Below are 216,483 nucleotides of genomic sequence, written 5' to 3' on the forward strand. Positions count from 1 at the left end.
GTGCGCCCGGAGGGATTCGAACCCCCAACCTTCTGATCCGTAGTCAGATGCTCTATCCGTTGAGCTACGGGCGCGTGGCGGAGATGACAGGATTTGAACCTGCGGACCTCGTGAAAGGTCAACTCCTTAGCAGGGAGCCCCAATCGGCCACTCTGGCACATCTCCAACGGCCTTCAGCAGGCCTGGACTTACATTACCCACATTCGTGCGGTCGGCCAAAACACCTGTCTAGAATCTTTGAGCATGATCCGCCCTGACCTCGCCGCCATCCCCGCCTACGTCCCCGGCACGTCTGATCCGGAGGCGTTGAAGCTGTCCTCGAACGAGGTTGCTGGCCAGCCTCTCCCGGCGGCTGCGGAGGCGATGGCCAAGGCCGCGATCACCGGCAACCGTTACCCGGACATGGGCACGACACAGCTGCGCACGGCGCTGGGCAAGCACCTCAGCGTCGATCCCGGCAACATCGCCGTTGGCTGCGGTTCGTCCGCGCTGTGCCAGCAGCTCGCACAGGCCACGTCCACACCCGAGAACAACATCGTCTTCCCGTGGCGCAGCTTCGAGGCGTACCCCATCTTCTGCCGCATCGCCGGGGCCGAGCCGCGACCGGTGCCTTTGCTTGACGACGGCCACCTCGACCTGCACACCATCGCGTCCACCATCGACGAACGAACGTCCCTGGTCTACCTCTGCTCCCCCAACAACCCGTCGGGCGCAGTGGTGACCCGCGCCGAGTTCGACGACTTCATGGCCCGCGTTCCGGACCATGTCACCGTGGCGCTCGATGAGGCGTACGTCGAGTTCAACCGCGACCCCGATGCCGTCAACGGCTGCGACGTTTGGCGGGAGCACGACAATGTCCTGTGTTTGCGCACCTTCTCCAAGGCGTACGGTCTGGCGGGCGTGCGCATCGGATACGCCTTCGGGCACCGCGAGCTGATCGACGCCGTGAACAAAGTCGGCGTCCCCTTCCAAGTCTCCGCCATCGCCCAAGCCGGGGCGCTCGCTTCGCTGCACCACTCCGACGAGCTGTTGGCCCGCCTCGAAGACACCATCGAGGTCCGTGACGAGGTCGCCGACCGCATCGGCGCCGCCCGCTCCCAGGCCAACTTTGTCTGGCTTCCTGCCGAGAAGTGCGAGCGCGAACCAGCCGACATCGCCGCTGATCTTGCCCGGCGCGGTGTGCTTGTGCGCGCCTTCCCCGAGGGGCTCCGCGTGACGGTGACTGACCGCGAGGAAGCCAACGAGTTCCTCTCCGCGTGGGACGCGGTGACCTAGCCGGTCCCGCCGCTTAGTCCCCGCCCCGGGCAAAAATCCGTACGCTGGTGCTCATGCAGCTGAATTACTCTTTGAACTCCGGCTTCGCCACCGGCGACGGCTCTGCCCCCACCCGCGACAACGTTTCCGCCTGGATCGCGTGGGCCCCCGCGCCCGACGCGACGACTCTTTACTTGGCCCCGCGCGCGATGGCGCTGAACGACGACACCGTGCTCCTCGGTGTCCCTGTCGGCGACCTAGACGGCGTGGCAGATGCGCTGGCCGGGCGGAACATCGACCCGCAGCAGCTCTCTTACGGCCAGCCCGACGCACACGCTACGGTAGAGGTAGCCTCGCCGATTGCATTGGAGCAGGTGAAGGTAGTGGTCGCGAAAGACGGCCCGACGCGACGGAAAGCTCAGCGCGAGTTCGCCGAGATCCCCGGTGAGCGCCAGTTCCACATCATCCACGAGTTCTTCGAACAGTAAAAACAAGACCACTAAAGAAAAGGTAAGTTCATGCGTTTCATTGTCGACCTCGTAGTTACAGCACTGGCCCTGTGGCTGGTCACCGTTATCGTCCCGGGCGTAGAGATCTTCGGCGGCATCGGCGCGTTCATCTGGGTCGCCCTGGTGTTCATGTTCGTCAACGCGTTCATCTCCCCGCTGGTGAACCTGATCAGCTTCCCGCTGAAGGTTCTCACGCTGGGCTTGTTCTCCCTGATCGTTAACACCCTGCTGTTCTCCCTGACCGGCTGGATTTCCGACAGCATCGGTAACGGCCTGCAGATTGACGGCTTCTGGTCCGCGTTCTTCGGTGCCATCGTCATGGCGATCGCGTCCTGGATCGTCGGCGGCATCTTCCGCGCCATCGGCGGCGACAAGGTGAAGACTGACGCTTAAGTAACGTCCACTCCCCCACACAAGGCGCCCCCGCTGGGGCGCCTTTCGTCTTTGAGCGAAAGTCTGGCGGAGACGAGGGGATTTGAACCCCTGGAGGTGTGACCCTCGCTGGTTTTCAAGACCAGTGCATTCGGCCGCTCTGCCACGTCTCCTTGCTGCCCGATCAGGGCGCCCACAAAACTTTACTACCCTGGGGCACCATGAAAGCAATTACCGTCACGGACCCAGAGAACCCGCGTTCGCTCGAGCTTGTCGACGCCCCCACCCCCGTCCTCCGCGAAGGCGAAGTCCTCGTGAAAATTCACGCGACCGGCGTCAACCGCGCCGACCTCGTGCAGGCGGAGGGCAATTACCCACCGCCGAAGGGCGAGTCCGAGATTATCGGCCTGGAATGCACCGGTGAGATCGTCGACGCAGGCGGCACCGACCGCAAGGTCGGCGACGAGGTCGCCTGCCTGCTCGCCGGCGGCGGCTACGCCGAGTACGTCGCGGTGCCGGAGGGCCAGCTCATGCGCATCCCGGACGGACTGTCGCTGATCGAGACCGCTGCTGTCATTGAGGTGGCCACCACCGTCTGGTCCAACCTGGGCATGCTCGCCGGCGTCGGCGAGGGCGACCGCGTCCTTATTCATGGCGGTTCCGGCGGCATCGGCTCGTTTGCCATCCAGCTGTGCAAGGCACTCGGTGCGGAAGTCGCGGTCACCGCGGGCTCGGCAGAAAAGCTCGAGTACTGCAAGGAGCTCGGCGCCGACATCCTCATTAATTACAAAGAGCAGGATTTCGTCGACGAGCTCAAGGGCTCCTGCGACGTGATCCTCGATGTCATCGGCGGGCCCTACCTAGAAGACAACATCAAGTCCCTGGCGACCGACGGCAAGCTCATCGTCATCGCTGTGCAGGGTGGCCCGAAGGGCGAGCTCTCGCTGGGCCGGATGATGCCGCGCCGCCTGTCAGTGCACGCCACGACCCTGCGCGCTCGCCCGTGGGCGATGAAGGCAGATATTTGCCGCTCCACCGAGGAGCACGTGTGGCCGCTCATTGAGGACGGTTCGATCAAGCACCAGCTGACTAAGACGTTCCCGCTTGCCGACGCCGCAGCAGCCCACGATCACCTCGACTCCGGCACCTCCACCGGGAAAGTCGTCCTTGTTGTCGATTAGAGATCGACAACAAGAGTGTGCGGCGACTACGCCAGCGACGCGACGACGCGCATGACCTGCTCGATGTCCTGGTAGGTATTGAACGGCCCGAGGCCGACGGTCACACCGCCGCCGATTTCCTCCAGGCCCATATCCGTCAAAAGCGGGGTCGGCCGGGTCAGGGTGGTCACGATGCCGTTGTCGAACAACCGCTCATACACCGTCGGCGCCGGCACGCCCTGCACACCGAAGGTCAGGCGCGGCAGGCGTTCCGTCGTCGCATCCGCTGCCGCCTCCCCGGAGCTGCCGAGAATGTGCACGTGCGGCCACGTACCCAGGAAGGTGTACAGGTCATCGCGCAGACCACCCAGGTAAGTCGACATCTCAGCCATCGAACGGTCGAGGCGTGCCCGGCGCGTGCCCCGGCCGGGCAGCTCCGGCGCGAGACCCGCCAAGTGGTCCACAGCAGCGGTGACACCTCCGGCAAGACCGGGGGCCACGCCGGCGCTGACGATGCCCAGCACCTGTGAGTCGACACGCTTGAGCATCGCCGCGTCGCGCAACACGAGCGCCGCGACCTGCGGCCCACCCAGCGCCGCCATGTCCAAGGCGACGATGTCAGCGTCCCACTTATCAAAATCGATGCGGTGGTACGGGGCGTACGCCGTCGCGTCGACAAGCACCCAGGCGCGCGAACGGGAGCGGACACGCTCGGCAATCTCGGACACTTCCGTCACCGAACCCAGTTCTGCGTGGGCGGCGGGAATGGAGACGAGGCGGGTGGAGCCGTCGACAAGCTGCTCGTATTGCCACGATGGAAGCTCGCCTGTGCCCAGCTCAGCGTGAGCCGTGCGGACCTGCGCCCGCGCCCGCGACACGGCCGTGCGCAACTCGCACCGGTCCAGGCTGCTGACCACCACAGACGAGTCGTACCGGAACTGCGGCTCCATCGACGTGACCAGCGCGCTGTAGAGCACCGGCAGGCTGGCGCCGAGAATCACCCGGTCCGCGCTCGCCCCCACGAGGTCCGCCACAGCATGCCGCGCGGCTTCCAGCAGATTGTCACCCTCTGGACGACCGACAGACTGCCCCGAGTGCGAACCGGAGTGAAACTCACGCGCCGGCACCTGCGGCGCCATCCGGAACGACCGAGACACAGCCGCGGAGACTCGCTCTGGGATCTGTGGGCAGTCGTGGGAATTCAGGTAAGTCCAGCCGTCGGAAAGCGAGGCGTACAGCCCGCGAACGCGGTACACGTCATACTCCGCACCGTAATCCACGGTCTCCTCCTTCCGAACTAAGTGTTTCACTAGTATGCACCCATACCAGGCGGGACGCACCATCGGCCCCTTAGCAATATTTAAGGATCTTGGCACTAAGCTGTTAAGTGTGCAAGACAAGGCAACATTGCTTTCCGACGTCTCCCGCATGACGTCCTCCGCCGACGAGACCACCCCAGCGTCGAAGTCCAAAACCTTCCGCGCTGCGGCAGCCGACCTCACCCGCGGGTGGGGCCAGTACGAGCTGTGGCTGCAATTGGGCTGGCAGGACATCAAACAGCGCTACCGCCGCAGCGTGCTCGGCCCGCTGTGGATCACGATCGCTACCGGCGTGATGGCGCTGGCCCTGGGCCTGCTGTACTCCATGCTGTTCCAGATTCCGGTGCGCGAGTTCCTGCCGCACGTCACCGTCGGCTTCATCGTGTGGGGCTTCATCTCCGGGTGCATAAAAGACGGCGCGAATGTATTCATTGAGAACGAAGGGCTGATCAAGCAGCTTCCGTCGGCGCTGTCTGTCCACGTGTACCGCCTAGTGTGGCGCCAGCTGCTGTTCTTCGCGCACAACATGGTCATCTGGCTCGTGCTCGTGCTGATCTTCCGCCTCGAGCTGGGGTGGGATCTGTTGCTGTTCATCCCGGCACTGGCCCTGATGATCCTCAACGGGGTGTGGGTGACCATGCTGTTCGGGATCATCGCCACGCGTTTCCGCGATGTCGCGCCTCTGCTGGAGGCGCTGGTACAGCTGCTGTTCTACGTCACCCCGATCGTCTGGACCACCCAGACCCTGAAGGAGCAACGCGGCGATGTCGCCCAGCGCGCCATGCTCGCCGAGCTCAACCCCCTCTACCACTACCTCGAAATCGTCCGCGCGCCCCTGATCGGCCGCGACCTAGCCGCTTATCACTGGTGGATCGTGCTGGCCTTCACTGCTGTCGGCCTGCTCGCCGCCCTGCTGGTGATGCGCCAGTGGCGCTTCCGCGTACCGTACTGGGTGTAAGGAGTTTCACGTGGTTTCTATTGACACCTACAACGCCTGCGTCGACTTCCCTATCTTCGACGCCAAGTCCCGCTCCCTAAAGAAGGCCGTCATGTCCTCGGCCGGAGGGGCGATCGGCAAGAACGCCTCCAACACGGTCGTCGTCGAGGCGTTGAAGGACATCAACCTGCACCTGCGCGAAGGCGACCGCGTCGGTCTAGTCGGCCACAACGGCGCCGGCAAGTCCACCTTGCTGCGCCTTCTTTCGGGCATCTATGAACCCACCCGCGGCGTCGCCGATGTCCGCGGCCGCGTCGCCCCCGTCTTCGACCTCGGCGTGGGCATGGACCCGGAGATTTCCGGCTACGAGAACATCATCATCCGCGGACTGTTCCTCGGCCAGACCCGCAAACAAATGAAGGCCAAAATGGACGAAATCGCTGAGTTCTCCGAGCTCGGCGACTACCTGGCCATGCCCCTGCGCACCTACTCCACCGGTATGCGCGTGAGGTTGGCGCTCGGAGTGGTCACATCCATCGAGCCCGAGATTTTGCTTCTCGACGAAGGCATCGGCGCCGTCGACGCCGCCTTCATGGCCAAAGCCCGCGTCCGGTTGGCTGAACTGGTCAAACGCTCCGGCATCCTCGTCTTCGCCTCCCACTCCAACGACTTCTTGGCGCAGCTGTGCAACACCGCACTGTGGATCGACAAAGGAGAGGTCCGCCAGGCCGGGCTTGTCGACGAAGTCGTCGAAGCCTACGAAGGCAAAGAAGCCGGCGACTTCGTCCGCGACCTGCTCGTCCGTTTCGACGATGAAGACCGGGACGATCAGGCAGACCAGGAGGACTAGGGACCTAAACTCCAGGGCCCCGGGCCCCCAGCCAAAGCATCAGCGGTGAACGATATGCGCATTTCGGCCCCGTATCGTTCAGGCCATAACCCCCTGACCTGCACTTACTACTCGGGGCTTATAGGTCGGTGCGCTGAATCGTTCACACCGCCCGCCGCGGCCGCCGCCCGCTATCTAGCAACACCCTGGTTCACAACCGCTGGGAGATCAGCTCCCTCAGCAACTGGGCGATCTTGCCCATCGTTCCGGCGGTGAATCTGAGTACTGTCCACCCTTGCATGACGCACCTGAGGTTGATGGCCGAGTCCCGGTCGCGCTGGCTACGCTGCAAGTGGTGCTCGCCGTCATACATGAGGCCGATCCCTAGTTCGGTAATAGCCAGGTCAAAGGTGGTAATGATGCCGTTGCCGTCGGAGACTGTCACCTGTTCGGACAGTTCCACCCCGAGTTCTTCGCAGATCTGTTGGACGATCAGCCGCATTTCGGTCTCTTTCGGGGAATCGGCGAGGTCACTGGACGCTCCGACGATCCTTTTCAGCCATGCGCGGGGCAGGCGGTTCCGGGCAGCGTTGTAAATGAGGTCGGGGTGGATGTTGAGGTGGCGGCGGGAAGCGTCGATAAGCTGCAGGGCTCTGAGGTCCGCTGGACTCCACCCGTCAACCGTGGCGACGGGCCACCGGATCTCCCCGGCGCGGATGCACTGCAGGGCTTCCACGACGGCGGACCCTGGCTCTGAGATCCGAATCGGCTGCCCCTGGTAGCGGACAGTCCATGTATTTCGTGGGCGGGCTCGGGTAATCCGCGGTGTGTATTGGGTCGCTTCGACGGTTTTTCGGACAGCACCATGCAGTGTCGTATGGAACGAATCCGCAAAGAACCTCAGGCCGAACACGGCTAACGCGCTGAATCCGCTGACTGAGCAACCGGGGTGCTCCAACACCATCGCAACGGCCCGTGTGGCTGCGGGCGCCCGGTGCCCCAGCTCCGAAGAACGTGCCAAAGCGAACGGCTCCGCCATCCAGAACCGCCGCGAAACCTGCACCCCAGGACCGTCCAGGTAGAAGCCGCCGTGCACATTGGCGGTGATGTCCATGTTGTTGCGCAATGCCATGCACTGTTAGACAGGCGCAGACACCGTTACGGTTCCCTCACCGCAGCGCTTCCCTTATCCGTTCCCTCCGCCGTGGCACAATAGTCCCCATGACTTCCACCACCGATGCGCTGCTGAACCCGAACGGCACCACCGCGGCGGTGATTGTCACGCACAAGCGCGCTGGGCTGCTCAGGCACTCGCTGGAGATGGTGGCGAATCAGACTCACCCGGTCGATTGGGTGATCGTGGTGGATAACGGCGCAGAAGACGAAGTCCGTGAGTTGATCCAAGACCTTGCCGGCGACAAGGGCGTTTACCTGGCATCGCATACGAACCTCGGCGGCGCGGGCGGATTCGCATACGGCTTTCTGCACTCGCTCGCCCTCGGCGCGGACGCGATTTGGTGCGCCGATGACGACGGCCGCCCCGCCGACCCGGGTGTGCTGGAGGAGCTTTACCGCGTCGCCGCGCGGGAGGGTCTGGCTGAGGTCTCCCCCGTCGTGGCCAATATCGATGACCCTGACCAGCTCGCTTTTCCGCTGCGCCAAGGCCTGGCCTGGCACCGGCGCCGCAGCGAGCTGGAGGGAGACTACCTCCCGCAGTACGCGAGCCTCTTCAACGGCGCTCTGATCAGCGCAAAGGCGATGGAGCGCATCGGCGTGCCCGACTACCGCCTGTTCATCCGCGGCGACGAGGTCGAATACCACCGCCGCCTGGCCCAGTCCGGCATGAAATACGGCACCGCGCTGACCACCAGCTACCTGCACCCGGACGGCTCCGCCGAGTTCCACCCGATCATGGGCGGCCGCGCGCACGCCCAGTGGCCGGATAATGAGGTCAAGCGCTACTTCACCTACCGCAACCGCGGTTACATCATCGGCCAGCGCGGCATGAAGAAGATGCAGCTGCAGGAGCTGGTGCGTTTCGGTTGGTTCTTCCTGATCCAGCGCAAGAACCCGCGGGAGTTCCGCGAGTGGTTGCGCCTGCTGCGGATGGGCGCGAACGAGGACTTCCGCCGACCTTGATCCGGGCCGACGTCCGGATCAAGATGGATCAGTGTCGACGACGACCTTCGTCGGCTGCTTAAAGATAAGGACGCGCTGGAGGATGAAGTTGGTGATCGTCGCCACGCCTTGAGCGATGACGAAGGCGATGAAGTCTTTCCACGGGTCCTCGATGCCGAGCGCGATGAGCGGCGGATTAGTGATCCAGTAGAGGAACACCTGGATGCCGAATGTCGAGGCGTAGAGGATGAACACGGCTAGCGCCCGCTTGCCGGTGATCTTAGCCTGGAACGTGAACCGCGAGTTGAGCAGGTACGCGACGAGCGTGCCGAAGCACCAGCCGACCACTTTCGCAGACACGCGCGTGAAGCCGAAGGAATGGTCGAGCAGGTACGTCAGCCCGAAATCGAGCATCGCGCAGAAGATACCGATGATCACGAACCGCAGCAGTTGCCGCTTCGCGCTCATCGGGTGTGTCGTTTCAACCTTGGAGGTCACAGCGGTTCACCTTACCCCCACCAGTCACCGTCGCAGCAAAGCGCGGTACATGTCCAGCTTATCGACGGCACTCACGCCCCCGGCCCCGTACCCGCCCACCGACGCCAGCCGCACGAGGGATCCGGCGCACAGGGAGCGGATCTGGCGGGCGGAGTATCTCTCGCCGCCTGGGTTGGCCCAGTTCAGGGCGCTCATGGTGGTTTCGATGACGTCGTCGGTGGTGTCGTCGTCAGCCAAGCACGACAGGGCGAGAACGGTGGACCAGAAGGCATCGCGGGCGAGCGGGGTGCGTTCGCGCGGCAGGCTGGCCAGCGTGTCGGCCACCAGCGGGTCGAGCTCGCACGGCCGCGGCAGGTCAATGGCCTGCAACAGGGGAAGGAAGTCGAGAGTGTGGGAGCGGTCGACGATGTCGACGACATCATCGCGCGCGCCCGCGAGCACATTCTCAATTGCGGACGGCCCGAGCAGCTCCGCGTTGATGGCGGGGATGTCAAAGGGCTGATCGGCGAAGTCTCCGTGCCCGGCCACACACAGCGCGCTCGGGGTCGCGCTATCGCGCGGGTAGATATCCAGCAAGGTGAGTTCGAATTGCCACAGCCCCCAGTGGAAAAACAGCCGGTCGCCGCCCCGGCGCAGGTAGGAACCGATCTGCACGCCAGCATCTAGGCGGCCTGGGTCCTCGGCGTCCGCGGTGAAGCGCGTCGGGCTCGGCGGGCCGTTCGGCATCGCGAAACAGACTTCCAGGACACGCTGCGCATCCCCGAGAGTGCTTTCGGAGTTCAGGCCGATGTGGCGGAAGACGGATTCGTCGGCAAGCATTGTGGCGCAGCGCACGAGCAAGGTGCGCTTGAGCTCGACCACGACCGACATGACCCCACCCTAGCGATTGCGCGCCCCGTAGGATGTCATCCATGCAGCAACCTGACAAACCCCACATGTCGGCGCAACTTGCCGACGTCCCCCTCGACGACTTCATGACGCGCCTGATCGCCCAAGAACTACCCTTGCTGGACAGCACCTCCCGGGGCATCGTCTACGAAGAGCTCCGGGCACACAAAAATGCAGGCAAACCGGTGATCACCAATCAGGGGGAGCTGCCAAAAAGGATCCGGGAGATCATGGAACTCTAGCGGTAGGGTGGGGTTTATGGAACTCCACACCACCACCAAGTCCCTCTACGGCTGGGGCCGCACCGCACCGTCCACCGCGCAAGTCCTAGCCACCGCCGACGTGGACGCGATCAAGGAGGCAGTGCGCCACGTCGCCGAAGACAACGCGACCCTGCCGGAAGGCAAGCGCCGCGGTGTGATCGCCCGCGGAATGGGCCGCTCCTACGGTGACCCGGCCCAAAACGGTGGCGGCCTTGTCATTGACATGCAGCCGCTGAACAAGATTCACGAGATCAACCCCGATACCGCGATCGTGGACGTCGACGGCGGCGTCACCCTCGACCAACTGATGCGCGCCGCGATCCCCTACGGCTTGTGGGTCCCGGTGCTGCCCGGCACCCGCCAGGTGACCATCGGCGGCGCGATCGGCCCGGACATTCACGGCAAGAACCACCACTCCGCCGGTTCTTTCGGCGACCACGTCGTGTCGATGGAGCTGCTCGTCGCCGACGGCCGCGTCCTGCACCTCGAGCCTGCTGGCACCCCGGATGACCCGGACGGCACCTTGTTCTGGGCCACCGTCGGCGGCATGGGCCTGACCGGCATCATCCTGCGCGCCCGCATCAAGATGACGCGCACCGAGACGGCCTACTTCATCTCCGACACGGTCCGCACCTCCACCCTCGACGAAACGATCGAGGAGCACTCCCACGGCCAAGAAGAGGGATATACCTATTCTTCTGCATGGTTCGACGCCATCTCCGCCCCGCCGAAGACCGGCCGCTCCACCATCTCCCGTGGATCGCTGGCCACACTGGCGCAGCTCGAGGAGTTCGCGCCGAAGCTGGCGAAGGACCCGCTGAAGTTCTCCGCCCCGCAGCTGATGACGGTGCCGGACATCTTCCCGTCCTGGACCATGAACCAGCTGACTCTGCGCGCCATCGGTGAGGCCTATTACTTCATGGGCAAAGACTCGAAGAACGACATCTTGAACTTGACGCAGTTCTACCAGCCGCTGGACATGATCGCGGAATGGAACCGCGGCTACGGCTCGGCCGGCTTCCTGCAGTACCAGTTCGTTGTGCCCACCGACGCTGTCGAGCCGTTCAAGCAGATCATCTACGACATTCAGTCCTCTGGCCACTACACCGCCCTGAACGTGTTCAAGCTGTTCGGCGACGGTAACAAAGCCCCGCTGTCCTACCCGATGCGCGGCTGGAACGTGTGCGTGGACTTCCCCATCCGCGACGGCCTGCACTCCTTCCTGGATCGCTTGGACGACCAGGTGATGGAATTCGGCGGCCGCCTCTACCTGGCCAAGGAGTCCCGCACGTCTGCCGAGAAGTTCCACCAGATGTACCCCGGCATGGCCGGCTGGCTGGAAACCCGCAACGCGATCGACCCGACCGGGGTGTTCGCCTCCGACATGTCCCGCCGACTCGAGCTGCACTAGTTGGCTGCGTAGCCCGCTCAAGAAACCGAAAGGAACCGCAATGCTGAACGCAGTAGGACAAGCACAGAATATTCTCCTTCTCGGCGGCACGTCCGAGATCGGCCTGGCCATCGTCTCCGAGCTGACCAAGCGCGGAGGCAACCCGACCGTCACCCTGGCTGCCCGCCAAGACAGCCCGCGTATCGACGCCGCTGTCGAAGAGGTCTCCCGCCACGGCGCCGGCAAGGTCCGCATCGTCGACTTTGACGCCTTTGATACCGACTCCCACCCGGCCGTCATCGACGCAGCCTTTGCGGCCGGCGATGTCGATGTGGCCATCGTCGCCTTCGGCACCCTCGGCGACCAGGAAGAACTGTGGCAGAACCAGCAGGCCGCCGTCGCGTCCGCCCAGACCAACTTCACGGCGCCGATCTCCGTCGGCGTGCTGCTGGGCCAGAAGATGAAGCAGCAGGGCCACGGCACCATCATCGCCATGAGCTCGGTCGCGGGCATGAAGGTGCGCCGATCCAACTTCGTCTACGGCTCCACCAAGGCCGGCATGGACGGGTTCTACACCCAGCTCGGGGAGGCGCTACGCGGCAGCGGTGTACACGTCACCGTTGTCCGCCCTGGCCAGGTGCGCACCAAGATGACCGACGGCCTGGACGAGGCACCACTGACCGTGGACAAGGAAGACGTGGCCAAGGCTGCTGTCTCCGCAGCTCTCGACGGTAAGAGCCACGTGTTCGTGCACAAGCTCTTCGGCCCGATCTCGCTGGTGCTCCAGCACATCCCGGCACCGATTATGCGGAAGCTGAGCTTCTAACCGCTTCTTCTAATACCTGTTTGCGGCCGAGTCTGTGGGAGACTGTTCGGTATGACCACGGCCGTCACGGACACAAAAGAAGAGCCCCAGGAAGAGCTTCGCGGCAGCACGCGCGCCATCCGCGTCTACGACTACGAACCGGACAGCATCGACACGGTTGGCACGACCGTGCGCATGTTGGTCTACCCCCTGGTAGGAGGGGCACTCACGCTTGCCGCGTGGTACTTACTGCGTGCGTCGAGCTTGGCGGCGTTCAACGTCTCCATGGTCCCCCGCGCGTTGGCTACAGCGTGCTCATTCGCGGTGATTCTTGCGGTGGGCGCGTTGTTGCTCGCGTGGCTTCGCGACGAATCCACCTCCCGCCGGCGCCCCACCTGGCGCGTTTGGCTCACTGAGTTCGTCTGCTCGTTCGCCCCTGCGGGGTTGGTCGTGTCCACGCTGGGGATCCCGCTGGCCTCCACGAAGCTCTATCTCGACGGCATCCAGGTGGACCAGGGTTTCCGCACCCAGTTCCTCACCCGCATGGCCGACACCATGTCCAACCAGGACATGAACTACGCCGACTTGCCGGCGTTCTACCCGATCGGCTGGTTCTGGCTGGGCGGACGCCTGTCCGATGTTTTAGGCATGCCGGGCTGGGAGGTGTACCAGCCGTGGGCGCTCGTGTCCTTGGCGGTAGCGGCGTCGCAGCTGGTCCCGCTGTGGCGCAAGCTCACCAGTTCGCTCCCGATCGCCACGGCGATTGCACTGGTAACCATCGCGATCATCCTCACCCAGACCCCCGACGAGCCGTATGCGGCCATCGTCGGCATGTTCGTGCCCGCCGCAGCTGTCCTCGGCTACTACGCCATGCGGGGATCATGGGCGCCGACTATCACCTTGACTCTTTACCTGGGTCTCTCAGCCTGCTTGTACACCCTCTACACAGGCATCGTTGCCGTGACCATGATGGCGTTTGCCCTGACGGGGTTCTTGACGATGGAAGGCAAGCAGCGTTGGGTGCCCCTGAGACAACTCGCTTTGATGGGCTTCGGTTCGATCCTCATTGCCCTCATCGCGTGGGGTCCGTACCTCATGGCCGTGCTGCGCAGTCCGGAGACCACGCGCTCGACGGCGCAGCACTTCCTGCCGTCTGAAGGCGCGGAAGTACCCTTGCCGTTCTTTGACCTCTCCCTGGTCGGGTTGCTCAGCCTGGCGGGTCTGGTCTTTCTTGTGGTGCGGTTCCGCCGTCCGGAGATCGCACACATCAGCATTGCCGTGGGCGTGTGCTACGTCTGGGTGGTCGGCTCAATGGTGATCACGCTGGCCGGCACCACGCTGCTCGGCTTCCGTGTGGAGGTGCTTGTGGCGCTGCTGCTGTCCACCGCGGGCATCCTCGCGATCGCGGATCTGCGTTTGTCCGGTCTGGCCGTGCTCTACCCCAACTCGATTAGCAAGCGCTGCAGCCATCTCTTGACAACGCTGTTTGTCCTGCTGCTCGCTACGGCGACCTTGGGGTACGTGCAGCAGATCCCGGCGGAGAATGAATCCTTCATCGACGAGGCCTATGCCAGCACCGACGGCAACGGCGAGCGCTCCGACCTGCGCGAATCTGATGTCGGCCGCTACTACAAGCAGATGGACGAATACATCCAATCCCGCGGCTACACACCGGGCGAGACCGTGCTGTTCACCGACGAGATCAACTTCATGGCCTACCACCCCTACCGTGGTTTCAACGCGTTCACCAGCCACTACGCCAACCCGCTCGGTGAATTCGACGCGCGCAACGAGTCCTTGAAGCAGTGGGCGAACGGATCGTTCAACGAGTTGTCGAACCCGCAGGCGTTCGCCGCAGCTATTGACGACGCACCCTGGGCCCCGCCCCAAGCCTTCATCTTCCGCGGCAGCGAAACCGACCCGGAAGCGCCGTGGAAAACCCACATCGCGCATGACATCTTCCCCAGCCAGCCCAACGTGCACTATGAGGCTTTGTTCTTCAACCCGGCAGCCTTCAACTCGCCCGAGTGGGACACCCAGCAGTTCGGCCCCTTCGTGGTGGTGGTCCGGAACCGATGAAAGGTAGACGAGTGAATAACGTCGAGACGGAAACCGTGGTTGATCCGACTGGCGGGTCCACCGCGTTCACGCCCGAATCCGACCCGCTGGCGCATGCCCAGCGCGCGCCGCGGAACCTGGCACTCACCGCGATGATGTCCGGTCTGCTCGCCTTCATCTTCTTCGCGCTGCTGCCGTTTTTGCCGGTCAAGCAGGTGCAGTCCTCGTTCGACTGGCCGCAGAACGGCTCGCTCAACTCCGTCAACGCGCCGCTGATTTCGCTGGCGCCGGAATCGCTCGAGCTGACCATCCCCATCAGCGTGCTGGAGGAGCTGGCCCCCGGCCAGTCGAACGTGCTGTCCACGCTGCCTGTGGACTCCACGGAAGCGCTCGACCGCGGCCTGTTCGTCACCGCGCCTGCCGACGGCAGCGTCAACGTCTCCTCGCTCAACGAGGTCGTCTTCGAGCTCACCGCCGAGGAACTAGCCACACTGGACGGCGACGCCGTGCTCGAAGTCTCCGCCACCGACGAAGCGCTAACGGTTTCCGTCCCGGGCACCGATCTCAGCGAAGAAACTGAGGACGACATGCGTCCCCAGATCACAGGCATCTACAGCGAGCTCACGGGCGACGCCCAAGCGCTTATCGACGCTGGCCTGACCGCCCACGTCGAAATCAACTCCCGCTTCACCTCCAGCCCGTCGCTGGTGAAGTGGTTCGCCATGATCGCCGGCACCATCGCCGCCCTGATCGCCCTGTGGTCCATCGCTCGGATGGATTTGTTGGACGGCCGCCGCCTGGGCGTGTTGCGCCCGGAGTGGAGGTCGTTCAAGCCGTTGGATGGGGTCGTCGTCACGCTGTTGCTGTTCTGGCACTTCTTCGGCGCGAACACCTCCGACGACGGTTTCTTGCTCACCATGGCGCGGGTGGCCAACGAGTCGGACTACATGGCCAACTATTACCGCTGGTACGGCGTGCCCGAGGCCCCGTTCGGCTCACCGTTCTACGACTTATTGTCGCTGCTGTCGAAAGTCAGTACCGCGTCAGCCTGGATGCGCTTGCCCACGCTCATCGCCGGCATCCTCATCTGGTGGATCCTCTCGCGGGAAATCCTGCCGCGGCTCGGCGCGACCATTGCGACACGGCGCGTGTCCTACTGGACCGCCGCGTTCATGTTCCTCGCGTTCTGGCTGCCGTACGACAACGGACTCCGCCCGGAGCCGATCATCGCGCTGGGCACCCTTGCTACGTGGGCATCGTTTGAAAGCGCCATTGCTTCACGACGCCTCCTCCCCGCCGCCCTAGGAACCATCTTCGCCGCCGTGACCCTGGCCTGCGGGCCGACCGGCCTGACGGCCGTGGGCGTATTCCTCGTCTGCTTGCCGCAAGTGCTGAAGATCCTGTCGGAGCGGCGCGTCATTGCCCCGCTGGTGTCCTACATCTTCCCGTTCCTCGGTGCCGGCTTCGCCGTCATGGTGCTTGTGTTCAAGGACCAGACACTGGCGACCGTGCTGGAGTCCACCTCCGTGCGCTCCGCCGTCGGCCCCGCTCTGGAGTGGTACAACGAGTACGTCCGCTACGCGACACTGCTGGAAGCAACCGTCGACGGCTCCCTGACCCGCCGCTTCCCCATGCTCATCCTCGTCCTCTGCCTGGTGCTGGTGCTGTGGAGCATGTCCCACTACGGCGCGGTCCCCGGCGCGAAACCGGCACCGACGCGCCGCATGCTGGCGATCTTCGGGTTGTCGATGTTCTTCCTCATGTTCACCCCGACGAAGTGGACCCACCACTTCGGCATCTACGCCGGCATCGCCGGTGCCGCTGCAGCCCTAGGCGCGATCGTGCTGGCACAGGTTGCGGCACGCTCCCCGCGCGCAAGGACCTTCGCCCTGGCAGCTGTGATGTTCGTCTTCGCGCTAGCACTCGGCGGATGGAACGCGTGGTGGTACGTTTCCTCCTTCGCGGTCCCGTGGTGGGACAAGACGGTGCAGTACAAGGGTGTGGAGGCCAGCTCGGTCATGCTGGCGCTGTTCCTGCTCACGCTCGTCGTCGGGATTGTGCAGTCCCTGTGGCACAAGCCGCGGCCAGGTGCGGGCGAAGGCCCCGTAGCCGGCGCTGGCGGCACCAGCAGCACCCGGATCTCTCGCGCCATGACCGCACCGATCGCGCTCGCCTGCATTCTCATCGTGGCGTTCTCCTGCCTGACCTTCCTGAAGTCCTTCATGGACCAGTCGCCGGCCTACTCCGTCGGCATGGGTAACGTGCGCTCGCTCAAGGGCGAGACCTGCCAGATGAGTGCCGACGTGCTCTTGGAAGCCAACACGAACGACTCCTTCCTCACCCCCGTCGACGGCGTGCCGCTGGGCAAGTCACTGGAATCCGGCACGGTGCGCGGGTTCCACCCGGAGGGTGTCCCGGCCTACATCGACTCGGACAACGAGGGCGCCGCTAACGTCGGCGCCATCCAGAACACCCCGGCGACAGACAGCGGTGCCGGCAGCCCTGCCACCGGTGGTGCTTCCGGTGCCGACCAGAACGCATCGACCGCGACGACCGACACCGGCTCCAACACCCAGAGTGATGACGCCGGCTCCGACACGGTCCAGTCCACCTCCCGCGCCGCCACCCAGGGCAACCGCCCGTCGGACCAGATCGGCGTCAACGGCTCCACGGTCCGCCTTCCGTTCAACCTGGACTACAACCGCATCCCGGTGCTGGGCACGTTCAGCGAGAACGCGTTGAGCGCCTCGGAAATCAAGACGTCCTGGTTCGAACTCCCCGACGCCACCGAGGAAGCCCCGCTGCTGGTCACCTCCGTCGCTGGCCGGCTGGAGCACCGCAACATCAGCGGCGAGGAAAAGGAGGGGCAGACCCTCAAACTCGAGTACGGCACGCGCGATGAGGAAGGCAACGTGACCGAGATCGGCGACGTCGAAATGCTGGATCCGGGCCCGACGACGAAGTGGCGCAACCTGCGCTACCCCATCGCGGATCTACCGGAGGGCGCAAACGTCGTCCGCCTCGTCGGCGAAGACGTCAACCTCGACCCCGAGGAGTGGATGGCCCTGACTCCGTTGCGCAACCCCACGTTGGAGCCGCTCACCGAGGTCTTCGGCCCCGACGTCCCTGGCTTGCTCGACTGGCCGGTCGCGATGCAGTTCCCCTGCAACCGCACCTTCAACCACTACGCCGGTGTGACAGAGATCCCCGAGTTCCGCATCGCCGCCGACGCGAAGGCGAAGGAGCAGCTCTCCGGCTTCCAGGACTTTCTCGGCGGAGGAGCCATGGCTACTGCGGAGGCGGTCAACTCCGCCTACGAGATGCCCGGCTACCTCAACCAGGATTGGCACCGCGACTGGGGCTCGGCCTACCGCTACGTCCCGCGGACCAACTCCCGCGGTGAGACACCGGACGTGGCGGAGATCAACCACAAGACGATCACCCGCTCTGGCTTGTGGCACCCGTCCGACATGAAGATCAGGGATCCGTACGAGAACGAAGACTAGTCTGGAGGTCATGAACGACCTCTACCAACTAGTCAACGGCCCCTGGCTGGAAAGCCACGTCATCCCTGAGGACCGCGGTGTGGACGGCACCTTCCACGCCTTGCGCGACAAGGCGGAGGAGGACGTCCACGCCATCGTTGAGGCTGGCGATGACCGTGCAGCCGATCTATACGCCTCCTTCATGGACGTCGACGCGATCGACGCCGCCGGCCTGGACCCCCTTACCGACGATTTCGCCCTGCTCGACGTGGACACGATCCAGGATTTGGTCCGCGTCTTCGGCGAGCTGGAGCGCTCCGGTGTGGGCGCCCCGCTGACGTACTGGGTGGAAAAAGACTCGCTCGGCGAGGAGTCCGTGCCCTACGTGATCCAGTCCGGCCTGGGGCTGCCCGACGAGGCCTACTACCGCGAGCCCGCCCACGCCGAGACGCTCGAAGCGTACCGCGAGCACGTCGAGCGCATGCTCGGTTTCCTCACCGACGAGCAGCGCCGTGGATTCGGGGCGGGGGACGCGGCGGAGCGGGTGTTGGACGTCGAAAAGCGCATCGCCTCGCACCACTGGGACGTGGTGACCACGCGCGACGCTGTGAAAACGTACAACCCCACTGAGCTGGCGGAACTACCCGAGATCATCCAGACGCTCCTGCGCGCCTCCGGCCTTGAGGACGGCAAGGTCATCGCGATGATGCCCAGCTTCATCGACGAGCTCGCGCAATTGCTTGTCGACGCCCCCCTCACCGACTGGCAACTCTGGGCCACCTGGGCCATCCTGCGCTCCCGCGCCGGCCTCCTCCCGCAGCACATCGGGCAGGCGAACTTCGAGTTCTACGGCACCGTGCTCTCCGGCGCGACCCAGCAGCGCGACCGCTGGAAGCGCGGCATTGCGCTCGCGGAATCGCTGGTGGGTGAGGATATGGGGCGCGCGTACGTCGCAAAGCACTTCCCGCCGGAGCACAAGCAGCGCATGCTCGACCTCGTCGACCACCTCGTGCGCGCTTACGAAGAGCGGATCAGCCAGCTGACCTGGATGTCGCCCGAAACGCGCGAGCGCGCCCTAGAGAAACTGGGCAAGTTCACCGCGAAAATCGGCTACCCCGACGAGTGGCGCAACTACGACGGCCTGACGTTCGACCGCTCCGGCGCCCAGCTCGTAGCGAATGTGCGCGCCGGCGCCGCCTTTGAGCACGACTACCAGCTGTCCAAGATCGGCAAGCCGGCCGACCGCGGCGAATGGGTCTCCACCCCGCAGACCGTCAACGCCTTCTACAACCCGGTGGTCAACGACATCACTTTCCCGGCCGCGATCCTGCAGCCGCCCTTCTTCGACCCCGACGCGGACGCCGCCGAGAACTTCGGCGCGATCGGCGCCGTGATCGGCCACGAAATCGGACACGGCTTCGACGACCAAGGCTCGCGTTACGACGGCGACGGCAACCTCAACTCCTGGTGGACCGACGCCGACCGTGCCCGCTTCGAGGAACTGACCGCCAAGTTGATTTCGCAATACGACGGTCTCGTCCCCTCCGTCCTGTCCGGCCGCGGAGGAATCCGCGGGGTTAACGGCGAGTTCACGCTCGGCGAGAACATCGGTGACTTGGGCGGGCTTGGCATCGCCGTCGTCGCGTACAAGGACTACCTGGCCGAGCAAGGTCTCGACCCCGCCACCGACCAGGGCCCCGTGCGGACCTTCCACGCCCCCGGCGCCAGCGACACCATCGACGGGCAGGAATTCACCGGCCTGCAGCGCCTCTTCCTCGCGTGGGCGCGCGTGTGGCGCACCGCCATCCGGCCCGAAATGGCCGCGCAATACCTGGCGATCGACCCGCACTCGCCGTCTGAGTTCCGCTGCAACGTCGTCGCCAGCAACATCGCCGAGTTCTATGAGGCCTTCCCCGACGCCGCCGAAGCCCCGGACGCAGTCGCGGAAGCGGACCGCGTGGTGATCTGGTGATGCCCGACCAACCTGGCCAACCCGACCAACCGTACCGCGAGGCGCAGGACCGGATGCGCCACACCCCCTCCCCCGAGGAACCTGCCGCGCCACTTCCCGCCGGTGAGGCTGGGCCGTTGAACGATCAGGGTTCGCCTGAGTTCAACGTCGGTGGTGTCGAGCGCGCCCTGTCGCCGAAGGAGCAGCTCGAGCAGCTGATCAGCTACGTGAACGCCACCTACCCCGCACCGGATACGCCCCCGCCGTGGGAGGGCGGCACCGGCGACCCGGCCGAGGCAGACCGCTACATGGGGCACCTCGCTGACCGCATCACCCACGCGTCCATGCTCATGCTCGGTTCCGGGCTCGACCACACGATGCCAGGGGTCGCGTACGGGATGAACATCGCCAAGATCCGCGATCTGCCCGCCCTTTCCGACATCCCCGACACTCCCGGAGAGCCGGAACTGCTTGCCCGCGTGTTCGTCCCCAGTTCCCCAACCCGCCGGTGGGCCGTCTCACTGCACCCGGGTGGCTTGTGGCGCGGTTCCGGAATCGCCCTTGAGCAGCACTGGCGCCCCGATGTTGCCGCGGCAGCGGAGTTGTCTGGCACCACGATCCTCGACTTGGACTACCCGCTGCTGCCCGGCGCCACCCTCGACGAGGTCGTCTCCAGCGTGCACAAAGCGCTTGACTACGTCGCAGCCCAAGAGCCGGCGTCAGTCACCCTTTGGGGTGCCGGCTCCGGCGCTGCGCTTGCCGTTCTCGCTGCTGAGCAGCGCAGTGTAGATGGGTTGGTGCTGACGAATCCGGGGCTTGGGAGCGTCGATAAGCTACCGGCGGAACTGCGTGGAAACCGCACCGTGCCAGCTCCGAGCGCATGGCCGCGCACGCTCGTGCAACTCGCGCTTTACGACGACACCACCCCCCACCCCACCACCACCGAGGCCCACAACGCAACTGTCATTGAGTACCACTCAACACACACCATTGCGACACCGGAGGAATCACGCCGCCGCATCCGCGGCGTCGCCGATTTCCTCGCGACCGTAGACGCCACAAACCCTTATTAGACTGCCGTAGAGGCCCGTCCGGTTCCTTGAATCCGGGATTTGTGACGTATTCCAAAAACCCTTTCCTAGCTGCAAAAACAGGGTTAGTGTTGCTGGCATGGACACTTTCAATGACCTTGTCAGCGCACACAGCGCCCCAAGGTTGGGGGCGCTGAAAGACTTCAACAAACAACAAGCGTTGAACGCCGGCGTGGAACCGTCGGTGGTCAACAACTGGAAACTCGTCCACGACGCTTACTTCGGGGAAGGCTTATCGGACACCAAGCAAGCCAAGGCGGTTGCGAAGGCGACCGCGCTGGGCTTGTCCATCGGGATGCTCGCCACCATCGAGCGCGCCATCCGCCACATCAAACACGCCACCCGACGGCACACCATGCGCATGAAAGTGCTGTCGGCGGCCTCCCGCATCGGACGCACATGCGCCGCCATGTCGAAGCTGCTCAAAAACATCGTCCCGCCGAAGGAGCCGCCCGCTCGCCAGGAGCACGCCAGTATCAGCGAGCCGAAAGACGGGTACGCGACGTTGACGTTGACGGCGTCGGAAAAGTTCATGGCCGACTTGAAGCACTTGCTCATGTCCGGGCTGGACAGCGTTACTTCCCCCGGTCGCCATATGGCCGCCAAACTCATAGCACTGCTCAGAGACGGCGGCGGTGTACCAGAGGCCGTGCCTCGGCCCTTGCTGCTCGTCGGGTTGCCCGATTACACCAAGATCATGGACGGCGAGGGGGACGACGTCGTCCTCGGCCTCACCAACGGCACCACCATGACCGGCGCCGAATACCTCAACCAGATCGCATCCAACACCCCGCACCTGGAGGCGGCGCTGTTCCACCCGACTCAAGGGGCCGTGAACATGTACCGTTCACAGCGCCTGGCCAACGACAAGCAGCGCGACCTCGCCCGCGCGGTGCAACCCGTCTGTGCGCATCCCGACTGCCACCACGCCGCCGACCTGTGCCAAGTCCACCACGCCGACGCCTGGAAGAACGGCGGCGAAACCAACGTGTCCAACCTGGTCCCGCTGTGCCGCTACCACAACCGCATTAACGACGACGACCCCTCCATCCACCGCACCCGCGGCCGCATCGAGATGCGTGACGGCAGGCCGGTGTGGATCTCCCCATACGGCAACCAACGGATCAACCCCCGACACCGCTTTGGGGCAATGGATGTCCTTTTCGGGGCGGCCCCTGGTGAGCGGGCATTAGCGGCTTAACCTGGCCAGCAAGAGCGATAAGCGCCGTCTAGTCGTCAGCGTCGCGGTCGTCGGCGTCCTCTGTGTCTCGGTCGTCGGCGTCCTCTATGTCGCGGTCGCCGGTGTCGTTTTCGGGGATGATCGGCCGGATCGTGGGCACGGGTTCGCTGCGGCCGTAGTCGCTGAGCCACACCTGAAGCCGGTCGGTGCCGTCGGTCAGCCCGCGCTCCTCGGCTTCCTCGCGGTCGAGGTTGAAGATCAGATCGTCCTCGCTCTGGTCGATCCAGTCATGGACGTCATTGGTGTGCTCGTCGACATCGCCGTAGGACATAGCGGCGATGACCCAACTTGGGCCAAAGGACACCGAGCCGAACGCGCCAGCGCGATCATCGGACCAGCCGAACTTCGAGCCAATCACACCGGCCATTTGATCGGTGCCGAAGTCCTGTTTGAAGCCGTCCTCGGCAAAAGGGGCGTGGTTGGCCATGCCGCGGATGATGGGTTCGGCGACGGGATCGTCGATAATTGCGGTGATGAAGCGTGCGAGGTCGTACGGCGAGGTTGACGACCGGCCCCAGAAGCCACCGCTGTAGGTGTTGGTCAGCTCGAAAAGCTCGGCGACCTCGTTGATCGCCTCCGGGTACGCAGCATCCAGCTCACCGGCGACGGCATCGGACGACGTGCGCATCATCCGCAGGACCTTCCCCTGATCCTCCGGCTTTCCCTCCAGCAGGACCCAGTAACCGAGGTACAGCTTCGCCAAAGACAGTGCTGGTCGGGGGTCTTGGGCGCCCGGGGAGCCGGTCCACCGGCCGTCGTCATGCATGACGACGAGATCAGTGCGCTCACCCGGATCCCCCGGCAGCACATCGACAGCCGCCGCAGGGGGCAACGGCGCGACGACGAAGGCCGCACCGACTACGCATGTTGCACTGGCTACGCCAGCAGTACGGACTGCTCTGGCTACGCGTGTCGCCGCGGCGGCAAAAAACCGCTTCACAGCACGCAATTATGCCTGGTGACGGTCAAGAACCTCAAGCACGGACTCGGCTTCGTCGAGTTCGTCCTCGTCGACAGGTTCATCGACTTCGCACAGCGTGACGACGGCACCCGTCGAATCCGCCACCGTCAACAGCACCCCGAACGGTGAATTCTCCGGGCCACGCACAATCTCCCCGCCGAGCTCCTCGACCCGGCCGCGCACCTGAGCCACGTTGGCGACGCCAAGGAAGGTCTGCCAAAAGCTCGGCACCTCCGCCGGAATCGTGTCGGATGCATCCCACACACCGGCAAATGCGGCGCCGTCTTGCATGGCAACGTGGTAACCGTTGTCGTGGTCAACCCCCCACTCAAAGAGCGAACGGTAAAAGTCCACCACGGCCTGCACATCCCCGGTGCAGGTGTACTCGTGCCACACGGGGGTCCCAGGTTCGCCAGCCGCCATAAAGGCGTCCTCCCCCGACGGCTGGAACAGTCCGAACCACCCACCAGCAACGTCGGCGCACAGAGCCATCTTCCCCAAGGACACCTGCGCCGGCTCTGCAAGAACACGTCCACCGAGCTGCGCCACCTTTTCCGAGTCGCGCTCAATGTCGGTGGTATAGAAGTACGTCACCCACGCGTCGGGCATGTCCGTGCCGGTGGAATCAGTTTTCTGGGCGACGAGACCTGCAACCGGCAGCCCCTGAACGCGAGCAACCCGGTAGGAACCGTCGTCAGCGCCCTGGTTATCTGCGCCTGGCATGTCGGCACCCTCCACATCCCAACCGAGGATGCGGGAGTAGAAATAAGAGGACTTTCGCAGCTCGCTCGAGAACAAGTCGATCCAATACGGCATGCCCGGACGGGCTTCGAAAGCGGGCATGGGTTAGAGGTTCCTCCACTTCTCAGGGTCGAAATCGTCGTTCGCGGTGCGCTCGTCAAAGTAGTCGTCATCGTCGTCTGCACCGGTACCGGTGACGGTGATGGTGTGGCCTGGGATGGAGACCTCGTCGCCGTCGTCAAGCGAAAAGCCGCGCGACGTGACTACCTCACCATTGACCGCGACCTCACCTGCGGCGATGAGCTCTTTCGCTTCGCCTCCGGACTCGACGAGATTGGCCAGCTTGAGAAACTGGCCGAGCTTAATGGGTAATTCCATTAATCGAGTCTCACGGCAGTGCCAGTCGCCGCAACCAGCATCATCGTGTTGTTCTGCCCCATCGGCGAGTAATCCACCTCGATGTTGACCACCGCGTCAGCGCCGATCTGCCGGGCGCGCTCCCACAGCTCGTTGAGCGCGCTGTCGCGGGACCGGACAAGCTCCTGTTCCCACGAGCTTGCGCGGCCACCGACCATGTTGCGGAAACCCGCGCCCATATCTTTGAACATGTTCATGCCGGCAATGGTCTCGCCGCCGATGATGCGCATGTACTCCGTGATGCGCCGGCCTTCGACGGTAGGCGTCGTTGTAAGGATCATGGCCTGAATTGTACCGGTCCCGCGCGCACGAGGACATCGCGCGGAACGGCGTCACGGATCTGGTACGGCACCTGCGGGGGCAGAATGTCGCGGAGCGGGACGAGCGGGATGCTCCACGGGCCGACCGAGCTCATCGGTGCAGACGGCGCCGGTTGCGCCGGATCGATCATGGCCAGCGCATCGTGCGTGTTCGCACCCGCATCACCGACCGTCATCAGGGCGGCGGTCCAGCCGGGGCCGAAACTGACGGTGGCGGTGTAGGAGCGGCGGTCGTCGGACCAGCCGAACTTCGTCCCCTCGGCGCCGGGGAGACGCGACGTTCCGTAGTCCTGGCGGAAGCCGTCCTGCGCGATCGGGGAGGCGGTCCGCATGCCGCGGATGATCGGTGCGGCGAGCGGGTCGCGGCGGATGCTTTCGACGAACTTGGCAGCGTCATAGGCCGAGGTCGCCGTGTTACCCCAGCGACCGCAGCGCGCGGTGTTGGTCAGGCCGAACTGCCGCGCGACAGCGTCAATGGCCTGCGGGTACCGGCGGTCAAGGTGTGCCGCGATCGAGTCTGACGACACACGAATCATGTGCTCTACCTGGGCCTTATCCACGGGCGCACCGTGCTGGAGTACCCCCTAGCCGAGGTAGAGCTTGCTCAGCGACAACGCCGCGCGCGGCTGGTGCGCGTCCGGCGACCCGGTCCACGATCCGTCCGGGTGGTAGACGGCCACCGCGGTTCGTCCGCCTGGCGCGCCGCGCTTCACATCTACTGCGTGTGCGGCCGGCGCCAGACCGACGGCTATCACCAGCGCGCACATTCGTTTTGCCATGGTTCTCACAGCGTTGTTGTACCCCGTGGACTCACGTTCTGCCCAGCGGCCCAAGCGCGGTTCCAGCTTCCCCAGCTCACCTGTTACTGGAGGTGAAGGTGTGTCTAGGTGTGAGAATTTAAAGGCTTGCGGCGATACTGAGCGCGCCTTCGGCGATCATCCACACCGCCAGCGCCACGAAGATCACGCCCGTCACAACGTCAACAATGTGCCCCCAGCGCGCCAAAACGCCCGCAAACTTATCGACGCCCACCGCGAACCCCACAAACCACGCCACCCCAATTAGCACCAGTGTGACGAGGATGAGGGCCACCCACCCCCAGCCCATCCCCGGTGTCATGAACTGAGCGAACACTGCCCCGAAAAACAGCACCGCCTTCGGGTTGGAAAGATTGGTGAGTACACCGGTGGCGAACGCCCGGCGCGCGGATAGCACGGTGCCAGCCGGTGGCGCATCGGTAGTGTCTGTCGCGGCGGCGGAGACACTGGAAGCACCCTGGCCGCGCGCTGCCAGCCCGGAACGTACCGCGCCCACACCCATCCACAGCAGATAGGCCCCGCCGATCAGCTGCAGCACGGCGAGCACCTGCGGCACAGCCTGGATCAGGGCGCCAAGCCCTAGCAGGGATGCCGCGATCCACAGCGCGTTGCCGGCCATAATGCCGAACGCGCAGGCGACACCGGCGGCGCGCGACTTCGCACCGACGCGGATGATCTGCACGAGATCAGGCCCCGGGCTGGCGATTGCGGCGATCCAAATGCCGATCAGGGCGAGATAGGTCGAAACAGTCACTACTAGCTCCTAATGTTTAGCGTTCTGCTTGGTCGCGCGGCATGATGTTCATCGTGTCGATGTTGACGTGCGGTGGCAGTGACGCAACCCACCGGATCGCTTCGGCGACATCCTCGGCGGTGAGGTTGAGTTTATCGGCATAGACCTGCGCGGCTTTTTCTTCGTCGCCGAGGCGGTTGAAGGCAAAGTCGGTTTCCACCCGGCCGGGGTCGATTTCGGTGATGCGGATGGGGGTGGCGGCTTCTTCTCGTCGAAAAGCACGCGTGAGGGCGCGCAGACCGAACTTCGCCGCGTTGTATCCGGCGCCGCCGACATAAGCGTCCCATCCTGCGACGGAGCCAACGTTGATGACCAGGCCCTCAGCCGCCACGAGCGCGGGGTACAGCGCCTTGGTCACGCGCACGGTGCCCATGACGTTGGTCTGGTACATCCAGTCCCAATCCTCCGGCTTCGCGTCGCGCAGAAAATCAAGGCCCTTCGCACCGCCGGCGTTGTTGACCAGCAGATCCACGCGCGGTACAAGCTCCGCAAGCTTATCGACGCTCCCCTGATCCGTCACATCCAGCTCCACCGCGACACCACCGATCTCGTCGGCAATAGCGCGGCACCGCTCTGCGCGCCGCGCCGCAACGTACACGGTCCACCCGTCACCCGCGAGCGCCCGGCACGCAGCCTCCCCGATGCCAGCGGAACCGCCCGTGACTACAGCAATTTTCTCCATGCGGGGAAGTCTATCCTGGCGGGCATGGATTCTGATTTTTCTCCTAACGGTGTCTCTTGCACCGTCTACACTCTCTCGGCTCCCCTCGAACCCGAAACCCAGGACGACCGCATATGACCGCGCGGTGGGTCACGCCTACTCCGTCGCTCAGCAGCGATCGCTTGACAGAGCGAGGGTTACGCCGAGCACGATTGTCGGCACCAGCCATGCAACAGCTGTGAGAGCGATAACCACGGGACCACGGTTGAATATTACTAGCGGGAATGCTTTCGAGCGGCGCGCTCCTCGATCCCCTTATACTTACCTTCTGACTTTTTGGATCCAACGTAGTTTCCGTTGCTGTCGTACTTGTCGTACTTTTTGGTGTTCTCGTTCCGAACTTGATAGCGATCCCGAACCTGCCCCTTTCGGTAACCGTCACCCGTGTTAGTCGCCATGACATGCCCCTATCTTTCGTTGTGCAGCGCAATAGTCGCGTCTCTCATTATGTACCTAAGGGTTATGCTCCGGCAGGCAAAATCGAGTTAGGTGAAAACCAACCCTCGAAGTCTGAAGAATCCGCGTTCCGCTTGAGGCATTCTTGGCGGCCGCTGCGTCAACGCAGTTGAGACGAGGCGATGGGGTAGCGTTAATCCACCGTCATCAACGGATATTTAGCGGTCAGTTGAGCCAACACCGGCTCCTTCCATTCCAGCTCAGGTACCGCACCGCGCCCTGCTCGCACAGGCAGGGCGAGCTCGATTCTGATGGCAGGACGTGCCACACGCATAGTCTGGAGCGCATGGCTCAAGATTTTTCGCTTAACGATGTCTCTTCCGGCAACTGGTACCAACCTGGGTCACCCGAGCCCGAGGCCGCGCACGCAAAGGTGTGGAAGCTGATGCGTGAATTCAACGCGCTCGGCAACACAGATCCCGCCCGCGCCGAGGAGCTGCTGCGCGCAATGCTTGCCCAAGGTTCCTCCCTCCCCGGCGTCTTCGCCCCCATCTACTTCGAGTTTGGCATCCACACCACCTTCGGCGAGGACTGCTTCCTCAACTACAACTGCGTCATCCTCGACGTGGCCGAAGTGACAGTGGGCAAGCGCACGCTGTTCGGGCCGGCCTGCCAGATCATCACCGTTGAGCACCCGGTCGACAACGCCCAGGAGCGTGCCGACGGTTGGGAGCGCGGCCGCCCCGTCCGCATCGGCGACGACTGCTGGTTCGGCGCCGGCGCCATGGTGTTACCCGGCGTGACCGTCGGCGACCGTTGCGTCATCGCGGCGGGGACGGTGGTCACGCACGACATCCCCGACGACTCGCTGGTCGCCGGGGTGCCGGGAAAGGTCGTGCGGAAGCTGAACGGTGCGGGTGAGGAAAGCGCGGGCTAGGCGCTGCGCTCCTCAAAGTCGTCGAAGTCGTCGAAGTCATCGAAGTCGTCGAGGTCTTCTAGATCTTCGAGGTCTTCTAGGTCATCGAGGTAGTCCCAGTAGTCCTCGATCTCGTCGTCGAATTCCTCAGCGCTGTCGCCGAAGTGGGCCATGTAGAGGTCAGTGATTCCTAACTGGAGGGCCTTGTGAATGTTGCGGGTGTGGTAGTGATCGATGCGGAATACACCGAACCGCGGCCGGTCGAGCCTGCTCAGTGCCTCTTGGGCGTTACCGGCGTTGAGGCGGTGGAAGAAGGCGTCCATTTCGCGTTTGATTGTCCGCTTTTGCTGGCGGTTGAGGCGCGGTAGGAACGGGTTCGGTTCCGCAAGTGCGAAACCGGTGAACCGGCCGCTGGTCTGGTGGTAGCTGAAGATCGCCAGCGGGTAGTGCTCAGTCTGGTTCGGCCGGTAGTCGATGGTGAACGTTTCGTATGCGCCGGCGGCGAGCTGCGCTGGGCCGGTCACGTGGACCTGCATGAGCATGGTCAGCGCGGCATCGATGTCGTCGCCTTCGACGTCCGGGTTGCATTCGCAGGTGATGTGGTCGCCGGTAGGCACTTCGTGGAATGGGATGCCGATGGTGAAGTTGGCGTAGAACTCGTCGATAAGCTTGTGCAATGCGGCGACGGCGCGGGCGTCGTGCGCGGCGGGCGCGGCTGGATGGTCGACGCGCAGGATGGCACTGACTGTCTCCCCCGTGGACAGGTCGGTGGCCATGATGGCGGCTGGGTAGCTGTAGTCGTCGTTGCGGTCTGGCTGGTAGTGGAAAGTGTGGCTGTGAAATGTCATGTTTCCCCCTTCGCTTCCTGACATTAAAGCGCCCCGCAAACCCGTGTAAACCGCGCTTTGCGCACTACAGTGTGCATTTCGGCTACCCTGGTCCGACATGTTCGACCTCTCCGTGATTGGCCAGGGCCTCCCCGTCGCCGGCGTGATCGGCGACCTGCCCGCGCACGGCCCGTTGGTGGTTGAGGCTCCGCCCGGCACGGGTAAGACGACGCTGGTCCCGCCGGCGATCAGCAACAAAGTCGAAGGGTTGACGCTGGTCACGGCCCCGCGCAGAGTTGCGGTGCGTGCGGCCGCGCGACGCCTTTCGCTTCTCGACGGCTCCCCCCACCGCGTCGGCTACTCCATCCGCGGTGAGCACCGTGATGGGTCGCTAGTCGAGTTCGTCACGCCGGGGGTCCTGCTCAATCGCCTGCTGCGCGACCCAGAGCTGACCGGTGTCGGCGCGGTGATCATCGACGAGGTTCACGAGCGTCAGCTAGACACCGACCTTGTCCTGGCGATGGCCATGGAGGTCGCTTTCCTGCGCGAGGACTTATACCTGGCGGCGATGTCGGCCACCCTCGACGCGGCCGCCCTGGCGGAGCACATGGGTGCGCGGATCCTCTCCACCGAAGCAGTCACCCATCCGCTGGACGTCTCCTACCACCCGCATCCGGGCCGTGCTGAGGGGTCGCGGGAGTTCTACGCGCATGTTGCCGACTTAGCGCGGGGTGCCGGCGAACGCACCCTCGTGTTCGTTCCCGGGGTGCGCGAAGTGGAGCAGGTCTGCGCGCACCTGCCGAACGGTTCCGCTGCGCCACTCCATGGCCGGCTGAGCTCGAAAGAACAAGATGACGCGCTAAACGGTGATGCCCCGGTCGTCGTGGCGACATCCATTGCCGAGTCCTCCATTACCGTCCCCGGTGTCCGTCGCGTCGTCGACGCCGGGCTGTCGCGCGTCCCCCGCCGCGACGCTGCCCGCGGCATGACGGGCCTGGTCACCGTTTCAGCGGCGAAGACCAGCGCGGACCAGCGTGCCGGCCGCGCGGGACGTCTCGGACCAGGCGAGGTGCTGCGGGCGTACTCGGAAGCTGACTACCAGCACTTCAGCGCCGATATTGTGCCGGAGATCGCCACGTCGGACCTGACCTCGGCAGCATTGACGTTGGCGGCGTGGGGCTCACCGGATCTGCCACTGCTGACCCAACCGCCTGCCGCCGCACTGAACGCCGCGCACGCGACGTTGGAAGCGCTCGGCGCGCTCGAAGACGGCACCATCACCCCCATCGGCGAACAGCTCTCCCGCCTTCCGCTCGACCCGCGCCTCGGTGCCACGCTGTTAGAACACGGCTCCGGGGCCGCGCCGACCGTCGCTGCGCTCGCCGAGGGAATCGGCGGCGACCTTGCCCACGCCCACGCCCGCGCGCCGAAGAACCAGGTCCAACGCCTGGCGAAGTTGGTGCCAGATTCTGCGCCTGTCCCGGCGGGCGATGTGGTCGCCTCCGCCTACCCGGAGTGGGTGGCGAAGCGTCTCGACGAGCGTGAATACTTGCTGGCCAGCGGCACCCGCGCAACTCTCGACTCGTCCATCCCGCCCGCCGACTGGATCGTCGCCGCCGAAGTACAGCTGACGCACAAGGGCGCCATCATTCGCGCGGCGGCGGCGACTGACTTCCCCGCACACCGCGTCACCACCGAGACCACAGCCACGCTCGAGGGCGGCAAAGTGCGCGGCCGCCGGGTGCGTTCCATAGGCGCCATTGAGCTGGATTCAACACCCATTCAACTCACCGCCGAGGAAGCGGCGGAGGCGCTGAAGCACCTGAGCTTCGAGCAGTTCCCCCTCGACGACAAAGCCAGACGACTCAAAGAGCGGCTCGATTTCCTCCACGCCCAGCACGGCGACCCGTGGCCGGACGTTACAAAGGGCGACTACTCGCCAGAGACCCAGCAGCTCGCCCACGGCACCCCACTGGACAAGCTGGATATGCACGCCGCCCTTACCCGACAGCTCCCGTGGCCCGAAGCCGCCAGGATGGATGAGCTCGCCCCCGAAAAATTGGCGGTGCCGAGCGGCTCGCACCCGCGCATTGACTACAGCAGCGGCCGGCCGGTGGTGAAGGTGAAGTTGCAGGAGTGCTTCGGTTTGGGGGTGAGCCCGTCGATAAGCAATGAGAGGGTGCTGTTTCACCTGCTCTCGCCCGCGGGCCGCGAACTCGCTGTGACCGACGACCTGGAGAGCTTTTGGAACGGGCCCTACCAGGACGTGCGCAAAGAAATGCGCGGCCGGTACCCGAAGCACCCCTGGCCGGAGGACCCGTGGACTGCGCCTGCGACAGCGCGGACTAAGAACCGGATGTGAATTTTATAGGCTTAACACAGTAATCTATTCATCTATGAGTACTGCCCATAACCAGCGCGCGCCCTCAGTGACGATTTGGACGCTGGTCTCCCTCATTATTGGTTCGACTGTCGGCTCCGGAATTTTCGCGCTGCCGCAGAATATCGCATCGGTGGCCAGCCCCGGCGCGATGCTCATCGGCTGGGCGATCGCGGGCGTGGGCATGTTGTCCGTTGCTTTCGTCTTCCAGACCCTCGCCCGCCGCAAGCCGCACCTGGATTCCGGCGTGTACTCCTACGTGCGCGCCGGCCTCGGCGACTTCATCGGTTTCACCTCCGGTTGGGGCTACTGGCTCGGCTCGGTGATCGCGCAGGTGGGGTACGCCACGCTGTTCTTCGGAACGCTGGGCCACTACATCCCGTTCTTCGACCCGGACAACACGTGGGTGATGGCCATTTCGGTGTCGCTTTTGACGTGGGGTATCTTCTTCGCGCTGACACGCGGCATCAAGCAGGCGGCGGCGATGAACTTGATCACGACGATCGCCAAGCTCGTGCCCATCCTCGCCTTCATCGTGCTCATCGCGTTCGTCGGCTTCAGCTGGGACAAATTCACGCTCGACTTCTGGGGTGAGAACTCCGGCATTCCACTGTCCGAGCAGCTCCAGGGAATCATGCTGTTCACCGTGTGGGTCTTCATCGGCATTGAGGGCGCGTCGGTGTACTCCAAGCAGGCCCGCTCCCGCCAGGACGTCGGCCGGGCGACCGTGATCGGCTTCCTGTCCGTGCTGGCGCTGCTGGTGGCGGTGTCGACGCTGTCGTATGGCGTGCTTACCCGCGAAGAACTCGCCGCGCTGCCAGACAACTCGATGGGCGCGGTGCTCGAAGCTGCAGTCGGCCCGTGGGGCGGTGTGCTCATCTCCATCGGCCTGTGCTTGTCGGTGCTCGGCGCCTACATCTCGTGGCAGATGCTGTGCGCGGAACCGATCGTCATGATGGCCACAGACGGCCTGCTGCCGAAGCGTCTGGCCACCACAAACGCCTCGGGCGCGCCATACATCGCACAGCTGATCTCCACGGCGGTGGTGCAGTTCTGCGTGATCCTCTTCTTCGCCAACGAGACGTCGTACAACGCGATGGTGCAGCTAGCCACGATCATGTACTTGCTGCCGTACATCTTCTCGACGCTGTACCTCATTCTGCTAGCGGTGCGCGGTAAGGGGCTGACACACCCGCACGCCGGCACGCTTTTCGACGACTCCGGCCCCGAAGTCTCCGCAGCCGACAACCGCCGGCACCTCGCCATCGGAATTATCGGCTTCATCTACTCACTGTGGCTGATTTACGCAGCTGACCCGGTGTACGTCCTATTCGGTGCGTTGGCCGTCATCCCGGGCCTCATCGCCTACGTGTGGACGCGCCTAGCCGTGAAGGAAAAGCCGTTCAACACCTTCGAATGGGTCGTGGTGGCGCTCATTGCAGTCGGTGCTGTCTTCGCCGTGATCGGTCTGGTCAACGGCTCGCTTGTTCTCGAGTAAGTTTCAGGACGAAGTCGGAGGAGACGGCCACGAACTCGTCGTTGAGCTCGTGGCCGGTCTCCACAAGCACGAGGTTGTCCGGGATGTGTTCCCGGGTAGCCAGGGCGACGGCGAGCTGCAGCATCTCCTCCGGCTCGGCGATGAGACGAAGTTTCTCCGCGCTGGTTTGACGCGCAAACCATAACGCCGCTTCCACTACGTCCGCGACGTCTGCGCAGTCCTCGCCGCCCAACGGGCCGACAGTCACGGCGACCGCATTCATCGTTCTAAGCACACACTCACCGTAACGCCGGGGGCTGAACGCGAGCTGTGGCCCGCTACGCGATCTGCTGGTAAATCAAATAGCCAGAAAGCACCACCACGAGGGCCAGCAAGGCGTAGCGGACCAGCCGCGCCCCACCACCGAGGACGGTGCGGGCACCGACTTGCGCGCCGACGATATTCGCGGCCGCTAAGGCGAGCGCAAGCGGCCAGTCCACGAACCCGGCCGAGATGAACACCACCAGCGCACCCACGTTGGTGGCGGTGTTGACCACCTTCGCCATCGCGGCCGAGCGCAGAAAGTCTTGGGCGAACAACGCCGTGAAACCCATGATGAGGAACATGCCGGTGCCGGGGCCGAAAATGCCGTCGTAAAACCCAATTGCCGCCACCAGGCACGCGCCCAACACGACGCGGCGGCGCGTCAAGATCGGGTTCGCCGACGCCGTCCCGAACGACGGGTTGAATGCCACGAACACCCCCACGGTCAGAAGAAGGGTGATGATGAGGGGGCGGAGGATGGAAGCGTCGATAAGCGAAGCGAACGCCGCGCCGCAGGCTGCGAGTAACCCCGCGATGAGCGCGTAACCCCAGATATGCCGCGACGCGCCTACGCGACGGACCAGCGTGACCGCCGCCGAGCCCGTGCCGGAGACTGATGCGATCTTGTTCGTCGCCAACACCGCCGCCGGCGAAAGCGACGTGCCGGCCATGAGCGCCGGAATGAGAATCAGCCCTCCCCCGCCGATGACCGCGTCCACCCAGCCCGCGAGCGCAGCGGCGAGAACAAGGAGGACAGTCACGGGGAGTAGCATAGCCCGACGTGAAGCAGTGGCAGCGGTGGATGATCGTCGCCCCGGCGTCGGTGGCGTTGGGGCTTGCGCTGTCGCGTTTCAACGTGCCGGCGGCGTGGATCCTCGCCGCGATCATCATCTCCGGGATCTCCGCGCTGGGCACAGGCCGCGAACTGCACGTGAACAAGCAGTTCTACGCGTTCTGCCGCGGAATCATCGGCGTTCTCGCCGCAGTGCCGCTGGCCGGGGTGCCGCCGCGCGAACTGCTGCACTACCTGGTTCCGGGGTTGGTATCGGCGGCGGTGATCGTGGGCATCGGGTTCTTCGGCGGGCTCTCACTGGCCGGATACTCCCGCGGGCGGGTCAGCCGCGAAACAGGCGTGCTGTCCATGCTGTCCGGTGGGGCGTCGATCATGCCGGCGCTGGCGAGCGAGCTTGGTGCCGACATGCGCTACGTCGCCCTGACCCAGTACCTGCGGCTGCTCGCGGTGTCGATGACGCTGCCGCTCGTCGCCTCCCTGCTGGTCACGCCCGGGGCGGACCATTCCGCGGGCGCGAGCGGGCAGTGGTGGATGTGGCTGCTCATCCCGGCGGTCTCGGTGGTGGGCAACCGGCTCGGCTCCTGGGCGCGGTTGCCCGCGGCGAGCGTGTTCGGCCCGCTCATTCTCACCGCCGTGCTGGCGGCTGTGTTGCCGGTGCCGATCGTCCCGCCCGAGCCGCTGGCCGTGATGGCGTTCATGTCCGTCGGGTGGATCTGCGGCGGCGGCCTGGACGTGCCCGGCCTGAAACGCTTCGCGCAATTGCTGCCCGCCACCATCACGTTCATCGTGGTGGTCATGGCATCCTGCGCAGCCATGGGGTGGGTCGTCTCGCTCTGGCTCGGGATCACCTATTTCGAGGGCTACTTAGCGACGAGCCCCGGCGCCCTCGAAACCGTCCTCGCCCTGTCCAGCGAAGGCGGCGGCGGGCCGGCTGTGGTGTCATTGCAGCTGATCAGGTTGATCTGCATTCTCGTCTTCGCGGCAGCGCTGCCGAAGATCCTCCGGCGGCTGCCGCGGCGCTAACTGGCCGGCCGAGTGGTTAGTGCCCCAGCACCTGGTGGGCCAACATGTCCATCGGCATAGAACCCAGGCGCAGCGCCTTGTCGTGGAACTCGAGCAGTGTCATACCCTTCTCACAGGCCTTTTCGCGCAGGTCCATCCAGTCGCGGTAACCGAGCGCGTAGGAGGTGGCTTGTGCCGGCCATCCCATGTAGCGGTCGAGCTCGAAAGTGAGGTTCAGCTCGTTCATGGCGGTGTTGTCGCGCAGGAACGCCTTGGCGTAGGAAACATCCCAGTTGCCGACACCGTCCGGGGTCTTCTTGTGCAGGTGCACACCAATGTCGACAGCGACGCGGGCCAGGCGCAGACGCAGGGAATCGAGCAGACCCATGCGGTAACCGGGGTCCTCGAAAAAGCCGAGCTCGTCCATCATGCGCTCCGCGTAGACAGCCCAGCCCTCACCGTGGGCGGCGTTCCAGTTCAAGGTGCGGCGCCACAGATTGAGGGTGTTGCGCTGCGTCATGGCAATCCCCTGCTGCACATGGTGGCCGGGCACGCCCTCGTGGCAGATACGGGCCAGCTGCTGCCAGGCGTGGAAGCATTCTTGGCCTTCCGGCACCGACCAGGACAGGATGCCGGGGCGCAACAGGTCCTCCGACGGAGGGGTGTAGCGCAGGCCGCCGCCGACGTTCTCGTCGACACGGCAGTCAAGCGTCTTGATCTCCTCGGGCAGGGTGAACATCGTGCCGTCGAGCTGGGAGATCAGCCGGTCGCTCATCTCCTGCATCCAATCGACCAGGGCAACGTCGTCGTTGACGGTGTAGTCGGGGTCTTCGTCGAGACGTCGATAAGCGCTGCGCGCCGTGCACTCACCGTACAGTTCGTCCGCGACCTTCTGCTGGCGTTCGACCAGCTCAGCGAGAGTCTCCAGCGACCAGTCGTACGCCTCGTCCAAGTCAATGGTGCGGCCGAGGAAGAACTGGGAGAACAGCTCGTAGCGCTCGCGGCCCACCGCGTCGGTGTGCGCGGCCAGCGGGGCGAGCTCCAAAGAGAGCCAGTCCGCCATCTCCGCGAACGCCTCCTTCGCCTGGCGCACCGGCTCCGCATCAGCCTCCAGGCCGAGCTCCTCGACCATCGAACCATCTTCGGCCAATGCCTCGCACTGGCTAATCACGGCATCGATCTGGCGCTGGGAGGCGACATCGCCCTGGCTCGCAGCCTCCGCCAAGGACTCGCGGTAACCCGCCAGCGAGTAACGCACCTGGCCCAGCCGGGAGGCGATGTTGTCGAAGTCCTCCTCCGTCACCTTCGGCATGATGGTGAAGGCGTTGCGGATGACCTGCACCGGCGAGGTGATGTTGTTGAGCATCCGCAGGTCCTCCCCGCGGTGGTGCAGCTCCAGCTCGACGGCCATCCGGTCGCGCAGGATAGCGCCGGTGACGTAGTCGACTCCGTCGAAATCATCGTCATCGTCGGAGTCGTCGGTGCCGTCGTTCAGCGCGTCGACGTCCGCGATCAGGTCGCGGATGCGGTCAGCAATGGCGTGCCAGTGCTCTGGGCTGAAGTCCTGCAACTCGTGGTCGTGACCGGGGATGCCGATCTCGGTGGCCACCGTTGGTGAAAGCTCCGCGAGATCGTAGACGAAGTCTTCGCATGTCGCGTCGAGGAGCGAGGGCTGGCGGTCGCTGCCCGCAGAACCAACCGAGATGGATGAACTCATAGTCGCAGAGTCTAACCCTTCAAGGCACTTTGCACGTAACGGTACAGTGGGGCCCATGGACGGACTCGAATATGCACGTCAGCTTGTCGGGGACGCGAAGCGGGTCGAAGTCTTCACCGGTGCTGGCATGTCCGCCGACAGTGGCATCGCCACCTACCGCGATGCCGTTACGGGGGTATGGGAAAACGTCGACCCGCAGGCAATGGCCTCGATCGACGCCTGGGCGCGCGACCCTGAACCCATGTGGGCCTGGTACCTCTGGCGCGCCCGCCTAGCCAGCCAGGCTGAACCGAACGCCGGGCACCTCGCTATCGCCGAATGGGGCCGCCGCGAGGGGGTGCGCGTCACTGTGACCACGCAGAACATCGATAACTTGCATGAACGCGCCATGCTTGTCGACGGCACCGATGCAAGCGGAAGCGATATCGTGCACCTGCACGGCTCCCTGTTCGAGTTCCGCTGCTCCATCTGTTCGCGGCCGTATAAGGGGGAGATTGAGCTGCCGGAGGAGCCCGTCGAAAAGCTCACGCCTCCGTCGTGCCCGCTGTGCGGGAACCTGGTGCGTCCGGGGGTGGTGTGGTTCGGTGAGCCGTTGCCCCCGAAGGAGTGGGACGAGGCGGAGCGGCGCATGGTTGAGGCGGACTTGGTCGTCATCGTGGGCACATCCGGGGTGGTGTTTCCGGCGGCCGGGTTACCGCTGCTCGCGCATGAATTGGGGACTCCCATTATTGAGGTCACCCCAATGAATACCGAGCTGTCTAGAATTTCAAATGTAACTTTGGTTGACACGGCAGCAAAAGCCCTGCCAGAGCTGTTACGGGGGCCTCGATTAGACTAGCCGGTCTAGTTCCGTTCTATGATGGAAACTATGAAATCCTCGTGGTCCGCGTTCTCGCGCCCCCACAATCCGACGGCGAAATGCTTGCACATGGTGCGGTTGAGTCCCGTGACGTCCCGCAGTGAGCTCGTCACGGCGACTGGGCTGTCTCAACCGACCGTCACGCGCGCCATCGCGGCGCTCATGAGCGCCGGATATGTGACAGAGCGGGCGGACCTATCGAAGTCGAAAGGTCGCGGCCGCCCGATCATTCCGCTCGAGCTGAGCGACACGCACCCCGTCCACGCCGGAATTTCGGTAGGTACGGCGGCCACGTACATCGCGCTGTTCGACATCAAAGGCCGCACAATCCGCGACACAGACGTGGAGATCGATGTCGCCGGCGTCAGCCAGGACGATTTCATCCAGCACATCATGGCGGGGCTGAACCGGCTCATGGCGGATCTGGGCCGCCCGCTGGCCACCGTCGGGGTGACCACGTCCGGCTCAGTCAGCCCGCAAGGCGCGGTCACGGCGCCGAACCTCGGCTGGCACGATGCTCCGTTCGCGGCCCAGCTGCGCGAACAGTTCTCCGTCCCGGTCACCGTGACCTCGGCCGTCGCTGCCATTATCGGCTCCGAAATCCAGTCTGACCAGCACCCGGGCAGCGGCTCCATCATGGCGATTTTCGCGGACGACTCGATCGGCGCTGCCGTCACCGAAGACAAAGGTGTGCTGCCCATCGCGGTCGACCGCGAGGACCTGACCACGCACGGGCTGCTCGAGCGCATTGAGGAGCCCACCAGCTCGCTTATCGACGCTGTATCCCACGCCTCGTCCAACTCCTCCACCCGACAGACCCTCGACGAGAGGGCTGAGGAGCTGGGCGCCGTCGCGGCGGACTTGATGGCGCAGCATGACGCCTCCACGTTGGTCGTCGCTGGCAGCGCGTTTATCGACGACCCCCACGCCCCCGCCGTCTTCGCCCGCACCGTCCGGGCGAACCTGCCGGATGGGGCGGCCGCCAGCTTGCGGATGATCCCCACGCACCGCGAAATGGTGCGCGACATCGCCCGCGCGGTCGCGCTAGACCTCGTGCTCCGTGAGCCCCTCAGCGTGACGACGGCCTAGGTCCGCGTACATGGCGGCGTGATTGACCAGCCCGGCCTTTTCGTCGTCGGAAAGCTCGCGGCGCACTTTCGCTGGAACTCCCGCAGCGAGCGAGCCGTCGGGAATTTCTGCCCCTTCGAGCACGACAGCGCCGCCGCCGATGATGCAGCCTGAGCCGATCTTCGAGTAGGCCAGCACCGTCGCCCCCATGCCGACCATCGTGCCGTTTCCGACTTCTTCACCGTGAACCATGGCCATGTGGCCGACAGTGACATCGTCGCCGAGCACGGTCGTTGTGCCGGTCTGGACGTGAATGACGCTGTTGTCCTGGACGTTCGTGCGGGCACCGATGCGGATGCTGCCAACGTCACCGCGGATGACCACGCCCGGGAAGATCGCCGCGTCCTCCCCGATCACCACGTCGCCGATGATGGTCGCCTCCGGCGCCACGAACGCCGATTCAGCGATGACCGGTGTTTTGCCCTCGAAGCTGTAGATCATGCTCCTCCACTGTAGTAACAGTGGAGCCGTCAGCGCCTGCGCCTGCGTCTGCGTCTGCGTCCGCCTCTGCGCCTGCGGAGCGAGTCGCGGCACGGTCGGCGGGTGCGCGGCCGTAGCGCTTTTCCTGCAACAGGTAGTACCCCACCGTGCCGAGCATCATGATCAGTGCCCCAGCAACGTAGCGGAGCATGTGGAAGCGTTCAGACAGTTGCAGCGGCGTGGAGCTTTCGTCCGCGAGCCACCCCGTTGCCACGTTCGTCGCGCAGTACGGCAGGATGACCAGCAACAACGCCGCAACCGAGAGCACGCCCGCGGCCTGCCAGCGCACCGGATTGTTCTGCGCGTAACCGGCGCCGGCGCGGTTGGCTGCGACGAACACAGCGATGCCGAACGGCACGAGCCACACCCAGTGGTGGTACCAGCTGAACGGGGACACCATGCACGCTCCGATGCCGGTCAGTCCGACTGCCGCCGGGATGTTGTCGTGCTTGACGCACAGCCACAACGCCCAGATGAGCAGGACCATCATGGCGACGACGATCGCCGCCCACACCGCGGTGGAATCTACCCCGTAAACGCGGATCAGGATGGAGCGCAGCGACTGCGCCCCCGGGTTGGTGTGCACGCCGACGCGCTCGGAATCGAACGCCGCCCGCGTCCAGAACACGTGCGCATCAGGGACGGTGAGGTACCCGACGACAACTGTGACTAGGAAGGTCACAAAGCTGATCAGGGCATCGAGCCAACGCCGTTGCACAAGAAACAGCAGTCCGAAAAACGCCGGGGTGAGCTTGATGCCCGCGGCCAGACCCACACCGATGCCCGGTAGGCGGTACTTGGTCGGTAAAAAGTCGAGGCAGACCAGCACCATGAGCATGACATTGATCTGCCCCCAGAACATCGTGGCGTGCAGCGGTTCGGCCATCAGCACGAACGTGGCGGTCAACAGCGGGATGAGCACAGCGTGCAGCGGCGTGACCTGCACCTTCAACCGTTTCAGGCAAGCCCAGATGACCCACCCGATACCGATGAGGGTGCCAATGTGCCACAACATGGTCACGGTCTCATCGCGCAGCAGGCTCAACCCCGCGAACAGCATGGCGGAAAGCGGCGGGTAAGTGAACGGAAGGTCGTCATAGATCGGGGCGTCGTAGACATTGACCCCGTCGAGCACCCGCTCGCCACCGCGGAGGTAAATCCACAAATCCAGTGGAATATCTGTTTCGAAGACACTTGTGCCTTCGAGATGATTGGCCCAGTAACGGTACAGGGCGAAAACAATCACCACGATGAGTGTCACGGCGATGCTTACCCGCCCAGCCAGCTGTTTCACGGTTCAAACGCTACTTGCCCTCGTCGCATAAACCGTGGATTATCTACGCGAGTCCCGAAAAGTCACCACATTTTGAGGGCTGATTCACAGATTCGCCGCACAACCGGCCCGCACTCTGGCCGCACCTAGAGCCCGAGCTCATCCAAAATGCTGTCCAGCGCGTCGCCGACATTGCTGCGCCACAATGTGGTCACTTTCTGATCGGCCCGACCGGGACCACCGTTGACCACCGCGGCCGGCTTCTCCTGCGCGCGTGCGTCAAGCACGAGGCGATACCCGCTCATCACGGCTAAGGACGTCCCCACCGCAATGAGCGATGTCGACTCCGCCAGCCACTGCCCCGCCTCGGCGCGGCGCTGCCGCGGAACATTCTCCCCGAAGTAGACCACGTCCGGTTTGAGCCGCTGGCCCCCGCAGGCCTCGCACGTCAACATGGTGAACCGCTCCACCGCAGAATCGGGCAACTCCACGTCACCGTCGGGGTTGATCATGCCCTCAGTCACGGTGACGGATTCGAAGTAGCCGGGATTGGCGGCGTCGAGGCGGGCGTCGAAAAGCGTGCGTGTTTCGCGGCGGCCGCAATCGAGGCACACGACGTGCTCCATGTCGCCATGCAGCGCAATGACATTCTGGGAGCCCGCCTCGAGGTGCAGCCCATCGACGTTTTGCGTGACAATGCCGCGGATCAACCCGGCGCGCTCCAGCTCCACTAGCGCGAAATGGGCGCGGTTGGGGTGAGCGGCGCGCATGTAGCGCATGCCCACGAAGGCGCGGGCCCAGTAGCGGCGCACCGCAGCCGGCGAATGGGCGAATTCCTGGTACGTCATCGGGCGGCCCTTGGACAACCGGCCGCCGGGCGAACGGTAGTCGGGAATGCCGGACTCCGTGGACATGCCGGCGCCGGTGAGGATGAGGGCGGGACCGCGGTTGAGCATGCGGGCAATCTCCGCGAGTGCCTGCTCGGGCGGAGTTGGCTGCGCTGTTTCATGCACAACGCGCTCGATGGAGCGGATCGCGCTGCGGTGAGCGAGCTCGACAGCAGGGTCGTTGAACTCCGGGTCGTGAAACCTCACCGGAACGGGACCTCACCCTGCGCACGGCGCAGTTTGCGGGTACGCAGGCGCTCAGGGTGCTCGGCGAGGCGTTCCATCGCGCGGACAGCGCACATCACGTGGGCTTCCTTCGAGTTGGAGTAGAAGGCCTGCGCCGCAGCCGGCAGCTTCGGCACGGCGTGCAGCGGCAAGTCGGACACAGCGAGCAGTGCGCCGTAGGGAACGCGGTAGCGGTACCCGTTCGCCGCGATGGTGCAGGACTCCATATCCACGGCCACCGCGGTGGAGTGCCGCAACCAATCCCACAGCTCGCGCGGGGTCTGCCACTCCCAGTTGCGGTCGTCCGTGGACAGCACCGTGCCGGTGCGCATGAGGGACTGCTCCTCCTCGCCGTAAATCTTCTTCACCGATTTCTCTAGCGTGCGCTGGATCTCCGGCACGGCGGGAATGGGAAGCTCAGACTTGATGTGGTTCTGCAGCACGTGGTCGCGGCGCTCGTAGGCGTTGCCCAGAATAAGGTCGCCGATGCGCATGCGGGCATCCAAGCCGGCGCAGTGGCCGATCATGATCCAGCACTCGGGGCGCAGAACAGCGAGGCAGTCCGTCACCGTCTTCGCGTTCGACGGGCCCACGCCGATATTGATCATGGTCACGCCCGCGTTATCCTCGGCGGCCAAGTCGAAGCGCGGCATCTGGTAGCGCGAGGCCAAATCCATGGCCAGTTGGTCGATGTCGGCGACGTCCCCGCGCGTGATCGTGCGCCCGTTCGGCAGAATCAGCGCCGAGTAACGGGTCTCCTCCCCCGCGAGCTGCGACAACCCGAATTTCACGAACTCACGCGTGTGCATCTCGTAGTTGGTGAACAGGATGAACCGCTGCACCGAATCGACCTCGATGCCGGTGTAGTGCTCGATCCGCGCGCACGCGATGTCGAAGCGTTGCGGCCCGAAGTGGAACAGGGGTTTCTCCGGTCCGTGAAAGGCATCCCAGTCGCCGTCGATGATGGCATCGTGGACGTCGTCAAGCGTCGGCCGCGGAATGACGGTGCCGGACCGTGAGCGCCGCGCTTCATTGATGCCCTCGAGCCCGCGGATGTACTCCGGCGGAATGCCCACGTCGGAATAGCCGACGGCGATCTCGCAGTCGTAGTTGATCACCAGGCACTGCAGCTGGTGGCGCAAATAGCGGGCCATCATGTCCGGCCGCGACAGCACCGCCGAGTACACGCCAGCTTCATCGACATAGCCGAACGGCTGCGAGCGGTCGACGGGGTGCCACTCTTTGACCTCCACGGCGATCTTCGGGTACTTCACGCCCTCATAGCGCGCAACGTCACCGGAATCGAGGCTTTCGCGGGCGAGGAGGCACGATGCGCGATACAGCTCAATGAGCTTATCAACGGCTTCCTCAACACTGCCTACGACCTCAAGATCACCCATGTCTGTCAACCCTACTGAAAAGGGGCTACAGTATCACTCTTGTGAAGCGTCCCACGCCGACTGCGGCACTGCTGTTATCCACGTGTCTCGCTTTCCCGCTAGGGCTTAGTTCCTGCGGAAACAAGCCTGAGGATGCTCCTCCCGTCACGCCCGGACCGGCCCCTGCACCACAGCACCTGGACCTCGACGACATGGCTGAGGCCGTCGCCGCCATCGAGGAAGATACAGGCACCCAGGCAGGCATTTCGCTTTTCGACGGCACCACCGACGCCTCCGCAGGCTCCGTCGGCATGCTACCCGCCTGGTCAACCATCAAAATCCCGATCGCTGTGGTCGCGCAAGACCACTGCTCCTACGACGAGGAAACACTTGCGGAGCTGACATCCGCCTCCATCGAATACTCCGATAACGACGCAGCCTCAAGCCTGTGGTCGTGCCTGGGCTCCGACGACGAAGCCAGCCAGATCGTCGGCGAAGAGATCGCCAAAGGCGGAATGTCTGTCCAGGTGGGACCGTATTTTGGAACGACCGTGTGGCCCGTTCCCGCCCAGGCCCGCTATGCCCGCCACCTGGCCTCCCTGCCGGAGGACCACCCCGTGATCGACGAGATGCACAAGATCAACCCTGAGCACTCTTACGGCCTCGGGCGCATTGCCGACATGCCCTTCAAGGGCGGCTGGTCTGATGCCGACGACGGCTCCTGGCACTCCCGCCAAATGGGCTTTACCACCATCGGCGACACCACCTACGGCATCGCTATTGCGGCCCGCTCACTTGACGGCTCGGAAGAAGACTGCCAGAACGCGTTGGATAAGCTCGCACAATACATTCTGGAATCCAGTCCGACCGGCACCCTCACCCAAAGCCCGAAGGAGCACTGACACCGCCAATGACAGACCGCACCCCCACCGAGCTGACCGACACCACCGCCGACCTGCTGCAGCAGCTCATCCGCAACGCCTGCGTGAACGACCTAACGGCAGACTCCGGCCAGGAGGTGCGCAACGCCGACACCCTCGAGGCTTTCTTCGCTGAGGCTCTCGGGGAGGACTCCTCGGTCGTGTCCGTGCGCCGCTTCGAGCCGCACCCGGGCCGCGTCTCCGTCGCCTTCACCATTGAGGGCTCCGACCCGTCCGCCGAGCCGCTCACCCTCCTCGGCCACACCGACGTCGTCCCTGTCGACGAACCGAAGTGGACCAAGGACCCCTTCGGCGCCGAGCTTATCGACGGCCGCATCTACGGCCGCGGAGCCATGGACATGCTCTTCATTACCGCAGCGATGGCCGCCGTGACTCGCGAAGTCGCTATTGAGGCGCAGGCAGGCAACCCGCCGCGCGGCACCCTGACCTTCGTCGGCTGCGCCGATGAGGAAGCCCGTGGCGGCCTGGGTGCCGGCTGGATCTCCCAGAACGAGCCCGAGGCCTTCAGCTGGCGCAACTGCCTGTCCGAGACAGCGGGATCGCACTTGCCGGTGGTTGGCGATGGTGACGCGATCGTTGTCGTCGTCGGTGAGAAAGGCGCAGCTCAGCGCCGCCTGACCGTGCATGGCGACGCGGGCCACGGCTCCGCACCCTACGGCCGCGAGATGACCGTCGGGCTGATCGGCGAAGTGGCGCGCCGGCTGGCCGCGCTCGAGCCCGACGTCGTTTCCGACGAGCTGTGGCAGGGCTACGTCCGCGCGTTCCGCTTCGACCCCGAGACCGAAGCACAACTGCTGCGCGGCGAGAACTACGAGGCCTTGGGCGACCTGGCCCGTTACTCCCACGCGATGAGCCACCTAGCCGCCTCCCCCACCGTGCTGCGCGCCGGCGGCGCTATTAATGTGCTGCCGTCGACCGCGTACCTCGAACTAGATATTCGCCCGCTGCCGGGACAGACCCAGGAGGAAATCGACGAGCTGCTGCGGAACGCCTTGGGTGACCTCGCTGACCGCGTCACCATCGAACACCTCATCACCGAAGATGCCACGGTGTCGCCGACGGAGGGCCCGCTCTACGACGCTATCGTCGATACGCTTGACGAGTTCTTCCCCGGCGTCCCCGTCGTACCCACCATCGCCGCCGGGGGCTCCGACCTGCGCTTTGGTCGGCGCCTCGGCGGAGTCGGCTACGGGTTCGCGCTGCACGCCCGCGAGCGCAGTTTCGGCGAAGTCCTCGACCAGCTGCACTCCCACGACGAGTACATTGACGTGGAAGACGTCGCCCTAACTGCGGCGGCATACCGCTCGTTGGTGCGCAGGTTTGTCGGGGTGGGCGGAGACGTCGCTAAGTAATTTTTTGGCGCAAACTACCTGTACCGTCGCCGCCAGGTGCACTAGATTTGGGGGTTATGACGACGAGCGTGAACAACAACACGACCATCACCATTAAAAACCCCGCCGACGGCACGATCGTGGGCACCACCAACTACTACGGCGCCGACACGGCACTCGAAGCCGTCGAGCGCGCCCGCGCCAAGCAGCCCGAATGGGCCGCCACCGCAGTCAAAGAGCGCAAGAAAATCATGCTGCGCTACCACGACCTCGTGCTCAAGCACCAAAAGGAACTCCTGGACATCATCCAGGACGAAAACGGCAAAAACCGCCGCGCCGCCTTCGAAGAAGTGCTGGACAACGCGCTGACCGCGCGCCACTACGCCTACCGCGCGGAGAAACTGCTCTCCCCGGACCGCGCGAAGGTCGCCCTGCCAATCGCGACGAAAACGCAGGTGCAGCACGCGCCCGTCGGCGTGGTCGGCATCATCGCGCCCTGGAACTACCCGCTCGTCCTGGCCATTTCTGACGCGATCCCGGCGATCATGGCGGGCAACACCGTCGTGCTCAAGCCGGACTCGTCGACCCCGATGACCTCCCTGCGCGCCGCCGAACTGCTTGCTGAAGCCGGCCTGCCCAAAGATGTGCTAACCGTCGTGCCTGGTTCCGGCCGTGAGGTGGGTCAGGCGCTAGTCAACTCGGTCGACTACCTCATGTTCACCGGCTCCTCCGACACCGGCGCGAAGCTCGCCTCCCAGGCTGGCGAGCGACTCATCGGCTTCTCCGGTGAGCTCGGCGGCAAGAACCCGCTCATCGTCACCTCCGACGCCGACGTGGACAAGGTCGTCTCCGGCGTGCGCCACGCCTGCTTCTCCAACACCGGCCAGCTGTGCATTTCTATCGAGCGCATCTACGTCCACCGCGACGTGGCCGACAAGTTCATCCCGGCGTTTGTGCGCTGCGTCGAGAAGATGCGCATCGGCCCAGGCCACGACTGGGATATCGACATGGGTTCCCTGATTTCTTCCGACCAGGCCGACACCGTCGCTTCGTTCGTTGAGGACGCCGTGTCCAAGGGCGCGACCGTGGCCACCGGCGGCAAGCGCCTGCCCGACCTCGGTGAGAACTTCTACGCCCCCACCGTGCTGCTCAATGTGCCTGAAGACGCCCGCCTCCACCGCGAAGAGGTCTTCGGCCCCGTCGTCTACATCGAGGTTGTTGACTCGCACGAAGAAGCCATCCGCCGCGCCAACGACACTGAATACGGCCTGAACGCGTCCGTGTGGGGCAAGCCCGCAACCGCCCGCGAGATCGCGAGCCAGCTCGAAGCCGGCACCGTCAACATCAACGAAGGGTACGCCGCCGGCTGGTCCTCCATCGGTGCGCCCATGGGCGGTTGGAAGCGCTCCGGTGTGGGCCGCCGCCACGGTGACGACGGCCTGCTCAAATTCACCGAAGCCCGCACCGTCGCTGAACAGCGCATCGTCCCCATCGCCGGGCCAGACGGGCTGGCCCCCGAGAAGTGGGCCAACTTGCTCACCATGGCGCTGAAGTACGGGCGCGACGTGCTGCGGTAAGGGGTTTGGAGCCCTGCGGTTTGGGGCCCGCGTGGGCGGGCGGGCGTTCAGCGGCGCCTGCGGAAAAGTTGACAAACTGGATTTCGGTCTAGAAACAAACGCGCTGGTCATAGCCTTTTGGGTGCCTGAACTTGGTTCGAGTTTGTAAACTTTTCCGCACTCCCAGCCGAAGGGAGGGAACCGAACGAACAGTTACCGCAGTCCAACAGGACATGAGAAACCCGCGCTACCCCTCTTCGCTCAGAGACCAACCCCTGCACGCTTTCAATGGGATGGATGTGTCTTCCGCCGTTCGCCGGGGGTTCCGTGAACCCGGCGAGGGCCTGACCGTCACATCCATCTACGCGATCGATCCAACTCTCGGTCGCCCGCTCGACTTGGCTGAATCGCAGTCGTGGGACCACCCCCGTCGAATTGTTTACCGGGCCCCTGCCGCTGCCCGAGCACTCGCCATGGCATTGGAACGGCCCAATCATTCGATATCCGGGCTCAGCGCACTAGCCGTTTTCGGTCTCCCATTCTTCGCTGACCACTGCGACACGACCCTCGCGGGTCCGGTTCGCACGAAACAGGCGGCCACAGCTTTCACCCCGCACGTTTCTCATCTCAGCGGGACCGTGCCGTGGATCGTGACGTACCGCGGACTTGACGTTCGGATCTCACCGCCCGCGGATGCGGTCGTCGAGGCTATTCGCCATATCCGTTCTGGCCTGCATTCATGGCGGGTCCTGCACGTCGAGGGATTGACAGCGGTTGAGGTGCGGTGCATTCAAGTGCTCGACATGGCTCGTCGTCATCTCGGTGTCAGACTCGAGGATGTTGTCGATGCCGCGGCACGCAGATTAAATAGGCGGTGGCTCGCCATTTTGATTGGCCATTCCAGCCGGTTCGCCGATTCCCCGAAGGAGACCGAGATGCGGTTGCTAAGCGTCGCTGTGTGCAAAGAGCTGCAGGTTTTCCTCGTAGAGCAGCTTCCGCTTTACGACGAATCCCGCCTCATCACCGTCTTCGACCTCGCTCTCCCTGATCTGAAGATTGCCTTGATGTACGACGGTGAGCACCACCTCGAACGGACCCAAAGGGATAAGGACTCGCGCATAGGCATCGAATGCGCTCTCCGCGGATGGCTAGTGATCAGGGTGACAGCAGGCACCCTCGCCGATATCCCGCAACACTTGAGGGATGCCGTGCGTTCGAGAATGGCTGCCTAGAACAGCCGCCGAATCGGCAGGGCCGAGCTAAGTCTCGAGGGCACGGGCTCGACGACAATGGAGCCTGCGGAAAAGTTGACAAACTCGATTTCTGCCTAGGAACAAAGCACCAGGTCAGGGCGTTTTCGCGATACGGATCGATCCCAACCTTGTCAACTTTTCCGCAGTGGCGACGCCCGGGGTCTAAGCTGCCCACTCGTAGAGGGTCTCACCGGTCTCCCCGTGCTCGCACGCACGGATGCGCACACCGGGGGCTGGTTGCAACCACGCATCGACCTGCAACTCGGTGGGGCCCGCGCTCACGCGGTAGCTGATCGTCTCGTTGGTCTTGTCCAGCACCTCGATGGACGCGCGGGTGAGCCACTGGTTGCGGCGGCGCAACCCAATCAACGCTTGGTGTTCTCTAAAGATCCACGAACCCAGCGGCGACAGATCAGAAGGCCCGGCGGGAAGGGCGGGGCGGACGGAGTCGTCGGCGCTGTAGCCTTCGCCGCGGATGCCTTCGAAGCCCTGCTCGTCGCCGTAGTAGATGGAGGGCATGCCGGGCAGTGTCATCAAGATGGCCAGCGCGACGATGGCCTTGTCCTGGCCGATCTTGCTCGAGATGCGGTCAACGTCGTGGTTGCCCACGAAGGTGTTCGCCACCATCGAACCACTCACGGTTGCGTGGCGGGAAAGGGCGTGGTCGAGTTCCCAGAAGTTCTCGTCGTGAAGCGAGCTCCAGATGGCCTTCCACAGTTCGTACTGGGTGACCGAATTGAGAGTGCCGGACGACGCGATCTGCACGTAGTCGCCGTGGATGACCTCGCCCAAAAACAGAGCGTCGGGGTAGTCGGCGCGCACCCGCGCGAGCACGTCGGCCCAGAAGGCGGGTGGCACGGAGTAGGCGACATCGAGACGCCAGCCGGCGATGCCGCGCGCGAGCCAGAACTTCATGATGTCAGCGACCATGTCGCGGACGCGCTCGTCATCGTGGTGGAGGGTAGCCAGCTCGTCGTGGCCTTCCCAGGAAGTCGAGCCTGCCAGACCAGCGGCGACGGCGGGGTGCGTGGCGGCGACATGGTTGAACACGCCGTCGAGCATGACCTTGATGCCGCGTTCGCGACACGCAGACATGAGCCAATCGAAGTCCTCGTTCGTGCCCAGGCGCGCGTCGACGCGGTAGTGGTCGAGGGTGTCGTAGCCATGCCCCACGGACTCGAAAATCGGGGCGAGTAGCAGGCCGTCGCAGCCGAGTTCAATGAGGTAGTCGAGCCACGGTTCAAGCTCACGCAGACGCGGCGCGGCATCGTCGCCGGCGCGGTCGCGGATGGGCGCACCGAGTGCGCCGAGCGGGTAGACGTGCCACCAGATCGTGTTCTCCAGCATGGGACTCCTTTCCTACTGAGCGCCACTCAGTATAGTGGTTTTCATGACACGCACGCGGCTCAGCGTCGCAGAACGACGCCACACGCTTATCGACGTCGCCAGCCCCCTGTTCGCCTCCTCCAGCTACTCCGAGGTATCCACCCAGGACATAGCCCAGGCCGCGGGCATCTCGGTCGGGTTGATTTTCCACCACTTCGGCTCGAAGGCGGGACTGTACGCGGCTGTGGTTGCCCAGCGGGAAGAGGAGCTGGATGCGGCGGTAGCGGAGGCGGTCGAGGGGTTGCCACCGAATACGTCGACACGCGACAAGGTCCGGGCGGCGGCTCAGGTCTACCTCGATCACGTTGCCGCTCACCCGCTGGCGTGGGCGGCGGTGGTGCGTGGGGATACGCCGCAGGAGGTCCAGTTTGTGAGGATTGAGGGGCGGGATACGGGCGTCGATAAGCTGCGGGCGCTGGTGGGCGCGGACGGTGAACGCGCAGCTGTCGCTGTATCCGGGTTCTTCGGATTCGTGGAGGCTGTGTGCCTCGATTGGGCGGATGCGGGATGCCCGGAGGATGCACGGCGGCCGATCATCGATGCAGCGTTGGGCGCGCTGGAAGGCGCGCTCGGCGACTGGGGTTAGCAGTTTGTAAAGTTTCCTTGACACTCTGAATGGGATTATTTACGGTTAGAAAATGTCGCGCGACATAGATCCACACCCGAACATGGTCCGCCAATGGCGGCGCTGGCACGAGCTTTCGCAAGCCGAGCTTGCCCAACGCGTCGGTGTCTCCCGGCAGACCGTAGCCAACATCGAAAAAGGAAACTATTCCCCTTCGGTTCACCTGGCGCTCGACATTTGCCGCGAACTCGGCAAAACGGTTGAGGAAGTCTTCGGTGACCAGCAAAGGAGCTGACCATGAACATCGGCGACACCATCCTGGCCAAGACAGAGAAGATGCTTGGCGACGAATACGAAACCCGCACTTACCACCAAGCCTCCACCATCGCACTGGCCCTGCTGCCCACCTTCGCGCTGATCGCCGGCGCTATGCTCGCTTGGGTGCTGCCCGGCACACATGCGATGTGGTCGTTGCTCATCGTCATCCCGCTGATCGGGCCGAACCTCATCTTCACGCAATGGTTGAAGTCCCGCGCCGCCCGCCCAGCACCGAAGCTCAAAGACGGGCTGTGGGGGCTGGCAATAGTGAACCTCACGCTGTGCTTTGTCATGCTGTTCGGCATCGCGTACAACGTCTCGGACCCGTCCTTGGCGCGCGGGTTGTACACCGGCGGGATCATCGGCACCGTCTTCGCCGTGATCGCCGTGCCAGCGATGCTGCGCAAACAGCGTGAGCGCGACGAGGAGCGCCTCAACGCGGAACTCGAAGACTAGCTGGGCTCGCTGGGCTCAGCCCCAGCCGCATCTTCTGCCGCGCGTGAATTCCCGGCGCGGCGGTTGATGTACGGCTGGAGGCGCTTACCAATCCGGTCGCGCCAGTCCTGCACCCGCTCCTCATAGTGCCTGTCGTGGGGTTTCAGGCCGCGGTGGGTGACGTGGACGGTGGTGGAGCCGTCCTCTTCGCGGTCAAAGTCGAAGATGATGTCGGAGTCGCGCCAGTCCTCGTCCTCGCCATCCTCGTCGGTGGTTTCGGAGTGCCACACGAGGCGCTCGCCGTCATCGGCCTGCTCGACGGTGAAGTAACCGGTGCCGTCGTCGGACTCGATGGAGAAGGACTCGCCCTTTTCATCGGCATTGCCTTCGACAGAATCTTCGGTGTCCTCCCACCACTGCTTCGGGTCCGACACCACGGTGTAGGCATCCTCCGGGGACACGTTGACGGTGAAGGATTCGGTGAAGTCCTTGATGGATTCGACACGGGTGCCGTCGGAGAATTCGTAGTCCGGCATGGCGGCTTCCGGGTCGTAGACGGCGACTTCATATCCTTCCTCGCGGAACTGGCGCAGCCCTTCTTTGACCAGGCGGCGGCCGGCCATGTTGAACGATGTCACATGGGTGAAGTCGAGGACGAGCTTGTCGCCGACCAGGTGGCGCTCCACCAGGTCGTGGAGGATCGTCTCGGCGGCGGTGAAGTTGATCATGCCCTGCAGCTCGACCACGTTGGTGTCACCCTGGCGGTGCACGGTGCGGATACCCGGCGCGGAGTAGTAATAAGAACCCATCATGTGCAGGCCGAGGGTCTCCGACATGCGCTGGAAAATCTCTACACCGCGCACGGAGTTGCCTTCCTCGTTCAGCCGCGGGCTTAACGACGCCGCACCAAGCTGGCCCGGCAGCGTCCCGATCAACCCGCCCGACACACCGGACTTCGCGGGGATACCCACGCGGCTCATCCAGCGGCCCGAACCGTCGTACATGCCGGCAGACGCCATGACGGCCTGTGTGAGCCGGCACGCCCGCGCAGAGAGCACCCTCTCCCCCGTCACCGGCTGCAATCCACCGTTGGCCAATGTCGCCGCCATGATAGCCAGGTCTTTCACGTTCACCATGATCGAGCACTGGCGGATGTAACTGGCCACGACTTCTTCCACGTCGCCCTTGATCATCCCGTACTCGCGGAGCATGTGCCCCAGGGCGAGGTTGCGGTCGGCGCTGGAGAGTTCGGCGCGGGCGAGGTTGTCGTCGAGAAGCAATTCGCGTCCCGCGAGCTTGCTGAATTCGCGCAAAACAACCCCGTCACCGGCGACAAGCTCGTTGACCACGATCGCACCGGCGTTGATCAGCGGGTTGGCGGGACGGTGCGTGTCATCCAGCGACAGCTCATTGAACGCCTCGCCCGACGGTTCCACGCCGACGTACTTATGGACCTCTTCCGGACCGACCATGTCCAGTGAAAGCGCGTACACGAACGGCTTCGAGATGGACTGGATGGAGAATTCATACTCGTCATCCCCCACCGAATACAGGTTGCCGCTGCGGGTGCACAGCGCGAGCGCGAGCTTGTCCGGGTCAGCGTCGCGCAACGTCTCGATGTAGTCGGCGTTGTTGCCCTCTTTGTTGTCGCGCACCTCGTCGAGGATCGCGTTCAAGTAGGTCGGGATGGGGGTCGCAGGCATGCGGCCCAGTGTAACGCCCGAACCCGCGAGCACGTGAGGTTGTTTCCCCTAGGATACGATCCATGAACACGGAGCAGAACTCGCAGAAATACGCCATCGTGACCGGCGCCGCGTCCGGCATTGGCAAGGAAGTTGCCCGCCAGCTTGCCGACGACGGTTGGCGCGTGGCCATCACCGACATCAACGCCGACGGCCTCGCGCAGACCGCGGCGGATATCGGGGAGCTCGCTATCGACGCCACCCCGCTCGATATCTCCAACCATGAGGCGGTGGAAAGGTGGGCGGGAGGAATCGTCGATAAGCATGGCGTTCCGCACTCGATCTACCACGTCGGCGGCATCTCTATTTGGGGCAATGTCGCGACCATGCCCTTGGAGAAGTGGGAGATGCTTATCGACGTCAACCTGATGGGCACCATCTACATCATCCGAGCATTCGTGCCGTCGATGATGGAGGCTGGGCCGTTGCCGGGGAAGGAGAAGCGCCGGCTGGTCTGCGTGTCCAGCTCCGCCGGAATTCTGGGCCTGCCGTGGCACGCGGCGTACTCCGCATCCAAGGGCGGTGTACTGGCAATGCTCGAGGTGCTGCGCTTCGACCTTGCACCCTTCGGCATCAACGTGCATGCCGTCGCGCCGGGTGCTGTGGACACGGGCCTGGTGCGCACCATTGATATTGACGGGGTGGACCAGTCCAACCCGAAGGTGCGACGCGCGAAGAAGCTCTTCCAGGGTCATGCCATCTCCCCCGCGAAGTGCGCGCAGATCATCGTGAAGGGCGTGCGCAAGAATAAGTACTTGATCAGCACCGGCGGAGACGTGAAGCTCGGCCGGTGGGCGCAGGTCAACGCGCCGTTCCTCTACCGCCTCGTGCTCGGCGGGTTGAACAGGGGTTTCCAGTGGATCGCGAAGGACGCATCGGTCTAGAGCAGTCTATTTCGGCTCGTCGAGCGGGACGTCGAACACGTCCATGACGGTAGCCAGCCCGTCGTAGTTGGTCACCAGCAGTAGGAACGCAGTGAGCTCCTTCTCATTGAGGTGGCTCATCAGGCGGGCGTAGACATCGTCGCTGATCTGGCGATGGCGGATCAGGTCGTCTGCGGCGTCCATGAGCGCGCCCTGGCGGCCGGTGAAGCCGTGGTCGGCGCGCTGGACCGCCTCAATCGCGGCCTTATCCAACCCCGCCTTCGCGCCCAGACGCTTGTGGTGCTCCAGCTCGTAGGTCGCAGCGCGGATTGAGGCCACCCGCAGGATGACCAGCTCTGACTCTGTGCGCGACAGAATGCCAAACGGCATGAGCGTGCCGGAGTAGACCAGCCACGCCAAAAAATTACGGCGCGCGCGGCCAACCGTGGTGAACAGGTTCAGGGATGTACTGCCCTGCACAATGCCACCAATCCGGTTGGCCACGCGCGCCAACACCGCCACCTCCTCCGGCTTGCCCGGTCCCGGGCGGGTGGAGGTGTCGATGGGAAGTTTGCTCAACGGGAATTCTTTAGCGGTTCCAAACATGGGTCCAAGATTAGTTTTCCATGCAGAACTTTTCCCGGGAAAGTCGAGCTTTTCGAAAGGGCCTTAAGCCTTCAGGTCGTGCTCGACATCAGCCGGGCTGAGAACGCGGAACGCGAGCGCCGCCAAGGCTGCACCGACCAGCGGCGCGAGAATGTAGAGCCACACGTTGTCCCACGCGAAGTTGCCGTTGACGCACAGCCCAATTGCCACGGCCGGATTGAACCCGCCGCCGGAGATGGGGCCGACAGCGAAGGCACCGGTCATCACGGTGGCACCGATGGCCAGGCCAAAGAAGGAGTTACCGTCGGTCTCTTTGGAGGTGGCCACATTCAGCACGACCCACACGAGGATGAAGGTGAACACGGCCTCTACAACAAAGGCCGGCAGAGACTGGATCTGCGCAGCCTCGACCGGATCAGAGATGACGGCACGGGTCAGCAGGGCGCCAAGGATGCCGCCGACGATCTGAGCAGCCCAGTAGATGAGCATCTCGGTGGCGGTCATAGCACCCCGAATCCAGGCACCGAGGGACACAGCCGGGTTCACGTGTCCACCGGAGATGTGGCCGGTGGAGTACACCAGCACCATCAGTGCCATACCAATGGCTACGGGCGCGAAGTTGTCGGCAGCGGCGACAGCGGTGATGATGGTGAAGACGAACAGCAGGGTGGCCAGAGCCTCCGCGAGCGCCTTGCGTGCAATATCGTTCATGGAGTTTGTCTTTCTTGCTCGAGACAGGCCCGGCGTTTGGCTACGTGCCGGACACATGACGTTGCAAGCATATACAAAAGGAGAAACCCGCTGTTAATTTAACAGCGGGTCAACCTCGAAGGGTTAGCGACCGTTGGTCACGGGAGAGGCGGACCTGGCAGGGGCCTCCTGTCGATCGGTGGGGGCTAGGTGGGCCGGGTCCAGATTGATCCGGCGGAGCAACTGGGCGTTGAGCGCCACCACAATCGTCGACAGGGACATCAACACTGCACCCGCCGCCGGGGAGAGCACCACCCCGATGGGGGCGAGCACGCCGGCGGCCAGCGGCACGGCGAGGATGTTGTAGCCAGAGGCCCAGATGAGGTTCTGGATCATCTTGCGGTAGCTGGCCTGCGAGAGCTCAATCATCGACAGCACTGCCCGCGGGTCATCACTGGCCAGAACCACTCCGGCGGATTCCATCGCCACATCCGTGCCGGCCCCGATGGCGATACCGACCTCCGCGCGGGTCAGAGCGGGGGCGTCGTTGACACCGTCGCCGACCATGGCCACGCTCAGGCCACGCTCCTGTAACTGGGTGACCTTGGTGTCCTTGTCCTGGGGCAGGACCTCGGCGAAGACCTCATCGATCCCCAGGTCCTGGCCAACCGCCTGGGCCACCTGCTGCGCGTCGCCGGTGATCATCGCGACCTTGACCCCGCGGTCCTGCAGGGCTTTCACGGCGGCGCGGGATTCGGGGCGGACCGTATCCTCGACGGCCAGGGCACCGATGATCTGTCCGTCCTGGACCACGTGGAGGACTCCGGCCCCGCGTTGAGTCCACTCCCCAGTCTGCTCTTCGAGCACACCGGGGTTGGTCAGGTTGAATTCGCGGAGCATGTTCGGCCCGCCGACGAGGATCTCGGAGCCATCAACGGTGGCGCGCACGCCCCGGCCGGAGGCCGCGGTAAAACCGGTGCCGCGCAGCACCATTCGTGAGGCCTCGGGGTGCTCACCCGCGGCGGTAACAATGGCGCGTGCGACGGGGTGCTCGCTGTCAGCCTCGGCCGCCGCCGCAATAGCCAGCAGCTCGCCCTCGGTGATGCCCTCGACAGCTGCGACACCGGTGACACCGTGGGCACCCTCAGTCAGGGTGCCGGTCTTGTCGAACAGGACCACATCGACGGTGCGCATCCGCTCCAGTGCCATCCGATCCTTGATCAACACCCCGGACTTGGCCGCCCGCTCGGTGGAGATCGCAATCACCAACGGAATCGCCAATCCCAGGGCGTGCGGACAAGCGATGACCAGCACCGTGACCGTGCGCACCACGGCATCGTCCGGACTGCCGATGATGGTCCACACCACCGCGGTGATCAGAGCGGAGATCAGCGCGAACCAGAACAACAACGCCGCCGCCCGATCCGCCAGGGCCTGGGCCCGGGAGGAGGACTCCTGGGCGTCGGCAACCATGCGTTGGATCCCGGCCAGAGCGGTGTCCCCGCCGGTAGCCTCCACCCGGATGCGGACGGTGTTGTCGGTGGCCACGGTACCGGCGACCACCTTGTCACCGGTGTCGCGGAAGACAGGTCGGGATTCGCCGGTGATCATCGCCTCGTCGAATTCAGCCGCTCCGTCGATGATCGTGCCATCCGCCGGTACCCGGGCCCCGGCCCTCACCAGCACCACGTCATCGACGCTGAGCTCCGAAATGGCCACGGTGCGGGTGGTCCCGTCGATGACTTTCTCGGCCTCATCCGGCAGCAGGGCAGCCAGCGCGTCAAGCGCGGAGGACGCGGCCCCGAGAGCGCGCATCTCCAGCCAGTGGCCCAGCAGCATGATGGTCACCAGCAGGGCCAGCTCCCACCAGAAGTCCAGGTCAAAACCGCCCAGCCCCAGAGTGGTGACCCAGGAGGCGACAAACGCCACGGTGATGGCCATGGCGATCAGGAGCATCATCCCGGGTTTGCGGGATTTCAGTTCTTTCCATCCGCCTTTGAGGAAAGGCGTTCCGCCGTAGACAAAAATGACGGTGCCGAGAACCGGGGGAATCCAGGATGAGCCCGGGAATTCGGGGAGGTGGTAGCCGAGCAGTTCAGCGACCATCGGGCTGAAAATAACGACGGGAATGGACAGAATCAGCGACCACCAGAAACGCTGCCTGAACATCGCCGTGCTATGGCCGGCGTGTTCGCCGTGACCATGAACGTGGTGGTCTTCGTCCAGGGCGGAGTGCGGGTGATCGTGGGGCATCGCCTGGCCGTGGGTGTCGGCATCTGCGTGGTGTTCGTGGCTGGCATGATCCGGGTGGTGGGTGTGGTCTGTTTCCGGAGTGGGGTGATCACCATGGTGATCGCCGGAATGGTGGAGAGTGCTCATGGCGTTCCTTCCGCTCAACCCGGTCGGGGTCGAGATGATGGGTAAAACTGATCAGGATAAGACGGTGTAGCCGGCCTCCTCGATGGCCCGGCGAACCATCTCCGGAGGTACGACACCGGTGACCGTGACGGTGGAAACACCACCAGCAGCGAGATCAATCTGGACGTCGTCGACCTGGGGGAGGGCCTGAAGGGCCTGGGTCACGCTTTTCGCGCAGTGCCCGCAGGTCAGGCCGGTGACATAGTAGCTAGGGGAGGCCCCTCCTGCTGAGGAATCGCTGGCGGCAGGGGTGGAGGCGGTGTCGGCACGTGAGGCAGGTCCGCAACAGCTGCAGCCGTGGGAGACCATCGGCAAGAGGCGGGGCGGCGAGGTGATCATGGGAAAGCTCCTACGGGTCGGTGGGATGCGGTAACGCTCGCTAGCATATACCCCCCCGGGGTACATTTTCAAGGGGTGGAGGGCACGGCCCTCACGGGGCAGGGTGTGGTCACCGAGCAGCCTCCTCACTGTCGGGAGGGGACAGCGGGAGGCGGAGGGTGAACACCGCTCCGTGACCGGCTCCGGGTGAGGTGGCGGTTAAGGTGCCGCCGTGAGCTTCGATCAGAGCACGGGAGATGGTCAGGCCGATGCCGGCCCCACCCTTGTCCCGGCTCCGGGCGGCATCCCCCCGGTAGAAGCGTTCGAAGATGTGCTCGAGCTGGTCGGGCGGGATGCCGTCGCCGGTGTCGGTGATATCAATGAGCGTGGCGGAAGCCCCCTGTTGGCGGACGATGACCTGGACCCGTCCACCGGTTGGGGTGTGCCGCAGGGCGTTGGACAGCAGGTTGCCCATCACCTGGCCGAAGCGTTGCCGGTCCACCATTACCCGGGCGGTGTCGTGGCCAGCCTCGATGTGTAGACCGACGCCTTTGTCGGCGTAGGCTTCCCCCGCGGCGGCGGCCGCGACGTGGAGCAGTTCATCGAGTCCTTCCTCGGCTAGGTCCAGATCAATGCGGTCTTCCTGGGCCCGGGAGACATCGTCGATATCCTCGATCAGCCGGGTCAAGCGGGTGAGTTGGTCGGACATGATCCGGTGGGTGGACAGGTCCCAGTCCACGACACCGTCCTGGAGGCCATCGAAGTAGACCGCGAGGACCGACAAGGGGGTGCCCATTTCGTGGGCCAGGTCCGAGAGCATTTGGCGGCGGACCTGTTCGGTGTGTTCCATCCGATTAGCCATGGTGTTGAAGGCTTGTGCCAGCGTGCTCACCTCCGGGCCGGCGTTCCCCGCGGGGACGCGTACCCGGTAGTTGCCACCGGCGACGGAGGCGGCCGCGCGCGTCAGGCCCTGCAGGGGAGTGCGCAGCCGACGAGACAACCACAGGCTGGCCAGTAGGGTGCTGATCAATGCGGTGGGCAGGGCCACGGCCAGGGTGATCAGGTTGGCGTCCCGGTAGGCCTGCTCGGCGTGAAACAACTCCAGCGAGGGATCTTCCCGGCCGATCATCAGCATATGGTCGTGGAACAGGGCCGGGCCTACGATTGTGGCTACGGTCGCGGCCACCAACAGGCTGATCACCACGACCGCCACCTGGGCGGCCAGGAAGCGGAAGGTCAGGCCGGGTCCGTGCTTCATGGTTGCCCCACCCGGTAGCCCACTCCACGCACGGTTTCGATGAAGCCCCGCCCCCGGGTATCGGTGCCGAGCTTGCGGCGCAGGTTGCCGATGTGGACATCGACGATGCGCTCGTCCCCCACCCAGGTGGTGTCCCAGACCTCGGTGACCAGGTCGTGGCGGGTGAGCACCTGGCCTGGGCGCAGGGCCAGGGTGACCAGCAGCTCGAACTCCGTGCGGGTGAGATCCACGACCACCTCCCCCACCTGCACCTTGTGGGCGGCGGGGTCAATGGTGAGCTCACCGACGACAAACGGGGCGGTAACCTGCGGCGGGATGGTGCTGGTGCGGGGGCGGCGTAGCACCGCATGCACCCGGGTCACCAGTTCCCGGATGCCGAAGGGTTTGGTGATGTAGTCATCGGCCCCCAGGGTCAAACCGGTGATCTTGTCGTCCTCGGTGCCGCGGGCGGTGAGCATGAGAATGTAGCAGTCCGAGAAGGTGCGGATCCGTCCGCACACCTCTAGACCGTCGAGTTCGGGCAGACCCAGATCCAACACAACAACATCGGGGGAAAAGCGACGGGCCTCGTCCACGGCCTGAGTTCCCGTGTAGGCCTGACGAGCCTCGAAGCCTGCCCGGATGAGGTAGGTGGCCACCATCTGGGCCAGGGGTTGTTCATCGTCGACCACCAGCACCCGCCCCGGGGGCGTGGCGATGGTCAGTGCGCGGTCATCCATAGGATCCAGTATGGTCCCGGCCAGGGGTGATGCCATCCTCGCTCGGTGCTCGCCGAGGACATCTTCATTAAATCTTCAAAAACAACCCCTGGATCGCTCTCGTTTCTGTGTCCCCTCACAGACCAAGAATGTTGCCTTCACCGGTGGGGGAAGCAGGTGCTACCAGGGGTTGGGCGCCCCGCGCCAGATACCGGGGGCGGGGTAGCAGGACAGCAACCCGTGGTGGGGCGGGCCAGTTCAGGTGTGACCCAGCCCACCGATCGCGCCCCCTTTTCACCGTATTTCAAGGCTGCGAGCAGGGTTTTTGGTTTTCCGGCCGGCCGGCGGACGTGCTAGAGAAAGATGAAGCACCGACGCATAAGCGGTGCCCTATCACGGTCTAACCACGACCCAAGGAGATTGACGTGAAACGAGCAGCGATCGCAGCCGCCGCCCTCGCCCTGACCCTCACCGGATGCTCAGCCCCCGACTCGGAGCCCGCTGTCACCGCGGAAGTGAGCCAGGATAAGTTCTTGACCGCCCACGGTCTGGCCGCCATGGACGCGGTGGAGATCATTGATCACCTCGACCGGCAGAAGGTCACTGAGCGTCCTACGGATCTGATCGCCTCAGTGCGTGCCAATGAACTGCTGCTCTCGGATGAGAACCAGGAGGTGGCTCTCGACCTGCCCCAGGACCTGACCTACGTCTCGATTGCCCCATATGTGACCCAGACCCATGACTGCTTTTACCACAGTCTGACCACCTGCCTGGGTGAACTGCGCAATGCGCCCGTCCAGGTCACGGTCACCGATGAGACCACCGGGGAGGTCCTGATCGACGAGCAAACCACCACGTTCGACAACGGGTTTATTGGCTTCTGGCTTCCCGATGATGCCACCGGCCTGATTGAGGTCAGCTACCAGGGGCGTACCGGCACCACGGAGTTTTCCACCACCGCTGACGGCGCAACGTGTGTCACAGACCTGCGCCTGACGTGATGGCTCAGCAGGGTCCTCACCTGCGCCTGTCTCCCGTATCACTGAAATCTTACACCATGGAAGGTTAAATCATGACGAACGCGTTTTCCCGACGACAGTTTCTGCTCGGCGGGCTCGTCCTCGCCGGCACCGGGGCCCTGGTCGCCTGCGGACAGGGCAACAGCACCTCGGCCCCTGCCGCGTCCTCCTCGTCGTCATCCTCCTACCCGACTCCCCCGAATCTTCCCGCGCCTTCCGTCCGCAAGACGCTGACCGCGCGGCCCATGTCGATCGATATCGGCGGCATCGAAGCCAAGACGTGGGGATATGTCTCTGACACCGGGGATGCGGCCATTGAGGCCACCGCCGGCGACGTCCTCCAGGTCGATATCACCAATGAACTGCCTGAGAGCACCTCCATCCACTGGCATGGCATCGCACTCCACAACGCAGCCGACGGTGTGCCCGGCATGACCCAGCCTCCCATTGAGCCTGGTCAGTCGTTTTCCTATGTGTTCGAAACCCCCCATGGAGGAACCTACTTCTACCACTCCCACAGCGGCCTACAACTCGACCGGGGTCTGCACGCCCCTCTGATCGTCCGCGACCCGGACGACGCAGAGGATCAGGACGTCGAATGGACCATCGTGCTCGACGACTGGCTGGACGGCATCGACGGCAGCAGTCCCGAAGATCAGCTGACCATGTTGACGGGGATGGACATGGGCGGACACGGAAACATGGACATGGGTGGCCACGGCGGGATGGATATGGGTGGTGAGGGGGGCATGATGGCCCACGGCACGCCCGATCTGGCTCTGGGTGGAGATGCCGGTGATGTCATGTATCCGCACTACCTCATCAACGGACGCATTCCCCGGGCGCACCGAACGTTTAATGCCCGACCGGGGGATAAAGCCCGCCTGAGGTTCATCAACGCGGGCGCTGACACCATCTTCAAGGTGGCTCTCGGTGGCCACCGTATGACCGTCACCCACACCGACGGCTTCCCTGTCCAGCCCTGGGAGACCGAATCGATCTACCTGTCGATGGGCGAGCGTGTCGACGTCGAGGTCATCCTCGGCGACGGCATCTTCCCGCTCACGGCTTTGGCGGTGGGTAAGGACGACCGCGCCTTCGCCGTCATCCGCACCGCCGGCGGCCAGGCCCCCCGCCCCGATGTCGACTTCCCCGAGTTGTCGTCCACCGGACTGCTTCTGTCCTCCCTGAAGCCAGCAGACCGTGCACTCCTGCCCGAGGGCACACCAGACCGAGAAGTCAGCATCGACCTGGGCGGGCAGATGATGCCGTATGAATGGAGCATTCTCACCGACGGCCAATCCTCCTCCGCGACCGTGCAGGAGGGCCAGCGCCTGCGGATGGTCATGCGCAACAGGACCATGATGCCCCACCCCATGCACATCCACGGACACACGTGGGCGCTGCCCGGCAGCGGCGGGCTACGCAAGGACACCGTCCTTCTCCGCCACGGTGAAACCATGATCGCCGACCTGATCGCTGACAACCCCGGTGAGTGGGCATTTCACTGCCATAACGCCTATCACTTGGAAACCGGGATGATGAGTTCCCTGCGGTACGCCTAACCCCACAGCATGGTCGGTCGCTGGGGTGAGCTGGGTCGCTGCAGACCACCCACCGGGCAGCACGATGACCTTCCTCGGTGTTGTGGTCTTCCGGGACAACCAGAACACCGTCTTCTTCCCCACCGCCCCGGAATAAGGAGATCTAATCCATGCCGAGCACACCCCGCAGAGCCGCCATCGCGGTTGCCGCGGTGCTCACCGCCGTGACCCTGACGGCCTGTTCCTCAGGCGACGGCGCCCGAAACGCCGTCGCCGTCGGGGGCACCTTCCAGTTCCACTCACCAGGAGGCCAAACCGAGATTATCTACGCAAAGGAGGAACGTGCCCCGCTGCCGGACTTCTCCGGCCCGTCGCTGATGGAGGAGGGTGAGGAGATCAGCCTGTCTGATTTTGACGGCGAGGTCGTCGTCCTCAACGCTTGGGACCAGTGGTGTGCACCGTGTCGGGCGGAAGTCGATGACCTGCAGCTTGTCCACGCAGATCATGGAGATGTACTCGTACATATTTCCCAGCGGCTGCGCATCTGGCAGCCGAAGGGTGCGGAGCGTGGCTTCTTCGGTGCTGTGGCCAAGCCGCTGCCGAGTGCGAAAAAGCTTGACGCCCTGGCCTACAAGTCCGCCATCATTACGTTGCCCGTACTGGGGTTGGGCATTGTTCTGGGTGCGATCTGGGCGGAGGCCTCGTGGGGCCGGTTTTGAGGATGGGATCCGAAGGAGACCGCATCCTTTATCTCCTGGGTGCTCTATGCCGCCTACCTGCATGCCCGTGCCACGGCCGGGTGGCTCGATCACAAGGCCGCGTGGATCAATATCCTGGCCCCGGCCACGATAATCTTCAACCTGTTGTTCATCAACCTGGTCGTCTCCGGCCTGCACTCCTACGCCGGCCTGAACTAAATCCGGATTCGTCAACGCTTTGCCGGACCCCCAGATCCACTGGGAAAGTACTGAAAGTTGCTGTCACATGACTCGAAGGATTGGGCATATATTCACAACTGAGCAACAACCCGAAAAAGGCCGTGATCTCCGATGAAGGCTAGTACTGCAGCAGACGTGACAGTCTCACGTCTTTCCCGGGGGATAGCCGGCGATAACTGGCGCAGATTGGCCGGTCCCACCGCGCTCATGATGGGAGCTGCGGTGGTCTGGTGGCTGGCGCTGCCGCCACGCGGTTGGTGGGTGCTGTTCCCGGTGGGCGTGACTATGTTCATGCTGGCTTTGGCAGGTCAACCACTACGTAACCGTTTGTGGCTCGGTGGGTTGGGCGGGGTGGCGCACTACGCTCTTGCTCTGCGCTGGCTCACCGACTTCAACACTGCCGGATACGCTGCTGTTGTTGCCGTTCAGGCGCTACTGTTAATGCTGGTTGCCGCGGTATCGCCTAACGAGGCGGCTTTTCGCAGCCGCTGGTCGGGCTGGTGGCTGCTCACCCCTGCTGCCCTGGTGTTATTGGAGGCTGTGCAGCACCGGTTCCCGTTCGGCGGTTTCCCGCTGTCCGCTTTCGGATACAGCCAGACCGATGGTCCTTTCATGGCGGCAGCGCCCCTGGGTGGGACTCTCCTGGTGACCGCGTTGGCCGCAGTTGCGGGGGCCGTTGTTACCGCTGTCATCTTCGGGCCGAGACGAGCCCGTGCAGCATCCGTGGTCGCAGCGGTCGTGGTACTCGCGGTACCGGCGTTCGCGCCAACGATCGTAAATGATACGGCAGAAGGCAGCCTTGACGTCGTGCTCGTGCAGGGTGGAGGCCCCCGCGGGCTTCGCGCGGTCAATACCGATCCGTTTGATACGACCCGCCGGCACCTACAGGCTGCCGAAGATATCACCGGGGACCCTGATCTGGTTCTGCTGCCCGAAAACGTCGTCAATATCGACGGCTCAATCGACGGGACGCGCGTTGATGCAGCTTTCGCTGAACTGGCCAGGCAACTCGACACGAACATCGTCGTCGGAATTACCGAATCCGAGGATCAACATTTCCGGAACGCATCCATAGTGTGGGGACCGGACGGGACCCGGTTAGGACGCTATGAGAAGCATCATCGTGTGCCGTTCGGCGAGTACATCCCTATGCGCAATCTGATTGAACGACTCAGCGAGGACGCACGGTTCATCCCCCGCGACGCCATTGTCGGAGAGGGACCGGCGGTGCTCGATCCCAGCGGGACACCACGATTGGGGATCGTCATTTCTTATGAGGTCTTCTTCGCCGACCGGGTCGCCGATGCCGTTCGCAATGGTGGGCAGCTACTCCTCGCACCGACCAACGCCGCGTCTTTTGTGACCGAGGAAGTACCTGCAATTGAAGTGGCCGCATCCCGGATGCGTGCCCGCGAGTTTGGCCGCACCGTTCTCCAGGCTGCCCCCACCGGATACTCCGCAGTTATCCAGCCCGACGGCACAGTCTCACAACTCAGTGGCCTGGGCACGAACGAACTGCTGACGGCAACCGTTCCCCTTCATACTGGTTTGACGCCGTATGCGCGCATGGGGGATACGCCCCTGTTGGTTCTCGCGATGCTGGCTCTTGCATGGCCTGCGGTTACCGGCTTCGTCAGCTGGCGCAGGAGAAGGCAGGTTACGGAAGTATCCCACTAAACGTGGATTACGGCACCTGCTCCTCGTTGGCGGGACGCTCGCCGCCCCCATATATGACGAGCACGGACTGCCTCCCCTGTGCCCCGGTCTGCCCTGCCTGGAGAAGCTATCAAGTCCGGGCTGTGTCGGCGATGAGTGAGAAGCGTCTCTGCGGTCTGAGGCGGGTGCCTCACGCCCAGTCACTGCCGCCGGTTCCGGTGTCGGGGCCGGTCCTGGTGAGTGCGGGAAGGTTAGAAGGTGACGCCGTGCTCGGCGAACCAGGGCAACGGGTCGACCGCCCCGCTGCCAGTCGGGTAAAGCTCGAAGTGCAGGTGAGAGCCGGTGGCAAACCCTCGGTTGCCCATGCCAGCGATCCTCTGACCAGCGGTGACGCGTTCCCCAACGGTCACGTCGAGAGTCTCCATATGACCGTAGACGGCAATCGAGCCATCATCGTGCTGGATGCGGATCCACTGCCCGAAACCGGAGGCCGGGCCGGAGTCGATGACAGTGCCGCCCATCGCCGCGAGGATCGGGGTACCCACGACGTTGGCGATGTCGATACCCGCGTGGAGGGTTCCCCAGTGCACGCCGGAACCGGAGGTGAAGGTGCCTTCAGCGGGCTTGACCACCGAGGGCGCGCGGGCAGCGCGCTCGTTCTCGGCCCGCTCGGCGTTGTACTGGATGGCCTTGTCCAGCTGCTCGTCGATGTTGGCGACCGGCTTGAATTCGGAGATCGCGAGAATCTGCGGTGCGGCCTGCGTCCCACTCGAGGACAGGGCCGTGTCGTTGGTGGCCAAATCCACCTCGACGGTGGCAGCCTCCGGGGAGACCGGAGCCTCGACCTCGGCCGGGGCTTGCAAGGCGGCGGCCGTGGCGCCACCGACGCCGGCGGATGAGACCGTGCCGGCGGCTACAGCCACGAGGGCGAGACGCCCCTTGGTCTGCGAGGTGGTGATCGTGCGGTGTTTTCCTCCGGATGACCGCGAAGCCTTCAGGCGCATGACTCGGTCGTGCTGGTACTGGTGTTTGGAGACGGCAACCATGGGCCCAGTCGCCATGGGTTGGGGATGCCGGCCGAGGGGGCGTTCCTGGTCCAGGAGCACCTCTAATGGCGAGAGTGATGACCCCACGAATACGCAAGGCCGCGCTGGTGGCACATGTGGTCTGCTCGGTCGGCTGGCTCGGGATGGTGCTCGCCTTTATCGCGATGGCGGTCATGGGGATAGTGAGCGCGGATGAGATGGCGGTCCGGGGGACGTATCGGGTGATGGAGCAGGTGGCGTGGTGGGCGCTCGTTCCCCTGGCGGTGGCCTCGCTGGTGACCGGAGTCCTTCAATCCCTGGGGACGACGTGGGGATTGTTCCGACACTACTGGGTGGTGTTCAAGCTGGGGCTCACTGTGGTGGCGACAGGTGTGTTGGTGCTGTACATGTAGACTTTCGAGTATCTTGCCCGGGTGGCGGCAGACCCGGGCGTGGGGCTGGAGGCCGTGCGGAATTTCTCCCCGGTCCTCCACTCCGTGGCAGCAGCCTTGGTATTGCTGGTGGCTACGGTGCTGGCGGTGTACAAGCCGCGGGGTCTGACCCGATACGGGCAACAAAAAGAGGCCCCGCTAGCAGCCTGATGCTGCGTGCCTCAGCTGTCCATTCCTTATTTGTTCAGGTTCGGTAGTCATGCGTCATGCGCAGGAACGCCAGGGACCGGCCTCATCCCACTCAACGATGCGAGTATGAGTGCCTGTCTTCCTTGGAACCGAGACGCTGATCAGCTCACCGTCATTGACGGCCGTGGACTACCCAGCTACAGCACTCCCCGTCGCCGCCCCGCAACTTTTCCACTCCGCCGAGACGGCGGAACGTGGGCCAGGGCGTCGATGGCGGTGGCAATCACTGCTGCCATTGCCGGGCCAGCGTGCGGAGGGCTGTCGCAGTTGAAAGCTTATCGATGATCAAATACCGCGGCACAGGTATGGACAGGCACGTCAGTCCAGTTCGAGGTCGGACGTGAACTCCTCGTGGGAGACACCGCCCGCCTCCTGGCGGGCAGCCGCTGCGGCACGGATATCCTCGCCATCCTCCAGCGCCTGAACCGCCCGGTCGTAGAAGTCCGGGGAGACCACCACCGCCCGGCGGCGGGGCCCGCGACTGAGGATGGTGACCGGTTCACGTTGGGCGGCATCAAGATAGTGGCTTTGTTCGCTGCGGAACTGACTGAGGGTGACCGTGATGCCCATACCCTTTAACGTACATTTTGTACAAGAAGTGCAGCAACGATCGCGGCCGTTCCGGAAGTCCTGCCCGCCGAACGGGACGCTTAGGGGCAGACACCTCCTTGACTGATACCCCCCATGGGTATAGGTTGAAGGTTGTTGGGACATCTCCACTCCTGCCCTTCAGGACATCAAGGAAAGGATCATCTGATGAGCGCCGTAACAAAGAAGTACATCATCGAAGGCATTACCTGCGGACACTGCAAGTCCTCCGTGGAGGAGGAGATCGGCGAGGTCGCCGGTGTGACCATGGTGGAGGCCACCGTGGATACCGGGCAGGTGACCGTCACGGGTGAAAACTTCACCGACGACGATGTTGTCGCCGCTGTCACGACAGCCGGTTACACCGTCAAGCCCTAATCCCGGGGCCCGGTCCCCGCCTCAGGTAGACACGGCCGGGCCAACCCTGTTGGATATGCCCATCAGGCCCAGCCATGCCGGTTCGATATCCCCGACGGTGCATCTGTGGGCGGGCCTTTTGGGACCTCGGAGATGCACCTCACCACTGTTTGCTGAAGGACTGATCACTGATGATTCAGACTCAACCGTCGGTTGACCTACTCCAGGTCGATCTGGGCGTCACCGGCATGACCTGTACGTCGTGCTCAGGGCGGGTGGAGCGCAAGCTCAACAAGCTCGATGGCGTGGAGGCCACCGTCAACTTCGCCACCGAATCCGCCTCCGTCAGTTACGACCCCACCAAAGTCGACGCCGATCGGCTGATCGAAACCGTGCGGGGTGCCGGGTACGACGCGTTCACCATGGGGGATCAACACGCCTCCGCCGTGGACAGCGGCCCGGAGGAGGACACCGAGGTGGTCGGTGACCGCCACGAACAGGCCCGCGAGGCCGAGGCCACAGACCTGAAGTCGCGTCTGATCGGGTCGACGATCCTCTCCGTTCCGGTGGTCGCGATCTCGATGATCCCGTCCCTGCAGTTCATGAATTGGCAGTGGGCCCTGCTCGTCCTGTCCACCCTGATCTACTTCTACGGTGGCGCCCCGTTCCACCGGGCGACCTTAACCAACCTGCGTCACCGCTCGACCACGATGGACACGCTCGTGTCTCTGGGCACTACCGCTGCGTATCTGTGGTCGCTGTGGGCCTTGTTTTTCGGCAACGCCGGGCACCCCGGCATGGTCATCGAGATGAGCCTGCTGCCCCGCCATGACGGCATGGACCACATCTACCTCGAGACCATCGCCGTAGTCATCACCTTCCTGTTGCTCGGCCGGTGGTTTGAGGTCCGCGCCAAGGGCCAGTCCTCCGCGGCGCTGAAGTCCCTGCTGGACATGGGTGCGAAAGACGCCGCGGTGATCCGCGACGGTGAGGAAGTCCGCGTCCCGGTCTCCCAGCTGACAGTCGGTGACGTCTTCGTCGTCCGCCCGGGTGAGAAGATCGCCACCGACGGTCGTGTCATCGAGGGCACCTCGGCCATCGACGAGTCGATGCTGACCGGCGAGTCCGTTCCCGTCGAGGCCGCCCCTGGCACCCCGGTCACGGGCGCGACGATCAACACCTCCGGTCGACTGCTGGTCGAAGTCACCCGCACAGGTTCGGAGACCACGCTGTCCCAGATGGCCAAGCTGGTCACTGACGCCCAGGCGAAAAAAGCCCCGGTCCAGCGCCTGGTGGATAAGATTTCCTCGGTCTTCGTCCCGACGGTCATTGTCGTCTCCATCATCACCCTGATCGTCCACCTCGCCCTCGGCAGCGGGGCGAACTGGGCCTTTTCCGCCGCAGTCGCGGTGCTGATCATCGCTTGCCCATGCGCCCTGGGACTGGCCACCCCGACCGCCCTGCTGGTGGGCACCTCCCGGGGCGCGCAGCTGGGCTTGTTGATCAAGGGCCCGGAGGTCCTCGAATCCACCCGCCAGGTCGACACCATCGTCATGGACAAGACCGGCACCGTCACCTCCGGGGTCATGTCGGTCACCGGCGTCCACGCCGCCGACGGCTACACCAACAACGAGGTCCTCGCCTTGTCGGCGGCCGTCGAAGCAGGCTCCGAGCACCCCATCGCCAAGGCGATTGTCACCGAGGCCGAGCGCTCCGGGAACATCCAGGAGGCCACCGACTTCGACAGCACCGCCGGCCGGGGCGTCACGGCCACCGTCAAGGGTCACGTCGTCACCGTCGGCCGTCCCGCCGGCCAGCTGCCCCGTGACCTCACCACCGCCTTCGACCACGCACAGTCGCAGGGCGCGACCCCGGTGGCCGTCTACGTCGATGACCAGCCCGCCGGTGTGGTCGTGGTGCGCGATGCCATCAAAGACTCCTCAGCGGAAGCGGTCGCCCAGTTCCGCAGGCTGGGGTTGAGTCCGTACCTGCTCACCGGCGATAACGCGAAGGCCGCGGCCGCCGTCGCCCAAGAGGTGGGCATCGATGCGGCCAACGTGAGTGCCGAGGTCATGCCGCAGGACAAGGTCGCGGTCATCGAGAAGCTGCAACATGAGGGCAAGAAGGTCGCCATGGTCGGCGACGGCGTCAATGACGCGGCCGCCCTGGCCCAGGCCGATCTGGGTCTGGCCATGGGGGCGGGCACGGATGTGGCCATAGAGGCCTCCGATATCACCTTAATGAACAACGACCTGCGCTCCGCGGGCGATGCCATCCGTCTGTCACGTCGCACGCTGGGCACCATCAAGGGCAACCTGTTCTGGGCGTTCGCCTACAACGTCGTGCTGATCCCGGTCGCCGCGATCGGTTTCCTCAACCCGGGGTTGGCGGGCATTGCGATGGGCTTCTCCTCGGTGTTCGTGGTCTCCAACTCCCTCACGCTGCGTAGATTCAAGCCCTCCCACGACAACACCAGTTCCTCACCGCAGCCCGCTCGCCCCTCCGTGCGGCAGCCGGTCACCGCCTAATCCGCATCCTTTTCTAGCGATAAGGAACCCCGTGTCCTCCTCCTGCGGCTGAGTCCCTCCAATAACACTCAGACCTCCGTCCCCAAGTACCTGCTCCTGACCTCTCCCCCGGCCCCACCCGGCAGGCCCCTCCGGGCCGACAAACTGCCGACTACTTATCCGAATAACGCCACAGGGCGTGGGGACCATGAGGTCCTCACGCCTCATTCCATACCCTCGGGCTTTCCATCCTGATCGACCCGCAACTGACTCAGGACATACCTGCCCCCTTTTTTCAGCAAGGAGACCATTGTGGATACTCGCACCCCTGATCAGGCCGTTTCCTCCTCGGGTGGGGCCGACACCTGTCACACCACCCATGGCTACATCAACGACAAGGATCGCTATCTCGCCCGCCTCAAGCGCATCGAGGGCCAGGCCCGGGGCCTGCACAGCATGGTCGACGAGGAACAGTACTGCATCGACATCCTTACCCAGATCTCCGCGGTCAATGCTGCCCTACGCAGCGTTGCCCTGGGACTACTCGATGACCACATGAAACACTGCGTCCGTGACGCCGCCCAGTTAGGAGGAGAGGAGGCCGACGCGAAGTTCCAGGAAGTCACCGACGCTATCGCCCGTTTCGCCCGGTGACAGGCCGGGACCCGACCACCACACCCCGTCGAGAACGACGGCCAGGCCACTCTGACCGCCCCTGTTGCCGGCTGGAGGCTGGGAGTCCTGCTGCTGGCGGCCGCATGATCGGGTTGATGGCCACTGTGGTGCTGCTGGTCGAAAAGATCGCGCCGCTGAACAACCTCGACCACATCCCCACCTGCAACATCAACCGGTGCTGTTGCAAAGTTGGGGGGAGAGCCGCAAAAACTCAGTTTCTCATTCCCTGATGGCCGCTGCGTGTGGGCGTTCTCAGGCCGTCTCGAAGACCCGGTTGACGATCACCGCGTCCGGGTTCGGTTGCCCGTAGGCAAACATCGTGCCTTGCCCTTTCCGCAATGAGTACATCGCCTCCATCCCTTTCAACGTCCGATATGCAGATGACCGGTTCTTAAACGCGCCTTTCGGCCCGAGGATCCGCTTCAGCCGACCATGGTCGCCTTCCAGGATGTTGTTGAGGTATTTCACCTGCCGGTGTTCCACTGTTGGCGGGCAGATTCCCTCTGACTTCAACTCGGCGATTGCCCTGGCTAGTGAGGGTGCTTTATCGGTGTTGATCACTCTGGGATACCCGGCTGACGCATTGGATCTGAGAGCCTTGGCCAGGAAACGCTTCGCTGCGGCCACGTTCCGCTTCGGAGAGAGGTAAAAGTCCAGGGTCTGGCCACCGGCGGTGATCGCCCGATAGAGATAACACCACTTTCCCCCGGCTCCAACCAATGAGACCAGGTCATCCCCGGTGACGATGACCGGTGCGGGATTTGGTGTGGGGCTCATTTCGCATCCTGATGGCTATGGCCGGTTCACCCGGCAGACAAGCGGGCCACGATGTACCGTCTTTGCCCACTCAAAGGACATCCGCCACGCCGTCTAGAGCGGCCGCCACCAAGGGAACATCCCCGTCACGGGCAGCCACCACCGGTGGGATGCTCCTGACTCGTCCGCGACGTCGTCCGCCAGGGATGGAACGACCACGCCTACCGACTGGCCCGACAGGTGCTCACCCAGGACGAGGACTAACTCGTCCTAGGGCAGAAACCAAAGAGGTAAGCACCCAGGGACCTCAACCAGATGGTGGAGGAGCCCGGGGTGCTGAGGTTGCGGTTGGTGGGTCTTACTCTGCCGGGGCGATCTCGCTTTCGGTAACCCACTTGTGATTGGTCATGGTCATCCCGTCGACGGTGAGATCAACCATGTAGACCGTCTCATCCGTGGAATAGTCGATGGTGGCCTCCACACCCTTCATTCCCGACATGTGCTCGGCATCCAAGACGACCTCGGACCCCTCCGGCAGGGGGGCCTGGCCCGGATCGACAAACTCCTCGTGGACCACCCACCGGTGGTCGGTGACCGGGTCCCCACCGTCGGTGGGGGTGTAGCTGACCGAGTAGGTCGTGGTGTCAAACGCACCGGCGATCGTCGCCTCAGCACCCTCCATGCCCGGCATGTGGTCCGCGGTGAGGACGACCTCGGTGTCCACCGGGTAGGTGGGATTTTCCTCTGCTGCGATCCCTGCCGGGGGTTGCCCACCATCAGCCGGATGGTAATGGCCCTCTGCACCCATCTGATCGTTCATGCCAGTCTCCTCGGAGGACTGTGTGGCCGTCACCGAGGTGGTGGTGGTCGTGGTCTCGGGGGCATCAGATGCAGTGTCGTCCGTGCAGGCGGCCAGGGCCAGGGAGGAGGTCAGGGCGAGGGCAGCGAGGGCAATGGTGCGCTTCATGATAATGCTTTCTAGGTTTCTTGGTTGGTGCAGGAGCTGAGACTCAGCGAGGGATGGTGCTTCAAGTGCGTCGTGGTTTATCACTCCTCCTGCTCGATAGGTGCCACTGGGTGGAGGCTGTGGGTAGGGCAGCGTCCGGCTCTTGGGAGCCTGTGGCCGACCCACTCGGCGTAGCTACGGCCGAGCATTCGCCACGTTACTTAGGGAGTTTCTAGCGGCTGGTAGCCGCTAGGTGGAGGTTGGGGTTCTTCATGAAATCTTCATGGTCCAACCCTGGATTCCGGCCAGTCGGGCCTCTAGGGTCGAGGGTGTGGGCCGGTCGGCTCGACCGGCCCACCTTTCCGGACCGAATTGAGATATGGAGCACGACATGACCCATCACGTACACGCCATGCTGGAGGCCCACCCGAAGGACCTAGGCCAGATCGACAAGGACAAACTGGCCGAATGCATCACCGCCTGCTTCGAGTGCGCCCAGACCTGCACCGCCTGCGCGGATGCCTGCCTGGGTGAGGACATGGTCGCGGAGCTGACCACCTGCATCCGCCTCAACCTCGACTGTGCTGACATCTGTACGGCCACCGGCCGGATGCTCTCCCGGCCCACCGACTGGAATGTCACCCTTATCCGCTCCGTCCTGGAGGCTTGTCGTACTGCCTGCCAGGCCTGTGGAGAAGAATGCGCCCGCCACGCTGAGATGCACGAGCACTGCACGGTCTGCGCCGAGGCCTGCCGCCGGTGCGAGCAGGCCTGTACTGAGCTGCTCGCCACCTTGGACTAACCCCGACCCACGACCACGCTCACTGTTTCCGCCATATCTTTCCTATGCAGCGGTTTTCGACCTCCCGGACCATTGTGAACGAGACGTTGCTCCAGCACTAGTCTTCCGCTCCTGCGGTTTTGGCCATGAAGTGCAGGGCAGTAGCTCAGATCATCGACAATCCGAGGGAAAGCACAGAGGACATGATAAATAACCGGTGTCACTGAGTTCTCCACCACCGCTGATGGTGCCACGTGTGTCACGGACCTACCCCTGACCTGATGCTTTAGCGGTAGGGTTCCCTCATCCTCTTCTTGTTTCACTCAGACCTGGACCACGGACGGTTAAACCACGTCAAACAGCTTTTCCCGGCGACAGTTTCCACTCGGCGGACTCGTACTCACCGCCACCGGCGCCCTGGCTGCCTGCGGATAGGGCAACAGCGGCTCGACCCCTGCTGCTGACCGACGGCAAGATCTACTGCAAGACAACGAACTCAACCCCAACCGGGGCACTCCAAAAACAAGAAATCCCGGGACATCATAGGAACGATGTCTCGGGACTTCACATTGTGCCCGGGGGGGGACTTGAACCCCCACGTTCTTGCGAACACTGGCACCTGAAGCCAGCGCGTCTGCCAATTCCGCCACCCGGGCGGGCGACTAGGTAAACATAGCACGGGCCTGCCGCCAACCACCAAATCGCGTGTTCAGTTGCCGTCCAGATAGTCTCAACCACACCTTAAAACTCCATAAGGACTGTAAGAAAGGCCTGGGTAGCTATGTCGAACGGGCGCGAAACTCTATACTGTCTTCGAAACATTCCTGGGAGGAGGTGTGGGTAGATGGCGTTGCTGGATAGGTTGGCCAAGATCGACAGTTCACTGCAGCGCGGGCTGGATAACGGCTTTGCGGCAGTGTTCGGTGGCCGTGTTGTTCCGGCTGAGCTGGAAGAGCTGCTGAAGCAGGAGGCGCAGGATGAACTCGTCGCCAATGAGGTGGACGAGATTGTCGCTCCGAATGTGTTCGCGATCGGCGTGTCCAGTAAGGATCTGGAGAACTTGTCGCAGGATCCGGATCTGCCCGCCCACCTCGCAGGGCAGCTCACGCGTTTTGTCCGTAACCTGAACTGGGGCCTGTACGGGCCCGTGGTGGTCCGGGTTGCGGAGGAGTCCGGGTTGCGCACGGGTCAGTTGCGTGTGTCGTCGTATATCGACGAAGCCCCGGATGTCGATAGCGGATTCGACGCGATTCTTGCGGACCGCGCACCGCGCAAGGCCGATGATCAGGAGGCACCGATGTTCCAGCCCCAGCCAGCACCGAACGGTCCCGCCGTGACCCTTTTGCTTCTCGACGGCTCGTCGCGCACCTACCAAGTCCACGAAGGGTCCAACATCCTCGGCCGGTCGAACGACGCTGACTTCCGCCTGCCGGACACGGGTGTCTCGCGCCAGCACGCCGAAGTCATTTGGGACGGTCAGACCGCGTTTCTGGTGGATCTCCAGTCCACCAACGGCACGACGGTCAACGACCAGCTTGTGGAGAACTGGGAGCTGGCCGACGGCGATGTGGTCACTGTCGGGCATTCCTCCATCGAGGTTCGTATCGTGGGTCCGCGCTATTCCCAGCCGGCCCAGCCGAACGAGCACTACCAGCAGTACCAGTAAGGGGCGGTGTGACGTGCTAGATACTGCATTGATGCTCGGTGCCCGCTTCGGGCTCCTGATCTTGTTGTGGGCATTCATCATGGCGGTGCTCGCCGCGCAGCGCCGCGACATCAAGGCCGCGGCTTCGGCGCAGCGCCGCCCACGTTCGGCAGCTGCCCCGGCACCGGCGCCCATGCGCAGGGAAAAGGCCCGCGAGGTCGTCGTGGTTGAGGGCCCGCTGCAGGGCTCCCACATGGAGATTTCCACGCTGGAAGAACTCTCACTGGGCCGTGCGGACAACAACGATTTCGTGCTCGGGGACGACTTTGCCTCCTCGCGCCACGCGCGGTTGTTCCGCCGCGGGTCTGAATGGTTCGTCGAGGACTTGGATTCCCGTAACGGCACATTTGTCGACGGTATCCGGATTGACCAGCCTGAACGCGTCCAGGTGGGCACGGACATCAAGATGGGGCGCACGATTGTGAGGTTGATGCCATGAGCACGCTGAAACTCAACTTCGTCGCTGTGTCTGACCGCGGGCTTGTGCGCGGAAACAACGAAGATTCCGCCTATGCCGGCCCGCACTTGCTGTTGCTTGCCGACGGCATGGGCGGCCACGCCGCCGGTGAAGTCGCCTCCCAGCTCATGGTCCAGCACATGGAGCACCTCGACCGCGACCCGGGCGACGCCGACATTCTGGCGTTGCTCGGCGCGGCGGCTGATGACGCGAACGCGTCGATCAAGGCGTCCATCAGTAAGCACCCTGAGCAAGAAGGCATGGGCACTACCCTGACCGCGCTGATGTTCAACGGTGTCCAGCTGGGGTTGATCCACGTCGGTGACTCGCGCGGATACCGCCTGCGCGGCGGTGAGCTGACACAGATCACTGTCGACGACACATTCGTCCAGTCGCTCGTCGAACAGGGCAAACTCAACGCCGAGGATGTTTCGTCGCACCCGCAGAAGTCGCTCATTCTCAAGGCGTACACCGGCCGTCCGGTCGAGCCGCATTTGGAGCTTATCGACGCCCACGCCGGCGACCGCTACCTCCTGTGCTCCGACGGACTGTCCGACCCGGTGACGCACTCCACCATTGAGAGCACCTTGGGAGAAGGCTCCCCCGCCGAGGCCGCGCAACGCCTCGTCGAACTGGCGCTGCGCTCGGGAGGGCCGGACAACATCACTGTTGTAGTGGCCGATGTTATCGACACGGATGATCCGGAGTCCCCCGACGTGCCCACCGCACCTGCGATGGCCGGTGCGTTGGTGCAGGCAGAAGATCCCACCCATCCGGATACGTCCGCGAGTAGGGCGGCGAAGTTGGTGCGGCCGCAGAATAAGACGTCGACAAGCGAAACGCGCGCCACCCACGACACCCCGGAACCCGATGACGACGAGGAGGATCACCAGCGGCGCTCGGCGTGGCCGATAGTCATTGGCGTGTTGCTCGTCGCCCTGCTGGGGCTGGGCGGCATGTGGTGGTACGACAACGCCAAGCAGTCGTCGTACTTCGTCACTGCGAACGACGCAGATGAAATCATCATCGAGCAGGGCTTCCAAACCAGCGTTTTCGGCCGCGACCTGCATGAGCCTGTGCAGAAGGTGTGCATTAACGACGAGAACCAGATCCGGCTCGTCGACACGGGCTCTGTCCCGAACGACTGCCAGCTGTTCACGGTCAGCGACTTGCCCGATTCCACCCGTCAACGCGTGGACAACCTGGGCAGCGGCTCGTATGCCGAGGTCACCGAGCAAGTCAACCGCTTGGCCGAGGACGCGTTGCCCGTCTGCGTCGATGAGGCAGCGGCCGAAGATGCTCAAGCTGCTGAAGACGCAGACAACGAGGGGGCCGATGCTGAGCCGGAAACCCCCGCTGAGGCCTGTAGGGAGGTGAAGTAGATGCGCCAGCTGTTTTCCCGCGGCAGGGAGATGACCCTGCTGATCATGTCGGCGGCGTTGCTGCTGCTCATGCTCGTGGGCTTGGAGCTTTCCCAGGGTAAAGCGCTCACCGTCGACATGCTCTGGCTCGTTGGCGGTTTCATCGGCGTCTACGCGATTGCGCACGTGGCCATGTGTTATGCCGCACCGCACGCCGACCAGATGATGCTGCCGCTGGCGGCGACGTTGAACGCGATCGGTCTGGTGTTCATCTACCGCATCGACATCGCGAAGGATGCGCACCTGACGGAACGGCAGGTCATGTGGTCGCTTGTTGGCGTGGTGCTGCTCGTGGGCACGCTGCTGATCGTGCGCGACCACCGTCAGCTGACGCGTTTTTCCTACTTGCTGGGCCTGCTCGGCCTGATCTTGCTGGCGCTGCCACTGGTATGGCCGCAGCCCCCGGACGCGGAGGCGCGCATTTGGATCTGGCTGGGTCCGTTCTCCATCCAGCCGGGTGAGTTCTCCAAGATCCTCCTGCTGCTCTTCTTCGCCCAACTTTTGGCGCAAAAAAGGTCCCTATTCACCGTGGCCGGGTATCGCTTCTTGGGGTTGACTTTCCCGCGCCTGCGCGACTTGGCTCCAATCCTCATGGTCTGGGCGATCGCGATCCTCATCATGGCGATGTCCAACGACTTCGGTCCGGCACTGCTGCTTTTTGCCACCGTGCTGGGCATGGTGTACTTCGCCACCGGCCGGACGAGCTGGCTATTCATTGGTTCTGGCTTGGTGGCCATCGGCGGGTTCACTGTTTATCAGATGTCTGAAAAGATCCAGGACCGCGTGGCCAACTTGATTGACCCGCTGGCTAACTACGACACCTTCGGTTTCCAGCCCTCCCAGGCCCTGTTCGGCCTGAGCTGGGGCGGCATCACCGGTACGGGCCTGGGCTTCGGTCACCCCGACATGGTTCCGGTCGCGCACTCGGACTACATCCTCGCCGCTATCGGTGAGGAGCTCGGCCTGGTGGGCTTGAGCGCCGTGTTGATCATCTTCGCCATCTTGATCACCCGCGGTTTCCGCACCGCCTTGGCCGTGCGCGACACCTACGGCAAGCTGGTCGCCTCCGGGCTCGCACTGACCATCGCCGTGCAGATCTTCGTGGTCACCGGCGGTGTGTCCAACATGCTGCCCATGACGGGTCTGACCACGCCGTTCATGTCGGCTGGTGGTTCCGCCATCATGGCGAACTACATCCTGCTGGGACTGCTGCTGCGTATCTCCAACAACGCGAACCGCCCGGCTGGTGAGACGTCTGTTGCTGCTTCTGAGGAGCGTCAACTGGAGGGGGCGCGATGAATAAAACGATTCGAATCGGCGCGATTGGCTCGCTGCTGCTCATCGTGATGCTGCTGGTCAACCTCACCTGGGTGCAAGCATTCACTGAGGACAAGTACGCACGCAACCCTATGAACTCGCGCAACTTTATGGAAGCCAAAATGGTGGAGCGCGGCCAGATCAGCGCAGGCGGCGAGATTCTCGCCGAGTCCCACCAGAACAGCGAGGGTTTCTACGACCGCAGCTACCCCAACATGCCGTACTCGTTTGCCCCGGTGATCGGCTACGTGTCGGACCGCTACGGCGTGGCTGGACTCGAGGCCGGGTTCAACGAAGAACTCAACGGCGAATCGCGCGCGTCCGGCAGCCGCTTCCTGCGGACGAACAAGGAGAACCGAGTTGGCGATTCCATCGAGCTCACGTTTGATCCGCAGATGCAGGCCGCGGCTTACGACCAGCTGGAGTCTCGTGGATACAACGGTGCGGTGGTGGCGCTGCGGCCGTCGACAGGCGAAGTGCTCGCGATGGCGTCGAACCCGTCCTATGACCCGAACTCGATTGTGAACCCCGACACCGCAGAATCCGCGTGGCAGGCTGTCAACGAGGATCCGGGCCAGCCGCTTCTCAACCAGGCTGCGCAGGAGCAGCTGCCGCCGGGATCCATCTTCAAGATCATCACCACGGCCGCAGGTCTGCGCGCCGGTTACACCCCTGATTCTCAGCTGACTGCGGAAGCCGCGATCACCCTGCCGGGCACAGAAGTGCAGCTGACCAACTACGGGGGCAAGGCGTGTGGCGGCGGCGGTGGAGAGACGTCGCTCACCCAGGCGTTCACCCTGTCATGCAACACGGCATTCGTGGAGTTGGCCACTGAGATCGGCGACGAACCGATGCGCGAGATGGCCACCGCGTTCGGCGTGGGCCAGAACTACGATCTGGGCCTGCCCAACGCGGCTGGTTCCCTCGGTGAGCTGGAGGATCTGGCTGCGGTGGGCATGTCTGCGATCGGTCAGCGCGACGTCACCATGACCGCGCTGCAGGCCGCAGTCATGGCAGGCACGGTGGCTAACGACGGCAAACGCATGGACCCCTATGTGGTCTCCCGCGTCGTCGCGCCCAACATGAAGACCGTGAGCGAAACCCGCCCCCACCAGGCAGCGGAAGCCATCAGCGCCGACGAAGCTGAGACGCTGACAGGTCTGATGTACTCCTCCGAGCGCAACACTGCCGGGTACAACGGCAACGGCTACGCATCCAAGACGGGTACCGCCGAGCACGGCGAGGGACTTGCACCGCACACCTGGTACGTCGCCTTCGACCCGGACAAGGATGTCGCCGTGGCCGTCGTGGTCAAGGACGGCGGCGGCATGGGCCAGAGCGCTACTGGTGGACTGGTCTCCGCCCCGATCGGCCGCGCCATCCTGGGGGTGGCGGCGGCACCGAACACCGATGACACTGGAGGTGCACAGTAATGCACACTGATAACCGCGCCGAGCTGCAAGAGCTCATCGGCCCCGATTACCAGCTCCAATGGATTATCGGGCACGGCGGCATGTCCACCGTCTGGCTTGCCGACGACACCACCCGCGACCGCGAAGTCGCCGTGAAGGTCCTGCGACCCGAGTTCTCCGCTAACGAAGAGTTCTTGAGCCGTTTCCGGAACGAGGCGAATGCCGCTGAGGGCATCAACTCCGAGAATGTCGTGGCTACCTACGACTACCGTGAGGTGCCCACGCGCGAGGGCTACCCGATGTGCTTCATCGTCATGGAGTACATCCGGGGCGAGTCCTTGGCGGACCTCATTGTCCGCGAGGGTCAACTCACCGAGGCAATGGCGCTCGACGTGCTCGAGCAGGCCGCCCACGGTCTCTCCGTGATCCACCGGATGGGCTTGGTCCACCGCGACATCAAGCCGGGCAACCTGATGATCACGCAGAACGGCAAGGTGAAGATCACCGACTTCGGCATTGCCAAGGCCGCATCGGCTGTGCCGCTGACGCGCACCGGCATGGTCGTGGGCACCGCCCAGTACGTCTCCCCCGAGCAGGCGCAGGGCCTGCCGGTCACCGCCGCATCGGATATCTACTCCCTCGGCGTGGTCGGGTACGAACTCCTGTCGGGCCGCCGCCCCTTCACCGGTGACTCCTCCGTTTCCGTGGCGTTGGCGCATGTCTCCAACGAGGCACCTCCGCTGTCGACGTCGATTTCGGCGCCGGCGCGCGAACTGATCGGCATCGCCATGCGCAAAGACCCCGCGACGCGCTTTGCCGACGGCTCCGAGTTCCAGAACGCCATCGCCGACGCCCGCAACGGCCAGCGCCCGGTGACCAAAAACACCCGCGCGGTCTCTTCTCCCTCCCCGCAGGAGTCCACCGCGCAGCTCGCCGCCGTCACCGAGGCGACCACGATCCAACCCGAAACGGGCCCGGCTCCGAGCTACCAGCCGGGCTACCCGCAGGATTACCCGGAGTTGTCGGAGCACCAGACGCCTGCTGTTGATGCGGAGCCGAAGAAGCGTTCCGGTGGCTTCGGCACCGGTGTGCTCATCGCGCTGGTGGTGCTGCTTCTCGGGCTCGGTGCATTCTGGGCCTACGCATCGGGGCTTTTTGACGGCATTAGCGGCGGTGGCGAAGAGACTTCCTCGAGCACGTCGAGCACCACGGTTTCCACGGAGACCATCGAGACGACTGTCGAAGAAACAACGGAGCAGACCACCCCCAGCTCCGAACCGGAGGAGACACAGCAGAGCACCCAGGAAGAACCGTCGACCATTTACAATTCCCCAGAACCGTCGACGTCGCAGTCCAGCCGCGAAGAACAAACCGCACCGCAGCCCACCCGCGAAGAGCCGCCTGCAACGCAACCGGAAAGTCCCGTCCCGCCAGCCCCGGAATTGCCGGAACTGCCGAACCCATTCGAATAAGGAGCCTTGATCAACATGACTCTCATTGGGGACCGCTATCAACTGGGTTACACCATCGGCACCGGCGGTATGTCCGACGTCTACGTGGCCACGGATACGCTGCTCGGCCGCGAGGTCGCGGTCAAGATGCTCAAGCTCGACATGGCGCGCGACGAGAACTTCCGGGAGCGTTTCCGCCGGGAGGCCCAGAACTCCGCGCGGCTCAACCACCCCAATATCGTCTCGGTGTACGACACGGGCGAGACGCTTATCGGCGACACCTCCATCCCGTACATCGTCATGGAACGTGTCCAGGGACGAAACCTGCGGGACATTGTCCACGGCGACGGCCCACTCGCGCCCGAGCAAGCCGCCTCGTTGTTACTGCCCGTCACTCACGCGTTGGCCGCCAGCCATGAAGCCGGCATCATCCACCGCGACGTCAAGCCCGCCAACATCATGGTGACCAACACCGGCGAAGTGAAGGTCATGGACTTCGGCATCGCCCGCGCCCTGGATGATTCCACCGCGGCGATGACCCAGACGTCTGCCGTCATCGGCACCGCCCAGTACCTCTCCCCCGAGCAGGCACGCGGTAAGACCGCCGACGGACGCAGCGATATCTACGCTCTCGGCTGCGTGATGTACGAGACCGTCACCGGTTTTCCGCCCTTTGAAGGTGAAACTCCCTTCGCCGTTGCTTATCAGCACGTACAGGAAGATCCGCAGCCACCGAGCGCACGCATTGCAGGCTTGAGCGAGACTGAGGCGATCAACGTCGACTCCGTCATCCTCACTGCCATGGCCAAGCACCCGGCCGACCGCTACCAGACCGCCATGGAGATGGCCGAAGACCTACAGCGTCTCCAGCGCGGCGCGGTGACCAACGCTGCCCGGAATCACCTGGCGGAGCGACAGGATGAGACTACGGCGGTGGTGCCGTCGGAAAGCAGGTATGCGCAGCACCGCCAGGAAACGAAAAGGAAGAATTCGGGCATGAAGGTAGCCGCGCTGCTGCTCGCTGCGGTGATGCTGCTAGGCGGTGGCGCGTACGTATACAACAAGGTCCGTGGCGACGGCGAAGAGCAAGCCGCTGCCGAGATGGTGACCGTGCCCAACGTCGTGGGCAAGAAGCGCGAAGAGGCAGTCAAGATTCTCGAGGATCTTGGCCTGCAAGTCACCGTGAATGAGGCACCGGATCCCGACGTTCCCCGCGGCGACGTGCTGGGCACCAACCCGACCGAAGGTTCGCAGTTGCAAAAGGGCACGAACGTCACGATCACGGTGTCCTCCGGCCGTGAGATCACCGATGTTCCCGACCTGGATGGCCTCACCCCGCAAGAAGCCGCGAAAACGCTCGAAGAAGCCGGCTTGAAACTTGACGACAACCTGAAGCGTGAAAGTTCCGACGACGTCCCCGACGGTCACATCATGGACCAGCAGCCGGTCGCCGGGTCCCAGCTGTCAAAGGGATCCAAGGTTTCCGTGACCGTCTCAAGTGGTCGCGAAACGGTCCAGGTGCCCTCGTTGACCGGCATGAATATCCAACAAGCCGAGTCCGTGCTGAACTCGCTCGGCCTGAAATCCACCAAGGTGGACGTTGATTCCTCAAAGCCAGAGGGCGAAGTCATCGCCGTCGCCGGAGAAGGCACCGACGTCGCCCGCGGCACCACCGTCGAGCTGCGTGTTTCCAACGGCATGCTCTTCGAACTGCCTAGCCTGGTGCACAAGACCAAGGATGAAGCCGAAACAGCCCTCCGCTCCTCCGGATGGACGGGAACCCTGAAGCAGGGCAACTTCGTGGACACGCCCGACCCTGCCGACCATGGCCGCATCGCTGGCCACCGACCCGCCTCCGGCGAGGAGATCCGCAAGGACGCAGACATCACCGTCGACTACTGGAAGAACCCCGTCCTCGGCGGTATCGAGGACCTGGTCGGGTAGCTGGTAAAGTCACTGCTGAACTAACGAAAGGACGTACGTAATGCCCAAGGCAAAGGTCACGAAGGACACCGCCGCTACCCCGGTGACGACGACGTCCACCGGCGCCAACCGCACCCCCGTCAAGATCAACACCGGCGGCACGCCCATGTGGTACAAGATCCTGATGTTCGGGTTCATGGCCATCGGCCTGCTCTGGCTCGTGGTCAACTACCTCGCCGGCCCGCAGATCCCTGTCATGAACGAACTCGGTGCGTGGAACTACGCGATCGGCTTCGCAGGCTTGATCATCGGTCTGCTGATGACCATGGGGTGGCGTTAACAACCGCGCCACGCCCCCGGCCCGTGTACCAGCGCTGCTCCCAGCGCTGGTTTTTTCATGCCCGCACACGGTCCACCTTGATGTTGTGAAACGTGTGGAAATCACGGTGTGTTGTGCACGGGTTTATCCCCAACTATCCCCATCGGGAAATCCCCAGGACGTGTTACACAGGCCTGTGCACAAACACTGTTGACAAAGCATGGAAAGAGCAGGTCACAGTTGCGAAAAGCTGTTCTCCACAAGCTGTGGAAGGTGGTATGGAAGTGGTTTATGCACAGGATTTTCCACACCCTGTGGATAACTCGGCGGCAGCACATCACAGGGCACAAAGAACTAGCCCCGGCCGTCACAATGACGACCGGGGCTAGCGAGCTAAACGGAGTGTTGAAACCCGCCTTAGACTGCGGAGTCGGAGCCCGCGATGTAGTAGCGCTGTTTGTTCACGAACTCATCCATGCCCAGCGGCCCGAGCTCACGGCCCAGACCGGATGCCTTCACACCGCCGAACGGCAGCTCAGCACCACGGGCCTGCGGGATGTTCACGTGGATCATGCCGGTGTCGATCTTCGCCGCCACCCTCTTCGCACGCTCCTCATCCTCGGACATCACTGCACCGCCGAGGCCGTAGCGGGAGTCGTTAGCCAGCTCGATCGCTTCCTCCTCGGACGAGACCTTGTACACCTCGGCGACCGGGCCGAAGAACTCCTCGTAGTAGGAGTCGCTGCCGACGGGGATGTCGGTGATCACGGCCGGGGTGATGTATGCACCCGCGCCGGTGACCTCGCCGCCGAGACGCAGGTTCGCACCTTCGTCAACGGCAACACGCAGCTGCTGGGAAAGCATCTCTGCAGCGTCGCGGGAGGACAGCGGGTAGTACTCGTTGCCCTCTCCCGGGTTCAGCGGGTCACCTTCGGTGTAGGACGAGGCCAGGTCCACCAGCGTCTGCACGAACTCGTCGTAAATGTCCTCCATGACGATCATGCGCTTGTTCGCCGTGCATGCCTGGCCGACGTTGCCGACACGCTTCTGCCACGCCGTTTCAGCTGCGGCATTCACGTCGGAGGAATCCAGCACCAGATATGCGTCGGTGCCGCCGAGCTCGAGCACGCACTTCTTCAGTGCCTGGCCTGCCTGCGATGCAATGGCGCGACCAGCGGTCTCAGAACCCGTCAGGGACACACCCTGCACACGGTCATCCTCGATCATGGTGGAGATCTGAGAGTGCTGTGCGTACACGTTCGTGTACAGACCCTTCGGAGCGCCAGCCTCGTCGAAGATCTTCTCAATGGCCGCGGCGGAGCGCGGGCAGATCTCGGCGTGCTTGACCATCACAACGTTGCCGGCCATGAGCGCCGGCGCTGCGAAGCGTGCGACCTGGTAGTAAGGGAAGTTCCAGGGCATGATGCCCACGATGATCCCGAGCGGGACCTTACGGATGATGGAGGTGCCGCCCTGGTTGTTCGGAATCTCCTCGTCGGCGCCGAACTCGGCACCGTTGTCGGCGTAGTAGTTGAAGATGTCGACGACATCGTCGACCTCGCCGTCACCCTCGAAGACGGACTTGCCCATTTCTTCTGCGATGATGTTGCAGAGCTCGGAGCGCTTCTCGTCGAAAAGCGATGCGACCTTGCGCAGCACCTCGGCGCGCTCATCGAAGCTCTTCTCGCGCCACCCCTTGAACGTGTCGTTCGCAGTAGACAGTGCCTGCTCTAGTTCGTCGTCGGTGATGAAGTCGAAGCTCTCGACAATCTCATTGGTTTTCGGGTTTTGTACGCGGTACTTTGTTGGCATGTCCGCCACAGTACGAGCGTTGGCGAACGTTCGCTATGATTTTCTTCGCATGCGGGTTTAGCAGGCCTCTCACGCCACAACAGGTGCTGCGATGGCCATGGCGGTGATTGCCAGGGCGGCAACAACACCCCACCACTGGGTGCGTGTTTCGCGGGCGGTCAGCGGCACGGCCATGACCGCCCCGGTGGCCGTTCCTCCCAGGTGGCCCCACAGGCTCACACCGGGCATGACCAGGGTGAACACCAGGTTGCCGGCGACGAGGACGAGTGGTGCACGCAGGTCAGCCCGGTTGCGGGCAGCAATAGCCACCAAAATGGCCATCAACCCGTAGAGCGCACCGGACGCGCCAGCGGTCGGCTGGGCGAAGCCGAAGAACAACACGGCGGCTGATCCGCCGAGGATGCAGGCCAAGTACGCCGCTACGTATGGGCCGGTGCCCACAAACCGCTCCACCACCGGTCCGATGAACACGAGTACAAGCAGGTTGACCACCAGGTGGGAGATGTCGACGTGCAGGAACCCCGACGTCAGGGCGCGAAGGTATCCAAAGGGGGTATCAACGACCAGGGGCCCGTAGAGGACGAAGGTCTGGCCGAGGCGGGAGGCCCAAATGATGTCGCTAAGCGACCGCGCGTCAAACGCGGCAACCGCGAAAACCCCCGCGCACAGCAACGCTATGACTGCTGTGGCGGGGGCGCCGGCGAGGAGTTTACGCACCTACGCGACGGTGACGGACTCGATGACCACATCGGACACCGGGCGGTCCATGCGGCCGGTCTGCACGTTGGAGATCTCGTCGACGACCTTCTGGGACGCCGGATCAGTGACCTCACCGAAGATGGTGTGGCGGTTGGTCAGGTGCGGGGTCGGGGCAACGGTGATGAAGAACTGGGAGCCGTTAGTGCCCGGGCCAGCGTTAGCCATGGCCAGCAGGTACGGGCGGTCGAAGGAGAGCTCCGGGTGGAACTCGTCGGCGAACTGGAAGCCCGGGCCGCCCGTGCCGGTGCCGGTCGGGTCGCCGCCCTGGATCATGAAGCCCGGGATGATGCGGTGGAAGATTGCACCGTCGTAGAACGGGCCGTCCGTGGTGCCGGAGGCGTTCTTCGTGGAGTAATCCTGGGAACCGTCAGCCAGGCCGGTGATGGTCTGGACGGTCTTCGGCGCGTGGTTGCCGAACAGGTCAGCAACGATGTCACCGTGGTTCGTGTGGAAGGTGATGGTCTGAGTCTTCTGAGTCATGCGAACCAGGATACGCGTCGGGGCGGACATCCGTGCCAGCACCAAGCTAGACAGATCTGTCTTGTTTAGGCATACCGTACGGTTTAGTATTAGCATTCAGCTACAGCACTTTTAGAAACGTGAAAGGACCCCAGAATGTTCAAGAAGATCGCTGCCGCCGTGGCAGCTGGCTCCCTCGTTCTTGGCCTCACTGCATGCGGCTCCAGCGAGAGCACCGATGCGGGCGACGACAAGACCATTCGCGTCGCAACCTCCCCGGGCCCGTACTCTGAGCTCTTCCAGGACGGTGTCGCACCCATCCTGGAGGAAGAGGGCTACACGGTCGACGTCCAGAACTTCACCGACCTCACCCAGGCCGACACCGCTCTCGCGGAGGGCTCCGCCGACCTCAACGTCGAGCAGCACACCGCGTGGATGAACGTGTTCAACGAGGAAAAGGGCGCAAACCTCACCTCCATCACCGAAGTTCCGACGGTGCCGGCGGGCCTGTACTCGGAGAAGCACAAGTCCCTGGACGAGGTCGCTGACGGCCAGACGGTCGGCATCCCGCTCGATGGCTCGAATAAGTCCCGCGCACTCCACGTGCTTGTCGACGCAGGCTGGATCACCCTCCGCGACGACGCCGACGAGACGTTGCTCGCAGAGTCGGACATCGATGAGAACCCGCACAACCTCGAAATCAAGCCGATGGACTCCGCGAACCTGTCGCGCTCCCTCCCGGATCTCGACTGGGCCGTCATCCCGGGCTCGATGAGCTACTCCGCCAAGCTCGACCCAAACCTGCAGGTCTTCCAGGAGGAACTGCGCCCTGAGCTGATCCTCGTCGCGGTCACTACCGAGGACAAGAAGGACGCTCCGTGGGCGAATGCTGTCGCTGAGGCGTATCGTTCCGACGAGTTCAAGGAGTTCTTCGACTCCCAGAACGAGAACGATTACTGGTTCCTGCCCGACTCTCTGAAGTAAGCGAACTGACTTCCATGACTGACGCTGTTGTATTCGACCATGTCGGAAGGGTGTTCCCGACGCGGGATAGCTCCTTCGCCGCCCTCGACGACATCAGTTTCACTGTCCCCGAAGGCAGTGTCACCGGTGTCGTGGGCACCTCGGGTGCCGGCAAATCCACGCTGATCCGGATGGTGAACGGACTGGAAACCCCGAGTTCCGGCGCCGTCACCGTGAACGGACAGCAGCCGGCTTCCTTGAGCACGTCCGAGCTGCGTGAGCTCCGCCGGAAAGTCGCCATGGTCTTCCAAAGCGTCAACCTCCTGGAAACGAAAACGGTCGCGGAGAATGTGGCCACCCCGTTGAAGCTGACCAAGACACCGAAGAGTGAGATCGAAAGCCGCACTGCTGAGGTGCTTGAGCTGGTCGGCCTCACCGACCGCGCCCAGCACAAGCCGCGGCAGCTCTCCGGCGGTCAGCGTCAGCGCGTGGGCATCGCCCGCGCGCTTGTCACGGAGCCCACAATGCTGCTTTGCGACGAGCCCACATCCGCCCTCGACCCCATCACCACCTCCCAGATCCTCGACCTGCTCCGCAATATCAACGAGGAACTCGGAGTGACGATTTTGATCATCACCCACCAGATCGACGTGATTGCCCGCTTGGCCGACAACGTGGCGGTGCTCTCCGAGGGCCGTCTTGTGGAATCCGGCCCAGTGGCACAGGTCTTCGCGGACCCGCAGCACGAACTGACCCAGAAATTCGTGGACACCGTAATCCCGCCCGAACTCGATGCCACCGCGCGTGAGGCTCTCTCCCGCGCACTGGTGAAGAATAGCGAGATGTAACAGCATGAATCAGCTCAATACGTGGTGGCGCGACACCACTGGCTCCCGCGTCACTCCGGAGATGTACCTCGACTCCTTCGGCGAGACCCTCTACATGGTCGGCATTTCTCTGTTCCTCGGCGCATTGTTGGGCATCCCGCTGGCGCTCGCCTTCGTGATCACCCGGCCGGGCGGTTTGAAGCCCAACAAGGTTGTCTACGGCGTTCTCAATGTGGTCGTGAACATCATCCGTTCGCTGCCGTTCATTATCCTGCTGGTGGCTATTTCTCCGTTCACCCGCGTGATCGCGGGAACCGCCATCGGCACCACCGCGGCGCTCGTCCCGCTGACCTTGTACATCGCCCCGTTCATCGCCCGCCTCATCGAGCAGTCCCTGCTGGAGGTCAACCCCGGCATCACCGAGGCTGCCGATTCCATGGGCGCCAGCCTCTTCCAGACCATCAGATACTTCCTCCTGCCAGAGGCGAAGTCGTCCATCATTCTCGCCGTCACCACGGCAACGATCGGCCTGATCTCCGCCACGGCGATGGCCGGCACGATCGGCGGCGGCGGCGTCGGCGACCTTGCTATCTCGTACGGCTACCAGCAGTTCGACTCGATCGCGATGCTCACGACGGTGGTGCTCCTGATCATCATCGTCCAGGCCATCCAGTCTGTGGGCAACACGCTCGCCCGTCGCGCGCGGGCGTAGAGAGGTAGTCATAGCTAAAGAGTCGAGGGTCTAGTGGATCTAGATTCCAGGAGCTAGATCCACCAGCGCCTCAGCACCCACCATCCCAGCACCCCCTCACCCCGCCCCGCCCTCGAACGCAGTCATGGCCAGGTAGGCCTCGCTGAAGTGGGCGGGGTTATGTAGGTCGATCTCGCACAGTTTCTCGATCTTGGCCATCCGGGTCCGCACGGTATGGCGGTGCACACCCAGAGCCTCGGCGGCCTCGCCCAGCCGCGCACCGTGACGAAGAAAAACGGCGAGGGTGGTCTCGTAATCTGTCCCGTAGGCGGCATCAAAGCTGATCAGCCGGCCGAAAATCTCTTCGCGTCTGGCCGCGAGCGCGTGGGCGACGGTGGGGTCGCGCAGCCACGGAAGCCCCGAATCATTGGCGCGAGCCACATCGCCAGGCCGCAGAGTCCGCGCTCTGGAGACGAGCTGATTCACGTGGTCCAGCGTCAGCCGGGCAAGCAGCACCGGTCCACCTGCAGCGATGCGCACGCGGCCGCGGTGCTCACCGAGGGTGCCGAGCACATCGCGCACGGTCACATCGGGGCGCACCACCATCAGGAAGGTCGTTTCATCGACCTCGAGGACATGTAGTAGCCGATCGCTTTTCGACGTCTCCCTGTCCAGCCGCTCCACCACCGCCTGCATCCCGCGGGGCGATTGCGCCGCGATGACGATCGGCCGGGTGAAGCCTTCCCGGTCGACTGGAGTGTCAACGGCACCGGAATAGAGCTCCCCCTCATCCGTGATGCCGAGGCGGATGCGCAGCGCGAAGGAATTGAGCTGGTTATGGATCCGCCGCAGGTGAGCCGGGCGCGATAAAAGGGTGGCTGCTAGGCCGGCGTAGTGGCGGATGAGAGACCGGTCTTGGTCTGTGAGCGTGCGTGTGGAGGTCACATCGACCGTGTACGGCCGACCGTCGGTGGCGGACGAGCTGATGCGGTAGGAGCTCGAGTAGGTCTTTTTCATCGCGTTGAAGGCCCGCGAGACTTGCTCGGCGATCAGAAGGCCGTTGGGGTCTTTGATGGTCACACGGGCCTCGAGGGTGGTGGCGGCATCGCGCGTGAGGGCTTTGACGTCGCCCGCGGTGGCGGTCTGCGTGAGCTTCTCCTGGGAGTGGAGCAGTTGCTGGTGCAGGTAAGCGCGCTTTTCCTGTTCGGCGGTGGAGCGGCGGTGCTGCTCTTCATGGACGGCGCTCAAAATCCGGGCGAACGGCACGGGCCGCGACACTTCGAACAGGCCCACGTTGTTCTCCCGCGCGGCGTCCACGACGGCATCTGGGATGCGTCCGAAGACGGTGCTGATGCCGAAGCCGACCGCCACGGTGCCCTGCTCCGCGAGATGCTCGACATGTCCGCGCAGGCCATCGGAGTTGTCACGGAATGCAGCGCCAACGGTGAGCACGAATGCTTCCTGCTGGATGAAAGACCCCGGGGTTTCCAGCTCGTTGATTTGCACGACGGTGAAAGAGGGCTTCGGCGGCGCGACAATCTCGGTCAAGCCGAGGTGTTGGCTATCGACGAGAAATGTGAAGGGAAACAACTCATAGTCTCCGTTCTGTATAAACTCACGTCTCTATTTCGCCACACTGTACATGACGCGGGTCACCTTCTTCGCTCCATACTGTTTTGTCAACAAATAGTTACCGGTTTTGAAGGAGTGATCATGCAGGACCTCACCTACCGCCTACCCCAGGAACGCCGCGTCACCAGCGCTCCAACTGACGGGGAGAACGCGCGCTTGAATGAACGCCGGGAAGAAGCCGTCGCTCGTGCAATGGCGCCGGGCCTGCCGCGCTACATCGTCGACGGGGACGGGGGCGTGCTTATCGACGCCGACGGTAACTCCCTCATCGACTTCGCCTCCGGCATCGCGGTGACCTCGGTCGGTGTCTCCAATCCCCGGGTGTCTGCGGCGGTCGCAGACGCCGCGCAGAAATTCAGCCACACCTGCTTCCTCGTCACCGGTTACGAAGGATTCGTGGCTGTCTGCGAGAAGCTTAATGAGCTCACGCCGGGCGATTTCCCGAAGAAGACCGCGCTGTTCAACACCGGTGCGGAAGCAGTGGAGAACGCGGTGAAGATCGCCCGCGCCCACACCGGGAAATACGCGGTGGCCGCCTTCGATAACGCCTACCACGGGCGCACGAACTTCACGCTGGCCATGACAGCGAAGAATAAGCCGTACAAGGATGGTTTCGGGCCGTTCGCCTCGGATGTCCACCGCGTGCCCGCGTCGTACCCACTGCACGACGGGCTGACGGGCGAACAGGCGGCGGAGCGAACGATCCGCGTGCTCGAAACGCAGATCGGCGCGGACAACCTCTCCTGCGTGGTGCTTGAACCGATCCAAGGCGAGGGCGGATTCGTCGAACCAGCGAAAGGGTTCCTACCAGCGATCGTATCCTGGTGCCGTGAGAACAACGTCGTCTTCGTCGCCGACGAAGTCCAAGCTGGCCTGGCGCGCACAGGCGACATGTTCGCCTGTGACAACGAAGGAATCGAACCCGACCTGATCACCACAGCCAAGGCGATCGCAGGTGGCCTGCCTTTGTCTGCTGTGACCGGCCGCGCGGAGATCATGGACGCGCCCGGACCCGGCGCGCTCGGCGGCACCTACGCCGGAAATCCACTGGCCTGCGCCGCAGCGCTGGCAGTCTTCGAAGAAATCGAGGACAACGACCTGCGGAGACGGGCGAAAGAGATCGAGTCGCTGATCCGGGCGCACCTCGAACCACTCGTGGATAAAGAGAAAGTGCGCGAAGTCCGTGGCCGCGGCGCCATGATCGCCCTCGAGTTGGACACCGGCGAACGCGCAACCGCCGTCGCCAACACATGCAAGGAGCAGGGCGTTGTGACGCTCACCTGCGGCACAGACGGCAACGTGATCCGCCTTCTCCCGCCGCTGGTCATCCCGGAGACTCTGCTCGTCGAGGGCCTAGAAATCCTCGTTGCCGCCGTCAAGAGCACCTTCTAAGCACCGCACCACGCACACACCCAAGGAGTTGACCGACATGACACTGACCACCGATCAGCAGCTGCCGGATAACCTGCCACTGGATCCGCGCGCCGACACGTCTGCTCAGCGCGAATCGTTCACGGTGGTGAACCCGGCGACGGAGGAAGGGGTGGCAGAGGTCGCGGATACGCGTGCGGATGATTGGCTCGACGCGTTGACCCGCGCCGTAGATGCGCAAGAGAAGTTCAGCGCATTCACCCCGCGCCAGCGCGCCGATATCCTGCACGCAATCTACGAGGAAATCCTTGCGCGCGAGGATGATTTCGCGCGCACGATGACGATCGAGATGGGCAAGCCTCTCGCGGAGGCGCGCGGGGAAACGGCGAATACGGCGGACTATTTCCGCTGGTTCGGCGAGGAAGCGGTGCGAATTCCCGGCCGTTACGCCCAGTCGCCGTCCGGTGCCGGGGACATCGTCGTCTCGCGCGCGCCGGTGGGTCCGGTCCTAGCGATCACGCCGTGGAATTTCCCGCTCGCGATGGGTGCCCGCAAGATCGCGCCCGCGCTTGCGGCCGGCTGCCCGGTGCTGGTCAAGCCCGCCAGGGAGACTCCGCTATCGATGCTGCTGCTCGGCCAGGTCATGTGGGACGTGCTGGAGCGTTTCGACGCCCCGCGCGACCTCATCCACGTCCTCCCCAGCACGACGTCGAGCGAGCTGTCGGACACCCTGATGGCGGATGAACGCCTGCGGAAGATCACATTCACCGGCTCGACGAAGGTGGGCAAGATCCTCGTGAAACAGTCGTCGCAGCACCTGCAGCGCGCGTCGATGGAGCTCGGCGGCAACGCCCCGTTCGTCGTCGCGGAGGATGCCGATATGGACCTCGCGCTGAACTGCGCCATGCAGGCGAAACTGCGCAACGGCGGCGAGGTGTGCGTCGCTGCCAACCGCTTTATCGTGCACGAATCGATCGCCGCGGACTTCGCAGAACGACTCAGCAAGAAGATGGACAAGGTCGTCATGGGCAACGGGCTTGACGACGGCACCACCCTCGGCCCCATGATCACCGCCGCCCAACGCGACGGCATCCACGACCTGGTCACCGAGACCGTCGAAGCCGGTGCCACCGTCCACCGCGGCGGTGAGGTCCCGGACCGGAAGGGCTTCTTCTACCCGCCCACCGTGCTCAGCGGCATCCCCGACGGGGCGCGGATTTTGCGCGAGGAAATCTTCGGGCCGGTCGCGACAGTGACCACGTTCAGCACGCTCGACGAGGCGATCGAGAAGGCCAACGACACCGAATTCGGTCTCGCGGCCTACGCGTTTTCCGAGAACACGCACACCTGCAAGCGCTTCGCCAAAGAACTCGCCGCCGGGATGGTGGGAATCAACCGCGGCATGATCACCGACATCGCCGCCCCGTTCGGCGGCATCAAGCAATCCGGTTTCGGCCGCGAAGGCGGGACCGAGGGAATCGAGGAATACCTGGACATCCGCTATATCGGCTTCTAAACGGCCGGATCCCCCCAGCAACTCCCGCATAGAGAAAGGTTCTTTCATGGGACTGAGAGTGTTCAATATCGCGATGGCATTTGTCGGCGTGCTCGTCGGCGCCAGCTTCGCTTCCGGCCGTGAGACATTGCAGTATTTTGTGGCCTTCGGCAACTGGGGTGTGCTCGGCGCGATCATTACGGCGCTGGCACTGGCGCTAACTGGCTTCGCCATGCTGCAGCTAGGCAGCTACCACCGCGCCACCGAGCACACGAGCGTGTTCGACGAGATCTCCGGTCCGATCGTGTCCAAGATCCTCGACGCCGCCACCCTGGTCTGCCTGTTCTGCATCGGTTTTTCCATGTTCGCCGGTGCGGGCGCCAACCTGAACCAGCAATTCGGGTGGCCGGAATGGGTCGGCGCAACCATCATGCTGGTCTTAGTGCTGCTCACCGGCCTGTTGGACGTGGAGAAGGTGACGGTGGCGATCGGTGCGCTGACCCCGCTGATCATCATCATGATCGGCATCGCCACGGTGTGGGCGATCATCAACGCCAACCCGGACTTCGCCAACCTGCACGAGCAGGCTACCCAGGTTCCGACGACACTGCCGAATTGGTGGGTGTCCGCGATCAACAGCATCGGCCTGCAAGTTATCGTCGGTGTGTCCATGGCGATCGTGATCGGCGGCAGTCTCTTCGACCCCCGCGAAGCGGGCCTCGGCGGCCTCGCCGGCGGCGCGTGCTTCCTTTTCCTGCTGGCCATGCTGGTCACCGCGCTGTACTTGAGCGTGGACACTGTAAAGGACCAGGAAATGCCCACCCTGGCGATGGTCACTGACATCCACCCCATCCTCGGCCTGGTCATGACAGTGGCCATCTACGGCATGGTCTACAACACCGCGATCGGCATGTTCTACGCCTTCGGCAAGCGCATTTCACGCAATAACCCGAAGCGCTTCTACCCCGTCTACGTCGTCACCGCGCTTGTCGGCTTCGTTCTCAGTTTCATCGGCTTCAGCAACCTCATCGGCTGGGTCTACCCCATCCTCGGCTACATGGGGATCCTCATCATGGTCATCATCGGCTGGGCCTGGTGGACGCACCGCCACGACCTGCGCAAGGAGATTTCCCTGCGCCGCGAGGCACGGCGCCTGTTCCGCCGCCACGGCAGCGCGGATGCTCTCCCCGCGGCGGACAGGAAGAAGCTCGAGGAATCCGCCCGCAAATCCAATATCGAAGACCACGAGTTCATTGGGGAGCTGGAGCAGGACCTGGAGTCGTCGATAAGCGAACAGCGAAACTAAAAAGGAGACCGTAAGAAAATGGCGCTACAGCAACCACAAGCCGGCCCCTTAAAAGGCATTGTCGTCGCGGATTTTTCGCGCGTGCTCGCTGGGCCGTATGCGACGATGCTGCTCGCGGACCTCGGCGCGACCGTGATCAAGGTCGAGGGGCCGAATGGCGACGACACCCGCGGGTGGGTGCCGCCGAAGCGCGGCGATGTGGGCACGTACTACCTGTCGATCAACCGCAACAAGAATTCCATCAAGCTCAATTTGAAGGACCCGGACGACCTGGACACGGCGTACGCGATCATTGACCGGGCGGACGTGCTGATCGACAATTTCCGTGTCGGCAGCCTTGATAAATTCGGGCTCGACCCAGAGACCGTGAGAAAACGGTGGCCGGAGCTCATTCACGCGAAAATCACGGGCTTCGGCTCGCGCGCTGGGGCGCAGCTTCCCGGCTACGACATGCTCATTCAAGCGTCCAGCGGGTTCATGTCCATGACGGGCTCGCCCGACGGCCCGCCGCAAAAAGCAGGCTACGCATTCATCGACGTCCTCACCGGGCTGCACACCACCGTCGGCATCCTCGCATCGCTCTTGCGCCGCGAACGATTCGGCGGCGGCGGGGAGACGATCCGCACCAACCTCCTGTCTGCGGCCCTGTCGTCCATGGTCAACATGACATCCGCCGCCGTCGCCTCCGACGCCGAGATGACCCGCACGGGCAACGACCACCCGTCGATCTTCCCGTACGGCCCCTTCCCCGCCAAGGACCGCGAGCTCGTCATCTGCGTCGGCAACAACAAGCAATTCGCAACGCTTGTCAACGGCCTCGGCTCCCCCGAGCTTGCCGACGATCCCCGCTTTGCCACCAACGAGCAGCGCAATGCCAACCGCGAGGAACTGCGCCCGATCCTCACCGAACTGCTCGCGTCGAAGAACGCCGACGAATGGATCGACCTGTTCCGCGCCAAGGGCCTTCCCATCGCACCCATCCTGTCGGTGCGTGAAGCCATCGGCTTCGCCGACGACCTCGAGCTCGAGCCCGTCGTCGAAATCACCACTAAGGACGGCACCGACCGCGTCCCCTTCGTCTCCAATCCCCTCGACATGAGCTCCGGCGGCATCACCTACACCAAGGCCGCCCCCGGCCTCGACGAAGATCGCGGCGACGTCCTCGAGTGGATCGCCCAAACTCCTGCCAAATAACCGCTTCCATCTCTTCAGCCTCTTCAACTTCCGAAAGGAACCTCATGACCTCCGCATCTCCCCTCGCCACCGACCTCATCAACTTCGACAGCCTGCTCTCCCGCGATGAAATCGAATGGCGCGACGATATCCGTTCCTTCGTCGAAAGCGAGATCAAACCCCACGTCGGCCAGTGGTACGAAGACGCCCACGTGCCCTTCGAACTCATCCCCCGCTTCGCTGAAAAAGGCATGATCGGCGCACACCTGTCCGGCTACGGCTGCCCCGGCCGCTCCGCCGTGGACTACGGCCTGGCCATGCTCGAGGTCGAAGCAGCTGACTCCGGCCTGCGCACCATCTTCTCCGTGCTCGGTTCGCTGGCTATGACCTCGATCCACCTCAACGGCACCGAGGAGCAGAAGGAGAAATACCTGCCCAAAATGGCTGCCGGCGAGCTTCTCGGCGCCTTCGGCCTGACAGAGCCCACCGCCGGTTCCGACCCCGCCTCCATGACCACCCGCGCCACCTACAAGCCCGGTGAAGGCTGGGTGCTCAACGGCGAGAAACGCTGGATCGGCCTGTCCCACTACGCCGACCTGACCATCATCTGGGCCAAGGTGTCCACCGCCGACCTCGAAGCAGCTGGTCTCGACGGGTTTCCGGAGGGCCGCGACGAGACCATCGCCGGCTTCATCGTGGAGAAGGACACCCCGGGCTTCGACCCCCAGCAGATCGACAAGAAACTGTCCATGCGTGTTTCCACCCAGGCACACATCTATATGAAGGACGCTCTTGTCGGCGAAGACAAGATCCTCTCGGGCCGCTTCGGCCTCAAAGCCCCGTTCATGTGTCTTAACGAGGCCCGCTACGGCATCGGCTGGGGTGTGCTCGGCGCCGCCCGCGACTCCATCGAATGCGCCCTCGCTTACGCCAAGGAGCGCACCCAGTTCGGCAAACCGCTCGCCGGTTTCCAGCTCACCCAGAAAAAGCTCGTCGACATGGCCGTTGGGCTGAACCAGGGCTACCTGCTGGCTCTGCACATCGGCCGCCAGAAAGACGCCGGCACCCTGGACATCTCCCAGATCTCCGTGGCCAAGCTCCAGAACACCCGCACCGCCATCGAGATCGCCCGCGAGGCCCGCACCATTCTCGGCGGCAACGGCGTGACCCACGACTACTCCCCCATCCGCCACGCCGCCAACCTCGAATCCGTGCGCACCTACGAGGGCACCGACGAGATGCACACCCTCATCCTCGGCCAGAAGATGACCGGCATCGGCGCGTTCGCGTAGGGGCCCGTGGTGGTGGCCCGTGGACTCGTGGATCTCGATTACCTAGTTACCGCAGCCACTAAATCTGACCTGGGGTTTTACCGGCGGTCAGTGGTGTGGATGTAATCGAGATCCACGCGGGTCCACTGGAGCGCACGGCCGGGGCCATCCTTCAGGAATCAAAAGAGCCCTTAAGAATTCTGCGGATCGGATATCCCTCGACGAAAAGCCGGCTTTCCAGCTGCAAGTTCTAGATACTCATCGAGGAAGCCCACACGCATGCCAGTGCGGAAAAGGAAGTTATCCAGGGCAACGATTGTCGCCATCACGGAGTTTGGTTCATAGGGTTCACCTAAGGTTCGTTCGGCCCGGTTCTTCGCACTCGTTGGCACTTTCGGCTGGTCAAGAACGAAACAATTCCACAAGCGTGATGAGTGAGCACACTTATTCCTCACAAAGGTGAAGGAACGCAGCTGGCTGGCAAGAAAAGGTTTACCAACCCCGAGGGTAGAACAAGTTTCTCCATACACAGCACCAGCGTCATTCCTGTAAGTGATCGCCTTAGAAAGCGTTCCCAACGAGAACGTTTCAACGGCCACCCACACCGGTACGTCTCTCAACCAGGCAGGACCCCTCCCAGCTGCATCTTTGCGGTATTTACTTATATACGGCTCCTTCGATCGTTGAAGCTCACTAGCAATCAGTTTGTGCGTCGGCTTCACTGAAGGATCTTTAGGCAGCTTGTAAGCCGTGGACCTAAGGAAGCTTTCGTACGGACCATGTTTCGCGCCCTCACTCAGAGCGAACGCGGTTCGAGTAGAAATCTCAGCGAGTTGGATCCCGTCGAGCAGGAGAGACCTCAAGCGTGCATCCAATTCGTACAGATCGACGATTTCATCCCACGTAGCACCAGCAATGAATTCATCTTCACCATGCGCCAAGTCCTTTTGGAAATAGCGCATATAGCCAGAGAAACGGTAGTAGTTATTCCGTTCCAGGAAACAAGCGACGGCTTTCTCGGATGGGATGCTAAGTCCTCGATCCTTGATTTTCTCGACCTGCTCTTGGACCGACAGGTAGTCTTTCCGCCTGTTCACAGTGCTAAGAATAACAAGCCCCCCTCTCATATTGCGCTGTTCCGATGAGAAGCTTGGAGGGGGTCTCGATTGATTAAAATACTACCCAATCTGCACAAATAGAGCAATGCACTGCGTAGGTTTCGTTACATATTCAGCACCGACGAGATGCACACCCTGATCCTCGGCCAGAAGATGACCGGCATCGGCGCGTTCGCGTAGGGGCCCGTGGTGGTGGCCCGTGGACTCGTGGATCTCGATTACCTAGTTACCGCAGCCACTAAATCTGACCTGGGGTTTTACCGGCGGTCAGTGGTGTGGATGTAATCGAGATCCACGCGGGTCCACTGGAGCGCACGGCCGGGGCCTGGAGCCCCTTCTCCAAAACGACGGAAACCCCGGGAAACCATGTACACGGTTCCCGGGGTTAGCCGTTTGAAAGTGGTTGTAAGCCTCGGAGGCTCAGGGGCTCGGACCTTAGGGGCCTGGGACCTTCGAGTCTTAGAGGCCGGAGACGACCTCGTCGCGGGCGGCGACCATGTTGGCCAGGGCCGGTTCGACCTCGGCGTAGCCGCGCGTCTTCAGGCCGCAGTCCGGGTTGACCCAGAGGCGGTCGGTCGGAACGTTCTCCAGGGCGGCCTTGATGAGCTCGACCATCTCTTCCTTGGACGGGATGCGCGGGGAGTGGATGTCGTAGACACCCGGGCCGATCTCGGCATGGAAGGTCTCGTCGATGTCCTCGAGCAGCTCCATCTTGGAGCGTGCGGCCTCGATGGAGGTGACGTCGGCATCCAGGCCGGCGACGGCATCGATGATCTGGCCGAACTCGGAGTAGCAGAGGTGGGTGTGGATCTGCGTGGTCGGCTGCGCCTCCAGGGCGACGAGGCGGAAGGCGCGGACGGCCCAGTCGAGGTAGGACGGGCGGTCGTCGGCACGCAGCGGCAGGAGCTCGCGCAGGGCCGGCTCGTCGATCTGGATGACCTTGATGCCGGCCTTCTCCAGGTCGGCGACCTCGTCGGCGAGAGCGACGCCGATCTGGTCGGCGGAGACGGACAGCGGCACGTCGTCACGCTTGAAGGACCAGGCCAGGATGGTCACCGGGCCGGTGAGCATGCCCTTAACCGGGTGGTCGGACAGGGACTGCGCGAAGGCGGACCACTCGACGGTCATGGCCTCCGGGCGGGAGACGTCGCCGACAACGATCGGCGGACGGGTGCAGCGGGAGCCGTAGGACTGGACCCAGCCGTTCTCGGTGACGACGAAGCCGTCGAGAAGCTCCGCGAAGTACTGCACCATGTCGTTGCGCTCCGGCTCGCCGTGGACCAGGACGTCCAGGCCCAGGCGCTCTTGGAGCTCGATGACCTGCTTGACTTCCTGCTTCAGAGCCTCGGTGTACTGCTCATCGTTCAGCTCGCCGTTTCGGTGCGCCGCACGTGCCTCACGGATCTCCTTGGTCTGCGGGAAGGAACCGATCGTGGTGGTTGGCAGCGCCGGCAGGCCGAGCTCCTTCTGTGCTTCCTTGCGCTCGGCGAACAGCGGCTGGCGCTGGACCTCGCCGGTCGGCAGGTCCTCAACACGCTTGACGACGTCCGCGTTGTGAATACGAGTGGACTCTGCACGCGTGCGCACAGCCCGGTCAGAACGGCCGAACGCCTCCGGTGCGTTGACCTCGCCGGCAACGAGAGCTGTGATCTCTTCGATCTTCTCGTCGGCAAACGAGAGCCACGGTGCGACCTCGACTGGGATGTTCTTCTCGGCGTTCAGGGTGTGCGGCACGTGCTGCAGGGAGGTGGAGGTGGACACGTGCGGTTCGCCCGCGGTGCCCAGGGTCTCCAAGACCTCGACCTTCTTGCGCAGGTCAGCGGCCCAGACGTTGCGGCCGTCGATGAGGCCGGCAACGAGGGTGGTGCCATCCTGGACGGCTGCAGCGACACGCTGCGGGTAGTCCGGGTCAGCGTCAAGGGTCCACGGGGACAGGTCGACGTGGAGAGCCTCCGGCTTCACCGATGCCAGGGCGTTCAGGCCCTCGCGCAGCGAGCCGTACGGGGTGGTGATGTACACATTTGGACGCTGTTCAGCGTCCAAAAGACGGGACCAAGCGGACTGCGCGTACTTCGCCAGCTCAGCATCCGGGGTGGACAGGTCGGCGACCAGTGCCGGTTCGGCGACCTGCACCCACTCGACACCGGCGTCCTTGAGGGCTGCGAAGACGGCGGCGTAGGCGTCGACAAGCTTGTCCAGCAGGGACCACTCAACCGGCTTAGCCAGCGCGAGCAGGGTGATCGGGCCGACGAGTGCCGGGCGGACAGCGTGGCCAGCCTCGCGGGCTTCCTCAACCAGGCGGACAATGCGCTCCGGAGCCGGGGTGATGTCCTGGCCAGCCTCAACCTCAGGCACGAGGTAGTGGTAGTTGGTGTCGAACCACTTGGTCATCTCCAGCGGCACACGGGTGTCGTTGCCGCGGGCGAGAGCGAACTCCTCGTCCAGGTCGGTGCCGCCAGCGATCAGGCCGACGGTCAGGCCGGTCTCGAGCACCTGGTCGTAGTACGCGACATCCGCCGGGATGGCGTAGTCCTCGGTCAGACCGAGGTCGCGCAGGTGGTTGTAGGTGTCGATGCGCAGCGCGCGCGTCGTGGTGCGGAACGTGTCAGCGTCAATGCGGCCGGCCCAGTAGGACTCCAGCGCGCGCTTGAGCTCGCGGTTCGCACCGATGCGGGGGTAACCCTCGATCGTTGCCTTAGGGAAATTCGTCACAGTATCTCCTTAGTTGGTTGGTTTCTCAATGCCGAGCCTAGACAACAGGTCCTCGGTCACCGCCAGGTTGTTGTGGGTGTAGATGTGCAGACCGCCAACGCCGGCGTCGAGAAGCTTCTGCGTGAGCTCAACAGTGAGCTGCATGCCCGCCTCATACTCCTCCTCCGGCGTGCTGGCCGACGACAGCGCGTCAACCACGGTCTGCGGTACCTCAATCCCCGACAGCACGCCCATGCGCTCGACCCGCTTCAGGCTGGTCATAGGCATGATGCCGGGGATGAGGGGGATGCGCACGCCAGCCATGCGCGACTGCTCCGCGAACTGGAGGTAATCCTCTGCGGCGAAGAACAGCTGCGTGATGGCGAAGTCCGCGCCCAAGCGCTGCTTCGACAGCAGAACGTCCAGGTCGAGGTCCGGCGTCGGCGACTCCGCGTGGCCGGAGGGATAACACGCCACCGACAGGGCGAGCTTGCCCGCGGCGAGGCGGTACGCATTCTCCTCCTCGATCTCCTGGATGAGGGTGAGCAGCTGCGTCGCGTACTGCAGGTAGCCCTCCGGCAGGCTGGTCTCCCCCTCCGGGAGGTCACCGCGCAGGGCGAGGAATCCGCGCACACCAGAGTCGATTAGGCGGCGGATCCAGTCCGCCAGTTCCTCTTCCGTGCCCGCTGTGCAGGCCAGGTGAGCGATGGTCGGCAAGTTCGTCGACTCGGTCAGGCGCGCAATGAAGTCGGCCGTGCCCTCTAGCCAGCCCGAACGCCGTGAACTCGTCACAGCAATGTAGTCGGGTTTGTAGGCCGCCAGGCCGGAAACGAGGTCCTTCAGTTTGGCCTCATCAGCATCATGGCGCGGAGGGATGAGCTCGAAACTCAAAGCCGTGCGCGCAGGAGTGCGAACCGGCTGTTCCGGTGCTTCATCGAGGGGATCCAAGGGCGCAGACGCCGACAGCCTCGACGAAAAATGTCCTTCAGACAACGAAGGAGTCCTTTCGTCCTAGTCGGTTTAGGTTTATCTGTTCAACGTTTCCGCTTTAGCGGGGCGTTGAACTGGCTGGGCTCAGCACTTGGAAAACTGTGTGTGAATGTAACCCCCGGGCTGCGGGGCGATCAAAAGGTCAGCGGGCTGGGCGGGGTGTTCGTGCTGGTTGAGGGGGTTCCCTGCGTGAATTTAATTCGGCTTCCCGGGCGGTTAAGCGGTGCGGAAATGGACCGAGCGGTTCAGAACGCGGCGTGGCGGAGCCAAAATGGAATTTTACTATCGCCTTCTAGGCCGAAAACGGGCCGAAATAGGGCCGGAGAACGCGTAAAAGGCGATACTAGAGTTCTAAAGACGGCGAGAACCCGCAGACATACCTACTGTGGAGGGCAAAGCTAACTCCCCGAAAGGTGACCAACGCCATGAACCTCCGCAATATTCGTCTGGCCATGAAGGTGGCTAACCACTTTTACGGCCAGTACCGCGATCTGAACCAGGCTGAGAAGCGCAACGTCTACGAGGCAGTGCGTGTTCTAGCCAACCCGAGCCGCGGTGTCGACGCTGACGATCTCGAAGACATCGACAACGTCGACGACATTATTGACGAGTCCCGCTTCAGCGAGGCCCGCCGCGAAGCCGGCGACATTACCCGCGCCGCTCACGCCCGCCTGGACCGCCGCCGCGCCCAGTTCGACTCGGACCAGCTGGGCAAGCGTGTGCTGAAGAAGGCGGAGAAGACCGCCAAGAAGAACAAGCGCAAGAAGCAGGCGAAGGGCATGGGCGCAGCGACCGGCATCCTTGCTCTCCTGGCCGCGATCGGTGGTGCCGTTTGGTACTTCTTCCTGCGCGAGGAGCCGAAGCAGGCACCGCGCAAGGACCACCGCCCAGTGAAGAAGACGGACGAGCAACAGGGCCAGGGGGCCGACAAGATCGGCACCGGCAACCGCGTCGAGGACGAAGCCGCAGGCGCGCACTCGGCTCACGGCCCCCTGTCGGAGGAGCCGGCGCAGCGTGATGAGGAGCTGCTGTCCTCCATCGACGAGCAGCTGTCCACGCTGGACACGCTTGACGACGATCAGCGCAACGCCACCAACCCCCGCGAAAACCAGTAACTAGCCCGCGTTCCTCCAGGCAGTGAGCAACCGGCCGACGAGGCGGCGCTGCACGTCTGGGTCGACCTCAGCCAGCACGCCGCCGAGAGGCCGAGTGACCACGAACATTTCCGCGGCGAACTCGAGCGGCGTGAGCCCTGCAGGCACCAGGCCCGCGGGCGCAGCCTTGTCCAGCACGCCTTGGAAGGCATCCATGGTGGCCGCTCGCTTGGCGGACAGTTCCGGGTGGTGCTGCCACCGGTCGTGGGCGATGGCGGAGACGAGGGGTCCTGCACCGTAGTCGAGAAGCTGCCACACGAAGGTGTCCCAGTGGACCTGGGGGTCGTCGGCAAAGCGCGAGAGCGCTGTGTCAATGAACTCCCCCACGATCGTCAACAACCGCAGCCCGCACGCGGCGTCGAGGTCCGCCCGAGTGGGAAAGTTGCGGTAGAGAGTGGCGATGCCGACCCCGGCGCGGGCGGCGATGGCCCCGAGGGTGACGGTGGATTCAGGGCGGGTGCGCAGCAGGTCGCATGCCGCGTCAATGATTTTTTCGCGCCGTGCTTTTGCGTCAGATCTCATCGTCCCCGCCTTGACTACAGTCTTATAGTGCGGAATGATACAGCATGAATTTCCGATAGTCTATCCTCCACTTAGCCGAGGGGGCACCCAATGGAACCCATCTTCAACGTGCGGGATCTTGTTTTGCGTAAAGGCGATGATCCGCTGACGTTCGACATCTACGACGGCCTGACCCTCCTGATCACTGAGCGCGAAGTCGGCGCGACCACGCTGTGCATGACGCTCGCCGGCCGCTTCAGCCAGAAGAGCGGTGACGTGCATGTTGGCGACGCATCGAAACCCCGCCAGCGCTTCAAGAATGTCGCGCTCGCCGGAACCACGCTGCTGGACAGCTTGGAGCGCCAGGTGGACACCCGCGAGGTGATTCGCGAGCAGGTCGCCTGGGCGCAACCGTTCTTCAAGTTCGTGCCGAAGGACATTCTCAGCCACGACTTGGTCAAGCCGTGGCTGGAGCCGTTGCGCCTGACTGACCTTGACCCGTCTCTCGACGTCGGTGATCTGACCGTCCAGGACCGTTTCCGTTTGCGCGTCCTTCTCGCGCTGGTCGCGCGCAAGAACGCGGCGGCGATCGTCGTGGACGACATTGACCAGATCCGCAGTGCAGAGCTGCGCCAGGAGCTTCTCGACGACCTTCTCACGCTCTCCCGCCACCTACCGGTTGTCGTGAGCACCGTGAACGAGGACCCGGGCAATCACGCGGACCACGTCATAGATCTGCGCTCGGATCTGCGCTCGGGCAACCCGTCCGAACCCGAACTTGAAACCGAACAGACCGAACACACCGAGGAGGCCAGCGCATGATTTCCGGACTTCATGTGGGCACCCACTTCCGCAAGCTGCTCAATGGCGTCTTGCCGCCGCTGGCGTTGCTGGCCATTACGGTTCTGCCGCTACTGTTCGGCGGTATTTTCGTCTGGTCGTACTTCGACCCGATGGGCAACCTGGACAAAATCCCAGTGGCGCTGGTCAACTCGGATAAGGGCGCAGAGGGCCCTGACGGGGAGGAAATGCGCGCCGGCGAGCAGGTGACAGAAGAGTTGCTCAAGGTCGAGCCGATGAACTTCGTCGAGGTCACCGCGGAGGAAGCACAGCAGGGCATCGCGGACGGCACCTATTACCTGGGTGTGGAGATCCCAGAGGACTTCTCTGAGGCTGCAGTGTCCGTGAACTCGGACGAGCCGCACCCGGCGAAGATGAACGTCACGTTGAACAACACCAACGGCTTCATCCCCACCATGCTGGGTAACCAGGTGGCGCGTGTGATGACGGCGGTGATCAGTAGCACCGTCGGCGAGCAAATCACCAACACATTGTTCATGGGCTTCAACACCATCGGGGACGGCATGGACCAAGCCTCTGAGGGTGCCGGTCAACTGCACGAGGGTGCCGGTGAAGCGAAGGATGGCTCCCAGAAGCTTGAGGACGGGGTGCACAAGCTTGAGGATGGGGTTGATACTGCCGTCGAAAAGCTTCCGGAACTCGTCGATGGCGCGCACAAGCTTGACGACGGTGCCAACAAGCTGGACGACGGCGCCAAGAAGCTCAACGAAGGCCTCGGGGAAGCTTCGGACGGCGCCGACGAGCTCGCGGACGGCATGGACAAACTGCGCACGGCGACCAACGCGCTGGGTGCCGGTGCTGCCGCTGTGTCCGCTGGAGTGGATGAAGTCACCGGTGTCAGCGACCAGCTCGCACAGCTGCAGGAGGCCAACAGGAAGATCAATGAGGCGCTGGACCAAGCGATCGACGACCTAGAAAACGTCGGCGGTCCGGCAGCGCGCGACCTGGTCGACAAGGCCCGTGAGGCGCAGGCGGCGGCCGGCATCACCGTTGATCCGGAGACGCAGCAGATGGTCGATACCGCGCTGGATCCGGAGACGATCAGCAAGCTGCGGCAGCTTCGCGACGGCGCCCGCGAGCTGTCCACCCAGCTCAACGACCCCGCTGCGGAGTACGTGCAGGGCATCAATACGGCCGCTGATGGCGCGGAAACCCTCTCCGCCGCGTTGAAGCTGTTGCACGACGGCTCCGGCAAGCTCGTCACGGGCACCGGGGAACTGACCGATGGCACCGAGACGCTGGTCGTCGGTGTCGACTCGGCAGCCGAGAAAACGCCCATGCTTGTCGACGGCACACGCCAACTCGTCGTCGGTGTCGAAGCCCTCAACGAAGGCCTGATTCAGCTTGACGACGGCTCCGGCGAACTCGCCCTGAAAATCACCGAAGGCGCCGAGCAAGTCCCCCGCTTTGAAGGCTCCAAGCTGGAGGACGCCTCATCCGTGGCCTCCTCCCCTGTCCGCCTCAACGAGACGGGTGACACCCTGACTACCTTCGGCCAGGGACTGTCGCCGTTCTTCCTGTCGCTGTCGCTGTGGTTCGGCGGCCTGATCATGTTCATGATCTTCAACCCGATCTCCCGCCGTGCGATCGATTCCGGTACAAACCCGGCGCGCGTGGTCATGGGCACCTGGATCCCGGCCGTGGGGATCGGCTTGATTCAGGCGCTGATCCTGTGGCTCGTCCAGGTCTTCCTGCTGGATATCGACCCGGTGCACCCCGGCCAGATGCTCGGCGCGCTGTGCTTCATTTCGATGGTGTTTGTCACCTCGATCATCGCCATCAACGCCCTTTTCGGCCCTAACGTGGGCCGTCTGCTGACCATGGTGCTGATGACTTTGCAGCTCGTGGCCTCCAACGGTGTCTACCCGCCGGAAGTCCAGCCGGACTTCATCCAGTGGGTCCACTCCTGGGACCCGATGCGCTTCTCGGTGGACCTGATGCGCCACACCCTCTTCGGTTCCTCTACCGGCGACCCGCGTTTGGAACAAGCCCTCGGTGTCCTCGCCTTCGTGGGAGTGGCGGCCTTCCTCCTGGCGATGGCCGGGTTCTGGCGCGAGCGTGTCCTCATGGACAAAGACATCCACCCCGAGCTACAAGTATAGCCCGGGCTGAGCTCAGCCCGGGCTAGTCTGTGAGCTTTCAACTGGGGTTTAGCTCATGATACCGGCCAGGAACGGCACGGAATCCCTGGTGGAAATGAGCATGGTGTCCACGTGGTCGGCTGGGTACCAGCGGACCACCACGCGGTTGTTGCGCGGGTTGCCGATGAACTGGCGGGCCCAGATCTCCGAGTTGAGCACCATCCCGATCGGGGTGGGCACGTCCCAATCCCACAGACCGTGGCCCAAGAAGACCGGCTTGTCGTAGCCGCTCACCGGGGTGGTCAGGAAGTCACGGATCGCGGCGTCCGCGCCCGGTACCTCGCGCAGCGGTTTGTTGAATGCCTTCGCCAGGCTCACACCGTTCATGGCTTCAGCGACCTCGAAGAGACAGCTCTTCTTGGATTCCGCAATCATGCGACGGCCTTCGTCGGTCAAAGCGGAGTCGAAGTCGACATCCGGGTTAGCCTCTTGCACAGCAGCGAGAATGTACAGCGAGTAGGTTGCCGAGATTCCGGTCTGCGGTGTGCGCGGGAAGGTAGGTCCGGCAGCCACCATGAGGTTTTCGACGTACGCCGGTGCACCCGTTGCCACTGCACCGCGATAGTCGAGCCCCATGTCCTCACTCAGCCCCGTAGCTTGGCGAGCAACATGGAGAGAAACACCGCCTCCTTGGGACTGCCCGATCACCGACCATTTGTCGGCGAACACGGGCTCACTGTCTTGCGGGATCTCCATGTTGTGCGCGGCAGCAACGGAGTCAACAACGTTCTCTGCTGCGACCTTTCCGTTGAGGTAGCTGTGGAAGCCGGGAGAATCCAGCCCCACGTAATCAGAAGCGACAATCGCGTAGCCCTCGTCCAGGAAGGTGTTAAGGTAATCTGCTTCAACCTGGGAGAGAGGGTTGATCGACGGCGCACACTCATCAGCCAAGCCGACCGTCCCGTGCGCCCAGGCCAGCACGGGCCAGCCGCCCTCCGGCTTCTCACCCTCCGGCAAGAAGACAGCGCCAGTACTCACTGCAGGTTGGTCGTGCTGGTTCACGGTGGTGTACGCAATGCGGTACTGCTCCGATGCGCTGTCTAATCCCACGCGTTGGTCGAGCGGCACCTCAGCGAGCACGGTTCCCGGTTCACCCTGCGGAGTCACGTTAGGGAGACCACTGCGGTAGACGGGATCTGGCTCTTCGACGTCATCCATCACCGCCCCGGTGTCGGCGGCGCTCGAGCCGTCCAGTTCAGAGCTGGTCGAGCTCAAGCCGTCGACCGCAGAGCTGCCCGAGCTCAACGAACTCAGCTCTGAGAGGGAGCTCGGGTCTTCCTGCGCCAGCGCCGCCGGCGGGACTGCTAACCCAATGCTCATTGCCAGAGCGGCCATCGCGCTGCCGACGACTCGCGTGTTCTTCTTCATGCCATGCCTCCTGATAGAAACTTGAGGTTTCTTAATTTGTACACAAAGTTCTTCGGCTTTTCTACATGTGTTATTTACTTAGCCGATACGTGTTCGTTACATAGGCACGGCGTGGCGGTGCACAACGTGACGGAGTGGCGGACTAGTTTTCCCCGCTAACTGCAGGTTCGTCGTGATCAAACGAGACCCCCGGGGCCTCAAAAGGGGGCCTTGACGCGGAGATTTCTGTTTGCTCAGCGTTGAGGACTCAAGGGCATCCGCCTCCTGCGGAAAAGTTGACAAACTGGATTTCTGCCTAGCGCCATTTGTGCAGGTCAAAAGGTTTTCGGTGCCCCAAACCGGGGAAACGTTTGTCAACTTTTCCGCACAGCCTGCCAACTGCGGGACAAAATAGCGAAAGCTCCCGGGAGCCGTGCCGTTACAGCACGTCTGCCGGGAGCTTCGGGTTAGTCCTACCGGGAGTACTAGGAGAACAAGTCCAGGAACTTCTTCCACACGTTATTGCGCAGGAAGCCAGAGATGGATGTCCACAGGCGAGCCAAGGGGCTATCTCCGGAGTCCGACTTTTGTGCGGACTTCTCCTTGTTCGCCTCGGCCTTTTCTTCGGAATCGGGCTTCGAAGGCTGGGAGGCTTCGGACGATTCAGAGGGCTCGGATCCTTCTGCAGGAACGGGCGCGCCGGAGTCCACCTCGGTGTCGTCGTCAGCCGGTGGCACGGCTTCGGACTCGACCGGTGTGGCGTCATCACCGCCGGTGAAGTTCTTAATGGTGTGGGCAGCCGGCTTCCACGAACCATCGGCACGGAGAACACCGAAGTAGTCTTCCTTATCATTGGATCCGTAGGACTTGCGGTCGTGGAGCTGGTAGAAGATGATCGGCCCGAGGTTGGGGGTTTCGTTCCAGGCCTCCATGTAGTCCTGGTAGGTCTCCGCCTGCACCTGCTCGTTGGCGTTGAGGGTGTCCTGGCCGGTCTCGGTCAACCAGATTTCCTTGTGGCCGTCACCGTGAGCGGACATCACGGAGTGGAGGGACTTGCCTGGGGAGCGTTTCGTCTTCGGCTCATCGAACATGTAGGCCCAGCCGTTGTATTCCCAGTACTCTGCACCGATGCCGTAGGGGTGGTGGGCCAAGGAGTCGAAGTTACCCTTGGCACCAGCGTCATACATCCGCTCGAGATACTCCACACCGTTGACGACGGTGCCATCATCGTAGGTGGGAAGCACAACCTGGCCACCAGCGATGACGTTCACGTTCGGGTTAGCAGCGTGCGCCTTCGGGTAGGTCGCCTGGAGAAGCTTGGTGTAGCTTTCCGGGCTCGGGTTCGGGTTATCGGAGGATTCCCTCCAGAAGCCCTGCATCGACGGCTCGTTCCACACTTCGTAGTCCACGATTCCGTGGGCAGAGTAGCGATTGACCACGTCAGCGAAGTACCGGCCGTAGTCGTTGTAGTACTCGGGCTTCGGCGCGTAGGTGTCCTTGTAGTGGTCGAGCGAGTTCTTTTCTGCCTCGGACATGTCTCCAACGCTGGTGGCCCACTGAGGTGCGGTGGAGACCTGCATCATGACCTTGATGTCGTACTTTTTAGCGATCTCAACGGTCTGGTCGAGGAACTTCCAGTTGTAGTGACCTCGTTCGCGCTCGATGTGGTACCACGGAGCGCCAACACGGGTCCACTCAACACCCATCTCCTTGGCGGTCCGGAAGGACTCTTCGACCTCGCTTACTGATGTCGCGTCGTCGACATGCTTGGTGACAATGCCAATACCGTTCGTACCGCGGTAGGTCGTCGTATCTTCCGCCTGTGCCTGCGGAGCCACCAAGAAGGAAGCCGTCAGCGCTGTGATCACGCAGGTTGCGAGCGACGCGTTACGAGCGTTGCGTTGCGGGAAAAGTGCCTGAAGAAACTGGGTGAATCGTGCGAAACCGCTAGTGCGTGAATCCATATTCCGTAGACCGCCTCAAGATCCGCTCTGGAATGATTGCAAAATCGTTTCATGAGTATAACGTAAAGATAAACTAAGAAACAGTCTGCGGACAGCTACATCGAAAGCGGCCAACACTGTCGACGCGACGCACCCTCAGCTACGCCGATAACCTGCACGCCACTCCTTCCGGTGCAAGCCAGCCAGTGAGGTCCTCATGGCGCGCTGCCCAAACGCCGCACCTAACGGCCTGGCGCCGCCAGTCCCGCCTCAATGGCGGCGACGGCCAGCATTGTCCGGTTCGTCATCCCCGTTTTGGCAAAGATGCGCTTGAGGTACGTTCGCACGGTCTCGGGCTCCACGACCAGCTCGGCGGCGATGTCGCGGTTGCTCATACCGCGGGCCACCAGAGCAATGACCTCCCGTTCGCGCTCGCTCAACGCGACCTGCGCCAGGGAGAGCTGCCCCGCATCGGTTTCACTGCGGGACTGCATGGTGTCCAGCAACCGGCGGGCAACCTCGGGCGCCAGGCACGCGTTGCCGCCTAGCACAGCGTCGATACCTGCGAGAACGTCGCGCGGCGAGGAGTTCTTCAGCAGGAACCCCGATGCGCCTAAGCGCAGAGCTGGCTCGACGTAGCGCTCCTCATTGAACGCGGTGAAGATGATGACCTTTGTCGCCTGCGTATCGACGGCGCGTAGCACCCCCAAACCGTCCAACTCCGGCATGCGCATATCCACCAGCGCAACGGTGGGACGCTCGCTTTGAATCAGGCGGGCGCCCTCTGCCCCACCGCTCGCCTCACCGACAATCGCAAGGCCCCCGTGTAGTTCGATGGCGCGGCGGTAGGCGTCGCGGAGGGCGGTGTTGTCGTCGATAAGCACAATGCTCGCGCTCATGCCCACGCCTTTCTGTGCGACGGGCCCGGCACGCGGACCTCAATGCGGAACACGCCATCGTGAATGCCCCATTGTGCGCTACCGCCGAGGGCGCGGGCGCGGGTCTCCAGATTCTTCAGCCCGTGGCCCTCACCAAGCCGCGACGAGACTGCGTTAGTGCAGGTCACAACCCACTCGCCGGCGGTGTTCTCGAAGCTCAAATCACAGTGCCCGTCTGCCGAATGCTTCCGCGCGTTGCGGAGCATCTCCTGCATGATGCGCACGGGAACCTCCCGCTCAGGAATCGCCCCGTGCACGGTAACGCTCAGACCGGCGGCCCGGTCGGCGGCAATCGCATCGCGGATGCTGTGTTGCGCGCCGTCAGCTGCGCCTTCGCCGTAAACGTCCACAATCTCCGCGACGGATGCCATGGCCGATTCGGCCTGGGATTCGATCCGGGTGAGCACGTCACGCACATCATCGTGCGTGGCCACAGAGGGGAGCATGAGCCCCACGCCTGCTTCGGCGCGGATGACGGAGAGGCTGTGGCCGATGCCGTCGTGAAGCTCGCGTGCTGTGTAGTGCGCAAACGCCGCCTCTGCTTCGCGTGCCTCGAGGTTGCGCTGGCGGCCTTCGGTCTCCGCGATGATGAGGCTGACCAGGACCGCGACCGGAGCAACCGCGAGCGAGCCCAGGCCGTCGACCGCGATCACCAGGCTGGCGATGACACCGATCCACAGCGCGGGCAGCCAGCGGCGGATCGCGCGCCAGTGCCGGATGCCCAGCGGAATGAGGCTCCAGGAGAATGCGATGAACGGATCCCGGATCAGCTCCAGAGCCCACCCCGCGATGGTCGTAACGAGCAGCACCACCGGCATGACAACGGGAAACCGCCTGCTCAACGCCGTAGCGGCAACCGCGAGAACGCACAAGACCGCGCCGGTGGCCGCATCAGCCGTGGACGCGACGTGCTCCGGCCGCGGGATCCACAGCAGCGCCATAATCAAGCATGGGACCGCAATGTCGGTGAGAAACGTCAGACGTGTTCGCATCATGGGATCAGCATCGGGAGCAGCGACAGAGTATTCACCGCCGCATGCAGCAGGAATGACAGCACGATACCACCCTTCCACGTCACCAGCCCGAAGCCGAGGCCTGCGAAAATGTGCGGCAGGACGAAGATCATCTCCGCCGCGCTGACACCGCTGGCGTGCACCAGCCCGAAGATGAACGCCGACGCGACGATCGCCCATCCCGGCGCGAACCATTGCCCGAGAAACCGGATGAGGAACCCGCGGAAGAACAGCTCCTCCCCGGCCGGGCCGAGCACAGCCATCCACGCAACGCTCACCAACGCCGATTGCTTGACGACGATCTCCCCCACCGCCACATCATTCTCCAATTCATAATCCGCCAACCCCGTCAGGTTGATAGCGATACTGAAGATGACGCTTCCGGCAATCAGACACGCAAAGAACAAGCCCAGCACACCGAGAACACGCAGCGGTTGGCGGAGATTCTCTGCCAAACCCCGCGCATGATCCACAATGACGCCCCGGAACGCCCACACACCAACGGCAGCGAGCACGGCGTTGGCCGCTATCGCCACGGGCGCGTCGAAACGAATGAAGAAACCCCGCACTCCCCAGGCGACATACACGGCGGCGAACAGCCACATCGCGGGGGTGCTCTTGAAAGACATGAACGTTGAACTACGCATACCTGGTAGTCAACGCGCTTCCCCGTCGCCGCCGCGTCCCCCAGATGGGGACAATTCGGAGGCCATTGTTGCGCACCGCCCGCCGGCCCATGACGATAAGCGGAATGGATCAGCAGTTCAGTCGCGCACAATTCCTCACCGGCACTCTCATCGCCGCCGGTGCCGCCGTGCTCGGCGGGTGCGCCAATCTGGAGGGGAACACGCAGGCCAGCGGCACGCGCACCACCGCAGTCACCCCGACCAGCACGACACCGAGCACCACTGCCCCGCCGTCGGCTGAGACCTACGCGACCCTTACCCCCACTACGTTCGATCTGCACATGGACGGCATCACCGACACTGTCCCCACCACGCCCGGCGCGCACACGATCGCCCTGACCTTTGACGCATGCGGCGGCCCGACGGGGATGGGGGTAGATGAGGCGCTCGTCGATACGCTTCGGGAGTTCAGCGTTCCCGCGACGCTCTTCCTCAACCACCGCTGGATCGAGGAGAACCCTGACATGACGCGCACGCTTCACAGCGACCCCCTCTTCCGCCTCGAAAACCACGGCACCCTCCACGCACCCTTGTCGGTGAATGGCCAATCCGCCTACGGCATCGCCGGTACGAGCTCTCCCGCCGAGGTTATTGACGAGATCGAAGTCAACCGCGAGTTGCTGCGTTCTTTCGGTGCCGATTCGACCTGGTTCCGTTCCGGAACTGCCCACTACGACGATGTCGCCGTGCAGATTGCCCGCGACCTCGGTGTGAGCATCGCCGGGTTCTCAGTCAATGGTGATGACGGAGCCAAAGCTTCCGCAAGTCAGGTCGCCGCCCGCATCCAGGACGCGCCTGACGGCGCGATTGTGCTGGCCCATATGAACCACCCCGAGTCCGGAACCGCCGCGGGTGTACGCGCCGCCCTGGAGGAGATGAGCGATGCCCGCTTCGTGTTCGTCGACGGGTCAGTGCCTGACGCGAGATAGTCAGGCTGGGGAGCCGTTCACGCTGGCCAGTAAGCTCGAGGCCATGAGAGTAGGCATCATCGGCGCTGGCATTTCGGGTCTTGCACTGGGCGCGGCACTTCACCGCAACGGCATGGACGTGCAGATTCACGAGAGTCATTCACAGGTGCGCGGCGGTGGATCCGGTATCACCCTCGCCCCGAACGGTCTGGCCGCCCTCGATGCTTTAGGCATCGGCGCTCGCTTCCGTGAGCTGCAACAGAACCAAGTCCCTCTACGGGGTGGAATTCGCAACCCCCAGGGGAATTGGCTGACGCATATCCCAGCTGAGGTCACCAAAGCTTCACTCGCGCTCGGTCGCTCCGAGCTCCACGCGCTGCTTATCGACGGCATCCCTGAGGCGCGCATTCACACCTCCGCCGAGGCTTTGGCCGTTGACGCTAGCTCCGGCGTTGTCACCTTCGCCAACGGCGCGGTGGAACAGTTCGACGTGGTCGTCGGTGCAGACGGGATCCGCAGCGCGGTGCGCCGCAGCTGCTTTGACGGCCCAGAAATCAGTTACGCAGGCTACAGCGCGTGGCGGGCAATCACCGAGGGCCCGGTACTCGACGCCGGCTTCGAAACCTGGGGCGCAGGCGCTCGATTCGGCGCCGTTCCGCTTCACGACGGCCGCGTCTACTGGTTCGCTGTCCGCACCGGCCCGGAAGCTCAACCCGGCGAGACCGGCCTGAGCCAGTTGAGGGACGCCTTCGGTCAGTGGCATGAGCCCATTCCTGCTTTGCTTCGCTCAACGCCGGATGAGTCGATCCAGTACCTGCCCATCCAGGAGTTGGCGTCTCCCCTGCCGAGTTACCACTCCGGCAAGGTGGTGTTGGTGGGCGATGCGGCCCACGCCATGACCCCGAACCTCGGTCAGGGCGCGTGCCAGGGCCTAGAAGATGCTGCAGTTCTTGCCGGGCTTCTCCAGAAGGGCACTGTGGATTTGAGCGCTTACGACGAGCACCGTCTGCGCCGAAGCCAGCAGATTGCGCGTCAATCCAGGCTTGTTGGGCGCTCTGTGCACACCGGCGGTGCTCGCATAGCGGCAGCGCGCAATTGGGTGCTCAAACGTATGCCGGGTGCAGCAACGAACCGCCAAGTTCAGGCGGTGACTAGCTGGGAATTGCCAACCCTCTAGAACTACCGGCACCGAATGCCAAGCCACCAAAGACCGCGCGGGCGACTTTGGGCAGGTTGATGATCCCCGTGGACCGCGGATGTAACTGCAGGCCGGAAGAACGATAAGGGTCTAGTTCATGTCTCTGAGATTCCCACTTTGCATCAAACTGAGAATCAAAGTGTCAAACTGCGAATGAAAGTGCGAATTTCAGCCATTCATTTCATAGTTTCATTGACTCTTAGATTCCAACCTCTAAGCGCGGCTGTAGACCGTGGCCTTTCTCCCCTGACCCCCGACCATGACCACGTATCCCTCCGCCAGGAGTTAGCAGTTTCGCACTTCGATTTATGAGTTTGAGACCCGGAGCTCGGCAGCCTTTCTCCTACGGACGTCGCACACAGCAAGAAGACCCCCTAGCCGAAGCCAGGGGGTCTGAGCTGTGGAGCATAGGAGAATCGAACTCCTGACCTCCTCCTTGCAAGGGAGGCGCTCTACCAATTGAGCTAATGCCCCTTTGTTCCGAACTTGTGGGCCTAGCAAGAATCGAACTTGCGACCTCATCGTTATCAGCGATGCGCTCTAACCGACTGAGCTATAGGCCCCGCTCGGAACTTCTAGAACATTACCCAGACGCTTTGATAGAACCAAATCGCCTGGTCACATGCCCTATTGCTGGTCGGTTAGTTCGATGGCTAGGCCACCAACAAGGTCTGCCAACGCATTGTAGATGAACGCGGTCAGCGGAGCCATGAGAGCGACGAAGACGACACCGGTCGCCCCGCTCAGACCGGCCAGGGCCAGCACGAGCGGGAAATCGATCGCGGTCTCGCCGCCGACGCCGCCGATCAGCGAGTTCATCGAGTCCACGACACCTGCTGCATCGATGACGAAGTACAGGACCGTCACGGCGAGCAGCCATGCTGCGAAGCCGATCAGCGACAGCAGGATGCCGATCTTGAAGGCGCTGCCCGGCCGAATCCGGGTGAGGGTCACGTTGCGTGCGGCCATGGCCTACTCCTCACCCTCAGAGTCGTCCTCAGAGTCATCCTCGTAGTCGTGCGACTCCCCGACCTCGTCGGTCTCCACGGAGTTCACGTTCACCGCCGTGCCGGAGACTTCGGTGGAGGCGGCGCTGGAGACGGTGTCAGAGACCTCCTCGAGGGTCTTCTCACCCTTGGCCACTGCGGTGGCTTCCTGCTCGCCTTCGTCCTCGACGTTGACGTCGATAGCAAGCAGCTCAACGTCGTCACCGAGGTCCACCAGGCGCACTCCCATCGTCGCGCGTGACGACGGCCGAATCTGGTTCACCTCCGTACGAATCACCCCACCAGCTGACGTGATGGCGAAGATCTGGTCATCCTCCTCCACTGCCAGGGCACCGATGAGCTTGCCGCGCTTCGGGGTGTACTTGAACGTCATCACGCCCATGCCGCCACGGCCCTGCGGGTTGTACTCCGCGATCGGGGTGCGCTTGCCGTAGCCGCCGGAGGTGGCCACCAGCAGGTACTGGCCGTCGGACACGGTGGTCATGGCCAACAGCTGGTCGTCGCCGCGGAAGCGCATCCCCTTCACACCGGCGGTGGCGCGGCCCATCGGGCGCAGCTGCTCGTCGTCGGCGGTGAAGCGGATGGACTGGCCCTGCTCGGAGACGAGCAGAATGTCGTCGTCATCGCCCACCAAGGACGCGCCGATCAGGGTGTCGCCCTCGTTGAGGTTGATGGCGATCAAGCCGGCGGAACGAGCGGACTCGTAATCGGTCAGGCGGGACTTCTTCACGCGGCCGTCGCGGGTAGCCAGCACCAGGTACGGGGCGTCCTGGTAGGTCTGGATCTGGATGACTTGGGCGATCTTCTCCTCCGGCTGGAATTCCAGCAGGTTGGCCACGTGCTGGCCGCGGGCGGCGCGACCCGCCTCCGGCAGCTCGTAGGCCTTCAACCGGTAGACGCGGCCGAAGTTGGTGAAGAAGAGGATCCAGTCGTGCGTGGAGCAGACGAAGAAGTTCTTCACCACGTCGTCCTGCTTCAGCTCGGCACCGCGCACGCCCTTGCCGCCGCGCTTCTGCGACTTGTAGGCGTCCACCTTGGTGCGCTTGGCGTAGCCGGTCGCAGTGATGGTGACCACGACGTTCTCGCGCGCAATGAGGTCTTCCTCGGTCACGTCGCCGGTAGCGGCCACGAGCTTGGTGCGGCGCTCGTCGCCGTGCTTATCCACGACCTCGCGCAGCTCGTCAGCCACAATCGCACGCTGGCGCTCCGGCTTGGCCAGGATGTCCTTGTAGTCAGCGATCTCGGCCTCGATGGCGGCGAGATCGTCGACAATCTTCTGGCGCTCGAGGGCTGCCAGACGGCGCAGCTGCATCGCCAGGATGGCGTCGGCCTGGACCTCGTCGACGTCGAGAAGCGACATCAGGCCTTCGCGCGCTTCGTCGACCGTCGGGGAACGGCGGATCAGCGCGATGACCTCGTCGAGCATGTCCAATGCCTTAACCAAGCCGCGCAGGATGTGGGCGCGCTTTTCGGCCTCGTCGAGGCGGAACTGGGTGCGCCTAACAATGACCTCAATCTGGTGTGCCACGTAGTAGCGCAGCATCTGGTCCAGGCGAAGGGTGCGGGGTACGCCGTCGACAAGCGAGAGCATGTTGGCGCTGAAGTTCGTCTCCAACGGCGAGTGCTTGTACAGGTTATTCAGCACCACGCGCGGCACCGCATCGCGCTTGAGCGTGACCACGATTCGCATGCCCACGCGGTCAGAGGACTCGTCCTCAATCTTCGAGATGCCGGTCATCTTGCCCGCAGCGACCTGCTCGGCGATGCCGGAGATGAAGTTGTCCGGGTTGACGTTGTACGGCAGCTCGGTGATCACGATGACCTGGCGCGTGCCCACCTCTTCAATCTCGGTCACACCGCGCATGCGGATCGAGCCGCGGCCGGTGGTGTACGCGTCACGGATGCCGGAGTCGCCGACGATCATGCCGGCCGTCGGGAAGTCCGGGCCCTTCACACGCTCCATGCAGGCGTCGAGCGTGGTCTTCTCGTCCGCGTCATGGTTGTCCAGGATCCAGTAGATGGCCTCCGCCAGCTCACCGAGGTTGTGCGGCGGGATGTTCGTGGCCATACCAACGGCAATACCGGATGAGCCGTTGAGCAGCAGGTTCGGCACACGCGACGGCAGCACGTCCGGCTCCTGAGCCTTGCCGTCATAGTTCGGGGAGAAATCGACCGCGTTCTCACGGATGTCGCGGACCATCTCCATCGCCAGCGGCGTCATCTTGCACTCGGTATAACGCATGGCCGCCGGGCCGTCATTGCCGCGGGAGCCGAAGTTACCTTGGCCGTCGACAAGCGGATACCGCATGACCCACGGCTGCGCGAGGCGCACAAGCGTGTCATAAATCGCGGAGTCACCGTGCGGGTGGAACTGACCCATCGTGTCCGACACCGGGCGCGCGGACTTCACGTAACTGCGCTCGGGGCGGTACCCCGAGTCATACATCGCGTAAATAATGCGGCGGTGCACCGGCTTCATGCCGTCGCGCACATCAGGTAGCGCACGACCGACGATCACGCTCATCGCGTAATCGATGTAGCTGGTCTGCATCTCCTCATTGATATCGATAGGGAGAATGCGGTCGTAGGTGTCACCGCTCAAAGTGTCGTCACTCAATGTGAGACCTTTCTATCTCTGGACATGTCAGTGGTCAGTCTACGCACCACTGAGGCCATTCCCGAGATGGCGTGCGGTATCAGTTTGATACCATTCACGCATGGCAATGACGCTCAGACTGTCCACCGAGGAAGACCGCGCGCTCACTGTGCTCGCCTCCGCATGGGGGTGCTCAAAACAGGAAGCAGTCAAAAGAGCGGTCGCCATCGCAGCAGCTCGCATGCTTGACGACGCCACCGTCACCCAGCTCGCCCGCGACACCATCCCCGGATACACCGGGATGGAAGCCCGGATCCGTCGCGCCCGGCCAGGTGAGGGGTAGAGGTGCGTCTCGGGGTGGGCCTTCGCTCGCCCCTCGCCCGCCGGCCCTGCCCTCCCCTGGCCGCCGGGCCCTGCTTTCCGCTCCTAAACCCTTCGCCGCCGGGCCTCCTGCAAACGATGACAAACTCGATTGCAGGAGCGGGTTTGGCAAGGCCCCTCGAAGGCCATAAAACCGGGACCGGACGCCAGAACTAACCGATAGAAGACTCGCCGGAGGCGTCGTGCGGATTACTCGACAAGCTTGTCGTCGATCTAGACCAACGAAACGCTCTGACCTGCACCAACAGTTCCAGACAGAAATCCAGTTTGTAAACTTTTCCGCAGCGACCTGAAACCGCAGCACCCTTGAACCGCTCATGAAACCGCTCACGCCTGAACAACTGCTCATCATCGCTGACGAGTTCTGCGCCCACCACGGCGGCGCCATCCGCAGCTACTCCGCCCTGTGCGCTGCGGCCGCGATCCCCGGTGCTCGGATCGAGGGCATCCCGGTTTTCGACTCGCCGGTGGCGGCGGGTGAGGCTTTGGCTCGGGGCGTCGTCAAGCTTGAGCCGCTGCGTGGGGACAATAGCGCTTTCGCGTCGACCGCCCGGGATGTCTATGTACGTTGGGCTGAAACTATTTCATGACGTTTTGCTACTCTTCTGGCAGTCAATTTTAAGTATAAGAATCAGACTGCCTGGAGACCACAACCATGAAGATCACAATGCGGGCCATCGCGCTGGTTAGCGCTACCGCGCTCGTCGGTGCAGGCATTAGCGCACCCACCGCCCCGATTGCCACCGCCCAGACCACTGCGGGAAAGCACCCGTTGGAGGCCTGACCTGGCCCGATGCCGAGACAGGCTTCGGCGGCGAAGTGCGCATTGTCCCGCAGGGCACCCCCGAGGGTGATTACCAGTTCTCCGTGCAGCCTGAGTATGCAGGCTTTAAATTTTCCGTTGACTCGGCAGGTGTCGTCACCGTTAAGGCACCGGTGAACAAGGAGAACAATTCCCAGAAGCGGATCGAGTTCCCCGTGACCGTGAAAACGCGCGCAGGCCGCCACGTTGGGTTTTACCAAGCCACGGTCACTGCGCAGCAAAAGCTGAACGAGCACAAAGCGGTGTGGGAATCGGTGACCATGCGCGGCAATGAGACAGCCACCGCCCGCCAGACCGCGTCCCTGCCTGCAGGCACGAGTTTCAAGATCCGCCACGACCTGAACCCGCAGCTTCGCAACACCGTGGAAGCGACTATAAATCACAAGGGCGACGTGACCGTTAAGCCGAAGGGCAATCTTCTGCCGGGTCGGTTCACCGTAGCCGTCGAAGTCTGGTTCCCGAACGGCAATACCCAGCTGGAGACGCTGTACTTCACCATCTCCGAGCAGGGACAGTGGCAGCGAGACAACGCCACGATCACGTACCCGACCGTGACAATCCCGGCCAACAAGGCTGGTAGCGCTGCTCCAACCAAGAAGAACGTTCCTGCCGGCACCACCTTCGCATTGGGGGAGGTCCCTAGCGGCTGGACTGCCTCGGTGGATCGCAGCACTGGCGTGGTGACCGCCAAGGCTCCCGCCAACTCCGGCCGGGGCGCAAGGGTGAAATTTTCGGTGATGGCCACTTTCCCTGATAATTCGAAGAAGGCGTCCCAGATCAGGTTCACCGTCGGTGAGTCCAGCCGGACTACCCCGAATCAGACCGGCCCAACCCTTGGCAACGGCTCATCGGGTGCCGGAATCCTGCTCGGTGCCTTGGCGCTGCTGGGTGCCGCCGGCGCGGCCATCTTCGCGTTCATGCAGAACAACGGCGGATTCCGCCTGCCGTTCTAAACTCACGCACGCCAGCAAGACCCCACCTCGACCCTTGCTGTGCGCGAGCTGTGCAGTTCTGCATACGATAGCTGGCATGAGTGACTTGAAAGCAATTCTCAACGACCCCACCCGCGACGCTGTCGTGGGCGACCTGACCAATCTGGCCAACGAAACTGTGTCCAACCAGTCCGGTGTGACTGGCATGGCAATCAAGGGAGCGGTTGGCGCTGCCACGCGTGTCGACGACGACGCCCTCCGCAAAGGCATCAACCAGCTCCTGCCCAACATCGTCGAGGAGCTGACTCCGCACTGGGACAAGTACCAGTCCGGCGGTGACAAGGACTCGTTCGGCGCCTACCTCGCCGCCAATGAGGACGAGGTCACCGATTCGGTGCTGAAAATCGGCGATTCGTTCGCGGATCGGGCGCCGGCGGCTGTGGGGAAGGTGTATTCGTCGCTACGCGGCAAGGTGGGCAAGATCGTGGCCCCGGTTTTGCCTGAGTTCGGCGACATCGTTGAACGCCACGCCAAGAGCTAACTATGAAGAAGCTCACCACTGCTTTCGCTGCGGCTGCGTTGTCGGCGTCGCTGCTCTCGGTTCCGGCTGCTCAGGCGGCTGATTCCAGTGGCAGCGGATCGGCGCTGCAGGCGTTCAGCTCAGCATCCTCGCAAAAGGACAACGCCGACAAGATCCCGGATGGCTGGGAAACGCCGAAAGAACCACCGCTCGGCAGCGCGTACACCGGCTTCGCGCCGATCTCGGTCGGGCTGGGTTTCGCGGCACTGGCTGTCCTTGCCGGGGCCATTCTCAAGCTGCCGCAGGTGCAGCAGGCTATCCAGGATTTCACCAAAAACCTGCAGTTTTAGGCCGCTGAGAAACTTTTCAACGCGGAAAGTGGCGCCCCTCCCCCACTGATGTTAAAGTTGTGAACCGTTGTGGTTGCAGTGACTGATGTGATTACGAGGCGCTGTGGCGGAAGGACTGCAACTTGAACCTGTACCGACTCCCCGCGGAGGCCGTGAAAACGGCGCCGCGGGGAGTCCGCGTTTCCGGTAGCGTGGACTCATACGACACGGGGTGCCGGGCAACTAGTCCGGCTGAGATCACACCCGCTGAACCTGATCGAATTCGAATTCGCGGAGGAATGTCCTTATGACTGATGCACGATTTACCGACGAGCTGCGCAACACCCACCGAGAAACGTGGGATGCAGCAGTCAATCACCGCTTTGTGCAGGAGCTTTTCGACGGCACCATTGACCCCGGCGTCATGGCCTCCTACTTGGTCCAGGACTACCGGTTCGTGGACAGCTTCCTGCAGTTGCTCGGCGCGGCTATGTCCACTGCGGACGATCTCGCGCCGCGCCTGCGCCTGTCCCAGTTCATCGGTGAAGTCGCCGGCGACGAGAACACGTATTTTCTGCGCTCCTTCGATGAACTGGGCGTGACTGAAGAGCAGCGCAAGGAGATCCCGGACTCGGACGCCACGGCAGGCTTCACCGGCCTGATGCGTGAGGCGGCGGAGACGCGCTCCTACGCGGCGGCGCTCGGTGTGCTGGTCGTCGCCGAGTGGCTCTACCTCGACTGGGCCGTCAAGGCCCCGGAGGACCGCCCGGAAAGCTTTGTCCACAACGAGTGGATTGAGCTGCACGACTACCCCGAGTTCCACACCCTGGTGGAGTTCCTGCGCAGTGAGGTCGACCGCCTCGGCGACAAGGACGAGGAGACCCGCCAGGTTCTCAGCGACTTCTTCGGCCGCGCAGTGAAACTCGAGCTCGACTTCTTCGACGCCGCCTACGCCGAGCCGATCGAGACTAACTAGGAGCAACCATGACCACGCTGTATGAAGAACTGAAGTCCCGCGCGCCGGAGTGGGAGGAATACACGAAGCACGAGTTCGTGGAAAAGCTTGGCGACGGCACACTGCCCCTCGAAGCTTTCCAAGACTACCTCGTGCAGGATTACCTCTTCCTCGTGCACTTCGCCCGGGCGCATGCCCTGGCCGCGTTCAAGAGCCGTCGTCTGTCGGAGATTGAAGCCGTGAGCACCGCGATGTCCGGCATTATCGACGAGACGAAGCTGCACCGGAAGCTCACCGCCGAGTGGGGCATTTCCGAAGACGAGCTCGACCGCGCCCCGGAGAAGATGGGCACCGTGGCTTACACCCGCTACGTGATCGACACGGGTCTGGCCGGTGACGTGCTGGAGCTGCAGATTGCGTTGGCTCCGTGCCAGATCGGGTACGCCGAGATCGGCACATACCTTGCCCCGCGCCTGGAGGGCCGCGAGGATCACCCGTACAGCGACTGGATCACCACCTACGCCGCCGAGGACTTCCAAGGCATGGGCCAGGCATCCATCGAGACGCTGGACCGGCTTGCCGAGATGCCCGCCGAGGACCTCGTGGGCACACCGCGGTTTGAGCGCCTGCTGGACATTTTCCGCACGGCGTCCCGCCTCGAGCGCGACTTCTGGCAGCAGGCGCTCGATTCCGTGGGGTCAGCCCACGGAATCAAAGAAAGTTAAAGCAGCGACAGGATCTGCCGTTCGTATTCACCGAACTCCGGGGATGCGAGCACATCGATCCCGCGGGGGCGAGGCAAGTCGATCTCCACGATCTCGCGCACCGTGGCCGGCCGGGGGCTGAACACGACCACGCGGTCAGACAGCATGACGGCCTCGCGCACGTCGTGGGTGATCAACAGTGCTGTCCATGAGTTGTCGGCCCACACTTGTTGCATCCACGTTTGGAGTTCTTGGCGGGTGAGGTAGTCGAGGGCGCCGAACGGCTCATCAAGAAGCAGGGTGCTGCGCTCCTGCACCACCGTGCGCAGCAGCGCGGCACGTTGGCGCATGCCGCCGGGCAGCTCGAACGGCAGCGAGTCCTCAAAGCCGTCGAGGCCGAAGCGGGGGAACCATTCACGGGCCCGGGCACGCGCTTCCTTCCGCGGCACACCTTGGACTTCCAACCCGAGCGCCGCGTTCGCCAAGATGCTGCGCCAGGAAAAGAGCAAGTCCTTCTGGGGCATGTAGGCGGTGAGGTCGCGGCGGCCTTGGGCGGGGGTGCCGTCGAAAAGCACTGAGCCTGAATCGGGCGCATCGAGGCCAGCGATGATGTTGAACAGCGTTGATTTGCCCGCGCCCGATGGCCCGACGAGGGAGACGAACTCCCCCGGCGCGACGTCGAAGGAGACACCGTCAAGCACGTGCAACGCCCCGAATGTGCGGCTGACGGACTGGAGTGAGAGGCGGGGTGTTTCAGCCACGGCGCGCCCTCCTTTCGGCCGCGTGCCACGGAATGACGGCACGCTCAATGAGGTACGTGGAAAGGTACAGCGCGATGCTGAGCACCGCCGTCACGGCCACCGCCGCGAGCACGAGGTCCGTCCGGAACGCGTTCTTCTGCACGCTCATGTAAATGCCCAAGCCCTGGCGCGCACCAACGTACTCAGCGAAAATCGCGCCCGTCACGGCGTAGGTGATGCCAATGCGTAAGGACGTGAAGAACGACGGGAGAGCCGACGGCAACCTCACCAAACTGAATTCCTGCCAGCGGCTGGCCCCCATGGAACGCAACAGGTTCGACGCTTCGCGGTCAGTGCGGTCAAAACCCTCGATCAGCCCGATGGCCACCGGGAAGAACGTGACCAGAGCGACCACGAGCATCTTCGGCAGCATGCCGAAGCCGAACCAAATGATCATCAGCGGAGCGATGGCGATCACGGGGATCGTCTGCGAGGCCACCAGTAGCGGGATGAGGCCGCGCTTGAGTGTGGGCGAGAAGTCCACCGCGATGGCAATGAACCACGCGCACACCATAGACAGCGCGAAGCCAGCGAGCGTGACGCCCAGCGTGGACGCGGCGTGGCCGGCAATGACCTCGCGCTGCTCCCACCCGGCGGTGACCACCCGGCTGGGCGCCGGGAGGATCTGCGGGCGGACCCCGGTCAGGCGCACGGCAGCCTCCCACACCGCAATGAGGGCGGTGAGGAAGACGACCGGCGTGACGACGCTAATCCGCGAGGTATTCATTGGTGAAGTAGGTCGACCAGTCCGGGTCCTCGGTCAGCGGCTTGTTGTTGGCATCCACAAGCAGGCCCTGCTCCCCCAGGAACGTGCCCAGCTCAGCCCAGTGCTCCTCGGTTTGGCGGCCGAACTTGCCGCCCTCATCGAGCATGTACTTCTCGGCGAGCATGCGCTGGCTGCGCTTGAGGAAGTCCACGTCCGTCAGCAGGTCCGAGTTCTCCTCGTGCAGGATCTGGGCTGCAGCATCCGGGTCATCGACCGAGTCTTGGTAGCCGCGCTGGAGTGCCTGGACGAACTTCTTCGCCTGCTCCGGGTTCTTCTCCAGCCAGGTGCCGTTGCCCAGGATGATCACGTTGTAGCAGTCCGGGAAGCCGTAGTCGGTGTAGGCGAAGTTCTTCAGCTCGACGCCGCGATCTGCGGCCTCAATGCCCTCCCAGGCGACGAAGGGGACGGTAAAGTCCACGTCGCCGTTGTACAGCGCCTCATACGCGCTGGTGCCCAGGGTGACGGTCTCGATGTCGCCCTTGCCGCCGGCGGCCTGGATGACGCCGCGCATGGTGGCTTCCTCCGACGGGTTAGCGAAGCCGCCGTAGGTCAGGCCGTCCAGGTCAGCCGGGCTCTTGATCTCGTCGCGGTCCGCCAAAACGGAGACCTCAGTGGACCAGGTCTGCTGGACCGCGAGGACCGAGCGCACGTCTGCCCCAGCAGCCATAGTGATCGTAGCGGTGTCCTGGAAGCTCACGCCGAACTCCGCCTGCCCGGCATCGACCATGAGATCCGGGTTGGAGTCGTTGTACGGCAGAACCTCCACATCCAAACCGGCGTCTTTGAAGTAGCCCTTGTTGATGGCCACGTACAGGCCAGTGTGGTTCGTGTTCGGCGTCCAGTCCAGCGCGATGCGGATCTTGTCGCCGCCAGCGCCGCCGGCACCACCGCCTGCCTGGTCTGCACTGTCCGCGCATGCGGTGAGCATGAACACTCCCGCCAACGCAGCCATGAACACTGCGAGCTTTTTGGAGATCTTCATTGTCCTCGGGCCTTTCTTTCCTCCTGGCGAAAGGCCCACGGGTGCACGCGCACTGGTGCGCAGGAGCGTCCCCGTGACAATCCCTCCGCCAGTCCAAACTGGATCAGGTTCAACGGGTCTTATCTCAGCCCCCAGAGGGCACCCCGTGTCACGTGTCTCTTTTTATACCAGCCGGGAGTGACCGCCGAGGGAGAATCGTTGAAAACATCCCCCAGGGAAGGCGAAAGGCGGCCACCGAAAAGGGTGACCGCCTTAGCGTTATCTTCGGTTACTCGGAGCCGGGCGCTGCTGGCTCAGCCTCCGGCGCAGGGACCGTGCCCGCGCTGGAACCGGAGCTGCCCCGGTCGGAAGAACCTGAGGAACCGGAGGATCCAGACGATACTTTTGCACAATCGGTACGTAACTACTAGCTCGGTTTACGTGTATAAACAGGTGACGCTACGGAACCGGGTGAAGCTTAGAACGGGCTTAAGCATTCACCAGTTTTTCGGCTAAAACCTCAGGCGGTATCGGGACGGTAACTGCCTTCAGCGACGGGGTTTCGTGGGACTAGATTTGCTGCGCGACGAACTCCTCGAAACGGTCCGCCACGATTCCCGGCTCACGAGCCCAGCGGTTGTGGCCCAGTCGGCCGGGAAGCTCCTCGGCCTTGCGTGGCGCTTTCTCTAGGTGCTCGAGAAGGTACTCGCAGGATTCAAGGGTGCACTCGGAATCGTTCGCAAACCGGGTCAGCAGCACCGGAACGCGGACGTTCTTGATCTCCTCGGCGTAGTTGATGTCCTGGCCCTGGAGATCTGCGATGGTGTTCATGCGGCTGAAGCGCGACCACTCGTAGACGTGCCGGCCGGACTGGCGGCCGTAACCGGCGATGTCCAATGCGCCGCCCGGCCACACGCCGCGCAGCTTGGCCACCTGGCCCATCATCTGCCCGCCAAGCAGAGCGCGCACGTGGTCCTTCCCGGTGAAACCGCGGTGGTAGGGGCTGCCGGAACCGACTCCCATCAGACCCTGGACGTTGAGCTCTTTAGCCTCCGGCCGTGCCAGGAACATCGAGCCCACCTGGCCGCCCATGGAGTGTGTCAGCAAATAAGTGGGATGGTTGGGCTGAAGCGAGAGCTCCTTCTTCGCCGCCTTGATGCCCTCCGGGTAATCCTCCGATGCCAAGTTGTGGTAGCCCCACTGGTTATCCGGCATCGCTTTCGTGGTGTTCGTGCCCTGGCCGCGCAACTCACCGATAGCCACGTAGTACCCGCGCGACGCCAGTTCCTTCGCCAACGGACGGTAATACCGCGCACCCATGCCGAACCCGGGCCACATCATCACCAGCGGCGCGCCGGCGCGCGGCTCTTTCGGCTCGAAACAATAAACCGTGCTCACAGAGTGATCCGGCAGGTACGACAAGGTGTAATGCTCATCCACGGACGTCATGCAGGCTATTGTGCCAGCACTGGCGGGGAGAGCGCCCAAGTTTGAGGGGAAAACCTCCTAAACGTCGAGAAAGCGCACGTCCTTCGCCTTGCGGGTAATGAAGGACCGGCGGGCAGCGACATCATCGCCCATGAGGATAGAGAAGAGTTCGTCGGCGCGCTGGGCATCCTCAAGCTCGACGCGGCGCAAGATGCGGTTCTCCGGATCGAGGGTGGTCTCCCACAGCTCGCCCGGGTTCATCTCGCCGAGACCCTTGTAGCGCTGAATACCGTCGTCGGTGTTGATCTTGCGGCCCTCGTTGAGGCCCTCTTCCAGCTCAGCGTCGCGCTCCGCATCGGAGTAGGCGTAACCCGGCTCGCCCTTATGCCACTTCAGCTTGTACAGCGGCGGGTTGGCCAAAAACACGTGGCCATCGCCGATGAGCTCCGGCATGAGGCGGTAGAGCAGCGTGAGCAGCAACGTCGCAATGTGCTGGCCGTCCACATCGGCGTCGGCCATGAGCACGATCTTGTGGTAGCGCAGCTTGGAGATGTCGAATTCGTCGTTGATGCCCGTGCCCAGCGCCGTGATGATCGCCTGGACCTCATTGTTGCTCAGCACGCGGTCAAGGCGCGCCTTCTCCACATTCAGAATCTTGCCGCGCAGAGGGAGAATGGCCTGGTACATCGAGTCGCGGCCCTGCTTGGCCGAACCGCCCGCGGAGTCGCCCTCCACAATGAACAGCTCCGAGGCCACCGGGTCCTTCGAGCGGCAGTCGGCGAGCTTGCCGGGCAAACCGCCCAGATCGGTTGCGGACTTGCGGCGCACCGACTCACGGGCCTTGCGCGCAGCCTCACGAGCCTGAGAGGAAGACACGGCCTTTTTGATGATGACTTTTGCCTCCGCCGGGTTCGCATCGAACCAGTCGTTGAGGTGCTCGTTCACCGCCCGCTGCACAAAGCCCTTGATTTCGGAGTTGCCCAGCTTGGTCTTGGTCTGGCCCTCGAACTGCGGGTCTCCCACGCGCACAGAGATCACTGCGGCCAGGCCCTCGCGACAGTCGTCGCCGGTGAGGTTCGGGTCCTTGTCCTTGATCAGCTTGTGCTCGCGCGCGTACCGGTTCATCAGCGAGGTCAGTGCCGCGCGGAAGCCCTCCTCGTGCGTGCCGCCCTCGTGCGTGTTGATCGTGTTGGCAAAGGTGTGGACAGACTCCTTGAAGCCGCCGTTCCACTGCATCGCAATCTCGAGCTCGTGGTCAGTACCCTTCGCCTCAAAACCGACGATGGTCGGGTGGATCGCCGTCTTCGTGCGGTTGAGGTAGTTCACGTAATCCACCAGCCCGTTCGGGTAGTGGTAGGTGACTTTCTTCTCGCGCTTCTTCTTCGAGGTCGGAGCGACGTCGCCGTCTTCTTGCTTATCGACGACATCCTCATCCGCAAACGAATCCCCCTCCACAACCTGAGCCGTGTCGCCTTCTTCGGCGATCGCCTCCAGCTCAAGCTCCTCATCGGAGACGCGCTCGTCCTTCAGGGTGATGGTCAGACCCTTGTTCAGGAAGGCCATTTCCTGCAGGCGGCGGGAAATGGTGTCGTAGTCGAACTCGACAGTCTCGAAGATCTCCGCGTCCGGCCAAAACCGGATCGACGTTCCAGTGCCGCGGGCGTTATCGCCCTCGACCAGGTCGTCCGGGATCGCGTTGGTGAAGTTCTGGTACCAGTGCTTGCCATCGCGCTTGATGTCCGCCTCGACGCGGGTGGACAGCGCATTCACCACAGAGATACCCACACCGTGGAGACCACCGGAGACGGCGTAAGACTCAGAGTCGAATTTGCCGCCGGCGTGCAGTTGGGTCATGACCACCTGGACTGTCGGCGCGCCCGACGGGTGCATTTCCACGGGGATGCCGCGGCCGTTGTCCACGACCTGAACTCCGCCGTCGGCAAGCAGCGTGACCTCGACCTTGTCCGCGTGACCTGCCATTGCCTCATCGACGGAGTTGTCCACGACCTCCCACACGAGGTGGTGTAGGCCGCGACTGCCGGTGGAACCGATGTACATACCGGGACGCTTGCGGACGGCCTCCAGCCCCTCGAGGATGGTGATCGATGACGCGTCGTAGTTCGGTTGTTGCTCAGCCACGTGAACGACTCTCCTTGGAAAAAGCTTGCTTAACCGTGGTTATTTTACATGCCGCTGCAGACATTCCCGGTAGCGGCCGAGCGTGTGGGGCTGATCCGGGCGGCGTGTGAACGATTCAACCTCCCAGAGGGAATGCGTCGGAGAAACCCCAGGTGGCGAAAAACGGGGCACCGAATCGTTCACACTTATCCATAGGTATCTCTTGGACCGCGGCCCTTGACATGCAGCGGCCCGTAACGCCAGTTCTTCGTCTTCGGCGGGAAAACGTGCAGCTTGGTCACCACGCCCGGCCCGATTTTCTCCGCGATCTTGGCCAGGACCGTCGACTGCATGTACTTCAGGTTCGTCGCCCAAGCCGTCTGGTCGCACGCCACAAAGACCTCGCCGTCTTTGATCATGGTGACCTCGGTGTGCTGCGCGATCTTCGCGCCGACGAGCTCCTCCCAGTTGCCCATCACCCAGCCGTGCGCGATGGATTCCGTCCAGTCGCGCTGCTGAATCTCCTTCTTTACTAACGACGCAAATCCCGCCACCTCATACGACCGCGGCAGCGCCCGACCATCCGCACCGGTGGGCCGGCCGCGAAAACTCCGCGGTTTTGTGGCATCCGGAGTCAGGTCTAATCCGGGGACGACAGGTGTGGGACCGTCACCCTTGCCGAGCGAGCGCGTCGGCACCACCTTCTGCGCCTTCGCCAGATTGGGGACCTTGCCGTTGCGGCGCTTGGCGGTGGCGCGCAGGTTCTGGAACGTCGCAGTGACCAAGTCGACTGGTTCCTGGTTGTCGGTCACGACTCCTCCAACCGCGAGATCCCGTCTTCCATCACCACCGAGTAGCGGGCGGCGACATGCTGATCGAGGTTGTCGGGCAGGTCATCGCCGACCGCAGCGGTAATGAGCACTTGCTCCGCTTGCTGTGCGACAGCCACCAACCGTTCACGGCGCTTCGCGTCCAGCTCAGCGAAAACGTCGTCGAGAATGAGCACGGGATCCACGCCGTCTTCCGACAGCAACGCGTACTCAGCCAGGTGCAGTGCGAGGGCGAACGACCAGGTCTCGCCGTGGGAAGCGTATCCCTTCGCTGGTTGGTCGCCGAGCGTGAGCAACAGGTCGTCGCGGTGCGGGCCAACGAGCGTGGTCCCGCGATCGATTTCATCACGGCGCCGGCGAGCGAGCTCGGTGAGAAAGGCAGCCTCCAGGATCGCCGGGTCGTTGGAGGGTTCGCCGGCCAACTCGGTGACGGCCTTGTCCAGTGTGGAGGAGTACCCGATCGCGGCTGGTCGGGATTCGGGTGCGACGGAGGAATAGGAGGTGTGGACGGGGTTGCTGAGGGCGTCGATAAGCACGCGCCTGCCTGCGACGACCTGCGCGCCGAACGCTGCCAACTGCGCATCCCACGCGTCCAGGGTGCTCAGCGCGGCGGCACCGGAATCGTCGTTGTAGCCGCGGCGCAGCGCCATATTCGACGAACGCAGAAGAGCGTTGCGCTGGCGCAGAACTTTGTCGTAGTCGGCTTTCGCCCCGCCGAAGCGCGGGGTGCGGATGCTGGCGAGCGTGTCTAAGAATCGACGGCGTTCCGCGGGCTCACCGTTGACCAGGGCAAGATCCTCCGGCGCGAAGACCACCGTGCGCAGCACGCCGAGCATCTCGCGCGGGGACTTCAGACGGGTCCGGTTGATCTGCGCCTGGTTCTGCTCGCGGGCTTTGATCAGCAGATGGGTGGTCAGTTCGCGGCCGTCGTTGACCGTAGTCGCCGAGATGCGCGCATTGTTGGCGCCGGTGCGGATGAGCGGCTGATCCTGGGACACGCGGTGGCTGGCCAGCGTCGCGGTGTAGATCGCGGCCTCGACGATGTTCGTCTTGCCGTGGCCGTTGCGGCCGGAGAAGACCGTGACCCCAGGCTCGAGCGCCAAGTTCAGCTCAGGCCAGGAACGGAAATCCCGTAGGTCGAGCTCACGGAGATACACGGGTGATGGACCTGGTTTAGCCCGGCAGGCGGACCGGCATGAGCAGGTACGTGAAGTTCGTCGCTGGAGTCTCGAAGGATCCGTCCGGGCCAGCTTCCGGCAGCTCATCCGGCTCCGGGACCATGATCGCCGGGCGGGATGCTTCCGTGAACCCGAAGACGACGCGATCGGTGTGGATGACGTTCAAGCCGTCGCGCAGGTAGCCGGAGTTGAAAGCGATGAGCAGCTCGTCTGCACCGGTGAACGCGCACTGCAGGCTCTCGCTCGCCTCACCGGACTCAGCACCAGAGGCGAAGAGCGTGACCTCGCCCGGCTGGAAGTGCATCCGCAGCTGCGCATTGCGGTCGGCGACCAGGCTGACGCGGCGGATTGCTTCCATGAGCGGAGCGATCTCGACACTAGCCATCGAGGTGTGGGTCTTCGGCAGCAGCGGCTGAATGTTCGGGAACTCGGCGTCGAGCATGCGCGTGGTCGTCTCACGGTTGCCAGAGTGCAGGCCGAACAGGCCGTCGCCGCCGACGTTCTCGCCCGAGCCGACGGCGATTTCGACCGGCTCTTCCAGGTGAGTGTCCAGGGTGCGCGCGTTATCCAGCAGAGTCTTGGCCGGGATGAGCAGCTTCGCCTCGACGTTCGGTGCCTTCGGCTCCCACTCAAGCGAGCGCAAAGCCAAACGGAAACGGTCGGTGGCAGCCAGCTGCACGCGGTTGCCGGAGACCTCCATGTGGACACCGGTGAGCATCGGCAGCGTGTCATCGCGGCCGGCAGCAGAAGCGACCTGGGTGATGGCATCGACAAACGTAGTGGTGTCCAAGGTTCCAGTGACCTCGGGCAGGACCGGCAGCTGCGGGTAATCATCGAGCGGCATCAGCGGCAGCTCGAAGCGGGCGGAGCCGCCCTGGAGAAGAAGACGCTGGTTATCGGCAACAGAAACATCGAGCGGCTTCGCCGGCATGTTGGAAACAATGTCGGCCATGAGCTTGCCGGCTACAGCGACGCGACCAGGCTGGTCCACCTCTGCGGCGATGCGCACGCGGGTAGAAACCTCGTAGTCGAAGCCGGCGAATTCCAAACCATTGTCATCCGCTGTGATCACGACAGCGCGCAGCACAGGCTGGGTGTTTTTCGTGGGCAGGTTGCGTGCAACCCATGCCACCGCATCCGAGAGGTCATCTTTGTGGACGCGGAATGACACGTTCACGTCTGCCTGGGTGTCCATGCTTGCCTGCTCCTTGTTGCTGCTGCGTTCGGGCCGCGTTAGGGCCTTGAGTGCCAACTGGTCATTCAGCCTACCGACTGACCTGCCCGCTGCAACAAAAAGGGCACGGGCTTTTGTGATTCGTGAAAGCAGGTCGTGCGGGGCGGCGGCGGGCGTTGTGCACACCCTCTCTTTCTCTTGGTTTAAGTACTAAGAAAAAACCCGGGAAGAACAGTAAGTGTTGTGCAGTCTGTGGATGAACGGGCAAATGCCAAGAATGTCGGCCGAATCGGCGTGTGGGTGACGGGTGTGGAATTCGTGTGGGAAACCCCGATTCCTTGTGGACAAAAGATCGGCCGCTTTTTGTGTGCACAGCGAACCACACGTTTTCCACCGCTTCGCCCCTGATATCCCACACGTTATCCACCGGGGCGTGTGATTCGGTCGAGGCCTGTGAATTGAGCATTGGAGACCAACATCACACGGGCGCCCGGGCTAATTACACCCATGGAATTACACAGCTGTGAATAACTCTGTGGATAAAAGAAAAACCCCAGCTTGCGGGTGCAAACTGGGGTGGAAAACTGTGTGGAAAGTTCATTGTGAGCGGACTCGCGTCTTGATGATCTGCGTGAGCTCCTGGATTTCGTCGTACGTCTCGCGGTTCTCCGTCATTTCTTTGCGGATCTTCCGGTCGGCGTACATCACTGTCGTGTGGTCCTTGCCACCGAACTCCTGGCCGATCTTCGGTAGTGACAAATCAGTCAGTTCGCGACACAGATACATAGCTAGCTGGCGGGCATGCGCGACTGTGCGAGTTTTGCCGGCGCCGGTGAGCTTGTCCAAGGACACACGGAAGTACTCCGCGGCCACCTCTTTGATGGTGGTGGCAGTGATCTTGATGTCGCCTTCATCCGGGAGGATGTCACGCAGGGCGATCTGGGCAACGTCGAGCGTGATCGGCTCCTTGATCAGTGAGGAGTACGCCGACACCCTAATCAGCGCACCTTCGAGCTCGCGGATCGACGACTCGAACTTCGACGCGATGAGCTCCAGTACTTCATCGTCGACCTGGGTGCCGTCGGCAGCTGCCTTCTTCATCAGAATGGCAATGCGCGTTTCCAGGTCCGGTGGCTGGACATCTGTAATCAGTCCGCCCTCAAAGCGCGTGCGCAAACGGTCTTCCAGCGTGGTCAACTGCTTCGGCGGACGGTCAGAGGACAAAATGATCTGCTTGTTCGCTTGGTGCAGCGCATTGAAGGTGTGGAAGAACTCTTCCTGAGTACCTTCCTTACCTTCCAAGAACTGGATGTCATCGACCATGAGGATGTCCAGATCGCGGTACCGGCGCTTGAACGATTCTTGGCGGTCATCGCGGACAGAGTTGATGTAGTCGTTGGTGAACTCTTCCGATGAGACGTATTTAATGCGCAAGTCAGGTTGCAGCACGCGCGAATAGTTTCCGGCGGCGTGCAGCAGGTGCGTCTTGCCCAGGCCGGATCCGCCCCAGATGAACAGCGGGTTGTAGGCACGGGCCGGATTCTCGGCGACGGCGACAGCGGCGCCGTTGGCGAAACGGTTGGAAGAACCGATGACGAAGTTCTCGAAGGTGTACTTCGGGTTCAGCGATGTCTCGCGGTTCGGATCGTGCGCGGGCTTCTCGCGTTGAATGCGCTGCGGCACCTCCACAACCGGGTGCGCTGCCTGTTGGCGCGCCGATTCTTCAATGGCGTGCTGTTCTTGCTGCTGCGCGTGGATGCGCGCCAGCTCGTCCAGGCCCATCGGCAACTGCTCCCCTGCTATCGGAGCTGGGAATTGTCGTGCCTGCTCAGAATAGGTCGGGAACCACGGCGTCGGGTTCGGTGCCGTGTGCTGCACAGGCGGTTCAGGCTCGGGTGCAGGCTCTGGAGCCGCTGCGTCGACGGAGACCGCAATATTGCACGGCCGGTTCAAGTGGTGGGTGAGAATCTCGACAATATAAGGGCCGAGCTGATTTTCCACCACGTTTTTCGCTGCGGAGTGCGGGACGGAGAGGATGCAGTAGCCGTCGACAAGCATGACGGGGCGCACGAGGCGCAGATACGCTCGGTCGCCCGGTGTGAATGTGGGTACGGGTGAGTTGGGTCGCTCTGAAAGGTTGAGAAGTTCGTTGACAACGTCTTGCCACAGCGCGTCGAGCGCCTGCTGATCGAATGCCATGCTCGCCTACTTCTCCCTTAAATATGCCTCAGCCAATGAATGATGATGGATGATTGGACTGCATATCATCCACTGGCCTATTCACATCCCGTTCAGATATGAACATCGCTTCTACCTTGTACTCCACAACGTTATCCACAGGTGTGGGATTTGCCCCAACGGAGCTTTTCCACAAGTTAGGCTCCTCGCTGTGGAATTCACTTTCCTAAGAGAAATATGGTTTGACCTGCCAGAAACATAAGTTACCGCGTTGAACCTTAAGGTTTCCTTGAGATTTATCCACAGGGAGAAGCTTCCTGTTCAATGAAGTTGTGGCGATAGAACTGTTTACCCTCCGTTCAGCCCCGATGTCTACAAATGGCCCAATCGTTTACTTTCTACATCGGGCGATCCGGGGTGCAGCGTTACGTTCGCTTCTCCTCTTCCGCAGTAAGCGTCGGCGTGTCGCCAGCTCCCCTGTGGATAACTACAGCCATGTTATTTCGGGGGTAGCTTGAAGCGGGAAGCGTCACCCCCGCTGAAAACCCCTGTTTGCTGGGAATTAGCTGTGTCTACAGCGATTTGTGTCACCCCGTGCAGCTGCCGTATCCTGTTTAGGTCTGTCGCATCCAGGGCGTTGCCCGACGGATGTGCGTGAGAGGACCACTGCGCTTCCACCACCGGGTTTCATGCGCACGCTCTCACTGAAGTTCCATCTTTGGCCGCTTCTTCCCCGGTGGGCCCGCGGCCGCAACGTCAAGGAGTAAACCCGTGCCTAAGCGGACTTTCCAGCCCAACAACCGTCGTCGTGCACGCAAGCACGGCTTCCGTACCCGCATGAACACCCGCGCCGGCCGCGCCATCGTTTCCGCACGCCGCAAGAAGGGCCGTTCCAAGCTCAGCGCGTAAACCGTGCTCCCGCGCGCCCACAAACTCGCATCATCGGCGGACTTCCGCACGGTCATGCGCAAAGGCGGGCGCGCTGGTACCCGCACCGTGGTGGTGCACTACTACACCCGAACCGATCCTGTCATCACTGGCGGGCCGCGGTTCGGGTTAGTTGTTTCTAAACAAGTGGGCAACGCGGTCACGCGCCATAGCGTTTCGCGGCGTCTGCGCCACGTGCTGGCGGGGTTCATCAGTGAGCTCCCGCGCGAGGTGGACATTGTGGTGCGCGCCCTGCCGCCAGCAGCGGAGGCCACGAGCAAGCAGTTGCTTGACGACGTCTCCTCCGCCCTCCCCCGCGCGCACAAGAAATCTAAGCGGGGGCGCCTGACGTGAGCTACTACAACACCGATGGCGAAGCCATTCCGGCCCCCCGCGGACCTGTGGGTTCCGCACTCGTGGGCGCGGTGCGGCTTTACCAAAAGTGGGTTTCTCCCCTTAAGATGGTTTCGACGTGCCGCTTCGAGCCGACGTGCAGCGCCTACGCCTTAGAGGCGGTGTCGCGGCATGGAGCAGGCAGAGGGAGTTTGCTGGCCGTTGCCCGTGTGTGCAAGTGCGGGCCGTGGCACCCGGGCGGATACGACCCCGTACCGCTGACGTAGTTTTTGAGATCCAGGAGTTAGTTGGACCTGTGCTGAATTTCATTTATTGGCCTATCTCAGCGGTGCTGTGGTTCTGGCACAAGATTTTCGGATACATCTTCTCGCCGGATTCGGGCGCCTCGTGGCTGCTGGCCATTGTCTTCCTGACGTTCACCATCCGTATCTTCCTGGTCAAGCCGATGGTCAACCAGTTGCGCGCCGGCCGGAAGATGCAGGAGCTGCAGCCGCAGCTGCAAGAGATCCGCGCGAAGTACAAAAACGACCAGCAGAAGATGGCTATGGAGACCCAGAAGGTCTACAAGGAAGCCAAGATGAACCCGCTGGCCAGCTGCATTGTTCCGCTGGTTCAGCTGCCGGTGTTCATTGGTCTGTTCCACGTGCTGCGCTCGTTCAACCGCACCGGTACTGGTGCCGGCGGTCTGGGCATGTCCATCGAGCAGAACCGCAACACGGCGAACTACATCTTCTCCCCCGAAGACGTGCAGTCCTTCCTGGATGCCCGCATCTTCGGTATCCCGCTGTCGTCTTACATGTCCATGCCGGAGGAGCAGTTCGCGGCCTTCGCCCCGGTGGACTTCACCCGCATGAACATCATCATGGTGGCTCTGCCGCTGGTGCTCATCTGTGTGGTGATGACCCACCTCAACGCCCGTCTGAGCATGTCCCGTCAGCGCAAGCGCATGGCCAAGAAGAAGGCCGAGGATGAGCTGCGCGGCAAGAAGCCGTCCCAGGACGGCCCGCTGTCTCCGGAGATGATGGAGACGCAGATGAAGACCATGAACGGCATGATGCTGTGGTTCCTGCCGGCAACCCTGCTGTTCACCGGCTTCCTGTGGCACATCGGTCTGCTGACCTACATGGTGTCCAACAACGTGTGGACGCTGGTGCAGACCAAGCTCGTCTTCGACAAGATGGACAAAGAAGAGGCTGCTGAGGAAGAGGCCAAGCGCGAAGCGCGTCGTGCTTCTGCCCCGCAGGTCGGCGCGCGCAAGGTGGATAACCGTTCCAAGAAGCAGCGCGCCAAGGACGCACAGAACCAGGCGCGCACCAACGCGAACACGAACCACCCGGAAGGTGTGACTGAGCCGGAAGAGCAACCGGAACCACAGTCGGAACAGAAGACCCGCCAGCAAATCCAGAACGAGCTGAGCAAGAACAACAAGAGCAAGAAGAAAAAGAAGAAGGGGAAGTAGGGTGCCTGACGTCGCAGCGGAGATCTTCGGGGACCGTCTGCCGTTGGCGCAGGCGTACCACGACTCGCTGGCCACGACTGCCGCGGAGCGCGGCTTCATTGGCCCGAAGGAAGTTCCCCGTCTGTGGGACCGGCACATCTTCAACTGCGCCGTGATTGGCGAGGCCTTCAAGGAAGGCCAGCGCATCGCGGACATCGGCTCTGGTGCCGGCCTTCCCGGCATCCCGCTGGCCATTGCGCGCCCCGATTTGGACATCACCCTGATCGAGCCGCTACTGAAGCGCTCCAGCTACCTCAGCGAGGTCGTTGCGGAGCTCGATCTGACCAACGTCACGGTCATTCGCGGTCGTGCAGAAGAGCAGAGAAAGACGCTTTTCGACGCTGTGACATCCCGCGCTGTCGCCCCCCTGGGCAAATTGGCGTCCTGGTCGCTTCCGTTGGTGTGCCCGGGAGGTGCGATGGTGGCGATGAAGGGGGCGTCGGTAAGCGAGGAACTCGAACGCGACGCGAAACAGATCGCGAAAGCCGGCGGCGTGGATGCCGATATTTTCACTGTTGGTGAGGGTGTTCTGGAGCAACCCACAACCATGATCCGCATTGTCCGGTCCAGTTAGTACTCTGTCAAGCATGTGGGATGACACTCCGATCGGCGCAGCCGCTCAGCGCGCCGCGCAGATGAACTCGAACAGCGCCTCCGTGCCGAAGCCGGAGCGCCCGCGCGTGTTCACCGTGGCCAACCAGAAGGGCGGGGTGGGTAAAACCACCACCTCGGTGAATCTGGCTGCCTCGTTGGCGCGGATGGGCCGCAAGGTGCTGGTGATTGATTTGGACCCGCAGGGCAACGCGTCCACCGCGCTCGGGGCTGCGCACCGCGATGGTGAGACCTCCAGCTACGAGCTCCTCATTGGCGATGCGCCTGCGGAGGAAGCTCTGCAGCGTTCCAGTGACAACGAGAACCTGTGGTGCATCCCGGCGACCATTGACCTAGCCGGCGCCGAAATCGAGCTGGTCAGCCTGGTTCGCCGCGAGTACCGCTTGGCAGATGCGTTGCGCGGAGGCTTCCTGGAGGAGCATGACTTCGACTACGTCTTCGTGGACTGCCCGCCGTCGCTGGGCCTGCTGACCATCAACGCGATGAATGCGGTGGATGAGGTGCTCATCCCGATTCAGTGCGAGTACTACGCGCTCGAGGGCGTGGGTCAGCTGCTGAACAATATCTCGATGATCCGCCAGGCGCTCAACCCGAACCTGCACATCTCAGCGGTGCTGCTGACTATGTACGACGGGCGCACGAAGCTCGCCGAGCAGGTGGTGGATGAGGTCCGCGGCCAGTTCGGCGACGTGGTGCTGCGCAATGTCATCCCGCGCTCGGTGAAGGTGTCGGAGGCTCCCGGCTTCGGCCAGTCGGTCATTGAATACGATCCCGGTTCGCGTGGAGCATTGGCGTATTTCGATGCGGCGATGGAGCTGGCCACCCGCGGCGACTACCAGCCGCATTCCAGCACGGGCCCGATTGGTGTCAGCCCGGAAATTGCCGCGGAGTTGGGTGAGGAGGACTAAACCATGGCAGAGCAACCGAAGAAGAACAACAAGGGCGGATTGGGCAAAGGCCTCGCCGCGCTCATCCCGTCCAACGCGGACCACCACCAGAAGACGGGTCCGCTGGGTGACGGTGCGGCCGATGTGATCATCGGCAAGAAGCCCGCCCCGAAGAAGGTCAAGGGTGCCCCGAGCATCCCCGCCCAGGTCGCCCCGACGGCGACGGTGGCTGACTCGATCGGTGCGAGCTACCAAGAAATCCCCATCGGGGACATCTTCCCCAACGCGAAGCAGCCCCGCAGCGTCTTCGACGAGGATGAGCTCGCCGAGCTGGTTCACTCCATCAAGGAGTTCGGCCTGCTGCAGCCGATCGTGGTCCGCCCGGCATCGGACGGCTACGAGCTCATCATGGGTGAGCGCCGCTGGCGTGCTGGCTCCAAGGCGGGGCTGAAACGCATTCCCGCGATTGTGCGCGACACGTCCGATCAGGACATGCTGCGGGATGCTCTCCTGGAGAACATTCACCGCGTTCAGCTCAACCCGCTGGAAGAGGCCGCTGCCTACCAGCAGTTGCTCGAGGAGTTCGGTGTCACCCAGGAGCAGCTCGCTGATCGGCTGGGCCGTTCCCGCCCCGTGATCACCAACTCGATCCGTTTGCTCAACCTGCCGGTGCCGGTGCAGCGCCGCGTCGCCGCCGGTGTGTTGAGCGCCGGCCACGCCCGCGCACTGCTGGGCGTCAAGGTGGGCCCGGAGGCTCAGGAGCAGCTCGCCGACCGCATCGTTGCTGAAGGTCTGTCCGTCCGCGCCACGGAGGAAGCCGTCACGCTGTTGAACAAGAACGGCGTGATGCCCGAAAAGACCAAGCGCGAGCCAGCACCGCAGCCGGAGTTCCTCTCCCAGGCCGCCGAGCGCCTTGCTGACGAATGGGACACCAAAGTCTCCGTCACCATGGGCAAGCGCAAAGGCAAGATCGTCGTCGAATTCGGCGACCGCGACGACTTCGAACGCATCATGGGGCTCATCGAGGGCGCATGAGCCTGCCCCGGGCCAGCGTTGTCGCGCTCACCTCGTCCACGCTGAGCAACCTACACCCGCAGGCCGCGCGCAGCGTGTTCTGGGAACTCGACCCGCTCAGCGAGAACTACCAAGGCATCGACTCCCAGATGGACAAGTCGGCCTGGTTGCTCGCGTTGGTGTACGAGCAGAAGACGGCTGGGTTTTCGATCGTCGATAAGCGGGCGCATGCCACCTTGCTGATGTGCCCGCCTTCGGCCGCTCCTGGGGCTGTGCGCCTACCCACCGCGCCTGTCTCCGCCGACGCGTACTGCCTGACCAGCTTGCATATCGACGCAGCCTTCGCGGGCATTGGCTGGGAGGCAGTGCTTGTCGACGCCGCAGTGGTCGACCTCACTTCCCGCGGCCTCCCCGCGGTCGAAGCATTCGGGGTGAAGGCGGATTTCACGCACGAACTGACCGGGATTTGCAAGACTATCGTCGAGCACGCGGAGCAGATCGGTCTGATGCCGGTGGAGGTGCTTGAGTCGGCAGGGTTCAAGATCGTCGCCGACCACCCTGTCATTCCGCGGCTGCGCCTAGAGCTGCCGCCGGAACAGGGGCTGCTTAGCGAGGCCGAGATTGCTGAGCTTCTCGCTCAAGCCCCCATTTAGTCAGCTCCGCGATCTCCATATCCCGCGGCATGAGCGGGTGCTTCGGGCCGCTGGGAATGGCTTTGACGGCCACGTCCGCCCCGTTGTCGGACGTCAGGAAGGACGAGCTGTGCGGTGTCGCCCACGTGTCCGCCCGGGAGTACAGCGAGGTGTACACCACCCGCGGATCCGTCACCGGAGCGTTGGCGCCCTGCAGCTGCTCCTTCGCTCCCGGGCCGCCGAGCAGGTTGATAATCCACCACGGCACGCGCGGCACCCAGCCACTGAAGTCCGTGCCGTAAAAGGGCGTGCCCATGGTGACCACGCGGCGGACCTTGATCTGCTCCTCGTGCCGGTTGTTGGACACGTAATGCACCGCGGCGTTGCCGCCCTGCGAGTGCGCGATGAGATCCACCTGCTTCGCCCCGGTCGCCTCGAGGACGGTGTCAATGTTGTCGGACAACTCCGCAACGAGGTCGAGGAACGGGCCCACTCCGTATAGCCCCGGCAGAAAATCGGGGTCGTTGAAGACCTCCGGATGGATCTCCTCGATCACATCATCGAAGACATCCTCGACCTCGTCGCGGATGCTCACGCGCGTTCCTGACGCAGCAATTCCGTGAAGGTGAACGTGCCCGTCGGCTGGGTATCCTGTTCCAGCAGGTAGAGGCGTTTCACGGCGACAACGATGGCCTCGGCGATCGCGTCGCGCTGCGTCGGGTCCGTCACCACGGCCACGTCGTGCGGGTTGGTCAGGTAGCCCGCCACCACGGCGACGGACGGCATCTGCGTCATGCGCAGCAGCTCCCACGTGCGTCCGTGGTTGAAGCAGTTGCCCAGCGGGGTGCGGGCGACAATCTCGCGCTGGATGTAGCCAGACAGGGTCTCCCCCGTCATTGAGGACGCGCCCAGCTCCGAACCGAAGTAGAACGTGGCCACACCATTGGCTTTCTCGTTCTGGTAGCGGTCCAGCTGCAGCGAAATCACCAGGTCAGCGTCGAAACTGTTGGCCAGGTCCGCACGCGCCTTCGGCGACGGGTTGTCCCCGCGCGGGCGCGACATGATCGTCTCCATGCCGGCGGCGATCATCCGCGCCTCCACGCGCGACGCCAGGTCCCAGAGAATGTCCTCTTCAGAGATCTCACCGTAGGGCCCCTGCACGACGGCATGCTTATCGACGTCTATATCCGGGTCGATCACGACCCTCTTCCCCGCCAAACGCGGGCCGGCCAGGCGGACTACCTCGCGCTCGCGGATGGCCTGGGTGGACCCGCCGGTGATGCGGCGGCCGAGCAAGCTCAGCGCATGCATGGTCTCCGGGCCGCAGATCCCGTCGTCCTGGATACCGTAGTTGATCTGGTAATCCTGCAGGGCGGCGTGGGTGTCGGGGCCGAAGTGACCGTCGATACGCCCCGAGTAGAAGCCCAATTCCTGCAGCTGTTTCTGCAGTTGGCCGACATCGTCGCCGACCATGATCTGGCCCGGCTGGTACGACAGGACGCGCGCGCCCAGCGTGTAGGAGGCGTGACGCAGCTCCCGCAGCGTGATCTCATCGATATCGCCGGAGGGCAAAATGCCGCGGGATTGCTGGAAAGCTTTGAGGGTTTGGGCCAACTCATCGTCGAAAAGCATCTCTGCCTGGGAGAAGCTGCGGCGATTCCACTCGCCCACGTCACCCTCAAAGCCGGGGAGCAACCCCAAGCGTGCGAGGGTCGAGCGGACTTCGGCGACGCGCGCGCTGGAGTCACCCACCCGATAAATACGCAACACTTCGCACCTTTCAGACAGTCGGCCAAATGGACAGTCTCATAGTACTGCTATTGGTCCGGAATGGCTCAGAGGTGGTTGCGCACCCGGGATACGATCTCTTGCTTGGGCACCAGGCCGACGAACTCGTCGACCTTCTCGCCGCCGGAGAAGATCATGACGTTAGGGATGGACATGACCTGGAACATCGCCCCCAGGAGACGCTCCTGATCGACGTTGACTTTGGCCACTTTGATCTGCCCGTCCATCTCTTCTGCGATCTCGTCGAGAAGCGGGGACAATTTCTTGCAGGGGCCGCACCATTCGGCCCAAAAGTCCACCAGGACCGGGATGTCGGACTCGACGACCTCAGACTTGAACGTGGATTGTGTGACGTTGATCGCTGTCATGAGTGGGCCTCCAAGTAGTGCTCGGCGTCGATCGCAGCGCGGCAGCCGGAGCCGGCGGCGGTGATGGCCTGACGGTAGTAGTTGTCCACCAGGTCGCCGGCGGCGAACACGCCCGGCACCGACGTCTTGGTGCTCGGTTGATCGACGACGACGTACCCGCCTTCGTCGGTGTCCACCTGGCCGTTCAGGAAACCGGAGCGCGGGTCGTGGCCGATGGCGACGAACATCGCGGTGGCGTCCAGCGTGGACTCCTCGCCAGTGACAGTGTCCTTGATGCGCAGGCCAGCGACCTTCCCACCGTCCTCAATGACCTCTTCAACGACGGAGTTGAGGAGGAATTCGATCTTCTCATTCTCCTTCGCACGGTCAAGCATGATCTGGGAGGCGCGGAATTCCTCACGGCGGTGAATGATGGTCACCTTCGAACCGAAGCGGGTGAGGAAGGTCGCCTCCTCCATCGCCGAATCACCGCCGCCGACGACAGCAATGTGCTGGTCCTTGAAGAAGAAACCGTCGCACGTCGCGCACGTGGACACGCCGCGGCCGGTCAGCTCCTGCTCACCCGGGATGCCCAGGTGGCGCGGAGCCGCGCCGGTGGCCAAGATGATGGCCTTGGCGGAGTACACCTCATCGGCCACGTGGACCTTCTTGATGTCGCCGTCCAGCTCGACGCGGTCAACCATCTCAGCGCGCAGATCCGCGCCGAAGCGCTCTGCCTGTGCACGCATTTCCATCATCAGGTCCGGGCCCATGATGCCGTTCTCAAAACCGGGGTAGTTTTCCACTTCGGTGGTGTTCATCAGCTCACCGCCGAACTCGTAGCCTTCAAAGACCAGCGGTTTCAGGTCGGCGCGGGCGGTGTACAGCGCAGCGGTGTACCCGGCCGGGCCGGATCCGATGACAATGACCTCCTGCACCTCGTCCGGGTTGGCAGACGTGGCAGCGGCCTCCTGCATCGGCTCAGTCGTCGCGGTCTCCGGAGCGAACGCGCCAAGCGCGTTCGCGGAGGGAATGTTGGGGATCTGCGGCTCAGTCATGGCTGTCAGTGTAGTGCTTAGGTCAAGTGATCCTAACTAACAAGATTCACGTCCTCATCGATCATCTGCAGCAGCATGTCCCGGGCACGGTACCTGCGGGACTTCACTGTCCCGGGGCGCACGCCGAGCTCGCGGGCGGCGTGGTTGATGGACAGGCCTGCGACGTCGATAAGCAGCAGCGCAGAACGGTTCGCGGCAGGAAGCTTGCCCAGCACCTGCATGAGCGCGAGCCTGCGGTCGAGGTGCGTCAGCGGTTCATGGGACAGAGCCCGGTTGGTGTCGGGGCTGATCTTCTCGTCGTCGTCGATGCTCAAGTGGCGGCGCTTGTTGTCCGCGCGCTTGAAATGGTCGTAGCCTGCGTTGAGCACGAGGCGGCACAGCCACGTCCCCAGGCCCGATTCGCCGCGGTACGTCTCCATCTTCACTGCTGCTTTGAGCAGTGCGTCCTGCATGACATCCTGCGCGTCATGCTCATTGCGGGTGTAGCGCAGCGCGAGCGCCCACATTTGGCGGCGGTGGCGCTGCACGATCATCGTGAACGCGCGCTGATCCCCCGCAAGATAGGCCGCCACCAGCGCTTTGTCGCTGTAGTGCTGTGCATGCATGGTGTCCCCCCGATTGATCCCCCTGTGCTGCACCCCGATTGTGGCACGCGCGCGCACCTGTACGCACTTAGTTGTTGCGCACTCCAGTGTGCAACGCACGCTTGCCGACGACGCTGACCTCCTGCACCGCAACCGCCGTGCCATCCGCACCCGTGAAAGCGATCTCCAGCCCGTTGAGCGTCGGGTTGTCGGTGATGTCGACGGTATGCTGCGGGCCACTGGTGAGCGTGCCCTCTGCGAGAACCTCGCGGTTGCCTCCGGCAAGACCGTAGATGGTGTACTCCAGCCCAGGGCCGGGCTCGGTGTGGAAGATCAGCTGATCGGCGATGAAGGGGCCATCCGTGGTGATCGTGAACTTCTGTCCGGGGGTGACGGTGGCGGTGGTGGCGCCGTCGCCGTCGACAAGCGGGGCGAAATTCTCCGGCTCCACCGTCAGCGGGGCGATGAAAACCGGAAGCGACTGCGCCTGGCTTACCGGGCCGGACTCGGTAGCCACGTCGCGCACCGGGTTGTCCGGCTCATCGCGGAATTGGCTGAGCACGTACGTGGTCAGCAGCGCGACCATGAGGACCGCGCTGATTGCTACCGCCACCAGAGCCGTGATGCCGAATGCGCCGAGACCGCGCTCGCCGAAACCGCGCACCGGTGGTGTATCGATCTCTTGCTCCACTGGCACCTGCACGGTCTCGCCAGGTCCCTCGCCAGAGAGGTTGTGCAGCAGGTCCTCCGCGAAGCCCAGGGCGGCGTCATCGGAATCAAGGTCCGCGCCCGGCAGGACGGCGGGGAACGCTAGGACGATGGCGCCGTCTTCAGTCACGCGCATGCGGTCGCGGTTGTCCAGGCCAAGGGGGACGCCGTGCTGGTGCGCGAAGGCCACAGACTGATTCAGCGGCACCATCGCGTCGTCGACTGCCTGCTCGAGCAGCGGGGCGCCCGACTCGGCCACGGCCTTGAGGGACGACCCCGGGATCCAGTCGGAGACGACGAGGCAGCCCATGCGGTACGGAATCGCCTCCAAGATCGGTGCCACACCGGGCAGCTGGAGTTCGCGGAGGCGGTTGGTGCGGTGGGTGACACCGGCGGCGTCGATAGCTGCCTGGCGCGGCGCGACGGGTGCCAGCGGGGCTGCACCGCACGTATCCACGAAGGTCAGCGCGACGATCCGGCCGGTCTTTTGCTCCCGGGCCTGCCAGAAGCGTGCACCGGTCGCAGCCCCGTGGTCTTTGAGCAGGCGGAAGCGGCCGTCGGACACAGCCGCACCCGGAATCAGGCGCGGGCCGCGGACAACGCCAGCAGACATCGGCGGCGGGACCGGGGACGCGTTGAAGGTGTCGTCCATCATGAACGTGGACAGAACCGGCGCGGTCTCCTCCACCGGTGTGCTGCGCCTGAAGCGCTGCATGACCGTCTCTACCTCCGGCAGGTTGGAGAAGGACAGGACCACAGCGGTGACGGCGACGAAGATGATGCCCAGAACGGCGATCTCGATGAGCATGCCCACGGAGCTGCGCTCGGGCGAGACCATGCGCACTACCGAGCGCACGGCGAAGACCGCCCCGACACCGACCAGGCCAGCAAGCGCTGCCCATGCGGAGGTCTTGAGGACTTCTCCTGTGCCCAGCGAGCCGAGCTTGCTGCGCAGCAGGAAAGAGCCAATGACAGCGCCAGCGACAAAGCCGAAGCCGTTGGCGGCGCCGAGCAGCACCACCACCTGATCGGGGCGCGTCGCCGCGAACGGAGCCAGCAACGCCAGAACCACCTTGGTGAAGGTGATGCCGGCGATGATGAAGGTCGGCGTCCACGCCTCCTCGCGGGCGTAGAAAACGCGCAGGTGCAGCATCACCAGCGCGTACGGGATGAGGGCGAACGCGGAGAAACTCAGCGTCAGGCCCAGGGTGCGGGCGTCCTCGGAACTGAAGTTGCCGTAACGGAACAGGGCGGTGCCGATGTCGGGGCCCAGCGCCGTCATGAACATGATGATCGGGATGATGGCGATGAACGTCAGCTTCGTGCCGAGTGTCAGGTCGCGGACGACGGCTTGGTCATCGCCGTCGGCGGCGTTGCGGCTCAACCGCGGCATGATCGCCGTCAGCAGCGTCACACCGATGATGCCGTAGGGCACTTGCAGCAGCAGCCAGTGGTTCGCGTAAATGATCGGCGCGGATTCGTGGACGCTCGAGGCGATGCGGTTGTTGATGATGTAGCCGACCTGCGAGATGGCCACGTAGGTGATGATGGCCAACGCCATCCCGCCGAACTGCTTCAACCTGTCGTCGATGCCCCACTCGAGCCGCAGGTCGACGCCGGTGCGCCTGAGCGCCGGCAGCATGATCAGGCACTGGACCACCACGCCGAACGTGGTGCCGAGGCCTAACAACAATACGTGCGGATCGGTGACAGGTGTCGGGTCGTCCGGGTGAATGGACCCCGGCACCAGCATGTAGAGCGCCATGACTGTGATGGTCACCACGTTGTTCGCCACCGGCGCCCACGCGCCGGGGCGGAACACTTCCTTCGTGTTCAACACCGCCATGAACAGTGAGAACAAGCCGTAGAACATGATCTGCGGCAAGAGCAGATACGCGAACGAGGTGGCCTGAACGACGTTGACTTGGCCGTCGCCATCGAGCATCAGCCGTGTCAGCAGTGGTGCACCGACGAGCGTGATCACCGTGGCCACAGTCACGAGCGTGAACGTCAGCGTGAACAGCCGCCGGATGAAGGAGGCGCCGTGGTCCGGATCCTCTTTCTCGGCGCGCACCAGCACCGGCACCACCAGGGCGGTGAGCACCGAGCCGAGCACGATCTCCGTGACCATGTTCGGCAGCGTGTTCGCCGAGATGAATGCCGATGCCACCGCGCCGCCGAGCGCCGATGTGATCATCACCGTGCGGATGAAGCCGGTGATGCGCGACATCAGCGTCGCCACTGCCATTGAGCCAGTGGACCTTACGACGGAGCGGTCCGAAGTTTCAGCTTTCTCCATAGGGGTCTCAATCCTAGTGCTCTCTCCGCCGTTTCCCGAGTTGGAAAAGAACCGCCAACGCGAACAGCACCGCCAGCCCGGCGACGAGGATCCGGGTGGCAAGCGCCCCGCCGGCCGTCTGCACAGCGATGTTCACCGGCTGAGAAATCGGCCGATTATCCGGCGTGGAGAGGTACAGCTGCAGGTCAGTGCGCTTATTGTTCTGCGGCAGGTCCGCCGTCATCTGGAGGGTGAGCGAACCGCGCGCCGGGATGCGGAACTCCGCCGGAGTATTCAGCTTCGCGTCGGGGGGCCCCTGATACAGAATCGACGCGTCGACAGGCAGCGGCAGCCCGTTCTCCGCGACAATGAGCAGCGGCGAGGATTCCGACGTGCGCGTGTACACATTCCCCGGCGGGATCAAGCTTATCGACGACTTGATCGCCCCCAACGTATCCCGCCCCCCATTGAGCCGCGTGCGGGTGCGCAACTCCGCATCCGAGTAGTAGGTCAGAGAACGGCGGTGCGTGACCGGCAGCGCGGCGAGCAGATCCAACCGCAGCGGGAGGGTGTAACCGTAGCGGGTCAGAGCGATGTTGTTCTCGTTGGCCAGGATGGATGTGAGGTCGTCGATGTAGCGCGCCTGCTGGCCCGCGTTGAGGATCTCCGTGTCGGAGTACACAGTCGGGTCGTTGTACGGCGTGCCGAGTGCCTCCAGGTCCGCCTGATCAATCTGCTCCGGAGGGCGCGTGTACTCCTCGAGTGGCATCGGCTCGGCTATGCGGGAGCTCATCAGCTCCCCCACGGTACCCATGACTTGCTGCGCTGTCGACGCATCCCACGCCGCCGGCGGATTGACGAGCACCGGCTCCTCCCCCGCCGTGCGCGCTGCCGTCGCGATAGCCGATGCCGCAGTGAGATCGCGCGCCGCCACCGAATCCATCGAGTAGTCGTAGCGCAGCTTCTCCTGGGAGTAACCGGTGGTCTCCGGGTGGCTGCCGGTCGCAGCAAGCGTACTGGCCAGCGCATCATCAAAGCCCACCGTCACCACACCGGGTGTGGCGGTGGCGAAGCGCTCCCCCGGCACGGTGTTGTCCGCCACGAGCACGCGCACCGGCTGGGACGGTTCCGGCGCCGCGACATCCTCAGTGCTGGGCAACGTCGGGGTGTCCAGCGTGGTCTGCTGGTCGCCCTCGATCTTGCCGCCGGGCCCGTCTTGCGTTTCAGCCTGCTCGTTTTCCCACGCGCTCTGCATGCCGACCTGCGGCACCGTCGACCTGCTGTGGTCCGCCCAGCCCATCGCCGGCGCAGACTCCGGGGTGAGGTAGCCCGCGCCAGGCACCACTATGTTCTGCACGATGGGAGTACCCAGCACGCGGCCCAAGGTGAAGGGCCCGCGCTCGACGGCCTCGCGCATGAGCCACCTATCACCGGTGCGGGCGATGGCGTTCAAGTCAGCATTCGCCCAGGGCAGTGCCACCGTGCAGCCAGACGCGCTCGCGGCCTTGACCTTCTCTAGCCAGGCAGCAGCATCCTCTGCGCCCCGGCCCGGCGCGGCATCCATGAAGGCCGCGTCCTCACGGCCCCAAGAATCGCGCAGGCGCTGGCGTTGGCGGCCCGGGGATGGGCGATCGTCGTCGACCTTGTACCCCTGCGCCATTCGGTCCACTGTGTCCACCAGCGCGGGGTCGAGAGCGAGACACGTGGCGTCAGCGACGCCAGTGTCGTCGGTGGTCTCCGCGTACGTCTCGATCAACTGATCCAGGCGCCCCCCAGGTTCGAGCTGATCCGCGAGCTGCTCGGAGGCCAGAATCAACGGCGGGCTGTTCGGAGCTTCGCCGGTCTCCCCCGGCACAATGTCCACCGGTGCGCTCACCGGGTAGAGCACCGAGACACCCGCGGGAGTCTGCTCCTCGGGCAGATCACCCCGCACGGCCATGTGCCAGCGCTCGCTATCTAAGTGGGTGCCTTCCTGCTCCAGCACGACCATGATCGGGAACGTCGCCGCGAGCGGTTGGTCCGAGACATCCACCTGCACGGTGATTTCGGCTTCCTCCCCTGCGGACAGGTTCGGCACCTCGACCGTGTCACCGGCGACCGTGTACTCCCCCGGCGCCGCAATCGTTGCTACCTGGGCATCGGAGACAGACCCGGAGACAGGTCCGCGCCGGGGAGTCACCGTGAGGTTGTCCATCTGCTCATCGCCGTCGTTACGCACCCGCACAATCGCGTCGACGGTGGAGCCGGAATCGGCGGTAGAGGGAGCGTCGACAAGCGAGAGCGTGATGTTCTCGCTGCCGTCGCTCGCGCGAATCTGCGGATTGACCCACTGCGAGGCCACGGCCGAGTTTTGCGGATCCATCGGCACCGGCAGGTCGGCGTGCGCGGGGGAAGCACAGACTGCCACCACTGCTGCTGCCACGACTGCGCAGATCCGTGCCTTCATCACCGCGGCGTGATCCTTCCGGCACGTTTCTCGGCACGCGCTAATGCTGGCATTTTGTCGAAGGCGATGCGGGCCAGCTTGCGTTCGTCGGCATACGCCAGGTGCTCCATCAGCTCGCTGACGGGGACCCAGGCGACTTCGGTGACTTCTGGGTCTTCGTCGTTAAGCACCCCGTCGACATAGCGCAACAAGTTATGGTGCACGGTCTTGTGAATGCGCACGCCGTCAGACACGAACCAGTAGTCGATCAGGCCGAGGTCCTCGAAGGGCTCGCCGTAAATGCCGGTTTCTTCCCACACCTCGCGGCGGGCCGTGTCCCACTGGTGCTCACCGGGCTCCACATGGCCCTTCGGCATCGACCACAGCAGGCGGCCGCGGCGGTCAAGGCGCCCGATCAGCGCGACATAAATCCTGCTCAGGTCCACACTGCCGTCCGCAGCCACTGCTTCCGCCATGCCGGAGACCACCAAACCGCCCGCGGACGTTTCGTCCCGGGTCTCCATCTTGTGGTCCGTCGTGTACTGGCTGGTGTGCGGCTTGCGGTAGTTCTGGGGGCGCTGCTTGCGGCGGCGCTTGTTCGGCTGCTGTTTCTGGGATTTTGGGGGTTGCTTCTGGTGCTTTTGTCGTTGTTTTTGGGATTGCTTCTGCTCCCCCTTTTGGGCATGACTCGACCCGCGCCGGCGCCGCCTGCGCTTCGGAGGATTCGGAGAGTCAGCCATGAGATCAGATCGTATCCGCCCACGACTTATATATGGAACTTGAGACCACCCCAAGTATGGTTATGGCCGTGACCCCGAGGACCGCGAGCGAGAACCACACCGACCCCGCCGGGCTTTTCAGTTTGCCCGAAAAGGGCGATTCCACAGCCTTCATCGGGCTGCTCGCCCGGGCGGAAACAGCGGTGCGCGAGCTTGAAGGCCTGCTCACGTCGCTGGTGCGGGAATTCCACGACCGGGGCGAGTCCCTTTACTTGGTCGGCGGCCCGGTGCGCGACGCGATGCTCGGACGGCTCGGCAATGACCTGGACTTTACGACGTCCGCACGCCCCGACGTCATCAAAGCCATCTTGAGCGGCTGGGGCGAGGCCGTGTGGGACACCGGTATCGAATTCGGAACCGTGTCGACAGTCAAGGACGGCCAGCAGGTGGAGATCACCACCTTCCGCGCTGATCTGTACGACGGCGTCACACGCAACCCCGAAGTCACCTTCGGCGACGCGATTGACGACGATCTGGTGCGCCGCGACTTTCGCGTGAATGCAATGGCGATCGAGCTCCTTGTCGCCGACGGCGAGGATTCACTCGCGCTGGATTTCCACGACCCCGTCGACGGCCTGAAAGACCTGCTGAACCACGTCCTGGACACCCCGCAGGAGCCGGAGGTCAGCTTCCGCGATGACCCGCTGCGCATGCTCCGGGCGGCCCGGTTCGTCTCCCAGCTGGGGTTTCACGTCTCGCCGCGGGTGAAGCGTGCGATGACGGACATGGCGGAAGAAATAGGCCGCATCACCGTCGAGCGCGTGCAGGCGGAACTGGACAAGCTCTTGCTCGGCGTGCAGCCGTGGGAGGGCATTGACCTGCTCGTGGAGACGGGCCTGGCCGACCACGTGCTGCCGGAGATCCCGGCGCTCAAGCTCGAGCGCGACGAGCACATGCAGCACAAAGACGTCTACGCTCACTCGCTGACTGTGCTGCGCCAGGCCACCGAGCTGGAAGAAGAAGGACCGGACCTGAAGCTGCGTTGGGCGGCGCTCATGCATGACATCGGCAAGCCGGACACCCGCGAGGCCAAGCCGGGCGGAGGGGTGTCCTTCCACCACCACGAGGTTGTCGGTGCGAAGCTGACGCGCAAGCGGATGCGCAAACTGAAGTACCCGAAGCACGTCATCGAGGACGTGGGTCAGCTGGTCTACCTGCACATGCGCTTCCACGGTTTCGGGGAAGGCCAGTGGACGGATTCCGCCGTGCGCCGCTACGTGACCGATGCGGGAGACCTTCTCCCCCGCCTGCACAAACTCGTCCGCGCGGACTGCACAACGCGTAACCCGAAGAAGGCGGCGCGTCTCCAGCGCACCTACGACCACCTCGAGGAGCGCATCGCGGACCTTGCTGCCAAGGAGGATCTCGCTCGCGTGCGCCCGGACCTGGACGGCAATGAGATCATGGAGATCCTGGGCCTCGAGCCCGGCCCGCAGGTGGGCAAGGCGTGGAAATACATGAAGGATCTCCGCTTGGAGCACGGTGAGCTGGGCCGTGATGAGGCCGTCGCACAGCTCAAGGCGTGGTGGGAGGCAGAAAATGGCTGAGTTTTTCTACGCGGATAGATTGTTCACCGCGCTCGAGCGCGAAGAGCCGGGGCCGGGCATGTTGCTGGTTGCGGCGCCGGGCATGCTTTCCGACGAATTCGTCCGCTCCATCGTCCTCGTCATCGAGCACACCGCGACCCACTCCTTCGGCGTGGTGCTCAACCGGCGCAGCGACGTCGCGGTCCACAATGTCCTGCCCGAATGGCTTCCCGAGGTGGCCAATCCACAGGCGCTCTACATCGGCGGCCCCGTCGGCCCGCAGGCGGCGATCGGCGTCGGCGTGACCAAGTCCGGCACGGTGATCGACGATCACCCCGAGTTCACCCGCCTGGCCAACCGCCTCGTGCACGTTGACCTGCGCACAGAGCCGGAAACCGTCGAGGGTTTGCTCGAGGGCATGCGCCTTTTCGCCGGTTACGCCGAGTGGGAGCCCGGCCAGCTCGACGAGGAGATCGAACGCGGCGACTGGTACGTCGCGCCCGCCCTGCCGAGCGACGTCATCGCCCCCGCGAACACCGACCTGTACAGCGATGTCATGCGCCGCCAGCCGATGCCGCTGCCATTGTTCTCCACGTTCCCCGCGAACCCAGAAGACAACTAGATGCGCAATCTGTGGGTAGTGGGCCTTGGGCTCATTCCGCTCGGTCTCGCATTCGGCCTGGTTATGACACAGGCCGGTTTCGCCTGGTGGTGGACGCCGATCTTCTCCATCGTCATTTACGCCGGCTCGATGGAATTTCTCGCCGTGCAGATGGTCGCCAGTGGCGTTGGGCCGCTCTCAGCCACAGTCACCGGCTTCATGGTGAACTTCCGGCACATTTTCTACGGCCTCACGTTCCCCCGCCATCTCATCGACAGTCCCGCCGGCAAGGCCTACAGCACCTATTCGCTTACCGACGAGTCCTACGCCATCACCTCCACCACCCCCCACTCCGAACTCACCGGCCGGCACGTCCTGGCCATCCAAGCCTGCTGCCAAGCGATGTGGGTCATCCCCGGCATCATTGGCGCGCTCGTCGGGCAGGTCATTCCGGACAGCGTGCAGGGAATGGACTTCGCCCTGACCGCCCTGTTCATCGTGTTGACGTACGAGGCGTTCCAATCCAACCGCGACTTCTCCCTGCCTCTGACCGCCGCCGGGATCGCAGTGCTCGTGGCCGTGCTCGCCCCGTCGGCGATTCTCATGGCGGGGTTGTCAGCCTACTTCGTGGTGCTGTTGCTGCGGTACGGGTTTCCGGGCGTCGATAAGCGCCTTGAGCTGCGAGGGAACACATAATGGGTGATTCTTTGGGGCTTCCCGACGGCGTGACCCTCACCATGGTCGCAGCCGTCCTGGTGCCCGTCGCAGTGGTGACGGTGTTGCTGCGCGCGCTCCCCTTCGCGTTTCTGCGCGTGCTCAAGGGCAGCGCGCTGATTGAGTTCCTCGGTGCGACGATGCCGGTCGGCGTCATGACCGTGCTTGTCGTGTACACGCTGGCTAGCGCGCTGGATGCCCCCGGCGGGCTCGTGCCTGCTCTCCTCGCGGGCGCGGTCACCCTTGCCCTCCACGCTTGGCGACGCAGTGCCGGCCTCTCCATCCTCACCGGCACCGCCGTGTACATGCTGCTGGTGAATGTGGTGGTCGGCTGAACCTGGTGCTCGGGTGAACAACGCGTTAATGCGCTGCTGAAAAGCCTGTGGGGTTTTAGGCTTCGCAGTATGAAGCGCATCCTCCGCACAGCTATCGCATCCGCCGCCGCCGTCTCTCTCACGCTTAGCCTTGCTACGCCTGCCGACGCCCAGGTCAACCGCCCCGTTGACGACACGAGTTCCATCAAGCCGATGTTGGAGTTCAGTTCACCGTCCTACATCCAGGAGACCTCGAGCACCGCGACCGACGAGGAACTGCGGCAGAAATGGGAGGAGGCCGTGCGCATGGGGCACATCGCTCCCCTCATCGAGGCGATTTACGGCCTGGACATTAACGACGATCAGTTTCTTGAGGAGCGCGAGGCCGCCAACGCCGGCAAGTTCGAGCAAAACCAGTCCGCAAATTCCGTGCTCGGCAGCTCGTTGAAGTGGGACGCTGCCCGCGGTTACGAGCTGGGCAACACGCTGAACTGGTTGATCGCGCTTGGCGTTATCACGGCTGCGGTCGGTGGCGCCGTTGCTGCCTACACGGCCGGTGTCTTCGGTTAAGGCACCGTTCGAAGAAGGTTTTTCTTGCGGCGTCTGAGCTGCTGGCTTCCGCATTGGGTCGAACACAGGAGCTAATACGTCGGGCACGTTGAACGTGTGTGTCCACCCCATATGCAATGATGTGTGCATAGCATTCGAACACAACTGCTAAGGGGGAACAATGACGAAGGAGCGCAAGAAGAAGTCGGCCTTTTTTGCAACCGACAATCCGAGCGATCCACTCGCCGCTGCGGGGAGGCAGTTCCGGGAGGGCGAGTACGCGATGTTCGGCAGGTACGCGTCCAGTGACGGTGAGGAGGGGCCGGTCTGTTCGAAGGACTTCGACCGGGAGATCGCGGGCCTGTGCACGTACACGGGCCTGCGCCGGGCGCCGGCCGAGAGGGCCGTGGTGGGTTACATGAGTTTGCGGGATCTGCCCCGCCTCCGCGCGCTCCAGAAGGAGACCAAACTGCTGGACATTGATCGTCTCGATGCGATTGCCGTCCGCATAGCGGAGCTCGGTATCAACGCCACGGAAGAGGTCTATTCCACTATCGACGAGCTGTTGGTCACCCTATTCACCCCGACACGGATGAATCAGCCCCTCCCTACTCGTACAACTATCACGCGGCGTCTGCGTGAATTCATCGCGGAGCTCGATTCCAGGGTGGCATACAACGAGAAGAAGCGGGACAAGCGCGAGAAGAAGGATCCTCCCCCGCCGGGTGAATGCGAGATCTCTTTTCAAGAAGCGATGGCAGGCACGGGCACTGCGGGCCTCACCATGGTCGGCGACAATGCGACCATCGCCGCCACCAAAGCATCTATCGACGAGACCGCCCGCGCCCACGGCCTGACCCAATCCGATGCGGCCCTCAAGCTCCTGAATGGCGAGATCACCCCAGCTCCCGGGGCCAAGATCTACGCGTACACTCCCCTGACCGAGGATGGTTCGTTGAACTCGGCGGCCCCTGCCTACTTCCCCGGATTCGGCTGGACCACAGCGCCCGGCACAGAGATGTTCAACCACATGCTGTCTAGCGCCGACAAGAACTCGGTCAAAGTTGTGAATCTCGACGATGCCGCCACCCGCACCGTGAACAGCTACTCCCCACCGGAGGACATCAAGGCATACGTCCGCGGCCGCGACGGCACGTGCCGCTTCCCCGGTTGCACGGTGTCGGCCTGGAAGTGCCAGATCGACCACCGCGTTCCCTTCGATTTAGGCGGGGAAACCACTGCATCGAACCTTTTCAGCCTCTGCGCGCACCACCACAACATGAAAACCGACCGCAGGGCGTATTACATCCCCGATCCCGTGACCGGCGAGCTTGTCTGGCTTTTCCCCGACGGGACGTACCAGCGCACCGACCCCGAAGGCTTCATTCACTCTCAAGTCACGCCAACGGCCCCAAAGTGGCAGCACTCGCTAGAAGACATCTTGGGGTTGCACCGAAAAAAGACCCGTTTTTTCGCACTCGGGCACAAGCTTATCGACGACTACGACGCCGGAACCACAACCCTCGACGAGTGCCTCACTGCCATCGCCGGTTTGGAGAAAGAGTTCGGCCGGGAGTTCCCGTTCCGACCTAAGGAAGCGCACAAAGACACACTCAAAGAATCGGCCAAAGATTATGTGGAGGACGCCCCGCCCTTCTAGATTCTCGCCTAAAGCTCCGGGAACTTCGCCCGCGCTTCGGCCCATAGACCCTCAAAGTCCTCGGCGGGCAGTCTTTCCGCCTCGAGTCCTTCGTACTGGTCGTAGGTGTCCGGGTGAGGGACGGTGTCGAGGGGTTCGTTGGCCTGCCCGGCGATCTTGCCGTCGATAAATGCGCCCATGATCACGTGGTCCGGGGTGAGCTCGATCATGCGCACCATGCGGCACTCGTGGTCGTTGAGCTCGGCAAGTTCAGCAACGTTGACCACGGATCCCGCGCCCAGGACGGTCAAGGTGGTGCGGACGTAAATCGCCATTATTCCCCGCCCGCCACGACAGTGTCGCCTTCTTGGCGGACGGGCGCGGGGGTCATAGCCGATTGGGCAGGGCCCTCGACAGGCTCTCCGGTGGCGATGTCGAAGCTGGACCCGTGCGCCGGGCAGCGCACGGTATCGCCATTGACCTGCGAAATCGGGTTTCCCTGGTGCGGGCAGACCGTCGAATACGCGAGGAATTCGCCCTCCGTCGGGTGCGCGATGATGAGCTTATCGACGATCACAGCGCTCCCCACCGGAACCTGCGTCGCCGCGATCTCAGCCGTGGCGGGCTTGCCGCACGCGGCGAGGAACGCGCCCGCGACGGTAGTGGCGGAGCCGACGAGGAACAGACGGCGTGAGCAACGGGGGGTCTGGGAGTTCTCGGTCATGCCTTAACAGTAGCTGCCTTCATGGAGGCGACGTAGTCCCTCAGCTCGGCGCGGAGACCTTCCATGTCGGTGATGTGTACGGGTTCGTCGTGGTCGCCACCCACCCACTCGTCAATGATCTTGGCGATGGCGGAGCCGGTAATGGCACCGGCAGCACCGGCTGCGATCGCGTCGGACACGTGGTGCGGCTCGGAAATGCCGAAGCCCAGCAGGATCGGTGCGCCGCCATACATCGCCACGTTGTTGACCACGTCGGACAGCCCGAGCGTCTGGGACTCGCGCTCGGTGCCGGTCACGCCGTCGCGGGACGCGCCGTAGATGTAGCCGCGGGAATTCGCGGCGATGCCCTCGAGAACCTCCGGGGTTGCCCTCGCCGGGGCGATGAAGACCGGGTCAACACCAACCGTGGTCGCGGCGGCGACGAAGGGTGCGGATTCGCGGACGGGGACGTCGGGAAGCAAAATGGCGTCGGCCCCTGCCTCCTTGAACTCGCGGTAGAACTGCTCGTACCCGCGGACGTAGGCGACGTTGGAGTACATGAGCATGCTGATCGGCACGTCCGGGTAGCGGCGGCGGACCTCACGAATCTGGTCGAGCGCCTTGGCCACGGTCGCGCCGGAGACAAGCGCGCGGTGGTGCGCGTTCTGGATCGTCGGGCCGTCGGCAACCGGGTCGGAGAAGGGAACACCCAGCTCAAGTGCGTCGGCGCCGCCCTCGATGACGGCAGAGATGATGTCGATGGCATCTTCCGGGTTCGGGTCGCCGAGCATCACGAAGGGGACGAACGCGCCCTCGTTTTTCGCCTCGAGGTCAGCGAAGAGTTGTTCAAAACGCGACATGGTTATTTGCCCTCCGTGGCTGCATCGGTGGTGAAATCGACAACGAGATCCGGGTTCTCCTCCAGGGTCTGCTGCACATGCGTGACATCCTTGTCGCCGCGGCCGGACAGGGAGACGAGGATGTCTGTGGGGGTGCGGGTGCTGGCGGCTTCGTCGGCGCGTCGTAAAGCGTAGGCGAGCGCGTGGGAAGACTCGAGCGCGGGAATGATGCCCTCCTTGCGGGAGAGGATCTGGAACGCGGCGACGGCCTCGCTGTCCGGAACGGCGACGTAGGACGCGCGACCCGTCTGGGCGAGGTGCGAGTGCTGCGGGCCGACCGCCGGGTAGTCCAGGCCGGCGGAGATGGACAGGGAGTCGGTGATCTGGCCGTCCTCGTCGCGCATCACGTAGGACTTGGAGCCGTGCAGGATGCCGATCGTGCCTGCGTTGATGGCCGCGCCATGGCGGCCGGTCTCCATGCCCTCGCCGCCAGGCTCAGCGCCGACGAGCTCGACGCCGTCTTCCTCAATGAAATCGGCGAACATGCCGATCGCGTTGGAACCGCCGCCGACACACGCCGTGACCACATCCGGCAGCTTGCCAGTGCGCTCGAGCATCTGCTGCTTCGCCTCCACCGAGATCACCTTGTGGAACTCGCGCACGATCGTCGGGAACGGGTGCGGGCCAGCAGCGGTGCCCAGCAAGTAGTGAGTGTTGTGGAACGTTGCGGTCCAGTCGCGCAGTGCCTCGTTGACCGCGTCCTTGAGCGTGCCAGAACCAGAGTCGACACCGACGACCTCCGCTCCCATGAGACGCATACGCCACACATTCGGCGCCTGGCGCTCCATGTCCTTCGTGCCCATGTAGATGGTGCAGTCCAAATCCATGAGCGCGGCAGCCAGCGCGGTCGCGGTGCCGTGCTGACCGGCGCCCGTTTCGGCGATGACCCGGGTCTTCCCCATCTTCTTCGCCAGCAAGGTCTGCCCAATCACCTGGTTGGTCTTGTGAGCACCGCCGTGAACGAGGTCCTCGCGCTTGAGGAAGATGCGCGCATAGTCGTTGCCCGCGGTGAGGTTCTTCGCTTCCGTCAGCGGCGTCGGGCGGCCGAGGTAGTCGCGCAGCAGAGCGCGGTACTCGGTCATGAACTCCTCGTCGTTCCACGCGTCGACAAACGCCTGCTCCAGCTGGTCCAGCGCCGGGAGCAGCGATTCGGCGACGAACTGTCCGCCAAACTCGCCGAAGTACGCGGGTAGGAGTGTGCTCATGGGTGTTCCCTTTCGTATTGAGTCGAACTCAGTAATGGAAATTCCTGATTGTGGTGAACGCTTGACGGATCTTGCCCGCATCCTTCTTGCCGGACCACTCTACCCCGGAGTTCAGGTCGACCCCCGCGCAGCCCACAGCCAGCGCATCCTCGAGATTATCCAGGCCGATTCCGCCGGCGAGGAGCGAGCGAGACTTGATTCCTTCGGGGATCTGGCCCCAGTCGAAGGTGGTTCCGCTGCCACCGGCGCCAGCGTCAAGCACGAGCGCATCAAGCTTATCGACGATCCCTTGCGCCCACTCTGGGTTTCCATCCGTCATGGAAACAGCGCGCCAGATCTTGAGCTGCGGGTCAACTGAGTGGCATTCAGTACGGACGCGCTCGATCAGGTCGAGTTCTGCCTCGACACTCCCCTGGTAAGGCGCATGGATCTGCACGGCGTGGATGCCCGGAAAGACGAGTTCCGCCCAGTTCTCGGTACGGCGGCTCACGGCCACATAGTGCAGACCGGGTTCGTGGCAAATGATGTCTTCCGCTGTTTCACGTGAAACATTCCGCGGCGATGCTTCCTCGAAAATGAGGCCGCCGTAGACAGCGCCAGCCGCACGGGCAGCCTGGGCGGCCGACCACGATGTAAGGCCGCAGACCTTATTGGGGCCGTACACGAGCATGCGGGCAGCCCAGGCAATGTCTGGTTCGCCCGTGAGCTGGGATCCGACGAGGAATCCGTCCGAGTGTCCACCGAGCTGGCGCACCGTCTCCACATTGCGGATGCCCGACTCGGAGACGACGAGGGCACCTTCGGGCGCGAGCGGAGCCAGGCGGGCTGAGCGGCCCAGATCGATCGAGAGATCGTGCAGGTTGCGGTGGTTGATGCCGAAGATCTTCGCGCCGAGCTTGGTGGCGCGGGCAGCTTCCTCCTCATCGATGACTTCAGTGAGAACGTCAAGGTTGAGGCGATCTGCCTCAGCGTGAAGGCGGGCGTAGGTGTCGTCGTCTAGCACGCTGAGCATGAGCAGGATCGCGTCGGCGCCGAAATAGCGCGCGGCGTGGATCTGGCACTCGTCGATGATGAAGTCCTTGCACAGCACTGGCAGGTGCGTGGTCGAAGCGACGGTGGCCAAATGGTCGTAGTCTCCCCCGAACCGGTCTGGCTCGCACAGTACGGAAATGCCCGCGGCGTAACGGGAGTAGATCGAGGCGATAGCACCCGGCTCGTAATGCGCGCGGATCGTACCGAGCGAGGGCGAGGACGCCTTGCACTCCATGATGAACTGAGCGCCTGGGCGGGCGAGCGAATCGGAAAGGGAGCGCTCGGAGCGGGGAAGGGAGGCGGGATCCACGTGAGCGATGCGGCCGCGAATATCGTCAAGGTGACGTTTTCTGCCCTCTACAATCCCCTCGAGAACGGTCGGAAGACCGTCAGATTGGCTAGGATCGCGTTGTTGCAGGTCAGAGGGCATAGTTTGCACCTTCGTGGGTGGAGAGCCAGTCGCGGACGGTGCCGTCGTTAAGCAACTGCAGTGCGCGCTCGGTTCCTGCCTTGAAATCTGGGGCTTCCCCATAGAGGTAGAACATGGCGCCCGCAGTGGCGGCGACAGCGTCGCGGTGAGCATCTGGGGCGGTGCCGTCGAAGATCGCGCGGATCGCGGCGGCGTTCTCGTCCCCGTTGCCACCCTCGAGATCGGTGAGGGTGTAGGTGGGCAGGCCGAAGTCGGACGGTTCGACGGTGTAGTGCTCGATGTTGCCCTGGCGGTCGAGCTCCCAGATCTCGGTGGGGCCGTGGACGGCGATCTCATCTGTGCCGGAACCATGGACGATCATGGCGCGGCCGCGGCCCAGCTCGCGCATCGTCTCCGCGATCGTCTGGCCGAGGGCCGGGTTAGCGATGCCCATGATCTGGTACTCCGGACGGCCGGGAGAGAGCAGCGGACCGAGCGTGTTGAACAGCGTAGAAATGCCCAGCGACTTGCGTACCGGCTGGACGTGCGCGATGGCCGGGTTGTACGCGGGAGCGAACAGGAAGGTGAAGTTGGACGCGTCGAACTGGCGGACAGCGCGCTCCGGGTCGAGGTCGAGGGGGATGTTCAGCGCTTCGAGCACGTCGGCCGAACCGGACTTGGACGACACCGAACGGTTGCCGCACTTGATCATCTTGATGCCTCCGGCGGCGGCGACAAGGGAAGCGGCGGTGGAGATGTTGATGGTGTTCTTGCCGTCGCCACCCGTGCCGGCAGAGTCCATGAGTCCCTCCCCCGTGATCGGGAACGGACGGCCGGCCGCGAGGAAGGCCTTGGCGGCACCGGCAATGTCGGCGAACGTCTCGCCGCGGGTGCGCACCGCTGCCAGCAGCGCGGCAATGTGCACATCGTCGTAGTCGCCGACGGTCAACGGGGTGAAGACGGCGACAGCCTCCTCCAAGGTCGGGTCCTTCTTATCGATGAAGGAGCGGAACGTCTCCAATGCCTTGTCACTAGCCATCATTGCCACCTTTCTTGGATTTGCCCAACAATTGCTTCACACACCGTTCCAGCAGGATCGGTCCACCGGGAGTAAGAATCGACTCGGGGTGGAACTGCAGCCCGATCGACATGCCGTCCTCCGACTCCGCTGCCATGACGACGTCGCCGACCTGTGTTTCCGTGCGCGCCAGGGCGACTAACCCGTCCGGGATATCTACCGTCCCAAGGGAGTGGTACCGCGCTACGGGGACGAGGCGGCCCTCTTCGAGGTGCTCGGGTCCGCCGTCGATGACGAGACCGTCGAAAAGCGAACTCTGCAGCCCGTCATCCGTGAGCCGCATGGGAATGGACACACCGTGGACGGGTCCGCACGGCGAGACGGTGCCGCCGAAGTGCTCGATGAGTGCCTGGTAGCCGAGGCAAATGCCGAGAATCGGGATGCGTCCTAGTGCGCGTTCGATGAGCTCCATCATGCACCCAGCGTCGGCCGGGTAGCCGGGGCCGGGCGAGAGGATGATGACGTCCGGGTCGGCGCCCAACACCGCGTCGACGGACACGGTGTTGCGGAAGACCGTTGCGTCGAAGCCGGAGAGCGCGTCGACCAGGTTGTAGACGAAGGAGTCCTGATTATCCAGGAGAACGAGCTTGCTCATCGGATGACCTCCAATCGGGCGTTCTGCGCGAGACCAATCGCGTTGAGGACGGCATAGGCCTTGTGGAGCGTCTCATCGGCTTCGGCCTGAGGGTTCGAGTCGCGGACGACGCCAGCGCCGGCTTGGACGGTGGCAACCCCGTCTCGGACGTAGGCAGAGCGGATGACGATGCAGGTGTCGAACTCCCCGTCCCCACGCAGGTACCCGACAGCGCCACCGTAGGACCCGCGGCGGGAGCCCTCGATCTCGCGGATGAGCTCCGTCGCGCGAAGCTTCGGCGCACCGGTGAGTGTTCCCATGTTCATGGACGCGCGGTACGCATCGAGCGCGTCGAGGTCCTGCGCGAGAGTCGCCGTTACACGTGAAACAAGGTGCATCACCCGCGAGTAGCGGTCCACTTGCAACAGCTCGCGGACGCGGCGGGTGCCGGGCTCAGCGACGCGGGCCATGTCGTTGCGGGCCAGGTCGACGAGCATGGTGTGCTCCGCGATCTCCTTTGCGTCGGTACGCAGCTCAAGCTCCATGCGCGTGTCCAGCTCGTGGGTTGCCCCGCGCGGCCGTGTGCCCGCGATCGGGTAGAGTTGCACCTCGCGCGTCTGTGCAGAGAACTTCAGGTTGGACTCGGGCGAGGCGCCGAAGAGTTCGTACGGCTCGCGGTTGCGGTCGAAGCCGCGCACGTAGAACATGTACGGCGACGGGTTCGTCTCGCGCAGGCACTGATACGCAGCGAACGCGTCCGGGCACTCCGCCGTGAACGCGCGAGCCGGCACGACCTGATAGATGTCGCCACTGTAGATATTGTCCTTCAGCTTGTCCACATCGCGGCGGAATTCCGCGTCATCCAAGCTCGTCGTCACCGTGAGCGTTTTCTCTTCGCCGGCGATCTTGGATCTCTCGGTGGAGGCGGCGCGGATCAGCTCTTCGTACTTCCGCAGTTGCTTATCGACGTCCCCCATCCCCGTCAGCTTCGCCGTCTGATTCCTGTGGTCAATCGTGAGGACGATCTCGCCGAGAATGAATTGGAAATCGGGGTAAGTGTTCGTGCTTTCCCCTACCTCAGGCAGTGTCTCGAACGTGGCCAGGTAGTCGAAGGCGAACCCGCCAACGAGCATCGACTCCGGGTGTTGTGTCAGCGCGCGCAGAACCTCGACGGTGCTGGGGGCGGTGAGACGCTCGCGCTCGTCGTCAGCTGACGACGGCGGGAACGTGAACGTGTTGTCCCCGCTAGCAAACTCCGCCAACTGTTCGCCCAGGTCGGCGGCGATCCTCTCCCCTTCCGGGCTCAGCGGTTCCACCACGACGTTGTAGTCGTTACACGTGACGCGCAGTGAAGCCGCGAGCACCGCCATCGACTGCAACCCCGACTTCGTGGTGATGTCGGCGCTCTCCAGCAGCACCGTGTCTGACAGTTCGGTGCCGCCGATGTGCTGGAAGAGGACGGAGGCGTCCTCGTGGTACCGGACGTCAATGTGCGTCACGCGTGGAGGGGATGTGCTCATGGGGGTGTTTCTGACTCGCTGTGGTGGTTGTGCTGGATACAAAAAGGCCCGCTGCGCTTGGAGGGTCAAGCTTGCGGGCCGAGAGGGGTGACTGACTACGGCGCGCAGCTATGCGCGCCACCACCACTGATTCTGGGCGTTGAAGGAAGTCACAAGATTCAGGCTAAGGCAGGGGCGGGCCGGCTGCAACTGATTTAGGAATATTGCTCGTTTCGGAACGATGTTTCGGAAAACCGGTGTATTCGGACGCATTAGTCTCGCGCAGGGCCAGATTCCGACAGATATTTCCGAATTGGTACTGCGGGGTATATGGTTGCCGCTAGAACACCGAGTTTCGGAAGGATTGGAAGGCCATAAAGACTTCCCTTGACGACGAGCTCTCCCTCCTCCTCGCCATCGGTAACGATCTCCCCGGTGACGTTCAAGTTGTTTCACGTGAAACAGCGCCGTCTGTTGCCCCGCCCCTTCTGCGCGGGAACTTGGAGGAACTCGATTTCCGGGCGGCGATGACGGAGGTCGATGGTCAAGGTCGCGGCACTGGGACGAATTCGCGGACTCTATCGGCCTTCCGCTCAAGGCGGCGCACAGCGCCAACCAGATAGCTCTAAAAGCAGCGGCTGAAATCGATTTGTCTGCACTGCCGTTAACGGGATCGCCGCTCAACGGTGCGCTCCGCGAGCTTGAGTCGCGGGAGTGGAACTCGTCTAATTCTCGTCGGCTTGCTTAGCGGCATTGCGCAGTGCGTCGAGGTTGACGTTCGGGGTGGGTTCGGGCTCGGGGGTTTGGGTGCGGGCTTCGTCGACAAGTTGGGCTGTACGCGCGCCCTGATTGCCGCCGACGGCAACCGCAACCACCGCGGCGATGATCAACAGAACCGGAGCGGCCCACAGCCACCCGTGCGCGATGAGCGAGAACGCGGCCCCGAAGGCGAGCGCCACACCGGCGAGAATGAGGAACGGGCCCACGACTTTGTGCGCGGTGTCCCAGACCTCTTCATCCTTGCGGACCTCTGGCACGCGCAGCCCGACGACCGAGTTGCCGGGCAGGCGGCCCGCTGTCGCCAGTACTCCGGGAATGAGGAGGGCGAGGGCCGCGATGATGAGCAGAATTCCGATGATTACGCCAGCTGACATGCTGGCATAGTTTACCGGGACGCGATTTTTTCTCGTGGTCCGGGTGGTGGAGAATGAAGGCATGAACACAAAGTCGATCACGAGGTCGCTGCTGTTCTGGCTTGTCGTGGCCATCGTGGCCGGCATCGCCTGCAGCTTCTTCTTTCCCGAATGGCTCGCCCGCATTTTTGTCACCTTCAACGGGCTCTTCTCCAACTTCCTGGGCTTCTTCGTTCCAGTGCTGATCTTCGCGCTGATCACGCCCGCGATCGCTAGCCTCGGCCAAGGTGCCGGTAAGTGGCTCGGCATCACGGCCGGTATCGCGTACAGCTCCACGGTGATCTCAGGGCTTACTGCCTGGGGGGTCTCCGCTGCCCTGTACCCGTGGCTGCTGGGCAGCCAGTCGTTGCAGACCGATATTGAAGACGTTGATGAAGGCGCCCTCTCCCCCTTCTTCGAGGTGGAGATCGATCCTCCGTTCGCAGTGATGACCGCTCTGGTCCTGTCGTTCTGCGTGGGCTTGGCTATGACTGCGGTGAAGTCCGACACTCTCTACTCCTTCACCAAGGATCTTGAGCGCGTGATCATGAAGGTGGTCACGTCCTTTGTCATTCCGCTGCTGCCGGTCTTCATCTGCGGCATGTTCTTGAACTTGGGCATGAACGAGAACATGGCCTCCACCATGGCGGCTTTCGGCAAGGTGCTGGTGCTGTCCGTCATCATGACCGTCATCTTGCTGGTACTCCAGTACTTGATCGCCGGAGTCGTCGCGGGCGTCAATCCGTTCACCGCTCTGCGCAACATGCTGCCCGCGTACTTCACCGCCCTGGGCACTTCCTCGTCTGCGGCGACTATTCCGGTCACGCTGAAATCCACGTTGAACAACAAAGTCGATGAGAACGTCGCCGGTTTCGTCGTGCCGCTGTGCGCGACGATCCACCTGTCCGGGTCGATGATGAAGATCGCGCTCTACGCCTTCGCCGTCATCTACATGGCGGGAATGGATGTCAACCCGGGCCTCTATCTCGGCTTCATCCTCCTGCTGGGCGTCATGATGATCGCTGCGCCGGGCGTCCCGGGTGGCGCTATCATGGCAGCCACTGGCCTGCTCGCCTCCATGCTTGGTTTCGACGAGAACATGGTCGGCCTCATGATCGCGGCCTACATCGTCATCGACTCCTTCGGTACCGCCGCAAACGTCACCGGCGACGGCGCCATTGCCCTCGTGGTCGATCGCTTCGCCAAGGGCCAGTTTGAGTCCAGGGATGAAGAGGTCAAAGAGCTCGCCTAGCCCTCCCCCGCCTTGAGGCCGATGTTTCACGTGAAACGTCGGCCTTTTTCATTTTCGGATTACGATGCAGTCATGGCCATATCAAAGCGCGCCGCCGTCGCTACCGCAGTTGCGCTCCTTCTGGGTGCTGCAGGTGCAGCATTCGGCTTTTCGACGGTCGACGTACCCACCCAATCCGACGCCGCTGTTTCCGTCGGTGAGTCCTCAAGCACGACCCCGGGCGTTTCTTCGTCCGGATTCTCGTCTGCTGGAAGTTCATCGAGATTCTAAAGCACACTTGTCACAAGAACCTTGGAAGAAAAATGGCCAGCCAAACCGACGTCCGCCTTGTCACCACCACATTCATTTGCAGACCGGAGGATGTCGATTCCGCGTTCCAGCGCTACCGGGAGAGGGTTGAGGGGTTGGGTGAGAGCGTCGTCACGCATTCGCTCGCACCGCGCCCATGCGCCGACGCTGACCGCGCGTTCGAGCTGTGGAACTTGCGCACTGAGGCCGCGTACGAGGGCGAGCGCGACCCGGAGAGCATGGACCTCTACCAGCTGCGCACGATTGTGCGCGTTGATCCAGCAATTGACGACGACGAAGAGCCCTCGGAGCAGCTGGCCAACCATTTCTTCCTCAGTGATCTTGAGGATAATGACCCCTACCCCAGCACCCTTGATGGGTTCGAGCCGCTGAAACTGCGCCATGCGCCGGCCGACGGGATGCGCGTGGCCAACGTGTACTTCTTGTCGCGGTCCGACAACGAGCCTCGAGTGGCCGCGTTGTACCAAGGTGCGATCGAGCGACTCGACCCAGCCGCCCACACACGGTTGGAGCCCTTCGACGTTCTGTCCAACCCTGGCGTCATCGGCCCGCTGTGGATCCGCGATGCTGCGCTCAACGTCTCCGGGGATGGCGACGGTTGGTTCTCCCCGGGCAAAGATGCGTGGGTGGGACACATCTTCACGAGCGCGCCTGACGACGCTATCAACGCCGCTCTCCAGGAAAGCTTGGGCACCAACGCGATTCTCGCGCGGGTGGATATTCGCCCGTTCTAAGACTGTCCCCCTGACCAGCGTTCATTGACAATCGATTCGAACATGCAAGCGAACGGATAGGTTCTTTCGAGCGGTGTTGCTGGGTCCGTATGCAAGTATGTTCGCATACACGTTGAACGCACCTGCAGGGGGGGACGATGGCTGGACGAACGAGACCTGAACCGTATTTCCTGACCGAGAAACCCGATGATGACGTCGCGCTGGCCGGAGCGGAAGCGCGGGCTGGTCAACTCAAGATCTTCAAGCAGTATTGCTTTGACCCGTCTGAAGTCGAGGGTGGAGAGATCCTCGGCAACCGTGACCACGACCGTGAGACGGCTCGTCTAAGCCAACTGGCCGGGATCAACAAGCGGGCGGCGGAAGAAGGGATCTACGCGTATCAGACGCTGCGCCGCTTGCCCCGTCTACGAGAGATGCAACTCGCAACGGCGCGGTTGGATCTGGACCGCTTATCCGCTGTAGCCGCCGCGATCGGATGCTTGGGACCTGATGCCCCGGCCGAGGCGTACGAAGCCTTCGACGATGCACTTGTGGAGATGTTCACGCCCGTCAAGACGCGGCAAGCGCTACCGGCACGCAACACCATCACGTTGCGGCTGAACAAGATGATCGGTGACTTTGACACCGAGGCCGCATTCGACCTGGCGAAGAAAAAGAACCGAAAGCGCACCACGCCGGGCGCTCCTCAGATCGACTTCGGGCCCGGAGCAGCTGGGTCCGATGAAGCATGGATGACGCTCTCCGCTGACAACGCCTCCATTGCAGCACTCCGCTCCAACATAAATGAAGCAGCACGGAAAGAGAAGGTCACCCAAGCAGAGGCCGCAATCAAGCTGCTCACCGGTGACATCACCCCAGCCGCGACAGCGACGATTTACGCGTACACGCCGAAAGGTGCTGATGGCGGCGTGGACGAGTCCTCGGCCTCCTTTATTCCGGGGTTCGGGTACACGGGGGCGTCGGGAGGCGCGATGCTTCATCTTTTGGCCGAAAAGTTCGGTACAACTGTGATCGACCTCGACGCAGGAGCCACGAAAGTCGTGGCGGGCCATGATGCACCGGCGGATATGGCTGCGTTTGTCCGCGGGCGCGACGGAACCTGCATCTTCCCGGGATGCACACAGCCCGCGACGAACTGCCAGCTTGACCACCGGATCCCCTCGGACGAAGGCGGCCCCACCACCGCGAGCAATCTCTTCTGTCTGTGCCAACACCACCACAACTGCAAAACCGATCGCGGTGCCTTCTATGTCCAAGACGCGCTGACCGGCGAGATCATTTGGCTTTACGACGACGGAACGTTTCAGCGGATCGACCCCGATTCCATTACCGGGGCGAACCTCACCCCCACCAACCCGCGGTGGCGCCGCACGCTCGACGACGTAGAACGGTTGAGGAAGAAGGCGACCCACTTTCACGCAAAAAGTCACACCATTCTTGACGGTTACGAAAACAAGGTGGTGGCGTATGACCCCTATCTCGGTGCGGAGCGGGAAGCTGCGTGGTCCGCATACCGCCAGTGCCAAGCAGATTTGGAGAAGTTGGCGGCCCAGTATGACCTGAAGTTCCCCTTCGACCCCGTGCCTCCGAGGTGGATCCCAGATGATGAACTTGATGCACCTGACCCGGAGGCCTACACGATGCCTGAAGAGACGGAGGCCGCCTATTACACTGACTAACCATGACTAGCGCGACTGGACCGGCGTTCCGCTACACAGCGGGCCTTGCCAACGACATTGAACAAAAGTGGCAAAAGTACTGGATCGACAACGGGACATTCAACGCCCCGAACCCAGTCGGCCCCCTCGCTGACGGTAGCGAACTTCCCGCAGACAAGCTCAACGTCCAGGACATGTTCCCCTACCCCTCAGGCGCCGGTCTACACGTCGGCCACCCGCTGGGGTACATCGCCACGGACGTGTTCGCGCGCTATAACCGCATGCTGGGCAAAAACGTCCTGCACACCCTGGGCTATGACTCCTTCGGGCTGCCCGCGGAGCAGTACGCCATTCAGACGGGCACGCACCCGCGCACGACCACGATGGCGAATATCGAGAACATGACCCGTCAGCTGGACGCGCTGGGTCTCGGCCACGATCGCCGTCGCTCTGTCGCCACGACCGATCCAGAGTTCTACCGCTGGACGCAGTGGATCTTCCTGCAAATCTTCAATTCATGGTTCGACGAAGATCAGCAGAAAGCACGCCCCATCGCGGAGCTTATCGACGAACTCACCTCCGGGAAGCGCACCACTAAGGATGGGCATGATTACAACGGGCTGGATGACGTCGAAAAGCAAAAGGCAGTAGATGAGTTCCGCCTGGTGTACCTGTCTGATTCGATGGTGAACTGGTGCCCCGGCTTGGGCACGGTGCTGGCGAACGAAGAGGTCACGGCCGAGGGCCGATCGGAGCGCGGCAACTACCCGGTGTTCCGTAAGCGCCTGCGCCAGTGGATGATGCGCATCACCGCGTACTCGGACCGCCTGCTCGATGACCTTGAGCTGTTGGATTGGCCCGACAAGGTCAAGGCGATGCAGCGCAACTGGATCGGTCGTTCGCGCGGTGCGGAGGTCGCGTTCCAGTCTGAGGCTGGCCCGCTGGAGGTGTTCACCACCCGCCCCGACACGCTGTTCGGTGCGACGTACATGGTGCTGGCACCCGAGCATGAGCTTGTCGACGCACTGACGGCCAATTCCTACCCCGCAAACGTGGACTCCCGCTGGACGTACGGAGAGCAAACCCCTGCAGAGGCTGTCGCAGCGTACAAGCGCGCCATCGCCGCGAAGTCCGACGTGGAGCGACAGGAGAACAAAGAGAAGACGGGTGTCTTCCTTGGTTCCTATGCCCTGAACCCGGTCAACGGCGAGCAGGTGCCGGTGTTCATCGCGGATTACGTTCTCACCGGTTACGGCACCGGCGCCATCATGGCGGTGCCGGCCCACGATGAACGCGACTATGAATTCGCCACCGTCTTCGGCCTGCCGATCATCCCAGTTCTCGAGGGCGGCAATATCGAGGAGGCTGCGTTCACCGAGGACGGCCCGCACATCAACTCCGCCAATGAGTCCGGGCTGGACCTCAACGGCTTGGGCAAGGCGGAGTCGATTGAGAGGGCGATCGATTGGTTGGTTGAGCAGGGCTCTGGTGTTGAGCGCATCCAGTACAAGTTGCGTGACTGGCTGTTCGCTCGTCAGCGCTACTGGGGTGAGCCGTTCCCGATCGTGTACGACGACAATGGTGTCGCGCACGCGCTGCCGGAGTCGATGCTGCCGGTCGAGCTTCCGGACGTGGAGGATTACAACCCGGTCTCCTTCGATCCGGATGACGCTGATTCGGAGCCTTCTCCCCCACTGGCGAAGGCGACCGAGTGGGTCGAGGTCGAGCTCGATCTTGGGAATGGCCCTCAGAAGTACACTCGCGACACGAACGTCATGCCGCAGTGGGCGGGGTCGTCCTGGTACCAGCTGCGCTACATCGACCCGACGAACGATGAGGCGCTGTGCGACATCGAGAACGAGCGCTACTGGGCCGGACCGCAGCCGTCCAAGCACGGTGAGAATGATCCGGGTGGTGTGGACCTCTACGTCGGCGGTGTTGAGCACGCCGTGTTGCACCTGCTGTACTCGCGTTTCTGGCACAAGGTGCTCTACGACCTGGGCCACGTGACCTCCAAGGAGCCGTACCGCCGCCTGTACAACCAGGGCTACATCCAGGCCTACGCCTACACGGATTCACGTGGCGTGTACGTGCCGGCTGCTGAGGTTGAGGAGAAGGACGGAAAGTTCTTCTACCAGGGCGAAGAGGTCAAGCAGGAGTACGGCAAGATGGGCAAGTCCCTCAAGAATGCCGTGGCTCCCGATGAGATCGCGCGCGATTTCGGTGCCGATACGCTGCGTGTTTATGAGATGTCGATGGGTCCGCTGGACACCTCCCGCCCGTGGGCGACGAAGGATGTCGTAGGTTCGCACCGCTTCCTGCAGCGCCTGTGGCGACTCGTGGTCGATGAAGAGACCGGTGAGGTCGATGTCTTCGATGAGCCCATGACCGACGAAGACGCGAAACAGCTCAACCGCACGATCGCCGGTGTCCGCGACGACTACGCGAACCTGCGCGACAACACGGTCGTGGCGAAGCTCATCGAGTACGTCAACTACCTGACCAAGGCGCGCGAGAAATCCGGTGCGAATGTTTCACGTGAAACGGTGGAGCCGCTCGTGCAGATGGTCTCCCCGCTCGCGCCGCACATCGCCGAAGAGCTGTGGGCGCGTCTCGGCCACTCCGGCACGATCACGTTCGAGTCCTTCCCCACATTCGACGAGAGCTTGCTGACCGACGACACCGTCGAGATCCCCGTCCAGATCAACGGCAAGGTCCGCGCGCGTGTCGACGTCCCCACCGACGCCTCCAAGGACGACATCGAGGCGATCGCGGTTGCGGACGAGCGCGTCGCATCGCTTATCGACGGCAAGAACGTGGTCAAAACCATCGTCGTCCCAGGACGAATGGTCAACCTCGTGGTGAAATGACGGTGACAAGCCGCCGGGCAGCGGCCGGAGCGCTCGCAGCGTATTCGGGCGTGGTCATTGCGTTGACCATGCTCAAGGCGTTCTTTCGGATTGGGTACCTCTGGGATCCCGCGAACCAGATGCGGAGGGGCGTCTCGCTTGTCCCCTTCTCGGACCTGGTTGAGGCGAAATCGTGGTTCGGGCCGCTCTTCGGATACGGAGGCAATATCGCGTTCTTCGTCCCGGTTGGCGTGCTCGCATTCATTCTTTTTGAACGTGCACGCCGACCGGTGCTCACCGCGACTCTCTTCGGTGCCGGGTTCAGCCTGCTCATCGAGGTGTCGCAGTACGTTTTCGGGCTAGGGTACTCCGATATTGATGACTTCCTCATGAACACCCTCGGCGCGTTCATCGGCGCGAAGATCGCCCAGTGGTTCGGCCCACGGCTGCACAAGGTCTGGATCGGTCTCGCGTACGGTGTCGTTTTCCTGTTCATCTCCCTCGTCCTCGCCGGCGAGAGCTTTGGAGATCCGGAGAAAATTAAGCAGGTTTGATGGATTCAGGTACGAGCACATCGACTCTTTTCGTTTTCATTGACGAGTCGGGGGATATGCAGTTCGGCCCTAAGGCTTCGCAGCATTTCGTGTTGTCCGCGGTATGCCTGCGTGATCCGGTCTACACCGCGTCTGTCATGCAGCGATTGAAGTATGACCTGATGGCTGAGGGAAGCGAAGATCTAGAATTCCACGCGACGGAGAACACTAAAGGGACAAGGAAGCGGGTCGTCGATACGATTTGTGGGCTTGACGGTCTACGGGTCCACACTGTGTGGATCAATAAGGCTTTTGCTGCTCCTAATCTTCAGAATGAGATCGAGTTATTTCGCCTCTTCGGCGCAGCTATGGGGCGCTGGGTGGGCAAAGCCTTAGTGGATGACGGGGATCAGCAAGTAATCATGATCTTCGATTCGGTGCTCACGGGTAAGAAACGCAACGCATTCTTGAAGAAAATCAAGCCGATCCTGGGCGAACTTGGGGTGAAGTACAGGGTGCTTTTCCACCCAGTCAAGCAGGATCTGAACGGGCAGATCGCGGACTACTTCTCCTGGGCTGCATACCGAACGTTAGAGCGTCAGGATTCTGCCACGGAAGATCGCCTTAAAGAGGCCGTCCACTGGGATGACTTCAATCTATTCCAGAAGGGAGACCGCGTGTACTGGCGGAGACCCACAAAGTAGCGACCACCCCGCCTACCGTCCAAGACGGAGAGCCGAGGGGCTCTTCTTAGCGGGGTGGAACCTTTGTGATCAGTTTAACTCGCCTTTAGGCCCGAGTCCATGCTGATTTAGATCTTCACAACGGTACGGCCGTGGCGGGCGTTACCCTCCAACAGGTCAGCACCAGCCTGGATAGCGCCTTCGAGATCAACGGTCTCGGTGTAGGTGGCCAGCTTGTCGGTGTCGAGGGACTCCGCAAGCAGGTTCCAGGCTTCCTCGCGGTGCTCGGATGGGGAGTCAACGGAGTTGATGCCGACAAGGTTCACTCCGCGGAGAATGAACGGCATGACCGTCGTCTCCAGGTCCGCGCCGGCTGCCAGGCCGCAGGCAGTGACCACGCCGCCCCACTTGGTCTGAGCGAGAACATTGGCCAACGGTGTGGACCCGACAGAGTCGATCGCACCCGCAAAGCGTGCCTTCTGCAGAGGTTTGCCCTGCTCAGAGAGCTCAAAGCGGTCGATGATGTCAGCGGCGCCGAGGCCGCGGAGGTAATCGCCGTACTCGTCGACACGCCCGGTAGCCGCGACGACCTCGTGTCCGCGTGAGGCTAGGAGCTGAATGGCGATGGAGCCAACACCGCCGGTCGCCCCCGTGACAAGGACCGGGCCGGACGGGTTGTTGTGGGCGGAGAAACGCTCGTAGGCCACAACGGACAGCGCGGCGGTATAACCGGCGGTGCCGATGGCGGCGGCGGTCCACGCGTCGAAACGCTCAGGCACGCGGGTGATCTTGTCGGCGTCGATACGCAGCTGCTCGGTGTAGCCGCCGTTGCGCTTCTCGCCAATGCCCCAGCCGTTGACGGTGACCAGGGAGCCGTCGTCAAGCGTGCCCACTGCGTCGATGCCCGGAACGATGGGTAGCTCGCGCACGATGGCTTTGTCGCCCGCGAGCGCCATGCCGTCCTTGTAATTGACGGAAGAGTGGGACACGGTGAGCAGCGTGTCGCCCTCCCCTGCATGCTCGGGGGTGGTGTCGACGATTTCGGGGCCATTGTCAGTAATGAGAAGAGTGCTCATGCGCCCCAGGGTAGCCCTACACTGGACACCATGAGCGAGAAGAACCCGGACCAGCGCGGATGGTTCACGCGCACCGTGTTTCCCGACGGGGACGAGCCTGATCCGCGCTTCACGCTGGCCAACGAGCGAACATTCCTGGCCTGGACCCGCACGGCGCTCGCATTCCTCGCGGGCGGTATCGCTCTGGAGGCCTTCGCGCTACCGGGAATTGACGAGGAGTGGCGCCAGATCGCGGCCATCGTGCTCATTCTCGTCGGATTGCTCATCGCGCTGGGCTCCGCGGTGCGTTGGGTCCACTTGGAGCGGGCGCTGCGCCACAAGAAACCGTTGCCGGCGCCTGCGGTGGTTCCGCTGCTCGGAGTCGGCATCGCGTTGGCCAGCTTGGTCGTGCTGATCGGGCTGTTCTGATGGCCCCTTCCCCCATCCCCGTCGCAGACGAAGGGCTCCAACCCGAACGCACAGCGATGTCGTGGACCCGCACGGCGTTGGCCATGGCAGTCTGCTCGCTCACCCTTTTACGCTGGTCGCGGCCGTATTCCGCGCTCGTGTTCGGAGCTATGGGGCTGCTCGCCCTCCTGGCTATGGCCATCATCGTGCGCAACCGCGCCGAGTATCGTGCGGAGGCCGAGGGATTGAGCCACGAGCGTATCGACGCCAACGTGTTCGGCGTCCTCACCATCACCCTAGGAATGACTGTGCTCGGCGGGCTGGGCCTACACCTAGTGGTACAGGCTTAGTCCTTCTCGTCCCGCTCGTCGCTGTCGGTGTCCTCGTCTGGCTCTTCCGTCAGTTCGCTCGCCTGGTCGGCGAAGAACTCCGACATGGCGGCAATGAGGGTGGGGTTGCGCTCCGGATTGGGGTCTAAGTCGAGGATCTGCTGCAGGTCAGGGCGGGACTGCACGAAGGAATCGAACCCCTCGATGATCTCAGGGGCGCGGGGGTCATCCATGAGCTCATCGTCGTTGGTGAGGAAGAGGTTCTCCGCGGTGTATGCGATGCGCTCAGCGACGGAGGGGTGATGGGCGTGCGAGAGACGTTCGACCAAGCGCTCCGGACTCATCACCGGCATGAAGCTCAGGAGCAGGGGTGATACCTTCAGGTCCGGTTCGAGACCGGCGGCGAGCCGGAGAGCCTCGGTGTGGAAGGCCGACATCATGTCCGGGCTGCCGCAGGCTTCGAGGACGTCGGGGCCTAAGGCGTCGACAAGCATGGGCGAGGGCATGTCGACGTCGGTGGTGCCCAGCACATCGATGCTGACCGCCCAGGTCGCGGCTGGGTCATAGAAGTACGTCATGCCGTCGATGTCGGCGACGGTGAGGGTGTGCTCGCTCAGTTCCCCGTCGGTCGGTTCATCGGTGTAAAGGGTGCGGGAGCCACCGTCCTCGCTGGCGAAGAAATGGTCGGACGTGCCGCTGAAGCCGAATGCCGCATCAATGAGCGCGGCCATGCCGGAAAGGTCAATAGCGTCCTCGACGTTCAGGACGCGCGTGATTTCGGGGCGCGAACCCTGTACCGTCATGGACAGCGTGACAATCATTGGGGATCCCCACCAAGCAAGATAGCCAGCGCAGATTCATCGGAATCGTTGACGATGTGGAGCGTCTTCACGCCGTCCTGGGTGCAACCAATCGTGGATGGTTCCAAAGGAATGTTCTCGAGTACAAGGCCGTCCGACAGAGCAAGGACAGCGTGCTCGAACTCTGGGGTGACCATGAACACGAACTCAGCACCCGGGTAGATGCGCAGTTCGGCACCGACCGCCGGGTAGGCGGTCTCGACGGGGCTGTCTTGTCCGAAAAGCGAGCCGACGAAGACGCGCGCTTCACCTGCAGACTTGCCGGAGAAGCTCAGTAGTGTGAACGGTTCAGGGACGAAGCTGTCGAAACGGCGCGGGGCACGCTCATCCTCGGGCAGTGCTAGTGCGAGCTGGATGCCGCGGCGGGTGAAGTCCTGCGCGCCGGAGAACAAAGCTCCGTTGTCCCCCGAACCCTCGCCTGAAAAAAGCCAGGTGAAGGTCTGGTTGTTGGTCTTTCCCGGGCGGGACACTCGCCACGGCCCGATGGCAAGCGGCAGGGAGCGCACCTCGACCTCGGCGGCGTTGTCGTATTCCATGCTCGTCATGCAGTTCAGGGTACCTGTGTTAGCGCAGGATCGGGCGAGCTCGCAAACTGAGTTCAGCCATTGCGAGTGCGCCGAGCACTGCGGTGATTAGAAGGGTGCCCGGGAAGAACCCGGCATCCACTGGGATGGCACCCACGGCCGAACCGCTGGCAATGCCCACTTGGAACGTGACCACGTAGATAGACGATGCGCGGTTCTGGTTGTCCTCCCCCGCAAAGAGGAAGATTGTCGTCGCTGCAGTAGGCAACCCACCGCCAGCAGTACCGAGAAAGACGACGACGAGGAGGGCGGGGATGAGGGCGAGGGCGGGGGAAGCACTGATCAGCCCCAGGGCGAGTGCACCGAGAATGCCCGCGACGACAATGAGACCCGAAAAGATGAAGTTCATGCGGATCATGCGGCGGTCGGAGCGGCGGCCCGCAGAAAGAACACCGACGATGCCGAAGAGGCCGTAACCGGCGAGCCCGAGCGCCACGAAGGTCTCGCCGATCGTGCGCTCGACGAACAGGCCCAGGTAGGTGTAGGAGCAGAACAGCGCCGTGATCACCAGCGTTAAATAGAGCACGAGGGCAGGTAGCGCAGATTTCTGGTTGGCTTCCCCGCTTTTGCCTGCGGGCGGGATGGCGGGCATGGACGGCAGGAAGAACAACAGCGCCGCGAACGAGCCTGCGACAAGCACTCCGAGCAGCCAGGTAGCGTTGCGCCACCCGATCGCACCGCCGACGAGAGTGGTCAGCGGCGAGCCCATGACCAGTGCCATCGTCGAACCCAGCGACACAACGCCTATCGCGCGGCCGGTCATCCCCTTCGGTGCGAGCCGGGCCGCCATGGGGTTGACGAGAGACCAGAACAACCCGTGCGTGAAGGCAGCGCACACGCGCCCGGCGACAAGCATCCAATAGTTCGCCGCGGTGGCCTGCAGCGCGATGCCGGCGAGCAGACAGATCAGCGTGGCCATGAACACTGGTTTTCTGTCCAGTTTGCGGGTGATTTCCATGAGCGGAATGGTGACCACCGCGACGAGACCCGCGTACACAGTCATGAGCAGCCCGATTTGGCCCTCGGTGACCCCTAGGTCCTCCGCCATCGGGCTGATGAGGCCGACGGCGAACATCTCGAAGGTGACGTACACGAAGGCAGCGAAGCCCATCGTCGACAGCGGAAGCACGGGAAATTGTTGTTGCACAGGGCCACGCTAAACCTCTCCCATAAATTTCGCAGTTCAATGTTTTCAGCCCCACACTTGGTGGTAGAACGTTAAACATGCCGATTCAGCCGCCAGACTGGGAGTCGCGCCACACAGGCCAGTCGTACCCCACGATCACACAGTACGACCGGAAGCACCTGTCGATTCTGGTGCTGTTCATCTTCCTCTGCGGCATCCTGGTCATGGCTGTGAAGAAGCTTCCCGGCTCAGTGGTGAAGGCCTCTCGCAAGGTGGCCTCCGCCATCATGCTGCTGATCTCCACGGCGTACTTCGTGTGGGTGCTCAGTCCGTCACGCATCGTGTGGGACGAGACAGCTCCGTTCCATGTCACCGACCTGCTGCGCTACATCACGCCGCTGGCCTTGGGGACCGAAAACCCGACCGCAACAGCGCTGTCATACTACTGGGGTTTCTTCCTCAACCCGATGGCCATTTTCTTCCCGGACATGGCGTACGTGCAGGACAACTGGCGCCTGCAAGAGCTCGGCTACTGGTACTTCCACCTCGCGGCGACGATCGTGCCCGTCGTGCTCACCTTCGGGCTGGGCTACCGGCCGTCATGGAAGGACTGGCGTGTGGTTTCCGGCATCACTATGGCGTGGGCTGGCGTCTCTGGCGTTGTCAACAAGCTCACCGGCGGCAACTACTTCTTCAGTGCCGGCCACCCGCGCGGCTGGTCCCCGCTGCACTGGTTCGGCCCATGGCCCTGGTACCTGCTCATATGCGTACCCGGTGTGCCGGTCGTCTTCTCGCTTATGACCATCGCCTGGCCCGGTAACCGGCGGGCATTCCGTCGAGCACGTTGAGCTTCGCCGTCGCGGCGGGCAGCGCGTGCGCAATTGTCGACGCATGCGTCGGCCCTGCCCCGTACTCCGTCTGCGCCGAGATCCACGCCGCCACCGCGTGAACGGTGACCGATTGGTAGATGCCGAGCATGCCGTCGCGGGCCATCCGTGCACCCATCAGCCCGGCCAGCACGTCACCTGATCCAGGTGTGGCCGCCCACGACGTTCCGCAGTCCACAACGATGGCGTGGTCCTGCTCCGGGTTGGCGACGATGGTGCTCCGCCCTTTCCGCACAACAGCGCAGTTCAACGTTGTTGCAAGAGCTTTGGTCTCGGTGAGCCGGTCAGCGGGTGCGATTCCGAGCGCGTCCCGCAGCCGCTCGAACTCTCCGTCGTGCGGGGTGAGCACTGTTTCTGCCTCTCTCTGTTCCAGCAGGTCGCGTAGTTCTGGGTCGCGGGTCAGGAGGGTGAGGCCGTCGGCGTCGATAAGCAACGGCTCCTCACGTCCGAGAAGCAGCGCGAGCTCGCTGCTGGCCGCGGAATCTGTGCCAACACCCGGGCCGAACACCCACGCCTGCACGCGCCCGGCGTCTTCGAGCTTGTGCGTGACGACGACCTCCGGCAGCGCCCGCACCACCTCCAACGCCTGAGGCCCGGCGTAACGAACCATCGCCGGTGTCGCATTGACAGCGCCAATAGTGGCGAGGATCGCCGCGCCGGGATAAGTACCGCTACCAGCGCGGATACCGACGACACCGCCGGTGTACTTGTCATCGCCCGGGCGCGGTTCCGTATCTGGCTCATTGTCGGGGCGGAGCGGATCGAGCGCGTCAGGGGTCTGGAGCTCACCCGGCACGGAGCGGAAGAGGAGGGTGTCGCTCTCCCAAACGCGAAGTTCATCGGCGATCGTGCGGCCGTCATGAATGTGCGGGTGGGCGAGCAGCTGGATGCCGCACTCCGGGGCGAGACCGTGCGCGCGGCGCCATCCGCCGAACGTGACTGTCGCGTCGGCGATGACGTGGACCTCGCCCTTCTCTCCTGTATCCGCGTCAATGCCCGAGGGCACGTCGACCGCCAACACGTGGGCGTACCAGTCGGTGAGGTGGTCGAGCACCTGCTTGACCTCCTCGCCCAGGCTGCCCGCGCCACCGAGGCCAGTGAGCCCGTCGATGGCGAGGCGGTAGTTCTGCTCCTGCATCGGGGCACTATCAAGGACGGTGCCGCCGGCGTTGCGGAAGGCCTCCAAGGCAGGTTCGTGGGCGCTCCCCCACGCCAGCCAGGCGTCCACTTTGTGGCCGGCAAGTGCCAGTTCAGCACCGGCATAGAGAGCGTCGCCGCCGTTGCCGCCCTTGCCCACCAAGAGCACAATGCGGGGGTTCTCGCGGTAGTGTTCCAAGAAGTCCGGCCAGGTCAGCATTGTTTCTGCCGCCAGGAAGACGGCGTGGGCCGCCGATTTCATGAGTTCGTCGGGTTCGCGTTGCGCGTCGAGAAGCGGGCGCTCTGCCGCGCGGATCTGTTCGGCTGTGTAAGCGTGCAGCATGCACCCCAGCGTAGGTGCGTTACGTGTCTTGCGCGTCGAGTGGAGAAAACCAACGCAGGCCCTGAAAGCGAGCAAAGTCGCTATCGAAAGAGCAGATGGAGGTGCCGTGCTCGATAGCGAGAGCGGCAAGATGAGCATCGGTGACAAGGGCCCCACGGGCGTCACTGTCGACGGTGAGGGTGCGCAGGATACTCGCGTGCTGAGGACCAGGTTGGGGCACCCAGGAGTTCGGGTGTTTCAACCAGTTTTCGATGTAGTCACTCGCGCGAGAAGGTGTGAGAGGCATAGCGAACAGTGCAGGGTTCGTGGTGATTCTTTGAAACGCCAGCAAGCAAATCCACGGGAAGCCGACCCGTTCAGTGTTGCGCAGAGCACCATCAAGCCATGACGAGGCTTCAGCGAAATGCGTCGCGTTCTCATCAGACGCGTAGATAAGCACGTTTGCATCGATGATCATTGCACGCGCCGGCCGAGTCTTTCGCGATCTTCCAGATCCAAGATCTCACTAACTTTGATGCACTCGACCTTCATTCCCATCGGCTGCGACATGGGGATATAGTCCACTGCACTATCTCTTCGGGGCAATCCGGCGCGTGCAAGATCATTGACCGCTTCACCCACGCTGGTGCCTTTCTCAGCTGCAATAGCGCGGGCGGCGGTGTAGACCTCTTCATCGAGCCGGATCGTGAGCCTCATGAAACCGACGCTAGCTCCAGTGGTGACGCAGTTCAAGACCGGTTTCTAAGTTACTGGCAGCCCGGGCACCAGTAGAGTTTCCGGCCCTCGCTCACCTTCATCTCGATGGGTGTGCCGCAGATGTAGCACGGGTCGCCCGCCCGGCGGTAGACGTACACCTCTCCGCCATGGTCGTCCTTGCGTGGATCGCGCCCCATGGCTTCCGGGGTGTGGTCGAGGCGGACGGTGTCGATGCGCCCGTTGTCGACACCGTAGGCCATGAGCTCGACAAGATCGGTCCAGATCGCGTCAAACTGAGCGCGGCTCAATAGCGTCCCGGGGACCGTCGGATCGATGCCTTGCCGGAAGAGCACCTCCGCACGGTAGATGTTGCCCACACCGGCGAAGAGCTTCTGGTCCATCAGAAGCGAACCGATGGAGCGCTTTGATCGGTGGATTTTCTCATAGAGCGCGTCCGGAGGGGTTGCCTCCACGATCGGATCGAAGCCAGAGCGGGCGATGATCGCGTCGACTTGCTCATCGGTAAGCAGCTTGCAGAACTGCGGTCCGCGCAGGTTAGCCGCGATTTCTCCATTGGAGATGTGAAGACGGATCTGGCCCCAGTTGTCCTCGGCGGGCTCGAAACGCAACGAGCCGATCAGGCCCAGGTGAATGTAGACCACGTGCTCGACGTGGGGCGCGTCAAAGTCCACGAAGAGGTGCTTGCCGTGGGCGGTGGCGCGGGTGAGACGTGAGCCGTCGATAAGCGACGCTTCCGTGAAGCGCCCCTGCGGGCTGGTCACCTCCACCGGGGCGCTGCGGAAATTCGCGTTGAGTTCGCGGGCGAGACGGTGGAGAACGTGACCTTCGGGCATTAAGCAGAGTTTACTTGGGCTCCACCGGGTTCTCCGAAACGACGACGCCGTCCGAGTCCGCGTAGACGTACTGGCCGGGGATGAAGTCAATGCCGCCCAGGCGGAGCACGATGTTCTCCTCGCCGACGCCGTCCTTGTTGGACTTGCGCGGGTTGGTGCCCAGAGCCTTGCAGCCGAACTCCATCTTGGCCACCTCTGCGGAGTCGCGGATCGGGCCGTTGATGATCACGCCGGCCCAGCCGTTGTTGACACCAGCCTCAGCGATCATGTCGCCCATCAGAGCAGTGTGCATCGACGCGTGACCGTCCACCACGAGGACCTTGCCCTCACCGGGGGAGTTCAGCGTCTTCTTGACCAGGCCGTTGTCCTGGAAGCACGAAATCGTGTGGATCTCACCGCAGAACTCGATCCTCCCGCCCAAGTTGCGGAACTGGATGTCGCAGCTGCGCACATCCTTGTCGTGGATGTCGGCGATGTCAGCGGTAGCGATGAACTGGATGCTCGAGTCAGTCATGGCGGGATGCTCCTTCGGGTTGGTGGGTTCTGGTTTACGAGTTTACGCGCTGTCATCCTGCAAAAGATGACAAACCGGATTTCTGTCTGGAACTGTCGTCGCAGGTCAAGGTGATGTGGGTGACTAAATCGAAACCGAGTTTGTCATCTTTTGCAGCGCGCCCGCGCAACGAAGAACCCGCACTGCGCAGCGGCAGTGCGGGTTTAGTCCGTTCAAGCATTCAGCTTAGAACTGGCCCTCCTCGGTGGAGCCCTTCAGGGCGGTGGTGGAGGAGTTCGGGTCGACGGTGGTGGCAACGCGGTCGAAGTAGCCGGCACCGACCTCGCGCTGGTGCTTCACAGCAGTGAAGCCGCGGTCGGATGCTGCCTGGAACTCGCGGTTCTGCAGGTCGACGAAGGCCGGCATGCCCTCGCGAGCGTAGCCGTAGGCCAGGTCGAACATGGAGTAGTTGAGGGCGTGGAAGCCAGCCAGGGTGATGAACTGGAAGGTGAAGCCCATCTTGCCCAGCTCCTTCTGGAACTTGGCGATCTCTTCCTCGTCCAGGTGGGAGGACCAGTTGAAGGACGGGGAGCAGTTGTAGGCCAGCAGCTGGTCCGGGAACTCCTCGTGGACGCCGTCAGCGAACTTCTTCGCCAGCTCGAGGTCCGGGGTACCGGTCTCCATCCAGATCATGTCAGCGTACGGAGCGTAGGACTTTGCGCGCGCGATGCAGGGCTCAACGCCGTTCTGGACGTAGTAGTAGCCCTCTGCGGAACGCTCGCCGGTGAGGAACTTCGCGTCGCGCTCGTCAACGTCGGAGGTCAGCAGGGTTGCAGCCTCAGCGTCGGTGCGGCCGATGACCACGGTCGGGACGTTCATGACGTCTGCAGCCAGGCGGGCAGACGACAGGGTGCGGATGTGCTGCTGGGTCGGGATGAGGACCTTTCCGCCCAGGTGGCCGCACTTCTTCTCGGAAGCGAGCTGGTCTTCCCAGTGGGTACCAGCGGCACCAGCCTGGATCATTGCGCGCTGCAGCTCGTAAACGTTCAGTGCGCCACCGAAGCCAGCCTCACCGTCAGCGACGATCGGGACGAGCCAGTTGTCCACGGAGGTGTCGCCCTCGACGCGGGAGATCTGGTCAGCGCGGGTCAGGGCGTTGTTGATGCGGCGGACAACGTTCGGCACGGAGTTAGCCGGGTACAGGGACTGGTCCGGGTAGGTGTTGCCGGAGAGGTTGGCGTCACCTGCGACCTGCCAGCCGGAGAGGTACACAGCCTGCAGGCCTGCACGGACCTGCTGAACGGCCTGGTTACCGGTCAGGGCACCCAGGGCGTGGATGTAGGAGCCGTCGCCCTTGGTGATGCCGTCCCAAAGGATCTCAGCACCGCGGCGAGCGAGGGTCTGCTCCTCGACGACGTTGCCCTGCAGGTCAGCAACCTGCTGTGCGGTGTAGTCGCGGGTGATGCCCTTCCAGCGGGGGTTCTCGTCCCAATCCTTCTGGATTTCCTCAGCGGTACGAGCCTGTCCTGTGGTGGTCATATACCTGTCCCCTTTCTATGGGATCTGTTGTTTGAAGCCGCTCACCCAGCGAAAGTGAAGTGAGCCACGCTGTTGGCGTTCAACGACTAGTATCACCATCCGCTCACTAGTCCGTCAATACGGGGCGTGGTTTGCGTTGGTTAGCGGCGTGGCTCGGGGGTCAGGATGACGGGAAAGTCGCAGCTTGAGAGCTTTTTGCTTATCGACGTGCGCGACCAGCCTGACAGTCGTCCGACTTTTGACTAACAATTTCGGGGGTAGCGTGACAGCAATCACTTAATGTTTCGCATAATGCGCACGCAACAATTTAAGGCAACCTAGACTGGTGCCATACATCTTCTGTCTACTTGGCTGAAAGGATCTCTGCCCTATGACTACGCCGCAATTCGAGGACCGCACGGAGCGCGTCGAGGTAGCTGGCCTGCAGGTGGCCCGCCCGCTCTATGACTTTGTCAACGACACTCTGCTGCCGGAGATCAAGCCCGAAACGAACCTGGACGCGGAGAAGTTCTGGGCCGATGTCGCGCAGTACTTCGCGGACCTGGCTCCGAAGAACAAGTCGTTGCTGGCCCGCCGCGACGAGCTGCAGGCCACCATGGATGACTACTACCGCGAGAACCCGGGCCAGCCGGACCCGAAGGAGCACGAGGAGTTCCTGCGTTCCATCGGCTACATCGTCGACCAGCCGACTGACGGTGCAATCCGCACCGAGAACGTCGACGACGAGTTCGCTAACGTCGCCGGCCCGCAGCTGGTGGTGCCGATTACGAATGCTCGCTTTGCCATCAACGCCGCGAACGCGCGCTACGGTTCGCTCTACGACGCGCTGTACGGCACCGATGCCATCCCGACCGACGGTGGTGCCGAGCCAGGCAAGGGGTACAACCCGGTTCGCGGCGACCGCGTGATCGAGTGGTCCCGAAACTTCCTCGATGAGGCTGTGCCGCTCGAGGGCGCATCCCACGCCGAGGTCGACTCCTACGAAATCACCGAGTCCGGCGAACTGAAGATCACCGCTGACGGCAACGAGGTCTCCCTGAAGGAGCCGGAGGTATACATCGGCTACCAGGGTGAGCAGTCTGCTCCGACCGGCATCGTGCTGCGCCACAATGGCCTGCACATCATCATTCAGCTCGACCGCGAGCACCCGGTGGGCAAGACCGACCGCGCTGGTGTTGCTGACGTCGTGCTCGAGTCCGCCGTGACCGCCATCATGGACTTCGAGGACTCTGCCGCCGCTGTCGACGGTGCTGACAAGGCCGCTGCTTACCAGACCTGGTTCGGTCTCAACCGCGGCGACATCTCTGAGACTGTCGCTAAGGGCGACAAGTCCTTCGAGCGCAAGCAGGAAGACGACCTGACCTATACCGCGAAGGACGGCTCCGAGGCCACCCTGCACGGCCGCGCCATGATGCTGTGCCGCAATGTGGGCCACCTGATGACCACCCCGGCCATTCTCTTTAACGGCGAGGAAGTCCCGGAGGGCCTGCTCGACGGCATCATCACTGTTGCCTCCGCTATCCCGGGCCTGCGCAAGGACAACGCGCACGGTAACTCCCGGACGGGTTCTGTGTACGTGGTGAAGCCGAAGCAGCACGGCCCGGAAGAGGTCGCTTTCACTAACGAGATCTTCGACCGCGTCGAGGAGATCCTGAACCTGCCGAAGAACACCGTCAAGGTCGGTGTCATGGACGAGGAGCGCCGCACCTCCGTCAACCTGGACGCTTGCATCATGGAGGCCGCGGACCGCCTGGTGTTCATCAACACCGGCTTCCTGGACCGCACCGGCGATGAGATCCACACCTCCATGCAGGCCGGCCCGATGGTCCGAAAGGCGGACCTGCAGACCGCGCCGTGGAAGCTCGCGTACGAGAACCACAACGTCGACGCAGGTCTGGCGCATGACCTGCCGGGCCGCGCACAGATCGGTAAGGGCATGTGGGCAGAGACCGAGCATATGGCCGCGATGCTGGAGAAGAAGATCGGCCAGCCGCGCGAGGGTGCCAACACCGCTTGGGTCCCCTCCCCGACCGGTGCGACCCTGCACGCTACCCACTACCACCAGGTCAATGTCCACGAGGTGCAGGACGAGCTGCGCGCCGCTGGCCGCCGCGACGCCTACGCTGACCTGCTTACCGTTCCGGTCAACACGGGCGGCGACACCTGGTCCGACGAGGAGAAGCAGCAGGAGCTGGACAACAACTGCCAGTCCATCCTGGGCTACGTGGTCCGCTGGGTTGAGCAGGGCGTCGGTTGCTCGAAGGTGCCGGACATCCACGACGTGGACCTCATGGAGGACCGCGCCACCCTGCGCATTTCTTCCCAGCTCCTTGCGAACTGGCTGGTCCACGGTGTCATCACCGAGGAACAGGTCGTGGAGTCTCTCGAGCGCATGGCGAAGAAGGTCGACGAGCAGAACGCCGGGGACGCCAACTACCTGCCGATGGCCGCCGATTACGACGCTTCTATCGGCTTCCAGGCCGCGAAGGACCTGATCTTCAAGGGCACCGAGTCCCCGGCTGGCTACACCGAGCCGATCCTGCACGCGAAGCGCCGCGAGTTCAAGGCCGCCCACGGGGTTGATTAATCGGGTCTAGATCCGATTGCTAGCGCCGCTACCGTTTCGGTGGCGGCGTTCTAGTCTCCGTAGACCACGCTTCTGTGGCCGACGGTGAAGACCTCAATGGTGACTGTTTCGTCCTTAATGAGTGCGAGAATCCGGTAAGAGCCAACTCGGTAGCGCCATTCCCCGGAGCGGTTCGCTGTCAATGATTTGCCGAATGCGCGCGGGTCAGCGCAGCCGTCGAGGTTGTTCTTGATCCAGGTAGCAAGAATTCGGGCGTCGAATCGGTCCATCTTCTTGAGCTGTTTACGGGCCTTGGCGGTGAGTTCGACTTTGTAGGACATTTGAAGCGTTAGCGCAGCTCGGTGAGCACGTCGTCGATGGTGAAGCGCTCGCCGGAATCGTCGGCGATCGCCTCACGTAGTTCCTGCAGGTCATAAGTATCTTCGATCTTTTCAAGAATGGCGGAGCGGGCGAAATCGGAGATCGTGACGCCGGAGAAGCTCGCGAACTTGCGGACCAGCTCGGCGTCCTCTGCGTTCATGCGGATTGTCATCGTGGCCATGAATACATTGTATTCACTCGGCTTGCGTGAACAAGATTCCCCAGGGCTCTATGTATTCTCTTTAGGGTGCGGCGCTAAGGAGGGCACATGGGGTACACAGTCGGATTCGACCGCGACAAGTACATTGCGATGCAGTCGGAGCAGATTTCGAAGCGTCGTGAAGCAATCGGCGGAAAGCTCTACCTCGAGATGGGCGGCAAGCTTTTCGACGACCACCATGCCTCCCGCGTCCTGCCCGGGTTCACCCCGGACAACAAGATCGCCATGCTCGAAGCGATCAAGGACGAAGTGGAGATCGTCGTCTGCGTCGCCGCGCCTGACCTGGTCCGGCAAAAGGTCCGCGCGGACATCGGCATCACCTACGAGGACGAGGTTTTAAGGCTTATCGACGGCTTCCGCGAGCGCAACTTCCTCGTGGACAACGTCGTGATCACCCAGTACGAAAGCGGCCCTGACCAAGCCGATGCCTTCCGGGACAAGCTGGAGAAACTGGGGTTGACGGTCAATCTGCACCGCGTGATTCCCGGGTACCCGAATGACATTTCGCGGATCGTCTCGGAGGAGGGCTTCGGCCGCAACGACTACGTGGAGACCACCCGCGACGTGGTGGTCATGACCGCGCCGGGCCCGGGATCTGGCAAGATGGCCACCTGCCTCAGCCAGGTGTATGCCGACAACAGGCGCGGCATTTCCGCTGGCTACGCAAAGTTCGAGACATTCCCTATCTGGAATCTGCCGCTCGAGCACCCGATCAACCTGGCCTATGAGGCAGCGACGGTCGACCTCGACGACATCAACGTCATCGACCAGTACCACCTGGCCGCGTACGGTGAGCAGGTTTCCAGCTACAACCGTGATGTTGACGCGTTCCCTCTGCTCAAAGCGTTGCTGCTCGAGGCGACGGGGACGCAGCCGTACCAGTCCCCCACCGACATGGGCGTGAACATGGCAGGCTACGGCATCTCCGACGACGCCGCCTGCCGGTACGCCGCCAACCAGGAGATCATCCGTCGCTTCCTTGCCGCTCAGGTCGACGCGCGCCGGGGTGATGTGGCTGAGAACGTGCCGGAGCGCGCCGCGAATGTCATGCGCAAGGCAGGGCTGACTGTGGAAGACCGCCCGGTCGTCGGCCCGGCGCTCGCGATTGCTGACACCACGGGCAATCCCGGCGCGGCGCTGGAGCTTCCCGACGGTTCCATCGTCACCGGCAAGACCTCTGACCTGCTCGGACCATCGGCAGCCGTGCTGCTCAACGCCCTGAAAAAGCTCGCCGGCATTGACGACGAAGTGCACCTGCTCTCCCCCGACTCGATCGAGCCGATCCAGACGCTGAAGACGACGTACCTTGGCTCGCGCAACCCTCGCCTGCACACTGACGAGGTGCTCATCGCGCTGTCCGCTTCCGCCTCGGAAGACGACAACGCCCGGCTCGCGCTGGAGCAGCTGCAGTCGCTGCGCGGTTGCGATGCCCACATCACCACCATCCTGGGCTCGGTGGATGAGGGGATCTTCCGCTCACTCGGTGTGCTGGCGACAACGGAGCCGGAGTACTGGCGCAAAGCCCTGTACCACCGACGTTAACATGCCTGTCCCCCTGAGGGGACAATCTCGCGTTTTCTCTGTCGCATCCTCTGCACCGCTGGAATCGTCGGAAGTGGAAACCGCATCCGACGAGAGGAAAAGGCAGGTGGCAGGACATGAGTACGCCCTTCGAGCTGGAAGCAGCGGGTTTGAACTATTCCTACGGCGATACGCCAGTCATCCAGGATCTGACCATGAGAGTCCCGCACGGGCAGGTCTATGGGTTCCTTGGCAGAAACGGTGCTGGTAAGAGCACCGTCATGAAGATTCTGCTCGGGCTTCTGAAACCGGCATCGGGACAGATTGCTTTTCAAGGCAGGATCATCGACCCAGGCGCAGCGTCGTACCTTGACCGCGTGGGAAGTTTGATTGAAGAACCTTCCTTCTACCCGAACCTCACTGGGGCAGAAAATATCCGCTACATCAGCAAACTTCGGGAAAGTACGGCGCAGGACACCCAGCTTCTCGGCCTCGTTGGTCTGAGCTCGCAAGCAGCCAACAAGAAAGCGGGAGAATACTCGCTGGGGATGAAGCAGCGGCTCGGTATTGCGCTTGCGCTTGTCGGCGACCCTGAGCTTCTGCTTCTCGACGAGCCAACGAACGGCCTAGACCCGGAAGGAATCCGGGAAATGCGCAACCTCATCCGCTATTTCTCCAGAGAGCTGGGAAAGACTGTCGTTGTTTCCAGCCACATTCTTTCGGAGATTGAGCAGCTCGCCGACACGGTGGGGATCATCCACCAAGGACGCATGCGCTACGAAGGCAATCTGCACGACCTTTCTGGCACGCCATCCTTGCTCCTCGACACGATGGACGGTGCCGCGACGACCGAGGTGTTATCGCTGGGCAACATCCCCTTCACTGCTGTCACGCATGAGCGCTTCTCTTTGCCGTACCACGGCCGTAGCCAGACTGCTCAGCTAGTCAGCTGGCTCGTTGGGCAGGGTGTGCAGATCGCGTCGGTCAGCGTGAATGAGCGGACGTTGGAGGACTCCTTCCTTGAGATCACCGAGGAAGACTATGTCGAGGTGGGGAGCAAATAATGTCTGCGATGAAGAGCGTGGGGGTCACCCCCAAGGCGTTTCAGATGGCAGGTCTGGAACCGTCGAAGTACCGGCGCAAACCGAGCGTGCTGCTGCCAATAGGTGTTGTGGCTCTGTTCGGGTTGTGGGCCGTCGCGACCATGTTCAACTCCGGTTCGGACGATCGGGCTGCGATAATCAACCTGGTTCAGCTCGGCGGGCTCATGCTGCCGCTGCTTATCGGCTCGAGCGTCCTCATTCTGGTGGGAGAAGATAAGAACACCAACATGACGTCACGTGCGCAAAGCCTCGGCATCGCACTGCCGGAAATCGGGTTTGCGAAGGCACTGTGGGCCCTGGCCGCGGGATTGTGCGGTCTGCTGGCCATTACTGCGAGCACGGTCATTGCCGGGCGAGCCGTAGGGATCACTCCTCCAGGTAATTCTGTGGTCATAGTGCTCTTCGCGCTGGCAGCGGAAATCGTCTGCCTCGTGCCTGCATTCCTCAACATTGCGTTGATGAAACGGGGCCAAGGGTTTGTCCTGGCCCTGTCGCTCGGCGGAGCATTGCTGGGGTCAGCCGGGCACTTCTTGCCGCAACACGCAGCGGCACTGACACCATTCACCTTCGCAGGTGCATTGACTCCGGCGAGGATCAACCAGGACGGGATTCATGACGTGACTTTCTCCGTCGCACTCCCCATCATCGTGCTCGCTGTCACGGTCATCGTTTGCGCTGTCTCAATCGCGTTCTTCCCGAGGAGGGTTCACAATGACTAACAGCCTGATCGGCCTCAAGAAATCACCCAACGCCCTCATCGTCGTGGCTGCGACAGGTCTTCTCTTCGTCGGCGCCATCATCTTCGGACAGCACATGGTCCCCGACACGATGTGGCAGGATGATCCTTCATCTGCGGTGACCTCAGTGTGGAGCAACCTTGGTGGGCTCTATTTCGGCATCTTGCTACCCATTCTCGTCGCCAGCTGTGCAGCGCTGGTCATGGCCCCTGAGCACCAACGTGGAAACGTGCAGTGGTTGCGCAGTCAACCGCGCGGGGCATCCTTACTCTTGAGGGAAAAAGTGGCGGCTCTAGGCCTGATCAGCGTCATCCTCGCCGCCATCCACATCGTTGTCATTCTCACGTTCGGGTTCTGGCAGGGGTACAGTTCGATTCCGCAGTTCGGCAACCTCGTTGTTTACGCCGCGGCGACCGCCTTCGGCGTGTTCGCGGTAGGAAGCTTCTACATGTGGGTCAGCGCATTCCTGCGTGGCACAGCCAGCACGATCTCGGCCGGGATAGCGCTCACCGTGACCTCCATGGCGTTGGCGGTCTTTGAGCAAGTGGCCGTTTCCTCCACCACGATCGAATCGATGCTTCCGACCACCCAGCTCATTTCCACTGCGTTGGTGCGTGAAGCAGGGACCTCAACGCCGGTGATGGTGCTGTTGAAGGTGCTCATCGCGTTAGTGTGGTCAGGGGTGTTCATCCTGTTGACACGCAGGCGGTTGGTCAGCGCGAGTTAGTCGGGAACCCTACGATCCAGCAATGCCCGAGAAAGCCATGTTTGTGAACGACGCAAATAGGAATGAACTGAAGTCCCCCAGGACTTTTATGGACAAGCTCCTGGAGGCGTGGCACTCTTCTACCGAGACGCTGTGGCTGGGTGCACTGGCCGGTTTGGGCTTCCAGCTCATGCTGACCGTGTTCGGAAAGCCCTTCTTCGACTCGAGGGCGATCTGGGCGCTGGTGACCGCCGTGCAGTTCGCACTTCTTCTGTCGCGGCGCCGCTGGCCGCTGTATGCGCTCGCGGGGCAGTCGGTGATGTTCGCTCTTGGAGAGACACCAGCTGGTTCCGGAGCGTATTCGTTGGTCCCGTTTTTGAGCTGCGCCGCAAGCGTTGTGCTCAGGGACAGGCCTCGCAATGTGCTCATCGGGATCACGATGGCTGTGGTTAGTTCACTCGTCAGCTCTTCTGGGGTGCACTCTGGGCGCGGCCCTCAACTCGAAGCAACGGTGCTTGTCCTACTGCACCTGGGTATTGCGGTTGCATTGGCGGCGTACGCCCGCGGGCGATTGAATTCAGTGGCCGAGCGGGACAGGCGCCTCGCGGCCGAACAACGCGAACGCGAGGCTGCCGCGAGACAGCGAAAAGCCGAATCGGTGTCTCGGGTGGCCTCCAATTTGCATGACAGCGTGGGCCACAACCTCACGGGCATCATCACTCTCGCCGAAGGAATCTCGAACCAGTCCGGGAACGAGCAAATCGATGGGGTTGTAGACCTGGTCAACGAGTTAGCTCGGGAAGCACTCGGGGAAACACGGACTGCTATCCGTGCCATCAAGTCCGCAGGAACCGCAGAACATGACGTGCTGGATGCGCAGGAAAGCGCGCGAACGTGGGAGGACATATCCCAACTGATCGACAACGTTCGTTCCACTGGCTTGGACATTTCGGTGACGGAAGAAGGACCGCGTCCCGAGGATCGACGCATTCACGACACTCTTTATCGGGTGGTGCGAGAAAGCCTGACGAACGTCATGCAACATGCCCGGGGTGCCACAGCGGTGGCCATCACTTTCGCATCCACTCCACGCGGCGTCGAGGTGACACTCACGGACAATGGAACCGAGCAGTCATCACCCCATGCCCCGGGGGTCGGGCTGGAGGGTCTGGCGAAGCGTGTCCAGCAGGCAGGCGGAACCTTCAATGCCGGCTGGTCTGAGGACGGATGGAGGGTGCATGCCACCCTTCCACTTCAGGGCGGTGATCTTCAATGAGCGCCACGCGCACGAGGGTGCTCATAGTCGATGATCAGCGGCCCGCGAGGATGGGGCTGAGCCTCATGGTCGACCGGTTCCCGGACATGGAGGTCGTTGCCTGTGTGGAGAACGGGAAGGAAGCGATCGAATGGTTGGCTGAATGCAGGTCAGAGGGGAAGCGATTGCCCCATGTCGTTCTCATGGATATCAGGATGCCGGTGATGAACGGCATTGAGGCCACAAGGCAGATCACGAGCCACTACCCGGGGATCAAGGTATTGGTGATGACAACCTACGACGAGGACGACTACGCTTTCGGCGCGTTGGATGCGGGCGCGACTGGTTACCTTCTGAAAGATGTTCGGGCTGATGAGCTGCATCGAGCAGTGTCAGCAGTGGCGCACGGCGACGCGATTCTCACCCCCAGGATCACTGCGGAGCTGGTCCGTCAGCGGCCGCACAGGCCAACGCAGGGCCGCCAAGCCCGAGCACGAGAAGCGTTTGAGGCCTTGTCTGCGCGAGAGTTTGAAGTAGCTAGCCTCGTTGCCCGGGGCATGAACAATGCCGAGATCGCCGAGCACCTCACCATTCAGCCGGACAGTGTGAAGAAGACCGTCTCGCGAATCCTCTCGCGCATGGACCTGCGTGACAGGACGCAGATCGTTGTGCTGTGGTACGAAGCTGATCTGGCGACATAACCCGGCGGGGTGATTTCTCCCTGCACTGCTGACTCCATACACTAGTGGTGTGACCAGCAAAATCCTGCTCTACTACCAGTTCCGCCCGATCCCGGACCCGGAGGCAATCCGGCTCTGGCAGCGCGACCTGTGCGAAGGGCTGGGCCTCAACGGCCGGATCATCATCTCCCCTGACGGCATCAACGGAACCGTCGGCGGGGACATGAACGCGTGCAAAGCGTACGTGCGAAAAACCAAGGAATACTTCCGCGGCATCGAGTTCAAGTGGTCCGAGGGCGGCAAGGAGGACTTCCCCAAACTGTCGGTCAAGGTGCGCGACGAAATTGTCACCTTCGGCGTGCCCGAGGAATTGCGTGTCGACGACAACGGGGTCGTCGGCGGAGGCACGCACTTGAAGCCGGAGGAGGTCAATGAGCTCGTCGAAAAGCGTGGCGACGATGTCGTGTTCTTTGACGGCCGCAACGCGTACGAAGCGGAGATCGGCAAGTTCAAAGGCGCTGTCGTGCCCGATGTGGAGACCACCCACGATTTCATCGCGGAGCTCGAGTCAGGCAAATACGACTGGATGAAGGACAAACCAGTCGTGTCCTACTGCACGGGCGGAATTCGCTGCGAAATCCTCTCGTCGCTGATGAAGAACCGCGGGTTCGAAGAGGTCTACCAAATCGACGGCGGCATCGTGCGCTACGGGGAGAAGTACGGAAACTCGGGTCTGTGGGAAGGCTCGCTCTACGTGTTCGACAAGCGCATGCACACAGAGTTCGGCGCGGGTGCGGACGATGACCCGGAGTTTGTGCAGCTCGGCCACTGCGTGCACTGCGGCGCGCCGACGAACCAGCACTACAACTGCGCGAATGAGCCGGAGTGCCGGCAGCAGTACTTGAGCTGCGAAGCGTGCCGGGCGGAGAACCCGTACTGTGCGGAGTGCTCTCAGGGCGCGTAATCGGCGGCGAGCATGCCAACCGTCACCGTGAGCCACAGCATGGTGAACGGGACCAGCGGTAGCCAGAACACGCCCATCCACGGCATCCATCGCTCATAACGGTTGAGCTTGCGCACCATGATCACCGCGCAGCTGAGCAGAGCGACGACTGGGTAGATGGAGCTCAGGGCGGCCCACCACGTGCGGGCGGCTTGGGAACACAGCCACGTGGCCTCCCCCGCTTCGCACAACGGACCGCCGACGAGGCGGAAGATCAGCGCCAGAATCCCCGCAATCAGGAACGTGCCTGCAACTGCTGCGACACCGAACCAGATGGCTTGGCGGGTGGACGCCTGGTTGCGCTCGTTGAGCTGGGCGGGATCGGGTTCGCTTGCAAGCTCATCGAAAGAGCGCGGTTCCGGGCGCACCTTGTTGTAGTAGTCGGCCGCTCCATGCAGGTCATTCTCCGGGTGGTCCGGGCGGTCAGAGGGCATACTAGGCATAGTCTCCACCCTAGACTCCCCTGCTAGCGCTGCGGAAAAATCACGACGGGCACGGGAGCGTGCTCCAAGAAGTCGGTCGCGCGCGGACCAGCGAAAACACAGTTGGTTGTGGCCGGCCGGGACGCGAGGAAGAGCACGTCGCCCTTCTTCCACTTCTGCGAGTCCACCACGGTGTCCCAGCCGTCGCCGGCGCTGACCCGGGTTTCCACTTCGAAGTTCTTCAGGCCCTGCACGCCGAGCTTCTCGGCCATGTCCGAGACGACATCACGGGCCCGGTCGAGGAGGGCCAAGGATGTCTCGTTCCATTCGTCGATAAACGCGCGGTGGGGTGCGATCTGCTCGTTGTAGTCGTAGGTTTCCTCCGGGGAGAACGCCATGATGCGCAGATCGACGTCGAGGATCATCGCGATGGCGGCGGCGCTGGCAATGCCGGTGTTCGCGGCTTCATCGTTCTCATCGAGGAACGCGAAGTTGACCCGCGTGATGCCCTTCTTCGACAACTTCACCGCGCGCGGCGCCAACCCGACGGAGACCGGCGACGAGTGCATGAGCGCGTCCGCGGTGGACGTGGCCTTGAACCGTCCTTTGGCTGCCTTCGGTTTGGAACCGACTAGAACAAGATCGGCGTGAAAACGCTCGACCTCTTGCGTGAGCAGCTCGTAGCGCGGGGAGCCGTCGCGGAATACTGCGTAGTCCTCGTCCCACGCACCGCGCGGGACGTGTTCCTTGAGCGCTTCCCGGATTGCACCGCTGCGCTTCTCCTCAATCTCTTTAAGCCACTTCTTGTACTTCTTGCTGGTCTTGTTGCGCAGATGCGACCAGGGCTGCTTCTCGGTGGAAATCACCCGGATCTGTGCAGGCATGGTGCGCGCAAGCCAGCCAGCGAAGTGCACCGCCTCTTCCCCGGATTGATCCCAGCCCACAGCGATGCGCAAAGGGCGCTCCGGACCGACAGAGGTTAGGAGCTCAGGAGTGAGGGGTAAAGGATTCATAATGGCGCGCGAAAGAAAGGGATACCGTTAACGGAATACTAACGGTTCCCTAACTTTACATGTCTGCGAGGGGGTGTCGCGCGCCGTTGCGCCTGTTCGGCTACTCGACGTTGCCGGTGTTGTAGCTGTCGGCCAATGGGCCCAGGATGCGCGAGGCTTGCTGGAGCAGCGGAAGCAGCTCGTTGTCAAGCGTGCCAATCATCTCCGCGACGTACTTCACGCGCTCGTCGGAGACGCGCTCGTATTCCTTAATGCCTGTATCGGTCATCTCCACACGCACACCGCGGCGGTCGTTCTCGTCGCGCACGCGATGGATGAGGTTGCGCTGTTCCAGCTGGTGCAGGGTATTCGATGCCGTCGGCATGCGGATTCCCTCGTCGGCGGCGAGCTGACTAATGCGCATCGGGCCGGACTCGATGAGCCGTTCCAAAATGGAAAGCTGCGGCCCGGTCAGGTCAGACTGCTCGGAAATGCGGAAATAAGCGACGTAAAGCTTGGTGAGAAAAGGGCGGACATCCTTTGCGATTGCATAGGCGTCTTCGGGATTAATTTGTGACATGCGCTCGAGTGTAGAGGTAGTTGTACAAACAAACGAATATCCGATCGTCCTCAAGGTTGTTGTCTCTGTCACATTTTCGCCGCCGGTGGGGACGGATAAACTCAGCGTAATGTTCCGTTTCGAAGGAGAGGTCTCGCACGAGTGGGAGCGGCGCGCGGTGCTGCGCGACTTTCAGGCTGGTCGCGTGCAGCGCGAGGAGCTTTGCGACGCCGATTTTCTCCTCAAGGCCGCCGGCCGACACCACGGAGTCGACTCTGCCCGACCGTGTCCTATCTGCGAAGCAGTGATGCGGGATGTCCTGTGGATTTACGGGGATAACGTGGGTCGCCGCTCCGGAACAGCACGCAGTATTGATGAGATTGACGGCATAGTCGCAGAGGTCGGCCCCGTCACCGTTCACCGCGTGGAGGTCTGCGAGCGCTGCGGTTGGAACCACTTGCTGACCGAATCCCAGGCCGTCCCCGAGCTGTGAATCGCGAATGAAGACGGGGGGATACTGGGTGTTTTGTTGGTTGAGCAAGTACCCTGTCCTAGAGGTTTAAAGATTAGGCAGGGACACCCCATTGGCACGAGACACTGAATCCACCGGTAAGAAGCCGGAGCCCAAGAAGCCGACGCAGAAGATGTCGGCCGATAAGGCGACGGCAGATAAGGCGAGTAGTAAGGCCGGCGCTAAGACGGGCACGAAGCCGTCCGAGAAAGACTCCAGCACCCGTGTGACCAAGAAGAAGCGTCGCCGCGGGCAGTGGCTGGCAGCCCTGGCGTTGGCCGTTGTGTTGCTTCTGCTTGTGCCGCTGACGATCTTCGGTGTCAACTACGCCAAGGCGGACCTGCCTCAGCCGGGCGAGATTGACACCCCCCAGATCTCCACCATCTTCTACAACGACGGCCAGAAAGAGCTGGCCCGCCTTGTCCCGCCGGAAGGCAACCGTGAGCAGATCGCGTTGGACCAAGTGCCGGAGCATGTGCAGAACGCTGTCTTCGCCGCTGAGGACCGCGACTTCTGGGACAACTCCGGATTCTCCTTCACCGGTTTCGGCCGCGCCTTGCTCGGCCAGCTGACGGGTAATGACTCTGCTGGTGGTGGTTCAACAATCACCCAGCAGTACGTCAAGAACACCATCGTGGGTAATGAGCGTTCTTATACCCGTAAGTTCAATGAGCTGGTCTACTCCATCAAGATGACCAGGAACTGGTCCAAGGAAGAGATCCTCACCGGATACCTGAACACCATTTACTTCGGCCGCAACGCCTACGGTATCGAAGCCGCCGCCCACGCCTACTTCAGCAAACCAGCCGCAGAACTGTCGGTCGAAGAGGGCGCTTTGCTTGCTGGCCTGATTCAGCTGCCCAGCCAGCTTGACCCGTGGAACAACCCGGACGAGGCGCAGAACCGCTGGGACTACGTGCTCGACGGCATGGTGGATCAGGGCTGGCTCAGCGCGGACGAACGCGCCGGGGCCCAGTTCCCGGACACGCGCGACCCGGAGACGTACTCCGCCTACACGGAGGCCACCGGCCCGAACGGTCTGATCAAGAACCAGGTGATCAGGGAGCTCGAGCAGATCGGTATTTCTGAGGCGGACGTGACCAACCGCGGCCTGCAGATCAAGACCACCATCGACCCGCATGTCCAGCAGCAGATCCTCGATACGGCTGAGACGCAAATGGCGACGCTGCAGGAGGATGCCCGTACCGGTGTCGTGGCGATCGACCCGAAGAACGGTGAAGTGCGCGGCTACTATGGTGGCGACGATCCATCCGGTTGGGACTATGCCGACGCTGGCCTGCAGACCGGTTCGACATTCAAGATCTTCGGTCTTGCGGCTGCGCTGCAGCAGGGCATCCCGCTGTCGGCGCCGTACGACTCCTCCCCCGTCACCGTCGGTAGCGCCTACATCACCAACTCCGGTGGCGGTGGCGGCGGCATGACCTCCATGGCTGACGCGCTGAAGAACTCCTACAACACCTCTTTCATCCGCATTCAGTCCGACCTGGACGACACCACCAACGACACCAAGGAAATGGCGCACGCGCTGGGTGTCGCCCGCCAGCTGCCGAATGTCCCGGAAACGTTGACCGAGCACGGTGAGCAACCACTCGACGGCATCATTCTGGGCCAGTACCAGTCCCGCGTTCTGGACATGGCCACGGGTGTGTCCACTCTGATTAACCGTGGTGTGTGGCACCCGACGCACTTCGTCCAGCAAGTCACCTCCGCCGATGGCGAAGTGCTCTACGAGTTTGATCCGGAGTACAAAGAACGCCGCGTGAACTCCCAGGTGGCAGACAACGTCGTCCAGGCGATGCAGCCGGTCGCTGGCTGGTCCCATGCGGCCCTGGCCGGCGGCCGCCCGTCGGCGGCAAAGACCGGTACCGTCCAGCTGGGCAACACTGGCCTGTCCAAGGACGCCTGGATGGTCGGCGGCACCCCAGAACTCTCCGTCGCGGTGTGGGTTGGTACAGCCGACAACACCACGGCCATCTACAACTCTTACGGCGGCACGATGTTCGGTGCGCAGGCCCCTGCCCAGATTTGGAAGGGCGTGCTCGACGGCGCGCTCGACGGCAAAGAATACGGCCAGTTCCCCGACGCCAAGCCAATCAACTGGGGAGTTGACCCCTACTCCGGCGGCACCTACGGCGGACAAAAGGGCTACTCCAGCCAGGATACCTCGTACAACTACAGCCAGCCTTCGCAGCAGCGGTCCGCTGCACCCGAGCCACAAGCCCCGGCGGCATCGGCCCCGCCGCCTGCCCCGGCACCGGCCCCGGCCCCGCCGCAAGCGCCAGAACCGGCACCGGAGCCACCGCCGAGCTTGGGTGAGATTCTCGACGAACTGGTCCAGTAAGGGGGGCGAGGTGAGCGTCGATAAGCGTCGCGCTGTGTGGGCGAACGCCGCTGACCGCGTGCAACCCGGAAAAACGGAGCCGGTTGCGCGCGGGGTCGTGGAAACCTTGGGCGGCCCCATGGGCCGTTTCGCGCAGATTGGCCGTGGCCGTTGGTGGACACCCCTGCGTGCCATCATGTCGGTGGCCTGGGTTTTCATGGTGCTCGGTGCACTGAGCAAGTCCAACTGTGCGCGCGGCAAGCTTGTCGACGGCTCCCTGCAACTCAACTGGGACGGCAACCGCCAATACACCTCTTTCTGCTACAACGACATCGTTCCCCTCTACGGCGGGCGCGGCCTTGACCAGCCAGGATTCGTTTACGACTACTCCTGGCAGGAAGGCGACCTCACCCGGTACATGGAGTACCCGGTACTGGGCGGACTGTTTCAAGGCGCGATGGGCTGGCTCTCTCGCAACACCTATCCCCTGGTCAGCTGGGCACTGCCGGATTCCGGTTGGTACTTCTACGTCACCGCATTCGTCATGGCGGTCATCTGGGTCTTCACCGCCCGCATGGTGGCCGAGCTGGCAGGTAACCGCATTTGGGACACCATGTTGGTGGTGGCCTCTCCCCTGCTCATCATGCACGCCTTCACCAACTGGGACATTCCCTCCATCGCGTTCATGGTCGGGGCCTTGCTGGCCGCCCGGAACAAGAAGTTCTGGCTCGCGGGAGTGCTCATCGGGCTGGGCACGGCGTTCAAGATGTGGCCGCTGTTCCTGCTGGGTGCCTACCTGGTCATTGCGCTACGCAAGAAGAAGGCCATGCCGTTCGTGGAGATGCTGGTAGCCACGGTGGTGTCGTGGCTGGTAGTCAACGTGCCAATCATGCTGTACAACTACGACGCCTGGCACGAGTTCCAGCGCCTGAACACCGAGCGCGGCTGGGAGTGGACCACGATCTACGCCGTGGCCTCCCGCGCCTTCGGGTGGAACGGCTTCGATTCCGGCGACGGCGCGCCGGTGATCCTCAACGCGGTCACCCTCGTGCTTTTCCTAGCAGGCTGTCTATTCGTTCTCGTCGCGGGATTAATGGCACCACAGACTCCGCGCGTCGCGGAACTGTTCGTGCTCATCGTTGGCTTCTTTCTGCTGTTCAATAAGGTGTGGAGCCCCCAGTACTCGCTGTGGCTTGTCATTCCGGCAGTGCTCGCACTCCCCCACTGGCGCCTGTTGCTGTCGTGGATGACGGTGGACATGTTGGTCTGGCCGATCCTCATGTGGCACATGATGGGCACCGACAACCTCGGGTTGCCCGGTGGGATGCTCAACCTCATTGTGGTCACGCGCGACGGTCTGATCATCGCGATCATGGTGCTCACCGTCATGCAGATGTACGGTCGCCGCCGCGACAAGGTGCGCGACGCCCACTTCGGGTGCGACCCGCTGCTGACCACACCCGCGGACTGGGAGGAGGCGAAAAAGACGTGGGAACCGCAACAATCCTCGGAATCTGCTCGATCTTCATCGGGTTCGGACTCTTTGCAGGGTGTTTCTTCGCAGTCGTGAAGAAGAAGCCGATGGCGCTCTCTGTCGCCTTAGGTCTCGCGGCGTTCATCTTCATGACGTTCGTGCCGGTCTTCCTGGCGGTGTTCATCGCAGCGCCCAACGCTGGCAGTTAACTGCCAGAAACCTTCTGTAGGGTGGAAACCATGAACATTAAGAGGGTTCATGAACATTAAGAGGGTTTCCGCTGCCATCGCTGCCTCCGCTTTGTCCCTCTCCGCGCTCACTGCGTGCGGTGAGACGGACGACGGCACCACCGGTACCGACGCCGGAGCCGAATCCACGGTGGCCGAAGAGGTTGAGACCGAAGGCGACGATCAAGTTCAGCAAGACGACGTAGCCGGCGATGATGACGCGGACGACGCAGACGACGCAGACGATGCCGATGATGGTGACGACGCTGCTGGTCGTGAACTGCCGAAGGAAGTGACTGGTTACACCCCAGAGGCGGAGTCTGAAATGGCTGACGAAGGCCTCAGCGCAGCTGATGTCGAGCGTGCCCTCGCCGCCGCCAACGATAATGAGCCCGGTGTGGAGACCAGGTGGGAAGACGACGGGTTCTGGGAAATCGCCTCCGGTGAGATCGACATCGATATCGACCCCCAGGGTCTGGTCCTCGACGTAGACAAAGACGACTAGTTAGCGCCGCACGTTTCCTAGCGCCGCAGATACGCCGCATTCTGATTTCTTCGCGGTGAGCTGCTGGGGTACGCTGGTGAGGTTGCTTGACGCAACGACCCTCCTGCCACCGTTAAAGGACGGTGGCCGAAACCATAGAAACGACCATAGGAGGTGATGAGGTCCGTGCGTCACTACGAAGTAATGATCATTCTCGACCCGAGTCAGGATGAGCGCACCGTTGCCCCGTCCCTGGACAAGTTCCTCGATATTGTCCGCCAGGATAACGGCAAGGTGGAAAACGTCGATGTATGGGGCAAGCGCCGTCTTGCATACCCCATCGACAAGAAGGAAGAAGGCGTCTACGTCGTAGTCAACCTCGACTGCGCAGCCGAGACCGTCCAGGAGCTCGACCGCCGTCTGAACCTGAACGACACCATTATGCGAACCAAGGTTCTGCGCACCGATAGCAAGTAAGCGCCGAACGTGAACGGGTAATCCCAGCTCAGGGTTTGTGTCCGGGGCGGACTATAGACTGGTTCGTGCAAGGACAACCCATTCCCGCTCATTCATTCAAGGTTTCAAGGTAAGGACGAAAGAACATGGCACAAGGCGACACTCCTATCACCGTCGTTGGCAACTTGGTTGCGGACCCTGAACTGCGGTTCACCCCGCAGGGCTTGGCAGTAGCCAACTTCCGCATTGCATCCACTCCGCGTACCTACAACAGGGACACGAACCAGTGGGAAGACGGCGAAGCTTTGTTCCTCACCTGCAACGTGTGGCGGAGCGTCGCCGAGAACGTCGCTGAGTCCCTGACAAAGGGCATGCGCGTGATCGTCAACGGCCGCCTCAAGCAGCGTTCTTACCAGAACCGCGAAGGTGAAAACCGCACCGTGTTCGAGGTCGAGGTCGACGAAGTCGGCCCGTCCCTGCGCTACGCCAGCGCCAGCGTCAACCGTAACCCGCGTGAGGGCGGGAACCAGGGTGGCGGCGGCTTCGGCGGCAACCAGGGCGGCAGCTTTGGTAACTCCCAGGGCGGCCAGAACGCCCAGAACACCGGTGGCTTTGGTAACTCCCAGGGCAACCAGGGCGGCCAGAACAGCCAGTCCAACAACCAGCCCGCGAATGATCCGTGGAATTCTGCTCCCCCCGCCGGCGGTTTCGGCGGCATGGACGATGAGCCCCCGTTCTAAAGCAATCGACAAACATCAACTTTCAAACGAAAGGTAAGGATTATGAAGCTGATCCTCACCGCTGCCGTTGAGAACCTTGGTGAGCCCGGCGATATTGTCGAGGTCAAGGACGGCTACGGACGTAACCTTCTGCTTCCGCGCGGCCTGGCCATCCCGGCCTCCCGCGGCGCTGAGAAGCAGATTGAGGACATCAAGCGCGCACAGGAGCAGCGTTCCGTGCGCGACCTGGACCACGCTAAGGAGCTGCGCGACCAGCTCGACCAGCTGCAGGGCGTCACCGTGAAGGTGCGCACCGCTGAGAACGGCAAGATCTTCGGTTCGGTCAAGCCGGCCGACATCGTCGATGCCGTTGAGGCTGCAGGCGGCCCGGCGCTGGACAAGCGCCGCGTTGACATGCCGAAGGGGCTGGTCACCAGCACCGGCGGCTACCAGGTCAAGGTCAAGCTCCACGATGACGTGGAGGGCAAGGTGAACTTCGAGGTCGTGGGCGCGTAACACACGCCTAACGGCGATTGCTCTATAACAAGCAATCCAACGACAACAGCACGAAGGGCGCGGGCCCCGCTTGTGAGGAGTGGGGCCCGCGCCCTTCTTCTTGCTTTGTTCCTGTTTGTGCGCGGGTTAGCGCAGCCCGGCTGGGAGTGGCAGCGAGGCGTCAATCAGCTCAAACGGCCCAACACCGCCGGAGATGACTCCCACAATGTAGGCGCGGCCGTCGCGGCCGGTGATCCACACCGGGGCACCGGAATCGCCCGTGAAGTTCAGCAGGAGAGCCACGATCTCACCAGTGTGAACGTTGGTGGACACCACAGGACCGCAGGTCCTGCTAGAGCGCGCGCCATCCTTGCAGACAATCTGGCCCGGTGCCACGGCGCTGACCGGAAGGCGTCCACCGATGGCGCGATCCGGGTTAATGGACCGAGCGAACTGTGTGAGGTTGTGGTCCATGCCAGAGTCGAGCCCCAACGTGAGGTTCCCACCGCGCGTCTTGCCGGCATCAGTAACGTGCGGGTCGAGGCGGAACCAGCTGTAGTCACGGAACGAGTCGGATGTGAAGCCCTTCAACCCGACGTTCAGGCCGCCCTGATCGAAGACATACCCGGAATCCGCCATGTTGGAGGCAATGACTGCGCCGTCGGATGAGTAGACACGGATAGGACGGCCACCATCGATGGGCATGAGGCAATGCCCGGCCGTGATCCCGTACTTCGCGCCGTCCCGGTGCGCCACGGAGTTGAGGGAGCACAGTGCTTTAGCCCCGTTACTGTAATGGATCTCGATCTTATCGCCGGCATAAACCGGTGCTGCGGAGGCGGGGGCAACGCCGCACGCAACGGCGACCACTGTGGCCATCGCGGAGATTACCGCGCGGCGGAAACGGGAAAAACGGGAGGTCATAGCAGCACAATAGCAGGTGGTTCCAGCAATCAAGCGCCGCATAACAATCTGGTGTCCACACTGCCTGTGGATAACTAGTGGAAAAGTCCAGTCCAATGAGAGAAATTTACGCGGAGGAGAGCGGTTTATAGCACTTTGGTTACCTTGTCAAATGTGCTGGTGGTCGAGTTATTCACTGTTCGTGGAAGACGCATGACGCGGAATGTATCGGGGTTAAGCAGTCACGATGGGCGAATCTGTGAAAAAGTAACTGAATATTCCACAGAGATTCCACAGCCGTGGGAGGCATGTGGGTCACGAATCAGGGAATAACGGGCTTATTCCACAAGGACCTGTGGATAACTCCAGCGTGATGAGTCCACAAGAGTGGTCCGCTCGTGCCCCGGCGGGGTAGCATCACTTCGATGACTGGAGGGAGTTCACGATGACTGCAGGCAATGTCGCTGGAGGGGACAGCTTCGACGACCGGTTTGAGGACCTTGTTCCTCCGCCGCCTGAGCCGGAGGACGGCGGCGGGTACAGGAGCAACCGTCGCAACGGCCGCGGCTTCACGTCTGAGCGCGAGGACTTGAGCGAGTACCGCCAGCCCCCGCATGACCGGAAAGCCGAGCAGGGTGTGATTGGTGCGATGCTGCTCAGCCCCAATACCGTCACCGATGTGATTGAGGAGCTGCGGGAGGAGGACTTCTACTTCCCGGCCCACCAACTGATTTATCAGGCGATTCTGGACCTGTACTCCCAAGGCTCGCAGATTGACGTCCTCATTGTCTCCGGCCGTCTTGACCGGATGGGACAGCTCGAGCGTGCTGGGGGAGCGCCGTACCTGCACACCTTGATCTCCGAGGTTCCCACCTCTGCCAACGCGCGCTACTACGCAGACATAGTTGCCGAGAAGTCCACGTTGCGCCAGCTTGTGGACGCGGGAACACGTGTTGCCCAGCTCGGCTACGACGGCGGCGAGGGCATGGAGATCGAGGCTCTGGTGGATCGCGCGCAACAGGAGATCTTCGCCGTCGCGCAGACCAAGACGGGGGAGGACTACCAGGCACTCGCTGAGCTGCTCAAGCCTACTGTCGACGAGCTTGCTGCTTATGAAAAAGACGGCGGCCTCGCTGCCGGCGTGCCGACGGGCTTCCTTGACCTCGACCGGCTGACAAATGGCCTCCATGCCGGTCAGATGATCATTATCGCGGCCCGTCCTGGTGTGGGTAAGTCGACCCTCGCCCTGGATTTCGTTAGGTCCTGCTCGATCCACAACGACCTGACCTCGGTGATCTTCTCGCTGGAGATGAGCGCCTCCGAGATTGTGATGCGCCTGCTGTCTGCGGAGACCGAGATCAAGCTCTCCGCGATGCGTTCGGGCCAGATGGAGGAGTCTGACTGGGAGAAGCTCACCAAACGCCTCCGCGAGATCCAGCAGGCGCCGATCTTCGTCGATGATTCTCCGAACCTGACGATGATGGAGATCCGCTCTAAAGCCCGCCGCCTCAAGCAGCAGCACGGCCTAGACCTCGTGGTGCTGGACTATATGCAGTTGATGAGCTCCGGCCGCAAGGTCGAATCCCGCCAGCAAGAGGTCTCCGAGTTCTCCCGCCAGCTGAAGTTGCTGGCCAAGGAGCTAGAAGTGCCCGTCATCGCCATCTCCCAGCTCAACCGTGGCCCGGAGTCACGCACGGACAAGCGTCCGCAGTTGGCGGACCTGCGTGAATCGGGTTCATTGGAGCAGGACGCGGACATTGTCATGCTGCTGTACCGTCCGGACTCCCAGGACCGCGACAACGAGCGTGCGGGTGAGGCGGACATCATCATCGCCAAGCACCGTGGTGGCCCGATCGACACGATCGCGGTGGCGCACCAGTTGCACTACTCGCGCTTCGTGAACATGGCGCGGGGTTAAGCCGGTTAAGACAGCACTTTCCCGCGCTGTTCGGGCAGGGTGAGCGCAGCGATGCACGCCACGGCGAAGGCGGCTGCGAACACCCCGAACACAGCCGTGGGCCCGCCGAAGCTGAGCACCGGAGGCACAATGAGAGGCGCGATGATCGACCCGATTCGCCCGAACGACGCCCCGGCACCTGTGCCCGTAGCGCGGATCGAGGTTGGGTAGAGCTCCGGGCCGATCGCGTAGAGGGCACCCCACGCACCCAGGTTGAAAAAGGACAGTAAGCAGCCGGCGGCAATGATCTGCCACGGAGCCCCTGCCAAACCATACAAAACGGCGGCGCCAGCAGACCCGGCGAGGAAGACCGATAGAGTGATGCGGCGGCCCCAGACTTCAATAAGCCACGCGGCCGCGGCATAACCGGGAAGCTGCGCGATAGTGATGATGAGGGTGAACGTGAACGACCGCACCAGGGTGAAACCTTGGTCCACCAGCAGCGACGGAATCCAGATGAACGCGCCGTAGTACGACAGCGACACCCCGAACCACACGAGCCAGAACGCGGCAGTGCGCTTGCGCATCGCTGGCCCCCATATCCCGCCGCTGACCTCCGGCTCTGGGTCGCCGGGCGGGGAGTGGTCGATCTCAGAGGTGTCGGCGGCGGCCTCAAAGGTCCGCACGATCTCCTCGGCTTCATCGTGGCGGCCTTTCGATTCAAGGAACCGCACTGACTCGGGCAAGCCCATGCGCACGTAGATGGCATAGAGTGCGGGTACAGATCCGAGGGCGAATCCCCAGCGCCACCCGGTGTCACCCTGGCTGACTACGAAGGTTCCGATCACGGCCGCCATGATCCACCCCACGGCCCAAAACGCTTCGAGCAATACGACCATTCGCCCGCGGCTCTTACGGGGCGCGAACTCGCTGACCAAGGTGGATGCCACGGGTAGCTCCGCACCCAGGCCGAGGCCGACGAGGAACCGGAACACCATGAGGGAGCTGACAGACCAGGCGAGGGCGGAGGCACCCGTCGCAAAGCCGTAGACCAGCAAAGTGGCCGCAAAGACCTGCCTGCGCCCGATCTTGTCCGCGAGCAGCCCGCCTAGAGATGCCCCGATGGCCATTCCGATGAAACCAATCGACGCGATCCATGACGTCGTGCCCTTATCCAGGTCCCAGTGCACGGCGAGCGCGGCGATGATGAACGACACAAGGCCGACGTCCATCGCGTCGAGCGCCCAGCCCACGCCCGAGCCGACGAGCAGCCGACGGTGCTGGGAAGTGACCGGGAGACGGTCGAGACGCTCGTTGCGGGTCAGAGTATTGTCCATGGGCAGTGAGCATAGCTCCTGCCCGGGCAGGTCAACTACTTTAAATTCACTTTTCTAGCGCTCGCTGACCGAAGTGAACCGGTTGAGCCGTAGCGAGTTGCTCACCACGAACACTGAGCTGAACGCCATGGCGATGCCGGCGAACATGGGGTTGAGCAGGCCGATGGCCGCCACCGGGATGAGCAGCACGTTGTAGGCGAAAGCCCAGAACAGGTTGCCCTTGATGATGCTCAGGGTGCGCCGCGACAAGCGGATCGCGTCTGCCGCAGAGCGCAGGTCGCCGCCCATGAGGGTGATGTCGGCGGCCTCAATGGCCACGTCCGTGCCCGACCCCATGGCCAGGCCCAAGTCCGCGGTGGCCAAGGCAGCGGCATCGTTCACGCCGTCGCCGACCATCGCGACAGTGTTGCTCTCTGCCTGCAGCTTTTCGACGACACGCACCTTGTCCTCCGGCAGCACCCCCGCCGTGACATTATCCGCATCGATGCCGACCGCAGTGGCTGCCGCGCGGGCAGCCCCTTCGTTGTCACCGGTGAGCAGGTGCGGGGTGAGCCGCAGCTCGCGCAAGTCCTCAATGGCTTGTGCAGAGGTGTCTTTGACGGTGTCGCGCACAGCGATCGTGCCGGCGGGGGAGCCGTCCACGGTCACGGTGACAGCCGTGGCGCCGTCAGCCTCGAAGGCTTCCGCCTCGGGTCCGCGGCCGCGGCCGACGGTGACGGAGGTGCCGTCGATAAGCGCGCGGACGCCCTGGCCGGCCTCGTTGCTGAAATCTGTCGCCTCGGGGATGTCGCCGTCTGCGGCGGCGACGATGGCGCGTGCAATGGGGTGCTCGGAGCCGGCCTCGACAGCGGCGGCGAGCGACAGGACCTGCTCTTCGGTGAAACCGGATTCAGGCGCGACGGCGTCGACCGCCATTTCACCGGTGGTGACGGTGCCGGTCTTGTCCAGCACAATCGTGTCCACGCGCTGGGTCGACTCGAGGATTTCCGGGCCCTTGATCAGCAGACCCATTTGTGCGCCGCGTCCGGTGCCGACGAGGATCGCCGTGGGCGTAGCCAGGCCGAGCGCGCACGGGCACGCGATGATGAGCACGGCGACTGCGGCGGAGAATGCCGCCGGCGCGTCGTGGCCGATCGCCATGTGCACGGCCAGCGTGATCAGCGCAACCACGATGACGGTCGGGACGAAAATGCGGGAAATACGGTCCACAAGCTTTTCGACGGGCGCTTGCCCCGCCTGCGCCTGCCGCACCAGTTCGCTCATCCGCGACAGGGTGGTTTCGGAACCCACCCGCGTGGCCTCGACGATGAGGCGGCCAGTCTGGTTGACCGTGGCGCCCGTGACGGTGTCGCCGGGAGCGACGTCGACAGGCACGGACTCACCGGTGATCATCGAGTTATCCACGGCGGATACGCCGTCGATCACGGTGCCGTCCGTGGCGATCTTCTCACCGGGGCGGACCACGAAACGGTCACCGACAGCGATCTCGGAGGTGGGTACGCGGATCTCTTGGCCGTCACGGATAACAGCGGCGTCTTTGGCGCCCATTGTCGCGAGGTCACGCAGAGCTTCAGAGCTGCGTCCCTTCGCCTTGGTTTCGAACCACCTTCCCAGCAGTAAGAACGTGATCACCACGGCGATGGTTTCCAGGTAGATCTCATCCATCGCATGACCAGCGTTCGCACCGGGGGAGAGGCTCATGTCCATCGTCATTCCGGGTTCGCCGGCGTTGCCGATGAACAGCGCCCACACTGACCACAGGTACGCTGCCGTCGTGCCCAGGGTGATCAGGGTGTCCATGGTGACGGCACCGTGGCGCAGGTTCGCGATTGTCGCCTTGTGGAACGGCGCGCCGCCATTGATGTAGATCAAGGTGGTGAGCGTGAAAACGAGCCACTGCCAGTTCGTGAACTGGAGGGCCGGGACCATCGAGATTACCGTCACCGGCACGGCGAGAATCGCTGTCCAGATGACTTTCCACTTGAGGTCGCTTGCTTCAGCTTCGCGGGCGGCTTCAATGCGGTCGGTGTCGGAAGCGTCGCCGTCGGCTGTACCTTCGGAGCCCGCGGTATCGCCGCTGCCGCCGCCGAGCGCGAATGCGTCGTACCCGGCGTCTTTGACAACCTGGATGAGCTGCTCGCGGTCAGTTTTGGACGGATCGTAGTCGACCGTCGCCGTCTCAGTGGAGTAGTTGACGTTGGCTTCCACCCCGTCAAGCTTGTTCAGCTTGCGTTGGATGCGGTTGGAGCACGAGGTGCAGGTCATCCCGGTCACACCCAGTTCGAGGTGCTCCAAATAGTTGGTGCTTGTCTGTGGTGTGGGGGCGGGTGCGGGGGCGCTCACTGTAGATGTATCTCCTCCCGGGTAGCGCGGCTTGAACCTTTCTCACCCTATGGAACGGCGAGGTAAGGCAAGATATTCCGAGAGGCGCGCAACGTGGTGCACCTCACCAGAGCGGTCCAAATGCAGAAAAGTTGACAAACCCGATTTCGCTCTAGACCTGAACGTGCAGGTTGGCGAGTTTTCGCCGGTTAAACCAGTGTCGAGTTTGTCAACTTTTCCGCAAGGGATACCGCGGGGGCCTTTAGACCAGCTTGTAACCAGCCTCGGCAACAGCGGCGGCGACGGCGTCGCGGTCGAAGCCTTCGCCCTCAACGGTCACGGTGCCAGCTTTGTGGTCGGCGGTTGCGCTGGTCACGCCAGCGACTTCGCTGACCTCTTCGGACACGCTCATTTCGCAGTGTTCGCAGGTCATGCCTTCTACGGTGAATGTCTGTGCCATGGGAGTAGTCACCTTCCAAAAGGAACTCGGTTGTTCTTACGGTTCCCATGGTAGGACGGTTGGCATTAAGCGTCGATAAGCGAAAAGCCTGCGTACTCGACGGCGTACTCGATCTGCTCGTCGGTGAAGCCTTCGCCTGTGACCCGCATGACCTTCGTTTCTGCATTGATGTCGACGCCTTGGGTGCCCAGCACCTGGCTCACTTCAGCTTGCAGAGTATCCACGGAATTGGTGTCTGTCGGGCCCTCGAACCGGTAGTTCTTGGTCACGCTTGCTCCTTTTCTCGCTCGCGGGGAATGTCCGCGCCCTTGATAAGGTTGTACTCATCGACAGACGTTACTAGAGCAGACTCAGGAGAATAAAAATGAGCACCATCAATGTAACCGAGGACACGTTCACCGAGACCGTCGAGAACAACGACATTGTGATCGTTGATGCGTGGGCTGACTGGTGTGGCCCGTGCAAGGCGTTCGCCCCGACTTTTGAGGCTGCGTCTGAGAAGCACGAGGACGTGACCTTTGCCAAGCTGGACACCGAGGCTAACCAGGGCCTTTCCTCTGCGCTGCAGATCCAGGCGATTCCGACCCTCTTCGCGTTCCGCGAGGGCATCTTGCTGGGGCAGACCTCCGGCGCTATGCCGCCGGCTGGCCTGGAGGAGTTCATCCAGGCTGTGCGCGACGTTGACATGGAGCAGGTCCGCGCTGACATCGCAGAGCAGAACGAAAAGACTGAGGGCTAGTCGCTTTTCGACGGCTTCCCGTCACACCGCCCGCGCCGCAGACGGCCGGGCGGTTTTTCGTGCCCGGGTGAGCCGGGAACCGTTCGCGTAGACTCGGGGCACACTTTCCCGACGAAAATCTAAGGAATCACCATGGCTAACCCGTTCAGCAAGGGCTGGAACTACCTGATGCAATCCTTCGACACGGCGATCGATGAGAACGCCGACCCGAAGGTCCAGATCGAACAGGCTGCGAACGCCGCTAGAGAGCAGCACCGCGCGATCACGCAGCAGGCCGCGGAGATCATTGGCCAGAAGAAGCAGCTGGAGATCAAGCTGGGTCGTGTCCGCGAACAGCAGGCGTCTTTGCAGGACAAGACCAAGACTGCGTTGCAGATGGCTGACCAGGCAACCGCTGAGGGTGACACCGCCAAGGCCCAACAGTTCAACACAACCGCAGAGACGCTCGCAGCTCAGCTGGTGGCTACGGAGCAGGAGCTCGAGGGGCTGACCACGCAGTACGGCGCCGCAGAGCAAGCGGCCGCACAGGCCGAGCAGCAGCAGAAGCAGTCCGAGGCCCGCCTGCAAGAGCAGATGAATGAGGTCAACCGCCTGCGCCAGCAGGTCGACCAGGCCAAGATGCAGGAGCACACTGCCCAGACGATGGACACCATGGGGCAGTTCAGCCAGAACGACAACGTACCCACGTTGGATGGGGTGCGCGAGAAGATTGAGAAGCGCTACGCTACGGCACTCGGCCAGCAGGAACTGGCTGAATCTGGTGCGAGTGCCGCGATGGCTGAGATCGAGTCCGGCCAGACCGATGTCGCTGCATCATCCAAGCTTGCGGAGATCCGCGCGTCGATGCAGGCAGAGTCCGCTGGCGAGCTGACCCAGGGGTCGGCCCAGGCTGCTGCAAGCGATGATGCGGAGCAACACGAAGAGGCCCTCGAGCGTTTCGACGATGAAGCCCCACAAGCTCCGCTCAACGCGGAAGAGGCCGACAACCGCTAGTGAGTGCTTAACTTTGGGTCCGGCGGATATTGATCAGAACTCCGCGGATCCCGGAGTGGAAGCCGTCTCGCAGGTTGACGCGCTGGCTCTCGCTGAGCGTGTACTCATGAAGGGTTTCGCAGGCGAACTGCAGTAGCGGCCTGTCGATTTCGGGGGGAAGGCCGCCTCCCGAGAGAATGTGCGCTTTGTCGCGCTGCTCGGAAGAGGCGGCGTTGTCGAACCACCACGTTGCGTACTGTTGTCCCACATCGAACGGGGTTTGGAACCCGGAGGAGGTCCATACTTCTTCCGGCAGCGGAACGTAGCGGGAGCGCAGTTTCCGGCGCGGGGCCATCATCGAGGGTTTCGGCGAGCTGGCTGCTAGTTGGGCTGGCGATGGCGGGCCAGGTGTGGGGCGGGGGTTGGGTGCCACGTGGTCCGTTGACTCGTGGGCAGCCTCGCGCTTGCCGCGCCCCTGCTCGGGCTTCTGTTCAGGTTCGGCGTGGTCTGCCTGCTCCACCTTTTGCTGCGCGAGTTCCTCAGCGGCGGCATCCGCCTCCGCCTGCGCGACGTGGGAAGAAAGAGGCTGTTCGCCGTCGGGGCGGGGAACGCCGCACATGCCGTCTTGGGTGTCGGTCTCGTCGAGCGCGTCGACAAGCGGGCGCTCGCGAATGGTCGGTGGAAGCGGGCCCTCGAGCACCTGGAGCTGCATTGCTTCGGCGAAATCCTCGCGCGGATCGAGGATGGTGGTGGAGTCGCACGCGTGGCGCAGAGCTGAGGACATAGAGTCCCAGCCAAAGCCGTAGAGGTGCATGCGGACGCCTGCGTTGGTAGCTTCCTCGACGCCGGGGATCATGTCGGCATCGCCGCTGACCAGCACGAAGTCGCTGTACTGGCCGCGCATGGCGTTGGCCACGATGTCGGCGACAAGGCGGGTGTCCACGCCTTTTTGGGTGCGCCGCTCGCCCCATTCGATGAGCTGGCCGGTGCGCAACTGCACGCCGTCGCACGTGCGTAGAGCGCGCTGGTAGCGGTGGGGGCCAGAGTCTGGGATGCCGTCGTACCAGAACTGGCGGTGGATGGGTTGGTGTAGTTGCTGGGTAATCATGGTCCCGAGGTTGGCAACGACCTCGGGGAGATCAATTTCTAATTGCGATCTTGCGCCTGTTTCCCACGAGTTGTAGAAACTCGCAAGTAAATATGACGTATCAACGAAAACGACTGTGCGCTCAAGCATGGCTCCTAAATCCGTATCTATTCATGTAGCTAATAACTTTTGTCGGTATCCAGTCTGCCTTAACTTGGATGAGCTTGTCAGACGCGCGCCGTCTACCTGCACGAATCTGTGAATTCAGGAATTGCTTGGTGGGAGCCGTTGCCATTTTGCCCCCATAGTTGTACGGTTAGTTACACCACTAACTAACCGACGAACCGGAGGTCGCGATGGGCAACGACACAGAGCCGCTGTTCATGCAGATCGCACGCCTTATTCAAGACCAGATAGTGGATGGCCACCTAGAGGCCGGGGCCCGCGCACCGAGCACCAACGAGCTGGCGGCGTTCCATGAGATCAACCCCGCGACCGCGCGCAAAGGACTCACGCTCCTTGTGGATGGCGGGGTGCTGGAAAAACGACGCGGGATCGGCATGTTTGTCACGCCCGACGCGCGCGAACGCATCCTCGCGCAGCGCCAAGCGGAGTTTGCGGGCGCGTACATTGCCCCGCTTATCGACGAAGCACTTCGCCTCGGCCACGACCTACCCACTCTCCACAACCTCATTGACCGCGTTGCAGAAAGTAGAGGAATGTACAAGTGATAATCGCACAGGAACTGACAAAAACCTTCGGCGGGGGAGACGGTACTGGACCGGCTCGACCTCGCGATAGAATCCGGCGGCATCCACGGCCTGCTCGGCCGCAATGGCGTGGGCAAGTCCACTCTGCTCTCGCTCATCGCCGGCCAGCTCAAGCCCTCTGATGGCGAGCTCGATGTCTTCAACCAGAAACCGTTCGACAACGCGACCGTCATGGACCGCGTCTCCCTGACCGGTGTCGATGTCGCCTACCCGGGCGCATGGTCCGTCCGTGACATCCTCACCGGCGCGCAGTTGCGGTACCCGGGGTGGGATCGCGGAATCGCCGACGATCTTGTGGCTGATTTCGCTCTCGATGACGCAATGACGACGGCGTACAGCCAGCTGTCGCGTGGTCAGCGAGCAATGGTCGGCAACATCGTCGGTCTCGCGTCGGGCGCAGAGCTCACGCTTCTCGACGAACCCTACGTCGGCCTCGACATCCACAACACCGACGTCTTCTACCACCATTTGCTCGAGCTTTCCGGGAATGGCCGAACGTTCATCATGGCAACGCACCACATTGAGGACGCCGCCAAGCTCCTCGATTCCGCGATCATTCTCGGCCGCGACGGCCGCATCGCCGCGCACATTCTCGCAGAGGAGGCCGACGATTACGTCGTGGCGACCGGCTCCTTTGACGAGCCCGAGCACGCGCTTGCTTATCGACGCACCGATGCCGGGTCCCGCGCCCTCCTCCCCGCCACAAGCGCCACAGGCCTTTCGGCGCGCACCGCGCCTGCCGACCTCGGCGACGTTATCGAGTCTCTCCTGGAGGTGAGCTAACCATGTCTGTAACGATGACGGCCCTGGATGCCCCATTCTTCTGGCACCAGTTCAAGGCGGGGTCACGGTGGCGCCTGCTGCTCCTGCCCATCGCGCTCATCTTTCTCATCGGTGGAGCCTGGGTGGGCAGCTGGACGGCAGTGGTGGCAGGTAGTCTCATCGGCTCGTTGACCCTGCTGGACGGCCTATACCCAGAAAAGAACATCTTCCGGGCGTTGGGGATGAATGCGGCTAGAGCGCGCAGCCAGCTACTCATGGTGACGGCGCCGGTCGTTATTGCCGCAGCATTGATCTACCTTCTCTTTGTGCCCGGCATGAAGGGGGTAACCGGTGCGCTCATCGCAGCCACCTGCGGAGTGTTGTTCGTAGCCACCCACGATGCTGTCGGTGATCAGGCGCGTTACGGTGAGGTGGAGTCCACGCATATCCGGCCGTCTGGTCCGCTGCTGGTCCAAGCCATGTGGTGGCCGACGCTGTTGGGCGCCGCCATTGCCGGTGCCGGGCTCTCACTGGCAATCTATCTTGCCGGTTTCATCGAAAACGATACGTTTTCTTCCATCGTCGCAGCTTTGCCCGTGCTGTTCTTCTTCATGTGGCTCGGCACCGAGACAGTGATGAGTGGTCTGAGCCCACTGGTCGCGCATTCGTACGGATTCACCCGAAAGGCGTGGGCAGTGCACGTGCTCGCAGTCAGTGTGGGTGCGGGAGCAATTCTCGGCGTGATTGCAAGCACCGGAAGCACTCTATTGCCCATTGACCACGTCGATGTTCAACCGGAGGTGTTCATCCTGGTGGCAGTGACAGTTGTGGCGTTCGGAGTATTCGCCGCAGGCACCGTCTCCAAAGCCAAGGCACTCTTTCCGGCGGCAGGATTCTTACTCTGGTTAGGCGTGCGTGACCTCCTGCGATTCGAGGAAGCTGCGGGGCGAGTCCCACTTGGACTGCTTATCGTTTCCGCTGCTGTCGCGCTCGTAGGCTGCGTGTTCATGGCGCTCTACATCGCAGGCAAGATCAACCTCACCCACGACAACATTCGCAGCATGTCTAGTGTTGGCGGAGATAGCTAGAAACCGTGTTTGTGCTGGGGGTTTGTGTTGTTGGTGGTTGGTGTGTAGCTTTATGTGAGTCAGCGTGACCGACAACGCCCCGCCGGACAGTGTGGTTTGGTGAGATGGCGGTAGGAAAACAATCGTTGGCAGGGATCTGAAACATTTTCACTGGGTATCAAGTGATTTGCTTGGTGTGGTGGTGGGTGTGTAGGGTCGTCCAAGCTACTTCGAGCATGGCCCTGGTTGTGGGTTGTGTTTGGGTGTGCGTGTGTTGTGTGAGAACTCGATAGTGTGCCAATGTTTTTTGGTTGGTTGTGTGCGATCTTGATGCCTGCACGTGTTTGTGTGTGGTGTGTGCTGGTCGGTGGTGCTTGAACCTATTGATGGGGTGTCACTGTGCTGGTTGGTCGTGTGTGACTGATTGGAAATATATTTTTTGTTGCTTCTTCTTTTTCCCCGTCAGGGATGAGGGGCAACATGTGGATGAACCTTTTGGTTTGTCTAGTAATTTTAGGATTGCCAGTTCACGCACTGGCGCTGCGGATGTTTGTGTTTGTGGTGTTTGTGTGTGGGTGGTTTTGTTTTGGTTGGGTTTTGGGCTTTTCACGGCCTGTTTCACTGTGTTTTGTTGAAACTGTTTTTGTGGAGAGTTTGATCCTGGCTCAGGATGAACGCTGGCGGCGTGCTTAACACATGCAAGTCGAACGGAAAGGCCGAAGCTTGCTTCGGTACTCGAGTGGCGAACGGGTGAGTAACACGTGGGTGATCTGCCCTGCACTTTGGGATAAGCCTGGGAAACTGGGTCTAATACCAGATAGGACCACGTCTTGGATGGTGTGGTGGAAAGTTTTTTCGGTGTGGGATGAGCTCGCGGCCTATCAGCTTGTTGGTGGGGTAATGGCCTACCAAGGCGTCGACGGGTAGCCGGCCTGAGAGGGTGTACGGCCACATTGGGACTGAGATACGGCCCAGACTCCTACGGGAGGCAGCAGTGGGGAATATTGCACAATGGGCGCAAGCCTGATGCAGCGACGCCGCGTGGGGGATGACGGCCTTCGGGTTGTAAACTCCTTTCGCCAGGGACGAAGCGTCAGTGACGGTACCTGGATAAGAAGCACCGGCTAACTACGTGCCAGCAGCCGCGGTAATACGTAGGGTGCGAGCGTTGTCCGGAATTACTGGGCGTAAAGAGCTCGTAGGTGGTTTGTCGCGTCGTTTGTGTAATACCGCAGCTTAACTGCGGGGTTGCAGGCGATACGGGCATAACTTGAGTGCTGTAGGGGAGACTGGAATTCCTGGTGTAGCGGTGGAATGCGCAGATATCAGGAGGAACACCGATGGCGAAGGCAGGTCTCTGGGCAGTAACTGACGCTGAGGAGCGAAAGCATGGGTAGCGAACAGGATTAGATACCCTGGTAGTCCATGCCGTAAACGGTGGGCGCTAGGTGTGAGTCCCTTCCACGGGGTTCGTGCCGTAGCTAACGCATTAAGCGCCCCGCCTGGGGAGTACGGCCGCAAGGCTAAAACTCAAAGGAATTGACGGGGGCCCGCACAAGCGGCGGAGCATGTGGATTAATTCGATGCAACGCGAAGAACCTTACCTGGGCTTGACATGCACCGGATCGCTGCAGAGATGTAGTTTCCCTTGTGGCTGGTGTACAGGTGGTGCATGGTTGTCGTCAGCTCGTGTCGTGAGATGTTGGGTTAAGTCCCGCAACGAGCGCAACCCTTGTCTTATGTTGCCAGCATTTGGTTGGGGACTCATGAGAGACTGCCGGGGTTAACTCGGAGGAAGGTGGGGATGACGTCAAATCATCATGCCCCTTATGTCCAGGGCTTCACACATGCTACAATGGTCGGTACAACGCGCAGCGACACTGTGAGGTGGAGCTAATCGCTGAAAGCCGGTCTTAGTTCGGATTGGGGTCTGCAACTCGACCCCATGAAGTCGGAGTCGCTAGTAATCGTAGATCAGCAACGCTGCGGTGAATACGTTCCCGGGCCTTGTACACACCGCCCGTCACGTCATGAAAGTTGGTAACACCCGAAGCCAGTGGCCCAAACTCGTTAGGGAGCTGTCGAAGGTGGGATCGGCGATTGGGACGAAGTCGTAACAAGGTAGCCGTACCGGAAGGTGCGGCTGGATCACCTCCTTTCTAAGGAGCATTACTATTTATTGGCCCCGCATGGTCAGGTAGTTACCTGTACTGGGTGTGGGGTTGGGCTGTTGAGTGTCCGTGTGTGGTGCTGCAGACCCGTATGTTGTGGAAAATGTCCAGGTGGACACGCACCCGGGGGGCGAGATGCCTCCAGGAGAAGCACATGATTCATGGTGTGGGTGTCGCACGTGTGAAGCAATCAACCGGTTTTTGTCAGAAGCATTGGTGCGCTGTTGGGTGTCTGGGGCAGCACATGGTGCCCGCACACTGTGGTGTGACTCGTGTGGGTTGCGTGGTGTGTGGGTGGTTGTCCTTGTGGCCCGGATAGATACGAATGTCACTGTGGTGGTGTTTGTGTCTGCTGGGTGTGGTGTGTGAGAACTGTATAGTGGACGCGAGCATCTTTCTTCTTTGAAGAGAAGTGTATTTCTCATCGAGTTGGGGCGAGGATGATTGTTCTTGTTCTGGTTTGGTGTGAGTATTTTTGTGATTGTGAGTATGTGTTTGTGTATCCGGGCACACGCTTAGAGCGCTGATTACGGCTTTGTGTTGTGGTTGGTGTGGGTGTGTGTTTGTGTTTGTTGCTTAAGGGCGCATGGTGGATGCCTTGGCATGCTGGGCCGATGAAGGACGTGTGAGGCTGCGTTATGCCTCGGGGAGTTGTCAACAAAGCGTTGATCCGAGGATGTCCGAATGGGGAAACCCGGCCACGGTTGTGTGTGGTCACCGTATGATGAATTCATAGTTGTGCGGGGGTGATACCGGGAAGTGAAACATCTCAGTACCGGTGGGAGAGGAAAATAATAATGATTCTGTTAGTAGCGGCGAGCGAACGCGGATGAGGCTAAACCGTGTGCGTGTGATACCTGGCAGGGGTTGCGTGTGCGGTGTTGTGGGGTGCGATGGTCAACGGTCTGCCAGTCGTTGCATTTCTAGTGCGTGTTAGCGGAAGTGGCCTGGGATGGTCTGCCGGAGTAGGTGAGAGTCCTGTACGTGAAGGCGTGTGCTGGTTGTGTGTCGTGTTTGCCCCGAGTAGCAGCGGGCTCGTGGAATCTGCTGTGAATCTGCCGGGACCACCCGGTAAGCCTAAATACCTAGTGTGACCGATAGTGGATAGTACCGTGAGGGAATGGTGAAAAGTACCCCGGGAGGGGAGTGAAAGAGTTCCTGAAACTGTGCGCTTACAATCCGTCAGAGCACCTTCTGTGTGTGTGATGGCGTGCCTTTTGAAGAATGAGCCTGCGAGTCAGCGGCATGTCGCGAGGTTAACCCGT

Annotated in this window: 200 protein-coding genes, 6 tRNA genes, 2 rRNA genes, 7 pseudogenes and 2 riboswitches; of the genes and pseudogenes, 115 read left to right on the forward strand and 100 right to left on the reverse strand. The window is 63.0% G+C overall.

What is annotated here, in order from left to right:
- Position 1 precedes the first annotated feature (1 nt).
- Both KBX07_RS05795 and KBX07_RS05800 read right to left on the reverse strand, forming a co-directional pair.
- Positions 2 to 74: transfer RNA gene (locus KBX07_RS05795), tRNA-Arg, on the reverse strand.
- A 1-nt stretch (position 75) separates the two neighbouring features.
- Positions 76 to 165: transfer RNA gene (locus tag KBX07_RS05800), tRNA-Ser, on the reverse strand.
- Positions 166 to 243: 78 nt separating this feature from the next.
- On the opposite strand from KBX07_RS05800, the gene KBX07_RS05805 reads away from it, so the two are divergent.
- From KBX07_RS05805 to KBX07_RS05815, 3 genes are read left to right on the forward strand one after another with little or no spacing between them, the layout of a single operon-like run.
- A complete protein-coding gene (locus tag KBX07_RS05805; protein ID WP_256023392.1) occupies positions 244 to 1,275 on the forward strand; it encodes a histidinol-phosphate transaminase in 1,032 nt (343 codons plus the stop codon).
- Between the two features lie 53 nt (positions 1,276 to 1,328).
- Positions 1,329 to 1,742: a hypothetical protein gene (locus tag KBX07_RS05810; protein WP_005287382.1), complete on the forward strand. Its 414-nt coding sequence runs from the start codon at positions 1,329 to 1,331 to the stop codon at positions 1,740 to 1,742.
- Positions 1,743 to 1,772: 30 nt separating this feature from the next.
- Positions 1,773 to 2,156: a phage holin family protein gene (locus KBX07_RS05815; RefSeq protein WP_005287384.1), complete on the forward strand. Its 384-nt coding sequence runs from the start codon at positions 1,773 to 1,775 to the stop codon at positions 2,154 to 2,156.
- 64 nt (positions 2,157 to 2,220) lie between these two features.
- Here KBX07_RS05815 and KBX07_RS05820 read toward each other — a convergent pair.
- A tRNA-Ser gene (locus tag KBX07_RS05820) sits at positions 2,221 to 2,308 on the reverse strand.
- Between the two features lie 48 nt (positions 2,309 to 2,356).
- On the opposite strand from KBX07_RS05820, the gene KBX07_RS05825 reads away from it, so the two are divergent.
- Positions 2,357 to 3,316: an NAD(P)H-quinone oxidoreductase gene (locus KBX07_RS05825; protein ID WP_256023393.1), complete on the forward strand. Its 960-nt coding sequence runs from the start codon at positions 2,357 to 2,359 to the stop codon at positions 3,314 to 3,316.
- A gap of 26 nt (positions 3,317 to 3,342) precedes the next feature.
- On the opposite strand, the gene KBX07_RS05830 is transcribed toward KBX07_RS05825, so the two are convergent.
- Positions 3,343 to 4,605 (reverse strand): aminotransferase class V-fold PLP-dependent enzyme, encoded by a 1,263-nt coding sequence (locus KBX07_RS05830; protein WP_005287390.1) that lies wholly within the window; start codon positions 4,603 to 4,605, stop codon positions 3,343 to 3,345.
- Between the two features lie 118 nt (positions 4,606 to 4,723).
- On the opposite strand from KBX07_RS05830, the gene KBX07_RS05835 reads away from it, so the two are divergent.
- Together KBX07_RS05835 and KBX07_RS05840 are read left to right on the forward strand one after the other, a co-directional pair.
- A complete protein-coding gene (locus KBX07_RS05835) occupies positions 4,724 to 5,572 on the forward strand; it encodes an ABC transporter permease (RefSeq protein WP_255994744.1) in 849 nt (282 codons plus the stop codon).
- A 10-nt stretch (positions 5,573 to 5,582) separates the two neighbouring features.
- Positions 5,583 to 6,401 carry an ABC transporter ATP-binding protein gene (locus KBX07_RS05840; protein ID WP_256003982.1) on the forward strand — a complete coding sequence of 273 codons (819 nt, stop codon included), beginning with the start codon at positions 5,583 to 5,585 and terminating at the stop codon, positions 6,399 to 6,401.
- A 190-nt stretch (positions 6,402 to 6,591) separates the two neighbouring features.
- Here the strand turns inward: KBX07_RS05840 and KBX07_RS05845 are convergent, their stop codons facing one another.
- Complete coding sequence (locus tag KBX07_RS05845; protein ID WP_256023395.1) at positions 6,592 to 7,512, reverse strand: hypothetical protein; 921 nt, start codon at positions 7,510 to 7,512, stop codon at positions 6,592 to 6,594.
- A gap of 89 nt (positions 7,513 to 7,601) precedes the next feature.
- Here KBX07_RS05845 and KBX07_RS05850 point away from each other — a divergent pair, with 89 nt between their 5' ends.
- Positions 7,602 to 8,519, forward strand: a complete 918-nt coding sequence (locus tag KBX07_RS05850; RefSeq protein WP_256023396.1) for a glycosyltransferase — start codon at positions 7,602 to 7,604, stop codon at positions 8,517 to 8,519.
- Positions 8,520 to 8,537: 18 nt separating this feature from the next.
- Here the strand turns inward: KBX07_RS05850 and KBX07_RS05855 are convergent, their stop codons facing one another.
- Positions 8,538 to 8,996 (reverse strand): GtrA family protein, encoded by a 459-nt coding sequence (locus tag KBX07_RS05855; protein WP_005287406.1) that lies wholly within the window; start codon positions 8,994 to 8,996, stop codon positions 8,538 to 8,540.
- A gap of 24 nt (positions 8,997 to 9,020) precedes the next feature.
- Complete coding sequence (locus KBX07_RS05860) at positions 9,021 to 9,866, reverse strand: plasmid pRiA4b ORF-3 family protein (protein ID WP_256023398.1); 846 nt, start codon at positions 9,864 to 9,866, stop codon at positions 9,021 to 9,023.
- Between the two features lie 41 nt (positions 9,867 to 9,907).
- On the opposite strand from KBX07_RS05860, the gene KBX07_RS05865 reads away from it, so the two are divergent.
- The 8 genes from KBX07_RS05865 to KBX07_RS05900 all read left to right on the forward strand — a co-directional run bounded on the left by KBX07_RS05865 (position 9,908) and on the right by KBX07_RS05900 (position 22,128).
- Positions 9,908 to 10,126 (forward strand): hypothetical protein, encoded by a 219-nt coding sequence (locus KBX07_RS05865; RefSeq protein ID WP_005287412.1) that lies wholly within the window; start codon positions 9,908 to 9,910, stop codon positions 10,124 to 10,126.
- A 16-nt stretch (positions 10,127 to 10,142) separates the two neighbouring features.
- Positions 10,143 to 11,558 carry an FAD-binding oxidoreductase gene (locus KBX07_RS05870; RefSeq protein ID WP_255997188.1) on the forward strand — a complete coding sequence of 472 codons (1,416 nt, stop codon included), beginning with the start codon at positions 10,143 to 10,145 and terminating at the stop codon, positions 11,556 to 11,558.
- A 40-nt stretch (positions 11,559 to 11,598) separates the two neighbouring features.
- Positions 11,599 to 12,363: a decaprenylphospho-beta-D-erythro-pentofuranosid-2-ulose 2-reductase gene (locus tag KBX07_RS05875; protein WP_255994712.1), complete on the forward strand. Its 765-nt coding sequence runs from the start codon at positions 11,599 to 11,601 to the stop codon at positions 12,361 to 12,363.
- A 51-nt stretch (positions 12,364 to 12,414) separates the two neighbouring features.
- Complete coding sequence (locus KBX07_RS05880; protein ID WP_256023400.1) at positions 12,415 to 14,421, forward strand: galactan 5-O-arabinofuranosyltransferase; 2,007 nt, start codon at positions 12,415 to 12,417, stop codon at positions 14,419 to 14,421.
- Positions 14,418 to 17,906 carry an arabinosyltransferase domain-containing protein gene (locus tag KBX07_RS05885; protein WP_256023401.1) on the forward strand — a complete coding sequence of 1,163 codons (3,489 nt, stop codon included), beginning with the start codon at positions 14,418 to 14,420 and terminating at the stop codon, positions 17,904 to 17,906. Before KBX07_RS05880 ends, KBX07_RS05885 begins: the two co-directional genes overlap by 4 nt.
- A gap of 10 nt (positions 17,907 to 17,916) precedes the next feature.
- Positions 17,917 to 19,857 carry a M13 family metallopeptidase gene (locus KBX07_RS05890; RefSeq protein WP_256023403.1) on the forward strand — a complete coding sequence of 647 codons (1,941 nt, stop codon included), beginning with the start codon at positions 17,917 to 17,919 and terminating at the stop codon, positions 19,855 to 19,857.
- Positions 19,857 to 20,909 (forward strand): alpha/beta hydrolase fold domain-containing protein, encoded by a 1,053-nt coding sequence (locus KBX07_RS05895; protein WP_256023405.1) that lies wholly within the window; start codon positions 19,857 to 19,859, stop codon positions 20,907 to 20,909. Before KBX07_RS05890 ends, KBX07_RS05895 begins: the two co-directional genes overlap by 1 nt.
- Positions 20,910 to 21,006: 97 nt before the next feature.
- Positions 21,007 to 22,128, forward strand: a complete 1,122-nt coding sequence (locus tag KBX07_RS05900) for an HNH endonuclease signature motif containing protein (protein ID WP_256023407.1) — start codon at positions 21,007 to 21,009, stop codon at positions 22,126 to 22,128.
- A 28-nt stretch (positions 22,129 to 22,156) separates the two neighbouring features.
- Here KBX07_RS05900 and KBX07_RS05905 read toward each other — a convergent pair whose 3' ends face one another.
- The 8 genes from KBX07_RS05905 to KBX07_RS05940 all read right to left on the reverse strand — a co-directional run bounded on the left by KBX07_RS05905 (position 22,157) and on the right by KBX07_RS05940 (position 26,899).
- On the reverse strand, positions 22,157 to 23,107 hold the full coding sequence (locus KBX07_RS05905) for a hypothetical protein (RefSeq protein ID WP_256023408.1): 951 nt from the start codon (positions 23,105 to 23,107) through the stop codon (positions 22,157 to 22,159).
- Between the two features lie 9 nt (positions 23,108 to 23,116).
- A complete protein-coding gene (locus tag KBX07_RS05910) occupies positions 23,117 to 23,971 on the reverse strand; it encodes a VOC family protein (RefSeq protein ID WP_256023410.1) in 855 nt (284 codons plus the stop codon).
- Between the two features lie 3 nt (positions 23,972 to 23,974).
- The gene (locus KBX07_RS05915; RefSeq protein ID WP_255997195.1) at positions 23,975 to 24,247 is read right to left on the reverse strand and encodes an RNA-binding S4 domain-containing protein; all 273 of its coding nucleotides are present in this window, start codon (positions 24,245 to 24,247) and stop codon (positions 23,975 to 23,977) included.
- Entirely contained in the window at positions 24,247 to 24,567 is a 321-nt protein-coding gene (locus KBX07_RS05920) for a heavy metal-binding domain-containing protein (protein WP_255997196.1), read from the reverse strand. The genes KBX07_RS05915 and KBX07_RS05920 overlap by 1 nt, the downstream gene beginning before the upstream one ends.
- The gene (locus KBX07_RS05925) at positions 24,564 to 25,166 is read right to left on the reverse strand and encodes a hypothetical protein (RefSeq protein WP_256023412.1); all 603 of its coding nucleotides are present in this window, start codon (positions 25,164 to 25,166) and stop codon (positions 24,564 to 24,566) included. Before KBX07_RS05925 ends, KBX07_RS05920 begins: the two co-directional genes overlap by 4 nt.
- Before the next feature lie 24 nt (positions 25,167 to 25,190).
- Entirely contained in the window at positions 25,191 to 25,385 is a 195-nt protein-coding gene (locus KBX07_RS05930; RefSeq protein ID WP_256004011.1) for a hypothetical protein, read from the reverse strand.
- A 118-nt stretch (positions 25,386 to 25,503) separates the two neighbouring features.
- Positions 25,504 to 26,178, reverse strand: coding sequence for a LysE family translocator (locus KBX07_RS05935; protein WP_005287451.1), 675 nt, complete (start codon positions 26,176 to 26,178; stop codon positions 25,504 to 25,506).
- A gap of 16 nt (positions 26,179 to 26,194) precedes the next feature.
- Positions 26,195 to 26,899 (reverse strand): SDR family oxidoreductase, encoded by a 705-nt coding sequence (locus tag KBX07_RS05940; RefSeq protein ID WP_005287454.1) that lies wholly within the window; start codon positions 26,897 to 26,899, stop codon positions 26,195 to 26,197.
- A 781-nt stretch (positions 26,900 to 27,680) separates the two neighbouring features.
- On the opposite strand from KBX07_RS05940, the gene KBX07_RS05945 reads away from it, so the two are divergent.
- Complete coding sequence (locus KBX07_RS05945) at positions 27,681 to 28,271, forward strand: sugar O-acetyltransferase (RefSeq protein ID WP_256023413.1); 591 nt, start codon at positions 27,681 to 27,683, stop codon at positions 28,269 to 28,271.
- Here KBX07_RS05945 and KBX07_RS05950 read toward each other — a convergent pair.
- A complete protein-coding gene (locus KBX07_RS05950; protein ID WP_005287460.1) occupies positions 28,268 to 29,098 on the reverse strand; it encodes a hypothetical protein in 831 nt (276 codons plus the stop codon). The two genes, KBX07_RS05945 and KBX07_RS05950, sit on opposite strands and share 4 nt — an antisense overlap.
- 97 nt (positions 29,099 to 29,195) lie before the next feature.
- Between KBX07_RS05950 and KBX07_RS05955 the strand changes: the two genes are divergently transcribed.
- Both KBX07_RS05955 and KBX07_RS05960 read left to right on the forward strand, forming a co-directional pair.
- Entirely contained in the window at positions 29,196 to 31,439 is a 2,244-nt protein-coding gene (locus KBX07_RS05955) for an ATP-dependent RNA helicase (protein ID WP_256023415.1), read from the forward strand.
- Between the two features lie 34 nt (positions 31,440 to 31,473).
- Complete coding sequence (locus KBX07_RS05960; RefSeq protein ID WP_255994697.1) at positions 31,474 to 32,955, forward strand: amino acid permease; 1,482 nt, start codon at positions 31,474 to 31,476, stop codon at positions 32,953 to 32,955.
- On the opposite strand, the gene KBX07_RS05965 is transcribed toward KBX07_RS05960, so the two are convergent.
- Both KBX07_RS05965 and KBX07_RS05970 read right to left on the reverse strand, forming a co-directional pair.
- The gene (locus tag KBX07_RS05965) at positions 32,930 to 33,229 is read right to left on the reverse strand and encodes a hypothetical protein (RefSeq protein ID WP_156774787.1); all 300 of its coding nucleotides are present in this window, start codon (positions 33,227 to 33,229) and stop codon (positions 32,930 to 32,932) included. The two genes, KBX07_RS05960 and KBX07_RS05965, sit on opposite strands and share 26 nt — an antisense overlap.
- Before the next feature lie 43 nt (positions 33,230 to 33,272).
- Positions 33,273 to 34,031 carry a TSUP family transporter gene (locus tag KBX07_RS05970; protein WP_256023417.1) on the reverse strand — a complete coding sequence of 253 codons (759 nt, stop codon included), beginning with the start codon at positions 34,029 to 34,031 and terminating at the stop codon, positions 33,273 to 33,275.
- Positions 34,032 to 34,039: 8 nt separating this feature from the next.
- Between KBX07_RS05970 and KBX07_RS05975 the strand changes: the two genes are divergently transcribed.
- On the forward strand, positions 34,040 to 35,074 hold the full coding sequence (locus tag KBX07_RS05975) for an AbrB family transcriptional regulator (RefSeq protein ID WP_256018589.1): 1,035 nt from the start codon (positions 34,040 to 34,042) through the stop codon (positions 35,072 to 35,074).
- Positions 35,075 to 35,090: 16 nt separating this feature from the next.
- Here KBX07_RS05975 and KBX07_RS05980 read toward each other — a convergent pair whose 3' ends face one another.
- Positions 35,091 to 36,770, reverse strand: a complete 1,680-nt coding sequence (locus KBX07_RS05980; RefSeq protein ID WP_256023419.1) for a DUF885 domain-containing protein — start codon at positions 36,768 to 36,770, stop codon at positions 35,091 to 35,093.
- 55 nt (positions 36,771 to 36,825) lie between these two features.
- Here KBX07_RS05980 and KBX07_RS05985 point away from each other — a divergent pair, with 55 nt between their 5' ends.
- Positions 36,826 to 37,608 (forward strand): NAD-dependent deacylase, encoded by a 783-nt coding sequence (locus KBX07_RS05985; protein ID WP_256023421.1) that lies wholly within the window; start codon positions 36,826 to 36,828, stop codon positions 37,606 to 37,608.
- Between the two features lie 30 nt (positions 37,609 to 37,638).
- Complete coding sequence (locus KBX07_RS05990; RefSeq protein ID WP_256018585.1) at positions 37,639 to 38,718, forward strand: ROK family protein; 1,080 nt, start codon at positions 37,639 to 37,641, stop codon at positions 38,716 to 38,718.
- Here the strand turns inward: KBX07_RS05990 and KBX07_RS05995 are convergent.
- The 4 genes from KBX07_RS05995 to amn form a co-directional block, all read right to left on the reverse strand.
- A complete protein-coding gene (locus tag KBX07_RS05995) occupies positions 38,674 to 39,198 on the reverse strand; it encodes a gamma carbonic anhydrase family protein (RefSeq protein WP_005287485.1) in 525 nt (174 codons plus the stop codon). The two genes, KBX07_RS05990 and KBX07_RS05995, sit on opposite strands and share 45 nt — an antisense overlap.
- Complete coding sequence (locus tag KBX07_RS06000; RefSeq protein ID WP_256023423.1) at positions 39,158 to 40,531, reverse strand: glycosyltransferase 87 family protein; 1,374 nt, start codon at positions 40,529 to 40,531, stop codon at positions 39,158 to 39,160. Before KBX07_RS06000 ends, KBX07_RS05995 begins: the two co-directional genes overlap by 41 nt.
- 125 nt (positions 40,532 to 40,656) lie before the next feature.
- Positions 40,657 to 41,604: a Sir2 family NAD-dependent protein deacetylase gene (locus KBX07_RS06005; RefSeq protein ID WP_256023425.1), complete on the reverse strand. Its 948-nt coding sequence runs from the start codon at positions 41,602 to 41,604 to the stop codon at positions 40,657 to 40,659.
- Positions 41,601 to 43,022 (reverse strand): AMP nucleosidase, encoded by a 1,422-nt coding sequence (amn, locus tag KBX07_RS06010; protein ID WP_256023426.1) that lies wholly within the window; start codon positions 43,020 to 43,022, stop codon positions 41,601 to 41,603. The genes KBX07_RS06005 and amn overlap by 4 nt, the downstream gene beginning before the upstream one ends.
- Before the next feature lie 41 nt (positions 43,023 to 43,063).
- Between amn and KBX07_RS06015 the strand changes: the two genes are divergently transcribed.
- The 4 genes from KBX07_RS06015 to KBX07_RS06030 all read left to right on the forward strand — a co-directional run bounded on the left by KBX07_RS06015 (position 43,064) and on the right by KBX07_RS06030 (position 48,061).
- Complete coding sequence (locus tag KBX07_RS06015; RefSeq protein ID WP_156774788.1) at positions 43,064 to 43,903, forward strand: hypothetical protein; 840 nt, start codon at positions 43,064 to 43,066, stop codon at positions 43,901 to 43,903.
- A gap of 8 nt (positions 43,904 to 43,911) precedes the next feature.
- The gene (locus tag KBX07_RS06020) at positions 43,912 to 45,294 is read left to right on the forward strand and encodes a M20/M25/M40 family metallo-hydrolase (RefSeq protein ID WP_256023428.1); all 1,383 of its coding nucleotides are present in this window, start codon (positions 43,912 to 43,914) and stop codon (positions 45,292 to 45,294) included.
- Between the two features lie 56 nt (positions 45,295 to 45,350).
- Positions 45,351 to 46,850, forward strand: coding sequence for a succinic semialdehyde dehydrogenase (locus tag KBX07_RS06025; protein ID WP_256023430.1), 1,500 nt, complete (start codon positions 45,351 to 45,353; stop codon positions 46,848 to 46,850).
- Positions 46,851 to 47,128: 278 nt separating this feature from the next.
- On the forward strand, positions 47,129 to 48,061 hold the full coding sequence (locus KBX07_RS06030; RefSeq protein ID WP_256023431.1) for a hypothetical protein: 933 nt from the start codon (positions 47,129 to 47,131) through the stop codon (positions 48,059 to 48,061).
- A gap of 183 nt (positions 48,062 to 48,244) precedes the next feature.
- Here KBX07_RS06030 and KBX07_RS06035 read toward each other — a convergent pair whose 3' ends face one another.
- Positions 48,245 to 49,429, reverse strand: coding sequence for an alpha-amylase family protein (locus KBX07_RS06035; RefSeq protein WP_256023433.1), 1,185 nt, complete (start codon positions 49,427 to 49,429; stop codon positions 48,245 to 48,247).
- Between the two features lie 43 nt (positions 49,430 to 49,472).
- On the opposite strand from KBX07_RS06035, the gene KBX07_RS06040 reads away from it, so the two are divergent.
- The 3 genes from KBX07_RS06040 to KBX07_RS06050 are packed head-to-tail and all read left to right on the forward strand — an operon-like array spanning position 49,473 to position 50,807.
- Positions 49,473 to 50,054, forward strand: coding sequence for a TetR/AcrR family transcriptional regulator (locus KBX07_RS06040; protein WP_256023435.1), 582 nt, complete (start codon positions 49,473 to 49,475; stop codon positions 50,052 to 50,054).
- 52 nt (positions 50,055 to 50,106) lie between these two features.
- Positions 50,107 to 50,328 carry a helix-turn-helix transcriptional regulator gene (locus KBX07_RS06045; RefSeq protein ID WP_005287509.1) on the forward strand — a complete coding sequence of 74 codons (222 nt, stop codon included), beginning with the start codon at positions 50,107 to 50,109 and terminating at the stop codon, positions 50,326 to 50,328.
- A 2-nt stretch (positions 50,329 to 50,330) separates the two neighbouring features.
- Positions 50,331 to 50,807: a hypothetical protein gene (locus KBX07_RS06050; protein ID WP_005287512.1), complete on the forward strand. Its 477-nt coding sequence runs from the start codon at positions 50,331 to 50,333 to the stop codon at positions 50,805 to 50,807.
- Between the two features lie 464 nt (positions 50,808 to 51,271).
- Here KBX07_RS06050 and KBX07_RS06055 read toward each other — a convergent pair.
- Positions 51,272 to 52,489: pseudogene (locus KBX07_RS06055) on the reverse strand (glutaminase); the annotation flags it as partial.
- Between the two features lie 62 nt (positions 52,490 to 52,551).
- Between KBX07_RS06055 and KBX07_RS06060 the strand changes: the two are divergent.
- Positions 52,552 to 53,412 carry an SDR family oxidoreductase gene (locus KBX07_RS06060; protein ID WP_256023437.1) on the forward strand — a complete coding sequence of 287 codons (861 nt, stop codon included), beginning with the start codon at positions 52,552 to 52,554 and terminating at the stop codon, positions 53,410 to 53,412.
- A gap of 6 nt (positions 53,413 to 53,418) precedes the next feature.
- On the opposite strand, the gene KBX07_RS06065 is transcribed toward KBX07_RS06060, so the two are convergent.
- The 6 genes from KBX07_RS06065 to KBX07_RS06090 all read right to left on the reverse strand — a co-directional run bounded on the left by KBX07_RS06065 (position 53,419) and on the right by KBX07_RS06090 (position 59,400).
- Entirely contained in the window at positions 53,419 to 53,997 is a 579-nt protein-coding gene (locus KBX07_RS06065; protein ID WP_256023438.1) for a carboxymuconolactone decarboxylase family protein, read from the reverse strand.
- A gap of 63 nt (positions 53,998 to 54,060) precedes the next feature.
- Complete coding sequence (locus KBX07_RS06070; protein ID WP_255997219.1) at positions 54,061 to 54,708, reverse strand: MIP/aquaporin family protein; 648 nt, start codon at positions 54,706 to 54,708, stop codon at positions 54,061 to 54,063.
- A gap of 123 nt (positions 54,709 to 54,831) precedes the next feature.
- Entirely contained in the window at positions 54,832 to 57,066 is a 2,235-nt protein-coding gene (locus KBX07_RS06075; protein ID WP_255994683.1) for a copper-translocating P-type ATPase, read from the reverse strand.
- 51 nt (positions 57,067 to 57,117) lie between these two features.
- A complete protein-coding gene (locus tag KBX07_RS06080; protein WP_255994682.1) occupies positions 57,118 to 57,444 on the reverse strand; it encodes a heavy-metal-associated domain-containing protein in 327 nt (108 codons plus the stop codon).
- Positions 57,445 to 57,553: 109 nt separating this feature from the next.
- Positions 57,554 to 58,681: a cell wall metabolism sensor histidine kinase WalK gene (locus KBX07_RS06085; RefSeq protein WP_255994681.1), complete on the reverse strand. Its 1,128-nt coding sequence runs from the start codon at positions 58,679 to 58,681 to the stop codon at positions 57,554 to 57,556.
- Positions 58,678 to 59,400 carry a response regulator transcription factor gene (locus KBX07_RS06090; protein WP_255994680.1) on the reverse strand — a complete coding sequence of 241 codons (723 nt, stop codon included), beginning with the start codon at positions 59,398 to 59,400 and terminating at the stop codon, positions 58,678 to 58,680. The genes KBX07_RS06085 and KBX07_RS06090 overlap by 4 nt, the downstream gene beginning before the upstream one ends.
- Before the next feature lie 404 nt (positions 59,401 to 59,804).
- Here KBX07_RS06090 and KBX07_RS06095 point away from each other — a divergent pair, with 404 nt between their 5' ends.
- The 5 genes and pseudogenes from KBX07_RS06095 (at position 59,805) to lnt (ending at position 64,557) form a co-directional block, all read left to right on the forward strand.
- Positions 59,805 to 60,380: a CueP family metal-binding protein gene (locus tag KBX07_RS06095; protein ID WP_255994679.1), complete on the forward strand. Its 576-nt coding sequence runs from the start codon at positions 59,805 to 59,807 to the stop codon at positions 60,378 to 60,380.
- 71 nt (positions 60,381 to 60,451) lie between these two features.
- Positions 60,452 to 61,963 carry a multicopper oxidase family protein gene (locus tag KBX07_RS06100; RefSeq protein WP_255994678.1) on the forward strand — a complete coding sequence of 504 codons (1,512 nt, stop codon included), beginning with the start codon at positions 60,452 to 60,454 and terminating at the stop codon, positions 61,961 to 61,963.
- Positions 61,964 to 62,112: 149 nt separating this feature from the next.
- Positions 62,113 to 62,445 (forward strand): annotated as a pseudogene (locus KBX07_RS06105) (TlpA family protein disulfide reductase); the annotation flags it as partial.
- A 33-nt stretch (positions 62,446 to 62,478) separates the two neighbouring features.
- A pseudogene (gene ccsA / locus KBX07_RS06110) lies at positions 62,479 to 62,859 on the forward strand (cytochrome c biogenesis protein CcsA); the annotation flags it as partial.
- Positions 62,860 to 63,015: 156 nt separating this feature from the next.
- A complete protein-coding gene (gene lnt, locus KBX07_RS06115) occupies positions 63,016 to 64,557 on the forward strand; it encodes an apolipoprotein N-acyltransferase (protein ID WP_255997221.1) in 1,542 nt (513 codons plus the stop codon).
- A gap of 230 nt (positions 64,558 to 64,787) precedes the next feature.
- Here lnt and KBX07_RS06120 read toward each other — a convergent pair whose 3' ends face one another.
- Positions 64,788 to 65,540: a M23 family metallopeptidase gene (locus KBX07_RS06120; RefSeq protein ID WP_255994742.1), complete on the reverse strand. Its 753-nt coding sequence runs from the start codon at positions 65,538 to 65,540 to the stop codon at positions 64,788 to 64,790.
- Positions 65,541 to 65,659: 119 nt separating this feature from the next.
- On the opposite strand from KBX07_RS06120, the gene KBX07_RS06125 reads away from it, so the two are divergent.
- Positions 65,660 to 65,974 carry a hypothetical protein gene (locus KBX07_RS06125; protein ID WP_255994676.1) on the forward strand — a complete coding sequence of 105 codons (315 nt, stop codon included), beginning with the start codon at positions 65,660 to 65,662 and terminating at the stop codon, positions 65,972 to 65,974.
- A 546-nt stretch (positions 65,975 to 66,520) separates the two neighbouring features.
- Here the strand turns inward: KBX07_RS06125 and KBX07_RS06130 are convergent.
- Complete coding sequence (locus KBX07_RS06130; protein ID WP_006840758.1) at positions 66,521 to 66,772, reverse strand: type II toxin-antitoxin system prevent-host-death family antitoxin; 252 nt, start codon at positions 66,770 to 66,772, stop codon at positions 66,521 to 66,523.
- A 186-nt stretch (positions 66,773 to 66,958) separates the two neighbouring features.
- Here KBX07_RS06130 and KBX07_RS06135 point away from each other — a divergent pair, with 186 nt between their 5' ends.
- From KBX07_RS06135 to KBX07_RS06145, 3 genes are all read left to right on the forward strand, one after another.
- Positions 66,959 to 67,168 carry a heavy-metal-associated domain-containing protein gene (locus KBX07_RS06135; RefSeq protein ID WP_255994675.1) on the forward strand — a complete coding sequence of 70 codons (210 nt, stop codon included), beginning with the start codon at positions 66,959 to 66,961 and terminating at the stop codon, positions 67,166 to 67,168.
- Between the two features lie 170 nt (positions 67,169 to 67,338).
- On the forward strand, positions 67,339 to 69,675 hold the full coding sequence (locus KBX07_RS06140; protein WP_255994674.1) for a cation-translocating P-type ATPase: 2,337 nt from the start codon (positions 67,339 to 67,341) through the stop codon (positions 69,673 to 69,675).
- A 366-nt stretch (positions 69,676 to 70,041) separates the two neighbouring features.
- Complete coding sequence (locus tag KBX07_RS06145; protein ID WP_076599716.1) at positions 70,042 to 70,308, forward strand: metal-sensitive transcriptional regulator; 267 nt, start codon at positions 70,042 to 70,044, stop codon at positions 70,306 to 70,308.
- A gap of 273 nt (positions 70,309 to 70,581) precedes the next feature.
- Here KBX07_RS06145 and KBX07_RS06150 read toward each other — a convergent pair.
- Positions 70,582 to 71,046 (reverse strand): annotated as a pseudogene (locus KBX07_RS06150) (IS6 family transposase); the annotation flags it as partial.
- Between the two features lie 397 nt (positions 71,047 to 71,443).
- Entirely contained in the window at positions 71,444 to 72,052 is a 609-nt protein-coding gene (locus KBX07_RS06155; RefSeq protein ID WP_255994673.1) for a YdhK family protein, read from the reverse strand.
- A gap of 370 nt (positions 72,053 to 72,422) precedes the next feature.
- Between KBX07_RS06155 and KBX07_RS06160 the strand changes: the two genes are divergently transcribed.
- Positions 72,423 to 72,833, forward strand: coding sequence for a four-helix bundle copper-binding protein (locus tag KBX07_RS06160; protein WP_255994672.1), 411 nt, complete (start codon positions 72,423 to 72,425; stop codon positions 72,831 to 72,833).
- Between the two features lie 551 nt (positions 72,834 to 73,384).
- On the opposite strand, the gene KBX07_RS06165 is transcribed toward KBX07_RS06160, so the two are convergent.
- Positions 73,385 to 73,468: transfer RNA gene (locus tag KBX07_RS06165), tRNA-Leu, on the reverse strand.
- Positions 73,469 to 73,656: 188 nt separating this feature from the next.
- Here KBX07_RS06165 and KBX07_RS06170 point away from each other — a divergent pair.
- The 8 genes from KBX07_RS06170 to crgA are packed head-to-tail and all read left to right on the forward strand — an operon-like array spanning position 73,657 to position 82,838.
- Positions 73,657 to 74,478 (forward strand): DUF3662 and FHA domain-containing protein, encoded by an 822-nt coding sequence (locus tag KBX07_RS06170; protein WP_255997222.1) that lies wholly within the window; start codon positions 73,657 to 73,659, stop codon positions 74,476 to 74,478.
- A 31-nt stretch (positions 74,479 to 74,509) separates the two neighbouring features.
- Complete coding sequence (locus KBX07_RS06175) at positions 74,510 to 74,956, forward strand: FHA domain-containing protein (RefSeq protein WP_005287548.1); 447 nt, start codon at positions 74,510 to 74,512, stop codon at positions 74,954 to 74,956.
- Positions 74,953 to 76,356 (forward strand): PP2C family serine/threonine-protein phosphatase, encoded by a 1,404-nt coding sequence (locus KBX07_RS06180; RefSeq protein WP_255997223.1) that lies wholly within the window; start codon positions 74,953 to 74,955, stop codon positions 76,354 to 76,356. The genes KBX07_RS06175 and KBX07_RS06180 overlap by 4 nt, the downstream gene beginning before the upstream one ends.
- Complete coding sequence (locus KBX07_RS06185) at positions 76,357 to 77,694, forward strand: FtsW/RodA/SpoVE family cell cycle protein (RefSeq protein WP_255997224.1); 1,338 nt, start codon at positions 76,357 to 76,359, stop codon at positions 77,692 to 77,694. It abuts the gene before it with no gap.
- On the forward strand, positions 77,691 to 79,145 hold the full coding sequence (locus KBX07_RS06190; RefSeq protein WP_255997225.1) for a penicillin-binding transpeptidase domain-containing protein: 1,455 nt from the start codon (positions 77,691 to 77,693) through the stop codon (positions 79,143 to 79,145). Before KBX07_RS06185 ends, KBX07_RS06190 begins: the two co-directional genes overlap by 4 nt.
- Entirely contained in the window at positions 79,145 to 80,596 is a 1,452-nt protein-coding gene (locus tag KBX07_RS06195; RefSeq protein ID WP_256023440.1) for a serine/threonine-protein kinase, read from the forward strand. Before KBX07_RS06190 ends, KBX07_RS06195 begins: the two co-directional genes overlap by 1 nt.
- A gap of 15 nt (positions 80,597 to 80,611) precedes the next feature.
- Positions 80,612 to 82,519, forward strand: a complete 1,908-nt coding sequence (gene pknB, locus KBX07_RS06200; RefSeq protein WP_255997226.1) for a Stk1 family PASTA domain-containing Ser/Thr kinase — start codon at positions 80,612 to 80,614, stop codon at positions 82,517 to 82,519.
- A gap of 40 nt (positions 82,520 to 82,559) precedes the next feature.
- A complete protein-coding gene (gene crgA, locus KBX07_RS06205; protein WP_005287563.1) occupies positions 82,560 to 82,838 on the forward strand; it encodes a cell division protein CrgA in 279 nt (92 codons plus the stop codon).
- 396 nt (positions 82,839 to 83,234) lie between these two features.
- Here the strand turns inward: crgA and KBX07_RS06210 are convergent, their stop codons facing one another.
- The 3 genes from KBX07_RS06210 to KBX07_RS06220 form a co-directional block, all read right to left on the reverse strand.
- Positions 83,235 to 84,629 carry an NAD-dependent succinate-semialdehyde dehydrogenase gene (locus KBX07_RS06210; RefSeq protein WP_256023442.1) on the reverse strand — a complete coding sequence of 465 codons (1,395 nt, stop codon included), beginning with the start codon at positions 84,627 to 84,629 and terminating at the stop codon, positions 83,235 to 83,237.
- Positions 84,630 to 84,698: 69 nt separating this feature from the next.
- A complete protein-coding gene (locus tag KBX07_RS06215; protein ID WP_256023444.1) occupies positions 84,699 to 85,346 on the reverse strand; it encodes a rhomboid family intramembrane serine protease in 648 nt (215 codons plus the stop codon).
- Positions 85,347 to 85,880: a peptidylprolyl isomerase gene (locus KBX07_RS06220; protein WP_040424050.1), complete on the reverse strand. Its 534-nt coding sequence runs from the start codon at positions 85,878 to 85,880 to the stop codon at positions 85,347 to 85,349.
- A gap of 123 nt (positions 85,881 to 86,003) precedes the next feature.
- On the opposite strand from KBX07_RS06220, the gene KBX07_RS06225 reads away from it, so the two are divergent.
- The 3 genes and pseudogenes from KBX07_RS06225 to KBX07_RS06235 all read left to right on the forward strand — a co-directional run bounded on the left by KBX07_RS06225 (position 86,004) and on the right by KBX07_RS06235 (position 88,349).
- Positions 86,004 to 86,831 carry a MetQ/NlpA family ABC transporter substrate-binding protein gene (locus tag KBX07_RS06225; RefSeq protein WP_005287575.1) on the forward strand — a complete coding sequence of 276 codons (828 nt, stop codon included), beginning with the start codon at positions 86,004 to 86,006 and terminating at the stop codon, positions 86,829 to 86,831.
- 14 nt (positions 86,832 to 86,845) lie between these two features.
- A pseudogene (locus tag KBX07_RS06230) lies at positions 86,846 to 87,592 on the forward strand (methionine ABC transporter ATP-binding protein); the annotation flags it as partial.
- Positions 87,593 to 87,662: 70 nt separating this feature from the next.
- On the forward strand, positions 87,663 to 88,349 hold the full coding sequence (locus tag KBX07_RS06235) for a methionine ABC transporter permease (RefSeq protein ID WP_005287582.1): 687 nt from the start codon (positions 87,663 to 87,665) through the stop codon (positions 88,347 to 88,349).
- Positions 88,350 to 88,445: 96 nt separating this feature from the next.
- On the opposite strand, the gene KBX07_RS06240 is transcribed toward KBX07_RS06235, so the two are convergent.
- Positions 88,446 to 89,876, reverse strand: a complete 1,431-nt coding sequence (locus tag KBX07_RS06240) for a PucR family transcriptional regulator (protein WP_256018556.1) — start codon at positions 89,874 to 89,876, stop codon at positions 88,446 to 88,448.
- 165 nt (positions 89,877 to 90,041) lie between these two features.
- Between KBX07_RS06240 and gabT the strand changes: the two genes are divergently transcribed.
- The 5 genes from gabT to KBX07_RS06265 are packed head-to-tail and all read left to right on the forward strand — an operon-like array spanning position 90,042 to position 96,597.
- On the forward strand, positions 90,042 to 91,352 hold the full coding sequence (gene gabT / locus KBX07_RS06245; RefSeq protein WP_256023446.1) for a 4-aminobutyrate--2-oxoglutarate transaminase: 1,311 nt from the start codon (positions 90,042 to 90,044) through the stop codon (positions 91,350 to 91,352).
- Between the two features lie 37 nt (positions 91,353 to 91,389).
- Positions 91,390 to 92,847: an NAD-dependent succinate-semialdehyde dehydrogenase gene (locus KBX07_RS06250; protein WP_255994662.1), complete on the forward strand. Its 1,458-nt coding sequence runs from the start codon at positions 91,390 to 91,392 to the stop codon at positions 92,845 to 92,847.
- A gap of 46 nt (positions 92,848 to 92,893) precedes the next feature.
- A complete protein-coding gene (locus KBX07_RS06255) occupies positions 92,894 to 94,132 on the forward strand; it encodes a hypothetical protein (protein ID WP_256023447.1) in 1,239 nt (412 codons plus the stop codon).
- 18 nt (positions 94,133 to 94,150) lie between these two features.
- The gene (locus KBX07_RS06260; RefSeq protein WP_005287596.1) at positions 94,151 to 95,326 is read left to right on the forward strand and encodes a CaiB/BaiF CoA-transferase family protein; all 1,176 of its coding nucleotides are present in this window, start codon (positions 94,151 to 94,153) and stop codon (positions 95,324 to 95,326) included.
- A gap of 44 nt (positions 95,327 to 95,370) precedes the next feature.
- Positions 95,371 to 96,597 carry an acyl-CoA dehydrogenase family protein gene (locus KBX07_RS06265; RefSeq protein WP_005287600.1) on the forward strand — a complete coding sequence of 409 codons (1,227 nt, stop codon included), beginning with the start codon at positions 95,371 to 95,373 and terminating at the stop codon, positions 96,595 to 96,597.
- Between the two features lie 170 nt (positions 96,598 to 96,767).
- Here the strand turns inward: KBX07_RS06265 and KBX07_RS06270 are convergent, their stop codons facing one another.
- From KBX07_RS06270 to KBX07_RS06280, 3 genes are all read right to left on the reverse strand, one after another.
- Positions 96,768 to 97,673 (reverse strand): Abi family protein, encoded by a 906-nt coding sequence (locus KBX07_RS06270; RefSeq protein WP_255997233.1) that lies wholly within the window; start codon positions 97,671 to 97,673, stop codon positions 96,768 to 96,770.
- A gap of 480 nt (positions 97,674 to 98,153) precedes the next feature.
- Positions 98,154 to 100,406 (reverse strand): 5-methyltetrahydropteroyltriglutamate--homocysteine S-methyltransferase, encoded by a 2,253-nt coding sequence (metE, locus tag KBX07_RS06275; protein ID WP_256023449.1) that lies wholly within the window; start codon positions 100,404 to 100,406, stop codon positions 98,154 to 98,156.
- 9 nt (positions 100,407 to 100,415) lie between these two features.
- Positions 100,416 to 101,378 carry a methylenetetrahydrofolate reductase gene (locus KBX07_RS06280; RefSeq protein WP_255994660.1) on the reverse strand — a complete coding sequence of 321 codons (963 nt, stop codon included), beginning with the start codon at positions 101,376 to 101,378 and terminating at the stop codon, positions 100,416 to 100,418.
- A gap of 422 nt (positions 101,379 to 101,800) precedes the next feature.
- On the opposite strand from KBX07_RS06280, the gene KBX07_RS06285 reads away from it, so the two are divergent.
- The gene (locus KBX07_RS06285) at positions 101,801 to 102,490 is read left to right on the forward strand and encodes a hypothetical protein (RefSeq protein ID WP_256023451.1); all 690 of its coding nucleotides are present in this window, start codon (positions 101,801 to 101,803) and stop codon (positions 102,488 to 102,490) included.
- Here the strand turns inward: KBX07_RS06285 and KBX07_RS06290 are convergent, their stop codons facing one another.
- On the reverse strand, positions 102,491 to 103,051 hold the full coding sequence (locus KBX07_RS06290; RefSeq protein ID WP_256023453.1) for a TetR/AcrR family transcriptional regulator: 561 nt from the start codon (positions 103,049 to 103,051) through the stop codon (positions 102,491 to 102,493).
- A 90-nt stretch (positions 103,052 to 103,141) separates the two neighbouring features.
- Here KBX07_RS06290 and KBX07_RS06295 point away from each other — a divergent pair, with 90 nt between their 5' ends.
- On the forward strand, positions 103,142 to 103,852 hold the full coding sequence (locus KBX07_RS06295) for a hypothetical protein (protein ID WP_256023455.1): 711 nt from the start codon (positions 103,142 to 103,144) through the stop codon (positions 103,850 to 103,852).
- A complete protein-coding gene (locus KBX07_RS06300; protein WP_256023456.1) occupies positions 103,849 to 105,993 on the forward strand; it encodes a YhgE/Pip domain-containing protein in 2,145 nt (714 codons plus the stop codon). The genes KBX07_RS06295 and KBX07_RS06300 overlap by 4 nt, the downstream gene beginning before the upstream one ends.
- A gap of 48 nt (positions 105,994 to 106,041) precedes the next feature.
- Here KBX07_RS06300 and KBX07_RS06305 read toward each other — a convergent pair whose 3' ends face one another.
- The 5 genes from KBX07_RS06305 to KBX07_RS06325 form a co-directional block, all read right to left on the reverse strand.
- Positions 106,042 to 107,400, reverse strand: coding sequence for a lipase family protein (locus tag KBX07_RS06305; protein WP_005287619.1), 1,359 nt, complete (start codon positions 107,398 to 107,400; stop codon positions 106,042 to 106,044).
- Between the two features lie 464 nt (positions 107,401 to 107,864).
- Positions 107,865 to 109,343, reverse strand: a complete 1,479-nt coding sequence (locus tag KBX07_RS06310; RefSeq protein WP_256023458.1) for a beta-galactosidase — start codon at positions 109,341 to 109,343, stop codon at positions 107,865 to 107,867.
- A gap of 221 nt (positions 109,344 to 109,564) precedes the next feature.
- Positions 109,565 to 110,221, reverse strand: a complete 657-nt coding sequence (locus tag KBX07_RS06315) for a response regulator transcription factor (RefSeq protein ID WP_256023460.1) — start codon at positions 110,219 to 110,221, stop codon at positions 109,565 to 109,567.
- Positions 110,218 to 111,255 carry a sensor histidine kinase gene (locus tag KBX07_RS06320; protein ID WP_256023462.1) on the reverse strand — a complete coding sequence of 346 codons (1,038 nt, stop codon included), beginning with the start codon at positions 111,253 to 111,255 and terminating at the stop codon, positions 110,218 to 110,220. Before KBX07_RS06320 ends, KBX07_RS06315 begins: the two co-directional genes overlap by 4 nt.
- Complete coding sequence (locus KBX07_RS06325) at positions 111,252 to 111,902, reverse strand: CPBP family intramembrane glutamic endopeptidase (RefSeq protein WP_256023464.1); 651 nt, start codon at positions 111,900 to 111,902, stop codon at positions 111,252 to 111,254. Before KBX07_RS06325 ends, KBX07_RS06320 begins: the two co-directional genes overlap by 4 nt.
- A gap of 122 nt (positions 111,903 to 112,024) precedes the next feature.
- Here KBX07_RS06325 and KBX07_RS06330 point away from each other — a divergent pair, with 122 nt between their 5' ends.
- Both KBX07_RS06330 and KBX07_RS06335 read left to right on the forward strand, forming a co-directional pair.
- Positions 112,025 to 112,888, forward strand: coding sequence for a polysaccharide deacetylase family protein (locus KBX07_RS06330; protein ID WP_256004188.1), 864 nt, complete (start codon positions 112,025 to 112,027; stop codon positions 112,886 to 112,888).
- Positions 112,889 to 112,931: 43 nt separating this feature from the next.
- The gene (locus tag KBX07_RS06335; RefSeq protein WP_256023466.1) at positions 112,932 to 114,044 is read left to right on the forward strand and encodes an FAD-dependent monooxygenase; all 1,113 of its coding nucleotides are present in this window, start codon (positions 112,932 to 112,934) and stop codon (positions 114,042 to 114,044) included.
- Between the two features lie 422 nt (positions 114,045 to 114,466).
- On the opposite strand, the gene KBX07_RS06340 is transcribed toward KBX07_RS06335, so the two are convergent.
- The 4 genes from KBX07_RS06340 to gyrA all read right to left on the reverse strand — a co-directional run bounded on the left by KBX07_RS06340 (position 114,467) and on the right by gyrA (position 117,689).
- Positions 114,467 to 114,539: transfer RNA gene (locus KBX07_RS06340), tRNA-Ala, on the reverse strand.
- Positions 114,540 to 114,554: 15 nt separating this feature from the next.
- Positions 114,555 to 114,628: transfer RNA gene (locus KBX07_RS06345), tRNA-Ile, on the reverse strand.
- A 64-nt stretch (positions 114,629 to 114,692) separates the two neighbouring features.
- Complete coding sequence (locus KBX07_RS06350; RefSeq protein WP_005287639.1) at positions 114,693 to 115,034, reverse strand: DUF3566 domain-containing protein; 342 nt, start codon at positions 115,032 to 115,034, stop codon at positions 114,693 to 114,695.
- A gap of 3 nt (positions 115,035 to 115,037) precedes the next feature.
- The gene (gene gyrA / locus KBX07_RS06355) at positions 115,038 to 117,689 is read right to left on the reverse strand and encodes a DNA gyrase subunit A (protein WP_255994650.1); all 2,652 of its coding nucleotides are present in this window, start codon (positions 117,687 to 117,689) and stop codon (positions 115,038 to 115,040) included.
- A 100-nt stretch (positions 117,690 to 117,789) separates the two neighbouring features.
- On the opposite strand from gyrA, the gene KBX07_RS06360 reads away from it, so the two are divergent.
- The 8 genes from KBX07_RS06360 to tenA all read left to right on the forward strand — a co-directional run bounded on the left by KBX07_RS06360 (position 117,790) and on the right by tenA (position 122,333).
- On the forward strand, positions 117,790 to 118,011 hold the full coding sequence (locus tag KBX07_RS06360; RefSeq protein ID WP_255994649.1) for a CopG family transcriptional regulator: 222 nt from the start codon (positions 117,790 to 117,792) through the stop codon (positions 118,009 to 118,011).
- A gap of 355 nt (positions 118,012 to 118,366) precedes the next feature.
- Positions 118,367 to 118,639: a TetR family transcriptional regulator gene (locus KBX07_RS06365; RefSeq protein ID WP_255994648.1), complete on the forward strand. Its 273-nt coding sequence runs from the start codon at positions 118,367 to 118,369 to the stop codon at positions 118,637 to 118,639.
- 65 nt (positions 118,640 to 118,704) lie between these two features.
- Positions 118,705 to 118,833 (forward strand): hypothetical protein, encoded by a 129-nt coding sequence (locus KBX07_RS06370; protein WP_256023468.1) that lies wholly within the window; start codon positions 118,705 to 118,707, stop codon positions 118,831 to 118,833.
- 35 nt (positions 118,834 to 118,868) lie between these two features.
- The gene (locus KBX07_RS06375) at positions 118,869 to 119,825 is read left to right on the forward strand and encodes a YPDG domain-containing protein (protein ID WP_256023469.1); all 957 of its coding nucleotides are present in this window, start codon (positions 118,869 to 118,871) and stop codon (positions 119,823 to 119,825) included.
- Positions 119,826 to 119,901: 76 nt separating this feature from the next.
- A complete protein-coding gene (locus KBX07_RS06380; RefSeq protein ID WP_005287654.1) occupies positions 119,902 to 120,345 on the forward strand; it encodes a hypothetical protein in 444 nt (147 codons plus the stop codon).
- Between the two features lie 2 nt (positions 120,346 to 120,347).
- Positions 120,348 to 120,674, forward strand: a complete 327-nt coding sequence (locus KBX07_RS06385) for a hypothetical protein (protein WP_005287657.1) — start codon at positions 120,348 to 120,350, stop codon at positions 120,672 to 120,674.
- A gap of 197 nt (positions 120,675 to 120,871) precedes the next feature.
- Positions 120,872 to 120,970, forward strand: a riboswitch (TPP riboswitch).
- On the forward strand, positions 120,961 to 121,629 hold the full coding sequence (locus KBX07_RS06390) for a TenA family protein (RefSeq protein ID WP_005287660.1): 669 nt from the start codon (positions 120,961 to 120,963) through the stop codon (positions 121,627 to 121,629). Its footprint overlaps the riboswitch before it by 10 nt.
- 8 nt (positions 121,630 to 121,637) lie before the next feature.
- Positions 121,638 to 122,333, forward strand: coding sequence for a thiaminase II (tenA, locus tag KBX07_RS06395; RefSeq protein ID WP_005287664.1), 696 nt, complete (start codon positions 121,638 to 121,640; stop codon positions 122,331 to 122,333).
- Here tenA and KBX07_RS06400 read toward each other — a convergent pair.
- The 9 genes from KBX07_RS06400 to dnaA form a co-directional block, all read right to left on the reverse strand.
- Positions 122,330 to 123,073 (reverse strand): ABC transporter ATP-binding protein, encoded by a 744-nt coding sequence (locus KBX07_RS06400; protein WP_256023470.1) that lies wholly within the window; start codon positions 123,071 to 123,073, stop codon positions 122,330 to 122,332. The two genes, tenA and KBX07_RS06400, sit on opposite strands and share 4 nt — an antisense overlap.
- Positions 123,066 to 123,839: an ABC transporter permease gene (locus tag KBX07_RS06405; protein WP_005287669.1), complete on the reverse strand. Its 774-nt coding sequence runs from the start codon at positions 123,837 to 123,839 to the stop codon at positions 123,066 to 123,068. Before KBX07_RS06405 ends, KBX07_RS06400 begins: the two co-directional genes overlap by 8 nt.
- Positions 123,820 to 124,860, reverse strand: coding sequence for an ABC transporter substrate-binding protein (locus KBX07_RS06410; protein WP_005287672.1), 1,041 nt, complete (start codon positions 124,858 to 124,860; stop codon positions 123,820 to 123,822). Before KBX07_RS06410 ends, KBX07_RS06405 begins: the two co-directional genes overlap by 20 nt.
- A gap of 62 nt (positions 124,861 to 124,922) precedes the next feature.
- Positions 124,923 to 125,016, reverse strand: a riboswitch (TPP riboswitch).
- 393 nt (positions 125,017 to 125,409) lie between these two features.
- Complete coding sequence (locus KBX07_RS06415; RefSeq protein WP_005287675.1) at positions 125,410 to 126,288, reverse strand: alpha/beta fold hydrolase; 879 nt, start codon at positions 126,286 to 126,288, stop codon at positions 125,410 to 125,412.
- A 57-nt stretch (positions 126,289 to 126,345) separates the two neighbouring features.
- Positions 126,346 to 128,406 (reverse strand): DNA topoisomerase (ATP-hydrolyzing) subunit B, encoded by a 2,061-nt coding sequence (gene gyrB / locus KBX07_RS06420; protein ID WP_256023472.1) that lies wholly within the window; start codon positions 128,404 to 128,406, stop codon positions 126,346 to 126,348.
- Positions 128,407 to 128,591: 185 nt separating this feature from the next.
- Positions 128,592 to 129,197, reverse strand: a complete 606-nt coding sequence (locus tag KBX07_RS06425; RefSeq protein ID WP_256023474.1) for a DciA family protein — start codon at positions 129,195 to 129,197, stop codon at positions 128,592 to 128,594.
- A complete protein-coding gene (recF, locus tag KBX07_RS06430) occupies positions 129,194 to 130,372 on the reverse strand; it encodes a DNA replication/repair protein RecF (protein WP_256023476.1) in 1,179 nt (392 codons plus the stop codon). The genes KBX07_RS06425 and recF overlap by 4 nt, the downstream gene beginning before the upstream one ends.
- A gap of 16 nt (positions 130,373 to 130,388) precedes the next feature.
- Positions 130,389 to 131,588: a DNA polymerase III subunit beta gene (gene dnaN, locus KBX07_RS06435; protein WP_255994641.1), complete on the reverse strand. Its 1,200-nt coding sequence runs from the start codon at positions 131,586 to 131,588 to the stop codon at positions 130,389 to 130,391.
- A gap of 576 nt (positions 131,589 to 132,164) precedes the next feature.
- A complete protein-coding gene (dnaA, locus tag KBX07_RS06440) occupies positions 132,165 to 133,766 on the reverse strand; it encodes a chromosomal replication initiator protein DnaA (RefSeq protein WP_255994640.1) in 1,602 nt (533 codons plus the stop codon).
- 750 nt (positions 133,767 to 134,516) lie between these two features.
- Between dnaA and rpmH the strand changes: the two genes are divergently transcribed.
- The 8 genes from rpmH to KBX07_RS06480 are packed head-to-tail and all read left to right on the forward strand — an operon-like array spanning position 134,517 to position 139,690.
- A complete protein-coding gene (gene rpmH / locus KBX07_RS06445) occupies positions 134,517 to 134,654 on the forward strand; it encodes a 50S ribosomal protein L34 (RefSeq protein ID WP_005287695.1) in 138 nt (45 codons plus the stop codon).
- 3 nt (positions 134,655 to 134,657) lie between these two features.
- Positions 134,658 to 135,026 (forward strand): ribonuclease P protein component, encoded by a 369-nt coding sequence (gene rnpA / locus KBX07_RS06450; protein ID WP_005287697.1) that lies wholly within the window; start codon positions 134,658 to 134,660, stop codon positions 135,024 to 135,026.
- On the forward strand, positions 135,023 to 135,292 hold the full coding sequence (gene yidD, locus KBX07_RS06455) for a membrane protein insertion efficiency factor YidD (RefSeq protein WP_156774791.1): 270 nt from the start codon (positions 135,023 to 135,025) through the stop codon (positions 135,290 to 135,292). Before rnpA ends, yidD begins: the two co-directional genes overlap by 4 nt.
- 29 nt (positions 135,293 to 135,321) lie before the next feature.
- Positions 135,322 to 136,485, forward strand: coding sequence for a membrane protein insertase YidC (yidC, locus tag KBX07_RS06460; RefSeq protein WP_255994638.1), 1,164 nt, complete (start codon positions 135,322 to 135,324; stop codon positions 136,483 to 136,485).
- A gap of 1 nt (position 136,486) precedes the next feature.
- A complete protein-coding gene (gene rsmG / locus KBX07_RS06465) occupies positions 136,487 to 137,098 on the forward strand; it encodes a 16S rRNA (guanine(527)-N(7))-methyltransferase RsmG (RefSeq protein ID WP_256018529.1) in 612 nt (203 codons plus the stop codon).
- Between the two features lie 13 nt (positions 137,099 to 137,111).
- Positions 137,112 to 138,044, forward strand: coding sequence for a ParA family protein (locus KBX07_RS06470; RefSeq protein ID WP_305082889.1), 933 nt, complete (start codon positions 137,112 to 137,114; stop codon positions 138,042 to 138,044).
- Between the two features lie 3 nt (positions 138,045 to 138,047).
- Positions 138,048 to 139,058, forward strand: a complete 1,011-nt coding sequence (locus KBX07_RS06475) for a ParB/RepB/Spo0J family partition protein (protein WP_256004140.1) — start codon at positions 138,048 to 138,050, stop codon at positions 139,056 to 139,058.
- Positions 139,055 to 139,690: a hypothetical protein gene (locus KBX07_RS06480; RefSeq protein ID WP_256023478.1), complete on the forward strand. Its 636-nt coding sequence runs from the start codon at positions 139,055 to 139,057 to the stop codon at positions 139,688 to 139,690. The genes KBX07_RS06475 and KBX07_RS06480 overlap by 4 nt, the downstream gene beginning before the upstream one ends.
- On the opposite strand, the gene KBX07_RS06485 is transcribed toward KBX07_RS06480, so the two are convergent.
- The 8 genes and pseudogenes from KBX07_RS06485 to KBX07_RS06520 all read right to left on the reverse strand — a co-directional run.
- Positions 139,644 to 140,264 carry an alpha/beta fold hydrolase gene (locus KBX07_RS06485; protein WP_256023479.1) on the reverse strand — a complete coding sequence of 207 codons (621 nt, stop codon included), beginning with the start codon at positions 140,262 to 140,264 and terminating at the stop codon, positions 139,644 to 139,646. The genes KBX07_RS06480 and KBX07_RS06485 overlap by 47 nt on opposite strands.
- Positions 140,261 to 141,439, reverse strand: a complete 1,179-nt coding sequence (locus tag KBX07_RS06490; protein ID WP_256004135.1) for an N-acetylmuramoyl-L-alanine amidase — start codon at positions 141,437 to 141,439, stop codon at positions 140,261 to 140,263. The genes KBX07_RS06485 and KBX07_RS06490 overlap by 4 nt, the downstream gene beginning before the upstream one ends.
- Before the next feature lie 65 nt (positions 141,440 to 141,504).
- Positions 141,505 to 141,825, reverse strand: coding sequence for a thioredoxin (trxA, locus tag KBX07_RS06495; RefSeq protein WP_005287722.1), 321 nt, complete (start codon positions 141,823 to 141,825; stop codon positions 141,505 to 141,507).
- Positions 141,822 to 142,781, reverse strand: coding sequence for a thioredoxin-disulfide reductase (trxB, locus tag KBX07_RS06500; RefSeq protein ID WP_256023530.1), 960 nt, complete (start codon positions 142,779 to 142,781; stop codon positions 141,822 to 141,824). Before trxB ends, trxA (KBX07_RS06495) begins: the two co-directional genes overlap by 4 nt.
- Before the next feature lie 113 nt (positions 142,782 to 142,894).
- Positions 142,895 to 143,467: an RNA polymerase sigma factor gene (locus KBX07_RS06505; protein ID WP_256023481.1), complete on the reverse strand. Its 573-nt coding sequence runs from the start codon at positions 143,465 to 143,467 to the stop codon at positions 142,895 to 142,897.
- A 664-nt stretch (positions 143,468 to 144,131) separates the two neighbouring features.
- A pseudogene (gene murJ / locus KBX07_RS06510) lies at positions 144,132 to 146,453 on the reverse strand (murein biosynthesis integral membrane protein MurJ); the annotation flags it as partial.
- Positions 146,454 to 146,466: 13 nt separating this feature from the next.
- The gene (locus KBX07_RS06515) at positions 146,467 to 148,878 is read right to left on the reverse strand and encodes a DUF6049 family protein (protein ID WP_256004116.1); all 2,412 of its coding nucleotides are present in this window, start codon (positions 148,876 to 148,878) and stop codon (positions 146,467 to 146,469) included.
- Positions 148,878 to 149,570: pseudogene (locus KBX07_RS06520) on the reverse strand (NUDIX hydrolase); the annotation flags it as partial. The gene KBX07_RS06515 and the pseudogene KBX07_RS06520, both read right to left, overlap by 1 nt.
- Positions 149,571 to 149,659: 89 nt before the next feature.
- Between KBX07_RS06520 and KBX07_RS06525 the strand changes: the two are divergent.
- From KBX07_RS06525 to KBX07_RS06550, 6 genes are all read left to right on the forward strand, one after another.
- The gene (locus tag KBX07_RS06525) at positions 149,660 to 151,183 is read left to right on the forward strand and encodes a CCA tRNA nucleotidyltransferase (RefSeq protein WP_256004114.1); all 1,524 of its coding nucleotides are present in this window, start codon (positions 149,660 to 149,662) and stop codon (positions 151,181 to 151,183) included.
- Positions 151,176 to 151,784, forward strand: a complete 609-nt coding sequence (locus tag KBX07_RS06530) for a YqgE/AlgH family protein (RefSeq protein ID WP_256004112.1) — start codon at positions 151,176 to 151,178, stop codon at positions 151,782 to 151,784. The genes KBX07_RS06525 and KBX07_RS06530 overlap by 8 nt, the downstream gene beginning before the upstream one ends.
- Positions 151,785 to 152,459 (forward strand): AzlC family ABC transporter permease, encoded by a 675-nt coding sequence (locus tag KBX07_RS06535; RefSeq protein WP_005287747.1) that lies wholly within the window; start codon positions 151,785 to 151,787, stop codon positions 152,457 to 152,459.
- Positions 152,459 to 152,812, forward strand: coding sequence for a branched-chain amino acid transporter permease (locus tag KBX07_RS06540; protein WP_005287748.1), 354 nt, complete (start codon positions 152,459 to 152,461; stop codon positions 152,810 to 152,812). Before KBX07_RS06535 ends, KBX07_RS06540 begins: the two co-directional genes overlap by 1 nt.
- A 69-nt stretch (positions 152,813 to 152,881) precedes the next feature.
- Positions 152,882 to 153,361, forward strand: a complete 480-nt coding sequence (locus tag KBX07_RS06545) for a hypothetical protein (RefSeq protein WP_256023485.1) — start codon at positions 152,882 to 152,884, stop codon at positions 153,359 to 153,361.
- Between the two features lie 160 nt (positions 153,362 to 153,521).
- A complete protein-coding gene (locus KBX07_RS06550; RefSeq protein ID WP_256023486.1) occupies positions 153,522 to 155,000 on the forward strand; it encodes an HNH endonuclease signature motif containing protein in 1,479 nt (492 codons plus the stop codon).
- Between the two features lie 8 nt (positions 155,001 to 155,008).
- Here the strand turns inward: KBX07_RS06550 and KBX07_RS06555 are convergent, their stop codons facing one another.
- From KBX07_RS06555 to KBX07_RS06595, 9 genes are all read right to left on the reverse strand, one after another.
- Positions 155,009 to 155,314 (reverse strand): hypothetical protein, encoded by a 306-nt coding sequence (locus KBX07_RS06555; RefSeq protein WP_005287756.1) that lies wholly within the window; start codon positions 155,312 to 155,314, stop codon positions 155,009 to 155,011.
- A complete protein-coding gene (locus KBX07_RS06560) occupies positions 155,314 to 155,703 on the reverse strand; it encodes a Rieske (2Fe-2S) protein (protein WP_256023488.1) in 390 nt (129 codons plus the stop codon). The genes KBX07_RS06555 and KBX07_RS06560 overlap by 1 nt, the downstream gene beginning before the upstream one ends.
- The gene (trpA, locus tag KBX07_RS06565) at positions 155,700 to 156,542 is read right to left on the reverse strand and encodes a tryptophan synthase subunit alpha (RefSeq protein ID WP_256023490.1); all 843 of its coding nucleotides are present in this window, start codon (positions 156,540 to 156,542) and stop codon (positions 155,700 to 155,702) included. The genes KBX07_RS06560 and trpA overlap by 4 nt, the downstream gene beginning before the upstream one ends.
- Positions 156,543 to 156,544: 2 nt before the next feature.
- Positions 156,545 to 157,786 carry a tryptophan synthase subunit beta gene (trpB, locus tag KBX07_RS06570; RefSeq protein WP_256023492.1) on the reverse strand — a complete coding sequence of 414 codons (1,242 nt, stop codon included), beginning with the start codon at positions 157,784 to 157,786 and terminating at the stop codon, positions 156,545 to 156,547.
- Positions 157,787 to 157,814: 28 nt separating this feature from the next.
- Positions 157,815 to 159,248, reverse strand: a complete 1,434-nt coding sequence (gene trpCF, locus KBX07_RS06575; RefSeq protein ID WP_256023494.1) for a bifunctional indole-3-glycerol-phosphate synthase TrpC/phosphoribosylanthranilate isomerase TrpF — start codon at positions 159,246 to 159,248, stop codon at positions 157,815 to 157,817.
- The gene (gene trpD, locus KBX07_RS06580; protein WP_256023496.1) at positions 159,238 to 160,266 is read right to left on the reverse strand and encodes an anthranilate phosphoribosyltransferase; all 1,029 of its coding nucleotides are present in this window, start codon (positions 160,264 to 160,266) and stop codon (positions 159,238 to 159,240) included. The genes trpCF and trpD overlap by 11 nt, the downstream gene beginning before the upstream one ends.
- Positions 160,259 to 160,900: an anthranilate synthase component II gene (locus KBX07_RS06585; protein WP_256023497.1), complete on the reverse strand. Its 642-nt coding sequence runs from the start codon at positions 160,898 to 160,900 to the stop codon at positions 160,259 to 160,261. The genes trpD and KBX07_RS06585 overlap by 8 nt, the downstream gene beginning before the upstream one ends.
- The gene (locus tag KBX07_RS06590; RefSeq protein ID WP_256023499.1) at positions 160,897 to 162,399 is read right to left on the reverse strand and encodes an anthranilate synthase component 1; all 1,503 of its coding nucleotides are present in this window, start codon (positions 162,397 to 162,399) and stop codon (positions 160,897 to 160,899) included. Before KBX07_RS06590 ends, KBX07_RS06585 begins: the two co-directional genes overlap by 4 nt.
- Before the next feature lie 704 nt (positions 162,400 to 163,103).
- Positions 163,104 to 163,532 carry an SdpI family protein gene (locus KBX07_RS06595; RefSeq protein ID WP_256023501.1) on the reverse strand — a complete coding sequence of 143 codons (429 nt, stop codon included), beginning with the start codon at positions 163,530 to 163,532 and terminating at the stop codon, positions 163,104 to 163,106.
- 61 nt (positions 163,533 to 163,593) lie between these two features.
- Between KBX07_RS06595 and KBX07_RS06600 the strand changes: the two genes are divergently transcribed.
- From KBX07_RS06600 to KBX07_RS06630, 7 genes are all read left to right on the forward strand, one after another.
- Positions 163,594 to 164,802, forward strand: coding sequence for a dicarboxylate/amino acid:cation symporter (locus KBX07_RS06600; RefSeq protein WP_256023503.1), 1,209 nt, complete (start codon positions 163,594 to 163,596; stop codon positions 164,800 to 164,802).
- Positions 164,803 to 164,874: 72 nt separating this feature from the next.
- The gene (locus KBX07_RS06605) at positions 164,875 to 165,072 is read left to right on the forward strand and encodes a hypothetical protein (protein ID WP_156774793.1); all 198 of its coding nucleotides are present in this window, start codon (positions 164,875 to 164,877) and stop codon (positions 165,070 to 165,072) included.
- Positions 165,073 to 165,104: 32 nt separating this feature from the next.
- Entirely contained in the window at positions 165,105 to 165,845 is a 741-nt protein-coding gene (locus KBX07_RS06610) for a hypothetical protein (RefSeq protein ID WP_255997251.1), read from the forward strand.
- Positions 165,846 to 165,982: 137 nt separating this feature from the next.
- Positions 165,983 to 167,524: an HNH endonuclease signature motif containing protein gene (locus KBX07_RS06615; RefSeq protein WP_255997252.1), complete on the forward strand. Its 1,542-nt coding sequence runs from the start codon at positions 165,983 to 165,985 to the stop codon at positions 167,522 to 167,524.
- Between the two features lie 2 nt (positions 167,525 to 167,526).
- Positions 167,527 to 170,373 carry a leucine--tRNA ligase gene (gene leuS / locus KBX07_RS06620; RefSeq protein WP_255997253.1) on the forward strand — a complete coding sequence of 949 codons (2,847 nt, stop codon included), beginning with the start codon at positions 167,527 to 167,529 and terminating at the stop codon, positions 170,371 to 170,373.
- Positions 170,370 to 170,906, forward strand: coding sequence for a VanZ family protein (locus KBX07_RS06625; protein ID WP_005287799.1), 537 nt, complete (start codon positions 170,370 to 170,372; stop codon positions 170,904 to 170,906). The genes leuS and KBX07_RS06625 overlap by 4 nt, the downstream gene beginning before the upstream one ends.
- Positions 170,906 to 171,589 carry a DUF3800 domain-containing protein gene (locus KBX07_RS06630; protein ID WP_005287803.1) on the forward strand — a complete coding sequence of 228 codons (684 nt, stop codon included), beginning with the start codon at positions 170,906 to 170,908 and terminating at the stop codon, positions 171,587 to 171,589. The genes KBX07_RS06625 and KBX07_RS06630 overlap by 1 nt, the downstream gene beginning before the upstream one ends.
- A gap of 107 nt (positions 171,590 to 171,696) precedes the next feature.
- On the opposite strand, the gene KBX07_RS06635 is transcribed toward KBX07_RS06630, so the two are convergent.
- Positions 171,697 to 172,644 (reverse strand): acryloyl-CoA reductase, encoded by a 948-nt coding sequence (locus KBX07_RS06635; RefSeq protein ID WP_005287805.1) that lies wholly within the window; start codon positions 172,642 to 172,644, stop codon positions 171,697 to 171,699.
- A gap of 30 nt (positions 172,645 to 172,674) precedes the next feature.
- On the opposite strand from KBX07_RS06635, the gene KBX07_RS06640 reads away from it, so the two are divergent.
- Both KBX07_RS06640 and KBX07_RS06645 read left to right on the forward strand, forming a co-directional pair.
- On the forward strand, positions 172,675 to 173,052 hold the full coding sequence (locus tag KBX07_RS06640) for a YidH family protein (RefSeq protein WP_005287807.1): 378 nt from the start codon (positions 172,675 to 172,677) through the stop codon (positions 173,050 to 173,052).
- Entirely contained in the window at positions 173,052 to 173,381 is a 330-nt protein-coding gene (locus tag KBX07_RS06645; protein ID WP_005287809.1) for a DUF202 domain-containing protein, read from the forward strand. Before KBX07_RS06640 ends, KBX07_RS06645 begins: the two co-directional genes overlap by 1 nt.
- Here the strand turns inward: KBX07_RS06645 and KBX07_RS06650 are convergent.
- From KBX07_RS06650 to KBX07_RS06660, 3 genes are read right to left on the reverse strand one after another with little or no spacing between them, the layout of a single operon-like run.
- Positions 173,378 to 174,181, reverse strand: a complete 804-nt coding sequence (locus tag KBX07_RS06650) for a hypothetical protein (protein WP_005287812.1) — start codon at positions 174,179 to 174,181, stop codon at positions 173,378 to 173,380. The genes KBX07_RS06645 and KBX07_RS06650 overlap by 4 nt on opposite strands.
- Positions 174,178 to 174,765 (reverse strand): hypothetical protein, encoded by a 588-nt coding sequence (locus tag KBX07_RS06655; RefSeq protein ID WP_255994605.1) that lies wholly within the window; start codon positions 174,763 to 174,765, stop codon positions 174,178 to 174,180. The genes KBX07_RS06650 and KBX07_RS06655 overlap by 4 nt, the downstream gene beginning before the upstream one ends.
- Positions 174,766 to 174,784: 19 nt before the next feature.
- Positions 174,785 to 175,915 carry an MFS transporter gene (locus KBX07_RS06660; protein WP_255994738.1) on the reverse strand — a complete coding sequence of 377 codons (1,131 nt, stop codon included), beginning with the start codon at positions 175,913 to 175,915 and terminating at the stop codon, positions 174,785 to 174,787.
- Positions 175,916 to 176,028: 113 nt separating this feature from the next.
- Here KBX07_RS06660 and KBX07_RS06665 point away from each other — a divergent pair, with 113 nt between their 5' ends.
- Positions 176,029 to 176,778 carry a TIGR02206 family membrane protein gene (locus tag KBX07_RS06665; RefSeq protein ID WP_256023504.1) on the forward strand — a complete coding sequence of 250 codons (750 nt, stop codon included), beginning with the start codon at positions 176,029 to 176,031 and terminating at the stop codon, positions 176,776 to 176,778.
- Here KBX07_RS06665 and KBX07_RS06670 read toward each other — a convergent pair.
- The 6 genes from KBX07_RS06670 to aceA form a co-directional block, all read right to left on the reverse strand.
- Positions 176,726 to 178,297 (reverse strand): bifunctional ADP-dependent NAD(P)H-hydrate dehydratase/NAD(P)H-hydrate epimerase, encoded by a 1,572-nt coding sequence (locus KBX07_RS06670; protein ID WP_256023506.1) that lies wholly within the window; start codon positions 178,295 to 178,297, stop codon positions 176,726 to 176,728. The two genes, KBX07_RS06665 and KBX07_RS06670, sit on opposite strands and share 53 nt — an antisense overlap.
- Positions 178,298 to 178,316: 19 nt before the next feature.
- Positions 178,317 to 178,754, reverse strand: a complete 438-nt coding sequence (locus KBX07_RS06675; RefSeq protein ID WP_256023508.1) for a type II toxin-antitoxin system VapC family toxin — start codon at positions 178,752 to 178,754, stop codon at positions 178,317 to 178,319.
- Positions 178,751 to 178,993, reverse strand: coding sequence for a hypothetical protein (locus KBX07_RS06680; protein ID WP_005287833.1), 243 nt, complete (start codon positions 178,991 to 178,993; stop codon positions 178,751 to 178,753). The genes KBX07_RS06675 and KBX07_RS06680 overlap by 4 nt, the downstream gene beginning before the upstream one ends.
- Positions 178,994 to 179,043: 50 nt before the next feature.
- Positions 179,044 to 179,847, reverse strand: coding sequence for an Fpg/Nei family DNA glycosylase (locus KBX07_RS06685; protein ID WP_256023509.1), 804 nt, complete (start codon positions 179,845 to 179,847; stop codon positions 179,044 to 179,046).
- A 10-nt stretch (positions 179,848 to 179,857) separates the two neighbouring features.
- Positions 179,858 to 180,361, reverse strand: coding sequence for a ribonuclease E activity regulator RraA (gene rraA, locus KBX07_RS06690; RefSeq protein ID WP_256023511.1), 504 nt, complete (start codon positions 180,359 to 180,361; stop codon positions 179,858 to 179,860).
- 225 nt (positions 180,362 to 180,586) lie between these two features.
- Positions 180,587 to 181,879, reverse strand: coding sequence for an isocitrate lyase (gene aceA, locus KBX07_RS06695; RefSeq protein ID WP_256023512.1), 1,293 nt, complete (start codon positions 181,877 to 181,879; stop codon positions 180,587 to 180,589).
- A gap of 370 nt (positions 181,880 to 182,249) precedes the next feature.
- Here aceA and KBX07_RS06700 point away from each other — a divergent pair, with 370 nt between their 5' ends.
- A complete protein-coding gene (locus KBX07_RS06700) occupies positions 182,250 to 184,466 on the forward strand; it encodes a malate synthase G (RefSeq protein WP_256023514.1) in 2,217 nt (738 codons plus the stop codon).
- Positions 184,467 to 184,516: 50 nt separating this feature from the next.
- Here the strand turns inward: KBX07_RS06700 and KBX07_RS06705 are convergent, their stop codons facing one another.
- Together KBX07_RS06705 and relB are read right to left on the reverse strand one after the other, a co-directional pair.
- Positions 184,517 to 184,786 carry a type II toxin-antitoxin system RelE/ParE family toxin gene (locus KBX07_RS06705; protein WP_005287846.1) on the reverse strand — a complete coding sequence of 90 codons (270 nt, stop codon included), beginning with the start codon at positions 184,784 to 184,786 and terminating at the stop codon, positions 184,517 to 184,519.
- 8 nt (positions 184,787 to 184,794) lie between these two features.
- Positions 184,795 to 185,007 carry a type II toxin-antitoxin system RelB family antitoxin gene (relB, locus tag KBX07_RS06710; RefSeq protein ID WP_005287849.1) on the reverse strand — a complete coding sequence of 71 codons (213 nt, stop codon included), beginning with the start codon at positions 185,005 to 185,007 and terminating at the stop codon, positions 184,795 to 184,797.
- An 87-nt stretch (positions 185,008 to 185,094) separates the two neighbouring features.
- Between relB and KBX07_RS06715 the strand changes: the two genes are divergently transcribed.
- The 7 genes from KBX07_RS06715 (at position 185,095) to KBX07_RS06745 (ending at position 192,012) form a co-directional block, all read left to right on the forward strand.
- On the forward strand, positions 185,095 to 186,588 hold the full coding sequence (locus tag KBX07_RS06715) for a DUF1846 domain-containing protein (RefSeq protein ID WP_255994599.1): 1,494 nt from the start codon (positions 185,095 to 185,097) through the stop codon (positions 186,586 to 186,588).
- A gap of 116 nt (positions 186,589 to 186,704) precedes the next feature.
- Positions 186,705 to 187,631 carry an ABC transporter ATP-binding protein gene (locus KBX07_RS06720; RefSeq protein ID WP_256023516.1) on the forward strand — a complete coding sequence of 309 codons (927 nt, stop codon included), beginning with the start codon at positions 186,705 to 186,707 and terminating at the stop codon, positions 187,629 to 187,631.
- 44 nt (positions 187,632 to 187,675) lie between these two features.
- Positions 187,676 to 188,389, forward strand: coding sequence for a hypothetical protein (locus tag KBX07_RS06725; RefSeq protein WP_256023517.1), 714 nt, complete (start codon positions 187,676 to 187,678; stop codon positions 188,387 to 188,389).
- On the forward strand, positions 188,382 to 189,134 hold the full coding sequence (locus tag KBX07_RS06730) for an ABC transporter permease (RefSeq protein ID WP_256023519.1): 753 nt from the start codon (positions 188,382 to 188,384) through the stop codon (positions 189,132 to 189,134). The genes KBX07_RS06725 and KBX07_RS06730 overlap by 8 nt, the downstream gene beginning before the upstream one ends.
- Before the next feature lie 22 nt (positions 189,135 to 189,156).
- On the forward strand, positions 189,157 to 190,389 hold the full coding sequence (locus KBX07_RS06735) for a sensor histidine kinase (protein WP_256023520.1): 1,233 nt from the start codon (positions 189,157 to 189,159) through the stop codon (positions 190,387 to 190,389).
- Positions 190,386 to 191,069, forward strand: coding sequence for a response regulator transcription factor (locus KBX07_RS06740; protein WP_255997269.1), 684 nt, complete (start codon positions 190,386 to 190,388; stop codon positions 191,067 to 191,069). Before KBX07_RS06735 ends, KBX07_RS06740 begins: the two co-directional genes overlap by 4 nt.
- A 49-nt stretch (positions 191,070 to 191,118) precedes the next feature.
- On the forward strand, positions 191,119 to 192,012 hold the full coding sequence (locus KBX07_RS06745) for a rhodanese-related sulfurtransferase (protein WP_256023522.1): 894 nt from the start codon (positions 191,119 to 191,121) through the stop codon (positions 192,010 to 192,012).
- On the opposite strand, the gene KBX07_RS06750 is transcribed toward KBX07_RS06745, so the two are convergent.
- From KBX07_RS06750 to KBX07_RS06760, 3 genes are all read right to left on the reverse strand, one after another.
- A complete protein-coding gene (locus KBX07_RS06750) occupies positions 192,000 to 192,485 on the reverse strand; it encodes a hypothetical protein (RefSeq protein WP_255994737.1) in 486 nt (161 codons plus the stop codon). The genes KBX07_RS06745 and KBX07_RS06750 overlap by 13 nt on opposite strands.
- A gap of 32 nt (positions 192,486 to 192,517) precedes the next feature.
- Positions 192,518 to 193,429 carry a universal stress protein gene (locus tag KBX07_RS06755; RefSeq protein WP_050748772.1) on the reverse strand — a complete coding sequence of 304 codons (912 nt, stop codon included), beginning with the start codon at positions 193,427 to 193,429 and terminating at the stop codon, positions 192,518 to 192,520.
- Positions 193,430 to 193,586: 157 nt separating this feature from the next.
- Positions 193,587 to 194,045: a MarR family winged helix-turn-helix transcriptional regulator gene (locus KBX07_RS06760; RefSeq protein ID WP_005287862.1), complete on the reverse strand. Its 459-nt coding sequence runs from the start codon at positions 194,043 to 194,045 to the stop codon at positions 193,587 to 193,589.
- Positions 194,046 to 194,154: 109 nt separating this feature from the next.
- Between KBX07_RS06760 and KBX07_RS06765 the strand changes: the two genes are divergently transcribed.
- From KBX07_RS06765 to rplI, 7 genes are all read left to right on the forward strand, one after another.
- Positions 194,155 to 194,517 carry a DUF5318 family protein gene (locus KBX07_RS06765; protein ID WP_255994593.1) on the forward strand — a complete coding sequence of 121 codons (363 nt, stop codon included), beginning with the start codon at positions 194,155 to 194,157 and terminating at the stop codon, positions 194,515 to 194,517.
- Between the two features lie 151 nt (positions 194,518 to 194,668).
- Positions 194,669 to 196,897, forward strand: a complete 2,229-nt coding sequence (locus KBX07_RS06770) for a transglycosylase domain-containing protein (RefSeq protein ID WP_370686988.1) — start codon at positions 194,669 to 194,671, stop codon at positions 196,895 to 196,897.
- Positions 196,898 to 196,907: 10 nt separating this feature from the next.
- Positions 196,908 to 198,446 carry a glycosyltransferase 87 family protein gene (locus tag KBX07_RS06775; RefSeq protein WP_256023524.1) on the forward strand — a complete coding sequence of 513 codons (1,539 nt, stop codon included), beginning with the start codon at positions 196,908 to 196,910 and terminating at the stop codon, positions 198,444 to 198,446.
- A gap of 162 nt (positions 198,447 to 198,608) precedes the next feature.
- Positions 198,609 to 199,082 (forward strand): hypothetical protein, encoded by a 474-nt coding sequence (locus KBX07_RS06780; protein ID WP_156774794.1) that lies wholly within the window; start codon positions 198,609 to 198,611, stop codon positions 199,080 to 199,082.
- Between the two features lie 165 nt (positions 199,083 to 199,247).
- Entirely contained in the window at positions 199,248 to 199,538 is a 291-nt protein-coding gene (gene rpsF / locus KBX07_RS06785) for a 30S ribosomal protein S6 (RefSeq protein ID WP_198002210.1), read from the forward strand.
- 125 nt (positions 199,539 to 199,663) lie between these two features.
- Positions 199,664 to 200,257: a single-stranded DNA-binding protein gene (locus tag KBX07_RS06790; protein WP_005287876.1), complete on the forward strand. Its 594-nt coding sequence runs from the start codon at positions 199,664 to 199,666 to the stop codon at positions 200,255 to 200,257.
- 42 nt (positions 200,258 to 200,299) lie between these two features.
- The gene (gene rplI, locus KBX07_RS06795) at positions 200,300 to 200,752 is read left to right on the forward strand and encodes a 50S ribosomal protein L9 (protein WP_255994589.1); all 453 of its coding nucleotides are present in this window, start codon (positions 200,300 to 200,302) and stop codon (positions 200,750 to 200,752) included.
- A gap of 126 nt (positions 200,753 to 200,878) precedes the next feature.
- Here rplI and KBX07_RS06800 read toward each other — a convergent pair whose 3' ends face one another.
- The gene (locus KBX07_RS06800) at positions 200,879 to 201,655 is read right to left on the reverse strand and encodes a hypothetical protein (RefSeq protein WP_005287883.1); all 777 of its coding nucleotides are present in this window, start codon (positions 201,653 to 201,655) and stop codon (positions 200,879 to 200,881) included.
- 424 nt (positions 201,656 to 202,079) lie between these two features.
- On the opposite strand from KBX07_RS06800, the gene dnaB reads away from it, so the two are divergent.
- Entirely contained in the window at positions 202,080 to 203,552 is a 1,473-nt protein-coding gene (gene dnaB, locus KBX07_RS06805; RefSeq protein ID WP_005287885.1) for a replicative DNA helicase, read from the forward strand.
- Between the two features lie 5 nt (positions 203,553 to 203,557).
- Here dnaB and KBX07_RS06810 read toward each other — a convergent pair whose 3' ends face one another.
- The 4 genes from KBX07_RS06810 to KBX07_RS06825 all read right to left on the reverse strand — a co-directional run bounded on the left by KBX07_RS06810 (position 203,558) and on the right by KBX07_RS06825 (position 207,919).
- Positions 203,558 to 204,868, reverse strand: coding sequence for an MFS transporter (locus tag KBX07_RS06810; RefSeq protein ID WP_256023526.1), 1,311 nt, complete (start codon positions 204,866 to 204,868; stop codon positions 203,558 to 203,560).
- Positions 204,869 to 204,922: 54 nt separating this feature from the next.
- Positions 204,923 to 207,133, reverse strand: a complete 2,211-nt coding sequence (locus KBX07_RS06815; RefSeq protein WP_256023532.1) for a cation-translocating P-type ATPase — start codon at positions 207,131 to 207,133, stop codon at positions 204,923 to 204,925.
- Between the two features lie 319 nt (positions 207,134 to 207,452).
- Entirely contained in the window at positions 207,453 to 207,650 is a 198-nt protein-coding gene (locus KBX07_RS06820) for a heavy-metal-associated domain-containing protein (protein WP_255994586.1), read from the reverse strand.
- 65 nt (positions 207,651 to 207,715) lie between these two features.
- Positions 207,716 to 207,919 carry a hypothetical protein gene (locus KBX07_RS06825; protein WP_005287897.1) on the reverse strand — a complete coding sequence of 68 codons (204 nt, stop codon included), beginning with the start codon at positions 207,917 to 207,919 and terminating at the stop codon, positions 207,716 to 207,718.
- 95 nt (positions 207,920 to 208,014) lie between these two features.
- Here KBX07_RS06825 and trxA (KBX07_RS06830) point away from each other — a divergent pair, with 95 nt between their 5' ends.
- Positions 208,015 to 208,389, forward strand: a complete 375-nt coding sequence (gene trxA, locus KBX07_RS06830; protein ID WP_005287900.1) for a thioredoxin — start codon at positions 208,015 to 208,017, stop codon at positions 208,387 to 208,389.
- Between the two features lie 132 nt (positions 208,390 to 208,521).
- Positions 208,522 to 209,382, forward strand: a complete 861-nt coding sequence (locus tag KBX07_RS06835) for a PspA/IM30 family protein (RefSeq protein WP_005287902.1) — start codon at positions 208,522 to 208,524, stop codon at positions 209,380 to 209,382.
- A 7-nt stretch (positions 209,383 to 209,389) separates the two neighbouring features.
- Here the strand turns inward: KBX07_RS06835 and KBX07_RS06840 are convergent, their stop codons facing one another.
- Entirely contained in the window at positions 209,390 to 210,598 is a 1,209-nt protein-coding gene (locus tag KBX07_RS06840; protein ID WP_256023527.1) for an NYN domain-containing protein, read from the reverse strand.
- A gap of 206 nt (positions 210,599 to 210,804) precedes the next feature.
- Here KBX07_RS06840 and KBX07_RS06845 point away from each other — a divergent pair, with 206 nt between their 5' ends.
- The 5 genes from KBX07_RS06845 to KBX07_RS06865 form a co-directional block, all read left to right on the forward strand.
- Entirely contained in the window at positions 210,805 to 211,179 is a 375-nt protein-coding gene (locus KBX07_RS06845) for a GntR family transcriptional regulator (protein WP_005287908.1), read from the forward strand.
- 45 nt (positions 211,180 to 211,224) lie between these two features.
- A complete protein-coding gene (locus tag KBX07_RS06850) occupies positions 211,225 to 212,001 on the forward strand; it encodes an ABC transporter ATP-binding protein (RefSeq protein ID WP_256023533.1) in 777 nt (258 codons plus the stop codon).
- Positions 212,002 to 212,003: 2 nt separating this feature from the next.
- Positions 212,004 to 213,068 (forward strand): hypothetical protein, encoded by a 1,065-nt coding sequence (locus KBX07_RS06855; protein ID WP_256023529.1) that lies wholly within the window; start codon positions 212,004 to 212,006, stop codon positions 213,066 to 213,068.
- 621 nt (positions 213,069 to 213,689) lie between these two features.
- A 16S ribosomal RNA gene (locus KBX07_RS06860) occupies positions 213,690 to 215,206 on the forward strand.
- Positions 215,207 to 215,784: 578 nt separating this feature from the next.
- Positions 215,785 to 216,483 (forward strand): 23S ribosomal RNA (locus KBX07_RS06865); the annotation flags it as partial.

Source organism: Corynebacterium sp. CCUG 70398, assembly GCF_024454055.1.
GTDB classification, from domain to species: Bacteria; Actinomycetota; Actinomycetes; order Mycobacteriales; family Mycobacteriaceae; genus Corynebacterium; species Corynebacterium genitalium.

What these genes read in the sequence shown, in the direction of transcription:
- KBX07_RS06760 (WP_005287862.1), bottom strand. Translation starts at nt 194,045, where the DNA reads ATGTCACAAATTAATCCCGAAGACGCCTATGCAATCGCAAAGGATGTC.
- KBX07_RS06525 (WP_256004114.1), top strand. Translation starts at nt 149,660, where the DNA reads ATGGCCGTGACCCCGAGGACCGCGAGCGAGAACCACACCGACCCCGCC.
- KBX07_RS06480 (WP_256023478.1), top strand. Translation starts at nt 139,055, where the DNA reads ATGAGCCTGCCCCGGGCCAGCGTTGTCGCGCTCACCTCGTCCACGCTG.
- KBX07_RS06530 (WP_256004112.1), top strand. Translation starts at nt 151,176, where the DNA reads ATGGCTGAGTTTTTCTACGCGGATAGATTGTTCACCGCGCTCGAGCGC.
- KBX07_RS06715 (WP_255994599.1), top strand. Translation starts at nt 185,095, where the DNA reads ATGGGGTACACAGTCGGATTCGACCGCGACAAGTACATTGCGATGCAG.
- trxA (WP_005287900.1), top strand. Translation starts at nt 208,015, where the DNA reads ATGAGCACCATCAATGTAACCGAGGACACGTTCACCGAGACCGTCGAG.
- KBX07_RS06840 (WP_256023527.1), bottom strand. Translation starts at nt 210,598, where the DNA reads ATGCTTGAGCGCACAGTCGTTTTCGTTGATACGTCATATTTACTTGCG.
- KBX07_RS06855 (WP_256023529.1), top strand. Translation starts at nt 212,004, where the DNA reads ATGTCTGTAACGATGACGGCCCTGGATGCCCCATTCTTCTGGCACCAG.
- KBX07_RS06125 (WP_255994676.1), top strand. Translation starts at nt 65,660, where the DNA reads ATGACCCCACGAATACGCAAGGCCGCGCTGGTGGCACATGTGGTCTGC.
- KBX07_RS06255 (WP_256023447.1), top strand. Translation starts at nt 92,894, where the DNA reads ATGGGACTGAGAGTGTTCAATATCGCGATGGCATTTGTCGGCGTGCTC.
- KBX07_RS05990 (WP_256018585.1), top strand. Translation starts at nt 37,639, where the DNA reads ATGAAATCCTCGTGGTCCGCGTTCTCGCGCCCCCACAATCCGACGGCG.
- KBX07_RS06325 (WP_256023464.1), bottom strand. Translation starts at nt 111,902, where the DNA reads ATGTCTTTCAAGAGCACCCCCGCGATGTGGCTGTTCGCCGCCGTGTAT.
- KBX07_RS05910 (WP_256023410.1), bottom strand. Translation starts at nt 23,971, where the DNA reads ATGCCCGCTTTCGAAGCCCGTCCGGGCATGCCGTATTGGATCGACTTG.
- KBX07_RS06475 (WP_256004140.1), top strand. Translation starts at nt 138,048, where the DNA reads ATGGCAGAGCAACCGAAGAAGAACAACAAGGGCGGATTGGGCAAAGGC.
- KBX07_RS06780 (WP_156774794.1), top strand. Translation starts at nt 198,609, where the DNA reads ATGAACATTAAGAGGGTTTCCGCTGCCATCGCTGCCTCCGCTTTGTCC.
- leuS (WP_255997253.1), top strand. Translation starts at nt 167,527, where the DNA reads ATGACTAGCGCGACTGGACCGGCGTTCCGCTACACAGCGGGCCTTGCC.
- KBX07_RS06315 (WP_256023460.1), bottom strand. Translation starts at nt 110,221, where the DNA reads ATGAGCGCGAGCATTGTGCTTATCGACGACAACACCGCCCTCCGCGAC.
- KBX07_RS05995 (WP_005287485.1), bottom strand. Translation starts at nt 39,198, where the DNA reads ATGATCTACAGCTTCGAGGGCAAAACACCGGTCATCGCTGAATCGGCG.
- KBX07_RS05985 (WP_256023421.1), top strand. Translation starts at nt 36,826, where the DNA reads ATGGACGGACTCGAATATGCACGTCAGCTTGTCGGGGACGCGAAGCGG.
- trpB (WP_256023492.1), bottom strand. Translation starts at nt 157,786, where the DNA reads ATGAGCACACTCCTACCCGCGTACTTCGGCGAGTTTGGCGGACAGTTC.
- KBX07_RS06130 (WP_006840758.1), bottom strand. Translation starts at nt 66,772, where the DNA reads ATGGGCATCACGGTCACCCTCAGTCAGTTCCGCAGCGAACAAAGCCAC.
- KBX07_RS06075 (WP_255994683.1), bottom strand. Translation starts at nt 57,066, where the DNA reads ATGAGCACTCTCCACCATTCCGGCGATCACCATGGTGATCACCCCACT.
- KBX07_RS05895 (WP_256023405.1), top strand. Translation starts at nt 19,857, where the DNA reads ATGCCCGACCAACCTGGCCAACCCGACCAACCGTACCGCGAGGCGCAG.
- KBX07_RS06210 (WP_256023442.1), bottom strand. Translation starts at nt 84,629, where the DNA reads ATGCCAACAAAGTACCGCGTACAAAACCCGAAAACCAATGAGATTGTC.
- KBX07_RS06845 (WP_005287908.1), top strand. Translation starts at nt 210,805, where the DNA reads ATGGGCAACGACACAGAGCCGCTGTTCATGCAGATCGCACGCCTTATT.
- KBX07_RS05900 (WP_256023407.1), top strand. Translation starts at nt 21,007, where the DNA reads ATGGACACTTTCAATGACCTTGTCAGCGCACACAGCGCCCCAAGGTTG.
- KBX07_RS06790 (WP_005287876.1), top strand. Translation starts at nt 199,664, where the DNA reads ATGGCACAAGGCGACACTCCTATCACCGTCGTTGGCAACTTGGTTGCG.
- KBX07_RS06730 (WP_256023519.1), top strand. Translation starts at nt 188,382, where the DNA reads ATGACTAACAGCCTGATCGGCCTCAAGAAATCACCCAACGCCCTCATC.
- KBX07_RS06385 (WP_005287657.1), top strand. Translation starts at nt 120,348, where the DNA reads ATGAAGAAGCTCACCACTGCTTTCGCTGCGGCTGCGTTGTCGGCGTCG.
- KBX07_RS06120 (WP_255994742.1), bottom strand. Translation starts at nt 65,540, where the DNA reads ATGCGCCTGAAGGCTTCGCGGTCATCCGGAGGAAAACACCGCACGATC.
- KBX07_RS06195 (WP_256023440.1), top strand. Translation starts at nt 79,145, where the DNA reads ATGCACACTGATAACCGCGCCGAGCTGCAAGAGCTCATCGGCCCCGAT.
- KBX07_RS06515 (WP_256004116.1), bottom strand. Translation starts at nt 148,878, where the DNA reads ATGAAGGCACGGATCTGCGCAGTCGTGGCAGCAGCAGTGGTGGCAGTC.
- KBX07_RS06300 (WP_256023456.1), top strand. Translation starts at nt 103,849, where the DNA reads ATGATTTCCGGACTTCATGTGGGCACCCACTTCCGCAAGCTGCTCAAT.
- KBX07_RS06285 (WP_256023451.1), top strand. Translation starts at nt 101,801, where the DNA reads ATGAACCTCCGCAATATTCGTCTGGCCATGAAGGTGGCTAACCACTTT.
- KBX07_RS06615 (WP_255997252.1), top strand. Translation starts at nt 165,983, where the DNA reads ATGGCTGGACGAACGAGACCTGAACCGTATTTCCTGACCGAGAAACCC.
- rraA (WP_256023511.1), bottom strand. Translation starts at nt 180,361, where the DNA reads ATGACTGACTCGAGCATCCAGTTCATCGCTACCGCTGACATCGCCGAC.
- KBX07_RS05955 (WP_256023415.1), top strand. Translation starts at nt 29,196, where the DNA reads ATGTTCGACCTCTCCGTGATTGGCCAGGGCCTCCCCGTCGCCGGCGTG.
- KBX07_RS06045 (WP_005287509.1), top strand. Translation starts at nt 50,107, where the DNA reads ATGTCGCGCGACATAGATCCACACCCGAACATGGTCCGCCAATGGCGG.
- KBX07_RS06295 (WP_256023455.1), top strand. Translation starts at nt 103,142, where the DNA reads ATGGAACCCATCTTCAACGTGCGGGATCTTGTTTTGCGTAAAGGCGAT.
- KBX07_RS06135 (WP_255994675.1), top strand. Translation starts at nt 66,959, where the DNA reads ATGAGCGCCGTAACAAAGAAGTACATCATCGAAGGCATTACCTGCGGA.
- KBX07_RS06290 (WP_256023453.1), bottom strand. Translation starts at nt 103,051, where the DNA reads ATGAGATCTGACGCAAAAGCACGGCGCGAAAAAATCATTGACGCGGCA.
- KBX07_RS05885 (WP_256023401.1), top strand. Translation starts at nt 14,418, where the DNA reads ATGAAAGGTAGACGAGTGAATAACGTCGAGACGGAAACCGTGGTTGAT.
- KBX07_RS06470 (WP_305082889.1), top strand. Translation starts at nt 137,112, where the DNA reads ATGTGGGATGACACTCCGATCGGCGCAGCCGCTCAGCGCGCCGCGCAG.
- KBX07_RS06555 (WP_005287756.1), bottom strand. Translation starts at nt 155,314, where the DNA reads ATGGCGATTTACGTCCGCACCACCTTGACCGTCCTGGGCGCGGGATCC.
- KBX07_RS06725 (WP_256023517.1), top strand. Translation starts at nt 187,676, where the DNA reads ATGGCAGGTCTGGAACCGTCGAAGTACCGGCGCAAACCGAGCGTGCTG.
- KBX07_RS06595 (WP_256023501.1), bottom strand. Translation starts at nt 163,532, where the DNA reads ATGTCAGCTGGCGTAATCATCGGAATTCTGCTCATCATCGCGGCCCTC.
- KBX07_RS06770 (WP_370686988.1), top strand. Translation starts at nt 194,669, where the DNA reads ATGTCGGCCGATAAGGCGACGGCAGATAAGGCGAGTAGTAAGGCCGGC.
- KBX07_RS06655 (WP_255994605.1), bottom strand. Translation starts at nt 174,765, where the DNA reads ATGACGAGCATGGAATACGACAACGCCGCCGAGGTCGAGGTGCGCTCC.
- KBX07_RS05970 (WP_256023417.1), bottom strand. Translation starts at nt 34,031, where the DNA reads ATGCTACTCCCCGTGACTGTCCTCCTTGTTCTCGCCGCTGCGCTCGCG.
- KBX07_RS06800 (WP_005287883.1), bottom strand. Translation starts at nt 201,655, where the DNA reads ATGACCTCCCGTTTTTCCCGTTTCCGCCGCGCGGTAATCTCCGCGATG.
- KBX07_RS05865 (WP_005287412.1), top strand. Translation starts at nt 9,908, where the DNA reads ATGCAGCAACCTGACAAACCCCACATGTCGGCGCAACTTGCCGACGTC.
- KBX07_RS06250 (WP_255994662.1), top strand. Translation starts at nt 91,390, where the DNA reads ATGACACTGACCACCGATCAGCAGCTGCCGGATAACCTGCCACTGGAT.
- trxB (WP_256023530.1), bottom strand. Translation starts at nt 142,781, where the DNA reads ATGCAGGAGGCCGCTGCCACGTCTGCCAACCCGGACGAGGTGCAGGAG.
- KBX07_RS06635 (WP_005287805.1), bottom strand. Translation starts at nt 172,644, where the DNA reads ATGAGCACTCTTCTCATTACTGACAATGGCCCCGAAATCGTCGACACC.
- KBX07_RS06065 (WP_256023438.1), bottom strand. Translation starts at nt 53,997, where the DNA reads ATGTTTGGAACCGCTAAAGAATTCCCGTTGAGCAAACTTCCCATCGAC.
- KBX07_RS06380 (WP_005287654.1), top strand. Translation starts at nt 119,902, where the DNA reads ATGAGTGACTTGAAAGCAATTCTCAACGACCCCACCCGCGACGCTGTC.
- KBX07_RS05860 (WP_256023398.1), bottom strand. Translation starts at nt 9,866, where the DNA reads ATGTCGGTCGTGGTCGAGCTCAAGCGCACCTTGCTCGTGCGCTGCGCC.
- KBX07_RS06265 (WP_005287600.1), top strand. Translation starts at nt 95,371, where the DNA reads ATGACCTCCGCATCTCCCCTCGCCACCGACCTCATCAACTTCGACAGC.
- KBX07_RS06670 (WP_256023506.1), bottom strand. Translation starts at nt 178,297, where the DNA reads ATGCTGCACGCTTACACAGCCGAACAGATCCGCGCGGCAGAGCGCCCG.
- KBX07_RS06040 (WP_256023435.1), top strand. Translation starts at nt 49,473, where the DNA reads ATGACACGCACGCGGCTCAGCGTCGCAGAACGACGCCACACGCTTATC.
- trpA (WP_256023490.1), bottom strand. Translation starts at nt 156,542, where the DNA reads ATGTCGCGTTTTGAACAACTCTTCGCTGACCTCGAGGCGAAAAACGAG.
- pknB (WP_255997226.1), top strand. Translation starts at nt 80,612, where the DNA reads ATGACTCTCATTGGGGACCGCTATCAACTGGGTTACACCATCGGCACC.
- KBX07_RS05870 (WP_255997188.1), top strand. Translation starts at nt 10,143, where the DNA reads ATGGAACTCCACACCACCACCAAGTCCCTCTACGGCTGGGGCCGCACC.
- KBX07_RS05805 (WP_256023392.1), top strand. Translation starts at nt 244, where the DNA reads ATGATCCGCCCTGACCTCGCCGCCATCCCCGCCTACGTCCCCGGCACG.
- KBX07_RS06035 (WP_256023433.1), bottom strand. Translation starts at nt 49,429, where the DNA reads ATGCTGGAGAACACGATCTGGTGGCACGTCTACCCGCTCGGCGCACTC.
- KBX07_RS06665 (WP_256023504.1), top strand. Translation starts at nt 176,029, where the DNA reads ATGCCGATTCAGCCGCCAGACTGGGAGTCGCGCCACACAGGCCAGTCG.
- tenA (WP_005287664.1), top strand. Translation starts at nt 121,638, where the DNA reads ATGACCACGCTGTATGAAGAACTGAAGTCCCGCGCGCCGGAGTGGGAG.
- KBX07_RS06080 (WP_255994682.1), bottom strand. Translation starts at nt 57,444, where the DNA reads ATGATCACCTCGCCGCCCCGCCTCTTGCCGATGGTCTCCCACGGCTGC.
- KBX07_RS06735 (WP_256023520.1), top strand. Translation starts at nt 189,157, where the DNA reads ATGCCCGAGAAAGCCATGTTTGTGAACGACGCAAATAGGAATGAACTG.
- KBX07_RS06740 (WP_255997269.1), top strand. Translation starts at nt 190,386, where the DNA reads ATGAGCGCCACGCGCACGAGGGTGCTCATAGTCGATGATCAGCGGCCC.
- crgA (WP_005287563.1), top strand. Translation starts at nt 82,560, where the DNA reads ATGCCCAAGGCAAAGGTCACGAAGGACACCGCCGCTACCCCGGTGACG.
- KBX07_RS06180 (WP_255997223.1), top strand. Translation starts at nt 74,953, where the DNA reads ATGAGCACGCTGAAACTCAACTTCGTCGCTGTGTCTGACCGCGGGCTT.
- KBX07_RS06750 (WP_255994737.1), bottom strand. Translation starts at nt 192,485, where the DNA reads ATGCCCTCTGACCGCCCGGACCACCCGGAGAATGACCTGCATGGAGCG.
- KBX07_RS06085 (WP_255994681.1), bottom strand. Translation starts at nt 58,681, where the DNA reads ATGAAGCACGGACCCGGCCTGACCTTCCGCTTCCTGGCCGCCCAGGTG.
- KBX07_RS06070 (WP_255997219.1), bottom strand. Translation starts at nt 54,708, where the DNA reads ATGAACGATATTGCACGCAAGGCGCTCGCGGAGGCTCTGGCCACCCTG.
- KBX07_RS06025 (WP_256023430.1), top strand. Translation starts at nt 45,351, where the DNA reads ATGACGACGAGCGTGAACAACAACACGACCATCACCATTAAAAACCCC.
- KBX07_RS06360 (WP_255994649.1), top strand. Translation starts at nt 117,790, where the DNA reads ATGGCAATGACGCTCAGACTGTCCACCGAGGAAGACCGCGCGCTCACT.
- KBX07_RS05815 (WP_005287384.1), top strand. Translation starts at nt 1,773, where the DNA reads ATGCGTTTCATTGTCGACCTCGTAGTTACAGCACTGGCCCTGTGGCTG.
- KBX07_RS06700 (WP_256023514.1), top strand. Translation starts at nt 182,250, where the DNA reads ATGACTACGCCGCAATTCGAGGACCGCACGGAGCGCGTCGAGGTAGCT.
- dnaB (WP_005287885.1), top strand. Translation starts at nt 202,080, where the DNA reads ATGACTGCAGGCAATGTCGCTGGAGGGGACAGCTTCGACGACCGGTTT.
- KBX07_RS05810 (WP_005287382.1), top strand. Translation starts at nt 1,329, where the DNA reads ATGCAGCTGAATTACTCTTTGAACTCCGGCTTCGCCACCGGCGACGGC.
- KBX07_RS06225 (WP_005287575.1), top strand. Translation starts at nt 86,004, where the DNA reads ATGTTCAAGAAGATCGCTGCCGCCGTGGCAGCTGGCTCCCTCGTTCTT.
- KBX07_RS06405 (WP_005287669.1), bottom strand. Translation starts at nt 123,839, where the DNA reads ATGAATACCTCGCGGATTAGCGTCGTCACGCCGGTCGTCTTCCTCACC.
- KBX07_RS06560 (WP_256023488.1), bottom strand. Translation starts at nt 155,703, where the DNA reads ATGACCGAGAACTCCCAGACCCCCCGTTGCTCACGCCGTCTGTTCCTC.
- KBX07_RS06020 (WP_256023428.1), top strand. Translation starts at nt 43,912, where the DNA reads ATGACAGACCGCACCCCCACCGAGCTGACCGACACCACCGCCGACCTG.
- KBX07_RS05930 (WP_256004011.1), bottom strand. Translation starts at nt 25,385, where the DNA reads ATGGCAAAACGAATGTGCGCGCTGGTGATAGCCGTCGGTCTGGCGCCG.
- KBX07_RS06305 (WP_005287619.1), bottom strand. Translation starts at nt 107,400, where the DNA reads ATGAAGAAGAACACGCGAGTCGTCGGCAGCGCGATGGCCGCTCTGGCA.
- KBX07_RS05960 (WP_255994697.1), top strand. Translation starts at nt 31,474, where the DNA reads ATGAGTACTGCCCATAACCAGCGCGCGCCCTCAGTGACGATTTGGACG.
- gabT (WP_256023446.1), top strand. Translation starts at nt 90,042, where the DNA reads ATGCAGGACCTCACCTACCGCCTACCCCAGGAACGCCGCGTCACCAGC.
- KBX07_RS06585 (WP_256023497.1), bottom strand. Translation starts at nt 160,900, where the DNA reads ATGAGCAAGCTCGTTCTCCTGGATAATCAGGACTCCTTCGTCTACAAC.
- KBX07_RS06330 (WP_256004188.1), top strand. Translation starts at nt 112,025, where the DNA reads ATGGATCAGCAGTTCAGTCGCGCACAATTCCTCACCGGCACTCTCATC.
- dnaA (WP_255994640.1), bottom strand. Translation starts at nt 133,766, where the DNA reads ATGGCATTCGATCAGCAGGCGCTCGACGCGCTGTGGCAAGACGTTGTC.
- KBX07_RS06320 (WP_256023462.1), bottom strand. Translation starts at nt 111,255, where the DNA reads ATGATGCGAACACGTCTGACGTTTCTCACCGACATTGCGGTCCCATGC.
- KBX07_RS06190 (WP_255997225.1), top strand. Translation starts at nt 77,691, where the DNA reads ATGAATAAAACGATTCGAATCGGCGCGATTGGCTCGCTGCTGCTCATC.
- KBX07_RS06625 (WP_005287799.1), top strand. Translation starts at nt 170,370, where the DNA reads ATGACGGTGACAAGCCGCCGGGCAGCGGCCGGAGCGCTCGCAGCGTAT.
- KBX07_RS06140 (WP_255994674.1), top strand. Translation starts at nt 67,339, where the DNA reads ATGATTCAGACTCAACCGTCGGTTGACCTACTCCAGGTCGATCTGGGC.
- KBX07_RS06720 (WP_256023516.1), top strand. Translation starts at nt 186,705, where the DNA reads ATGAGTACGCCCTTCGAGCTGGAAGCAGCGGGTTTGAACTATTCCTAC.
- dnaN (WP_255994641.1), bottom strand. Translation starts at nt 131,588, where the DNA reads ATGGACACCCAGGCAGACGTGAACGTGTCATTCCGCGTCCACAAAGAT.
- KBX07_RS06820 (WP_255994586.1), bottom strand. Translation starts at nt 207,650, where the DNA reads ATGGCACAGACATTCACCGTAGAAGGCATGACCTGCGAACACTGCGAA.
- KBX07_RS05875 (WP_255994712.1), top strand. Translation starts at nt 11,599, where the DNA reads ATGCTGAACGCAGTAGGACAAGCACAGAATATTCTCCTTCTCGGCGGC.
- KBX07_RS05835 (WP_255994744.1), top strand. Translation starts at nt 4,724, where the DNA reads ATGACGTCCTCCGCCGACGAGACCACCCCAGCGTCGAAGTCCAAAACC.
- KBX07_RS06810 (WP_256023526.1), bottom strand. Translation starts at nt 204,868, where the DNA reads ATGGACAATACTCTGACCCGCAACGAGCGTCTCGACCGTCTCCCGGTC.
- trpD (WP_256023496.1), bottom strand. Translation starts at nt 160,266, where the DNA reads ATGGCTAGTGACAAGGCATTGGAGACGTTCCGCTCCTTCATCGATAAG.
- amn (WP_256023426.1), bottom strand. Translation starts at nt 43,022, where the DNA reads ATGGGTGATCTTGAGGTCGTAGGCAGTGTTGAGGAAGCCGTTGATAAG.
- KBX07_RS06705 (WP_005287846.1), bottom strand. Translation starts at nt 184,786, where the DNA reads ATGTCCTACAAAGTCGAACTCACCGCCAAGGCCCGTAAACAGCTCAAG.
- KBX07_RS06365 (WP_255994648.1), top strand. Translation starts at nt 118,367, where the DNA reads ATGAAACCGCTCACGCCTGAACAACTGCTCATCATCGCTGACGAGTTC.
- KBX07_RS06175 (WP_005287548.1), top strand. Translation starts at nt 74,510, where the DNA reads ATGCTCGGTGCCCGCTTCGGGCTCCTGATCTTGTTGTGGGCATTCATC.
- relB (WP_005287849.1), bottom strand. Translation starts at nt 185,007, where the DNA reads ATGGCCACGATGACAATCCGCATGAACGCAGAGGACGCCGAGCTGGTC.
- rplI (WP_255994589.1), top strand. Translation starts at nt 200,300, where the DNA reads ATGAAGCTGATCCTCACCGCTGCCGTTGAGAACCTTGGTGAGCCCGGC.
- KBX07_RS06370 (WP_256023468.1), top strand. Translation starts at nt 118,705, where the DNA reads ATGAAGATCACAATGCGGGCCATCGCGCTGGTTAGCGCTACCGCGCTC.
- KBX07_RS06155 (WP_255994673.1), bottom strand. Translation starts at nt 72,052, where the DNA reads ATGAAGCGCACCATTGCCCTCGCTGCCCTCGCCCTGACCTCCTCCCTG.
- KBX07_RS06605 (WP_156774793.1), top strand. Translation starts at nt 164,875, where the DNA reads ATGGCCATATCAAAGCGCGCCGCCGTCGCTACCGCAGTTGCGCTCCTT.
- KBX07_RS06645 (WP_005287809.1), top strand. Translation starts at nt 173,052, where the DNA reads ATGGCCCCTTCCCCCATCCCCGTCGCAGACGAAGGGCTCCAACCCGAA.
- KBX07_RS06260 (WP_005287596.1), top strand. Translation starts at nt 94,151, where the DNA reads ATGGCGCTACAGCAACCACAAGCCGGCCCCTTAAAAGGCATTGTCGTC.
- KBX07_RS06160 (WP_255994672.1), top strand. Translation starts at nt 72,423, where the DNA reads ATGACCCATCACGTACACGCCATGCTGGAGGCCCACCCGAAGGACCTA.
- KBX07_RS06410 (WP_005287672.1), bottom strand. Translation starts at nt 124,860, where the DNA reads ATGAAGATCTCCAAAAAGCTCGCAGTGTTCATGGCTGCGTTGGCGGGA.
- KBX07_RS05825 (WP_256023393.1), top strand. Translation starts at nt 2,357, where the DNA reads ATGAAAGCAATTACCGTCACGGACCCAGAGAACCCGCGTTCGCTCGAG.
- KBX07_RS06600 (WP_256023503.1), top strand. Translation starts at nt 163,594, where the DNA reads ATGAACACAAAGTCGATCACGAGGTCGCTGCTGTTCTGGCTTGTCGTG.
- KBX07_RS06415 (WP_005287675.1), bottom strand. Translation starts at nt 126,288, where the DNA reads ATGACGTCCGTGGATGAGCATTACACCTTGTCGTACCTGCCGGATCAC.
- KBX07_RS06630 (WP_005287803.1), top strand. Translation starts at nt 170,906, where the DNA reads ATGGATTCAGGTACGAGCACATCGACTCTTTTCGTTTTCATTGACGAG.
- KBX07_RS06650 (WP_005287812.1), bottom strand. Translation starts at nt 174,181, where the DNA reads ATGATTGTCACGCTGTCCATGACGGTACAGGGTTCGCGCCCCGAAATC.
- KBX07_RS05890 (WP_256023403.1), top strand. Translation starts at nt 17,917, where the DNA reads ATGAACGACCTCTACCAACTAGTCAACGGCCCCTGGCTGGAAAGCCAC.
- KBX07_RS05845 (WP_256023395.1), bottom strand. Translation starts at nt 7,512, where the DNA reads ATGGCATTGCGCAACAACATGGACATCACCGCCAATGTGCACGGCGGC.
- trxA (WP_005287722.1), bottom strand. Translation starts at nt 141,825, where the DNA reads ATGACAGCGATCAACGTCACACAATCCACGTTCAAGTCTGAGGTCGTC.
- KBX07_RS06060 (WP_256023437.1), top strand. Translation starts at nt 52,552, where the DNA reads ATGAACACGGAGCAGAACTCGCAGAAATACGCCATCGTGACCGGCGCC.
- KBX07_RS05880 (WP_256023400.1), top strand. Translation starts at nt 12,415, where the DNA reads ATGACCACGGCCGTCACGGACACAAAAGAAGAGCCCCAGGAAGAGCTT.
- KBX07_RS05850 (WP_256023396.1), top strand. Translation starts at nt 7,602, where the DNA reads ATGACTTCCACCACCGATGCGCTGCTGAACCCGAACGGCACCACCGCG.
- KBX07_RS06050 (WP_005287512.1), top strand. Translation starts at nt 50,331, where the DNA reads ATGAACATCGGCGACACCATCCTGGCCAAGACAGAGAAGATGCTTGGC.
- KBX07_RS05920 (WP_255997196.1), bottom strand. Translation starts at nt 24,567, where the DNA reads ATGATCCTTACAACGACGCCTACCGTCGAAGGCCGGCGCATCACGGAG.
- KBX07_RS06675 (WP_256023508.1), bottom strand. Translation starts at nt 178,754, where the DNA reads ATGATCATCGATGCAAACGTGCTTATCTACGCGTCTGATGAGAACGCG.
- KBX07_RS06590 (WP_256023499.1), bottom strand. Translation starts at nt 162,399, where the DNA reads ATGAGCACATCCCCTCCACGCGTGACGCACATTGACGTCCGGTACCAC.
- KBX07_RS06170 (WP_255997222.1), top strand. Translation starts at nt 73,657, where the DNA reads ATGGCGTTGCTGGATAGGTTGGCCAAGATCGACAGTTCACTGCAGCGC.
- KBX07_RS06310 (WP_256023458.1), bottom strand. Translation starts at nt 109,343, where the DNA reads ATGGATTCACGCACTAGCGGTTTCGCACGATTCACCCAGTTTCTTCAG.
- KBX07_RS05980 (WP_256023419.1), bottom strand. Translation starts at nt 36,770, where the DNA reads ATGAGTTCATCCATCTCGGTTGGTTCTGCGGGCAGCGACCGCCAGCCC.
- KBX07_RS06835 (WP_005287902.1), top strand. Translation starts at nt 208,522, where the DNA reads ATGGCTAACCCGTTCAGCAAGGGCTGGAACTACCTGATGCAATCCTTC.
- KBX07_RS06090 (WP_255994680.1), bottom strand. Translation starts at nt 59,400, where the DNA reads ATGGATGACCGCGCACTGACCATCGCCACGCCCCCGGGGCGGGTGCTG.
- KBX07_RS06350 (WP_005287639.1), bottom strand. Translation starts at nt 115,034, where the DNA reads ATGGCCGCACGCAACGTGACCCTCACCCGGATTCGGCCGGGCAGCGCC.
- KBX07_RS05915 (WP_255997195.1), bottom strand. Translation starts at nt 24,247, where the DNA reads ATGGAATTACCCATTAAGCTCGGCCAGTTTCTCAAGCTGGCCAATCTC.
- KBX07_RS06550 (WP_256023486.1), top strand. Translation starts at nt 153,522, where the DNA reads ATGACGAAGGAGCGCAAGAAGAAGTCGGCCTTTTTTGCAACCGACAAT.
- KBX07_RS06185 (WP_255997224.1), top strand. Translation starts at nt 76,357, where the DNA reads ATGCGCCAGCTGTTTTCCCGCGGCAGGGAGATGACCCTGCTGATCATG.
- KBX07_RS06610 (WP_255997251.1), top strand. Translation starts at nt 165,105, where the DNA reads ATGGCCAGCCAAACCGACGTCCGCCTTGTCACCACCACATTCATTTGC.
- aceA (WP_256023512.1), bottom strand. Translation starts at nt 181,879, where the DNA reads ATGACCACCACAGGACAGGCTCGTACCGCTGAGGAAATCCAGAAGGAT.
- KBX07_RS05940 (WP_005287454.1), bottom strand. Translation starts at nt 26,899, where the DNA reads ATGGAGAAAATTGCTGTAGTCACGGGCGGTTCCGCTGGCATCGGGGAG.
- KBX07_RS06640 (WP_005287807.1), top strand. Translation starts at nt 172,675, where the DNA reads ATGAGCGAGAAGAACCCGGACCAGCGCGGATGGTTCACGCGCACCGTG.
- KBX07_RS06335 (WP_256023466.1), top strand. Translation starts at nt 112,932, where the DNA reads ATGAGAGTAGGCATCATCGGCGCTGGCATTTCGGGTCTTGCACTGGGC.
- KBX07_RS06765 (WP_255994593.1), top strand. Translation starts at nt 194,155, where the DNA reads ATGTTCCGTTTCGAAGGAGAGGTCTCGCACGAGTGGGAGCGGCGCGCG.
- KBX07_RS06685 (WP_256023509.1), bottom strand. Translation starts at nt 179,847, where the DNA reads ATGCCCGAAGGTCACGTTCTCCACCGTCTCGCCCGCGAACTCAACGCG.
- KBX07_RS06540 (WP_005287748.1), top strand. Translation starts at nt 152,459, where the DNA reads ATGGGTGATTCTTTGGGGCTTCCCGACGGCGTGACCCTCACCATGGTC.
- KBX07_RS06680 (WP_005287833.1), bottom strand. Translation starts at nt 178,993, where the DNA reads ATGAGGCTCACGATCCGGCTCGATGAAGAGGTCTACACCGCCGCCCGC.
- KBX07_RS05950 (WP_005287460.1), bottom strand. Translation starts at nt 29,098, where the DNA reads ATGACATTTCACAGCCACACTTTCCACTACCAGCCAGACCGCAACGAC.
- KBX07_RS05945 (WP_256023413.1), top strand. Translation starts at nt 27,681, where the DNA reads ATGGCTCAAGATTTTTCGCTTAACGATGTCTCTTCCGGCAACTGGTAC.
- KBX07_RS06505 (WP_256023481.1), bottom strand. Translation starts at nt 143,467, where the DNA reads ATGCATGCACAGCACTACAGCGACAAAGCGCTGGTGGCGGCCTATCTT.
- KBX07_RS06100 (WP_255994678.1), top strand. Translation starts at nt 60,452, where the DNA reads ATGACGAACGCGTTTTCCCGACGACAGTTTCTGCTCGGCGGGCTCGTC.
- KBX07_RS06660 (WP_255994738.1), bottom strand. Translation starts at nt 175,915, where the DNA reads ATGGGCTTCGCTGCCTTCGTGTACGTCACCTTCGAGATGTTCGCCGTC.
- KBX07_RS06390 (WP_005287660.1), top strand. Translation starts at nt 120,961, where the DNA reads ATGACTGATGCACGATTTACCGACGAGCTGCGCAACACCCACCGAGAA.
- KBX07_RS06815 (WP_256023532.1), bottom strand. Translation starts at nt 207,133, where the DNA reads ATGACCTGCACCTCGTGCTCCAACCGCATCCAACGCAAGCTGAACAAG.
- KBX07_RS06545 (WP_256023485.1), top strand. Translation starts at nt 152,882, where the DNA reads ATGAAGCGCATCCTCCGCACAGCTATCGCATCCGCCGCCGCCGTCTCT.
- KBX07_RS06235 (WP_005287582.1), top strand. Translation starts at nt 87,663, where the DNA reads ATGAATCAGCTCAATACGTGGTGGCGCGACACCACTGGCTCCCGCGTC.
- KBX07_RS06535 (WP_005287747.1), top strand. Translation starts at nt 151,785, where the DNA reads ATGCGCAATCTGTGGGTAGTGGGCCTTGGGCTCATTCCGCTCGGTCTC.
- trpCF (WP_256023494.1), bottom strand. Translation starts at nt 159,248, where the DNA reads ATGCCCTCTGACCTGCAACAACGCGATCCTAGCCAATCTGACGGTCTT.